At 54.2% G+C, this 230,686-nt stretch carries 202 protein-coding genes and 2 tRNA genes (1 of these 204 only partly in view); 121 read left to right on the forward strand and 83 right to left on the reverse strand.

The window, feature by feature from the left end; translation table 11 throughout:
• Positions 1–277 precede the first annotated feature (277 nt).
• The gene (locus JFL75_RS03155) at positions 278–1,987 is read right to left on the reverse strand and encodes an outer membrane protein assembly factor BamB family protein (protein ID WP_215625246.1); all 1,710 of its coding nucleotides are present in this window, start codon (positions 1,985–1,987) and stop codon (positions 278–280) included.
• The gene (locus JFL75_RS03160; RefSeq protein WP_215625247.1) at positions 1,984–3,165 is read right to left on the reverse strand and encodes a class I SAM-dependent RNA methyltransferase; all 1,182 of its coding nucleotides are present in this window, start codon (positions 3,163–3,165) and stop codon (positions 1,984–1,986) included. The genes JFL75_RS03155 and JFL75_RS03160 overlap by 4 nt, the downstream gene beginning before the upstream one ends.
• A 56-nt stretch (positions 3,166–3,221) precedes the next feature.
• On the opposite strand from JFL75_RS03160, the gene JFL75_RS03165 reads away from it, so the two are divergent.
• Together JFL75_RS03165 and pcnB are read left to right on the forward strand one after the other, a co-directional pair.
• On the forward strand, positions 3,222–4,184 hold the full coding sequence (locus JFL75_RS03165) for an alpha/beta hydrolase (RefSeq protein ID WP_215625248.1): 963 nt from the start codon (positions 3,222–3,224) through the stop codon (positions 4,182–4,184).
• Positions 4,185–4,265: 81 nt separating this feature from the next.
• The gene (pcnB, locus tag JFL75_RS03170; RefSeq protein WP_215625249.1) at positions 4,266–5,444 is read left to right on the forward strand and encodes a polynucleotide adenylyltransferase PcnB; all 1,179 of its coding nucleotides are present in this window, start codon (positions 4,266–4,268) and stop codon (positions 5,442–5,444) included.
• A 220-nt stretch (positions 5,445–5,664) separates the two neighbouring features.
• Here pcnB and JFL75_RS03175 read toward each other — a convergent pair whose 3' ends face one another.
• The 3 genes from JFL75_RS03175 to JFL75_RS03185 are packed head-to-tail and all read right to left on the reverse strand — an operon-like array spanning position 5,665 to position 8,722.
• Complete coding sequence (locus tag JFL75_RS03175) at positions 5,665–6,849, reverse strand: tetratricopeptide repeat protein (protein ID WP_215625250.1); 1,185 nt, start codon at positions 6,847–6,849, stop codon at positions 5,665–5,667.
• A 9-nt stretch (positions 6,850–6,858) separates the two neighbouring features.
• Positions 6,859–7,722 carry an ATP-binding protein gene (locus JFL75_RS03180; RefSeq protein WP_215625251.1) on the reverse strand — a complete coding sequence of 288 codons (864 nt, stop codon included), beginning with the start codon at positions 7,720–7,722 and terminating at the stop codon, positions 6,859–6,861.
• A gap of 25 nt (positions 7,723–7,747) precedes the next feature.
• A complete protein-coding gene (locus tag JFL75_RS03185) occupies positions 7,748–8,722 on the reverse strand; it encodes an RluA family pseudouridine synthase (RefSeq protein ID WP_215625252.1) in 975 nt (324 codons plus the stop codon).
• 48 nt (positions 8,723–8,770) lie between these two features.
• Here JFL75_RS03185 and JFL75_RS03190 point away from each other — a divergent pair, with 48 nt between their 5' ends.
• The 18 genes from JFL75_RS03190 (at position 8,771) to JFL75_RS03275 (ending at position 30,499) form a co-directional block, all read left to right on the forward strand.
• Positions 8,771–9,259 (forward strand): divergent PAP2 family protein, encoded by a 489-nt coding sequence (locus JFL75_RS03190; protein WP_215625253.1) that lies wholly within the window; start codon positions 8,771–8,773, stop codon positions 9,257–9,259.
• A 12-nt stretch (positions 9,260–9,271) separates the two neighbouring features.
• The gene (locus JFL75_RS03195; protein ID WP_215625254.1) at positions 9,272–10,666 is read left to right on the forward strand and encodes a hypothetical protein; all 1,395 of its coding nucleotides are present in this window, start codon (positions 9,272–9,274) and stop codon (positions 10,664–10,666) included.
• The gene (locus JFL75_RS03200) at positions 10,663–11,976 is read left to right on the forward strand and encodes an SLBB domain-containing protein (protein ID WP_215625255.1); all 1,314 of its coding nucleotides are present in this window, start codon (positions 10,663–10,665) and stop codon (positions 11,974–11,976) included. Before JFL75_RS03195 ends, JFL75_RS03200 begins: the two co-directional genes overlap by 4 nt.
• Position 11,977: 1 nt before the next feature.
• Positions 11,978–13,036, forward strand: a complete 1,059-nt coding sequence (locus tag JFL75_RS03205) for an RnfABCDGE type electron transport complex subunit D (RefSeq protein ID WP_215625256.1) — start codon at positions 11,978–11,980, stop codon at positions 13,034–13,036.
• Positions 13,033–13,503: a hypothetical protein gene (locus tag JFL75_RS03210; protein WP_215625257.1), complete on the forward strand. Its 471-nt coding sequence runs from the start codon at positions 13,033–13,035 to the stop codon at positions 13,501–13,503. Before JFL75_RS03205 ends, JFL75_RS03210 begins: the two co-directional genes overlap by 4 nt.
• On the forward strand, positions 13,500–14,126 hold the full coding sequence (locus tag JFL75_RS03215) for an Rnf-Nqr domain containing protein (RefSeq protein WP_215625258.1): 627 nt from the start codon (positions 13,500–13,502) through the stop codon (positions 14,124–14,126). The genes JFL75_RS03210 and JFL75_RS03215 overlap by 4 nt, the downstream gene beginning before the upstream one ends.
• Complete coding sequence (locus JFL75_RS03220) at positions 14,123–14,707, forward strand: hypothetical protein (RefSeq protein ID WP_215625259.1); 585 nt, start codon at positions 14,123–14,125, stop codon at positions 14,705–14,707. The genes JFL75_RS03215 and JFL75_RS03220 overlap by 4 nt, the downstream gene beginning before the upstream one ends.
• 133 nt (positions 14,708–14,840) lie before the next feature.
• Positions 14,841–16,844 (forward strand): alpha-amylase/4-alpha-glucanotransferase domain-containing protein, encoded by a 2,004-nt coding sequence (locus JFL75_RS03225; RefSeq protein WP_215625260.1) that lies wholly within the window; start codon positions 14,841–14,843, stop codon positions 16,842–16,844.
• Between the two features lie 704 nt (positions 16,845–17,548).
• Positions 17,549–19,816 (forward strand): methionine--tRNA ligase, encoded by a 2,268-nt coding sequence (metG, locus tag JFL75_RS03230; RefSeq protein ID WP_215625261.1) that lies wholly within the window; start codon positions 17,549–17,551, stop codon positions 19,814–19,816.
• A complete protein-coding gene (locus tag JFL75_RS03235) occupies positions 19,816–20,904 on the forward strand; it encodes a lipid II:glycine glycyltransferase FemX (RefSeq protein WP_215625262.1) in 1,089 nt (362 codons plus the stop codon). The genes metG and JFL75_RS03235 overlap by 1 nt, the downstream gene beginning before the upstream one ends.
• Positions 20,905–20,933: 29 nt before the next feature.
• Positions 20,934–21,614, forward strand: coding sequence for a response regulator transcription factor (locus JFL75_RS03240; RefSeq protein WP_215625263.1), 681 nt, complete (start codon positions 20,934–20,936; stop codon positions 21,612–21,614).
• On the forward strand, positions 21,611–23,251 hold the full coding sequence (locus tag JFL75_RS03245) for a sensor histidine kinase (protein ID WP_215625264.1): 1,641 nt from the start codon (positions 21,611–21,613) through the stop codon (positions 23,249–23,251). The genes JFL75_RS03240 and JFL75_RS03245 overlap by 4 nt, the downstream gene beginning before the upstream one ends.
• A gap of 60 nt (positions 23,252–23,311) precedes the next feature.
• Positions 23,312–24,703: a cell envelope integrity protein CreD gene (gene creD, locus JFL75_RS03250; protein WP_215625265.1), complete on the forward strand. Its 1,392-nt coding sequence runs from the start codon at positions 23,312–23,314 to the stop codon at positions 24,701–24,703.
• A 451-nt stretch (positions 24,704–25,154) separates the two neighbouring features.
• Complete coding sequence (locus JFL75_RS03255; RefSeq protein ID WP_215625266.1) at positions 25,155–26,081, forward strand: ribonuclease Z; 927 nt, start codon at positions 25,155–25,157, stop codon at positions 26,079–26,081.
• 138 nt (positions 26,082–26,219) lie between these two features.
• The gene (locus JFL75_RS03260; protein WP_215625267.1) at positions 26,220–27,179 is read left to right on the forward strand and encodes an ABC transporter ATP-binding protein; all 960 of its coding nucleotides are present in this window, start codon (positions 26,220–26,222) and stop codon (positions 27,177–27,179) included.
• Entirely contained in the window at positions 27,169–27,903 is a 735-nt protein-coding gene (locus tag JFL75_RS03265) for an ABC transporter permease subunit (RefSeq protein WP_215625268.1), read from the forward strand. Before JFL75_RS03260 ends, JFL75_RS03265 begins: the two co-directional genes overlap by 11 nt.
• Positions 27,904–27,905: 2 nt before the next feature.
• Positions 27,906–29,510, forward strand: coding sequence for a GldG family protein (locus JFL75_RS03270; protein WP_215625269.1), 1,605 nt, complete (start codon positions 27,906–27,908; stop codon positions 29,508–29,510).
• Positions 29,507–30,499 (forward strand): DUF4340 domain-containing protein, encoded by a 993-nt coding sequence (locus JFL75_RS03275; protein WP_215625270.1) that lies wholly within the window; start codon positions 29,507–29,509, stop codon positions 30,497–30,499. Before JFL75_RS03270 ends, JFL75_RS03275 begins: the two co-directional genes overlap by 4 nt.
• A 91-nt stretch (positions 30,500–30,590) precedes the next feature.
• Here JFL75_RS03275 and JFL75_RS03280 read toward each other — a convergent pair whose 3' ends face one another.
• Positions 30,591–31,850 carry a hypothetical protein gene (locus JFL75_RS03280; RefSeq protein ID WP_215625271.1) on the reverse strand — a complete coding sequence of 420 codons (1,260 nt, stop codon included), beginning with the start codon at positions 31,848–31,850 and terminating at the stop codon, positions 30,591–30,593.
• Positions 31,851–31,907: 57 nt separating this feature from the next.
• Here JFL75_RS03280 and amrB point away from each other — a divergent pair, with 57 nt between their 5' ends.
• A complete protein-coding gene (gene amrB, locus JFL75_RS03285; protein WP_215625272.1) occupies positions 31,908–32,735 on the forward strand; it encodes an AmmeMemoRadiSam system protein B in 828 nt (275 codons plus the stop codon).
• Positions 32,736–32,739: 4 nt separating this feature from the next.
• Here amrB and JFL75_RS03290 read toward each other — a convergent pair whose 3' ends face one another.
• From JFL75_RS03290 to JFL75_RS03305, 4 genes are read right to left on the reverse strand one after another with little or no spacing between them, the layout of a single operon-like run.
• Positions 32,740–34,443: a motility associated factor glycosyltransferase family protein gene (locus JFL75_RS03290; protein ID WP_215625273.1), complete on the reverse strand. Its 1,704-nt coding sequence runs from the start codon at positions 34,441–34,443 to the stop codon at positions 32,740–32,742.
• On the reverse strand, positions 34,440–35,879 hold the full coding sequence (locus JFL75_RS03295; protein ID WP_215625274.1) for a 6-hydroxymethylpterin diphosphokinase MptE-like protein: 1,440 nt from the start codon (positions 35,877–35,879) through the stop codon (positions 34,440–34,442). The genes JFL75_RS03290 and JFL75_RS03295 overlap by 4 nt, the downstream gene beginning before the upstream one ends.
• Positions 35,879–36,670 carry a hypothetical protein gene (locus JFL75_RS03300; protein WP_215625275.1) on the reverse strand — a complete coding sequence of 264 codons (792 nt, stop codon included), beginning with the start codon at positions 36,668–36,670 and terminating at the stop codon, positions 35,879–35,881. The genes JFL75_RS03295 and JFL75_RS03300 overlap by 1 nt, the downstream gene beginning before the upstream one ends.
• Positions 36,670–39,114 (reverse strand): midas domain-containing protein, encoded by a 2,445-nt coding sequence (locus tag JFL75_RS03305; RefSeq protein WP_215625276.1) that lies wholly within the window; start codon positions 39,112–39,114, stop codon positions 36,670–36,672. Before JFL75_RS03305 ends, JFL75_RS03300 begins: the two co-directional genes overlap by 1 nt.
• Before the next feature lie 178 nt (positions 39,115–39,292).
• On the opposite strand from JFL75_RS03305, the gene JFL75_RS03310 reads away from it, so the two are divergent.
• Entirely contained in the window at positions 39,293–39,739 is a 447-nt protein-coding gene (locus tag JFL75_RS03310; protein WP_215625277.1) for a septum formation initiator family protein, read from the forward strand.
• 359 nt (positions 39,740–40,098) lie between these two features.
• On the opposite strand, the gene JFL75_RS03315 is transcribed toward JFL75_RS03310, so the two are convergent.
• The 3 genes from JFL75_RS03315 to JFL75_RS03325 all read right to left on the reverse strand — a co-directional run bounded on the left by JFL75_RS03315 (position 40,099) and on the right by JFL75_RS03325 (position 43,641).
• Complete coding sequence (locus JFL75_RS03315) at positions 40,099–40,953, reverse strand: TP0183 family DNA metabolism protein (protein ID WP_215625278.1); 855 nt, start codon at positions 40,951–40,953, stop codon at positions 40,099–40,101.
• A 724-nt stretch (positions 40,954–41,677) separates the two neighbouring features.
• Positions 41,678–42,139 (reverse strand): SsrA-binding protein SmpB, encoded by a 462-nt coding sequence (gene smpB / locus JFL75_RS03320; protein WP_215625279.1) that lies wholly within the window; start codon positions 42,137–42,139, stop codon positions 41,678–41,680.
• Entirely contained in the window at positions 42,136–43,641 is a 1,506-nt protein-coding gene (locus JFL75_RS03325) for an SUMF1/EgtB/PvdO family nonheme iron enzyme (protein WP_215625280.1), read from the reverse strand. Before JFL75_RS03325 ends, smpB begins: the two co-directional genes overlap by 4 nt.
• Positions 43,642–43,707: 66 nt before the next feature.
• Between JFL75_RS03325 and lepB (JFL75_RS03330) the strand changes: the two genes are divergently transcribed.
• From lepB (JFL75_RS03330) to hemW, 3 genes are read left to right on the forward strand one after another with little or no spacing between them, the layout of a single operon-like run.
• Positions 43,708–44,742 carry a signal peptidase I gene (gene lepB / locus JFL75_RS03330; RefSeq protein ID WP_215625281.1) on the forward strand — a complete coding sequence of 345 codons (1,035 nt, stop codon included), beginning with the start codon at positions 43,708–43,710 and terminating at the stop codon, positions 44,740–44,742.
• Positions 44,743–44,772: 30 nt separating this feature from the next.
• Positions 44,773–45,498: a signal peptidase I gene (gene lepB / locus JFL75_RS03335; protein WP_215625282.1), complete on the forward strand. Its 726-nt coding sequence runs from the start codon at positions 44,773–44,775 to the stop codon at positions 45,496–45,498.
• 10 nt (positions 45,499–45,508) lie between these two features.
• Positions 45,509–46,657: a radical SAM family heme chaperone HemW gene (gene hemW / locus JFL75_RS03340; RefSeq protein ID WP_215625283.1), complete on the forward strand. Its 1,149-nt coding sequence runs from the start codon at positions 45,509–45,511 to the stop codon at positions 46,655–46,657.
• A gap of 3 nt (positions 46,658–46,660) precedes the next feature.
• Here hemW and JFL75_RS03345 read toward each other — a convergent pair whose 3' ends face one another.
• A complete protein-coding gene (locus JFL75_RS03345; RefSeq protein WP_215625284.1) occupies positions 46,661–49,171 on the reverse strand; it encodes a helicase-related protein in 2,511 nt (836 codons plus the stop codon).
• Positions 49,172–49,268: 97 nt separating this feature from the next.
• Between JFL75_RS03345 and ppdK the strand changes: the two genes are divergently transcribed.
• From ppdK to JFL75_RS03375, 6 genes are all read left to right on the forward strand, one after another.
• On the forward strand, positions 49,269–51,941 hold the full coding sequence (ppdK, locus tag JFL75_RS03350) for a pyruvate, phosphate dikinase (protein WP_215625285.1): 2,673 nt from the start codon (positions 49,269–49,271) through the stop codon (positions 51,939–51,941).
• Positions 51,942–52,050: 109 nt separating this feature from the next.
• Positions 52,051–52,953 carry a CPBP family intramembrane glutamic endopeptidase gene (locus JFL75_RS03355; RefSeq protein WP_215625286.1) on the forward strand — a complete coding sequence of 301 codons (903 nt, stop codon included), beginning with the start codon at positions 52,051–52,053 and terminating at the stop codon, positions 52,951–52,953.
• A 111-nt stretch (positions 52,954–53,064) separates the two neighbouring features.
• Positions 53,065–53,787, forward strand: coding sequence for a TetR/AcrR family transcriptional regulator (locus JFL75_RS03360; RefSeq protein WP_215625287.1), 723 nt, complete (start codon positions 53,065–53,067; stop codon positions 53,785–53,787).
• On the forward strand, positions 53,774–55,063 hold the full coding sequence (locus JFL75_RS03365) for an MFS transporter (protein ID WP_215625288.1): 1,290 nt from the start codon (positions 53,774–53,776) through the stop codon (positions 55,061–55,063). The genes JFL75_RS03360 and JFL75_RS03365 overlap by 14 nt, the downstream gene beginning before the upstream one ends.
• 1 nt (position 55,064) lies before the next feature.
• Positions 55,065–57,407: an ABC transporter permease gene (locus JFL75_RS03370; RefSeq protein WP_215625289.1), complete on the forward strand. Its 2,343-nt coding sequence runs from the start codon at positions 55,065–55,067 to the stop codon at positions 57,405–57,407.
• A gap of 9 nt (positions 57,408–57,416) precedes the next feature.
• On the forward strand, positions 57,417–58,184 hold the full coding sequence (locus tag JFL75_RS03375) for an ABC transporter ATP-binding protein (protein WP_215625290.1): 768 nt from the start codon (positions 57,417–57,419) through the stop codon (positions 58,182–58,184).
• Between the two features lie 62 nt (positions 58,185–58,246).
• Here JFL75_RS03375 and JFL75_RS03380 read toward each other — a convergent pair whose 3' ends face one another.
• Positions 58,247–59,362 (reverse strand): aminopeptidase, encoded by a 1,116-nt coding sequence (locus JFL75_RS03380; RefSeq protein WP_215625291.1) that lies wholly within the window; start codon positions 59,360–59,362, stop codon positions 58,247–58,249.
• 49 nt (positions 59,363–59,411) lie between these two features.
• Positions 59,412–60,803: a sodium:solute symporter family protein gene (locus tag JFL75_RS03385; RefSeq protein ID WP_215625292.1), complete on the reverse strand. Its 1,392-nt coding sequence runs from the start codon at positions 60,801–60,803 to the stop codon at positions 59,412–59,414.
• A gap of 168 nt (positions 60,804–60,971) precedes the next feature.
• Between JFL75_RS03385 and JFL75_RS03390 the strand changes: the two genes are divergently transcribed.
• From JFL75_RS03390 to JFL75_RS03400, 3 genes are read left to right on the forward strand one after another with little or no spacing between them, the layout of a single operon-like run.
• The gene (locus JFL75_RS03390) at positions 60,972–61,916 is read left to right on the forward strand and encodes an ABC transporter substrate-binding protein (RefSeq protein WP_215625293.1); all 945 of its coding nucleotides are present in this window, start codon (positions 60,972–60,974) and stop codon (positions 61,914–61,916) included.
• A gap of 12 nt (positions 61,917–61,928) precedes the next feature.
• The gene (locus JFL75_RS03395) at positions 61,929–62,690 is read left to right on the forward strand and encodes an ABC transporter permease (protein WP_215625294.1); all 762 of its coding nucleotides are present in this window, start codon (positions 61,929–61,931) and stop codon (positions 62,688–62,690) included.
• Positions 62,687–63,409, forward strand: coding sequence for an ABC transporter ATP-binding protein (locus JFL75_RS03400; protein ID WP_215625295.1), 723 nt, complete (start codon positions 62,687–62,689; stop codon positions 63,407–63,409). Before JFL75_RS03395 ends, JFL75_RS03400 begins: the two co-directional genes overlap by 4 nt.
• Here the strand turns inward: JFL75_RS03400 and JFL75_RS03405 are convergent.
• The 5 genes from JFL75_RS03405 to JFL75_RS03425 form a co-directional block, all read right to left on the reverse strand.
• Positions 63,398–64,093 carry an energy-coupling factor transporter transmembrane component T family protein gene (locus JFL75_RS03405; protein WP_215625296.1) on the reverse strand — a complete coding sequence of 232 codons (696 nt, stop codon included), beginning with the start codon at positions 64,091–64,093 and terminating at the stop codon, positions 63,398–63,400. The genes JFL75_RS03400 and JFL75_RS03405 overlap by 12 nt on opposite strands.
• Positions 64,078–64,833 (reverse strand): energy-coupling factor ABC transporter ATP-binding protein, encoded by a 756-nt coding sequence (locus tag JFL75_RS03410; RefSeq protein WP_215625297.1) that lies wholly within the window; start codon positions 64,831–64,833, stop codon positions 64,078–64,080. The genes JFL75_RS03405 and JFL75_RS03410 overlap by 16 nt, the downstream gene beginning before the upstream one ends.
• Positions 64,826–65,419: a biotin transporter BioY gene (locus JFL75_RS03415; RefSeq protein ID WP_215625298.1), complete on the reverse strand. Its 594-nt coding sequence runs from the start codon at positions 65,417–65,419 to the stop codon at positions 64,826–64,828. The genes JFL75_RS03410 and JFL75_RS03415 overlap by 8 nt, the downstream gene beginning before the upstream one ends.
• 18 nt (positions 65,420–65,437) lie before the next feature.
• Complete coding sequence (locus JFL75_RS03420) at positions 65,438–66,418, reverse strand: biotin--[acetyl-CoA-carboxylase] ligase (RefSeq protein WP_215625299.1); 981 nt, start codon at positions 66,416–66,418, stop codon at positions 65,438–65,440.
• A gap of 282 nt (positions 66,419–66,700) precedes the next feature.
• Positions 66,701–69,418: a CHASE2 domain-containing protein gene (locus tag JFL75_RS03425; protein ID WP_215625300.1), complete on the reverse strand. Its 2,718-nt coding sequence runs from the start codon at positions 69,416–69,418 to the stop codon at positions 66,701–66,703.
• Between the two features lie 194 nt (positions 69,419–69,612).
• Here JFL75_RS03425 and JFL75_RS03430 point away from each other — a divergent pair, with 194 nt between their 5' ends.
• The 5 genes from JFL75_RS03430 to JFL75_RS03450 are packed head-to-tail and all read left to right on the forward strand — an operon-like array spanning position 69,613 to position 74,705.
• The gene (locus JFL75_RS03430; protein ID WP_215625301.1) at positions 69,613–70,065 is read left to right on the forward strand and encodes a hypothetical protein; all 453 of its coding nucleotides are present in this window, start codon (positions 69,613–69,615) and stop codon (positions 70,063–70,065) included.
• Entirely contained in the window at positions 70,062–71,246 is a 1,185-nt protein-coding gene (locus JFL75_RS03435) for a hypothetical protein (protein ID WP_215625302.1), read from the forward strand. The genes JFL75_RS03430 and JFL75_RS03435 overlap by 4 nt, the downstream gene beginning before the upstream one ends.
• Positions 71,247–71,277: 31 nt before the next feature.
• Complete coding sequence (locus JFL75_RS03440) at positions 71,278–71,946, forward strand: FecR family protein (RefSeq protein WP_215625303.1); 669 nt, start codon at positions 71,278–71,280, stop codon at positions 71,944–71,946.
• Between the two features lie 31 nt (positions 71,947–71,977).
• Entirely contained in the window at positions 71,978–73,312 is a 1,335-nt protein-coding gene (locus JFL75_RS03445) for a hypothetical protein (RefSeq protein ID WP_215625304.1), read from the forward strand.
• Positions 73,313–73,346: 34 nt separating this feature from the next.
• Positions 73,347–74,705, forward strand: a complete 1,359-nt coding sequence (locus tag JFL75_RS03450; protein WP_215625305.1) for a hypothetical protein — start codon at positions 73,347–73,349, stop codon at positions 74,703–74,705.
• Here JFL75_RS03450 and lnt read toward each other — a convergent pair whose 3' ends face one another.
• On the reverse strand, positions 74,706–76,352 hold the full coding sequence (gene lnt / locus JFL75_RS03455; RefSeq protein WP_215625306.1) for an apolipoprotein N-acyltransferase: 1,647 nt from the start codon (positions 76,350–76,352) through the stop codon (positions 74,706–74,708). It abuts the gene before it with no gap.
• Positions 76,353–76,524: 172 nt separating this feature from the next.
• On the opposite strand from lnt, the gene JFL75_RS03460 reads away from it, so the two are divergent.
• From JFL75_RS03460 to JFL75_RS03480, 5 genes are all read left to right on the forward strand, one after another.
• A complete protein-coding gene (locus JFL75_RS03460) occupies positions 76,525–77,682 on the forward strand; it encodes a galactokinase (RefSeq protein ID WP_215625307.1) in 1,158 nt (385 codons plus the stop codon).
• Between the two features lie 6 nt (positions 77,683–77,688).
• Entirely contained in the window at positions 77,689–78,471 is a 783-nt protein-coding gene (gene surE, locus JFL75_RS03465) for a 5'/3'-nucleotidase SurE (protein WP_215625308.1), read from the forward strand.
• 2 nt (positions 78,472–78,473) lie between these two features.
• Complete coding sequence (locus tag JFL75_RS03470) at positions 78,474–79,154, forward strand: tetratricopeptide repeat protein (protein ID WP_215625309.1); 681 nt, start codon at positions 78,474–78,476, stop codon at positions 79,152–79,154.
• On the forward strand, positions 79,151–81,211 hold the full coding sequence (locus JFL75_RS03475) for a 6-bladed beta-propeller (RefSeq protein ID WP_215625310.1): 2,061 nt from the start codon (positions 79,151–79,153) through the stop codon (positions 81,209–81,211). The genes JFL75_RS03470 and JFL75_RS03475 overlap by 4 nt, the downstream gene beginning before the upstream one ends.
• 65 nt (positions 81,212–81,276) lie before the next feature.
• Positions 81,277–83,403 carry a hybrid sensor histidine kinase/response regulator gene (locus JFL75_RS03480; RefSeq protein ID WP_215625311.1) on the forward strand — a complete coding sequence of 709 codons (2,127 nt, stop codon included), beginning with the start codon at positions 81,277–81,279 and terminating at the stop codon, positions 83,401–83,403.
• A gap of 15 nt (positions 83,404–83,418) precedes the next feature.
• Here the strand turns inward: JFL75_RS03480 and thiI are convergent, their stop codons facing one another.
• The gene (thiI, locus tag JFL75_RS03485) at positions 83,419–84,585 is read right to left on the reverse strand and encodes a tRNA uracil 4-sulfurtransferase ThiI (protein WP_215625312.1); all 1,167 of its coding nucleotides are present in this window, start codon (positions 84,583–84,585) and stop codon (positions 83,419–83,421) included.
• A gap of 12 nt (positions 84,586–84,597) precedes the next feature.
• A complete protein-coding gene (locus JFL75_RS03490) occupies positions 84,598–85,725 on the reverse strand; it encodes a cysteine desulfurase family protein (protein WP_215625313.1) in 1,128 nt (375 codons plus the stop codon).
• Between the two features lie 108 nt (positions 85,726–85,833).
• Here JFL75_RS03490 and JFL75_RS03495 point away from each other — a divergent pair, with 108 nt between their 5' ends.
• Positions 85,834–86,130 carry an ArsR/SmtB family transcription factor gene (locus JFL75_RS03495; protein ID WP_215625314.1) on the forward strand — a complete coding sequence of 99 codons (297 nt, stop codon included), beginning with the start codon at positions 85,834–85,836 and terminating at the stop codon, positions 86,128–86,130.
• Here the strand turns inward: JFL75_RS03495 and JFL75_RS03500 are convergent, their stop codons facing one another.
• On the reverse strand, positions 86,131–87,249 hold the full coding sequence (locus JFL75_RS03500; protein ID WP_215625315.1) for an MraY family glycosyltransferase: 1,119 nt from the start codon (positions 87,247–87,249) through the stop codon (positions 86,131–86,133).
• A 219-nt stretch (positions 87,250–87,468) separates the two neighbouring features.
• On the opposite strand from JFL75_RS03500, the gene thrA reads away from it, so the two are divergent.
• Positions 87,469–89,922 (forward strand): bifunctional aspartate kinase/homoserine dehydrogenase I, encoded by a 2,454-nt coding sequence (gene thrA / locus JFL75_RS03505; protein ID WP_215625316.1) that lies wholly within the window; start codon positions 87,469–87,471, stop codon positions 89,920–89,922.
• Positions 89,923–89,968: 46 nt separating this feature from the next.
• Positions 89,969–91,165, forward strand: coding sequence for a pyridoxal phosphate-dependent aminotransferase (locus JFL75_RS03510; RefSeq protein WP_215625317.1), 1,197 nt, complete (start codon positions 89,969–89,971; stop codon positions 91,163–91,165).
• Positions 91,166–91,177: 12 nt separating this feature from the next.
• Here JFL75_RS03510 and JFL75_RS03515 read toward each other — a convergent pair whose 3' ends face one another.
• The 4 genes from JFL75_RS03515 to JFL75_RS03530 form a co-directional block, all read right to left on the reverse strand.
• Entirely contained in the window at positions 91,178–92,749 is a 1,572-nt protein-coding gene (locus tag JFL75_RS03515; RefSeq protein WP_215625318.1) for a DVUA0089 family protein, read from the reverse strand.
• 101 nt (positions 92,750–92,850) lie between these two features.
• Positions 92,851–94,152 carry a histidine--tRNA ligase gene (gene hisS / locus JFL75_RS03520; RefSeq protein WP_215625319.1) on the reverse strand — a complete coding sequence of 434 codons (1,302 nt, stop codon included), beginning with the start codon at positions 94,150–94,152 and terminating at the stop codon, positions 92,851–92,853.
• Positions 94,153–94,268: 116 nt separating this feature from the next.
• Positions 94,269–95,081, reverse strand: coding sequence for a PilZN3 domain-containing protein (locus JFL75_RS03525; RefSeq protein WP_215625320.1), 813 nt, complete (start codon positions 95,079–95,081; stop codon positions 94,269–94,271).
• A gap of 141 nt (positions 95,082–95,222) precedes the next feature.
• Complete coding sequence (locus tag JFL75_RS03530) at positions 95,223–96,326, reverse strand: N-acetylneuraminate synthase family protein (protein ID WP_215625321.1); 1,104 nt, start codon at positions 96,324–96,326, stop codon at positions 95,223–95,225.
• Positions 96,327–96,457: 131 nt separating this feature from the next.
• Between JFL75_RS03530 and JFL75_RS03535 the strand changes: the two genes are divergently transcribed.
• From JFL75_RS03535 to ruvC, 3 genes are all read left to right on the forward strand, one after another.
• Complete coding sequence (locus JFL75_RS03535) at positions 96,458–96,691, forward strand: hypothetical protein (protein WP_215625322.1); 234 nt, start codon at positions 96,458–96,460, stop codon at positions 96,689–96,691.
• Between the two features lie 136 nt (positions 96,692–96,827).
• Positions 96,828–97,562, forward strand: coding sequence for a YebC/PmpR family DNA-binding transcriptional regulator (locus JFL75_RS03540; protein ID WP_215625323.1), 735 nt, complete (start codon positions 96,828–96,830; stop codon positions 97,560–97,562).
• The gene (gene ruvC, locus JFL75_RS03545; protein ID WP_349629690.1) at positions 97,516–98,058 is read left to right on the forward strand and encodes a crossover junction endodeoxyribonuclease RuvC; all 543 of its coding nucleotides are present in this window, start codon (positions 97,516–97,518) and stop codon (positions 98,056–98,058) included. The genes JFL75_RS03540 and ruvC overlap by 47 nt, the downstream gene beginning before the upstream one ends.
• Here the strand turns inward: ruvC and JFL75_RS03550 are convergent.
• Positions 98,017–99,237 carry an MFS transporter gene (locus JFL75_RS03550; RefSeq protein WP_215625325.1) on the reverse strand — a complete coding sequence of 407 codons (1,221 nt, stop codon included), beginning with the start codon at positions 99,235–99,237 and terminating at the stop codon, positions 98,017–98,019. The genes ruvC and JFL75_RS03550 overlap by 42 nt on opposite strands.
• A 77-nt stretch (positions 99,238–99,314) precedes the next feature.
• Between JFL75_RS03550 and ruvA the strand changes: the two genes are divergently transcribed.
• The 4 genes from ruvA to JFL75_RS03570 all read left to right on the forward strand — a co-directional run bounded on the left by ruvA (position 99,315) and on the right by JFL75_RS03570 (position 104,303).
• Complete coding sequence (ruvA, locus tag JFL75_RS03555; protein WP_215625326.1) at positions 99,315–99,908, forward strand: Holliday junction branch migration protein RuvA; 594 nt, start codon at positions 99,315–99,317, stop codon at positions 99,906–99,908.
• A 3-nt stretch (positions 99,909–99,911) separates the two neighbouring features.
• Positions 99,912–100,952, forward strand: coding sequence for a Holliday junction branch migration DNA helicase RuvB (ruvB, locus tag JFL75_RS03560; RefSeq protein ID WP_215625327.1), 1,041 nt, complete (start codon positions 99,912–99,914; stop codon positions 100,950–100,952).
• Positions 100,927–101,946, forward strand: coding sequence for a tRNA preQ1(34) S-adenosylmethionine ribosyltransferase-isomerase QueA (gene queA, locus JFL75_RS03565; RefSeq protein ID WP_215625328.1), 1,020 nt, complete (start codon positions 100,927–100,929; stop codon positions 101,944–101,946). Before ruvB ends, queA begins: the two co-directional genes overlap by 26 nt.
• Before the next feature lie 203 nt (positions 101,947–102,149).
• On the forward strand, positions 102,150–104,303 hold the full coding sequence (locus tag JFL75_RS03570) for a methyl-accepting chemotaxis protein (protein WP_215625329.1): 2,154 nt from the start codon (positions 102,150–102,152) through the stop codon (positions 104,301–104,303).
• A 357-nt stretch (positions 104,304–104,660) separates the two neighbouring features.
• Here the strand turns inward: JFL75_RS03570 and JFL75_RS03575 are convergent, their stop codons facing one another.
• Positions 104,661–105,539, reverse strand: a complete 879-nt coding sequence (locus JFL75_RS03575; RefSeq protein WP_215625330.1) for a DMT family transporter — start codon at positions 105,537–105,539, stop codon at positions 104,661–104,663.
• A 98-nt stretch (positions 105,540–105,637) separates the two neighbouring features.
• On the opposite strand from JFL75_RS03575, the gene flgF reads away from it, so the two are divergent.
• The 4 genes from flgF (at position 105,638) to JFL75_RS03595 (ending at position 109,080) form a co-directional block, all read left to right on the forward strand.
• The gene (gene flgF / locus JFL75_RS03580; protein ID WP_215625331.1) at positions 105,638–106,486 is read left to right on the forward strand and encodes a flagellar basal-body rod protein FlgF; all 849 of its coding nucleotides are present in this window, start codon (positions 105,638–105,640) and stop codon (positions 106,484–106,486) included.
• 10 nt (positions 106,487–106,496) lie between these two features.
• Positions 106,497–107,291, forward strand: a complete 795-nt coding sequence (flgG, locus tag JFL75_RS03585) for a flagellar basal-body rod protein FlgG (protein WP_215625332.1) — start codon at positions 106,497–106,499, stop codon at positions 107,289–107,291.
• Positions 107,292–107,303: 12 nt separating this feature from the next.
• Entirely contained in the window at positions 107,304–107,783 is a 480-nt protein-coding gene (locus JFL75_RS03590) for a rod-binding protein (protein ID WP_215625333.1), read from the forward strand.
• A gap of 472 nt (positions 107,784–108,255) precedes the next feature.
• Positions 108,256–109,080 carry a lysophospholipid acyltransferase family protein gene (locus tag JFL75_RS03595; RefSeq protein ID WP_215625334.1) on the forward strand — a complete coding sequence of 275 codons (825 nt, stop codon included), beginning with the start codon at positions 108,256–108,258 and terminating at the stop codon, positions 109,078–109,080.
• 16 nt (positions 109,081–109,096) lie between these two features.
• On the opposite strand, the gene JFL75_RS03600 is transcribed toward JFL75_RS03595, so the two are convergent.
• Both JFL75_RS03600 and JFL75_RS03605 read right to left on the reverse strand, forming a co-directional pair.
• A complete protein-coding gene (locus JFL75_RS03600; protein ID WP_215628703.1) occupies positions 109,097–109,831 on the reverse strand; it encodes an HAD family hydrolase in 735 nt (244 codons plus the stop codon).
• Positions 109,832–109,897: 66 nt separating this feature from the next.
• Positions 109,898–111,619 (reverse strand): GH3 auxin-responsive promoter family protein, encoded by a 1,722-nt coding sequence (locus tag JFL75_RS03605; protein ID WP_215625335.1) that lies wholly within the window; start codon positions 111,617–111,619, stop codon positions 109,898–109,900.
• A gap of 230 nt (positions 111,620–111,849) precedes the next feature.
• Between JFL75_RS03605 and JFL75_RS03610 the strand changes: the two genes are divergently transcribed.
• A complete protein-coding gene (locus JFL75_RS03610) occupies positions 111,850–113,571 on the forward strand; it encodes a sugar phosphorylase (RefSeq protein ID WP_215625336.1) in 1,722 nt (573 codons plus the stop codon).
• 15 nt (positions 113,572–113,586) lie between these two features.
• Here the strand turns inward: JFL75_RS03610 and JFL75_RS03615 are convergent, their stop codons facing one another.
• Genes JFL75_RS03615 through JFL75_RS03625 form a run of 3 tightly spaced genes read right to left on the reverse strand, consistent with a single transcriptional unit; the run spans position 113,587 to position 115,756 of the window.
• A complete protein-coding gene (locus tag JFL75_RS03615; RefSeq protein WP_215625337.1) occupies positions 113,587–114,567 on the reverse strand; it encodes a cytochrome c biogenesis CcdA family protein in 981 nt (326 codons plus the stop codon).
• Positions 114,568–115,182, reverse strand: coding sequence for a TlpA family protein disulfide reductase (locus JFL75_RS03620; RefSeq protein WP_215625338.1), 615 nt, complete (start codon positions 115,180–115,182; stop codon positions 114,568–114,570).
• Between the two features lie 19 nt (positions 115,183–115,201).
• Positions 115,202–115,756 (reverse strand): CPBP family intramembrane glutamic endopeptidase, encoded by a 555-nt coding sequence (locus JFL75_RS03625; protein ID WP_215625339.1) that lies wholly within the window; start codon positions 115,754–115,756, stop codon positions 115,202–115,204.
• Between the two features lie 222 nt (positions 115,757–115,978).
• Between JFL75_RS03625 and JFL75_RS03630 the strand changes: the two genes are divergently transcribed.
• From JFL75_RS03630 to JFL75_RS03660, 7 genes are all read left to right on the forward strand, one after another.
• A complete protein-coding gene (locus JFL75_RS03630; protein WP_223292752.1) occupies positions 115,979–117,079 on the forward strand; it encodes a flagellar brake protein in 1,101 nt (366 codons plus the stop codon).
• Positions 117,063–118,277: a HEAT repeat domain-containing protein gene (locus JFL75_RS03635; RefSeq protein WP_215625340.1), complete on the forward strand. Its 1,215-nt coding sequence runs from the start codon at positions 117,063–117,065 to the stop codon at positions 118,275–118,277. Before JFL75_RS03630 ends, JFL75_RS03635 begins: the two co-directional genes overlap by 17 nt.
• A 245-nt stretch (positions 118,278–118,522) precedes the next feature.
• Entirely contained in the window at positions 118,523–119,767 is a 1,245-nt protein-coding gene (locus tag JFL75_RS03640) for a ComEC/Rec2 family competence protein (RefSeq protein ID WP_215625341.1), read from the forward strand.
• The gene (rsmA, locus tag JFL75_RS03645; RefSeq protein ID WP_223292753.1) at positions 119,751–120,626 is read left to right on the forward strand and encodes a 16S rRNA (adenine(1518)-N(6)/adenine(1519)-N(6))-dimethyltransferase RsmA; all 876 of its coding nucleotides are present in this window, start codon (positions 119,751–119,753) and stop codon (positions 120,624–120,626) included. The genes JFL75_RS03640 and rsmA overlap by 17 nt, the downstream gene beginning before the upstream one ends.
• Positions 120,627–120,680: 54 nt before the next feature.
• Positions 120,681–121,373, forward strand: a complete 693-nt coding sequence (locus JFL75_RS03650; protein WP_215625342.1) for a YggS family pyridoxal phosphate-dependent enzyme — start codon at positions 120,681–120,683, stop codon at positions 121,371–121,373.
• Entirely contained in the window at positions 121,370–121,924 is a 555-nt protein-coding gene (locus JFL75_RS03655) for a DUF8521 domain-containing protein (protein ID WP_215625343.1), read from the forward strand. The genes JFL75_RS03650 and JFL75_RS03655 overlap by 4 nt, the downstream gene beginning before the upstream one ends.
• Before the next feature lie 5 nt (positions 121,925–121,929).
• Positions 121,930–122,868 (forward strand): RluA family pseudouridine synthase, encoded by a 939-nt coding sequence (locus tag JFL75_RS03660; protein WP_215625344.1) that lies wholly within the window; start codon positions 121,930–121,932, stop codon positions 122,866–122,868.
• Here JFL75_RS03660 and JFL75_RS03665 read toward each other — a convergent pair.
• The gene (locus tag JFL75_RS03665) at positions 122,852–124,210 is read right to left on the reverse strand and encodes a YhjD/YihY/BrkB family envelope integrity protein (protein WP_215625345.1); all 1,359 of its coding nucleotides are present in this window, start codon (positions 124,208–124,210) and stop codon (positions 122,852–122,854) included. The genes JFL75_RS03660 and JFL75_RS03665 overlap by 17 nt on opposite strands.
• Positions 124,211–124,290: 80 nt before the next feature.
• Here JFL75_RS03665 and JFL75_RS03670 point away from each other — a divergent pair, with 80 nt between their 5' ends.
• Positions 124,291–125,016 carry a pseudouridine synthase gene (locus JFL75_RS03670; protein WP_215625346.1) on the forward strand — a complete coding sequence of 242 codons (726 nt, stop codon included), beginning with the start codon at positions 124,291–124,293 and terminating at the stop codon, positions 125,014–125,016.
• Here the strand turns inward: JFL75_RS03670 and JFL75_RS03675 are convergent.
• Positions 124,979–126,370, reverse strand: a complete 1,392-nt coding sequence (locus JFL75_RS03675; protein ID WP_215625347.1) for a bifunctional folylpolyglutamate synthase/dihydrofolate synthase — start codon at positions 126,368–126,370, stop codon at positions 124,979–124,981. The genes JFL75_RS03670 and JFL75_RS03675 overlap by 38 nt on opposite strands.
• 295 nt (positions 126,371–126,665) lie before the next feature.
• Here JFL75_RS03675 and murC point away from each other — a divergent pair, with 295 nt between their 5' ends.
• The 5 genes from murC (at position 126,666) to JFL75_RS03700 (ending at position 130,430) form a co-directional block, all read left to right on the forward strand.
• Positions 126,666–128,072 carry a UDP-N-acetylmuramate--L-alanine ligase gene (gene murC, locus JFL75_RS03680; RefSeq protein WP_223292754.1) on the forward strand — a complete coding sequence of 469 codons (1,407 nt, stop codon included), beginning with the start codon at positions 126,666–126,668 and terminating at the stop codon, positions 128,070–128,072.
• Between the two features lie 56 nt (positions 128,073–128,128).
• The gene (locus JFL75_RS03685; RefSeq protein ID WP_223292830.1) at positions 128,129–128,986 is read left to right on the forward strand and encodes a YicC/YloC family endoribonuclease; all 858 of its coding nucleotides are present in this window, start codon (positions 128,129–128,131) and stop codon (positions 128,984–128,986) included.
• The gene (gene cmk, locus JFL75_RS03690) at positions 128,983–129,519 is read left to right on the forward strand and encodes a (d)CMP kinase (protein WP_215625350.1); all 537 of its coding nucleotides are present in this window, start codon (positions 128,983–128,985) and stop codon (positions 129,517–129,519) included. Before JFL75_RS03685 ends, cmk begins: the two co-directional genes overlap by 4 nt.
• The gene (locus tag JFL75_RS03695; RefSeq protein ID WP_215625351.1) at positions 129,516–130,319 is read left to right on the forward strand and encodes an HhH-GPD family protein; all 804 of its coding nucleotides are present in this window, start codon (positions 129,516–129,518) and stop codon (positions 130,317–130,319) included. The genes cmk and JFL75_RS03695 overlap by 4 nt, the downstream gene beginning before the upstream one ends.
• A 39-nt stretch (positions 130,320–130,358) precedes the next feature.
• Positions 130,359–130,430 (forward strand) — tRNA-Gly (locus JFL75_RS03700).
• Between the two features lie 8 nt (positions 130,431–130,438).
• Here the strand turns inward: JFL75_RS03700 and JFL75_RS03705 are convergent.
• The 11 genes from JFL75_RS03705 to loaP all read right to left on the reverse strand — a co-directional run bounded on the left by JFL75_RS03705 (position 130,439) and on the right by loaP (position 142,143).
• Positions 130,439–131,296 carry a DUF72 domain-containing protein gene (locus JFL75_RS03705; protein WP_215625352.1) on the reverse strand — a complete coding sequence of 286 codons (858 nt, stop codon included), beginning with the start codon at positions 131,294–131,296 and terminating at the stop codon, positions 130,439–130,441.
• 78 nt (positions 131,297–131,374) lie between these two features.
• Entirely contained in the window at positions 131,375–131,989 is a 615-nt protein-coding gene (locus JFL75_RS03710) for a hypothetical protein (RefSeq protein WP_215625353.1), read from the reverse strand.
• Positions 131,990–132,027: 38 nt separating this feature from the next.
• Positions 132,028–133,695, reverse strand: coding sequence for a BamA/TamA family outer membrane protein (locus JFL75_RS03715; protein ID WP_215625354.1), 1,668 nt, complete (start codon positions 133,693–133,695; stop codon positions 132,028–132,030).
• Positions 133,692–134,801: a 3-dehydroquinate synthase gene (locus JFL75_RS03720; RefSeq protein ID WP_223292755.1), complete on the reverse strand. Its 1,110-nt coding sequence runs from the start codon at positions 134,799–134,801 to the stop codon at positions 133,692–133,694. The genes JFL75_RS03715 and JFL75_RS03720 overlap by 4 nt, the downstream gene beginning before the upstream one ends.
• Complete coding sequence (locus JFL75_RS03725; RefSeq protein WP_215625355.1) at positions 134,801–135,364, reverse strand: helix-turn-helix domain-containing protein; 564 nt, start codon at positions 135,362–135,364, stop codon at positions 134,801–134,803. Before JFL75_RS03725 ends, JFL75_RS03720 begins: the two co-directional genes overlap by 1 nt.
• 18 nt (positions 135,365–135,382) lie before the next feature.
• Positions 135,383–136,222, reverse strand: coding sequence for an FAD binding domain-containing protein (locus JFL75_RS03730; RefSeq protein WP_215625356.1), 840 nt, complete (start codon positions 136,220–136,222; stop codon positions 135,383–135,385).
• The gene (locus JFL75_RS03735; protein WP_215625357.1) at positions 136,206–136,691 is read right to left on the reverse strand and encodes a (2Fe-2S)-binding protein; all 486 of its coding nucleotides are present in this window, start codon (positions 136,689–136,691) and stop codon (positions 136,206–136,208) included. Before JFL75_RS03735 ends, JFL75_RS03730 begins: the two co-directional genes overlap by 17 nt.
• A complete protein-coding gene (locus tag JFL75_RS03740; RefSeq protein WP_215625358.1) occupies positions 136,688–138,808 on the reverse strand; it encodes a xanthine dehydrogenase family protein molybdopterin-binding subunit in 2,121 nt (706 codons plus the stop codon). The genes JFL75_RS03735 and JFL75_RS03740 overlap by 4 nt, the downstream gene beginning before the upstream one ends.
• 10 nt (positions 138,809–138,818) lie before the next feature.
• A complete protein-coding gene (locus tag JFL75_RS03745) occupies positions 138,819–140,081 on the reverse strand; it encodes a DegT/DnrJ/EryC1/StrS family aminotransferase (RefSeq protein ID WP_215625359.1) in 1,263 nt (420 codons plus the stop codon).
• The gene (locus JFL75_RS03750; RefSeq protein WP_215625360.1) at positions 140,071–141,558 is read right to left on the reverse strand and encodes a polysaccharide biosynthesis protein; all 1,488 of its coding nucleotides are present in this window, start codon (positions 141,556–141,558) and stop codon (positions 140,071–140,073) included. Before JFL75_RS03750 ends, JFL75_RS03745 begins: the two co-directional genes overlap by 11 nt.
• Positions 141,559–141,600: 42 nt before the next feature.
• A complete protein-coding gene (gene loaP / locus JFL75_RS03755; RefSeq protein ID WP_349629691.1) occupies positions 141,601–142,143 on the reverse strand; it encodes an antiterminator LoaP in 543 nt (180 codons plus the stop codon).
• 68 nt (positions 142,144–142,211) lie between these two features.
• Between loaP and JFL75_RS03760 the strand changes: the two genes are divergently transcribed.
• Both JFL75_RS03760 and JFL75_RS03765 read left to right on the forward strand, forming a co-directional pair.
• Positions 142,212–142,715, forward strand: coding sequence for a hypothetical protein (locus JFL75_RS03760; RefSeq protein WP_215625362.1), 504 nt, complete (start codon positions 142,212–142,214; stop codon positions 142,713–142,715).
• Positions 142,716–142,723: 8 nt separating this feature from the next.
• The gene (locus JFL75_RS03765) at positions 142,724–144,103 is read left to right on the forward strand and encodes an SPOR domain-containing protein (protein WP_215625363.1); all 1,380 of its coding nucleotides are present in this window, start codon (positions 142,724–142,726) and stop codon (positions 144,101–144,103) included.
• A gap of 153 nt (positions 144,104–144,256) precedes the next feature.
• On the opposite strand, the gene secA is transcribed toward JFL75_RS03765, so the two are convergent.
• Positions 144,257–147,016 carry a preprotein translocase subunit SecA gene (secA, locus tag JFL75_RS03770; RefSeq protein ID WP_215625364.1) on the reverse strand — a complete coding sequence of 920 codons (2,760 nt, stop codon included), beginning with the start codon at positions 147,014–147,016 and terminating at the stop codon, positions 144,257–144,259.
• A 67-nt stretch (positions 147,017–147,083) separates the two neighbouring features.
• Here secA and JFL75_RS03775 point away from each other — a divergent pair, with 67 nt between their 5' ends.
• From JFL75_RS03775 to JFL75_RS03795, 5 genes are all read left to right on the forward strand, one after another.
• A complete protein-coding gene (locus JFL75_RS03775; RefSeq protein ID WP_215625365.1) occupies positions 147,084–148,286 on the forward strand; it encodes an LIC_12708 family protein in 1,203 nt (400 codons plus the stop codon).
• Complete coding sequence (locus tag JFL75_RS03780) at positions 148,283–149,866, forward strand: NAD(P)H-hydrate epimerase (RefSeq protein ID WP_215625366.1); 1,584 nt, start codon at positions 148,283–148,285, stop codon at positions 149,864–149,866. Before JFL75_RS03775 ends, JFL75_RS03780 begins: the two co-directional genes overlap by 4 nt.
• Positions 149,859–150,407 (forward strand): hypothetical protein, encoded by a 549-nt coding sequence (locus JFL75_RS03785; protein WP_215625367.1) that lies wholly within the window; start codon positions 149,859–149,861, stop codon positions 150,405–150,407. Before JFL75_RS03780 ends, JFL75_RS03785 begins: the two co-directional genes overlap by 8 nt.
• 163 nt (positions 150,408–150,570) lie before the next feature.
• On the forward strand, positions 150,571–150,984 hold the full coding sequence (locus JFL75_RS03790) for a hypothetical protein (RefSeq protein WP_215625368.1): 414 nt from the start codon (positions 150,571–150,573) through the stop codon (positions 150,982–150,984).
• Entirely contained in the window at positions 150,984–151,388 is a 405-nt protein-coding gene (locus JFL75_RS03795; RefSeq protein WP_215625369.1) for a (deoxy)nucleoside triphosphate pyrophosphohydrolase, read from the forward strand. Before JFL75_RS03790 ends, JFL75_RS03795 begins: the two co-directional genes overlap by 1 nt.
• 18 nt (positions 151,389–151,406) lie before the next feature.
• On the opposite strand, the gene JFL75_RS03800 is transcribed toward JFL75_RS03795, so the two are convergent.
• Positions 151,407–152,279, reverse strand: a complete 873-nt coding sequence (locus JFL75_RS03800) for an omptin family outer membrane protease (protein ID WP_215625370.1) — start codon at positions 152,277–152,279, stop codon at positions 151,407–151,409.
• 174 nt (positions 152,280–152,453) lie between these two features.
• Here JFL75_RS03800 and JFL75_RS03805 point away from each other — a divergent pair, with 174 nt between their 5' ends.
• Both JFL75_RS03805 and JFL75_RS03810 read left to right on the forward strand, forming a co-directional pair.
• Complete coding sequence (locus JFL75_RS03805) at positions 152,454–152,795, forward strand: hypothetical protein (RefSeq protein ID WP_223292757.1); 342 nt, start codon at positions 152,454–152,456, stop codon at positions 152,793–152,795.
• Entirely contained in the window at positions 152,796–154,202 is a 1,407-nt protein-coding gene (locus JFL75_RS03810; protein ID WP_215625371.1) for a DUF445 family protein, read from the forward strand.
• Here JFL75_RS03810 and JFL75_RS03815 read toward each other — a convergent pair.
• From JFL75_RS03815 to JFL75_RS03850, 8 genes are all read right to left on the reverse strand, one after another.
• Positions 154,192–155,247 carry an ABC transporter ATP-binding protein gene (locus tag JFL75_RS03815; protein ID WP_215625372.1) on the reverse strand — a complete coding sequence of 352 codons (1,056 nt, stop codon included), beginning with the start codon at positions 155,245–155,247 and terminating at the stop codon, positions 154,192–154,194. The two genes, JFL75_RS03810 and JFL75_RS03815, sit on opposite strands and share 11 nt — an antisense overlap.
• Positions 155,237–156,955, reverse strand: a complete 1,719-nt coding sequence (locus JFL75_RS03820) for an ABC transporter permease (RefSeq protein WP_215625373.1) — start codon at positions 156,953–156,955, stop codon at positions 155,237–155,239. Before JFL75_RS03820 ends, JFL75_RS03815 begins: the two co-directional genes overlap by 11 nt.
• The gene (locus JFL75_RS03825; protein ID WP_215625374.1) at positions 156,919–157,968 is read right to left on the reverse strand and encodes a thiamine ABC transporter substrate-binding protein; all 1,050 of its coding nucleotides are present in this window, start codon (positions 157,966–157,968) and stop codon (positions 156,919–156,921) included. The genes JFL75_RS03820 and JFL75_RS03825 overlap by 37 nt, the downstream gene beginning before the upstream one ends.
• A 441-nt stretch (positions 157,969–158,409) precedes the next feature.
• Entirely contained in the window at positions 158,410–159,447 is a 1,038-nt protein-coding gene (gene rlmN, locus JFL75_RS03830) for a 23S rRNA (adenine(2503)-C(2))-methyltransferase RlmN (RefSeq protein WP_215625375.1), read from the reverse strand.
• On the reverse strand, positions 159,447–160,607 hold the full coding sequence (locus JFL75_RS03835; RefSeq protein ID WP_215625376.1) for a tetratricopeptide repeat protein: 1,161 nt from the start codon (positions 160,605–160,607) through the stop codon (positions 159,447–159,449). Before JFL75_RS03835 ends, rlmN begins: the two co-directional genes overlap by 1 nt.
• Positions 160,600–160,947 (reverse strand): hypothetical protein, encoded by a 348-nt coding sequence (locus JFL75_RS03840; RefSeq protein ID WP_215625377.1) that lies wholly within the window; start codon positions 160,945–160,947, stop codon positions 160,600–160,602. Before JFL75_RS03840 ends, JFL75_RS03835 begins: the two co-directional genes overlap by 8 nt.
• Positions 160,948–161,111: 164 nt before the next feature.
• Positions 161,112–161,645 (reverse strand): RsmD family RNA methyltransferase, encoded by a 534-nt coding sequence (locus JFL75_RS03845; RefSeq protein WP_215625378.1) that lies wholly within the window; start codon positions 161,643–161,645, stop codon positions 161,112–161,114.
• 4 nt (positions 161,646–161,649) lie between these two features.
• Positions 161,650–162,093 carry a hypothetical protein gene (locus JFL75_RS03850; protein ID WP_215625379.1) on the reverse strand — a complete coding sequence of 148 codons (444 nt, stop codon included), beginning with the start codon at positions 162,091–162,093 and terminating at the stop codon, positions 161,650–161,652.
• A 237-nt stretch (positions 162,094–162,330) separates the two neighbouring features.
• Between JFL75_RS03850 and rpsF the strand changes: the two genes are divergently transcribed.
• The 7 genes from rpsF (at position 162,331) to JFL75_RS03885 (ending at position 166,895) form a co-directional block, all read left to right on the forward strand.
• Complete coding sequence (rpsF, locus tag JFL75_RS03855) at positions 162,331–162,612, forward strand: 30S ribosomal protein S6 (RefSeq protein ID WP_215625380.1); 282 nt, start codon at positions 162,331–162,333, stop codon at positions 162,610–162,612.
• 9 nt (positions 162,613–162,621) lie between these two features.
• Positions 162,622–163,092, forward strand: a complete 471-nt coding sequence (locus JFL75_RS03860; RefSeq protein WP_215625381.1) for a single-stranded DNA-binding protein — start codon at positions 162,622–162,624, stop codon at positions 163,090–163,092.
• Positions 163,093–163,110: 18 nt separating this feature from the next.
• Positions 163,111–163,434: a 30S ribosomal protein S18 gene (gene rpsR / locus JFL75_RS03865; RefSeq protein ID WP_215625382.1), complete on the forward strand. Its 324-nt coding sequence runs from the start codon at positions 163,111–163,113 to the stop codon at positions 163,432–163,434.
• A 19-nt stretch (positions 163,435–163,453) separates the two neighbouring features.
• Positions 163,454–164,473: a YybS family protein gene (locus JFL75_RS03870; RefSeq protein ID WP_215625383.1), complete on the forward strand. Its 1,020-nt coding sequence runs from the start codon at positions 163,454–163,456 to the stop codon at positions 164,471–164,473.
• Between the two features lie 67 nt (positions 164,474–164,540).
• Complete coding sequence (gene rplI / locus JFL75_RS03875) at positions 164,541–165,200, forward strand: 50S ribosomal protein L9 (protein ID WP_215625384.1); 660 nt, start codon at positions 164,541–164,543, stop codon at positions 165,198–165,200.
• Positions 165,201–165,206: 6 nt separating this feature from the next.
• The gene (gene dnaB, locus JFL75_RS03880; protein WP_215625385.1) at positions 165,207–166,550 is read left to right on the forward strand and encodes a replicative DNA helicase; all 1,344 of its coding nucleotides are present in this window, start codon (positions 165,207–165,209) and stop codon (positions 166,548–166,550) included.
• A gap of 48 nt (positions 166,551–166,598) precedes the next feature.
• Positions 166,599–166,895 (forward strand): late competence development ComFB family protein, encoded by a 297-nt coding sequence (locus JFL75_RS03885; RefSeq protein ID WP_215625386.1) that lies wholly within the window; start codon positions 166,599–166,601, stop codon positions 166,893–166,895.
• 14 nt (positions 166,896–166,909) lie between these two features.
• On the opposite strand, the gene JFL75_RS03890 is transcribed toward JFL75_RS03885, so the two are convergent.
• From JFL75_RS03890 to JFL75_RS03990, 21 genes are all read right to left on the reverse strand, one after another.
• Positions 166,910–168,922, reverse strand: coding sequence for a WD40 repeat domain-containing protein (locus JFL75_RS03890; protein WP_215625387.1), 2,013 nt, complete (start codon positions 168,920–168,922; stop codon positions 166,910–166,912).
• Complete coding sequence (locus tag JFL75_RS03895; protein ID WP_215625388.1) at positions 168,919–169,533, reverse strand: CpXC domain-containing protein; 615 nt, start codon at positions 169,531–169,533, stop codon at positions 168,919–168,921. Before JFL75_RS03895 ends, JFL75_RS03890 begins: the two co-directional genes overlap by 4 nt.
• A gap of 30 nt (positions 169,534–169,563) precedes the next feature.
• Positions 169,564–170,925: an RIP metalloprotease RseP gene (gene rseP / locus JFL75_RS03900; RefSeq protein WP_215625389.1), complete on the reverse strand. Its 1,362-nt coding sequence runs from the start codon at positions 170,923–170,925 to the stop codon at positions 169,564–169,566.
• Positions 170,916–172,064, reverse strand: a complete 1,149-nt coding sequence (gene dxr, locus JFL75_RS03905; protein ID WP_215625390.1) for a 1-deoxy-D-xylulose-5-phosphate reductoisomerase — start codon at positions 172,062–172,064, stop codon at positions 170,916–170,918. Before dxr ends, rseP begins: the two co-directional genes overlap by 10 nt.
• A gap of 22 nt (positions 172,065–172,086) precedes the next feature.
• Positions 172,087–172,941 carry a phosphatidate cytidylyltransferase gene (locus tag JFL75_RS03910; protein ID WP_215625391.1) on the reverse strand — a complete coding sequence of 285 codons (855 nt, stop codon included), beginning with the start codon at positions 172,939–172,941 and terminating at the stop codon, positions 172,087–172,089.
• Entirely contained in the window at positions 172,938–173,663 is a 726-nt protein-coding gene (gene uppS, locus JFL75_RS03915) for a polyprenyl diphosphate synthase (protein WP_215625392.1), read from the reverse strand. Before uppS ends, JFL75_RS03910 begins: the two co-directional genes overlap by 4 nt.
• A complete protein-coding gene (gene frr / locus JFL75_RS03920) occupies positions 173,663–174,217 on the reverse strand; it encodes a ribosome recycling factor (protein ID WP_215625393.1) in 555 nt (184 codons plus the stop codon). The genes uppS and frr overlap by 1 nt, the downstream gene beginning before the upstream one ends.
• A 57-nt stretch (positions 174,218–174,274) precedes the next feature.
• Positions 174,275–175,123: a translation elongation factor Ts gene (gene tsf / locus JFL75_RS03925; protein ID WP_215625394.1), complete on the reverse strand. Its 849-nt coding sequence runs from the start codon at positions 175,121–175,123 to the stop codon at positions 174,275–174,277.
• A gap of 54 nt (positions 175,124–175,177) precedes the next feature.
• Entirely contained in the window at positions 175,178–176,068 is an 891-nt protein-coding gene (gene rpsB, locus JFL75_RS03930) for a 30S ribosomal protein S2 (RefSeq protein WP_215625395.1), read from the reverse strand.
• Positions 176,069–176,219: 151 nt separating this feature from the next.
• Positions 176,220–176,807, reverse strand: a complete 588-nt coding sequence (locus JFL75_RS03935) for a Maf family protein (RefSeq protein WP_215625396.1) — start codon at positions 176,805–176,807, stop codon at positions 176,220–176,222.
• A gap of 116 nt (positions 176,808–176,923) precedes the next feature.
• Entirely contained in the window at positions 176,924–181,900 is a 4,977-nt protein-coding gene (locus JFL75_RS03940) for a DNA repair ATPase (protein ID WP_215625397.1), read from the reverse strand.
• A gap of 8 nt (positions 181,901–181,908) precedes the next feature.
• The gene (locus JFL75_RS03945) at positions 181,909–184,017 is read right to left on the reverse strand and encodes a hypothetical protein (RefSeq protein WP_215625398.1); all 2,109 of its coding nucleotides are present in this window, start codon (positions 184,015–184,017) and stop codon (positions 181,909–181,911) included.
• 181 nt (positions 184,018–184,198) lie between these two features.
• Positions 184,199–184,909 carry an OB-fold-containig protein gene (locus JFL75_RS03950; protein WP_215625399.1) on the reverse strand — a complete coding sequence of 237 codons (711 nt, stop codon included), beginning with the start codon at positions 184,907–184,909 and terminating at the stop codon, positions 184,199–184,201.
• 143 nt (positions 184,910–185,052) lie between these two features.
• Positions 185,053–185,126: transfer RNA gene (locus JFL75_RS03955), tRNA-Arg, on the reverse strand.
• Between the two features lie 125 nt (positions 185,127–185,251).
• Complete coding sequence (locus tag JFL75_RS03960; RefSeq protein WP_215625400.1) at positions 185,252–185,851, reverse strand: hypothetical protein; 600 nt, start codon at positions 185,849–185,851, stop codon at positions 185,252–185,254.
• A gap of 216 nt (positions 185,852–186,067) precedes the next feature.
• Complete coding sequence (locus JFL75_RS03965) at positions 186,068–186,901, reverse strand: carbohydrate ABC transporter permease (RefSeq protein ID WP_215625401.1); 834 nt, start codon at positions 186,899–186,901, stop codon at positions 186,068–186,070.
• On the reverse strand, positions 186,898–187,767 hold the full coding sequence (locus JFL75_RS03970) for a carbohydrate ABC transporter permease (protein ID WP_215625402.1): 870 nt from the start codon (positions 187,765–187,767) through the stop codon (positions 186,898–186,900). Before JFL75_RS03970 ends, JFL75_RS03965 begins: the two co-directional genes overlap by 4 nt.
• Positions 187,768–187,860: 93 nt before the next feature.
• Complete coding sequence (locus JFL75_RS03975; protein WP_215625403.1) at positions 187,861–189,090, reverse strand: ABC transporter substrate-binding protein; 1,230 nt, start codon at positions 189,088–189,090, stop codon at positions 187,861–187,863.
• A gap of 25 nt (positions 189,091–189,115) precedes the next feature.
• Positions 189,116–190,120 (reverse strand): Gfo/Idh/MocA family protein, encoded by a 1,005-nt coding sequence (locus tag JFL75_RS03980; protein WP_215625404.1) that lies wholly within the window; start codon positions 190,118–190,120, stop codon positions 189,116–189,118.
• Positions 190,121–190,140: 20 nt separating this feature from the next.
• A complete protein-coding gene (locus JFL75_RS03985) occupies positions 190,141–191,133 on the reverse strand; it encodes an aldo/keto reductase (RefSeq protein ID WP_215625405.1) in 993 nt (330 codons plus the stop codon).
• Between the two features lie 54 nt (positions 191,134–191,187).
• Positions 191,188–192,372, reverse strand: coding sequence for a mandelate racemase/muconate lactonizing enzyme family protein (locus tag JFL75_RS03990; protein ID WP_215625406.1), 1,185 nt, complete (start codon positions 192,370–192,372; stop codon positions 191,188–191,190).
• A gap of 263 nt (positions 192,373–192,635) precedes the next feature.
• Here JFL75_RS03990 and JFL75_RS03995 point away from each other — a divergent pair, with 263 nt between their 5' ends.
• The 6 genes from JFL75_RS03995 (at position 192,636) to JFL75_RS04020 (ending at position 198,377) form a co-directional block, all read left to right on the forward strand.
• Positions 192,636–193,490 (forward strand): class II fructose-bisphosphate aldolase, encoded by an 855-nt coding sequence (locus JFL75_RS03995; protein WP_215625407.1) that lies wholly within the window; start codon positions 192,636–192,638, stop codon positions 193,488–193,490.
• 29 nt (positions 193,491–193,519) lie between these two features.
• Complete coding sequence (locus tag JFL75_RS04000; protein ID WP_215625408.1) at positions 193,520–194,284, forward strand: HAD-IA family hydrolase; 765 nt, start codon at positions 193,520–193,522, stop codon at positions 194,282–194,284.
• A gap of 41 nt (positions 194,285–194,325) precedes the next feature.
• A complete protein-coding gene (locus JFL75_RS04005) occupies positions 194,326–195,054 on the forward strand; it encodes a GntR family transcriptional regulator (protein ID WP_215625409.1) in 729 nt (242 codons plus the stop codon).
• A gap of 42 nt (positions 195,055–195,096) precedes the next feature.
• Complete coding sequence (locus tag JFL75_RS04010; protein WP_215625410.1) at positions 195,097–196,425, forward strand: FGGY-family carbohydrate kinase; 1,329 nt, start codon at positions 195,097–195,099, stop codon at positions 196,423–196,425.
• Entirely contained in the window at positions 196,425–197,309 is an 885-nt protein-coding gene (locus tag JFL75_RS04015; RefSeq protein WP_215625411.1) for a dihydrodipicolinate synthase family protein, read from the forward strand. The genes JFL75_RS04010 and JFL75_RS04015 overlap by 1 nt, the downstream gene beginning before the upstream one ends.
• A gap of 168 nt (positions 197,310–197,477) precedes the next feature.
• Positions 197,478–198,377, forward strand: a complete 900-nt coding sequence (locus JFL75_RS04020) for an AraC family transcriptional regulator (RefSeq protein WP_215625412.1) — start codon at positions 197,478–197,480, stop codon at positions 198,375–198,377.
• A 6-nt stretch (positions 198,378–198,383) separates the two neighbouring features.
• Here the strand turns inward: JFL75_RS04020 and JFL75_RS04025 are convergent, their stop codons facing one another.
• On the reverse strand, positions 198,384–199,859 hold the full coding sequence (locus tag JFL75_RS04025) for a sulfatase family protein (protein ID WP_215625413.1): 1,476 nt from the start codon (positions 199,857–199,859) through the stop codon (positions 198,384–198,386).
• A 355-nt stretch (positions 199,860–200,214) separates the two neighbouring features.
• Here JFL75_RS04025 and JFL75_RS04030 point away from each other — a divergent pair, with 355 nt between their 5' ends.
• The 14 genes from JFL75_RS04030 to JFL75_RS04095 all read left to right on the forward strand — a co-directional run bounded on the left by JFL75_RS04030 (position 200,215) and on the right by JFL75_RS04095 (position 217,766).
• Entirely contained in the window at positions 200,215–201,492 is a 1,278-nt protein-coding gene (locus tag JFL75_RS04030) for an ABC transporter substrate-binding protein (RefSeq protein WP_215625414.1), read from the forward strand.
• Positions 201,493–201,586: 94 nt separating this feature from the next.
• Positions 201,587–202,492: a carbohydrate ABC transporter permease gene (locus JFL75_RS04035; protein ID WP_215625415.1), complete on the forward strand. Its 906-nt coding sequence runs from the start codon at positions 201,587–201,589 to the stop codon at positions 202,490–202,492.
• A 15-nt stretch (positions 202,493–202,507) separates the two neighbouring features.
• The gene (locus JFL75_RS04040; protein ID WP_215625416.1) at positions 202,508–203,350 is read left to right on the forward strand and encodes a carbohydrate ABC transporter permease; all 843 of its coding nucleotides are present in this window, start codon (positions 202,508–202,510) and stop codon (positions 203,348–203,350) included.
• A gap of 30 nt (positions 203,351–203,380) precedes the next feature.
• Positions 203,381–205,477, forward strand: a complete 2,097-nt coding sequence (locus tag JFL75_RS04045; protein WP_215625417.1) for a DUF5107 domain-containing protein — start codon at positions 203,381–203,383, stop codon at positions 205,475–205,477.
• 71 nt (positions 205,478–205,548) lie between these two features.
• On the forward strand, positions 205,549–207,465 hold the full coding sequence (locus JFL75_RS04050; RefSeq protein ID WP_215625418.1) for a bifunctional metallophosphatase/5'-nucleotidase: 1,917 nt from the start codon (positions 205,549–205,551) through the stop codon (positions 207,463–207,465).
• A 109-nt stretch (positions 207,466–207,574) separates the two neighbouring features.
• Positions 207,575–209,536: a BglG family transcription antiterminator gene (locus JFL75_RS04055; RefSeq protein WP_215625419.1), complete on the forward strand. Its 1,962-nt coding sequence runs from the start codon at positions 207,575–207,577 to the stop codon at positions 209,534–209,536.
• Positions 209,537–209,706: 170 nt separating this feature from the next.
• Positions 209,707–210,207 carry a PTS sugar transporter subunit IIB gene (locus tag JFL75_RS04060; protein ID WP_215625420.1) on the forward strand — a complete coding sequence of 167 codons (501 nt, stop codon included), beginning with the start codon at positions 209,707–209,709 and terminating at the stop codon, positions 210,205–210,207.
• Positions 210,208–210,220: 13 nt separating this feature from the next.
• Positions 210,221–211,810, forward strand: coding sequence for an ABC transporter substrate-binding protein (locus JFL75_RS04065; RefSeq protein ID WP_215625421.1), 1,590 nt, complete (start codon positions 210,221–210,223; stop codon positions 211,808–211,810).
• A gap of 73 nt (positions 211,811–211,883) precedes the next feature.
• Entirely contained in the window at positions 211,884–212,843 is a 960-nt protein-coding gene (locus JFL75_RS04070; protein WP_215625422.1) for an ABC transporter permease, read from the forward strand.
• Positions 212,836–213,726: an ABC transporter permease gene (locus JFL75_RS04075; RefSeq protein WP_223292758.1), complete on the forward strand. Its 891-nt coding sequence runs from the start codon at positions 212,836–212,838 to the stop codon at positions 213,724–213,726. The genes JFL75_RS04070 and JFL75_RS04075 overlap by 8 nt, the downstream gene beginning before the upstream one ends.
• 12 nt (positions 213,727–213,738) lie before the next feature.
• Complete coding sequence (locus JFL75_RS04080; RefSeq protein WP_215625423.1) at positions 213,739–214,734, forward strand: ABC transporter ATP-binding protein; 996 nt, start codon at positions 213,739–213,741, stop codon at positions 214,732–214,734.
• Complete coding sequence (locus tag JFL75_RS04085) at positions 214,718–215,674, forward strand: ABC transporter ATP-binding protein (protein WP_215625424.1); 957 nt, start codon at positions 214,718–214,720, stop codon at positions 215,672–215,674. Before JFL75_RS04080 ends, JFL75_RS04085 begins: the two co-directional genes overlap by 17 nt.
• Before the next feature lie 18 nt (positions 215,675–215,692).
• Positions 215,693–216,922, forward strand: coding sequence for an MFS transporter (locus tag JFL75_RS04090; protein WP_215625425.1), 1,230 nt, complete (start codon positions 215,693–215,695; stop codon positions 216,920–216,922).
• Positions 216,906–217,766 carry an MBL fold metallo-hydrolase gene (locus JFL75_RS04095; protein ID WP_215625426.1) on the forward strand — a complete coding sequence of 287 codons (861 nt, stop codon included), beginning with the start codon at positions 216,906–216,908 and terminating at the stop codon, positions 217,764–217,766. The genes JFL75_RS04090 and JFL75_RS04095 overlap by 17 nt, the downstream gene beginning before the upstream one ends.
• Before the next feature lie 95 nt (positions 217,767–217,861).
• Here the strand turns inward: JFL75_RS04095 and JFL75_RS04100 are convergent, their stop codons facing one another.
• A complete protein-coding gene (locus JFL75_RS04100; protein ID WP_215625427.1) occupies positions 217,862–218,206 on the reverse strand; it encodes a hypothetical protein in 345 nt (114 codons plus the stop codon).
• 248 nt (positions 218,207–218,454) lie between these two features.
• On the opposite strand from JFL75_RS04100, the gene JFL75_RS04105 reads away from it, so the two are divergent.
• The 11 genes from JFL75_RS04105 (at position 218,455) to JFL75_RS04155 (ending at position 228,924) form a co-directional block, all read left to right on the forward strand.
• A complete protein-coding gene (locus JFL75_RS04105; protein ID WP_215625428.1) occupies positions 218,455–219,381 on the forward strand; it encodes a hypothetical protein in 927 nt (308 codons plus the stop codon).
• On the forward strand, positions 219,378–220,193 hold the full coding sequence (locus tag JFL75_RS04110; RefSeq protein ID WP_215625429.1) for a sugar phosphate isomerase/epimerase family protein: 816 nt from the start codon (positions 219,378–219,380) through the stop codon (positions 220,191–220,193). The genes JFL75_RS04105 and JFL75_RS04110 overlap by 4 nt, the downstream gene beginning before the upstream one ends.
• A gap of 33 nt (positions 220,194–220,226) precedes the next feature.
• On the forward strand, positions 220,227–221,198 hold the full coding sequence (locus tag JFL75_RS04115; protein WP_215625430.1) for a sugar phosphate isomerase/epimerase family protein: 972 nt from the start codon (positions 220,227–220,229) through the stop codon (positions 221,196–221,198).
• A gap of 12 nt (positions 221,199–221,210) precedes the next feature.
• The gene (locus JFL75_RS04120; protein WP_215625431.1) at positions 221,211–222,593 is read left to right on the forward strand and encodes an ABC transporter substrate-binding protein; all 1,383 of its coding nucleotides are present in this window, start codon (positions 221,211–221,213) and stop codon (positions 222,591–222,593) included.
• Between the two features lie 97 nt (positions 222,594–222,690).
• Complete coding sequence (locus tag JFL75_RS04125; protein ID WP_215625432.1) at positions 222,691–223,545, forward strand: carbohydrate ABC transporter permease; 855 nt, start codon at positions 222,691–222,693, stop codon at positions 223,543–223,545.
• Between the two features lie 27 nt (positions 223,546–223,572).
• Positions 223,573–224,466, forward strand: a complete 894-nt coding sequence (locus tag JFL75_RS04130; RefSeq protein WP_215625433.1) for a carbohydrate ABC transporter permease — start codon at positions 223,573–223,575, stop codon at positions 224,464–224,466.
• Positions 224,467–224,592: 126 nt separating this feature from the next.
• Positions 224,593–225,240, forward strand: a complete 648-nt coding sequence (locus JFL75_RS04135) for a GntR family transcriptional regulator (RefSeq protein WP_215625434.1) — start codon at positions 224,593–224,595, stop codon at positions 225,238–225,240.
• Between the two features lie 17 nt (positions 225,241–225,257).
• Positions 225,258–226,175, forward strand: a complete 918-nt coding sequence (locus JFL75_RS04140) for a sugar phosphate isomerase/epimerase family protein (RefSeq protein WP_215625435.1) — start codon at positions 225,258–225,260, stop codon at positions 226,173–226,175.
• Positions 226,176–226,184: 9 nt separating this feature from the next.
• The gene (locus JFL75_RS04145; RefSeq protein WP_215625436.1) at positions 226,185–227,138 is read left to right on the forward strand and encodes a D-2-hydroxyacid dehydrogenase; all 954 of its coding nucleotides are present in this window, start codon (positions 226,185–226,187) and stop codon (positions 227,136–227,138) included.
• A 23-nt stretch (positions 227,139–227,161) separates the two neighbouring features.
• Positions 227,162–227,995, forward strand: a complete 834-nt coding sequence (locus tag JFL75_RS04150) for a transketolase (protein WP_215625437.1) — start codon at positions 227,162–227,164, stop codon at positions 227,993–227,995.
• Positions 227,995–228,924 carry a transketolase family protein gene (locus JFL75_RS04155; protein WP_215625438.1) on the forward strand — a complete coding sequence of 310 codons (930 nt, stop codon included), beginning with the start codon at positions 227,995–227,997 and terminating at the stop codon, positions 228,922–228,924. The genes JFL75_RS04150 and JFL75_RS04155 overlap by 1 nt, the downstream gene beginning before the upstream one ends.
• A gap of 9 nt (positions 228,925–228,933) precedes the next feature.
• On the opposite strand, the gene JFL75_RS20855 is transcribed toward JFL75_RS04155, so the two are convergent.
• A complete protein-coding gene (locus JFL75_RS20855; protein WP_285291959.1) occupies positions 228,934–229,068 on the reverse strand; it encodes a hypothetical protein in 135 nt (44 codons plus the stop codon).
• Between the two features lie 158 nt (positions 229,069–229,226).
• Between JFL75_RS20855 and JFL75_RS04160 the strand changes: the two genes are divergently transcribed.
• Positions 229,227–230,279, forward strand: coding sequence for a LacI family DNA-binding transcriptional regulator (locus JFL75_RS04160; RefSeq protein ID WP_215625439.1), 1,053 nt, complete (start codon positions 229,227–229,229; stop codon positions 230,277–230,279).
• Positions 230,280–230,434: 155 nt separating this feature from the next.
• On the forward strand, positions 230,435–230,686 hold the 5' portion of the coding sequence (locus tag JFL75_RS04165) for an ABC transporter substrate-binding protein (protein WP_215625440.1). The gene runs 1,059 nt beyond the window's last position; the window shows 252 of its 1,311 coding nt (coding positions 1–252); its start codon is at positions 230,435–230,437; its stop codon lies beyond the right edge, outside the window.

Here is a 230,686-nt window from a genome sequence, read left to right on the forward strand (position 1 = left end):
TAAGGTTATTCGTACGTGGGTTAAATACCCCGCATTTCAGGACGTTTTTTATAAGTGAAGATTGTTCTTGGGGTATTAAACCCACATACAATCCTTACCTTGCAGAACCAACATACCCTGTCCTTCGGGGCTGGGTTGTTGATTCGCTTTCCGGATTTATCAATCCGTTTCCTCCATAATATAGAAAAATCGCGATATCCACAAGGAAAAACCCCCTTTCCCGGATTAAATTCGCGGTTTTTGTATAGTTCCGCATCCTGCTGCCGCAGGGTCCCAGCTACCGCAGGGTTGCCAGTTCCCGCTGAACCCGGGTGCGGACCGCCGGCGGTTTGTCATCGGTTCCCAGGCTGACCAGGAGCCGGACCCCGGCGTCGCTCAACGGCGGCCCGGAAAACCGGCAGAGCGCGGCGGTGGACGTCACAATTGAAAGCAGGAGCCGCTCGTCGCTGATAAAACCGGGGGGGAATACCATTTCGGCAAAGGCTCCCAGGGCAATACCGTCGGGATCAACCCCGATCCGGCCGATGGCATCGGCGGCGGCGGCTTTAACGGTGGGATCCTGTTCACGCCGGAATACCCTTGTCAGGAAGGGGATGGTTTCCCGGGAGCCCAGGAATGAGAGAATCCGAAGAGCCTCCGCCCGGTACCGGACGTGGATCTCCGGCCGGCTGCTGCCGGGATTGGCGGTGCCGCTCCCGGCTACCTCCATTAAATACGCAATGTATTCCGGTTCCAGAAGGCCGACAGATCCCCGTCTGACCGCGTCTTCAATGGTCCCGAGGTTTTTTTTGAGCTCCTCTTCTTCGTTCCGGTAATAGTACCCGCTGTGGGAAGATGGCGGCGGGTTCCCCAGCCCGTAGGAAGCCTCAGGAGCCGGGCCGTAAATGGACTGCCGGACGTTTCTGATGCGTTCCTCCAGACGGTACGCGTACAGTATCCAGTCGCCGCCCCCGGAATATAAAAGCCCCTCGTCGCTGAAGGCCGGCGGGGAAGCGGCCCCCTGGATGCGGATTATCCACAGCCGGCGGCCGTCTTCGGAAAAGCCCGCGGCGCCGTATTTTGAAAGGATGTAAATTCCCCGTTCATCGTAAAGCATGGAAATATCCCCGGGGGAATCCCGGGAGCTGATGTGGGTTTCTCCGGTCCAGAGGACCGTGCCTTCCCGCAGGGAACAGAGGACCGCGGTTCCGTCGGTCATGGCCACGGCCAGGGAGTCTCCCCGGCTTACGGCCGCCGCCGGGGTGCCGGAAATCCGCAGCAGGGGAAGGGTTTCCCCGGCATCGGTTCTGATTTCCACGGAACCGTCCGGATACACAACCGCCAGGGCGTCGGCGGTACCCGGATTTTCCCCGGTGCTCACCGGTACCGCCGCCCGGGGAAGCGTATCGGTCCGGTGGACCAGGGCTTCGCCGAATTGGTTTATCCGGCGGATTTCCGGTGTTCCTCCGGAACCGCTCTCCAGGATCACGATAAAGCCGCCCCGGCCATCCGGAACAAGGCCGGACTGTATCCGCGAACCGAATTCACTGTTCCATAACCGGTAGCCGCCGGCGGTATAGCAGGCTGTTCGGTTCCCCAGGGGCACAAAAATCCGCCCGTCCCAGCCGGTAAGTACCGGTCCGCTCAGGGGAGAGCCCAGGGAAACCCGCCACAGCTCCCGGCCGGAACGGTTAACCGCGATGAGGGTTCCGTTGGTCCGGGCAATATAGCTGGTGCCTTCCCGGGAACGGCTGACGTAGGGAGAAAGCCGTCCTCCGGCAAAGTAATTCCATAACAGGGATCCCCCGCGGCTGTAGCACCGGAGGTTACCGCCGTCACAGACAACGGCCACGGATTCGACCTGAGCCGCGGGCACACCGATGGCTGCGCCTCCCAGGGCCTGGCGCCAGACGGGTTCAGCCCTCGCTTCCTGAGCTCCCGCCGCCGGCGGATACACTGCCGAAAAAAACAGGCAGACCAGCCCAATGAAAAAAATTGAAAATCTCACCGCGCTCCCCCCGGGGTCCGTTCAAACACGCCGAGACACTCAATATGGGCGGTCTGGGGATAGAAATCATAGAGACGGAGTTCCGTAAGCCGGTAGCCTCCGGCCGCCAGGGTCCGGGCGTCCCGGGCCATGGTTACGGGATTGCAGGAAACGTACGCCGCCAGGGCCGGGCCTTCATTGGAAAGCCAGAGGGAAAGGGGCGGGGCGAGTCCTTCCCGGGGAGGATCGAGAACCATAAATCCGTAGGGGGGATTTTTCTTTTTAGCGGTTTGCTGTTTAGCCCAGTGGTCATCCCTGAGGGCATAGAATCCGAAATCCGTCCCCCGGAGATTTTCCCGGGCAATCGCCAGGGCCGCGGGATTGCCTTCGATCAGGTCAATTTTCCCAAAACGGTCCCGGAGAAAAACCGAAAAGGTTCCTACCCCGGCGTAAACGTCCGCGGCGGGAAGATCCGGATCCGCCCTTTGGGCAAGCGCCACCAGATCCCGGACCAGTTTTTCCAGGACTTCGCCGTTGCTCTGGAAAAATATCCCCGCGTCCATGGTGATGGTTTTTCCCGCCAGGGATACGGATCCCCTGGCGGTCCCGCCTTCCCGGAGCAGGATGCCTTCCCGTGAATACACGGTAAAGCGGTCTTTGTCGGGAGGCGGTATCAGGTCCCGGTTTTGCAGGGCGTTTCTGATACCGGAATCCGCGATAGGGCAGTCCGCCAGGGGGACCACGCCGGTGCCCGATTTTTCCTTGAGTCCCACCGGGGGGAATTTGGGCTTCGGCGCCGGGACCCGGTGAAACTGCATACGGTTCCGGTATCCCAAGGGTGAGGAAGGGACAATATCGACTGCGGGAAGCTCCGGAAAACCGCCGATCCGGGCAAAGGCGTCCCGGACAACGGACTGTTTCCCTTCAAGCTGAAAACCGTACTCCATGTGCTGGAGGGAACAGCCGCCGCATTTTCCGAACAGTCCGCAGACCGGTTCGGTGCGTCCGGGGGAGGCTTCATGGAGATCCACCAGTTCCGCCCGTCCCCAGGAACCGCTGTCACCGATAATCCGGCCCGTGACCGTGTCCCCGGGTACGGTATAATCCATAAAAAATGTCTTGCCGTTATGGTGCAGTACCCCGGAACCGCCTGCGGCGAGGCTTTCCACCGGGGCGGTAAAAAAATCACCCGATTTCATGCACAAATACTATAGCATGATTGCATGAACAATAGTATAGGGAGTACAATGATGATATGGAAAAATCGATCCAATGGCTAAACCGGGATGATGGTGCGAAGCTTTTTCTCCGGCGCTGGTCTCCTCAGGGTAGTCCCCGGGCTGTGCTGCAGATTGTTCACGGAATGGCGGAACATTCCCTGCGGTACGAAGGGCTTGCGGATACCCTCTGCTCCGCGGGAATTGATGTGTGGGCGGCGGATCAGCGGGGCCACGGAAAAACCGCGGACCTGTCGGTTAATGATGCCGGCCATGGCGGCCAGCTGGGGCACTGCGCCGACCGGAACGGATTTTCGGCGGTAATTTCAGATATCGATGCGGTTTTTGACCGGATAGAACAGACCTACGGCGGTGAAAACGCGGTTCCGCCGTTGTTTCTTCTGGGCCATTCCTGGGGGTCGTTCCTTGCCCAGGGCTACGCGGAACATCGCGGTTCCAGGCTCAGGGGCTGTATGCTTTCGGGAACCCGCGGCCCGGACGGGCTCAAAATCTCCGCCGGCGCTCCCGTTATTTCGCTGGCCGCTTCGGTAAAAGGCGTGCGGAAACCGTCGTCGTTTATCTACGCTATGGTGGACGGTCCGTACAATAAACCCTTCAGGCCCAACAGAACGCGGTTTGACTGGCTTTCCCGGGATGAGCGGGAAGTTGATGCCTATATCGCGGATCCGCTTTGCGGATTTATGTGCAGCGGCGGGTTTTACCGTGATATGATACAGGGACTCAAGGCAATCCACCGGGAAGAATCTATGATGGGTATTCCCCGGGATCTGCCGCTGTATATTTTCTGCGGTTCCGCGGATCCAGTAGGTGATATGGGAACCAGTCCCACCGCTTTGGTAAACGCCTACAAGAAACTGGAAATTGCGGATCTTGAATTCGTTCTGTACCCCGATGCGCGCCATGAAACATTGAATGAAACAAACCGGGAGGAAGTTACGACAAACCTTCTTGCCTGGATAGAAAAACACCTGGTTCGTTGAAACCGGTCCGCCCGGCCGGTTCTTCCGGATAAGCATGCTGCCTGTGCCGGCCGGGATACATTATTTTTTTGTGAGGCTTCCTTGCGTATCCGTTACACCACCGGAAAGAACGGCCGGCCCGTTAGAAAAGCCGTAGTCTACACCCGGGATGAACACCACATAAACCTTGGTGACGTTGACCGGGATGCAATTTCCATTGTTGAACGGCTCAAATCCCACGGCCACGAGACGTATATCGTCGGCGGGGCGGTCCGTGACCTGATGCTGGGAAAAAAACCCAAGGATTTTGATATCGTCAGCGATGCCAGTCCGTCGAAAATTAAGAAACTCTTCCGCAATTCCCGGGTTATCGGCCGGAGATTCAGGCTGGTCCATGTGTACTTCGGCCCGAAAATTTTTGAAGTATCCACGTTCCGGTCCATAAAGGACGGGCATACCAGCAATACCTTCGGTACCATAGAAGAGGATGTCCTCCGCAGGGACTTTACGATTAACGCGCTTTTTTATGATCCGGGGGAACAGGTCGTGGTGGATTACGTCGGCGCCATGAAGGATTTCCGGGAAAAGCGGATCCGGCCGATTATTCCCCTGCAGGTTATATTCAGGGATGATCCTGTGCGGATGATCCGTGCCGCCAAATACGCCGCTTCCACGGGATTTACGATTCCCCTGGGGGTCCGCTGGAAAATCAAGAAGGAAGCCCCCCTCCTGGCGCCGGTATCTCCGTCACGGCTTACGGAGGAAATGAACAAAATAGTCCATTCACCCTGCGCCCCGGCGATCGTGGAAAATTTGGAACGCCTTGGCCTGTATACTTATCTCCAGTCCCGGGCATCGGCCCTGATGAAGGACAGCCAGGAATTCAAGACCAGCTATCTGAACAGTCTCTCCGCCGCAGCTGCCGGCGAACAGGCCGGGGACGGAGCGGTTTTTTCCGCTCTGATCCGGGATTACCTGGAAGATTCCGTGGACTGGAGCAACGCGGGGGGGGAACAGTACAAGGAAGCCCTGGCCGAGGCCAGAACCTTTGTGCTTCCCATGAATCCTCCCCGGGTTGAACTGGAAAAGGCTGTCCGGCTCATTTTTAAGGAACACGGAATCACCGTAAAACGGACCCGTACTCCGGAGCGCGGCCGGGGCGCTGCGGCTCAGGATCGCGGCGGTTCCCCGGGAACTGCCGCTGCCGGGGAAGACGTTCCCGCAAAGAAACGCCGCCGGCGGCGGCGCAGAAAAACCGGTCCCGGGGTTGCCGCCGAATAGGAAAACCTTCCTTACCGGTATGCCCTTTCTTCTGCGGCAGGGTAACCGCAGTATATCCGGGCCGTATCACAGAAGCATGTCGGGAGCAGGAACCGCGGGGTGTCGGGTGGAAAGCAATACCCGGCCCCGGGCATTGTTTCCATCACACGGGACCCCAGGGATTGGCATGTCCATGCTTTTGCGGCGATGTTAGGTATAATACGGTACCCTGCTGCCGGTCTTACGGAATCCGTTCCAGCATTTCGTCGACCCTGTCTTTGTACCGGTCCGGCGCCAGACGGGAGGCTTCCCGGAGCAGGGCTTTTGCCTCAACGGGCCGCCCCGACGACAGGGCGTTCAGGCCGAGGGCGTAATTGAGCAGCGCCGGGTCGGCGCCGTACTGGAGAGCCGACCGGTAGTAATGCTCCGCCAGTTCATAGCTTTTTTCCTCATAGGCAAGCAGTCCCAAATAATAATACGGCGCGTAGTGGGTGGGCTTGAGCTCCAGGGCGTTGAGGAAATACAGTTCCGCCATGATCGTTTCCTTGGCTGTATAAGCTGTCCTGCCGAGATCCACCAGTTCCGCAAAAGTCCGCCGGGACTCCAGATAATTGTCGTAATCCTGCTTAAGGGCGGCGGAATTTATCCAGTTGCGCATCCGCGCCATTACGGCCATGCTGTTTTCCGCGGCGGACGCTGAGGGCGACAGCACCATAAAGGATTCGAACAATGTCCGGCGGTAATCTTCGTTTCCGCTGTTCAGGAGAAATGAAATAAGCGCCCAGGACGCGGGGGCGAAGTTTTCGGGGATTCCCTCAATGTCCGCCATGAGGATGGCTTCCATGGACGGTCCGGTCCCGCCCCAGGATTTTACGGTGTTGAGCCAGGCGAGATTTTCCTCATACTGAATGCTGCCGCTTTCCTGGTCAAAACTCAGGGTGCTGAAATATATGGCAAAACCGTCCCGCAGCCACGACGGCGGATTGGGGACAAATGCCCGGAGAAACTGGATAAATCCCTGATGGGAAAGCAGCCGTTCCGAGGCTTCGCTGTTCCGGTAGACCACGAGTTCCCGGCGTTCCGGCCGCTGGTAGTGGAGATATACACAGCCCTCCCGGGGCCTTCCGAGCCGGCTGGTAATATAGTCATTGTAGTGTTCTTCACTTTCAAAGGCCCGTACCTTGAGGGGCTCTGCAATCAGGGTATCGGTGAACCGGAATACCCGGTTGTACACTTCGAACCGGAGGTCCATCTGCCGGACGAGTTTTTCCGCCGCCGCTTCGCCCCCTTCGGAGATTACCTCATAGTTAAACCCCTTGGCGGAAGCCATGGCCGGTCCGCTTTCCTGGGAAACCGCCGGAACCAGAGGCAGAATCAATAACGCCGCGGCAAGGATGCGGGCGTTTCGTCGTACGGTACTATTCATGGACAGCTCCTATTGAATTATTTTATCAATAATTATGTTTACTTCCTCGATAAGGATTCCCGTATACCGTTCGATATTGTCGATAAGGTACTGCTGCAGTTCATGGATATTTCCCGCGAGCTGGGTTCCGTAGGGGACATCGATGGTTATGACCAGCCGGTACCCCGCGTCATCATCCTTAACCAGGATTTTCTTAATCCGAATATTCTCATTATACTCATCCACGCAGTGAATAACCATTTGACTCAGGGCGGCCTCGGAAATTATGACCTTTCCCCGCTTTGAGTATTCCGGCCGCACCACGGATTTTTCGTGGACCTTCGGAGTCGGCCCCAGGTGGGTGGGGACCTTTTTTTTCTTGAATATTTTGACTGCGTCGTAAAATATATTCGGATAATTGCGTTTTACTTCAATGGACGGCACGGGAATGACGTGCTTGCCTTCTATTTTTCTGGTTCTGATGGCTTTCTCAATCTCTTCCCGGGAGGCGATATCTTCAATTTTAATAATTTTTGAAGGCGGCGGCAGCTGCAGCCGGACGGCAATCTTGTTCACCATTTTTTCGGAAGTTCCCAGAATAAGTATTTTTTTGAATTTTTCGCTCTGAAGCCGTTTCGCCACGGCATCGCGGTGGGATTTTTCATCGAACAGGGCAACCTTGACCGCCGCCAGGAATGTTTTTTCTTTTTTTGCCGAATGGCCGGCGAGGATGTGGTTGTCCCGAATAAGCAGGCCGTCATCGATAATAAAGTCGATGCCGAATTTCTGGGCCACCAGTTTTGCCCGGAAGCTTTTGCCGGTGCCGCTTTCACCGATGAGGGCGTAGACTTTTACTCCCCGGAGGGTCCAAAAAATATCCCGGAACATTCTCATTCCATTATAACATTAAGAGTACCGTTCATGGGAGGGGAAAATCCCGGGTTTTTCCAAAAATATCACCCATATTTCCAAAAAGTTCACCAATCCGGCGGAGAAAGTAGTCCGGCAGGGGCGCGGTAAGGGTTTCGGGGATTTCCCGGGGACGGTCCTCAGGGAACCGGAGAGCGAACGCGTGGAGGAGCAGGCCCCCCTGCTGGGGGCTTCCCCCGTATTTGTGGTCCCCCGTCAGGGGATGGCCGTGCCCCGCGCTCTGGGCACGGATCTGGTGGGTTCTGCCGGTTCCCAGTTTCAGGAGCAGCAGGGAATGGGACCGGTCCGCCGCCAGGGGGATTACCCGGGTTTCCGCGTAACGGCCGCCGCCTTCCGTCGCCAGGCTCGTGACCCTGGTCTGGCGGTCCCGGTGGAGTTCATCCTTCCAGATTTGGTTTTCCCGCAGTTCGCCGTCCGCCAGGGCAATGTAGAATTTTTCTATGGCGCCTTTCCGGAGGCGGTCGGAAAAATACCGCGCCCCTTCAATATCCGCGGAAAATACGATAATTCCGCTGGTGGGGGTATCCAGCCGGTGGAGCGGTCCGGGTTTAAACGACAGGGACGGAGGAATTTTCGGCCCCAGGTACGCCTGTACCCTGGTGTCAAGGCTGTTCTCTCCGTGGACCGGGATTCCCCTGGGTTTATTGAGCGCCAGAAGACCGCTTCCTTCGAAGAGGACCTCCGGTACATCTCCGGCGGTTCCGCGCGCCGCCGCTTCAGGAGCCGCCTGCGGCGGCCGGGAAAAATTCCCGGAGACACCGAGAATTGTAATCGTATCTCCCGCGTTTACCCGGTACTCCCCGGCGGCGGGTTTTCCGTTTACCAGGACATGCTTCATCCTCAGAAGACGGTGGACCGCCGACAGGGGCAGATCTTTCAGGGCCTTTCTGAGAATCCGGTCCAGGCGGCGGCCGTCGTCATCGGAGCCTGCGGTGAGAGTTAATTCCATACTGTACTGTATCATAAAGTGGCGGCCCTTGACAAAAGGCCTCTACTGGGAGATGGTAAAGTAATGGCATGGTCCGAATCTATAAAAAGTGAAGCTCTAAAAGCGTTTTTTGAGAATCCGATATTCCTGTCGGCTGTTTCCAGCTGGTTTTTTGCACAGCTGATAAAAGCTATTATTGTGCTGCTTAGGTCCGGGAGAAAAACCCCCCGGGAAGTACTGGAAACCCTTATCTGGCGGACCGGAGGTATGCCTTCAAGCCATTCCTCCCTGGTATCTGCCCTGACGGTATCGATCGCTCTGAACGAAGGGGTGGGGTCAAATTTATTTGTGGTGACCCTCTTTTTTTCCCTGGTGGTGATGCGGGACGCCATGGGTGTGCGCCGGTCCGCGGGTATCCAGGCAAAAACCCTTAACCTTTTAGGCCGGTCCGCGGCCGACCGGCTGGGAATAGAGTATACTCCGGTAAAGGAAATTCACGGACATGCGCCTCTGGAAGTGGTAATCGGCGCGCTGCTGGGCATCATCATTGCCGCGGCCGTGACATATCTGTAAACTGGAATCCTTATGGCAATCGACAAATCAACAGTCATAACGTTTTTTACGGCATTGGCGATCGGTGCCGGGTTGATTTTTTTTGCCGCAAAACTTATGCCTCCCCAGCAGGGCGCCGCCTACGCGGTGGTTACCGTCGACGCATTGTACCCCGACCGGGAGATAACCCGCCGTCTGGACGGCGGGGGCATCAGCGGGTATGAATCGGAATCAACCCAGATTGTGTATTACGATGATTTCGGGGAACTCCGGTCCGTGTCCCTGGACGGCTATGAAAGCCGGATAGAATCCTTTGACCCACGGAATGACGGCTACGCGGAAAAACTGCGTTCCCTCTTTGTTACTTCCGGCGGGCGGCATGTGTATATTCCCGCCGGAGGCAACACTTCCGGCGGCCGGTCCGCTCCATTGCTGAAAAAAATCGACGCCGCCCTGGGGGATATTCCCTATTCCGCTGAAATCATCGGCTACACCCGGCCGGTGATGGTTCCCTGTATTCTGTTTCTGGCCGCCTTTGCGGCCAGCTTGTATTATTCAACAAAACGGGCCGTGCTGGTCTATACGGCCCCCTCTCTGACGGCTTTTTCCCTGTACGGAATTCCCGGGTTTGCCGCGGCGGCGCTGCTGTTTATGATTTTTTCTATACTCTGCGACCCCCTGGGGGAGTATTTTCTCTCCCTGCGGTACAACCGGGTCGTGCGGGGCAAAATCTTCCTTTCCAGACCGCAGGGCATTATTCTGGGACTTCTGGTAATAGGATTCAGTGCCTTGGTTTTTACCGGAGGAATATCCCCGCTTTTCTGCTTAGCCGCGGTTCCCCTTTCGGCGGTTGTTTTTATCGCTGCCCTCCGGAACAGCGCCTCCCAAGGAAAGGCGGTCAACCACATCCGTTTTGTACCGGTGCCCATCAGACCGTCCTCCCGGAATCTCGGGTATATTCACCGTTCACTGCTGCCCTTTGCCCTTGGGGCTCTGGCGGGATTCTTCTTTTTTTTCGCTTCCGGTGAACCGGCGGCGTATTCCGGCGTCCATGACGGGCTGCCCGTAACAAAAACTGATTTTGAAAAACACATCGCCTATCAGACCGCGTTTTCCCTGGTTTCCCTGGAACACCAGGAACCCGGATACGGCAGCTATTTTCTCGGACCCGACGGCCTTATTCAGGGCCAGACCGGCCTCGGTTCCGGCCTTCAGGATACTTCCGGGATTGATTTTTCACTGGAAGGTATCCTTGGTATGCTCCAGGGCGGGGAAAACGGAAAATTCACGGCTGACTATGTACCAGGGGATGTTCTTTCGATTATTATACTGCTGGCGTTAAGTATGCCCTTTATGTTTTTTAAAGCCCGGGAAGGGGTAATAAAAAGACGTATGAACTTGTATAATGACAAACGGATTGCAGCATGAAGATATATACGTTTCCCCGCGGGGGGATCAATTACGAAGACGATACGGTTCCTTCAAAAGAATCGAGTACTATTGCGTTTTTACCGGCCCTTTCGGTCATTCCCCTGATACAGCACAGCGGAAGCAAGGCTTATCCCGTTGTTTCGGTGGGCGATCAGGTAACCGAAGGTATGCTCATCGGCAGAGGAAGCGGTACCGGGTCGGCCAATGTCCACGCCACTGTCCCCGGAAAGATCGTCCGCAGGGTTTCCTGGACGATGTCCGACGGCCAGACCAACGAGGGCATGGTCATATACCTGGAAGGTTCCTTTGACAAACTGGGCCGCCGGGAGGAAATTTTCCCCTGGATGGGGCTCAGCGCGCCGGAGCTGCGGCGCATCATATCCCATTACGGCATTGTTGAAATGGAAGGCAGCGGCAGGCCTGTGGTGGATCTTATCCATGAAATGGGTTCCCGGAAAGGTTCCCTCAGCCTGGTGGTCCGCTGCGTTTTTGACGATCCCTGGCTTGCGGCCGATTATATCCTTTGCCGGGAACGGCTGAGGGCCGTAGCGGAAGGCAGCGCCATCGCGGCCCGGGCGGCCGGAGCCGACCGTATTGTTTTTGCCGTTACCCACCGGGAGGCTGACCTTGGGCAGCAGCTCGTTGAAAAGGCGGAAACCTTCGGGATTCCCGTCAGCACCGTTGCCGTGGGATCCCGGTACCCCCAGCGGAACCAGCGGGAGCTGGAATACGCCCTGCGGCTGTATGAAAAGAAAGAAGGGGTTCCCCTGGGCAGTCTGCTCAGCTTCAGCCCTTCAACCCTGGCCGCGGTCCATGACGCGGTGATACTGAAAAAACCGATTCTGGAACGGTACGTGGCGGTGGGCGGTTCCGCGGTCAAGGAGCCGAAGGTCTTAAAAGTCCGCCTGGGTACCCGGATCGGTGAGGTCTTTGCGGAATGCGGCGGTTTCATAGAGGAACCCCGCCATATAGCCGTGGGCTCCCCGCTCTTAGGCCGGCCGGTGCTCGACCTGGATGAACCGGTGACAAAAACGAGTTACGCCATTGTCGCTCTCCTGGACAAACAGACCGGGAAAACCGGACTGTACCAGTGTATCGGATGCGGAGAGTGCCGGACCGTGTGTCCCGTGGGCCTCGACCCGGAGGCTTTGTATAAAAGCGCCCAGGTTTTATCCGATCCGCAGCTCGGAGCGTCCGTAATTGACCGGGCCCGGGAATGCCATGGATGCGGCTGCTGCGATGTGGTCTGCCCATCCAAGATAGCCGTGAGTACCGCCATCAGAACCATGGCGCTGAGGAGAGGGTAGGATGTACGGCAATGATTCATTAAACCAGAGACCCCAGGTTAATCTCGCCCGCTCAACATCGCGCCGGATGTGGCTCGTCTGTCTCTGCGCGGGATTTGCGGTAATCCAGTCGGCGGTTACCGAAATATCGACTCTGTATATCGCCGCCGCCGCCGTCATCGGCGCCCTGGGAACGGAACTTCTGCTGAACATACGGTCAAACCGGAATGTCCTCAAGGACGGCAGCGCCCTGGCCACGGCTCTGATCCTGACTGTCATGCTGCCCAATACCCTGCACCCCGTGCTGGCGGCCCTGGGCGCCGCGTTCGCCGTTGGTGTTGTGAAATACAGTTTCGGGGGACTGGGCGCAAACTGGCTCAACCCGGCGCTGGCGGGATGGCTGTTTATCCGGTTTTCCTGGCCCGTACTTTTTGCCGGCGCTCTCTCAGGCTCAATCCTGAATAACCTTTACGACGCGGTGATGCGGGGCGGCACCGACGCTCAGGGATCGCCTCTGGGGATTCTCAGCATCACCGGATATCCCGTCAGCCATACCGATACCATGGTTACGGGGACATTGAATTCAACCATTCTGTCATTTACCGGGGCAAAGCTGCCCGGGGGATACGTTAATCTGTTCCTGCCGTACGGAACGGGAATTATCGCGGACCGGGGGCTCCTGGCGCTGCTTATTGGGACCATCCTTATCACCGCGTCCCAGGTTAACCGGGTCTGGATCCCGGCTCTGTATCTCTTTGTTTACGGCCTTCTGATCCGTGTTTTCGGAGCGCTCCCCTTTGGCGGGGATCTCTGGAACGGGGATATCCTCTTCGGGTTCTGCACCGGCGGGACCATGGTTGCCGCGTTTCTGCTTATCGCCGATCCGGTAACGGGGGCAAAATCGAATATGGGAATCGGGGTCAGTGTCACCCTGTGCGCACTCCTGAGTTACGTATTCCGGTATATCGGTATGGAATCCTACGGCGCTTTTTTCGCCGTGGCCCTGGTGAATAGCCTGGTTCCTCTGCTCCGCGGGCTGGAAAGCCGCCTGTTTTATGACCGTCGGAGGCTGCCCGTATGATGACGGAAAAACCTGACCGGCAGACCGCCTTAAAAGAAGCGGGGATTTCCGCTGCGTGGATTATGGGAACCCTTCTGGTAATCGGACTGCTCTGGCTGTTCACCCAGCCGGTCCGTGAACGGCGGTTTATCCGCACGGTCAACCGGGTCCTTATGCAGAACGAAGATCCCCGGAGACTGACCGCCGCGATTTCAGCCTGGGGCCTGCCGGGCAGGGCCGGCCAGCTTGGGTCCCGGTTCGAAACCGATACCCCCGGAAAAATCGCGGTGGTTTTCTCAATGGTGAATGACGGTATCCCGTTGTCCTGCCTGACCTTTGTCTCGGAAAACGGTACCGTCGAATCACTGATCCCGCTGAGCAACCATGCGTCCGCTGTCATGGACCGTATTCCCGAAATTACCAGGCAGACCTATATACGCCGCATTGAATCGGGTGAACGCATCCTGCGGGCCAAGGAGCAGCCATGAGCAGCCACGACTCACATCCCTTTTGGGGCTCCCGCAGCCCCCTTTCTTCCCTGGCAAGTACGTCTCTGCTTATTCTTGCCAGCAGCCGGGTCGCCTTTGCCCTGATACTGTTTCTCGCAATCATATTCGTTTACGGCCTGACCATAGCCGTTTCCATACCCGCAAAGCGGGCAATCCCGAAAAACAGCGCAAAACTGATACACATTTTTATCGCCAGTCTTTTTACGGGCCTTTTTCTTTTTATACTGTCCCTGGCCAGTCCGCTGTTAGTGCTGGACCTTGCGTTCATCGTATTGCTCGTTCCTCTGTCTTTTGTTAATTCCGCCATTCTTCCGCGCATGGACAGTCTGGGCCTCGATGAAGGTCTGTATGAAGGTTTGATTGAAGCGCTGATTCTCGGCGCTCTTATCCTCGCCCTGGCGCTGGTACGTGAGCCCTTCGGGTTTGGCGTAATAACCCTCCCGGGCATACAGGGGGTATTCGAACTGGTCCGCTTCGGCAGCGGGTCAGCCTTGGCTAACCGGATTGTCTCCTCGTCTTCCGGGGCGTTTATCCTGCTGGGCTACGCAATATCACTGTACCGGAAAATCAGGAACAAGCCCGCCGATAAGGAGGCTTCATGACCGGGCACATTCTTTCTCTGGCGCTTTTTTCCGGTCTTTCCCTCAACCTGCTGGTCCAATTCGGGATGGGAATCCGGAATGTACTCGACCGGCGGCCGGAAACGACCCGCTCAATCCTGCACCAGTGTCTCCTGGTATTCGGAACCGTTATCGTTATATGGCTTGTTTTTTCATTTATCCTCAGCCCCCTGGCGCTGGGGATTCTGGAGTCGGTGCTGATCCTTCCGCTTTCAATGCTGTCCTATCTGGGACTCCGGAAGGTGACCGGGGGCATTCCTTTTTTCCAGCAGGGGGATACCCAGGAAACTCTGCTGGGAACCAGCGGCCTGCCTGTGGCGGCTTCGTACTTTACAATACACCTGGCGGTCTCATTCGGTGAAGTTCTGGTGCTTGCCCTTGGTTTTTGCTTGGGGTATCTTTGTGCCGCCTGTATCGTAAAAGAAATCGATAAACGCTCAAACATAGAAACGGTTCCGCCGTTTCTCAGGGGCGCTCCCCTGATGTTTATTTCCATGGGGCTCCTGTCGCTTATTTTTTCTTCGGTCGCGGCGGTGCTTTTTAACGCTCTTAATATTTTCTGATTTTCCGGACATGCCCGGCGGCGGTATTGGCTGCCGGTTTTGTATTGTGTTTTTTTCCTTTTCATACTAGAAAAATTGGACTAAAATGGTGATATCATAGTGAAAAAAAGCAGCGCAGGGGTGAAAAGACACAATGAATAGTGACAAAAAAATAATGCTCGGCACCCACTGCCATGTTCCATACGGTTCAGCCGATGAGGAATTTGAATCTGTTTATGAAAAAAAACTGAAGCCCTTTATCACTACCCTGTACAAATTTCCGGAAATTCCCGCAATGGTCCATTACTCCGGGGTTCTCCTTAACTGGATCGAACGCCATCGTCCGGAGTTTTTTATGCTTCTGGAAGATTTAATCTCCCGGAAGCAGGTGGAACTTCTGGGGGGCGGATTTTACGAACCCCTGATGTCATTTCTTCCCCTGTCTGATAAAATCGGGCAGATAGAAATGCTCACCACTTATCTCCGCAAACAGTTCGGAAAGCGACCCCAGGGCTGCTGGCTGCCGGCCTTATCCTGGGAACAGAATATGGTGAGTCCCCTGAATACGTCGGGTATGGCCTATACTTTCCTCGATGAGGAGCAGTTTCTCCTGGCGGGGTTTACCGGACCGGGACTGGAATATCCCTGTACCAGCGAGGACCAGGGAAAACTTATTACGGTATTTCCGGTTTCCGGCCGCTATTCCGGGGAGTTTGCCCTCAAGGAACCCGCGGCGGTTCTTGAAAAGATCGGTTCCGAAGGACTAAAAACCCAGGAACGGATTATCACGGTTTTCCCGGACAGTTTTTATGGAGCCGATTCTGAAAAGGGCGGAGAAGAGCTGGGGGTATACCGCTTTTTCGAGGAACTGTCCCAATGGAGCGGCCGCATGCAGTTTACCAGCCCCGGCCGTATTCTCAAGGGATTACCGCCGCTGGAAAAGGGCTTTTTTCCGAACTCCGCGGACCGGCGTTTTTCGTACTGGACCATGGGCCTGAAAAACGCCAAAAAGATCAAAGACCCCGGGGAATCCGAAGGGGATATACCGTATTCCCGTTCACCCAGTTTTTATCCCGGTTCCATGCCGAAAAACTGTCTGGCCAAATACCCCGAGGCAAACGGAATCTATTCAAAAATGCTGTATACCGCGGGGCTTATCAATCAGCTCAGGGGCGATAAATCACGGAAGCGGATTGCCCGGGAAGAACTCTGGAAATCCCAGGGGTATGATGTGTTCTGCCACATCGGTGACGGCGGCATATACAACAACCTTATCCGCAAGGCCGCGTACCGGGCGCTGATCACCGCCGAACGGATAACCCGGGAAAAGGGAACGTTTATTCCTTCCCTGGCGGCGGTTGACTTTGATCTGGACGGCGAAAAAGAATACCTTTTCCAGAATAAGACCATCAACTGTTACGTAAAACCCCGGGGCGCCGCGGTCTTTGAACTGGATTACCTGCCGAAAACATGGAACTACCTCGATACCTTTGCCCGACGGCCCGAGCCCTATGTACAGGACCCGGGGCCCGAAGACGGCTACCGCCGTTCGGCTTTTCTTGACCGGCTGTGTCCGGCGGACGCTGTTCCCGGGGACCTTGCCGCGGGGGTGTATACAGGATGCCGCTGCTGTTCCGAGGAAACCTATGACCTCCTGCACATGGACCGGCTCCGCCAGGAGGCTCGGTTCAGGCTTTCCCGGAATAACAAAGGCCCCTTCGGTTCGGTGGAAATTGAGAAACTGTACCGGCTTAAAAAGGATACCCTGAGTATTCTGTACACTTTTACGAACACCGGCGAAAAACCGGAGACCTTTACTTTTACTTCCGAAATCGACCTGTCGTTTTATGGGGAAGGAAGTAATCTCCAGCGTGTATTCCTGATCAAGGGTGAAGGGAAAGAACCGGCGGCGGGTGATTCCCGGGAGTACAGGGATATCGCGGGGATTGAGTTCCAGGATGTAAAAAACGAAACCATCCTTCATTTTAATTCCGACGGTAATTTTAACTGTTTCATCATGCCCGTACGGACGCGGTGCCGGATCGGCGGTGTTATCGGGGATTATTACCAATCTACCTGCGTACTTCCCCTTAAACGGGTCTCTCTGGAACCCGGAGAGTCCTGGAATACCGCCTATTCCCTGAGAATCCAGCACTAACCAGCAGAGCACCCGCGTTATACCTGTACTTAACAGCACTGAAGCATGGAGATACCGGATCCGGGGGGCCTGGCTTGAAGAAAGGGCGTATGGCTCCTCAGTGGCCTGCGGCCTCGAAAGTCGCTCATACGCCCTTTCCTCAAGCCACCCCGCGTTACCGGGTTTTCCCCATGCTTCTGTGCTGCTGTTCTGTGAATAATGCGGGTGCTCTGCCTTGGCGGGGGTTGGGTAAGAGAACATTTTCATAGATGGTGTCGTATCGCCTACCGGAAAGTGCAGAAAAATATACCTACCGTTAGGTATAGCCGATGTCACGGATATTAGGGTACATCAGCCGCCGCCCGGGACCCCGGAGTGGGGGTAGCGTAAGACTTGCCGCCTGCGGCGCCAAGTCTTTTAGGAGTTTTGCTCCGCAAAACTCCACAGATGGTTCGGCAAGGCTGGAGCGAGGGGGAGCCGCCCGCCGGAAACAGTTACCCCCGGCAAGTAGAAGCACCAAGCACCCGTACATAATGGTAACGCCGGGTGCCGGATAAGAATGGGTATGAGCGACTTTCGAGGCCGGAGGCCGACGAGGAACCATACCCATTCTTATCCGGCAGGACCCGCGGCACTGTTAAACACGGGTGCTTGGTGCGTTTACAGCCTTGTGCTCCCCCGCATCCTTGACATTTGTTTATCTTACTTCCTATAGTAAACCAATCATGAAACGCAGATTAGTAACTTCAGCTCTTCCGTATATCAACAATGTGCCCCACCTCGGAAACCTTATACAGGTTTTATCCGCCGACTGTTTTGCCCGGTTCTGCCGGCTCAAGGGGTATGAAACACTGTATATATGCGGTACCGATGAATACGGAACCGCCACGGAAACCAGAGCGGCGGAAGAGGGGATCTCCCCTCAGGAATTGTGTGACCGGTACTATGCCATCCATGCCGAAATCTACCGCTGGTTTAATATTGCCTTTGATAAATTCGGCCGTACTTCGACCCCGATCCAGACGGAAATCGTCCAGGATATCTTTAAAAAGCTTGATGCCCAGGGGTATATTGTGGAGCGGACCATTGAGCAGCTCCACTGCGCTACCTGCGGCCGGTTCCTGGCGGACCGGTATGTCCGCGGGATCTGTCCCCACTGCGGTTACGAGGACGCCCGGGGCGATCAGTGCGAATCCTGCGGGAAACTCCTGGATCCAACGGAGCTCAAGGACCCCCGCTGCTCAAGCTGCGGTTCAAAACCGTCCCTGCAGTCCACAAAGCACCTGTATATAGACCTTCCCGCTATTAAGGACCGGCTGGAGCCGTGGATCAAGGAAACCTCGGTCAGGGGGTTCTGGGCAAACAACGCTGTGCAGATGACCCAGGCCTGGATCCGGGACGGCCTCCGGGAACGGGCCATAACCAGGGACCTCAAATGGGGTATCCCTGTGCCGAAACCGGGATACGAGAACAAGGTTTTTTACGTATGGTTTGACGCGCCCATCGGCTATATTTCCATAACCGGGAATCTGGGAGCGGAGCGTACTTCGGACTGGCACAAATTTACCGATCACTGGTGGAAAAAACCCGATGAAGTGGAGCTGTTCCAGTTTATCGGCAAGGATAATATCCCCTTCCATACGGTAATTTTCCCCTCAAGCCTCCTGGGGACCGGTGAGAACTGGACCATGCTTTTCCATATGTCCAGCACCGAGTACCTCAACTATGAAAGCGGGAAATTCTCCAAATCCAAGGGGGTGGGGGTTTTCGGCACCGATGTGATGGAAACCGGAATCGGTGCGGATGTGTGGCGGTTTTATATTTTCTACAACCGTCCGGAAAAATCAGACGCCCTTTTCACCTGGAAGGATTTCCAGGAGAAGGTCAACGGTGAACTCATCGGAAATCTCGGCAATCTGATAAACCGGACCCTTTCATTTGTTTCACGGTACTATGACGGCAAGATCCCCTCCGGCCATGATTCGCTCAGGGACGGGGAATTCTGGAACACCCTCCGGGAGTACGAATCGGCGATAGCCCAGAAACTCGAACGGGCGGAACTACGGGACGCCTTCAAGACAATATTTGAACTGTCATCCTACGCGAACAAACGGTTCCAGGACGGCGAGCCCTGGAAAACCCGGAAAGAAGACCCACGGAAGGCGGAACAGCTTATCCATGAACTGTGCCACGTTGTCCGGGATATCGCGGTTATGATCCATCCCTATATGCCGACGGCCGCGGAAAAGGTGGCATCCTTTTTCGGCCTTTCCATCGGATCCGGCGGGCTGTCCTGGATGGATATCGGTGAACCCCGGGGTATCCATTCGGTGGTTCACAGTGAGGTCCTGTTTCCGAAGCTCGAGGACAGCCATATTCTGGAACTCAGGGAACGGTATTCCGGGAGCCAGAAGGACCGGGAGGAACGGAAGTCCGGCGGGGACGCGGAAAAGGCGGTTTCTGAAAAAGCCCCGAAGCAGGAAACTCCCGCGGAACCGGCGGACCAGCGGTTCGCGAAAACCATAAACCTCCGGGTTGCCAAAATCGTAAATATTGAAAGGGTTCCCCAGGCGGAGAAACTCTTTGTCATAAAACTGGATATCGCCGGGGAGGAACGGACCATTGTTTCCGGTCTGGTTCCCCATTACAAAGAAGAGGATCTCCTCAACAAGCATATCATTGTGGCCTACAATCTCAAAAAGGCGAAATTCCGGGGGATTGAAAGCCACGGCATGCTCCTGGCCGCGTCGGACACCGACAGCAGCGGCAATGAGCGGGTTGAGGTCCTTGACGCCGGTGACACCCCAACGGGGACCAGGGTCGTCCTGGAAGGGGTTGAACCCGGGGAAACACCGGAGCAGATTAAAATCGATACCTTCTTTTCAATCCCCATAACCGTTGAGAACCATGCGGTCATGATTGAGGGAAAGCCTCTGATGATTGAGGGAAAACCGGTAAAGACATCGATGATTCCCACCGGTGAGGTTGGCTGATGGCCGGTCCCGGACAGTTTCCCATCCGGGGACTTATTCCGGCGGATCTGGCCAGTTGCAACAGGGCGTCTTCGTTTCTTCAGTCGGCATTCTGGGGCAGTTTTAAAGCCCGGTTCGGCTGGAACGCCCGGGCGTTCCTGATTGAATGGGAATATGCGGAACCCACACCCCTGCTGGTCATACGCCGGAGGCTTGCCCCGGGCATTACCTTTGCCTACGTTCCCTGGGGACCGGAACTGCCCGCGGGGTTTCCTGACTCTGATAATGAACGGAACGGGCTGCTCCTGGCGGTGGCGGACCACTTGAAACCTCTCCTGTCCCCGGACACGGCGTTTATACGGTTTGATCCTCCCTGGTACAGTGAAGGCGCCGACGCCGCGCCTCCCCCTGTTTTCCAGCCCTTTGCCCGGTCGGGAGCGGATATCCAGCCTCCTGATACGGTGATTGTCAGTCTGGCGGAGGACGAAGAAGCGATTCTCAGCCAGATGAAACCCAAATGGCGGTATAATATTCGGCTGGCCGAAAAGAAAGGAGTCACTGTCCGCCGCCAGGATGCCGGCGGCCTCGATACGTTCTACCGCCTTTATGGGGAAACCGCGAAACGGGACGGCATCGCTATACACGGGATCGATTACTATAAAACCCTGTTTTCCCACGCCGCGGACTACCCCGGCAACGGACAGGACCTGCGTTTATATACGGCGGACCATGAGGGCGAAACCCTGGCCGCAGTGATCATTATTTTCCGCGGAACCACGGCAACCTATTTATACGGCGCCTCCGGGGACACAAAACGCAATCTAATGGCTCCCTATGCGCTGCAGTGGCAGGCCATGAAAGACGCAAAGGCGGCGGGATGCCTTGAGTACGACCTTTTCGGTATTCCCCCCAGGGATGATCCCGGCCATCCCATGGCCGGCCTGTACCGGTTTAAAACGGGATTCGGCGGCCGTATTATCCACCGTCCCGGAAGCTGGGATTACACCTACCGGCACGTGATGCGGCGGCTTTTCAACGCGGCGGAAACCCTGCGCAAAAAGCTCCGGGACGCAAAAAAACGGCAGCGGTACCGGAAAAACGGGTTATAATCAATCCATGGAAATGGAAGGACCGCCCAATGGCGTTTGTATTGATAGCAGATGATGAACCGTCGGTGCGGGACGCGGTATTTATTGCCCTTGCCCGGGACGGCCACAGTGTTTTATCGGCGGATGACGGCCTTTCAGCCTGGCGGATACTCCAGGAAAATCCGGAAATAGAACTGGCGGTTCTGGACATTATGATGCCGGGCCTTGAGGGGACCGCCATACTGAGCCGGCTCCGGATGAGCGGCCGTGAACTTCCGGTGATTCTCCTGACATCCCGGGACGAAGAACTCGACCGTCTCGGCGGCTTTTCCCTCGGGGCGGATGATTATATCGGGAAGCCCTTTTCCGTCAGGGAGCTCTGCGCCAGAGTCCGGGCGGTACTCCGCCGGAGCCGCAGTGCCTCATTTGAGGTTCCCGGAGAAAAAGGTATCTTTATGGATACGGACGCTTTCCGGGCGTGGTACAACGGACAGGAACTGCGCCTTACCATAACCGAATTCAGAATACTTCTGGCTTTATACGAACATTGGGGAAATGTCCTTACCCGGGATCAGCTGCTCCGGCACGCCTGGCCCCAGGATACCTGGGTTTCGGACCGGAGCATTGACAGCCACGTAAAGCGGCTCCGCAGAAAACTCGAAGACGCCGGCGCCGGCAAGGATACGGTGGCGTCCGTATACGGCCTCGGGTACCGTCTGGAGGAGCGATGAAGCTCAAACCGCTCCTCCGGGGGCCCATTGTGCTCAGGCTTTTCCTGTTTAATATTCTGCTTATCTTCGTTCCGGTGGCCGGGTTTTTAAGTTTCAAAGCCTATGAAAAGGCGCTTCTGGAAAAGCTGGAGCACGCCCTGGTCCAGGAAGGCCGTGCCCTGGCCGCCTGGCTCGGCGAATCGGAGCTGGACGCCCAGCGGGCGGGCGCCGTTATAGCCAGGCTGGAACAGAGACATACCAGCCGTATCCGGGTTCTTTCCGCGGATGGAGGACTTCTGGCGGACAGCAGTATTTCCGGGACTGTCCAGTCTGTTCCGTCCGGCGCCGGGGCTGCGGCCCGCAAATCGGATTCCGGATCCGCCGTATCGGCGGAGGAAAGCTACACCCCGGCGGATGATTCCCCGGAAAAATCATCACCCCGGTCGACACTTCTGTACCGGGCGCTGTCGGTCCCCGTCCGGATATACCGGAAATATATTCTGCCTCCCAGGCCTCCCCTGGAAACGGCGGATTATTATTCCGGCAAAAAAATATTCGACGGGCCGGAGATAAAGGCAGCCCTGGCGGGTTGTTACGGTTCTTTCACCCGGGTTTCCGGCGGCGGCCAGACTTCCATTACCCTCTATTCGGCCCTGACGGTTTTAAGAGATGGTGAAGTCCAGGGGGCGGTGCTGGTATCCCAGTCAACCTACCGGATCCTGGGGGACCTCTATACCCTCCGGCTCGGGGTAGGAAGGGTATTTCTGTACAGCCTGCTTATGGCTGCCGCGGTATCGTTGATACTTTCCCTTACCATATCCCGGCCGCTGTCGCGGCTGAAAAAGCAGGCGGAATCCTTCCGCCGTTCCGGTTCACCCGCCGCGAAAATCAGTTTTTCCGGGAGCGGAAGAAAGGACGAGGTCGACGCCCTGGCCCTGGCGTTTTCGGACCTGGTAAACCGCCTGGACAGACACATTGACTGGGCGCTCCGTTTTTCCGCTGACGCCTCCCACGAACTCCGGAATCCCCTGGCGGGGATTCGGGCCAATGCCGAACTTATGGAAACCAGCGACCCCGCGCAGCAGGAACTCGTCAGGTCGATCCAGAATGCCTGTTCCCGCATGGAAAAAACCATTGAGGGCCTCCGTTCCATGGCGCTTCTCGAACGGCGGGGCGGAAGAACCTCCGCCGCGGAATTCAGGGAAATCATCCGGAATCTGGCTTCCCAGTACCCCAGCGGCAGCATTGCGCTGGAACTGGGTTCTGTACCGGAAAACTCCGGCATCGCCGCGGAGCCCCAGAACCTGGAAATCGCCGTGAGAAACCTCCTGGACAACGCGGTTTCATTTTCTCCGCCGGGCATCGCCGTAACGGCCATGCTTACGTATACCCCGGGCTTATTTGTATTCAGGGTCCGCGACAGCGGTCCGGGTATCCCGCCGGGGATGGAAGAAAAAATATTCGAACGGTTTTATTCCCACCGCCGGGGTGAACGTTCCCGGGAACATTCAGGTTTGGGACTTGCCCTGGTCCGGGCTATCGCGGAGAACGCCGGGGGTACGGCCCGGGCAGAAACGCCGGGTCCGCATTCCGGCTCCCCGGAATCAGGAGATTCCCCGGGCGCCTGCTTTACCATGGAATTCCCCGAAAAAGACTGATTTCCGCCATAATTCCGCCGCATTCGTACTTCAGAATGGAAACATATCAGGAGGTACTGTATGCAGAAAAAAATTACCGGCGGCAGCTTTTTCGGAGTAAAGGCACTCATTATCGCTGGGCTTTCCCTGGCTTTGCTCATTCCCGTGGCAATGCTCTCATCCATTGTGCGGGAACGGAAGATGCTGGCGGATTCAGTTAAAAATGATATTATCGCCGGCGCCGGCGGGGAACTGTTCCTGGCCGGGCCCTATCTTGTGGTCCCGGTGTACGAAACTTTTGAGAATAAAACCGAACGGCGAAATGTTGTTATATTTCCCAGGGAATACACGGTTCATGGCCAGGCCGCTACGGAACTCCGTTCCCGGGGGATTTATTCCGCCCCTGTGTTTACCGGGAATTTTTTCATCAGGGCTGTTTTTGATATCCAGGAAGACCGGATATCCCCGCTGTACCCGGGCCGGTGTTCGGTTCAGTTTGACCAGGCCCGTCTGTATATGGAAGTTCCCGACCCGGCGGTGCTCAGGGAAATGCCCGCAGTTACAACCGGGGACAACCGGACCATAGCCCTCACCGCTGATTTCGCTCCGCTCCAGATTGCCGGGAGCGCCCTGGGCGGGACGATACCGCTATCCCAGGGGCCGCTTGAAGTGTCCATGGACCTCGAAACCGGCGGCGGCGGATCCATCCGGATTATGCCCCTGGGAATGGGAAACGATATCCGGATCGAGTCGGACTGGACTACGCCGTCCTTTATCGGCGATACCTCCCCGATAATGCGGGAAATCGGTGAGGATGGTTTTTCCGCCCACTGGCGGCAGGCCCTGGGGACGGGGAAATGGCCTGAGTATTTCGATATAGCCGCAGGCACCCGGGGGTTCCAGTATTACAAAGGATTTGGGGTGGAACTCTTTGATTCCGTTGGTGTCTACCACAAGACGGAACGGGCCCTGAAATACGCCCTGCTTTTTATCGCTGTCCCCTTTATTGTAATTCTTTTGTTTGAACTGTTCGCGAAACAGCGTATCCACCCGATTCAGTACGCCCTGGTGGGAGTGGCGGATATCATATTTTACGCCCTCCTGCTTTCCCTGGCGGAGCAGATCAATTTCCTGGGAGCCTATATCCTGGCGTCGGGAGCTGTCATTGCCGCCGTAAGCCTGTATACCGGAGCGGTAATGAAAAAACTGAGCCGCGGGCTGGTCCTTGTCCCGGTTCTGGTCCTTCTCTACGGGTACCTTTACTCCGCTCTGCAGTCCCAGGATTACGCCCTGCTCATCGGTTCCGTAGGCCTCTTCGCGGTGGTGGTGCTGGTGATGTTTATAACCCGGAATGTGGACTGGTACGCCCTGGGAGGCAGAAAACCCCCGGAGCCTCCCGAATCCCTGCCTCCGGCTTTTCCCGGCGACCTGGACAATATTCAGGAGCAGGATTCCCCGGAGTACCCAGCCTAATGCGGTACCCGGATAAAATTGTTGGAAATACGGATAATATACCTAACGGTCGGTATAGTAAGATGTGACAAATTAAGACAAACCAGCCCCCACACACCCGGGAGCCCGAAGTGGGGGTAGCGTAAGACTTGCCGCCTGCGGCGTCAAGTCTTTTAGGAGTTTTGTAAAGCAAAACTCCACACGTACTGCGGCAAGGCTGGAGCGAGGGGGAGCAGCCCTCCTCTCGGAGCAGCACCGAGCCGGTTAAGCCGGAAAGCACCCGCCCTTATGGTAACGCCGGGTCTGTCATATAAACCGGTTTTCGAGGCCGAAGGCCGACACACCGCCATACTCGCTTTCCCGTGACAGGCCCCGCGGACCCGATACCCACAGGTGCTTTCCGGCCTGTCAGTCTCTGTGCTCCCCCTTAATATTGCACCGATGGGCTTTTTTTCTGTATACTGAATGTTACATGAATCTTGAAGCTTTTGTACTCGGATGCGGCGGCATGATGCCTCTGCCGAACCGGCATCTTACTTCGGTGCTGCTAAGAAGGGAAGGGGAGCTGTTCCTCTTTGACGGAGGTGAGGGAACCCAGGTTTCCCTGCGGAAACTCAACCTGCGCTGGAAGAAGATTTCCGCTATTTTTGTCAGCCATACCCACGCGGATCACGTTACCGGGCTCCCGGGCATTCTCATGCTTTCATCCCAGGTCGACCGGGACGATCCGCTGTATATAATCGGTCCGCCAAAAACGGCGGAGTATATCGAAACCAGCCGCAAAGTCCTGGATATGTATATCAATTACGAGATCATCGTCAAGGAAATTACGGAACCCGGTGTCGTATACGAAGGCGACGGTTTCCGGGTCCGGGCTTTTCCCCTGCGGCATACCAGAATCTGTATGGGATATGTCTTTGAAGAAGACGGCCGGCCGGGGCAGTTCCATCCGGAAAAAGCCGAACAGCTCGGGGTTCCCCGGGGCCCGCTCTGGTCAAAGCTCCAGTCCGGGGAAACGGTTCTGTCATCCGGCGGGACCGAGGTCCGTCCCGAAGATGTCCTCGGCGAACCACGGTCGGGCAGGAAATTTTCTTATGTAACCGATACGCTGGCGTTCCCGGAAATCTCCGGGGAAGTGGAAGGTTCCGATCTGCTTATCTGCGAAGGTATGTTTGAGAAGGAGCTTGAGGAAAGCGCCCGGGAAAAAAAGCACATGACCGCGGAGCAGGCCGCCCGGATAGCCCTGGAAGCCCGGGTCAGAAAACTAGCTCTCATCCATTACAGCCCCCGGTACACGGAATTCAATCTGAAACGGCTTTTGAAGGAAGCCCAGGATGTGTTTCCTGAAACGGTTCTGACCAGGGACCGGAGCATTTTCCCCATTGAGTATATCGACTAGCCGTGAGTTCTCCGGGAATCTTTTTTGGTTTTTTTTGTTACCGCCGCCGGGAGTTTTTTGTTACAATTATTGTACGGTTGTTTTCACAAAAAATCCTTAAGGCTTTTTCGCTGCAAATAAATGGGAGAACAGTATCCTATGATACAGGTCCAGGGACTTACAAAATACTACGGACCGGTTGAAGCGGTCCGGGATGTTTCCTTTGAGGCCGGCACCGGCCAGGTGCTCGGATTTCTCGGACCCAACGGGGCCGGAAAAACCACGGTTATGAAGATTCTTACGGGGTACCATTTTCCTGACCGCGGAGAAGCCCTGATTGACGGAATTTCGGTGCAGGATAATCCTCTTGAGGTTAAAAAACGGATCGGGTATCTCCCCGAAAGCGTTCCTCTGTACGGTGACCTCAATCCCGAGGAATACCTCACCTTTGTTGCGGCATCCCGGCTTGTTCCCAAGGCGGAACGGAAAAAAACCGTGGAGAGAGCCCTGGAAGCCTGCGGCCTTATGAACGCCAGGAACAAAACCGTGGAAACCCTTTCCAAGGGGTATAAGCAGCGGGTAGGACTGGCCCAGGCAATTATCCATGATCCTCCCATACTGATCCTGGATGAACCTACTTCCGGCCTCGACCCGAACCAGATAATCGATATCCGGAATCTCATAAAGGAACTGGGACGGAGCAAGACCGTGATTCTTTCGACCCATATCCTCCAGGAAGTTGAAGCCGTTTGCTCCCAGGTTCTTATTATCAACGAAGGGATCATCGCCGCCCAGGGTAGTCCCGAGGAAATTGCCGCCACCATGAAAGGGGGCGATACCTGGGAACTCCAGCTTAAAGGGAAAAGCCCCGCAGAAATCGAAGCCCTCGCGGCGCTGCTCGGAGAGGGGCTGTCTTCGGTTTCCGCTAAGCCCCTGGACCGGGGTATCACGGAGCTTACATTCCTCGCCGCGGAAACTAACGACGTAGACGGTGAAGCTGTTTTTGACTGGGCCGTATCCCAGGGCCTCAAGATACTGGCCATGAACAGGAAACGGCTCAGCCTGGAGGATATTTTCGTAAAACTCACCGGTGATGAAGGGGGGAGCCATGAAGCCTAACACCGGCGGAACCCTTGCCTTAGCGGGTAAGGAACTGTATTCCTTCAGCTATTCACCGGCAATGTACGGGATCACCGTCTTTTTTCTGCTTTTTACCTCGGTATGGCTTTTCTATTTCCAGAGGTTTTTCGCCATGGACACCGCCTCCCTCAGGCCGTTTTTCGCGGCATTCCCCATGGTGTTTATCCTGGTCATACCGGTGATTACCATGAAAAGCTGGGCGGAGGAGCGGAAACTCGGCAGCATCGAACTCCTGCTGACCATGCCTTTTTCCGAATGGAATCTGGTTCTGGGCAAATACCTTGCCTGCGTCGGTGTCCTGGCGTTCATGCTGGTCCTTACAATCCCGCTTCCCCTGACACTGTTTCCCTTGGGGAATTTTGAAGCCGGAATAATTGTTACGGAATATCTGGGCGCCCTGCTGCTGGGATCGTCCGCCATCGCCCTGGGGCTTTTCCTCTCGTCACTGTCAAAAAACCAGGGCGGGGCCTTCCTGGGAAGCGCCGTGGTGCTCCTGGTGGTGATGCTGGCAAGCCAGCTTAATATGAGTTTCAACCTTCCGGAAGTTCTGGCGGGGTTCATCAATTTTATTTCCCTGGCTTTTCATTTTGAAAGTTTTTCCAAAGGCATCATCGATTCCCGGGACGCGGCGTTTTTTATCCTCACCACGGTACTGTTCCTGTACCTCAACACCCGGGTGATCCTCTTCAGGAAGTGGAGTTAGCCATGAACAAACGCCAGGCTATGGTACTGAGCATCCTTTCGGTCGCCGCGATTGTACTGGGACTTCTCCTCAGCCGGAGACTCTGGTTCAGACTGGATCTGACGAAAAACAAAGCCTACACTATTGCCGAGGTTTCCCGGAATCTCCACCGGGAAATTGAGGATCAGGTGCGGATTACCTATTTCCTTTCGGACCGTCTGGCAAAAATCCACCCGGTCCCCGGGGAGATTGAGGATCTGCTCCGGGAGTATTCCGCGTATTCCCGCGGGAAGATACAGGTTACCGTCCGGGACCCCGCGAAAGCGGGACTTACCGCAACGGTGGAGCAGCTGGGCATCCTTCCCCAGCAGATTCAGAGTATTGAACAGGACCAGGCCAGCGTCTCCACGGTTTATTCGGGAGTATTGATTGAATATCTTGACCAGGCCGAGGTGCTGCCCTTCGTGTTTTCCCTGGATACCCTGGAATACGATCTGAGTTCCCGAATCCGCCACATGGTCCGCGGCACCCAGCGGGAGCTTGGGGTGATAGCCGCGGAATCCGATAAAAACTGGGGCGGCGATTACGCCTATCTCAACCAGGCCCTGGTGCAGTCAGGGTACCGGGTCCGCCTGCTCACCCCCGGAGATGAAATCCCCGATACGCTGCCGCTGATCATTGTTCTCGGCGGCGCGGAGGAACTGGATGAGTGGGATTTATACCGGATAGACCGGTATATCCAGGGCGGCGGAAAAGCCCTCTTTGCCCTGGAGACCATTACCGTGGATTCCCGGAACAACCTCCAGCCCAGGGTCCTCATGGATCAGGGCTTGCTGGCCATGGTTTCCTATTATGGGGCCACGGTCAGGCCGGAGCTTGTTCTCGACCAAAGTTCCCTGACCATCCCCTTCCAGAGCATGGGCTCCTACAATACCATGCAGGTCCGTCTGGTCCGGTACCCGCACTGGATTTCGGTTCTTCCCCAGAACGGCAGCAAGGACCATCCAATCACCGCCGGGTTCGCCGGGGTTGATCTTTTCTGGGCGAATCCCATCAGCCTCAATCCCCCGGAATCGGTGGACGCGGAAATCCTGTTTACCACAACTCCCGACGCGTGGCGCATGACCCGGGATTTTGAGACGAACCCCGATGCGGAATACCTCTTCTTCCGGGAACAGCCCGATACCACGGGCACGGAAATACTGGCGGCGGCTCTTTCGGGAACCATGCCGAGCTGGTTTGAGGGGGTTCCCAAACCCGTACGGGAAGGTTCTTCAGAGACACTCCCCGATATGCCCCGGTCTGCCCGGGAGTCACGGATTGTGGTTGTCGGAGACAGTGACCTCGCCACCACCCTTATTCAGTATACCCGAAGCAACCGGAACCTTAATTTTCTTCTCCAGGCTGTGGACTGGCTCGGGAACGACGACGACATTATCGGTATCAGGAACCGGGAACCCCAGGCCGGCCGTCTGGACTCAATATCCGATCCCGTGGAGCGGGGCAGGGTTATGCTCTTCTCCCAGATCCTCAATGTGGTGATAATTCCCCTGGGTGTGATCGCGCTGGGAACAATCCGTTTCGCAAAACGCAAGTCCCGGATTAAGGAAAAGGAGCCCACTCCATGACGTACAAACAGAAACGGCGGTACCTGGTGCTGCTCGTGGCGGTACTGGGTCTTGTATACTGTGCTACGTTTGTTTTTGACAGTGACCGCCGGGCCGGCCGGAACGCGTCCTATCAGTGGCTCGATAAAAAATGGGTCGATCAGACCGACCGGATTGAAATAAGCAATCCCCTGGTTCCGGAAGCCGGAGTCAGCCTCAGGTTCAGCGGCGGCCGCTGGAACGCTGTCCTGGCCGGCCGGGAATACCCGGCAAAACAGCAGCGGGTCACCGATCTGCTGGACCTGCTGTCCCGGAAGGATGTCTATCCGGTCAGGGCTGCCTCGGCTTCTTCCTATGAGCGGCTGGGTCTCGCCGAAACGGCAGCCGGCAGGATTACCCTCTACGGCGGCGCGAATCCGACCCCGCTGCTGGATCTCCTGGTGGGTGATTTAGACACCGCTGGAAGGGATGTGTATCTCCGCAGAAACGGCAGGGACGAAGTACGGTCCGGCAGGGACGGGTATACGGTGTTTACCGAAGCTTCCCGGACATCCTGGTATGACCTCCGTATTTTCCTCGACGCTGATCCATCGCTGCGGACCGATACGGTGCAGCGTATCCGCATCGAATATCCTTCCTCCGGAGATGATATGGGAACGGCGCCGCGGCGGGATCCCCTTTCATTGAGCCGCGGATCAGGCGGTTGGGTTCTGGACGGGGGAGCCGGACCATCCCCGGACGGGAATACGGTGGAAACCTATATCCGTTCCATCCTCGGCGCTGAAGGTGATGATTTTATACCCTCCGTTGACCCCGGAGCTCCGGTTTTTAATGAAGGGAGCCTGCTCCTTGAGTTCGGTGACGGCACCCGTAAAACAATTACCCTGGGACCTGTTATTGACGGCGGCCGGAGAATTGCCGCGGTCAGCGGCTCTTCCTATGTTTACGCCCTGGGAGAATGGACGGTGAACCGCCTGTTCAGGGAGCGGGAATACTTTATCCCGGAATAAACCCTGACAAACCTTTTTCCTATAGGGACCCGGAATTGACATTTCCCTGCTGCCGTGATGAGGTAAGATTGTTGTGTGGTTAGCTTGATCTCTAATCCTTGCCCTGGGCCGCTATAAAAGCCCGGTATTTCTCAGGATCGCTCTTGAATGCGACGATGGGCGAAACCGGGTCTCCGAGGGCTTTGGAAAGAGCCTGGGTGGCCTCAAAGATAAGCCTTTCGGCATCGACGAGCCTGCCGGCCCGGGAGGTGATGCCGATACAGAGTTCAGCTTTTTCGGAGAAGACCTCCGAAAGTTTGCCCCGTATCTTGTTGTGGAATTCCTCGGCCTTTACAAATCCCTGATCCAGGTCAATATTCGGAATTATTAATGAAATCCCCCGTTCGCCCCATTCAAAAATAAGGTCCCGGAAGGTAAAAAACGCCACCGCGGCTTCGGCGAATTTATCGAAAAATTCCTCATCCGGGGAATCGATATCCCGGAATTCCATGATAATAAAGACCAGATCCTGCTCAAAGGACGCCCCCCGGTGGAGCTCGGCGGCAAGCCGCTCCTTTGTGTAAGCTTCCCAGCTTATATTGCCGTGGGGAGAATAGAGCCCCTGGGGGCCGGTACAGTCCGGCGGCCCGCCGTCATCGTCGGATAGCTGCGGACCGGCGGGATCTGATTCAATATCAAAATCCGGAATGTCGAATGATTCCGGCTCCGGTTCAGCCGGACCGGAATCACCGCCGAATACATCGGCATAATCATCTTCGTCTTGTCTCTCATCGGCGCCGGGCGGGGCCGCGGGCCGGCGGTTCGGAACAGTCCCGGGGACCGGCCGTTTTCCCAGAATCGATTCCGCCATCAGGCAGAGAAACGCCAAAGCCAGGGCGGCCAGTACGATCAGCAGTGTGTTTTTGAGAATATCCGTGAATACGGTGTAATCTATATAATCTGAAACGGCGCTTACCGTTACGTTGCGCACGTCATTGATTCGCAGGGGTGAATAGAATGGGTCCTTTGAAAGTCCGAATCGGGTTGAAAAACGGGGAGAATCACCCACCCACGTTATGATTCCTTCAGTCCGTTCAACCGCGTATTCATTGCCGTAGGGGCCGGAAATGATTGCCGCCTGGAGAGTAACGGAATTCATGATACCGTCACTGACCGCTTCCTTGAAAGGTTCATTCATAAACCCAAGTACACCGGCGTTCGACGCGGTATTCACGAGCTCAAAAAACTCCTCTTTTGCCAGGCTGCGGCGTTCATTTATGCTGACATAGATCCTATATGCGCCGAATCCGACAGCAGCAACATACACAACAATACAAACACAGGCTATAAACGAAGTTATTTTTTGTCGCATATCTATATTATATACGCATTTTTGTTCACATGCTAGGATATTAGGGAGGTATGATGCATGAATTTGCGAAAAAGAGGCCTTTTAGGGGGGTGGTACCCCGATTCCGCTGAGAAAATTTCTCTTTTTCTCGGATCCCTGGCGGATGGATGCCAGCGGGGCAGCGCCTTTGCCTGCCTTGCGCCCCACGCCGGCTGGTATTATTCCGGTTCCCTGGGAGCCAGGGCGCTGCTTTCCCTTGATCCGCAGACTGACACCGTGATCGTCATCGGGGGGCATCTTCCCGGCGGGTACCCTGTTCTTGCGGCTGAAGAAGACGGTTTTGAGACTCCCCTGGGACCGCTGGAAGCCGACGGGGAACTCCGGGATTCACTCTTTAAGGTGTTTTCCGCGGCTCCGGATAATCAGACCGACAATACCGTGGAAATCCATCTGCCCATGGTCCGGTTCTTTTTCCCGGAAGCCCGGGTCGTCTGGATGCGGCTGCCGGCGGATACCGCTTCCTTTGAAGCGGGAAAACGGATTGCCGAAATCTCGGACACCCTTGGCCGCCGGACGGCGGTGGTGGCGTCCACGGATCTTACCCATTACGGCCCCAATTACCGGTTCACCCCCCGGGGGACCGGCCCGGAAGCCCTGACCTGGGTTAAAGAAAAGAACGACACGGATTTTATCGACGCTGTTTCCGCCGGCGATCCCGAAGCCGTTCTGGAACGGGCCGGCCGAGACCATTCCGCCTGTTCCGCCGGCGCCGTCCTTGGAGCCATGGGATTTGCCCGCGGAAGAGGCGCTGAACACGCGGTCCTCCTGGGATACCATACCAGCGCGGATATAGACCCCCATCCGTCTTTTGTGGGATACGCCGCAATGGCCTGGTATCCCGCGTAATGGCTTATCCCCGGGGAGCGGTTATCCTGCGGATTATTCCGTCGGTTTCCTGCTTCACCGCGGAAAACAGCCGTTCCGTATCCCAGTCCGGATGGCGCCGCTTCATGGCGGCCCCGGCGGGGAGCAGGGTGAGCAGTATTTCCAGTCCGCTTTCCGGAAGCAACGAAAGGTTGCCCGCTATTTCCCCGGTAATCGGCGGAAGCGCCAGGACAGCTTCCCGGTAATGGTCAAGGAATTCCCCGGCGGACATCCTGGCGGGGCCCGCGGCAAAGGTATGTATGGAATTTCCTCCCGGGACCTCCGGCGCGGACCGCACCGGTCTTACCGGAGCGCCCATCCCGGGAACCGATTTAAGCCGGGCAGCCATACGCAAGGCCTTCGCTTCGAGCCGCTCCCGGTACATCCTGAGGGTAGGGGTCTCATAATACCAGGAGTCCCCGGCAGCTGTTTTTTCGAGGCTGGTGTTCCGGTACAAGAACGCCGAAAAAAGACTTTCTTCCGGGGAGAAACGGTTCTGCCGGATATCGAAATACGGGTATATGTACGTTCCCCTGGCATACGTTTTTCCCCGAGGATACGAAAAATCAGCTCCATAGAGAAAAATTTCCGACGCTCCCAGGTAATCTGCCAGGGAAACCGCCGCGTAAGTTACATTGCCTCCGGAGGTATCGATTGCCGGCAGGCTGCGCCAGTGCCGGGAAACGTACCGGGCCAGAGGGTGGCCGCTGCTGAAAAACCGCACATTGCCGGACAGGGAGGACAGGAGCGGCGGGCTGGCAATATCCAGGAACAGGGGCATGTCCCGGGGGATGCCTCCCATAAAATGGTAATAGCTGATGTGCTGGCAGTCTATGGAAACCGCCGCGTCGGGAGTTATGCCCGCCGATACCAGAACCGGAATTGCCGTATCCGCGGCAAGTATGAAAAGGTTTTTCCTGTTTTCATGAAGTTCCGGAAGCTGCGCTTCCAGGGAGGGGCCTGCCGCAATGACCGCAGCCCTTTTTATACCGGGGAAGAGCTCCTGGCGTCCTTCGGCGTTATGGATATTCCTGAGAATATTGGAAAGCCACCGCTTCCCGAAAAACGCCTGCACCGAATAATCCGCCGAAACACCATCCACGGCTTTCTTTATTGCTTCAACGGTCTCCGCGAAATTCTGCTGATCGAACTCAACCCTTGTCCTCAGGGGCATAACCCGGATTCCCCCGAAGAGGACCGGTTTGTATCGGTCCAGAATATACTGTTCCACGGTCTCCGGGGAAGGATCAATCATCAGGCGGACCCGGGAATCATTGAAGATAGGGACGTAATCCTTTGAAGCAAGGAGTTCGGTCATACTGTGTATATTGTAGTCGATGATTAGCAGGTGCCGTATATTCCGCTGTCCCAGTGCCGCTTCAATATGGTATCCGCCGCCGAGACCCAGAAAAACCAGGAAACCCTCATCTTCGAGGGTTGAAATAAGCCGGGAACCCTCCCGGACAGGATCAACTATGGAATGCAGGGGATGGGATTTTCCCGAGGGATCAACCACGGCGGGTACGGGAATACCGGCCCGGGATTCCAGAATTTTATAGCAGCCCCGGGTACTTTCGGAAACCGTCAGCCGGGAACAGAGTTCCGGATCGTACCGTGAGAGACTGAGCAGGTTCCTTTCAAAAATATACTGCCGTTCATCGGCGCTGCCGCCGGCCGCTTCATGATTCATGACAGGATTTCCCTTATTCTCCGCAGAATAGAATCGATAGTGCCCGGTTCACCCGGTATTCCGGCGAATTCACCCAATTCCCGTATAGCCGCGTCCTGGAGCCGGTTCCGGGAGTATAAACCTTCCAGCAGTTTCGGTAACCCCTCACGGCCATCCTGAGCGGTCTCTGCCGGGATAAACTGCGGAAAGGCGCCTTTTCCGTTTACGGCGGATGCGCCGGGGACGTTTCCGCGCAGGTCCCGGTGGATGGTTCCCAGGGAATATATCTTTCTTGGAAAAGACCGCAGGTATTCCTTAAACCAGGCCGCGTATATTCCAAAGCTGTTCCCGGCTTTTTCCCGGACGGAACGGTCGAAAAATCTGGAATAGGCAGGATCCAGGCGGTTTACTCCGGATGTGACGATACTGTCTAGGCTGTACGGCCTGGCATGGCTCCTGAGGTCCCGGCTTTCCAGGTCCATCCCCGCCGCATACAGCGTTCCTGATGTCAGGAACAGGGCCAGATCCAGGGCGGAAGCCGTTACCGTCCCCCGCTGAGGAAGGCTGAGGCGGGGGATTCCAGATAGATCCAGTATGCTGTTCTGCCAGGCAGTTCCGTCGCCCAATACCAGAATCGGCGTGGCCATGTACTGGGACGGCAGCGCCGCGCTGAGGGGCGCCGCCAGGGGAATCTGCCTTTTACTCCGGCAGGTATACCGGATTGTTTCAAATAAGTGGGCGTGAGCCCAGTTCCCGCCGTCGGTGCTGATGATAAGATCCGGCGTAATATCCCGGCCGAGAAGAGCGGGAACGGAGGAAGCGGCGGCAAGGATAAAGGCGTTCCTATTGTCCGAGGCTCTTTTTATCAGATCCAGGGAATCCTCAAGTCCGGGACCGGCCCCGGTGATGATTATCGGAGCGGTCCCCGGATTAATCCGGAGAAACCGGGTAATTCCCCGGAAATTTTTATCGACGTTTCTCAGCCACCGGGGACCGAAGTATTCAGCGGTTCTGGAATTCGCCGCCGCCCGGCGCAGAAATTCCGCTGTTTCCGCCAGAACATCCCGGTATACTGTACCATAGGCGGCAGCGGAGGGTTTCCATTCTATGATCTGTACCCGGACCGCTTCTGAATCGGGAATTTCCCTTTCAAGCCATTTCTGCAGGGAAACCGGTTCCTCCGGCTCCCATTCAGCGTCGGGGGAACCGGTCCCCGCGAAAAATGAGGAACAATGAACTGCCAGAATCCGCACTCCGGGAAACTGATACCGCAGGTATTCGATGCAGTAACCCAGGCCCGGTTCCAGGAGGATAAAATACCGGGTTCCGTCCTTTACGGAGAGTGATGCGGTGTATCGTTCCGCCTCTTTTTTGGGATCATAGACTGAATGGATCGGCTTCGTTCCGCAGTATGCCGTGGGAAATCCGCTTCTGGTATCAGCGAGTTTTTCGGTCATCACAGGTAGGGCTGTATGGAATCCATCGCTCCCTGTACGGTATCCGCTGTAAAACCCGATACTTCCGCGGCGTGGAAACTGCCGGTAATCCTGTGGGCTATCAAATTCCGGTCGAGGTGTTTAGGAAAAAGAATTATATATCGGGAGGGGCCTATCTGGTATACGGAACCAAAAGACTCCGTGCCCTTGGCCAGCAGTTCAAAAAAATCGTTTTTTTCGGTATCCGTTCCGGCGCTGTCCAGAATCAGCCCCTGAAAGGGGCCGCTGCTCTTCTGGTACCGGGTTATCTGCGTTTTCAGATCCGCCGGTTCCGCCGCCTGGCCGGAGGAAGAAGCCTCCGCGGCCGGGATCAGCATCTGGCTGACTTCCGTCAGGATCTGTTCGGTGGTTTCGGGGTTAAAGGGAATGCGGGTGTCTTCAATCAGAAGCAGAACGGAACCGGGCGGTGTCCGGCTGTCCAGGGGAAACCCCCAGACCGGACTGCCGCCGAACCTGCTTAATCCGAGATCCTCCGCCGTACCGGCTTTCCGGAGCCCGTTTCCGCTCAGATTCAATTTTTTCCGGGGAATAGCTACTTGCTCAATCCCAAAACCCGCGCCGGCGTAACTGGTATAGGTGTTTCCGGACAAGGCCAGGCATAAACCGGCCTGGAAACAGGTGTATGGTTTTAACAGGTTTAAAGCCGTATCCGCCGTGGACGCTCCCTGTTTGATCCTGAGAATACGTTCCACCAGGGCTTTGCCCATTTCATCCAGGGAATCCCTGGATGATGCCTTGCTCAAAAGGCCCATTACACCAGACCCAGTTCCTCGAAAAGTTTTTTATAGGTTTCGAAATACTCCGATTTGGCAAACTCTTCGATTTTTTCTTCCGGCAGAGACTCCAGAAGCTGGTCCATGTAGGACAGAACGGTCTTAAGTTCCTGCTTGAGGTTCGGAGGAATCGCCTCATCTCCGGACGCGGAGGGATGATTTTCAGAAGCCGTTTCCGGTACAAGATCTTCCGGCGGAAGCGCCTCATCACGGCCGACCGCCGCGGGCGGTTCTTCCATGGAAATATCCTCTTCCAGCAGATCACTGCCTTCCAGGGCTTCGGCTTCCTCTTCGGGAATGATTTCCTCTACTTCCTCAAGGTCCTCATCAAATGTTCCGTCATCAGCGGACGGAACAAAGGATTCCTCCGGTCCTACGACGAATCCTTCGGGAATAACCTCGGCGAAGCTCTCTTCCTCGGGCTCGGAATCCATGATTTCAAGATCCAGGGACTCATCGGTGTCTATGAGGGAATCCTCATCCACGGGGAGTTCCAGTTCTTCCTCAGGAAGTTCCTCATCCAGATCCAGGGAAATAGCTTCGTCCTCTTCGAGGATCGGTTCCTCCAGATCGAGATCTATTCCGAGATTATCAAGGGAAGGTTCCTCCACGGGGTTATCCGCCACATCGCCCAGATCGGGTTCTTCGATAACCGTATTGGTGAGGTCGATTTCATCGGTGTCGATATCCAGGGGAACATCGTCCTCAAGATAGGTTGTATCATCGGGAGCTTCGGTCATGGGGTGGGCCCCTTCTTCCCGGAGCTGCTTCAGTTCATCACTGTCCTTTTCTTCTATTTCGAGGATCTCTTCTTCGTCGTCCAGTTCCGGCTCAAGAACCGGTTCAGCCTCAACATCAAGAATATCTTCTGCGTCATCTTCGGGTTCGAGTACCGGCACCGTTTCTGCGGTCTCCGAGATGTCGAAATCGTCATCAAGGCCGATATCAAAGCTCAGATCTTCCGGTTCTTCATCAAGGACCAGCGGCGCAGCGTCATCTTCGCCGAGGTTCTCCTCAAAAATGATCGTATCATCATCGGAACCGGTGTCCAGTGAAATGCCGAGATCGTCGAGATCGTCAGATTCCGCGTGTATTTCCGGCTCAGCGGCGTCCCCGGTGATGCTTTCGGCGATTTCATCCTCCGTAAGCGCCATGTCGGGTTCTTCCAGTAAAAGGTCATCCTCCGCGGCGGGGGCCTCCTCGGTAAGGATATCCGGCTCATCAACCATGAAGTCGTCTGATTTTCCGGCCGTGATGTCACTTTCCTCATCGGGGACCGTAAGCGTATCAACTGAGTCTATGTCGAAGGATGGAAAATCGTCATTTTCCAGGGATACCGTGGCGTCCTGGCCGGCTTCTTCGGTAAAGTCGGCGGTATTGAGGATATTGTCGAGCTCATCGCCGGTAAGGGAGATCTTGTCGTCATCCTCTTCGTCAAAGAAACCGCGGTTGTCGCCTTTATCCGCCGCTTCGGCGGGTTCCGCGCCTTCATGTTCCGTATAGGCTGCCAGTTCCTGCTTTAAGCTCGATAATTCGGCTTTTATGGACGAAAGTTCATCGGCTATTTTTACCAGCAGTTCCGTTGAAAGGTCTGCCTTCGGTGTTTCAGCGGCATGGGCAGGTTCCTCCTCCGGTGAAGAATCCGAACTCTGCAGTTCCTGGCCGAAGGCGGCCACGTCATCGAAATCTATATCCGCTTCCGATATTCCGGCATCCTCACTGGATTTGGCCTCCGCTGTATCGTCCTCATCCAGGGCCAGATCGGGCATGTCCGGAAGATCGGAACTGAAATCATCCCCAAGATCCATGGAAATCCCGCTGTCTTCATCCTGATCCGTTCCGCTGTCTTCCGTGTCAAAATCAAGGGATGTATCGAGCTCTTCCAGGTCATTAAAATCTATGTCCAGATCCGGTATATCCGTATCCGGGGATTCGGTGTCATTTTCCGGGGTGGTTTCCGCTTTTTCCGTATCTGATTCATCGAGGAAATCGTTCATGGAAATTTCGGTGAAGGAGGATTCATCGTCCGTTTCGGGCGTATCCAGGTCAAAGGAGGCGTCAAAACTGAAATCGTCCTCCGTGGCGTCCTCCGCGCCGGCCGCTTCCCCGTCTTCGGAACCGGTGTCCTCAAAGGAAACGGTGAGATCCGAAAAGTCATCGAAATCCGAATCGTCTCCGGATTTTCCTGAATCGTCGTCAAGAACTTCGGTTTGGTCGAGAAATGAAAGGTCGGAATCCAAATCCAGGTCCGGCAGTTCTTCCGTATCTGCAATAGTACTATCGGCTGTGTCCTGGATATCACTGTTTACGGATGAAAGGTCCTGGGGTTCACTCTTAACCCATACCCCGTATTCATCAAGCTCATCAGAGGACCCAATCGTACTGCGGTCATAATATATCGATGGTTTTTTTTCACTTGCCATGACCCACTCCCACAAAAATTACACTATTATATCGAATATCGGCCAGTACGTATAAACATTGTAGGTTTTTTAAACAAAACCTACATATAAGTGCACAATTTGATGTTAGCCCAGGGTTTTTCCTGTTGTCAATGGAGATTGCTCAAGAATATGGGAAAAGAGACCGTAAATCTTTATAATGAACAATGTAAAGTATCTCATGGCCCTTTGGGTGGCCATTGCCGTATATTCCCTTTCATCAATAACCATCGGACCCCGGGGCCTGATTGCCTATGACGGGTTAATCCAGGAGCGGGACCGGCTCAGGGCAAACATGGAAGAACTCCAGTCCATAAACCGGAATCTCGAAGGTTCCATGGATGCCCTGCGGTACGATTCGGATACCCTTTCCGTATACGCCCGGGAACTCGGCTACGGCGGAGCGGATGAAAATTTTGTGCGGATTGTCGGCCTGCCCGGGGCGGGGAAAAAACGGGTCTCCGCCGGACAGCTTATGGTGGGGATCAGGCCCCAGGTGGTTCCCGAAAAAACACTGCGGCTTATCTCAATCGCCGTGGGCTTTACCTTGTGCGCGGGCTTCGCCGTTTCGGGGTTCCGGCGCCGGAAAGAAGGCCCCCGGTATTAGCGTACAGGGCTCCTGCAAATAATCTATATCAAATTATTCAGAAAGCGGCATGGCATTAACGGGTCCGGGGGACCCGTCACATGAAAAAAAAACCGCAAGCGGTTTTCACCAAAAGCCGGGAATAATCATCCCTCACCCGGCAACTCTCCCTGGCAGGATACCCGCAGTATTACCGGGCAGCGGCACAGAAGCATGGTGCGGCAAAGCAGCGCCGGGTGTCGGAGGAACGGGGAAAGGAGCGACTTTCGAGGCCGCAGGCCGACACGGAGCCCTTGCCCTGTTCCTCCGACGGGCCCCGCGGAATTGGTCTTCCCATGTTTCTGTGAGGAGTTCCTTATACTGCTGGTATCATGCCGCCATCAGCGGGACGTTTTTACCCATTCCGCTTCCCGTTCATCCCCGTACGTAAGGTTAAGGATCGTTTCCCCGGTATATTCCACGGCGGTGGCGCTTTTCGTTCCCCTGAGATAGAGTCCGTCCCCGAAAAGCCGGAATTTCCATTTCATGGGTTCCGCCAGTTCCACCAGCTGTTTCGCCACCCCGTAGGGGACAGGGTGGTAAAAACGGTCGGAATTCGGGGACGTCTGGATTATTTCCACCGTATCGCCGGTTATTGTATAGGAGAGGGACATCTGCGCCCCCGACGAGAATACCGCCAGGCCGGTGCCGTCCCGCAGCAGACGGACCACTTCAATTCCCTTATCACCCTTCCATCTGCCGGTCAGTTTCTGTCCGGTAATCGCTTCCGGAACCTCATTGGCGGCGGCGTTTTCCTCGGCACCGCCGCTCATCAGAGCCTGCTGCACCAGAGCCCGGGATTTTAAGGCCAGATCGCTGATAGTCTTATGGTTTGAACTGAAATTGACCATCTCACCGGTTTTTATATTAACCACTTCAATGATTAAAACCCGGTTATCACCGTCGACTTTTATGCTTCCTGAAAGGATGTAATCGGGGTCTTCGCCGGCCGCCGGCGTACTGCCGGCTTCCTCGTCGGTCTGGGGCGGGGTAGTGAGAATGGCCTCAAAATCTATGTTCATGGCCCCAAGGTCAATGATGTACGATTGGATCAGTGCCTCAATGATGCGAGCTTCATCTTCCCCGATTCCCTGGATGGAAAATGGCATAACCCAGATTACGGGTTTCTGCTCCTGCGCTCCGACGCCACTGATAAGAAGGGACAATATCAGCACTGTAAACAGTACTTTTTTCATACTATAAGTATACCGCTAATCAGGGAAAACAACAATATTATCACCGGGCCATCTGTATTATAGGAGGGGGAGCACTAGGTCTGTATACAACAAGCACTCGGGTATACCGTATCTGCGGGTCCTGTCGTATACAAAGGGGATTGGCTCCGTGTCGGCCTGCGGCCTCGAAAGTCACTCAATCCCCTTTGTATACGCCACCCGGCGATACCAATACGTCTGTGTGCTTGTTGCCTCTACCTGCGCAGAGTAACCACACTTGGCGGGCTGCTCCCCCTGTCTCCAGCCTTGCCGCCCCGACGGCAAGGCTTACGCCACCCCCACTTCTGGTACCCGCGTAAGTGACGGTCCATATCCTTTTATATATACCTACCGTTAGGTATATATATGAAGTCAGTTCTATAGTGTCAGGCCGGAAAAGGAGATGTAAGTCTTTTTGATTGATTCCGCGGGTGTCCAGGGCGGTAAGACTTACGCCACCCCCACTTCTGGTACCCGCGTGAGTGACGGCCCATGCCTTTTTGGGACCTGTAATTTTTATACATACCGTTAGGTATATAAGAATTTCAGTTCTGTATTATCAGGTCGGACGGAAAGGGAGCTGTGTGTCTTTTTGATTGATTCTGCGGGTGTCCAGGGCGGTAAATCATGTGCTGAATATGTACCCGATAGAGGTTTTTTGCTCTCCGGCTGCTTCCGGGGAGCCATAACCGCGTGTTTCTGTTTTTTAGTGCAGTTTTGCCCGGAATTCCCGGGAAACTTCCCGCTGAATATCCCGTTCCCGGATGTCCGCCCGTTTGTCGTATGCTTTTTTCCCTTTGCAGAGACCCAGTTCAACCTTAACCCTGCCTTTTTTAAAATAAAAAGACAGGGGAATAAGGGTGTAGCCTTTTTCATCCACCTTCCGGGCAATACGTTTTATCTCGTCCCGGTGGAGGAGGAGTTTTTTTCTCCGGTCAGGATCGTGGTTGAAAATTGATGAAAAGGGGTTTTCCGCTATACGGAGGGACCTGAGCCATACTTCACCGTTTATTACCTCGGCCCAGGAATCGGGAAAGGATATTTTCCCGTCCCGGAAGGATTTTACCTCGGTTCCCAGGAGTTCAATGCCGCATTCGTATGTTTCATCCACCGCGTAATCGTGCCGGGCCTTGCGGTTGACCGCAATGACCTTTACCCCGTCACTCATGATCCGGCCCCGCGTTTTCCGGCTATGACCGGCCTGAATGAAACGAAGGGTGAACAGGTTTCCGGCGCCAGAGAGCCCCGGGTTTCGGTCTGTACGGAGCCGCTGGGGTTTATCCAGGAACCTCCCCGGACGGAACGGTCCGGAGAAGATATCAGTGCCGCGGCGCTTTCCGGAGCGGGAAGAAAGCTGAGATGTGCGTAAGGATCCTCGCACCATTCCCAGTATCCTCCCAGCATATCCGTGATCTGCGGCTGTCCGGCGGCCTGATCGAGTTTCGCCGCGTATTCCCATTCCGCTTCCCGGGGGAGGCGTATTTCATACCCATCCATTGCCGGTCCCAGGGAACCGGTCAGCCAGGCGCAGAATGCCTTCGCCGCGTGCCAGGATACCCCCGGCACAGTTAGCACCGGGGCTGCCGGGTTTGTGCTCCCGGTAAGATAGTCCCCGGTAACGAGTCCTTGTTCCGTAAGTTCCTGTATATTATCCCGGCTCCATACGGGATTGGCGCGGACAAAGGCGTCCCAGTCGCTTTTCCCGACTTCCGTTTCGCAGATCCAGAAGGATTCCACCGTTTGTTCCCGGGGAAAGGGTGAACCCAGCACCACGGTTCCTCCGGGAATCTGCCTGAACCGCAGAGAAGCCACCTGCGTGATACCGCCGGCGGCGGGATACTGCCGCGGCCGTGTGGTCATAGTCCGGGCATTCCTTGTCTCATCTTCGAGCCATGCGGAATCGCCGATACGGGTGGCGGATTCTAAGGGCAGGCATCCGGCAAGCCAGGACGCGGCCCCGGGTGTCCCGGAAAGATACACCAGGATGTCAGCCGCGGAAGCGGCCAGGGAAACCGGGGAAGGGGAATTGCCGCTGTTGTCCAGAAGCGTCTTCGCCCGGATAAGATCCCGGATGCCCGCGGCGCTCACGGAGAAACGGGCGGCTCCGGAGAGGATGCCCTCCATTTCCAGCCGGATTCCGCTGTCCGCCGCGGCGGTCCCCGCTCGGTAGACTCCTTCGGAAAGGCTCAGGGGAATCTGGTATATTGCGGTAGGTTCTCCCGCAAAGGACCACCTGGCGTATTCCGACGCTTCCCGGGCCAGCGCGCCGACAGGATCTTCCGCGGTGAGCCCGGCGGTGACGGTTTCCTTCGGACCGGCGAAGAGGGACGCGAATATCCTGCTCCGGACGAACTGATCTGATTGAGATTCAGCAAAGCCGGGCAGCACAAAGGTAACGGTATGCTGTCCCCGGGGCACGAAAACCGTGCATGGGGTGGTTCCTATATAGACCCCGTCAACCCGGACCGCAGCCCCAAGGGGTTCCGAGTCAAAACGGATTTTGCTTCCGGGATTGATGATTCCCGGAAAAAACAGAAGAAAAAACGCTATCAAGCAGATAATTGCTCCGTAAAGAACGGCTAGGTAGACCCCCGGACGCACACCGAAAAGGGGTTTGAGTTTGACCGAATCCTCCGGAAGCTGTTCCGTTTTTTTATTTTTTCCTGACATGGCGGCATTATAGGACCCCCCGTAATACCTTGTCAACGACGGTTCTTCATGGTAGGGTTTTTCCCGATGGAAGCAAAAACAGATTTTTTTGACCGCCTCCAGGGTATTACGGAATTGTACCTTACCCGCCGGAGAAGAATCCGCCGCATAAAGAAAGAAAAGCAGAAAAGAAAAAATGTAATCCTTGACTGGGTTGAGGCTTTTCTCTGGGCCGCGGCGGTGGTGCTCCTCATTAACCAGTATCTGTTTCAGGCGTATCAGATCCCCTCGGGATCCATGATCGATACCCTTCTTATCAGCGACCGTATTTTCGTAAACAAGCTTATTTACGGACCGGAGCTGCTCCCCGGGATCGGGAAAATTCCCAGCCCCGTGAAGCCTAAGCGGAATGATATTATCATTTTCGAAAATCCTTCGTATATTTCCCGGGGACCTGTTTTCGATATTGCCCAGCGGATTATTTACATGCTCACCCTTTCGTTCGTGGATATCGACCGGGATGAAAATGGGGAGCCCAAGGCCCATTTCCTTATAAAGCGGGCAGTCGGAATGGGGGGAGACCATTTTACCAGCGAAAAGGGTGAACTCTCCGTCCGCTTTTCCGGGGAAGATAGGTGGGTTACCGAACGGGAATACATGGCCGGCCGGAACATGGTCCATAATATCAGCCGCCTCATACAGCCCGATGAGTATACGGCTCTCGAGGCGGCGGGCAAACTCTACGCCTATGCCGAGCTTTGGCTGGAACCGCCCCGGGAACTGATTCAGCAGGCGTCGCCGGTACTGAGTTTTAAAACCGTCACCGGTTCCGCGGGACGGGACGAATTCGAGCTGCAGCCGAAATACCGGGGGGATTTTTCTTATTCCGCCTCGTATATGGCGTTTCTCAAATCGGCGTATCCCCATGACCCGCGGTACGGAGCGTATCTGGCCAGGCATGTCCAGGGCTGGTACATCCCCGAAGGCCGGATTTTCCCCCTGGGGGATAACCGGGATAATTCCCGGGATGGGCGCTATTTCGGGCCGGTTCAGGAATACAAGGTCCTCGGAAAGGGGGCGTTTATCTACTGGCCTCTGGACCGCATGGGTCCCATACGCTGATTGTTTTGTCCGGAGTGAGGATAACAGGAAATGTTTAATAAATGGCGGAAGTATTCCTACGCAGCGCAGAAACAGCAGCGGCATAAACTGCTGTGGGTTTTCCTGTGGATTGTCCTGGTATTTATTGTTTTTTCATTCCTCAGCAATTTTATTTTTTCCATGCGGGTTCTGGAAAATGAAACCATGCGGCCCGGTCTGCATTCCGGGGATCGTTTCATTGTTTCGTCATACGGATTCCACCGGCTCTTTCCCGACATCCGGGACCGCAGTCCCGTAAAGCGGGGAGCCATTGTGATAATTGACGCTTCACTGCAGCAGGATCAGGGTATCCTGTACAAAACCGGAGACACCCTGGTCCGGTTCTTTACTGCCCAGCGGGCCGGTTTAGGCCAAAGCAACCGGGATGAAAATTCCTTTGTCAAACGGGTGATCGGACTTCCGGGGGACGAAATCTCAATGGAGAATTTCGTGCTCCGGGTAAAACCCGCGGGGGATGTCTACGGCCTTACGGAATTTGAGGTCGCCCAAAAACCCTATGATCTCTTTATTCCCCAGGTACCGTCCCTCTGGGATGTCTCACTGCCGTTTTCCGGGACCATGGAACCGATGCTTTTGGGTGTCAATGAATACTTTGTTCTTTCCGACGACCGGAGCAACACCAACGATTCGAGAACCTGGGGTCCAATACCGTTTGAGGTTTTTTCCGGCCGGGTGCTTTTCAGGTACTGGCCCTTTTCGCGGCTCGGCCCGCCGTAACCGGACCGTTATGACCGCGTCTATCTATATCCATATTCCCTTCTGCGCGGTTAAATGCGATTACTGTGATTTTTATTCGGTCCCGGCGGAATCCGATGACCCGCGGCTGGACGCCTATGTCGGCGCGCTCATCCGGGATACGGAGTCCGCCGCTGCCTCCTGGAACTTAGATTCGGTTCCTTCGGTATACATTGGAGGCGGAACGCCGTCGGTGCTGGGCGCCGGCCGTATCCGGCGGCTCCTCCGGGGAATCGCGGCGTCACTGCCGGCGGCGGCGCTGGGTGAGTGTACCCTGGAGGCCAATCCCGAATCCCTGGACGGAGCCCTCCTGGACGCCGCCTTGGAGGGCGGGGTTACCCGGCTGAGCCTGGGGGTGCAGACCTTTTCCCCGGAACAGCGGCGGGCCGTTCGCAGGGCCGGAAACCCCGATGACCTTCAGGAAAAGCTTCGGCTTGCGGCCCGGGCATTCGGCGGGAATTTCTCCGCGGATCTTATCACGGGCCTGCCCTTTCAGGATGAATCATCCCTGCTGGCGGATATCGAAAAACTTCTCGCCTTCGGACCGGGACACGTTTCGCTTTACAGCCTCACCGTGGAAGAGGGAACTCCCCTGGAAAGAAAACTCCGGAATAAAACAGTAACCCTCCCCGATGAGGATTCCGCCGACAGTCTGTGGCTGAAGGGCCGGGATGTCCTGGAATCCGCGGGGCTCCGGCAGTACGAGGTTTCGAACTTTGCCCTGCCCGGAAAGCGGTCCCTCCACAACATCCGGTACTGGCGCATGGAAAACTGGCTCGGCATAGGACCGGCGGCGTCGGGCACTCTATTCAGCGATACCGGCGGGACCGCCCGGCGCAGCACGATCCCTGAGGATGCCGCCGCGTACATCGCCGGCACTTCCGTTCCCGAATGGGAAGAGCTTGACGCGCCCACGGTTATGGCTGAAACCTTTCTTATGGGTTTCCGGTTTATTGAAGGACCTGACAGAGATCTGTTTGCCCGGCGGTTCGGTATTACCCTTGAATCCGCGGCGCCCGAAACTTTTGCCCGGTGGCGGCGGAAGGGGCTCCTCCGGGAGGATGCCCCGGCGCTGACCCCGGAGGGGCTTTTGTTCCTCAATGCCTTTCTCCGGGAAGCCTTTGACGAACTCAGGCAGTAACCGTCAGCCCAGGTATTCCGAAAGCCGGCGGTAGGTCTGGTTCACGATGTTCTTTTTTTCAATATCCACATCATCTCCCAGTTCGTCGATCAGGGACTCCACGCTGGAAATACTTTCGTTCAGGGCGGTATGGAAGCCCCGGGAACACTTGAACCAGTAATTCCCGTCATCGTCTGAAAACAGGCACAGGAATCCCAGTTCCTTTTTTCCCTGTTTCCACAGAGCGGGGGTTACGAGGATCGGCAGGAATCCCAGGAGGCTGTCCAGTTCTTCCCGGACATTGAAGTTTTTCTTCCGCGGCCATTTTCTGGTGAGGGCACCCTCCACATCCAGGGACGGCAGAAGGGTGAGGATAAGCTCAAGCTTTTCTCCGGCCAGGAGTACGAATTTCCCGTTGAGTATGATCGTTCCCCGGAGCCCCTTGTATATACCCGCCGTATCCGTAACGGCCGCGTCCTTGAGGCGGGAGAGTTTTTCCCAGGGAAGCATAACGGTCTTTTTGCCCTTTACGGTTTCGATGTCGAAAACCTCGGCGCCGATTTTTATGTGATTGGTAAAGTCCCGGATTTTTCTGGATTTTCCCGTTCCCTTGGCGGCGTTTGCGTCCAGGGCTTCAAACAGATCGGGGCTTATTTTCATCAGGGCGTTTCTGCTTAACGGCGAAACGGACATGGCGTACATTCTGGTGGTCCGGACAATCTCGCCGGCAACGATGTACTGGGGATCCATCCTGAACATAACCGAGCCGGGATGGATCAGTATCCGGTCCGCCGTGAGGCTCCGGTACATATCCCTGCCTTCCCGGATGCAGACGAACTGGATCAGCCCCCGGGCAACGGAGCAGAGGTAGTCCTCGGTACTGCCGCCGTTCAGGATAGGCACCCCCATGGCAGATACAATCTGTTCCAGCTGTTCGGTGACATTGGCGATTTCTCCCATGGCCCGTTCGTCGAGGTAATTGTTTTCGCAGAACTTGGCCGGGTCCTTGGCGGCTTTGTAGGCCCGGTACAGTTTGAGGTAAGAGACGAAATCCCCGGCGGGATCCCGGAAACTGTGGTGGGCCCTGCGGGCGTCCATTTCCTCCCCCGGCGGGAGGAGGTACGGACTCTGGGTCGAGAGAAAGGCCGCGGCGATAATGGTTTCCTGGGTTACATCGGGATATTTGAGAATGGCTTCCACGATGATGCGGGACTGCCGCGGCGGCAGGGGGAAGTCGGTCATCATCTTTCCGATTTTTGAAAGGGTTCTGTCCGCTTCCAGGGCATCCAGGAGGTTCAGGGTTTCGATGGCCGCTATGAGTCCTTCCCGGCCGGGCGGGGAAATAAAATCGAATTCCTCAAAGGCGGTGATGCCCAGGTCCGCCATGCGGAGGACCACCTCCGAAAGATCGGTCCGGTAGATTTCCTCTGTGGTAAAGAGAGGCCGGTTTTCGAAGTCCTTTCTTTGGTACAGGCGGTAGCAGGTACCTTCCTGGGTTCTCCCGGCCCGGCCTTTGCGCTGATTCCCCGACGCCTTTGATATGGGACCTTCGATGAGGCTGGAGGTGAATGTCCGGGGATTGTAGTAGTTCAGCTTGGAAAGCCCCGAATCGATGACCGTGGTAATGCCGTCTATGGTCACCGATGTTTCCGCGATGTTTGTTGAAATCACCACCTTGGTTTTTCCCCGGGGGGCGGGAAGGAAAACCCGTTCCTGTTCTTCCTTGCCGAGCCGTCCGTACAGGGGCAGCAGCTGGAGGTTCCTGCCGTAGGGAGCGGCGGCGAGCCGGACCATGCAGTCCTTGATCATCTTTTCACCGGGAAGGAAAATCAGGACATCCCCTTTCCGGCGTTCCTCCTGCACCCGGCCCACAATGGACTCGATCTTTTCGATCCGGGCATCCGCCGCGGCCTGGCTCGATGACGAACCCTGGATGGCCTGCTGCACTTCCAGGGTTGCCGGCGGATCGTATATAACCGTGACCGGATAGGTTATGGCGTCGATCTTCACCACCGGACACTCACCGAAATACTCGGAGAAAACCTGGGTGTTTATGGTTGCCGAGGAAATAATGACTTTGAATTCCTTACGGGCCTCCAGGACCCGTTTGAGCAGCCCCAGAATAAAATCGATATTGAGGCTCCGCTCATGGGCTTCGTCCACCACAATGGTTCCGTATTTTGAAAGATAGGGATCGAGTTTCATTTCCTGAAGCAGGATGCCGTCGGTCATGATCTTAATGGCTGTGGACTGGTCGGTCCTGTCCTCGAAGCGCATCTTGTAACCCACCAGGCCCGGAAGGGTGGTGCCCATCTGGCGGGCAATGAATTCGCTCACCGAAACGGCGGCGATCCGCCGCGGCTGGGTAACGCCGATAATGCCCCGGTCCGCGTACCCGGCGGCGTGAAGAATCACCGGCATCTGGGTTGTCTTGCCAGAGCCGGTGGGGCTCTCCACCACGATAACCTGATTGTTCTGCAATGCGTTAAGGATAAGATCCTTGTGTCTGTATACAGGAAGGTTTAAGTAATCCATTCTTTAATGATGGAGTAATTATCAGTTTATAGCAATCTTTAGCTTCCTTTTTTTTTGGAATGTTGCTATGCTATAGGTATCTTTATGGAGGATTTTAATGGCTAAAGAAAAATATGTATTTTTCTTCGGTGAAGGCAAAGCCGAAGGAGACGCCAAGATGAAGGAACTTCTTGGCGGGAAGGGCGCTAACCTTGCTGAAATGACCAATCTCGGAATTCCGGTTCCCCCGGGATTCACTGTTTCCACTGAAGTATGTGCCGCATATTACGAAAACAACAGAAAATACCCCGCCGGACTGGAAGAGGAAGTCCTGGCTACGCTGGCTAAACTCGAAAAAGTTATGGGGAAAAAACTGGGCGATCCCGATGATCCCCTGCTGGTTTCGGTCCGTTCCGGCGCTTCGGTTTCCATGCCCGGCATGATGGACACAATCCTCAATCTCGGTATAAACGACAAAGCCGTCCAGGGCCTGGCCAATAAAACCGGTAATCCCCGTTTCGCCTGGGACGCCTACCGGCGCTTTATCCAGATGTACGGCGACGTGGTTATGGAAGTTCCCCATCACGAATTCGAGGAAGCCCTTTCGGCGATGAAGAAAGCCAAGAAGGTTGAACTCGACACCGGGCTCAATGAAAAGGACCTGGAAAAGCTCGTGGACGAATACAAAAAGATCGTCAAGAAATTCGCCAAGAAGGATTTTCCCCAGAAACCCGTGGACCAGCTTTGGGGCGCGGTCAACGCGGTATTCGGTTCCTGGATGAACGAGCGGGCCATCAAGTACCGCCAGCTCAACGAGATCAGAAACATCAAGGGAACCGCCGTAAATATCCAGTCCATGGTATTCGGGAATTTCGGCGAAGACTCCGGGACCGGGGTCTGCTTCAGCCGGGACCCCTCTACGGGAAAGAACGAATTCTACGGTGAATACCTGATGAACGCCCAGGGTGAAGACGTGGTGGCCGGTATCCGGACTCCCGAAAAGATCGCCACCCTGGCGAAGAAAAACAAGAAAGTCTACGACCAGCTGGTCGGCTTTAAGAATAGTCTTGAAAAGCATTTCCGGGATATGCAGGACATGGAATTCACCGTCCAGCAGGGAAAGCTCTTCATCCTCCAGACCCGCAACGGAAAACGGGCGGGCGCCGCGGCGGTAAAAATCGCCGTTGACATGGTGGCGGAAAAACTTATCGATAAGAACACCGCCATACTCCGGGTTTCTCCGGATCATCTGGACCAGCTGCTGCATCCCATGATCGATCCCAAGGCGCTTAAAACGAATAAATCCCTGACCAAAGGGCTTAACGCGTCACCGGGAGCAGCCTCGGGCCGGATTGTGTTCTCCGCGGCGGACGCCGAGGAATGGAACATCAGGAACGAAAAGGTTCTGCTGGTGCGGAAGGAGACGAGCCCCGAGGATATCGGCGGCATGGTGGTTTCCCAGGGCATTCTTACCTCCACCGGCGGTATGACGAGCCACGCGGCGGTAGTTGCCCGGGGCATGGGCACTCCCTGTGTGGCCGGCGCCAAGGGCGTTTCGGTGAGCGGCAAAAAAGTCACCATCGGCGGAAAACTCTTCAAGGAAGGGGACTGGATTACCGTTGACGGTTCCACCGGCGAAGTCTATTCCGGCCAGCTTCCCCTGGTGGTTCCGAAAATATCCAAGGATATGAGCACCTTCCTGGCGTGGTGCGACGAGATCCGCAATACCTCCAAACGCGACGGCGTTTCGGGCTTTGAAGTCCGGACCAACGCGGATCAGCCCGACGATGTTCAGCGGGCCTTCGATTTCGGCGCCGACGGTGTGGGGCTCTGCCGCACCGAGCACATGTTCTTTGAAAAAGAAAAGCTTATCCATTTCCGGGCCATGATCGTGGCGGATACCGAGGCTGAACGCAAGGCGGCGCTCAAGAAGATCCTCCCGCTGCAGAAGAAGGATTTCTTCGGAATCTTCAAAGCCATGGGCGGCAAACCGGTTACCATCCGGCTCCTGGATCCGCCGCTCCATGAATTTGTTCCCCACACGAAAGCGGAAGTCGCCGAGCTGGCGAAGCATCTCAAGGTTGCCCCCAAGGATCTCCAGCCGAAGATCGACCGGCTCCACGAGGCGAACCCCATGCTTGGCCACCGGGGCTGCCGTCTGGCGGTAACCTATCCCGAAATTTACAACATGCAGGTTGAAGCCATTGCCCTGGCGGCGGTGGACTGCGTAAAGAAAAAGATTCCCGTTAATCCGGAAATCATGATTCCCATCGTATGCGACGAAAAGGAACTGGCCATGCTGCGGCCCAATGCCGAAGCTGCCATAAAGCAGGTTCTGGATAAGGCAAAAGTAAAGATTGACTTTAAGATCGGCACTATGATCGAAGTTCCCCGGGCGGCGCTGCTGGCCGAGAAAATCGCCGAATACGCGGACTTCTTCAGCTTCGGCACCAATGACCTTACCCAGATGACCTTCGCCTTCAGCCGGGACGATGTGGCTACCTTCCTTCCCACATACCTGGAAAAGAACATCCTCGATGTGGATCCTTTCAAGAGTATCGACGAAGAAGGAGTGGGACAGCTCATCCAATGGGCCACCGCAAAGGGCCGGGAAGTCAGAAAAGGATTAAAGGTCGGCATCTGCGGCGAGCACGGCGGTGATCCGGCGACCATTGATTTCTGCTACCGGGCGGGACTGAGCTACGTATCCTGTTCGCCCTTCCGGGTTCCCCTGGCGCGCCTCGCGGGAGCACAGGCGGTGATAAATAATCCCGCCGGGAAGAAAAAGTAAAACCCAAAAAAACCAAAAAGCACCGGATAATTTCCGGTGCTTTTTTATTTGAAAGTCCTGTTCAAAAGTGTGATTATTAAAAAAGAGATGCGGCTATTAAGAGGAAAAAATGAAAAAAATAATAACCTTTCTGGCGATTACCTTCGGGCTGACCTGGCTGTGCTGGGGGCTTCTTTCCCTTAAAGTCACCGACCTCAATGGGGCAGGCATTGCTCAGGTGGTCGTGGCTTTTTCAATGTGGTTCCCCGGGATAGGGTTCTTTATCACCAGGGCGCTGTTTAAAAATGAAAAACAACCTCTGTCCCTGCTGTTTTACCCAAGATTCAAGGGACATATCCGGTATTATATCGCGGCATGGATTTCACCTCTGATTCTTACACTGCTCGGGTCCGCGCTTTATTTTCTTATTTTCCGGGGAACCTTTACCATGGACTCGGAGTTTTTCAGGACTGTCATGGACAATCCCGCTTCCGGGACAGAAATCACCGAAGCCATGATCCCCCTTATTATTATCAGCCAGGTCGCTTCGGGGGTGTTTTTTGGTCCATTGTTTAATATGCTTTTTGCCCTGGGCGAAGAACTCGGCTGGCGGGGATTCCTGTTCCCTGAACTGAGAAAGCGGATGGGCGCAAAAAAAGCGGTTCTGCTGAGCGGTGTTATCTGGGGACTTTGGCACGCCCCAATAACCGCCATGGGCCACAATTACAGTTTCGGCTATTGGGGGTATCCCTGGACCGGGATCCTCGCCATGTGTGTGTTCTGTACATTCTTCGGTTCATTTCTTGCCTACATTACTGAGAAAACCGGCAGCATCTGGCCGGCTGCTCTCTGCCACGGGGCGGTCAACGCCATCGCAGGACTTCCGCTGCTGTTCCTGGAGGACATGAACGCGAACCGGCTTCTGGGACCCGCGATTTCCGGTTTTATCGGGGGGATTCCCCTGGCGGTTCTCGGAATTTGGTGCATGTTCCGTCTGCAGCGCGGCAATGCTCCGGAGCCGGAGGTCCGCTGAAATTTACCGTGTAAAACTTTACTGACTTATTGACCATTATAATCAGGTATGGTATCTTGTTTTGACATACCAAAGGTATGTTAAATACCAATGGTATGTCAGGGGGTAGAAATGAACCGGAGGGATCTGCAGAAAGCTGAAACCTGCCGAGATATCCTGACAGCTGCGGAACTTCTTTTCTATCAGCAGGGATACGAACAGACATCGATTCAGCAGATCGCCGAACAGGCGGGCCTGACCAAAGGCGCGGTATACCATCACTTTGATTCCAAGGAAGCGCTTCTGCAGAGAATGGCCGATGACCATTACAATACGCTTCTGGAGGCGGTACTGCCCATTATGGCGGATAAGACCAAATCCTGCTTCAGCCGGATAGCCGCCATAATACAGACAACCCGGAATATAGGGCTGCGGAAAAGTTCTTTCGTTTCGGAATATTTCCAGGTCCGCCAAAACAGCAATTCCGGAACGCTGAAGGAACGCCTCCGGGATTCGGACAAGAAATTTTACCGGGCCGTTCTCGCGCCGCTTCTCGCCGAAGCCCGGGGAACGGGGGAGTGTGATTTCTCCGCGTCTCCGGAGATTATAGCCCTGTTTATCTGTGAGCTCGACCGGTGTACCGCTGAGGAAATCAGCGGAATAGCGCTGAAAAATAAAACCGCCGGAGCGGAACGGGAGATACAGACGGTCCTGGGAACCTTCATATATGCTCTTTCAAAAATGCTGAACCTGGACACCAGCACGGTGGAACGGATTATCGGAACCCGGGAAAGCATGCGTTTTTACAAAAAAACTCTGTCGGAAGAAAGGAAGCGGCGCCATGGGCGGCAATAATACATCCTTCAGTAAATTCCTTGTCCTCTGGGGAGCCCAGCTTATTGCCAGCATCGGCAGCGGCCTGACCGCATTTGCCCTGGGAGTGTATGTGTACGGACAAACCGGAACCGCCGTAAGCGTTGCGATGGTTACCCTCTGCGCCTTCCTGCCGTCGGTGCTGCTCAATCCGGTAGGGGGTGTCCTGGCCGACCGGTACGACCGGCGGCTCATGATGGTTCTCGGGGACTTCGGTTCCGCGGCGGCCCTGATTTTTATGCTGGCGGCTATGGGCACGGGGTCAATCGCGGTCTGGCAGATTTGTATTGCGGTTTCCGTTAGTTCGGTATTTGTCGCCCTTATGCAGCCGGCGTACAAAGCCACCGTGACGGATCTTCTCACGGAGGACCAGTTTTCAAAAGCCGGAGGCCTGGTGCAGCTGGCATCCTCAGCCCAGTTTCTTCTTTCACCGTTTATCGCGGGATTTCTGCTGGGGTTTACGGATATCCGGACCATTCTCATTATTGATATAGCGACCCTGGGGATAACCATATTCGCGGCGCTTTTTGTCCGCCGGGGGATTGCCGCTTCCGGTTCCCGGGACAGGAACGCCGGGAACAGTTTTGCCGCTGATCTCAGGGACGGATGGCAGGCCATCACGTCAAGAAAGGGGGTGCTCCTTCTGATCGGAATTATTTCGGCAATAACCTTTTACATGGGACTGCTGCAGACCCTCATAGGTCCAATGATCCTTTCCTTCAAAGACGCAAAAGCCCTGGGGATCACCGAATCCCTGAGCGCCGCTGGAATGCTGGTAACCAGTATTTTTATAGGAATCTTCAGTATGAAGGCAAACCTTTCCCGGGTTTTGGGAATATCCCTGGCCGCGGGAGGAATATTTTTTGCGGCCATGGGGCTCAGGCCGGAACTGCCCCTGATAACCGGCGCGGGGTTTCTGTTTTTTGCCTGCCTCCCGTTTATCAATACCAGCGCCGAAGTAATGATCCGGAAGAATATTCCCAACGAGAAACAAGGGCGGGCCTGGGGGCTGATCGGCGTTATTTCACAATTGGGATACCTTATCGCCTACGCCGCCGCTGGTTTCTTGGCGGACCGTATTTTTAATCCCCTCCTTGTTCCTGGCGGCCTCCTGGCTCCGACTGCCGGGCGTATCATCGGTACGGGGCCGGGCCGCGGTATCGGGCTGATCTTTATCATTGCCGGGCTTGCTGTTTCCGCCATTGGATGCACCGTTTCCCGTCTGCCTTCAATAAAAGCTCTCGGGAAAGGACTGTAATATGGTTCTGCATATCTTAAAAAAAGATCTCCGCCGGAACAAAGGCATCGGCGCCGTGCTCTTCATTTTTATTTTGCTTTCGGCGTTTCTTGCCGCCGCGGGATCAAATATGATCGCCTCTCTGGCAGGTTCCCTGGATAACCTTTTTGAGAAAGCCCGGGTTCCCCATTTTGTGCAGATGCACGCCGGCTCTCTGGATGAAAACCAGATAACCTCCTGGATGGCCGCCGGCGGTTTCGCGGAGGAATACCAGGTCGTCAGGATGGTAAGCCTCGACGGAACTTCCCTGGGCTTTAACGGCCGCTATGACGGGGAAGAAAATTCCATCATGGATATCAGTTTCGTAAAACAGAACACCGGATTTGATTTTCTCCTGGATACCGGTAATGATGTCTTCCGGCCGGCTACGGGTGAGATTGGCGTTCCCGTGTATTATATGGAACGGGACGGTCTGAAAATCGGGGATACCCTGGCGGTAACCCAGGGGCGGTTTTCCGCGGAATACACCATTGCCGGTTTTATCCGGGACGCCCAGATGAACCCCGCCATGGTACATTCAAAACGATTTGTTTTGAATGACCGTGATTTTGAAACCCTTTCCCGGGAAATCCCGGAATATGAATACCTTATCGAGGTCCGCCTTTGGGACACAAACAGGCTGGCTGAATTTCAGGCGGCATACCAGGAATCGTCCCTGCCAAAAAACGGGCCCGCGGTGGATTACACGCTGTTCAGAATGATTAACGCCCTGAACGACGGCCTTATCGCTGCGGTGATTATCCTCGTCAGCCTGCTGCTCAATATAATAGCCATACTGTGCCTCCGTTTTGTGATGATCGCCGCGATAGAGGAGGACTACCGTGAAATCGGCGTTATGAAGGCCATCGGCCTAAAACTCCGGGATATAAAACGGATATACCTGGCAAAATATGTCTGTATCTCCGCCGCCGCCTGTATCGCGGGCTGCGCCGCCGCATTTGCCGTAAAGGAACCCTTCACCGCGAATATCATGGTGTACCTCGGCGCGGCGCCGGTGACATTGCTGAATACGCTGCTGCCGCCGGGACTGGTGCTTTGTGTCTTTGCCATGGTTGTTTTCTGTTCCTGGCTGGTTCTCCGCCGGTTCAATACGCTGTCCGCGGTGGAAGCCATACGTTCAGGGACCGCGGGAAAAACCGGAACCGTCCGGACAAAAATCCTGGCGCTCCGCAAAAACAGACACACCCCGGTACCGCTGTTTCTCGGACTCCGGGACCTGGTACTTCGGTTCGGAAGTTTCGGACTGCTCTTTTTTGTTTTCGCCGCGGCGTCTTTTGTTATTCTCGTTCCGGTAAATTTTCTCAATACAATCCGGTCTCCCTCTTTCATCAGATATATGGGAATGGGAAAAAGCGATATCCATATCGATATCCGTCAGGGCAGCGATACCGGGGAACGGTTCGGTGAGGTTATTGAATCCCTGCGGCTTGATCCCGATGCCGCGCTCATATCTCCGCATGTGACCGGTACTTTCAGAATCCTCGGCGGCGACGGAACCGCGGAATCAATAAATATTGAAACCGGAGATTTTACGGTTTTTCCCCTGGAGTATTTCGCGGGAAAACCGCCCGTGGAGGGCGATGAAATCGCTTTGTCCTATCTCAGGGCGGAAGAGCTGGACAAAACCATCGGGGATACCCTGACACTTTTCCACGGTGGTGCGGAATACACCCTTACCGTAACGGGGATTTACCAGGATATCACCAACGGCGGACGGACCGCAAAGGCGCCGCTCCGGCTGCCCCCGGAAAATACCCTCTGGTATACGGTCAGTCTCGGCCTTAAACCGGGAGCGGATATCGGCGGAAAGGCCCTGGAACTCTCCCGGCGTTTCCCCGGTGTCCGGGTAACGAATCTTGATTCATACCTGTCCCAGACCCTGGGCAGTACCATCGGACAGCTCCGGCTGCTTGCGGGGCTGGCGTTTTTTATATCCGCTGCGCTGTCGGTGCTCATTACATCCCTGTTCCTCAAAATGATTATCGCCAAGGAAAGTTCCCGGATCGGTATTTTGAAAAGCCTCGGGTTTTCCGAAACCGCGGTCAAGTTTGAGTACGCGGTAAAAGCGGTGGCGGTGCTTATTCTGGGTATTGTCCTGGGTACGGTTTTCTCAAATACCGCGGGTCAGGGACTGGTAGCCGCGGCGTGGTCATTGATGGGAGCCCCGGGGATACGGCTCGTCATAAACCCTGTCCAGGCCTACATCCTGTGTCCGTTGGCGCTGCTCGCGGCGGTCAGCGCCACCGCGGCCATAAGCCTCCGGCGTATCCGGACCGTAACTATCCGCGGATCAGTATCCGAATAGGAGGAATTCATGAATTACATACTTGAAGCGAAGGAGCTGTGCAAAATATACAGTACCGGGAAAAATAATTCCCAGGAAATTCTTAAAAAAGTGGATATCGCCATAACCCAGGGTGAATTTATATCGGTCATGGGTCCGTCCGGTTCCGGAAAATCAACCCTGCTCTACAACGTCAGCGGTATGGACGCGGCCAGCAGCGGAACCGTGGTTTTCGACGGCGCCGAAATAACGGCCCTCAGGGAAAAAGACCTTGCCGCCATCCGCCTCACCAGGATGGGGTTTGTATTCCAGCAGTTCAATCTGCTGAAGAATCTGTCGATATTCGACAACATCATCCTTTCCGCGTATATGGCAAAAAAAGAAAGCCGGGAAGAAATAAATGCCCGGGCCTGGGCTTTGATGGAGCGGACCGGCATCAAAGACCTGGCGGACAGTGATATCACCCAGGTCTCAGGGGGACAGCTCCAGCGGGCGGCGATCTGCCGGGCGCTGATCAGCAATCCGCCCATTGTCTTCGGCGATGAACCCACCGGGGCGCTCAACTCAAAAGCTTCCCGGGAAATAATGGATATCTTCGCCGAAATTAACGCCCTGGGAACCACGGTTATGCTGGTAACCCATGACGTAAAAGTCGCCTCCCGGAGTGAACGGGTTCTGTATATGACCGACGGGGTGATCGCCGCTGAAAAGCACCTGGGAAAATTCAATAAAGAAACATCCAATGAAAAGTCACGGGAAGAGGAACTTTCGGACTGGCTTATGAATCAGGGTTTTTAGCGGAATACCGCAGGGGACCGGCTTTGCTTTATTTAAGCAATAAAGAAAACCGGTCCCTTTTTTTACAGCAGATTTTCAGGGTTGAGGCACTGGAGATCATCGGGGAGGAAAATCCCGTCCTTGCGGATCAGTTCTCCGTCAAAGTACATTTCGCCGCCGCCGTATTCTTTCCGCTGGATGGAAATGAGATCCCAGTGGACCGAAGACTTGTTTCCGTTGTCGGCATTCTCGTAGGCCTGTCCGGGAGTAAAGTGGAAACTCCCGGTGATTTTTTCATCAAAGAGAATATCCGCCATGGGGTCCCGGATAACGGGATTTACACCGATGGCAAATTCCCCGATATAGCGGGCACCGTCGTCGGTATCGAGGATTTTGTTCAGCTTTTCGGTATTGTTCGATTCGGCTTTGATGATCTTCCCGTCCCGGAATTCAAACTTCACCCCGGTAAACAGCAGTCCTTCGTACGGGGAGGGCACATTGTAGCTGATGGTGCCGTTCACCGAATCCCGGACCGGAGCGGTATAGATCTCCCCGTCGGGGATATTCCGGTTTCCGCTCATGCCGATGCTCGGGATGCCTTTGATAGAAAATGCCAGGTCCGTCCCGGGGCCGGTGATCCGGACCTGGTCGGTCCTGGCCATCCTGGCGACCAGTTTTTCCATGGCCTTCGCCATTTTGTCGTAATCCAGGAGGCACGCGCGGAAATAAAAATCCTCGTAGTCCCCGGTGCTCATTCCCGCTAATTGGGCCATGGCATTGTTCGGATACCGAAGAACCGACCATTTCGTGTGGTTGCACCGCCGGTCGAGATGTATGGGACCCCAGTATTCCTTCCGGTACGCCTCCATACCGGGCTCGGGAATTCCCTTCCAAGCGTTGATGTTTTCCGTTGCCCGGATGTCGATGTACGCGTCCATATCCTTCATGCGGTTCAGTTCGTAGGATGCCACCTGCTTTATATGGCCGCGGTCAGCGCCGGTGATCAGGGCCCGCTCCAGTTCATAATCGAAAATATGGATGTAGGGTTTTCCCCCGGCAGCGTAGGCTTCTTCCACCAGGGCTTTTGCCAGCCCGGTTTCGCGGCCGTGCAGCTCTATGAGTATTTTCTCACCCTTCTGCAGATAAACCGCCCGGTTAATGAGAAACTGTGCGAATTTTCGTATTCTGGGATCTTCCACGGTAGTTCCTTTCCGGACGATGCCGGGCACCGTCCGGGAAAAATAATGGCTAAACTGCTTTCTGAACCGAAGCCTTCGGCTGGGTACAGGCGCTCACAACGAAAATAACAATAAACGCCAGGGGAACGGAAATCAGCGCGCTCCTGATGTTCATGGGTGATTTCAGTATCGCGTCCCAGAGAATTGTCAGGACGCCCCCGGTTATAATCCCGGAGATACCGCCGGCCTTGGTAACCTTTTTGTAGAAGAGCGCGCAGAGCAGGGCCGGGGTGATGGCGGCGCCGTACATGGTATACGAATACATCTGGATCGACAGAATGCTGGGAAAATACATGCCCATGATGAAAGCAAGAATACCGAGAACCACCACAACGATGCGGATGAATTTAAGTTTGTCGCTGTCGGTGGCGTCTTTCTTTATAAACCGGGCCCAGATGTCATAGGTAAGATTCGTGGATGCCGAAAGCAGGAACGAGTCCGCGGTGGTGACCACAAAGGAAATACAGGCTGCCATGAGGAGTGCGCCGAATGCAAAGGGAAGGAAATTCATGGCAAGCTGGAAAATAATCGTATCCGGAGCGGCAGCATTGGGGATAAGGAAAATCCCCGCCGTGACGATCATGATCGTCGTTACAATGACGACTAACTCGGCAACGAACATACCGATATTGGATTTCTTCGCTTCATTGGAATCCTTTGCCGAACTGAACCGCTGCATGAGATTCTGGTCCCCGAGAATGAGGAAGAATGAAGGCAGCATGTAGCCAAGAAGCTGAATGCCGCTCAGCCCTGCGGTAAAGGAATTTTTGCCCTCCGGGAGGTTCGCGATAATCCCGCCGGGGAGATTCACCTGACCCAGCAGCATGGGGACGGCAACGAGGAATCCCCCGACCATGACGAACGCCCCGATGGCGTCGGTATACGCTACCGTAACCATGCCGCCGGAAACGGTCAGTAAGATGATTCCCACCGCCGCGAGTACCGTGGCCAGGGTCTGGTCCACATTCGTGGTAAGGGCGATAATCCGGCCCGCCGCCATAAACTGGGAGGAGACTATCCCGGCATAGGCTATAATGATACAGACCGACGCGATGATCCGCGCTTCGGGACCGTATTTCTGCTCAAACAGTTCGGGAATCGTATAGGTAGTGGTCTGGCGTACCTTTCCGGCCACCCAGTACAGCACAATTATTCCCAGGGGCGGTCCGAGGAAGTGGATTATCCCCGCAAAAGGACCATAGGAATAAATGAAGTTTGCCGATCCGGTGATCCCGCCGCCGCCGCACCAGGTCGCCAGCAGGGTTCCCACCAGGACAATAAACGGCAGGCGCCTTCCGGCAACGGTAAAGTCGTCGGAATTCTTGACCGACTTTTTGCTGAGGATAAGCCCCACAACAATCAGAATGAGCAGATAGGAAAAGATTACGATCAAATAGCCCATACAGATTCCTCCAAAAATTGATATCCTACTATATGGATATTGGAAAATCCTGTCAATTTTTATTTTGCATGTTTTTGCATATTTTTTACATAAATATGCGTGTTTCTGCTCCGCAGCAGGAGGTTTGACCCCTTCCACTTTAGACGATTTTGCATTAATTTAAAAAATATGAAGAGACTAACATTTCTTATTGTCCTCTTGAGTGTTTTTGCGGGATTTGCGGCGGCACAGTCGCATCTTACCATTTACGGGATTAAGGGCCCTTCGGCGGTTGGGATGATCCGTGTTTTCGACCGTCCCCCCAGAATTCCCGGAATGACCGTTACGGTTGAAGCGCTGGCTTCCGCCGACCTCATGGCGGCTAAGTTTATATCCGGGGAAGCGAAAATCGGCATTCTTCCTCCCAATGTGGCGGCCAAGATCGCTTCCGCGGGCAAACCGGTACAGGTTGCCGCGGTGGTCGGTACGGGTATGCTCAGCCTCCTTACCGCTGATCCCAGTGTCCAGTCTGTGGAGGATTTCAAAGGTAAAACCGTTGAGGTCGCGGGCCAGGGGGCGACCCCTGATTACGTGTTCCGCAGAATTCTGATTTCCAGGGGAATGAACCCCGACCGGGATCTCCGCCTGGGTTACTCTTTGGCGTACCCGGAGATAGCCCAGTCCCTGATAGCCGGCCGGGTGGAAAACGCCCTCCTGCCGGAGCCCTTTGCCACCATGGCCCGTTCGGGCAAGCCGAACCTCAGGGTCGTGGGGGACATCCAGGAAGAATGGGTCCGGGCCGGGGGTGAGGGGAACTATCCTATGACCGTTCTGGTGGTGGACGCCAATTTCGCCAGGGAACAGCCCGGCGTGCTCAGGGCAATATTGAATGAATACAAAAACTCAATCGAATGGGTAACGGCCAATCCCGCTGAAGCGGGGGCCCTGGTGGAAAAGCACAACCTTGGTCTTAAGGCGCCGGTGGTGGCCATGGCGGTTCCCCGGAGCAATTACGTATTTATTCCCGCCGCCGCGGCGCGGCCGGCGCTGGAATCCCTGTACCGGACGTTCCTGGAATTTTCCTCCGCATCAATCGGAGGTGTTCTTCCCGGGGATGGTTTTTACTACCGGTAGCCCAAAAATACAATGGGGGAAAAAAAGAATACCTCCCTTCTGTGGGTTGGTATAGGCGTTGCGGTCCTGGTGCTTTTCTGGCAGATCGCCTCCGTTATCGCCGGCAGCGATCTTCTTCTGCCGGGACCCGTTCCCGTAATACGGCGTCTGGCGGCGCTGGCGGTGACGGAGCCCTTCCTCAGCGCGTTGGGGTTTACCTTTCTCCGGGTTATGTGGGGAATAATCCTGTCGGCTCCCCTGGGGGTTATCGTCGGTGTCGCCGCCGGCCTGGACCGGCGGGTCAGCGCCTTTGTCCGGCCTTTTTTTTCCGTGGTATCCGCGACCCCGGTGATGTCGGTGATACTCATCGCGTTTTTATGGTTCGGCCAGGAACGGACCCCGGTGTTTACCGCCTTTCTCATGGTCTTTCCGGTTATGGTGGCCAATACCATAGAGGGGATCAAATCCGTTGACCCGGGCCTGCGGGAAGTCTTCAGAATCTACGGTATGTCCCGGCGGAAAACCCTTACAGGTCTGTATATTCCTTCTATTCTGCCTTTTCTGCTGGCGGGTCTCCGCAGTTCCCTATCACTGTGCTGGAAAGTTGTGGTGGCCGCGGAAGTGATAGTACAGCCCTTCCGGGCTTTGGGAACCGGAATGCAGCAGGCAAAGGCCCAGCTTGAAACTCCGGAACTGTTCGCCTGGACCGCGGCCACGGTTATAGCCGCGGCGTGTACGGAATTCATCCTTTCCCGGCTGCTTTCCCTGCTCAAAATCCGGGGAGCGGCGGTATGAGTGTTTCCATCAGAAACCTGGAGTTTGGGTTTAACGGGAAACCGATTTTCCGGGACTTCGGTATCGACCTGGCGGAGAAAAAAATAACCGCCATGCTGGGCCCTTCGGGCTGCGGAAAAACTACCCTGCTCAGACTTATCGGCGGGCTTCTTATTCCGCAGGCGGGGACCATAACCGGCACCGGCGGCGGTGTTTCCTTTGTGTTCCAGGAGCCGAGGCTTCTGCCGTGGTACACGGTGCTTGAAAACATTATGCTGCCCATAGAAAAATCCCTGGGAAAAGCCGGGGCCGAAAAACGGGCCCGGCGGTTTCTGGAAATAGTCTCCCTGGCGGGAAAGGAAAAGTCGTACCCCAATGAGCTTTCCGGCGGCCAGAAGCAGCGGGTGTCCGTTGCACGGGCCTTCGCGTATCCCTCAAACCTGATTCTCATGGATGAACCCTTTCAGTCCCTGGATATCCCCCTGCGGATCCAGCTCATGGATACGACCCTGTCGCTTCTTGCCGAGGAACCCCGTACGCTTATCGCGGTAACCCATGATCCCCGGGAATCACTGTACCTGGGAGAACGGATCGTTGTTCTGGGCAGCGCTCCCCGGGGAATCATTTTTGATGAACCTATTTCCATTCCCCGGGGTGAGCGGGCCTACCATTCTCCCAAAACCGGAGAGCTGGAGGCGCGGCTTATTGGGGTTCTGTCGGGAGAATTGCTACAGCAGTGACCCCCGGGCCTCAAACGCCGCCGCGGTTTCGCCGGCGGTCTCGAGCATCCGTTCGGATACCAAAGGGACGAGGACAAGAATCTGTTTTATACCTTTCCTGCCGCCCCGGGCACGGTACGCCTCTTCGGAGGTATTCCATATTTCGAAGAAGCGTGGAAGGAATCCGAGCATGAGGGTGAGCACCAGGGCAATCACCGGTTTTTTTCTCCGTTCCGAAACAGCCCGAGACCATGACGGCTTAAGGGGTTTCAGCAGCGCCGCGGCGGCGATGAGAAGCAGCCCCTCGGCCTTTGCCGCGGAATCCCGGAGCTCCGCCATGGTGGTAACGGAAAAGAGCAGGGACGCCGCGCAGAATGAGACCATCAGGACCCCGGCGAAAACGAGTCCGGCCACGCATCCTTCCGTGTCGAAACCAAGGGGCGTAAATTGTACCGACCGTATGAGCACCACCAGCCCCGCGCTGATAAGCAGCATCCTGGATCCGCAGAACAGTTCCCACGGTTTTATCCCGGCAATCAGACTGCCCGCTAGTATAAGCGCGGCGGCGCCCGCCAGCGCCCAGGGGCCGAAGAAAAAAGTCGCCAGTGAAATCCCGAGGAGGCCGAGGAATTTAAGGCCCGCGGGGAGCCGGTGCAGAAGAGAGTTACCCGGCCTGTAGGAATAGGGAATTACCGATCGAGCCATGTGCAGTCCCCCGCGGCGGCGTAGCTTTTCCGGGGATCCCGGATGCCGTATTCCGGTTTCAGCCGGTCCAGTACCTCCTCCGGCCGGCCGCTGCCGCGGATATGGCCTTTGTCGAGGATTACCAGCCGGTCAGCCATAGCTAGAACCTTTTCCAGCTCATGGGTCAGGATAATCACGGTTTTTCCCGCTTCCTTTAAACTGCGGATTGCCTCAAGAACCTGAACAACCCCGGGCCAGTCAAGGTTCGCGAAGGGTTCATCCATGATCACGGTTTCGCAGCCCATAGCGAGAACCCCGGCCACGGCTAGACGCCGTTTCTCGCCGCCGGAGAGCCGCCGGGGTGAATACGCTTTTTTATCCTCCAGGCCCATGGCTTTCAGGGAGTCCTCGGCGCGCTGTCCCGCGGCGCTTAAGCCTAAATTTTTCGGTCCAAAGGCGGCATCCTCGGCAACGGTCTCCCCAAGCATCTGGGCGTCCGCGTCCTGGAACACGAAACCCAGGAACGATCTGAGTTCCCGCGTATGCTGGCCCGCGGGCCGGTTCTTGAACAGGATTTCCCCTTCGGTGGGATCACTCAGTCCCGCAAGGATGCGCATAAGCAGGGTTTTTCCTGAACCGTTGGAACCGGCGATGATGAGGCATTCCCCGGCGGCAATATCGAGATTTACGCCGTTAAGCGCCCGGTTTCCGTTGGGAAAAATTTTGGTGATATTTCTGAGGGAAAAAACCGTTTCAGCCATGGACCTGATCGGAAACTATCCGCCGCAGCCGGGGGGTGATAAGCACCGCCGCGGCCCCTTTGACCGCGTCGCCGATAATAAAGGGAAGAAATCCGGCTGTTGCGGCGCCGGCCCAGCCGATGTCCAGGACGAATTTAAGCTGGATAATCCCCGGGATATACACAAGTAACAGCCCCGCAACCGCCGCCGCGGCAATCCTGATCCGGGACACGTTTCTGCGGGCGACCGGGCATCCGGTGATGAGTCCGGCCGCGATTGCCCCCAGGAGATATCCCCAGAGAAACCCTCCGGAGGGCTGCAGAAACTGCACGAATCCTCCTGCGGCTCCGGCGAATATGGGCGCTCCCAGGGCTCCCGCCAGAAGGTACAGCGCCACCGCGGCGGCGCCGAGAAACGGCCCGAGCACAAGCCCGGAAAGCAGGGCGAAAAAATTCTGCAGTACTATGGGAACCGGGGAAAAGGGCAGGGGGATCGCGATAAATGTCCCCCCGGCGATAAGGGCCGCAAATAAGGCTGTGTGGACAAGCCCGAAGACCGCCTTTCTTTTCGGGTTTACCGCGGCCGGCGCGGCGGTGGTGTTTTCCATTGCTGTAACTCCTGTTCGCTAAAATTGAAGTGAAGCGGCGCCGGGAACGTACCGTTTGAGACCGGTTCCGGTCCTGACGATCCCCCGTCCGCTGCTGTCGATACCTAAAAAAACTCCGCCGGCGGCGGTTTCCCGCTGCGGCGCGCTGCTGTGGAAGGGGTCGGTAATCCGTACCCTGCGGTTTATGCCTTCGGCACGGATGTTCCATTCTTTCATAAGTTCCCGGGGGTTATACCCGCTTTCCTTCAGGGATTCAAATTCTCTGAGAAAGCTCCCGAGAAGTTCCCGCCGGGAAAGCCGCCGGCCGGAAATGCCGGCACAGCTGATGGACGTGTCCGGCAGGACGCTGTTGTTGATATTGATCCCGATGCCCAGGGTAATCCATCTGAGCTGGTCGCCTTCGGCCCGGAATTCCGTAAGAATCCCCGCTATTTTTCTGCCCCGGATATACACATCGTTGGGCCAGCGGAGCTGCGCGCCGGCTCCCGTCAGTCCGCTGACAGCCCGCGCTGCGGCTATATTGGCGGCCAGGGCGATCCGGCCGTATTCCACCGCCGGAAAGCAGGGCCGTTCGATAAGGGTGAAAAACAAGCCGCCCCTGCCGGAAATCCAGTTCCTGCCGGCCCGTCCCCGGCCGGCGGTCTGGGTTTCCGCGGTAACCACCGTACCGGAACGGATCCCCCGGTCAGCCAGTTCCTGGGCCCGGTTCATGGTACTGTCCGTGGATTCCCAATGGCGGAACAGCTTTTCCCGCTCACCGAATTCCCAGGGAAAGAGGAAATCGTCCCCGGCCCCGGCGGCTAAGGTATAGCCTTTGTCATCACCCTTCACGGCGTACCCGGAGTCCTGAAGAACCCTGACTGCTTTCCAGACCGCGACCCGGGATATTCCCAGGTCCCGGGCAAGCTTTTCCCCGGAAACCATTTCGCCGCTGTTTTCCCGCAGCCGGAGAAGAATATACGCCTTTGTGGACATAGCCGGATTCTGTTCGTTAACCATGAATTATGATAGGTTAACGGTATGGTTGCTATGTGTCAATGGTGAACGAACAGTTCTTCTCCTGAATAAGTTTTCCAATGCGGAATTGAACACTGCCTGGGAGAGAAGCAAAGAGCCGGTTAAGCCGGAAATCGCCCGTGCGTAATGGCAGCGCCGGGTCTCTTGTATAAAACGACTTTCGAGGCGAAGCCGCTGAGGAGCCATCCCTAACTTAATATGACAGGACCCGCGGCCATAGTAACTTCGGGCGCTTTCCGGCTTGAAAGACGCTGTGCTCCCCTGCTATTTCTGGTTCAGGTTGAATACCCCGTCCCAGTTTTTTGCCGGCGGAGTTTTTTGGTACTTGATACAGCGGTTCAGATAAATACCCCCGGGGCCGTCATCAGGGTCATGGTCCAAAACTTTCCTGAAGGCGGCTTCCGCCCGGGACCAGTCCTTTGCCTCAAAAAAATCAAGGCCGCTGTGGAACAGGTCAGCTTTTTCCCGCAGGTAATCCGGCGCGTCATCCCGGAGTTCCAGAATTTCGTGGAGCTGCACCGGTTCATGGATACCCACAACCCGGACCCGGTCGAGTCTGCGGGTGAGGATGCTCGGTCCGGCGTCCTGTACCGTGGTGTCCGAGGCGAGAATCCAGGTTCCGTATTGCTTATTCACCCCCTCGAGCCGGGCGGCAAGGTTTACGGCGTTTCCCATAATGGTATAATCCATCTTCTGTTCGGTACCCATGTTTCCTACAACCATATTGCCGGTGTTGACACCGATCCTGGTCAGGAGCGGGGAAGGACTCAGCCCGTCGGCGATAAACCGGGTGTTCAGTTCCCGTTCCACCCGTTTCATGATAATTGCGGACCGGCACGCCTTGAGGGCGTGTTCGGGCAGGTCGATGGGCGCCCCGAAGAAGGCGATAATTGCGTCCCCTTCGTATTTGTCGATCGTTCCCCGTTCATCCAGCACAACATTGCTCATGGCGGAAAGGTACTGATTGAGGAGCCGTACCAGGTCTTCGGGATCGAGTTTTTCGGAAATCGTGGAGAATCCCTTTACGTCGGTAAAAATAGCGCTCATATACCGTTTCGATCCCCCCAGCTGCAGCCGGGAAGGATCGTTGAGGATTTCCTCAACCACCGCGCCGGAAAGGTATGTGGAGAACGCCTTGCGGATAAAACTTTTTTCCTGTTCCGAACTGACAAAGGCGACAACCTCCCGGACCACCACCGCGACAACCATTGCCAGGGTCGGCCCCAATGGCCCGAGAAAAATGCCCTTAACAATGAAAAGTACCAGGGAAAACCCGAAAATGAGCAGGGCCGTGCCGAAACCGAGTCCTGAGCGCATTCCGGGCCTGAATCCCCCGATGGCGATAATAACCAGCGGCACCAGAACCAGGGTGATCAGGATGCTCCACCATTGGCTCAGGGGAGTGATGAATGACTGGGACAGTATCGTATCGAGTACCACCGCGTGGGTTCCGACGTTTACATAATGGCCGTAGAAGGGATTTACCCCGATATCGGTGGTTCCCGTATCGGAACGGCCGATGATGCATAATTTCCCGGGAAGCATTTCCATGAGCCAGTTATGGGTGGTGGTAATCTCGTTGTAGCTGGAAACAATATTATCGGATAAGGTCCTGAGGTAGGCTGTTTCCTCGGCCAGCTCCGCCGCCGCTTCTGCGGAGAATTGGAGCTCCAGTTCCTGTATGAGCCGTTCCATGGCTTCCAGTTCAATAAACTCCTGGACCATATCCCGGTACGCCTGTTTCAGATACAGATATTCCTCAAAGTCCTCTTCGGAATTCTCCTCCACCGCGTACCTCCGGGCTTCGGTGATTCCATCCCGGCAAGCGGTTATATCCTGCAGGAGGAGGTAGATATAATAAAAGAAATCATCGTCCATGAGCTGGCTCCAATAGCCGAGGTCCGAGACATTGTAAAACAGGGAATAGAGGCTGTTCTCCGTTTCCTCCAGTTCGGAAAAATGGCCGAAGGAGATATGCTCATAGCTGTCCTCATAGGAGGTTTTCGGCCAGTCCAGGAGCATGGCTCCCTTTTCATCCAGGGGAATAAAAATATCCTGCACGGTGCCGTCGGGCATCTGCGCCCCCCGGATGGTCATCTTCCCCGGTTCCATGGCGATATCGGGATTGCCCATCATGTGAATCAGGGGGGCGAAAGCGAGCTGCAGGTACCAGTACCCGTCAACCCTCTGGGCAAGGTAGATCCTTCTGCGGACCCCGTCATCGTCGATGGTCACGTTGGTATAGCCCGCGCCTTCCAGGGATTCCATAAACTGGGGAATAGGCGGAAGCACATCCGCGAGGGTGCTTTTGGGATAGTCATGGTCATTTTCAATGGGATAGGAAAACATTTCCTGGGCGTATATCCTGCGGTCCGCCTGCTCCTCCGGCAGGGGCAGGGCCTGAAGATTCAGGGTTCCCCAGGTACGGCCGAAAAGACGGGAGCTCTGGGACAGGTACTCGTCGTTGTCCCGGGCAAGGCCCTGGGTTTTCGTGTATAGATCATCCCGCTGGGTGCTTATTATCCCGCTCAGTTCCCCGGAAAAATCCAGGGCGTCCTCCAGACTCAGCCGGCTGTCCCGCAGGGCGGTAAACAGCTCCGATACATAGGAGTCGATGGTGATAAAGCTTTGGTCAAAATCTTTTTTCAGAAGCTGCCTGAGGTATACGTCGTCGAGCCCCGCCGGACTTTCATCAATATATTCAATATCAAAAACCGCCGCGGTAACGCCGTATTCCTTGAGCCGGAGGAGTCCGTCTCCCATGACCGACCGGGGCCAGGGGAAAACCCCGATATGGGATATGGCCTGGTCGTCCACATCGAGGAAAACCACCTGTTCAATCCGCTCCCGGCCGGGGCGGAACCGGAGAAATAGGTCGTATAAACGCTGTTCCGCGAACCGGAAAAATCCCGCGAAGTACAGCAAAGAAAACAGTACCGCGGATACGAAGGCGATAAGTATGGACCGATTCCGTAGTGTCATGGCCTCTCCCTGGCTATTCAATTCATGTATAGTATTACTATATCGTACAGTACATTCAAAAAAAATGGTATGCTGGTTTTTTCCGCGGAATTCGGGTGTTTATACCAGACTTTTTTATTAAAAATTGATAATATACCCGGAGGATGGTATAATCGTACCAGATCCGTATTACTTGGTCCTATAGGAAGGATTGGATGATGAAGAAATTTATCCTGCTGCTGCCTTTTGTTTTTTCGGTTTGTTTTGCCCATGCCCAAATAGCGGATGAACTGGACCTGCTTTTGAGCATTCCGGAAATATCCTATGCCATGGCCGCCCGGTTTGTTCTGTCCGCCGCGGATATCCTCCCCGAGGATGCCCGGGAAGTGGATGCCTTCCGGGAAGCGGACCAGCGGGGATGGGTTCCCGTCAAGGCTGAACCGAGCACCCATATTACCCTGGGAGGGCTTTCCCTGCTGCTGATGGAAGCCTTCGATATCAAGGGCGGGCTCATGTACACAATTATCCCGAGCCGGCGGTACGCCTACCGGGAAATGCTGTATAAGCAATGTATCCAGGGACGGACCGATCCATCCCAGACTGTTTCGGGAGAACGGTTTATTAATATCCTAGGCCGGGTTCTGACCTATGTTGGAGAAGAAGTATGAAGAAGCTGCCCTTCCTTTTGTTTTGCCTGCTCTGTTCCGGTACTCTTTTTGCATGGGACTACGGTCTGGTCCTGAACCAAACCCCTAAGTACACCCACGACGGATTTGAATACGTCGGAACCTTCACCCCCTGGGTCTCGGCCCTGTTCGGCGACAATATCGATCTGTACGTATCGGGGTTTATTAAACTCAAGTACGAAGACGATGAATTTTCGTTTATTCCCGACCTTGGCCGGACCGAGGTCCTTTACCGGCATTCATCGGGCATGACCCTGGGCGCCGGCCGCATGGACTACATGGACCCGGCGGGGATGGTCGCCTCCGGGTTGTACGACGGGTTTTCCGGCAATTTCCGGTTCGGAAACGGGCTGTCTTTCCGGGCAAACGCGTTATATTCCGGACTGGTCAATAAGAAAAACGCCGAAATCGTACTCAGTCCGGCCGATGCGGACGATTTCGCCGATGACGACCGGTTTTTAGCCCCCTCCCGGGCGCTGGCCAGCGGCATTCTGACCATTCCCGGTCTCTTTGGGGTTCATAATGAACTCTCAGTCGGCCTGATCGGGCAGTTTGACCTCGGTTTCGACGATATCTGGTACCATTCCCAGTATCTGTCCGTTAATTACGATTTCAACAGGGTCCGGAACCTTGAACTGAGCCTGGATCTGTCCGCGGCTCTGGCGGAGTATTCCTTTGAGGATGAAACGGAACTGGAATTCACCGCCGCGGCGTCCCTGGAAGCTCTCTACCGGCTCCCGGTGTCGCGGCCCGCGAGCGTCTTCGCGGGAGTCCGATGGGCTTCGGGCGACAGCGGCCCCTTTTCGCCGTATAAACCGGTAAATGTACTGTCCCAGGGGAAAGTCTTTACCCCCAATCTTTCGGGGCTGACGAAGATCAACCTCGGCGCCGGGGTCCGGGTTACCGAAAAAATATACACCGAACTCCTGGCGAATTATTTCCTCAGGACCGATATGACCACCGTAAGCGATGAGGATATCGATCCCGACTCCGATTCCTATGCCCTGGGAGGCGAGATCTATGCTTCCCTGATCTGGGCGCCGGTTTCGGATGTGTCCTTTATCCTCGGCGGCGGGGCGTTCCTTCCGCAGCTTGGGGATGCTTTCGTTTCCGACGCGGATGTTCAGTGGCTGGTATCTCTGGCCGTGGTTCTTTCGCTGTAACAGATAAAAATAGAAGATTAAGGAGAGATGTATGAAGAAAATTATTGCCTTTTTAACGGTCGCTTTGACCGCCGCAGCTCTTTTTGCCCAGGAACCCGCCGCTTCGGTCAGGGAAGTAAGCGGCAAGGTTGAGATAAAGGCGCCGGGTTCGGCAAACTGGGTAGCCGCGGCTCCGGGAATGCGGCTGTCCAGGGATACAATTGTTTCAACGGGCTTTAAAAGCACCGCCCAGATTACCCTGGGGGATTCGGTTCTCACGGTCAAACCCCTGACCCGCCTTACCCTGGCGGAACTGAGCAGTTCCGGCGATACCGAGCAGGTCCGGGTTAATCTCGCCGCGGGAAGAGTCCGGGCCGACGTAAATCCCCCCGCGGGCCGGCGGACCGATTTTACCGTCCGCAGCCCCTCTGCGACCGCATCGGTGCGGGGAACCTCCTTTGATTTCGATTCCGACCGCCTGACGGTATTCGGCGGTACGGTTTCATTTACCGCCGGCGGCGGGAATGAAGTTTTGGTGGACCAGGGCGGATCAACCTTTATCAACGCCGATGGCCAGGCTGTGTCCCCCAACGCGGTTGCGGCGGCTAACGCGGCTCCCCAGCTGCCCTTGGGCGCTTCCCAGCGGGATATCAACGCCGCTACCTCAGCCCCGTCAAAAGTCGGCCAGTCTGGTTCCATCACCGTGGAAGTACAGTGGTAAAAATTAAAATGTAAACTGCGGAGGATAAGTAATGAAAAAAATTACTTTATATACAGCGCTGCTGATTACAGTAACGGCCCTTCTTGTGTCCTGCGGTATGTTTTTCGACAACCAGGCCAGTGATGAAGGAACCGTCCGGATAACGCTGGGAACGGCCGAGGGCCGTGCTTTGGGTGATCCCGCTTCCGCGCAGCTTCCCGTGTTTTCCCGGGTCATTCTCTACGCGAAGCAGAACGGCAAAACCGTCCGTTCCGGCTCTTTCTCCGGCGGGAACTCATCATTTTCCATGTCCGTACCCTACGGGAGCGGCTACGAAATTGAGCTGTTCGCCGTGGTGGACCAGTCGAAAAACCCGACGGTTCCCGCCATTGTTAAAGCCTACGGCGGCCGGGTAAAGAATATCTCGGTAAACCAGGCGGAAATAGAACCCCTTATCATTGACCTGTCCGTGTCGGAAACCGCGATAATGCGGCATTACCTGGGGTTATCCAATCTTGAACTGCAGTATTCCCCTGATGGGTCAACCATGGAAACGATATTCGATTTTGGATCGGCATCTATGATGGGTTTCCCCTATACCATTGACCAGTACGGCAGAATCCTGACCATGCAGGGAGATACAATAACCCGTTACGACGGCAGGGCGGGGGCAGGAGACGTAATCTTCGATTCCTCTTCTACCTTTGTTCCTCCGCTTATTTCGAATATGACGGAACTTGTCTATGACGGTACCAGGAACTGTCTCATATATCTTTCCAACACCACCGATATCGAGTACTGGCTTTTTGATTATCCCGGCGAATCCGATGATTTTGATGTAAATACATCCCTTGACCTGCCGCCTAATATTCCCCTCGCGGTGGACCGGGACGGATACCTGTACGGAGTCTTTTCGAGCGGCGGCGGGATCTATGTGCTCAAACTCGAGGTTACCGGCCCCCGGGACGACTATGAGATCCGGGATGTGAGCCGTTTCAGTCTTACGGCTAACGGAATTGTGGATCCCAGCAAGTTACGTGTCGTAAACGATGTTCTCCTGATCATTGGGCGTGAAGCTGCCGATCCCGGCGCGGAATTCCCGAGCCTGTTCGCCGTTGACTGCGGCACCATGAAGCTGAAGTGGTCTTCAATAAGCTCAAAAGAGTACCCGCAGATCAAGAACACGGATGCGGTTGGGACGCTTCCCCTGGGGGAAATGGACCCATCTGTTTACGCGTTCCCCGCGGGCTGGACCCGGGACGCGGTGTATATCCAGGACCGTGTCACAATTATAAACAGTACCTCACTTGACGATTATTACAGGGTCGTGGAGATTGATATAAATTCAGGAAAAATCAGAAGGAGCCATTTTATCACGCTCAATTAATACGCCCTAGCAGCGGAGCTGCGGGAGGCAAACCATGAAGAAAAACGGGTTTTATTCGTTGGTTGTTATGGCGGGGATCGTATTCCTGGCATCCTGCAGCATGTTTTTCAGCAAAGAGAACGGTACCCAGGGTACTCTCCGTATATCCTTTGGAGAAGACCGGTCCCGCAGTGTGGCCGGTCCTCCTTCGGAAGAGCGGCCCGCCTTTTCGGGAATTACCGTTTCCGTGTCCCGGAACGGAAAGACGGTGCTGTCACGGACCTTTCAGGGGAGCGCTTCGGAATTATCCCTGGCGGTTCCCTACGGTTCGGGGTACGACATTGATGTGTACGCCGTACTGGATCCTTCCGGGGATCCGCCGGTTGTTTTCGCCAGGGCCTACGGCGGCATTATCCGGGATGTGGCGGTGAATAAACCCGAAACATCCCTTACAATGGATCTGCGTGTACGGGATACGGCGCTGATCGTGGCCGAGTACAATGAACTAACCTACAACTATGAGTATTACTATTCCCGGGATTTAATTAACAAACTTCCTATTTCTGCTTTATCCGAACCGGCGCCGCCTTTTGCTTTTGTTTTTGACAGCTACGGCAGGCTCTTTAATCTGGCCTCCGGCGCTATCGGCGATCTGCAGCGGTTCTCCGGCGGCAGCGATTTTATTTCCATACAGGTACCGGTTATGGCCAGCTCTTTGGCGTACGCCTTCGATCCCCACCGGCGGTGGATGTGGTTTCTGGAAAACGGCAGCCTCAGCGCTTTGGACCTTACCCGGGACTATCAGCGGGATTCCTTTGGGTATTACCAAGGCGCTCTCGGTCCGGCTGTTTCCCTGGCGGGGGGTAATTACAGCCTCCGGGCATTCGCGGCGGATCATGAGGGATACATCTACCTCTGTGAGTTTCAGAATACTTCGGGATCCACTCTCTGGATTACTATTGTCAAATATGAGTTACGGGAAGCCGGCGGTTCCTATTCGCTCCGGGAAGTCCGGCGTCTGGCCCAGCCGCTGATGGATGCTGAGGCCATCCAGGCGGTGGACGGAACCCTCGTTGCCTATTGTCTTATGCCCTATACCACTGAAGGGGTCTGGAATTTTATCGCCATTGATACGGATTCCATGACCATTAAATGGGAAGGGGCCGTACCCGAAGGCGGGGAGTATACGCCCTTTGTGCTTGACCGGCATATGGAAAACGGATCCACGCTGCCGCTGATGGCGGCCAAGACCATGGCCGGCTGGTCCAGGGAAAAAACATACATCCAGGACAGCGGATCTTATTTTATCGGCAGCCAGCTTTTTGATTACCAGCGGATCGCGGAACTGGACCTGGAATCCGGGAAGATAACCGGCAGCTATCTTGTTGAGAAACAAGCGAGCGCCACACCGTAATCAGCGGCGGGGCCGCCGTTTCTGTCCGGCCAGAGAAAGGACAATGTATCCAAAGAGCCCAAGGGCGCACAGCGCCGGCAGCCAGTCGCCCAGGACGGCGTACACCGTGGGATTCCCGGAGATCTGGACCGGTACATCCATAGCAAGAAAGCCGGATTCAAAAAGCGGGAGCATACCCAAGATCCCGCCTTCGGCGTCGATAACCGCGGTAACGCCGGAATTGGCGGAGCGGACCAGGACCCGGCGGTTTTCCACGGCCCGGAACCGCGCCGCGGCGAAGTGCTGGGTTTCCGCGGATTTCCGCCTTGACCACGAATCGTTGGTCAGGTTTATGAGAATGTCCGCGCCGCGTTCAAAAAAGGTTCCGCAGAGCCCGGCAAAGGCGTCCTCAAAACAGATCGGCGTTCCGAAGCGGAGGGTTTTTCCGTCCCCGCGGGGCAATTCCATGACAACGTATTCAGTGCCCATGGTCCAGCTGCCGTCAAATCCCACAATATCGCGCATGAACCGCTTCATCCACGGGTACTCGATAAAGGGGACCGCCTCGGCAAAGGGAACGGGATGCTGTTTCGCGTAGGAAAAAAGGATCCCCCCGTCAGGGGATATGAGGACCGCTGAATTGCTCGCTTCGTACCGTTCCCAGTTATGAACCACCGGAGCGCCCGTCAGAAGGGGAATACCGGTTTCCGCCAGAAAGGGAAGCAGTGGATTGTCCGGCGGGTTTTTAACGTAATAACTCCGGTATTCCTCAAAGGGCCGGCGGAGTACGGATTCGGACCATACTATGAGGGCCGGCCGGGGATAATCCGAGTAATTCCGGAACTGTTCGGTTCCTTCCCGGCTGAGCCGCACCGCCTCTCCCAGGACGTTCAGTTCGCTCCGGTTCCGGGAATCGGCGTTGTGCTGAACCAGCAGCAGCGGCACATGGCCGCACACCGGGGTAGGCCGGGAAAGCCGGTACACGCCGTATATCAGGGTCATGGCCAGAAGTCCGGCGAATACCGCCGCGCCGGGAAGCGCCGGATTCAGGCGGGAAATCCCCCTGACCCGCAGGCTTTTTCCGTTTTTCACAAACCGTAGTCCGGGCACGCAGAAGACCGCTTCGGCGATAACCGCGGAACTCAGCGCAAGGATGAATGAAAGGCCGTACACCCCGGTGATGTCGGCTATCTGGATCATCCGGGGACGGTTGTTCAGCGCGTAGGCAACGAGTCCCCAGGGGAATCCCAGAAAACCCACGGATTTGAGCCATTCCCATACGGTCCAGACCGCGGCGGTCAGCAGCGGGCGGAAGGACCGGACGCCGGGCGCAACGGCCCGATTCCCGCCGATTCGATCCGCTGAAACAAACCGGAGAAAGCCGGCGACCGCCGCGTGGGCTATACCGTATACCAGAGCCGTGGCCCCTACAGTCCAGATCGCGTAGCCCTCAAAAAATACGAGCCAGTAGCTGGATGCCGTGTGGGAAACAGCGCCGAACATAAAACCCATGAGGGCGGCTTCTCCGTAGGAGCGGCTCAGCCGCAGGGCCGCAAAATAGGGCGCGAGACAGAAAAAACCGAGCAGGACGCTGCCGTAAAGGGCCCCTTCATTGGGAACCGCCATGGCCAGAAACAGTCCCGATACAATCGCTGCGCAATATTTCACCTGCCGCCTTCTTTCCGATTTCCTTTTTTGTGCGGATAATCATGCAAGTATACCAAGCTAAGCGCAAAAACCGCAACTGAATCATATTTTTGATTGAATATTACCACATTTTCCTATATTATTAGGACTAACGAAGGGATATTTCCCCAATAATCATAGTGAGGACATACCAATGCAGGACATCGGTCCCATTCATCGTGCAGAGTACCAATCCGACACAGACCGAACGTCCCCAGTGGTTATTGCCGAAGCCCCCGGAAGAATCCATTACCTTGGTGAACATGGAGAACCTAAGGCGGGGCTTTTCCTTTCCTCCGCCTTGGACCGGACTGTCCGTGTCGCGGTCAGCCTGCGGAAGGATAATTCCCTCCGTTTTTTTGCCGCCGACCTGGGCGAACGCAAACGGACGACCCTGGTCAATCTTAAATACAAGCGGGAAGACCGGTGGGCTAATTTTATCAAAGTCGCGATCCACGGGTTTGCCGAAAAAGGATACCCCGTAAAGGGGCTCAATTTTACGGTTTCCGGGGATATCCCCCAGCAGGTTGGCCTGGCCAGTTCCTCGGCTATTGAGGTCGCCGCCGCCGTCGCCCTGCGGGGCTTCTTTTCGGCGAAAATAAACGACCGGGAACTGCTTAATATGCTTACGGTCTCTTCCGAAGCGTTTTTCGGAAAACGCCACAGTCCCATAGACTATCTGGTGGCGCTGTTTGCCAAAAAAGACCATTTTATGATCCTCGATGAAACAAACCTTGAGGTGAAGCAGATAAAGTCACCCCTGGGGGCGTACAAAATGCTGCTCATGGATTCCAGGGTTCCCCGGGTCGGTGTGGAAGAGGAGCTGAGTCTCCGGCTCCAGGATATACGGAAGGGTCTCGAGCTTTTATCGAATAAAAAGGAAGGCGCCAGCTTCCGGGATTTTGCCACAACGGATATCATTGAATCCATGGGCAACCTTCCCGAGCAGATCCGCCGGCGCTGCCTGCATATCGTAACGGAACTTAAACGGGTGGAGGAATCACAGATGGTGCTGAAGAAAGCCGATTTCCCGAACCTCACAAAGATTATTATCCATTCCCATGAGAGTCTCCGGGACCTGTACGAAGTTTCATGCCCGGAAATCGACTGGCTGGTTAAGCGGGCCCAGGAGATTGACGGTGTCATCGGCTCCCGCATGACCGGGCAGGGGTTCGGAGGGTGCACGTATACAATTATCAAAGAAAAGGCTATTGATGAATATAAACGCCGGCTAGAAGATTATGAGCGTATTTTCGGGTTCCATCCCCTGATTTATGATTTTAAACCAGCGGGAGCCGCCCGTGTTCTATGAGGTTCCATGAAAATTGTATTGACCAATGACGACGGCATTGACTGTGCCGGTCTTATAAAACTTGCCGAAGCACTAGAGGCCCGCGGCGGCCATGAGATTTATATCTGCGCTCCCGAATCGAACCGTTCCGGGGTTTCCCATTCCCTCAGCCTCAGAGGGCCGGTACGTATTGACCGGCGTTCCTCTTCGGTCTGGACCTGTTCGGGAACCCCCGCGGACTGTGTCATGGTGGCGACCCTCGGGGGACTTCCCTTTGTACCGGATCTCATTGTTTCCGGTATCAACGCCGGCCCCAATGTGGGCACCGATATTATCTATTCCGGAACCGCCGCCGCCGCGCGGCAGGCGGCGCTCCATGATATACCGGGAATCGCCCTGTCCCTCTGCGCCGGCGGTGATTTCCACTGGGACATGGCCGCGGAATTCTGCGCCGGTCATCTGGATGATTTTTTTGATCTCTGGGTAGAGGATACTTTTATAAATGTGAATATACCCAACAGTCCTTCCGGTCCTCTGGGTATTGAAGTTACCTATCCCTCCCGCCGGCGGTACAACGATACCCTGGCGGTATTCAACGCTCCCGACAAAAAGGCGTATTACTTTGTCGAAACCGGTACTATTGATACGGAACCGGAAGAGGGGTCGGACTGGGATGCGGTTAAGCGGAACATGGCATCGGTTAGTCCCGTGTTTATCCATCCCGTGGTACGCCGGGATATCTGCGGCGGCGTCCCGGACCACAGTTCCGCCGCCCCCAGGCCGGGAACCGCCCGCCTCATGCAGAGGTAGCCATGGCCGCGACACTTCAGGAAGGAATCCGGCTGTTCCGCTTAAAACGGTGGGAACTGGCCCTCCAGGAACTGCTCCAGGTTGACGCGGATTATTTTACCCCTGACCAGAATACCGAACTGGCGTATTATCTCGGCCTCTGCTATACAAAGCTCGAACGCTTTGACGATGCCCTCCTGTACCTTGAACAGGTGGTGACCTCCGGTTCTGATCCGCTCCGGGCGTACCAGTGCCGTATGACTCTGGCGTACATCTATACCATTACCGGCCGTTCGAAGCTCGCGGAATTCGAGCTGAACCATCTGATGAAGAACGGCTTTGAGTCGATACAGATCTATACAACCCTGGGATACGCCGCCTGGTCCCAGAAACAGTTCGACAAAGCCGTGGAGTATTACCGGAAAGCCCTGGAAATGGATGACACCAACGCCACGGCTCTGAACGGACTGGGTTTTATCCTGGCGGATACGGATATGGATCCCGTGCGGGGGCTCATATACTGCAAAAAAGCGGTGGACAAAAAACCCCAGAACGCGGCGTACCTGGATTCCCTGGGCTGGGCGTATTACAAGAACGGCGAGCTTATTGAAGCCCGGACGTGGCTGCGCAAGGCCTATGATATTGCGCCGTACCAGGAAGAAATCCGGAAGCATATGCGGGTTATTGTCGGAGAATCGTCATGAGAATCCTTCCCGGGCGCTGCCTTTTTATTGCCCTGGCCGTTGCCTTTTTTATCGCACCCTATGTACACGGCCAGCAGACTGCCGGACCGTCGGGAACCGACCGGAACGCGGTCTTCGCCCGGGAGGAATTCAGGCTCGGCGTCCAGGCATACAACCGGTTTTCATTTAATGAGGCGATCCTTTCCTTTGAGCGGGCCCTCTCTTTCCGGCCCGGCGAACCGCTGATACTGGACTGGCTGGGCCGGGCTTATTACCGTTCCGGCATGGAGGATACGGCCCTCAGGCAATGGCAGGCCGCCCTGGAATTCTACGAACGGGGGAGCAATGAAGCGCTCCTGCTTGCAAGCCGGATTGAGACCGTCTGGAACCGGAGAAGCCTGTTCCCCGACCTCGATGAAAATGCCCGGTATGTCGATGCGGGACGGTACCCCGGGCGGTACGACGATCTTACCGTATACCGGCAGCCCACCGCGGTTCTTCCCCTGGAGGACGGTTCCGCCTGGGTCGTTGCCTTCGGATCAAATGAAATAGTCAGAATTGACGTAAACGGTATAATCCGCCAGCGCCAGAGAGGCCCGCTCAACGGTTTCGACCGTCCCTATGACATTGTCCGGGGACCCGACGGGCGGCTGTATGTTTCCGAATACCACGGCGGCCGGGTGAGTATCCTCAGCAGCCGCGGTGAATGGCAGGGATACATAGGCTCCAAGGGCCGCGGGGACGGTCAATTCGTGGGACCCCAGAACATGGCGGTGGATGAGGACGGCTATCTCTATGTGGTGGATTACGGCAACCGCCGGGTTTCGAAATTCGACGCCGACGGAACCTACCTGCTGTCCTTCGGCGGAAAAACCGGAACCTTTCCCGGATTCACGTCCCCCACGGGCATCGCCGCGGGAAACGGCAGCGTGTATGTGGCGGACAGCGTAAACCGGACCGTATACCGGTTCGACCGGAACGGTTCCTATCTGGGAATCACCCTCAGTGAAGGCCTTCAGGGGCCGGAAAGCCTCAGGTTTACCTCCGACGGCAGGCTTCTCGCGGCGGATACCAACCGGGTGGTTATCATCGATCCCCAGTCCGCGGTTGTCCATGAACTGGGGGTGGTGGGAAATTCCCGGGTGCGGCTCGTCGGCGCCGATGTGGACCGGAACGGAAATATCCTGGCGGTAAACTTCCAGGCCGATGAAATTTCCGTTATGACCCGGCTGGATGATATGGCCGCCGGATTGTTCGTTCAGATTGAACGGATCGTTTCGGATAATTTCCCCGAAGTAACCCTGGAACTGCAGGTGCAGGACCGGCAGCGGCGGCCCATAGTCGGGCTGGACGGCCGCAATTTCCTGCTCAGCGAAGAAGGCCGGGCCGCGGGTGAACAGAGTTTCCTCGGCGCGGCGTATCTGTCCGACAGAACGGATATTTCCCTGCTGATAGAACGGTCGCCCCAGACCGCGGGATTCCGGAATGATCTTGCGGTGGCCGCCCGGGACGCCGCAGCCGCTTCGGGCCGGGTCGTCTCGGTGGTCTCCGCCGGGGAGCAGCCGTTTCTCGAACGGAGCGCCGACGCCGCGCAGCTCGACCGGGCCGCCCGGGGAACGGATTCGCAGTACAGTCCCCGGTGGCGGTTTGATCTTGGCCTCAGGCTTGCGGCCACCGATCTGCTGCCGGGAGAAAAAAAACGGGCTGTGGTTTTTTTAACCTCCGGAGCCCTCAACGAGCTCTCCTTTTCGCAGTACAGCCTTTCCGAACTGGCTGCGTACCTTGCCAATAATGGAATTGTCTTTTACGCGGTCATAATCGGGAATGCTTCGCCTTCCCGGGAGGTTGAATACCTTTGCAGCCAGACAGGAGGCAGCGTCCTTCCGTTATACAGACCAGCGGGCATCGGCCCGGTTATTGAAGGGCTGAAGGAAAAGCCGAACGGAACCTATATACTCCGGTACCGTTCGGGGCTTCCGACGGATTTCGGCAGGGCTTATCTTCCCGTAGAAGCGGAGGTATATCTTCTCGAACGGTCGGGACGGGACGGGACGGGATACTTCCCTCCGCTTGAATAAAACACATGCCCCGGCTGGTATCGGAACGAGCCGGGATATACAAATCAGACACCGCCGGGTTGGAAATGACAAGACTGAAAACGCTGATACGGGCAAATTACCAGCAGCTGCTGTTCGTTTTTCTCGCCTTTCTTACCATGGTTCTGGTCAGTTACGTGTATGTAAGCGGCATAGTCCGGAATCTCACCGCTACCATCGGCGAAGAGATTATGAACACCACCCAGGTTGCGGTATCGGTTAACCTTTTTGAAACCGAAATGGTTTTTGCCAATGTTTCCCAAACTGTGGAAAGCATGCTTATTTCGGAAAAAACAAACCAGGAAATACTGGACTTCCTGACGTACATTAATGAGTATTTCAATAATGATTCCTCATTGATGCCCGATTTTATGAAGATATACGGATATATCAGGGATGAATTTCTCGACGGGTCGGGGTGGATTCCTCCGGACGGCTACAGTCCCCCGGACCGGCCCTGGTATATCGGCGCATATAAAATGCCCGGGGATATATATTTTTCGGAACCCTATCTTGACGCGGAAACCGGCGGAATATGCATTTCCTTCTCAAAAAGCGTGGCGGATAAAAACGGCGTTTTCCAGGGAATACTGGCGATAGACCTAAAACTGTCCCGGATCACGGATTATGTAAGCAGCCAGCAGATTGCCAATGGCGGTTACGGTGTCCTGCTCAGTGATACCCTGCAGTTTACCGCCCATCGGAACGATGGTTTTGTGGGAACCAATATCTTCAGCGCCGGCGGGGACTACCCCAAACTGGCGGCCATGATAGAGTCGGGACAGAAGATTTCGGCGGTCCGGTTTATGGATTATGACGGGACCGACAGCGTCGCGTTTTTCAGAACGATTTTTAACGGATGGCATATCGGGGTAATCATACCCCGCCAGAATTACTACCAGGAAGTACACCGTCTGGGCATTGTCCTCTCGGTGGTTGGTTTCGTTCTTATGGTGGTATTAAGCGGCATCCTCGTCAGAACCCGGGCCCAGAAAATCCGATCCGATGAGGAAAACAAGAGCAAAAGCAATTTCCTGGCGAGGATGAGCCATGAAATGCGGACGCCCATGAACGCAATCATCGGGATGACCACCATCGCCCGGAATACCGATGATCTTGAAAAAATACAGTACTGCCTCGGGAAAATAAGCGACGCGTCGGGCCATCTGCTGGGGGTAATCAACGATGTTCTGGATATGTCGAAAATCGAGGCCGGTAAATTCGAACTCTCCGAAACGGAATTCCCCCTTGAGGATGTAATCCGCCAGGTAGTCGGCCTCAATGTTTTTAAAATGGATGAAAAGCACCAGCGCTTTACCCTGAATATGGATGACCGGGTGCCGCGGATTGTGACCGCCGACCGCCAGGCTCTGGCGCAGGTCATTACCAATCTTCTGTCCAACGCGAATAAGTTTACCCCCGAAGGCGGGGATATCCGGCTCGATGTATCCCTTAACGAAATAAACGGCAGTCAGTGCATCCTGCAGATCGAGGTTTCGGATACCGGTATCGGTATTTCCGCGGACCAGCAGGACCGGCTCTTCCATTCCTTTGAACAGGCGGACGGCAGTATTTCGCGGCAGTACGGCGGAACCGGCCTTGGGCTGGCAATCTCCCGGAAAATTGTGGAACAGATGGGCGGGAAAATCTGGGTTGAATCCGAGCCGGACAGAGGGTCCCGGTTTGCCTTTACGGTAAAGCTTGGCATCCCGGCGCCGGAACCAGGGGTTACGGAAACCAACGCCGTTCCCACGGAAGGGGACAGCGGCGGCGTCCCGGATTTCCGGGGAAAACGGATTCTCCTGGCGGAGGATGTGGAAATCAACCGGGAAATTCTGTCGGCCCTCCTGGACGGGACCGGCGTCTCCATAGACTGCGCCGTAAACGGGAAGGAAGCCTGCGACATGTTTGCCGCCGCCCAGGGGAGCTATGATTTGATTTTTATGGATATTCACATGCCCCTGGTTGACGGATATGAAGCAACCCGGAGTATCCGGAAAATGGATGTCCCCGGCGCAAAATCCGTGCCCATCATTGCCATGACCGCCAATGTCTTCCGGGAGGATATCGAAAAATCCCTGTCGGTCGGGATGAACGGCCATATTGGAAAACCCATCGAAATCAGCGAAGTCCTGGAAATAATGAACAAATTTCTCTTCCCTGACCGGTCCTGATTCCGCCTCCGCCGGTTATTCAGGGAAAGCGCATTTTTCTTCGGTGGTTTCCCTGACCGCCTCGTCCATCAGGTCTGCGAGTTCAAGGGATTCGTAAATCCGGTTCGCCTCAGCCGGTTCGCCGCGGATGATCGGGTGGGGCGGGCTGAACAGGACGCAGCAGTCTTCGTAGGGCAGTATGGATGTGTCATAGGTACCGATTCTTTTTGCCGTCCGGATGATATCGTCCTTTTCAATGCCGATGAGCGGACGCAGTACCGGAAGGGTAATCCTGCTTTGGGTGCATGAAATATTCTCAACCGTCTGGCTCGCCACCTGGCTGAGGCTCTCCCCGGTGATCAGGCATTTTGCCTTCCGCCGGAAGGCGATACGCTGGGCGCATTCCATCATAGCCATACGGAGCAGGACGGTGGTCCATTCCATGGGGGCCCGTTCCTTTATCCTCATCTGAACCGCCGTAAAGCCGACGGTATGGAGCCTGATACCCATGGTATAGGCTCCGACGGTCTCCGCCAGGCTGACAACCTTCTGCCTGGCCTCGTCGGACGTATAGGGATAGGCGTGAAAATATACCGCGTCGATATGCATTCCCCGGCCGGCCATCATATAACCCGCCACCGGAGAATCAATACCCCCGGAAAGCAGAAGCAGTCCTCTCCCCGCGGTTCCCACCGGAAGTCCCCGCTGGCCCTTGCGGGCCATGCTGTAAATATACGCTTTTTCCCGGATTTCCACCTGGATAACCGCGTCGGGGCTGTGGACATCCACCGTAAGCCCGGGGAACTGTTCCAGTATCAGACTGCCCGCTTCGCTCCGTATTTCATAAGAATTAAGGGGGAAGCCCTTGTCGGTTCTCCGGGCTTCCACTTTGAAGGTCCTCAGTCCGTTTTCACGCAGAAGGGCTGCTTCTTCGATACAGGCATCGAAAACCGCCTGTGGGATCTTTTTGCAGTCCCGGGTTTTTGCCCAGCCGGCGATGCCGAAGAGGCGGTCCAGGACAGTTTCTACCGGTATTTCCGCGCTTTCATCGCAGGTAACGTAAAACCGGCCCGCGGTGGTCTGTATGGACGCGCCGGTTCCCCGGAGCCGCTGGGCAAGATTGCGTCTGAGAATACGTTCAAACTCACGGCGGTTCCCGCCCTTAAGGGTAAGTTCGCCAAGTTTCAGCAGGTATACGGCCATAAAATTTTCCTGTCAGAATTTGTTAAGAATTGTCCGGATCGCCGAAACCAGCAGTTCAATGTCCTTCCGGCCGGTGGTCCATCCCTGTGAGATCCTGATCCCCTCCAGAGCCTTGGCCTGGGGAATCCCCATGGCTTCGAGGACCGGACGTTTCCGGGACGCGCTGGAACAGGCCGATCCCGTGGAAACCGCAAAGCCCGCGTCGTCGAGCATACGGGCCATAACTTCTCCGGGGATCCCCTCAAAGGCGCACTGGAGTATATACGGTGAAAACCGCGGGTCCTCTGGTTCCCGGTCCGCGGGAATGGCGGAAAACCGGCTCAGGGCGGATAGTTCCGTTATAAGTACCTTCCACCGGTCTCGGGCCAGCACAAAGGCTTCCTCCACGGTTCCGCCGCTTCCGTGCCGTTCCAATGCATCCGCGAAGGCGGCCGCGCCGGCGGTGTTTTCCGTTCCCGGCCTGATACCGGATTCCTGGCCGCCCCCGGAATACAGCGGTTCCAGCGGTTTCCTGAGGTACAGGATACCAGCACCCCGGGGACCTCCCAGTTTGTGGGCGCTCATGGATGCCGAATCCAGATCCCATTCGGAGAGGCGGCAGGGAATTTTACCTATCCCCTGGACCATATCACAGTGGAAATGCACCGGCCCGGACCCGCGGGCAGCCCGCACCAGCTCAGGAATATCAGAAACCGAACCAATTTCGTTATTGACCCACGCCGCCGAAACCAGCCTCGGATTTTCCGCTTTTTTTAAAGCCTTTTCCAGAGTCTGCGGGCTTACCCGTCCGTCTTTTTCAGGGGAAACCCAGGCGACCCGCTTTCCCAGCCGCGCGAGGACCGCGCCGTTCTCACGTATTGAAGGATGTTCCGCGGAAGAGAGCAGAATCCCCTGGCTGTCCGGACGCATAAGGCTGGCGTGGAGCACCAGCGCGTTGGATTCGGTACCCCCGGATGTAAAAAATATGTGCTTTTCCGGTACTCCCAGCACCTTGGCGCACCGTTTCCGGGCATTTTCCAGAACCCGGCGGGCTTCTTTTCCTTCGGCATGGCGGGATGATGGATTTCCGAAGGGTACGGAATGGGCCGCAGCCTCATCGGGGATGGATGTAGCTGCCCAATCAAAGTAAAACCGGTCCATGAGGTATAATAATCAAATTGATTTGAACGGACAAGGGGCAACTTTTTCTCCAATATTGAGGGAAATACTATTGACTTCGCGGCAAGACCGTGTAATCCTAAAACGATCATGAATACTGAAGGCGTATGTCCCGATTCAATCATTAACGAGTATTCTAAGAAACTAAAAGTCTGCGGTCATCCGGTCCGGCTTAAGCTGCTCTGCCTGATTGCCCGGAAAGACGACCCCTGTGTAACCAATCTCTGGACCTGCCTCGGCGAAAGCCAGCCCGTCATCAGTCAGCATCTTGCGGTTTTAAAGGAAAACGGGGTGGTTGATTCCCATATCAAAGGCAACAAGCGTATTTACTGTATAGTTGATGATTTTATGCGGGAAATCATTACCAAAATGCACGGAGAAGCCTGATCAGACTTCTTTTTCCGGCTGCTTAAAATTACCTGCCTCCGCGCCGGCTCCCTGGGCGGAAGCGTTTCTCCGCCGGTTTGCGGCTCTGTTCATATAATGGAGACAGGAAAAGAACACAATGGCCAGAAAATAGGCAGCGCCAAGGAAAACAAGCGACATTACGCTGCTTGACTTTATCGCCAGAAAAACGAGAACCCCCAGAATTATCTGAACCCCGTATAATACGCCGATCACTCCCCGGGCGTTGAGCCCGATGTTCATAAGTTTATGGTGTATGTGGGCTTTATCGGGGCTGTCGATCCGCCTGCCGTCCCTGACCCGGCGCCAGACCGCGGAGACGGTATCGAAAATCGGTATCAGGAGCAGCGCCGCCGCATAGGGCAGGGGAAGCTCCGAGCTGGTGTTTCCCTTATCGATGAGGGGAAGAACCGCAAGGATGAACCCCAAAAACTGGCTTCCCCCGTCGCCCATGAAAATCCGGGCTTTGGGGATAGGAAGGTTGAATACGAGAAAACCGGCTATAGCGGCTGCCAGGGCCGCGCAGAGCATGGTCGCGGTCCCGGTATTGGCAAAGGAGGCGAAAATAAGGGCATAGGTGATACTGATCAGCGCCGAAATACCCCCGGCGAGACCGTCAACACCGTCAATAAAGTTGAGGGCATTGGTTATTCCGACAATCCAGATAAAACTTATGGGGTAGGTCAGCCAGTTTAATTCCGAAAGGCCGCCTAAATCAGAATAAAAAAGCCTGTGGAATGTATACCCGGGGATGATGACACAGAGTGCCGCGATACACTGGATCAGCAGTTTATTCCGCGGCTTCAGCGGCCTAAAATCGTCAATAACGCCAAAGACCAGGACAATGATCATTCCGGCGGATACCGGCAGGAACCGGAGCCCAAAATAGGGTTCCGCCGCGTGGATGGTTATGAAAAACGCAACGATAATAAAAGCCGAAGCAAAACCCACCCCCCCCAGACGGGGAATATTGCCGGTGTGGATTTTCCGGCCGTCCACTTTATCATACCAAGCATTCTTTTTTGACAGCCAAAGTACAATGCCTACTGCAAGTACGGAAAGCACAAATGTTGAGACAATTACAATAAGCATTGAAAACATGTACCGCAACTCCCGCAGGATTTTTATACTCTACTTATATTTTAACACAGTAGCGCAAAAAAAGTATACCTCCGGGGGGAATTCCGGTGAAATCTTTTCTTCTATTTCTGGTATAATTTTATCAGCTATTGTAATAGTTTTGCCCGGCCTTGAAAAAGAGCCAAAAAAAGCGTATCAATGCATGTACGGTGTAATTTTAGGTTGTTGTACGGGGTTAACATGCTGGTGCTTAAATTCGGCGGCACTTCCGTGGGAAGTCGCGATGCCATTGGCAGGATCATTGCTATTCTGAACGATCCGGAACATTTTTCCAATGTGCGGGTTGTGGTTGTTTCCGCGCTATCCGGCGTTACCGACGGTCTCGCCGCCGCCGCAAAAAAAGCCGCCGCCGGGGACGGTACGTACAAAGAAATACTTACCGCCATGGAATCCCGCCACCGTGAGATAGCCGAAGCCTTTCTAAAGAGTCCCCGGCTGAATCAGTCGAATTCCTTTACCGCCGCACTTTTCGGGGATCTGAACCGTATCATGGATGGGGTTAATATTCTGGGGGAACTTTCACCCCGTATTCTCGACAGTATTATGAGTTTCGGCGAGCGTCTTTCCGCGTGTTTACTATCCCATATCCTGTGCGAATCGGGAGTACCCGCGGATTATCTCGACGCGAGAATGGTAATTAAAACCGATTCCAATTACGGGGCCGCCCGTTATTTCCCGGATGAGACCTATACGAATATCAGGTCCCTGCTGGAAACCCGCCCGCTTCTTCAAATTGCCACCGGTTTCATTGCGGCGTCTTCCGACGGCAATACCACCACCCTGGGACGGGGCGGATCGGATCTCAGCGCCGCCATTTTCGGCGCGGCCATCGGTGCCGGGGAAGTTGAAATATGGACCGATGTGGACGGTATTATGACCGCCGATCCCCGGCAGGTCACCAATGCCTTCAGGATCGATACTATTTCCTATGTGGAAGCCATGGAGCTTTCCCATTTCGGCGCAAAGGTTCTCCATCCTCCGACCATACGGCCTTCCCTGGAAAAGGGGATTCCCATACGGATCCGGAATACCTTTAATCCCAAAGGACCCGGAACCCGTATTACCGATGAATCCGTTCCCAGCCCCTACGCGATCCGGGGGGTCAGTTCCATCGGGGATATTGCCCTGATCCGGGTCCAGGGTTCCGGTATGGTAGGTGTCTCGGGATTTTCATCCCGGCTTTTCGGGGCACTGGCCCGCAAAAAACTTAGTGTCATCCTCATTACCCAGGCTTCAAGCGAGTATTCGATCTGTTTTGCGGTGCTGCCGGAATTTGCCCTCACCGCGGCAGCGGCAATCGAGGAGGAATTTGAACGGGAAATCGCCGCGGCCACCATTGAACATCCCATTACCGAACGGGATCTGGCGATTATCGCGGTGGTCGGTTCCCGGATGAAAAGCACATCGGGGATTTCCGGAAAGGTTTTCCATGCCCTGGGGCGGAACGGTATCAGCGTGGTTGCCATTGCCCAGGGATCTTCGGAACTCAATATTTCAGCGGTTATCAGAAAAGAAGATGAAGCGAAGGCCCTCAACGCGGTCCATGAGGCGTTTTTTCTCGCGGGGGTCCGTTCGGTCAATCTTTTCCTCGTGGGAATCGGCCTTATCGGCGGAACCCTGCTGAAACAGCTTGAACACCAAAAGGAAGTGCTCGCGGATCAGCATAAGATCAGGGTAAACCTCGTAGGGGTAGCCAATTCCCGGAAGATGGCCTTCGATTCCCGGGGGCTGAACCCCGGCGATACGGGTAAAATTCTCGAAGACGGGGAGGCCTTTGATCTCGGTGTTTTTATGGAACGGATGCGTTCCTTCAATCTGCCGAATTCGGCCTTCTGTGACTGCACCGCCAGCGACATGGTCCCCGCAGCCTACGCGGAGATTCTCCGGTCCGCTATCCCCGTGGTTACCCCCAACAAACGGGCCAATTCGGGACCATATGACTATTACCGGCTTATTACGGATTACTCCAAGGACCGGGGTATTCCCTACCTGTATGAAACCACGGTCTGCGCCGGCCTGCCGGTTATATCAACCCTCCGGGACCTTTCCCTTTCCGGAGACCGGGTCCGCCGGATCGAAGCGGTCCTTTCGGGTACCCTGAGCTTTATTTTCAACAACTTTGACGGATCAGTCCCGTTTTCCGCGCTCGTCCGTGAAGCCAAGGCCAAGGGGTACACCGAACCGGATCCCCGGGACGACCTCAACGCCATGGATGCCGCCAGGAAGGCGCTTATTCTGGCCAGGGAATGCGGCATGCCCCTGGAATTCGACAATGTCGTTATTGAGCCGATTCTGCCTCCGGCCTGTTTTGACGCGCCGGATATAGAATCTTTTTTCAGGGAGCTTGAAAAAGCCGACGGTGCGTTTGAAAAACGCCGGGCGGCGGCTGCGGCGGCGGGCAGGGAACTGCGGTACGTCGCCCTGATAGAGGAAGGTTCCGCCAGGCTCGCCCTGCGGGAGGAACCGGCGGAAAGCCCCTTCCGGTCACTGGTCGATTCCGATAATATTGTTGTGGTTGCCACCGACCGGTATTCGGATCTGCCCCTGGTGGTTAAAGGTCCCGGCGCGGGCGCGGCGGTGACCGCCGGCGGGGTTTTCGCGGATATAGTCCGCATCGCCAGGACATTGGTATAATACAATACCGGAACCATCCGGTTCAGTTACAACCCAAGGAGAAATCATGCCCATTTCCAAATCCATCAAAAACGCCCTCGGTTCCTCATCCATGATACGGAAGATGTTTGAAGAAGGCGCCCAGCTTAAAAAACAGTACGGCGCCGACAGGGTATTCGATTTTTCCATCGGGAATCCCGATATAGAACCGCCCCCGGCGTTCCACCGGGTTCTGGTGCGGCTCGCCGGGGAAGATAAAAAAGGGTCCCACGGGTATATGCCGAATCCGGGATACCCCGAGGTGCGGGAAATTCTGGCTAAAAAGGCTTCCCGGGAACACGCCGTTGCAATAGACGGGTCGCACATCATTATGTCCGTGGGCGCCGCCGGCGGGCTCAATGTGGTTTTTAAAAGCATCCTCAATCCCGGGGATGAAGTTATTGTGCCGAAACCTTTTTTTATGGAGTACCGGGCCTATGTATCGAATTACGGCGGAACACTGGTGCCTGTGGAGAGCCGGCCCGATTTCGGTCTGGATCTCACTGCCATCGCTGCGGCCCTGAACGAAAAAACCGCCGCGGTGCTGATCAATTCCCCCCATAACCCCAGCGGCAGAGTCTATTCCCGGGAGGCCATCGCGGAACTCGCGGAACTGCTCACCAAACATGGCGGAAAAACCGGACGGAAGCCGTATCTTGTCGCGGATGAGCCTTACCGGGAGATAGTGTACAATGGGATAGAGGTTCCTCCGATCCTCTCGGCCTATGGGGAATCTCTGGTGGTAACTTCCTACTCAAAAAGCCTCTCCCTTCCGGGAGAACGCATCGGATACGTTGCGGTGAGTCCTACCATAGAGGATAAAGCCGATGTTCTGGGAGCCCTGATTTATGCGACCCGGGTCCTGGGCTACGTTAACGCCCCGGCGCTGATGCAGCGCATCGTCGCGGAGCTTACAGAAGAAACGGTGGATGTGGATATTTACGCCCGTCGGCGGGACGCCTTTACGCAGGTGCTGGATGAGTCGGGTATCGGCTACGCGCAGCCGGAAGGGGCTTTTTACCTTTTCTGTAAGGTTCCCGCCCGGAAGGACGGCAGCGCCGGGGATGACGCCGCATTTTCGGACCATCTAAAAAAGCACCTCATCCTCGGCGTCCCCGGGAGGGGATTCGGCCAGGAAGGATGGGTGCGCTTTGCCTACTGTGTGGATGAGTCCATAATCCGCTCCTCCGGAACGGCCTTTAAAAAGGCCATGGAGGAGTGGTAAGCGGCATTCTGTTTACCGCAGGAATTCCACACTGAGAAGATAGAAATCCGAGGGCTCGCTGTCCAGGGTGCTGACCTTGATCCAGTACGTTCCGGGATCGAGGCGCACCCGAAGGTATGAGTCGTAGTACTCGCCGCCGTCGTCATCTTCGTCAATAAGATCCTGATCTTCGTCATAGAGTTCAATGTAGGTATCCAGGCTGAGGTCGTTTTCTCCCTGGGCTCTGATACCGTAGTATCCCCGCTGAGTGACCGTAAACCGGACCCAGTCGACATCACTGCTGTCGGTGAAGGTCCGCCGCTGGGGTTCCGCCCCAACATCAATGGGCTTCGCCGAAGAAAAAGTATTGTCCGGTTCGTATTCATCGACCCCGAGCATATCCCTGATTTCCGTATGAAGCGTATAGAGCCCCCTGGCGCCGTCGTAATCCGTGAGTTCGATAAAGTACAGCCCGCCCACCGCCACAGTGGAAACCTTCGCGTTGTATTCGCTGCCGGAATCGTCGTCCTCGGCAAGCTTCCTGCCCCGTTCATCGTACAGGGTCAGCTTTGTATCCTGGTTGCCCGTGGTATATACCACCAGCAGTCCTCCGTCGGACGGCACCCGCACCTTGAACCACTCAACGTCATCTTCATCCTGGAAATACCCGGTAACCGGCTCACCGAGGGTAATCTCAAATGCCTGGGCCCGGGTATTGTTCGGTTCCATGGATGTTATATCCATATCCAGAAGCTGTGCCCGGATAGAATACGAGCCGGTACTGTCGGAATAGGGCCTGAGCTTAACAATATACGAAGCCGCTTCAGAGGTGAAATACTGTATCCGCGGGTTGTTTCCGTCGTAATCATCGTTTTCATCCAAAAGCGAATAACCTGTGCCGCTGTAGAATTCCAGGTAACTGTCAAAATCCCCTTCCACCTCAATGGACAGGAGTCCCGGACCGTTAGTCTGCACCAGGAACCAGTCCACGTCATTGGCGTGGATGGTTCTGTTCATCCAATTCCCTCCGACCTCCATGGTCACCGGGTTTTCCCGGCTGTCGGGTTCGTACATATCCCGGGGAACATTGGATAACGATGAACCGGAGGTCTGGAGAAGCTCCCACAGGAAGGGGGTGTTTTCAAAATCGCTCTGCCAGCCGGCAAGAAGGGACACGTCATCCATTTTGACCAGCCTGGTGTATATGCGGATCATTGAGCCGATCTCTACAATTTCGCCCCGGAGGCTGTATTTATTCGCCAGGCTCGCTGTGGATGCCGACGCAGTCAGACCGCCTGAGTATGTGTCGATAATTTTGAATTTTCTGCCCGCGCCGTTGATTAAACTCTGGAGAAGATTCTGGCTCCAGTAGGTCCCCAGGGGAATTTCATAGCCCTTAAAGTAAAATCCCCCGATCTGGATCTCGGGGACCGCTGTACCGGAGTTGTTTTCGTCAACTGTCCGGATTATCATGTCTGCTAAACGCTGGTTTTCCCGGTCGAGATCGGCCATGGATTCCGGGCGCACCTGCTGCTGGGCCGTAAGCTGCACACTTGCCGCCGTACACAGTACGAAAAAGAGCATCCACCGGATCGGTCTTGCCATAATGAACTCCTCTCGGACCGCATTCGGCGGTCCGGCGGTACCTTGTACCAGTTTTTATTCGCACACGGGTTTATACCCGCCCTTCAGAATACCGTTGCTGATTATTCTTCTTTCTTCAGAATGGTTGTTATTTCATCCAGGGAGATATTTTCCCGGGTTTCCCGGGATCTGAGGTCCCGCAGTCCGAGGTCATTCTCCCGCAGGGGATCTCCGGGAATTATCAGCCACCGCGCCCCTTTCTTTTCCGCCAGTACGTACTGCTGAACCATTTTCTTCGGTTCCAGGAGCACCTCGCAGGGAAATCCCGCTTTCCGGAGTCGGTCCGCCAGAACCTGGTATCCGCCCCCGTCTTCCTCCCGGACACAGGCTACGGCGATGTCAGCGTAGGATTTCTGTTTCCGCAGGCGTCCCAGGGATTCCAGGGCGGAAATAAGCCGGTCAAGACCGATGGATGATCCCACACCGCTGAGTTTTTCCTTTGAGTACAGCCCCGCCAGGTCATCGTACCGGCCGCCGGAGCAGACCGAGCCGATATCCGGCAGGTCGTTGAGAAAGGTTTCGTACACGAGCCCCGTATAGTAATCGAGTCCACGGGTTATGGATGGGTTGAGAAAGAAGCTGTCCGCGGTTCCTGTATCCTTCATAAAACCGTATATCCGCCGCATCCGCTCTGAGTCGGCGTTTTCGCCTCCCGCCGCCTCGGTCATTGCCTTGAGGGTTTCCTCGAAATTCTCCCTGGGTTCGATAAACGAAAGGATTTCGCCGGCCCGGGGGGCGTCGAGGATCTCTGAGAGCAGGTCCAGGGTTGCTTCCCGGCCGATTTTCGCGAGTTTATCCACGGTACGCAGAATATCCACGGATTTATCCGACCCCCGGATCCGCTGGAGAAAGCGGTTGAAAATTCCCCGGTGGTTTACATGAATCCTGACATCCCCCACGCCGATAGCCTGGAGGGTATTCCGCATCATCAGCAGTATTTCGAAATCCGCCGCAACGGAATCGCTCCCCACAATATCAAAGTCGCACTGGGTAAACTCACGGTACCGGCCGCGCTGGGTGTTTTCTCCCCGCCAGACCTTGGCGATATGGTAGCGTTTGAAGGGAAGGGCCAGTTCGTTCCGGTGTTCCGCGAGAAAGCGGGCAAAGGGAACCGTCAGATCAAACCGGAGGGCTACATCCCGTCCTCCGTGGTCATTAAATCGGTAGATTTGTTTTTCCGTTTCGCCGCCGCCTTTGCCGAGGAGTATCTCCGCGTATTCAAGAACCGGCGTATCAATGGGCACGAAACCATAGGAACGGAAAGACGCTTCGATCCGCTCCACCAGGGAGCGGCGGTCGATTTCCGCCTCAGGAAGGAAGTCCCTGAATCCCTTAAGAATTTTTGGTTCAATTAAATCAGCCATGGTTACACTATATCGGGGAAACACCGAGTCTTTCAATCCGGAAATCACCCATGTTTTAACAGTAGTAACGGTATCTCCGGGTATTTTTCGGGATGAAAGACGCGGTGATCCCCCTGCTACATTGATACTGCGCCGGGATTGGACCGGGTATTGTACCAGTAATCATCCACGATTTCGACTAATTCCGGGCTGAACGCCAGTTTGGAGACGGTGCGGACAATGCCTTTCGGCAACATGGTGGTGGATTCCACGGTTCCCGCGGCGGATATCCGGTATTTCCTGAAGAAGAGCTGGTACGCCACGGATGTTCCCGGCGGCCGTTCGGTGCCGCTGCCGGCTTCCAGGTGTTCCAGTACCTTTGTGCTGAAGCTGTATACCTGTATGCGCTTTGCGCCGGAGCTGGGCTCGGTTATGGTGGCGTACATGTTGTACCCGATAAGCTTTGCCACCTCCGGGGTCATCCGTATTCCGGTTTTCCCGTAATCGTCATAGAGGACCCTGAGCCGTTCCTGGCTGTCCAGGTAGTTTCCCAGGAGTGTCACGTAATCGTCCGGGGTATTTTTAAAATCGACGACAAAAAGTCCGACATTTTCCCGGCCCTTCATCTGACCGATGGTCGCCAGGTTGCACCGTACGTACAGTTTTATCGGTTCCTGCCGGTTAGGCGGGAAAAATGAAATGGAAAGCCCTACGATCCCGTTTACGTAGCGCTGGAAAAAAGTCAGCTCCTGTTTCGACAGGGATGCCAGAAACAGCGACCGCTTGAATCCCAGCTGAAAGGGAACGCAGAGAATAATATACTCGTCTATTTTCAGAAAACAGTGGCTGCGGTCCACTCCTAGTTTTGAGAGGGCATATTGGCTGCAGGCTACGCTTTGGTCTCCGAACCGGGCTAAAATCTGGGCCGGTCCGGTGGGTACATTCGCCATATAATCTCCACAAAAGATTATGCATGCAAAATAGAAAAGCCGCAACCCATTGGGTTCAGGCGGAATCCTTTCAATATTTTATGCCTTATTTATACATTTTGCAAATATACTCTAAAATTATGACCGTGTTTGAGGGTGTGTTTACACATCCTCAAACCGGATTCCTTCGCCGGCGGGTATGAAATTCCGCGCCTTCCTCCCGATGACGCGCGCTTCCCAAACCGGAGGAAGTCCCGGGCGCAGTATTTTTTCGGTCCGCAGCGACGCGACCGCGCCGGCTTCGATACTTTCTCCCGGCTGTATATCCCGGAGCGCGTGGACCGAACGGTTGGTCCGCTGGTAGTTTTCCGCTTCCGACGGGGCAAGCCGTTTTATTCCGTCCCCCAGAACCGCCTGTACCAGGCCGCGGCCCCGTTCCTGTTCCAGTTCCGCCGCCGCCTGCGCGGGGTCCATCCGGGAGGTTTTCCTGACCGCCCGCACCATCCGGCGGAAATCCTCCGGGGGAAGGGCAATGGGGTCATCCAGCCCCGGATCATCCCGGGAAAGGCAGAAGTGTTTTTCCACCGCCGCGGCGCCCATGGCGGCGGCCAGGGCCGGAACAAGTTCGGGATCCATGCTGTGGTCGCTTACCCCAACGGCGGCCCCGAAAACCGCGCTGAGGCTTCCGAGGACCCGCAGATTGTAATCCCGCTCCGGCGCGGGATACGCCGTGACACAATGGAGAATACAGGCGTTTTCCCGGGGGTAGAACGACAGGGCGTATTCAATATCACCCAGGGTGGAAACCCCGGAGGAAAGCAGTACCGGCAAACCGTAGGACGCGGTTTCCCGCAGCAGGGCTGTATAGGTAAGTTCCGGGGACGCTATTTTAATGGCCAGGGGTGACAGTCCGCGCAGTTCCCGGGCGCTTCTGATGCCGAAGGGCGTACAGAGAAACAGGAGGCCCAGGGATTCGACGAATTCCTTCAGCTCCCGGTAGAAATCCGGGGGTAATTCCAGGTCCCTGAACCGGTCATAGAGCGGCACCGGCCCGCCGGGAAGCGGCACCGTGCCGGTTTTGGGGTGAAGGATCTCATCGGCGTATACCATCTGGAATTTGATGCAGTCCGCCCCGGCTTCGGCCGCGGCGGAGACCAGTTCTTTGGCCTTGGCCATATCGCCGCCGTGGGACGTTCCCAGTTCCGCGATGATCAGGACATTACCGGGACCGTACCGGGTCCCGTCAATTTCAATAAAAATACCCATGTATAATCTTTTTACTACAATATCTCGACATTTGCCACGGATTGAGATACTATGTTGTAGTAAATAGGGTAATAATTGAAATACCGTTGTATTTCAGCCATATTGATTTTTATATAAATAAGGAGTTTGCCATGAAGACCCTGACCTGTGATGTCTGCAAACGGACCATTGATAATGCCATAACCGGACGTACCTACTGGCATATTGGGGCCCGGGATATCTGTGAGCCCTGCAAGGACCAGCTGGAACTGACCATTAAACCTATAATCCGGACCAAGGAGCCCTTCAATTACGAATGGTATTCCCGGCTCATGACCGATTCAATCGAAAAAGCTATTCAGAAAGGCCGTTTCGACCGCCGGTAATTTTCGCCGTTCCGTTTGCTTTCTTGAAATAAACGGTAAAAAACCGCAGTAAACGGAACGGTTGACATATCTTTTCTTCCTATGGTATGTATAATTACTAATTATATTTTTTCCCACCATTTTTTAAGGAGTTGCCATGTCCGGCCACAGTAAATGGGCTACTATAAAGCACAAGAAAGGCGCCGCCGACGCGAAGCGCGGCCAGATGTTTACCAAATTGATCAAGGAAATTTCCATCGCGGCCCGCATGGGCGGCGGTGATCCCGAAGGAAACCCCCGTCTCAGAACGGCGATTATCAAAGCCCGGGGCGCCAACATGCCCAAGGACAATATTGACCGGGCCATCAAAAAAGGTACCGGCGAACTGGAAGGGGTCAACTACGAAGAGCTGACCTACGAAGCCTACGCTCCCGGCGGAATCGCGGTTCTCATTGAGGTCCTTACGGACAACAAAAACCGGGCCGCCGCGGATGTCCGGAATATCCTGACCCGTGCGGGGGGCTCCCTGGCGACCGCAGGCGCGGTTTCCCGGCTCTTTAAGCGCAAGGGTATCATCACCTTTGACGGTGAGAAATATACCGAAGATCAGATCATGGAAGCGGCTCTGGAGGGCGGCGCCGAAGACGTGGCCCTTTCCGACGGTGTGATTGAAGTCACCACCGCTCCCGAGGATTTTGAAGCGGTCGTGAACGCCCTGGCGGATTTTGAATCCATGAGCGCGGAGATCAGCATGGTTCCCGAAGCCGAGGTCGATCTGGATAATGACAGCGCCGGAAAAATAATGCGGCTCATCGACAAGCTTGAAGAAAACGACGATGTCCAGAGTGTGTATTCCAACGCGGGATTCCCCGAAGGATTCGAAGCTGAATAAGACCGCCGTTTCCCCGGGCCTTCGCCGGATTATCGGTATAGACCCGGGGCTGGCATCCACCGGCTGGGGCATTATTGAATTCGGCAATTCCCGGATGCGGTATATTGCCCACGGCTGCATAGAAACAAAGGCGGACTGCCCCCGGGCGGAACGCCTTTTTCTTATTTATAAAGATATCACCGGCGTTATCAGCCAATACGAACCCCGGGAAGGGGCCGTGGAGACATTGTACTTTGCCCGGAATGTTTCCAGCGCCATTCCCGTGGCCGAAGCCCGGGGCGTGCTGTGCATGGCCCTGGCCGAACACGGACTCCCGGTGAGGGAATTTACCCCCAATGCGATAAAGCAGGCTGTGGTGGGCCGCGGCGCCGCCGACAAGGCCCAGGTCCAGGAAATGGTCCGGCTTATCCTCGGCCTCGAAACCATCCCCAAGCCGGACCACGCCGCGGATGCCCTAGGCGCGGCGGTCTGCTCCGCCCATACCTTGCTGCTCTGAACCTTTCCCGGCGCTTTTTTTCAGCATGGTTACGGCCGCGGTCAGCACTACGGGAAATATAACCGCCGTTAACAGCCCTATTTTAAGGGTTTTGTTATTCATTATGAGGCCGACCAGCCCCGGTCCGGCGGCGCAGCCAACGTCCCCGGCCAGGGCAAGCATGGCAAACATCGCCGTTCCTCCCCGGGGATACTGCCGGGACGCGAGGCTGAATGTTCCGGGCCACATCATTCCCACGGAAAGACCGCAGAGGCCGCACCCTGCCAGGGCGAGTATGGGGTGGGGGGCAAAAACAGCGATACCGTAGGCAGTGACGCAGGCGATCCCGCTGATAAGCAGCAGGGTTTCGAGTTTGAGGGCCCTCTGTTTTGTCCCGAAAAACACCCGGGAAAGACCCATGAGTACCGCGAACAGGCAGGGGCCCAGGAGGTCTCCCATGGTTTTAGGAACCTTGAGCCCCGCCTCGGCAAAAAGGGATGCCCATTGGGACATGGCCTGTTCCGACGCGCCGGCGCATACCATCATCACCGAGAGAAGGATGAAGGTCTTTTTTGTGAAGAGTTTCCGCAGCGGTATGGGGGATGATGATTCTTCGATAAGTGTCCTGAGGGGTACCTTGGCGAAGAAGAAAATGTTGAAAAAAGGAACCAGCGCCCAGGCCATGGGCAGCCATTGCCAGCGTGTGGTCCCGAACAGGGTAAAGTACAGGGTGGACAAAGCCACCACGGCAACGTACCCCCAGCAGTAAAACGAATGCAGGATGCTCATGGATGCCGCCTTCCGGTCGCCGGGGATGGCTTCCACAATGGGACTGATGATTACTTCGATCAGGCCGCCCCCGGCGGCGTTGACCGCCATGGCAATCATGATACCCGTATAGGGATTAACCATAACCGACGGGAGGATCCCCAGTCCCAAAAGGCCGACGGTGCACATTATATGGGCCGCCACCGCCACCCTGCGGTATCCGATCCGGTCAACGAACCGGGCCGCGGCGAGATCCACCAGCAGCTGAATCGTAAAATTCATGGTAATGAGCAGCGCCAGGCTGCTCAAGGACACCGAAAACTGGCGCTGGAATGTCAGGAACAGGAGCGGCGCCAGATTGTTCATAATTGCCTGGGTTACGTATCCGATGTAGCTGGCCGCGCGGGTATGACTGTAGGTTAATCGCTGCATGGGATTTGAGTGTACCCCGCGGACGCCGCCTGTTCAATCCTTGAAATCCACCGGGACCCCGGGCTATAGTCTAAGGCATGTTCAACAGCATCCAGGGTATTATTACCGAAAAATTATCAGAGACTATCCGTATTCTGACCGGCGGAATTGAATGGGATATTGCCGCTCCGGGAACGGATATCGCCAAAATGGCTCCGGCAGGAGAAAAGGGCCGGCTTTTTACCTGGCTCTACCACCGGGAGGATTCCATGCGGCTTTTTGGTTTCGCCGATGAGAACCGGCGGAACACCTTCCTGGAGCTGCTCAAAGTCGACGGAATCGGTCCGAAGCAGGCCATAAAAATCATGGGGAATATCGGCCAGGAGGAACTGGAACGGGCCCTGGAAACCGAGGATATCGCCCGGCTGGAGGCGGTTCCCGGCCTGGGCAAAAAGACCGCCCAGAAAATGATTCTTTCCCTTAAGGGGAAACTCGTCCGCGCGGCGGATGTTCCCCAGGCGCTGGGTCCCCACCAGGAGCTGGTGGAAGCCCTGGCGGAAATGGGATACGATAAACGGGCCGCCGCGGATGCCGTGGCCCGGGCGGCGGAAACCCTGGACAAGGGACTTTCGAGCCAGGAAAAGGAAAAGCAGCTCTTCAAAGCTGCCATACTGTTTTTAAGCGGGCAGTAAAAAATGGCAAAAATACCATCCGAAGAAAACGGCATCCTCCATCCCGAAACCCAGCTCCCCGAAGACGACCGGGATGTTTCCCTGAGGCCGAAAAGCCTTTCGGAATTTCTCGGCCAGAAGGCGATGAAGGAAAACCTTTCGGTTTTTATTTCCGCCGCCAAGAACCGCAGCGAAAGTCTGGACCACCTTTTCCTTATCGGCCCCCCGGGTCTGGGAAAGACGACCCTGGCGCAGGTTGTTGCCAACGAGCTGGGAGCCGACTTTAAGGTCACCTCCGCCCCGGCGCTGGACAAGCCCAAGGACCTGGCGGGGATTCTCACCACGGTGACCGAAAAAACGGTCTTTTTTATTGATGAAATCCACCGGCTCAAGCCTACCATTGAGGAAATGCTCTACATTGCCATGGAGGACTACGAACTGGACTGGATCATCGGCCAGGGGCCGAGCGCCCGGACCATCCGGATTCCCATTCCTCCCTTTACCCTGGTGGGAGCCACCACAAAAGCGGGGAATGTTTCCAGTCCCCTGGTAAGCCGGTTCGGAATTTCCTGCCGGTTTTCATTTTACGAACCCGAGGATATGGAAGCCATTGTCCGCCGCTCTGCGGGAATTCTCAAGGTTACGGTTGACAACGACGCGGCGGCCCTCCTGGCAAGCTCCGCCCGGGGGACCCCCCGGGTTGTGAACCGCCTGCTGCGGCGTATGCGGGATTTTGCCGAGGTTTTCGGTTCCGGCCACATCACGAAAAAAGTCGTGGCCGAAGGCCTTGAACGCCTGGAAATAGACGCCCTGGGCCTGGAAAAACACGACCGGGAAATACTCCGGATAATCATTGAACGGTACAACGGCGGTCCCGTGGGAGCCGAAACCCTGGCTATTTCCGTGGGGGAAGCGGTGGAAACCCTGGAGGACTATTACGAACCCTATCTTATCCAGGCCGGGCTGATCCAGCGCACCCCCCGGGGCAGGGTGGTGACCGCCCTGGCCTATGACCACCTCAAGCTTGCCAAGGGACGCAATGAAAACAGCGGACTTCTCTTTTGAACTTCCCGAAGACCGGATAGCCCAGTTTCCCCCGGAAGAACGGGGCCTGAGCCGGCTAATGGTTCTGGACCGGGGACAGGGAACCAGGATTCACAGCGCCGTGGGGAATCTCCCGGATTTTCTGGAGCCCGGCACGCTGCTGGTCTTCAACAACTCCAAGGTACGCAAAGCCCGGCTGTACGGCGTTTCCGCGGAAACCGGCGCTAAGGTTGAATTCCTTCTGCTTAAACAGCTGGATGACGGTACCTGGCAGGCCATGGTGCAGCGGGCAAAACGGCGCCGCCCCGGGAGCCGCTACGTATTCGGGGACGGGATAGAAGGGGAAATAACCGGAAGCGACGGTGAATTCCGGATTATACGCTTCAGCCCGGAAATCGACGACCAGTGGCTCGACCGGAACGGCCATATCCCGCTGCCGCCCTACATTAAGCGGGAGGACCGTCCCCAGGACAGCGAGCGGTACCAGACAATATACGCGGATCCCAGCGGGTCCGCCGCGGCCCCCACCGCGGGGCTGCACTTTACCCGGGAGCTTCTGGACCGGCTCAGGGAGAAGGGGATTGAAACCGCCTTTGTGACCCTCCATGTGGGACTTGGGACCTTCCTGCCGGTGCGGGCTGAAAATATCGAAGACCACCGGATGCATGAGGAATTGTATTTTATCGGCAATGAAGCCGCGGACGCCGTGGAAGCCGCGAAATCCCAAGGCCGGAAGGTTATCCCCGTGGGGACCACGTCCCTCCGCACCCTGGAATCATCCTGGCATGACGGCGCCCTCCGCCGGGGGGCCGGAAATACTTCGATCTTTATGTACCCCGGTTACCGGTTTAAGGTCGCCGGCGGACTCTTTACCAATTTCCATACCCCGGAATCGACCTTGCTGATGCTGGTTTCGGCTTTCGCGGGAAGGGATTTTATCCTTGAAAGTTACCGCGACGCCCTCAATGAGGGGTACCGTTTTTTCAGCTACGGCGATGCCATGCTGATTTTATAAGGTCGCCGTGATGCTGTTCGGTACCAAATCCGGAAACATGGAAATGTGAATTCCGGAGGATCCGCCGCATAAAAAAATCCCCAGAACTGCATCAAGTCAATACAAAGGGAAATAAGGCCGGTGCAAAAATAATACTGAAGACCTTTCCCCTGGTTTTTTTATCAGGAATTGATATTATTACATAATACAGAAGAGGAACCGCAATGAAAATCCGTACAAAAATAATAAGTTTTCTTGGTATCATGATTCTGGCGGTGGTTTGTATCCTGACTGGAATCATGACCTTTACCATAAGCCGCATGCGTTCCCAGGGGAACCATATTCTCAGCCAGGTTAATACCGATATCGAGGACAGTGTCCGGGATCAGCTGGTGATGCTCGCCGAAACCATCGGACAGTACGTGATTTCCATTGAGGCGGAAATCGACAAGAATATGCTCAACGCCGCCAAACTGCTCGCCGAAGTCGACCGTCTGACCTCCGGCACTATAAGCACCGCGGACCTGGAACGGCTCAAGCGGGAAACCGGTATGTCCGACCTCTACCTGGGGGATGTCCGGGGAGTGTTCACGGTTTCCACGGAACCCGCGTCCATAGGGCTTTCTTTGTTTGATATCTGGGATGGGTACCGCATGCTGGTAACCGGAGAATCGGACTACCTGCCGTCGCTGCTTAAGATAAAAGTTGAAACCGGGGAGATTTTTAAATTTACCGCCATCCCAAGGTACGGCGGCCGGGGTGTCATTGAGTCGGCCCTGAGCGCCCAGGATATTGAAGGTTACCTTCAGCAGTACATTACCACGGGAAACGGCATCAAATCCATGAATCTTTTTGACTTTACCGGTCTTACCCTGACGCAGAATATGGCCCCCGGCGAAACCCCGGTCTACGCCAAGGGAACTATGGTGACCGATTCCGCGATTATGGGAATTTTCGGGGACCCTTCGGCGATTACCGTGGGGATACAGGGGTCAGAAGCCCGGATTTATTACCCCGTACTCCAGAACAATTCCGTTAACTACGTCCTGTTCATCAACCTCGATACCACGGGATATTTTTCCACCGCCAGGATTATTGAGGCTCCCCTGGAGCAGCTTATCGAAGAAAACCGGTTTTCCAATACCCTGGTCTTTGCGGCGATTTTCTTCACCCTTATCATATTCAGCGCGGTCATTGCGCTGCTTATTAATTATCTGCTCAAGCCCCTGGGATTCTTCAATTCCCTGCTGAAATCCCTTTCGGAGGGGGATTTTTCCATTGCCGTTCCGGAAAAACACGGCCAGCGGAACGATGAGACCGGAGAAATGGCCAAGTCCTTTGCGGATACCATCGGGCAGGTCGGAGAGATGCTCCGGATAATAAAAGACCAGGTGACGCTTCTGGAGGAAGCCGGCGGGACCCTCGCGGCAAACGCCGAGGATACCCAGGGCCAAGTCGTCAACATCGGCCGGCACATAGACAATGTCACGGGCAAGACCGACAGCCAGACCGGCAGCGTATCCACCGTATCGGGTTCAATCGATGAAATCGCCGGAAACATAGAAGCCCTGGACCGGCTGGTCGCCAGCCAGTCGTCGGTGGTTTCCCAGTCCACCACGGGAATCGAGGAGATGCTCCGGAGTATTTCCCTGGTGAATGAAGCAATCCGCAATCTCATGGAGCGGACCGGCAGCCTCGTTGAAGCCTCCCGCCGGGGCAAGGAAAAGCAGGTACAGGTCGAAACCCAGGTAAAAACCATTTATGAGTTTTCCGAAACCCTGAGCAATACCAACGCGATTATCGCGAATATCTCATCCCAGACGAACCTGCTGGCCATGAACGCCGCCATTGAAGCCGCCCACGCCGGAGAATCGGGCAAGGGCTTCGCGGTGGTCGCTTCGGAAATCCGGAAACTCGCGGAGGAATCCGCCGCTCAGTCGAAAACCGTTGGGGAGCAGCTTAAGGAAATCCAGGGGGGAATCAAACTCGCGGTGGGATCCTCCGGGGAATCACGGCTGGCCTTCGACACCATCGTGGAGCACATTGAAGCGATCAATACGCTGGTCGACCGGGCCAGCGCGGATATGTCCCTGCAGAACGCGAAATCCAACGAGATTAAGGATGACCTGCGGACCATGACGGAACTTACGGTCCGGGTAGAATCCAGCGCCGCGGAAATGCGCCAGGAAAGCCTGACCATTGTCAAAGAAATGGAACACCTGAAAACCATTTCCCAGGATGTCCATGACAGCATCAATGAAGTTTCTGCCAGCGCCGGGGAAATCGGCAACGCCTCCCGGTCGGTCTTATCCGTGGCCAAGGAAACCAAGGAAAAAATCGCCAGCATTTCGGAACAGCTGGGCAAATTCAGAATTTAAAATTAATCCGGACCCGCGGCCAGGGCACTTTTATTCCCGACAAGGACGGGAATGATACAGCGGAGAAATACGACGGCAGAAATATTGGGGACTATATTGGGGATGGGATCAGGAATATAATGGGTGAATTTTTGGCTGATACGAGATCTTCAGATCCAGGTAATGGGGTTTTCTCCAAAATTTCAAGCAATGGTTGGGGATTCGATGGGGGCTCTGCAAGTAGTTCAACTAACCGGATAGGATTCAATACCTCCCGGGTTGTCCCCACCGCCCCCTGGAACCGGGACGCCTCGGTATCCGGCCGGGCCTGTATTTTCTATTAATCACTGCCGGCGGGATTTTATCGAAATCCGTTATTTATCCCGCCGTCTTTGTCCTGGCCATACGGGAATCCCGGGCAGCGCCGGCCAGGGAGGCCATGGCCACCGCGGCGATGATGATGCCGCCCCCGGCCAGGGCCAGCGCGCCGGGGCGTTCCCCGGTGACCAGTAGCACCCAGAGGGGATTCAGGACCGGTTCCACCATGGCGGTGAGCATTGCCTGGATCGCGGTGACCCGCCGGATGCCGTAGGAGAACAGCACCGACGCGGTGCCGATCTGGAAGACCCCCATGAAGAGCAGCGCCGAGACCGCCGGAATGGTCACTTCCGGGGGCGCCGCAAAAATGAAGGGAATCCCCACCGCGGCGGTGATGGTATGGGCCAGGATCATGGAGTCCGCGGGGCTGCCGTCCTTCTGCATCCGCATAAACACTGAATTGGCTCCGAAGCATACCCCGGAGAGCAGAGCAATGCCATCCCCCAGGAGCGATCCCCGGGCCAGGCCTTCCCGGAAGAACAGCAGGAGCCCGACAACCACCGCCCCCAGAGCAGCCCAGTGTTCCCACCCAGGCTTTTCCTTCAGCAGAATCCATCCAAGGATTGCGGCCCATACCGGCGCGCTGTACTGGAGTAGGATGGCGTTGGCCGATGAGGTCATTTTGTTTGCCGTCACAAAGAGGAGCAGCGTGGCGGCGTAGGAAATCCCCGCCCCCCAGAAAGCCCCGGGAGCGGCCCTGCCGGGCACCCGGCGGCGGCTTAAACCCCGTACCGCCAGCATAAAAGCCGCCGCGATGGCGCTCCGCAGCCCGGCAATAACAAAAGGATGCCAGTCTATCAGTTTTATGAATAACCCGCTGGTACTCCACAAAACGGCGCAGATTACTATGGCAAGCTGGCCCTTGACGGTCTGTCTCATGGCAGCATGGTATATAACTCCCTCTATTTTGTCAAAACCGGAATTTGCCGTTCAGGGTGTCAGCCATGGTGCCGATACTAGTAATGGAGGCTGCTAACGTGATTAGAGGATGGTATACCGGCGCCAGCGGCATGAGAGCCCAACAATGGCGTCTCGACGCGGTGTCGAACAACCTGGCCAATGTGGACGTGACCGGCTATAAAAAAGATATTGCCGTGCATAAGGCATTTCCGGAAATGCTGATCCGGCGTATGAACGATGACGGTGTATACCACCAGCCCTTCGGTTCCGCTGACGCAGCGCCGATAATCGGAAAACTCGGCACCGGGGTTGAACTGAATGAACTCTTCACCAGCTTTGAACAGGGAGCTATGAAGGAAACCGAGAATGATTTTGATATCGCCCTGGATGGGAAGGGTTTTTTCTCGGTGGCCACACCCTGGGGCGAGCGCTATACCCGGGACGGTGCCTTCATCCTGGGCAAGGAAGGATTCCTGGAAACAAAAGAAGGCTACCCTGTGCTGGGCGAAAACGGCCCGCTTAAGGTAAAAGCCAACAACTTCCAGGTTGATAAAGACGGCCGGGTCTGGATAAACGCGGAATACGCCGATGACCCGGAACTTATGGTCAACCGTGAAAGCAATGAATGGGGCGATACGGTGCTCCTGGATACCCTTAAACTGGTCCAATTTGATCACGACCGGTATCTGCAGAAGCAGGGATCAAATCTCTACCGTTCCACGGAAGTTTCCGGGGACGCGGAAATAATAGAACCGGGCGGGCGCCCCAGGGTCGTTCAGGGCTTTGTAGAAGCCTCCAACGTCGATCCTGTCCTCGAAATGGTCCAGATGATCGAAGTAAACCGGGCGTATGAAGCCAATCAGAAAGTAATAACCACCACGGATTCCATGCTGGGAACCTTAATCAACCAGGTGGCAAGGGTATAAGGGGTAATTTATGGTACGAAGCTTATGGACCGGCGCGTCCGGCATGATCGGGCAGCAGGCCAATATTGATACGATTTCAAACAATCTGGCCAACGTGAACACCTCGGGGTACAAGAAAGTGCGGGCGGATTTTGAGGACCTCCTGTACCAGACCGTAAAAACCGCCGGAACCCCGGCAACGGAAGAGACCGTGGTCCCCGTGGGCGTCCAGATGGGCCACGGCGTTAAGGTCGCCGCCACCCAGCGCATGTTCTCCCAGGGATCCCTTCAGAATACCGAAAACGTCTATGATGTGGCGATCCAGGGAGAAGGTTTTTTCAGGGTGAAAATGTACGACGGAACCTTCGCGTACACCCGGGACGGCGCTTTTAAAGTGGACTCCGACGGACGCCTGGTGACATCCAACGGATACTGGGTGCTTCCGGACATTGTAATGCCCGAAAACTTCCTGCCCGAGACAATCACCGTTTCCCAGGACGGCCGGGTCAACGTAAAGGTTCCGGGATTCGAAGATCCCGTCCAGGTCGGCCAGATGGAGCTGTACCGGTTCCCCAACCCCGTAGGTCTCACCGCGGTGGGGGAAAACCTCTTCAAGGTAACCAACGCCTCCGGGGACCCCATCGCCGGGCAGCCCGGATACGACGGCATGGGCAAGCTGGTCCATAAATTCCTGGAAATGTCCAACGTATCGGTGGTCCGGGAAATGGTGGATCTCATCGTGGCCCAGCGGGCGTATGAATTCAATTCAAAAACCATCCAGACCAGCGACAATATGCTGGGCATCGCCACAGGCCTTAAACGGTAAGGAAGCTGAAGCATGGATATAACCGCACTGGGTTCCTATTACCTTAACGATACCCGGCTCATGCCGGGTTCCCTGGGAATCGCCAATCAGGACGGCGGCCGTCCGGAGATAGAGGGGGCATTTTCCGGCTTGCTTGAGAAAGCCCTGTCCGCCGGTGAGGAACAGAAGAACTCCGCCGCAAAACCGGAAACCTCCGAAACTCCGGTTATTCCGAAAATGGCGGGCAAGCCGGTTGTTGACAAAACCGACAAACTCTACGAACAGTGCGAAGCCCTGGAAACATTTCTGGTAAAAAACATCCTTTCGGGGATGCGCAAGACCATCCAGAAGTCGGACTTCATGGGCGGCGGTTTCGCGGGTGAAATGTACGAAGACATGCTCTACGACGAATACGCCAAGGACTTAACGAAAAACGGCGGTTTCGGGCTGGCAGACCTTGCCTACCTGGAACTGACCGGCCAGCGGGGAAAGGTAATAAACACCCCGGTCTGAAAACCTTAGACAGTCGCTGATACCTTGGAAAATAACCAAAGCAGTATGGATAAACGGGGCCGGGGGCGGTTTATCCATACTGCTTTGCTTTTTTCACGGTACCTGGCTGCGGCTGTCCAAGTTCCGGGGAGAAGCTTGGTATAGGCGGTAATTCTCTCTAGGGCATAGCACCTAACCCGGGGATGCTCACCGCTACCCATCCACCCTTTAAAAACAGGACCCCAGCCTTATGTTACAGAACCTCAGCAAAGAATCATGGTGTTTTTCTGCTAATGCGGGGTGCCGTAGTGTATGGGGTATGAGCGACTTTCGAGGCCGAAGGCCGACGAGGAGCCATACCCCGTATACTACGGCAGGACCCCTGGATCAGGTACTTCCATGCTTCTTTGCCGAGTATTAAGCGCATAAGGCTGCCGCCCTGGTGCTATCCCGATTGCCGGACCGGTAACTAGTTGTTTATACTGACCGGACTATGAAACAACCTGGAAACCGATCAGCAGCCGAACCATACATTCCCGACCTCGGCATCGTATACCCCTCCAATCCCGACGAACACATGACCCGGGTCCAGCAGCAGGTGTCTATCACCGTGGACGATAAATATCCCTTTCTGGATAAATCCTTCAAATTCCGGTTTATGAGCGGACTGCTTTATCTGGGGATATTCACCCTGGTATTTATATTAAGCCCCCTCCGGTTTGGCCTGAAGATCGAAGGCCGCTCCATTCTGCGGAAACACCGGAAGCTTTTCAGAAACGGAGCCATGACAGTTTCAAATCACATGCACCGATGGGATCTGCTGTTCGCGCTCCAGGCCGTACGGTACCGGAGGCTCTACTTTCCCGCCTGGAAGGAGAATCTTGCCGGAAAGGACCGCAACCTGATCCGCCTCACCGGCGGGATTCCGGTTCCCACGGACCTGCATGTGATGCGCCGGTTCAATGAAGCCTTTGACGAACTCCATGCCAGACGGAAATGGTTCCACGCCTTTCCCGAGGGATGCAGCTGGCCGTACTACCAGCCTATCCGGCCCTTTAAGAAAGGGGTCTTTACCATGGCGTACCGCTACGGTCTACCGGTGATTCCCATGGCATTCTCCTACCGGAAGCCCGCGGGATTGTTTCGGCTATTCAAGGGAAAATATCCCTTCATAACCCTCCGCATCGGGGAACCTCTTTTTCCGGATACAAATTTGAACAGAAAAGAAGCCGTGATCCGCCTCCGGGAGGAATGCCACCGGGCTATCGTGGAACTTGCGGGCATAACGGACAATCCCTATCCCTGCGAAGGCGACTAGCCGGGGAATCCCTGTTTTATACCGCGGTCGGCCGGGGAGGATTGGGTTTTCTCAGATCAAGGTTTTTCAGGGTTTCCGCGTGGTCCATGAGGATCGTCCGTATGGTAAACCAGGGGTAGGGTGTATCCCCGGTATTTTTCGCGGAACGTTTTTTTCCTGACTCTATTCTGATAAATCCCATGCCGGCGGACCGGGCTCCGGCGCCGTCGGTGTCGTCCCGGTCGCCGATAACCAGGGTTTTGTCGCAGGACGCCCCCAGGGACGCGGCAATCTCCCTGAAGGGCCGTTCCGCGGGTTTGAGGGCGCCGAAATCATCCGGCCCATAGAGGCTTCCGCACGTTTCGGTGTTGAAACCCAGCGCCCGGAGCCGCCCGGGCGTATTGGGATAATCGGAATATACGGCGCAGCCAATACCGGAATCCTGCAGGGTCCTCACCAGTTCTTCCGCGCCGGGATACAGGGTGTACTGCTTTTCCAGCACCTTCAGCATCAGAGGCATATACCGGGAAAAATACCAGTCCCGGATTTGCGGTTCGGATCTGCGGCTTCTGCGGGCGATCCGCAGAAAGAATTCCCCGTAGAACGCATCGGGCGAAGAAAAGTCACACCCCTTGAGTTCGGCGCGTACGATGCGTTCATTCCGCATGAGCAAACAATCCAGGGGCGCTGCGGCCACCAGACGCCGGCCCAGCTTGGCCGAATTGTACAGGGTGCCGTCAAGATCAAATATTACCGCGTTTATTCCTAAAATAGTATCTGCTTCCTGTGGTTTTCATGAACCCCCGGGTTTATCCGCGGGAGAACGGTTCGGCTGTCTTTACGCCAGGACAAGGTCGGCTTTTTTTACCAGTTCCCTGAACATTTGGTGGCGCCTTTCGTCCTGCATAAGGAGGTTAAGTTTGAACTGTCCGTCCCGGTATCCCATGTCAATACAGCGGGACTTGAACTGTTCAAAGGATTCGGGGACCAGGAGTTCGGTTACCGGATCCTTGAGCCGGAACGAATCCCGTTTCGCCTGGTATTCAACGTTGTACTTCTTGAGGTAGGTATCCACCAGACGGGTAAAGTCTTCGGCTTCGGCCTGGGAAACACCGGGATCCGCGAATTCGTAGTACAGGCGGTATACGGAGTCCTTGAGATCCGCGAAACCGATGAAGAACGTCAGCTTAAGGCCCTTGTCTTTTTCGGCGGAATTAATGGCCTTAATAAACTGACTTTCGTGGAGTTTTTCCCCGGTCAGGTTTATGGTTCCGTTGATTTTCTGGATCATGCTGATGGTCGGATATTCATTGTAGAATCCCGTAATCTCGACCAGGTCGTTCATGTTGTAGCGGTAGAGACCGGCGGAGGTGGTTACGATTATGCAGTACCGCTGGCCGGCTTTTACTTCGTGCATCTGGTAAATCCGGGGATTGGGACTGTCCAGTTCCGATTCATGGATGAATTCAAAATACGTCTTGTGGCCGAAGATGACCGTATCCTTGGTGCTGCTTTTTAAAACCACACCGGGCCGGCATTCCGAAGCAAAGTAGCTGAATTCGTGGAACACGCTGTCCTTGGCAAAGGAGTCCTTGATCCGGTCGAAATACACCGCGGTATTGCCGCACATCCAGGTATTGATAACCTGCATATTGGGCCAGTAATGCTTGGGAAGCACGGTGCCGTACTGGGTCTTCAGTTCCCGGAGTTCCTGCGCCCGGGCGGGATTGGGTTTTGTGTACCCCTCCAAAGCCGCCCGGATATCCTCGGGAATATCGAAACGCCTGCCCACGGTTCCCTTTTCAATATCTTCCACATAATCATCGTAGAACTCGTTGGCGTTGTTCTGCATTTCGATCAGGGTGCTGGGATTGGCGGTTATAATACAGTGAACGTCCCGTTCAATTCCCATCCGCATCAGGGCGTAGTACCGGGCCTTGTAGTCCTCAATCCCGAACACATCCGCCGGGGCGGTATGGACCGGCCGCATGAATTTGGGAATATCCCGCTGGGATATCCCGGAAATGGAACCGTAGACCGTTCCGTCGGGGGCGGCTCCTTCGATGGCTTTGCCGACAATGGAAAGGGTCGGACCGTCAAAGGTTTTGGGTTTGTTTTTGAGCAGGGTATAGAACCAGAGGCGGTTCATGTTGTTGTAGACTTCCTGGTAATACTGGTCGGTGATGGGTATCCACTTGGGTTCGTTGGTAGTTCCGCTGGTGGTGGCGTACATCTTGGGTTTTCCCGGAAACAGAACGTCCGGTTCGCCGTTTTTATGGCGTTCCACGTAATGGCGGAGATCCTCGTACTGGTTCACCGGAACGTATCCGCGGTACAGTTCGAACAGTTTCTCCGGCGTTTCCGCTTTTAGGATCTCCTCAAAATGGTGTTCCCTGCCGTAAACCGTATCCTTGGAAACCGTCAGCATCCTGCGGAGGGTCTTTTCCTGGGCGTTTCTGCCGTCCCTGGATTCCCTGTTTAATTCTTTCATCGCCTTTCTGCCGACAAATCCCAGGCCGGCTTTTATTTTCCACAGACCTTTTGTCTTTTTTTCCTGCATTGCGTCACTCCTCAGGATTAAAAAAAATGATAAAATAAAAATAATAAATTAACGAATAAATGTGGACGTCACTCCGGAATTAATTATACCAAGGCTTTTTTCTGCTGTTCAAGGCAACAAACCCATTATTTCAGACATTTCTCGGATCTTTTGTCGGATTAATTTTCCCCTTGTGAATCCCCCGAGAGGGAACTATTATGAATTAGAAATACCCTTTGGAGTAAAGATCGATGAACCGGGAAGAGACAAAGACAATCAGAACACTTTTGGACTTTATTTACGGCGGCGAAGCCGCGGAACCGCTGCACTCCGCACTGATGGAAATCCTTTCGGAAGGACCGGGCGGGAAGGGCGCCGGCGGTTTTGACCACCGGGATGCCCTGCTCATAAGCTACGGCGATATGCTTTCCGGCCCCGGCGGTCCGGAGAGCGAAGCCTCCGACGGCAGAACCGGTCTTTCCCGGCTGGGCGCGTTCCTTGACCAACGGAACCGAGGAGCGTTTACCTATCTCCATATTCTGCCGTTCCATCCGTATTCTTCCGATGACGGGTTTTCGGTAATCGACTACCGGGCGGTGGATGACCGCTTCGGAACCTGGGGTGATATTGAGGCCCTGGGAGAAAAATTCCGGCTGGTTTTTGATTTTGTGGTGAACCACGGCAGCGTCCAGAGCCGCTGGTTCAAAGGTTTCCTCGCCCAGGATGAAAAGTATGCCCGGTGGTATATTACCCGCCCGGCGGATTACGATTATTCCGGCGTGGTCCGGCCCAGAACCCATCCGCTTCTGACGCCCTTTACCATGAAGGACGGTTCCGTCAGCCACGTCTGGACCACCTTCAGCGCCGACCAGGTGGATTACGATTTTTCTGATCCCGAGGTTCTGCTGGAATTTATCCGGATATTCCTCGATTACGTCCGCCGGGGCGGCCGGATCGTACGGCTCGACGCCATCGCGTATCTCTGGAAGGAAGACGGCACCCCCTGTATTCACCATCCCAAAACCCACGCGGTGGTCAAGCTGTTCCGGGCGATAATCGATTATTTGGAACTTGATATGCTCATCCTCACGGAGACAAATGTTCCCCACGCTGAGAATATTTCGTACTTCGGGGACGGGGACGAGGCTCACATGGTCTACAACTTCGCCCTGCCTCCCCTGGTACTCCATGCCGCGGTTTCCGGCGACGCCGGCCCCCTCCGGAAATGGGCAAAAACACTCCCGGACCCGAAAAACGCGCAGCTCTTCCTCAATTTCCTGGCCAGCCACGACGGCGTGGGACTTACCCCCGCCAAGGGGCTGGTGGCGGATGACGCCTTCGCCGGGACCATCGAGGAATCGAAAAACCGCGGGGCCCTGGTTTCCTATAAAGCCGCTCCCGGCGGGTCCGTTCCCTACGAACTGAACTGCTCCTATGCCAGTGTAGTCGCTCCCCGGAGCATGGGCGGGCCGGATATCCGGGCCCGGGCCTTCCTGGCAACCCAGGGGGTCCTTCTGTCGCTGCCCGGCCTTCCGGCGGTGTATTTCCACAGCTGGGTGGGTTCCGAGGCCTGGCAGGAAGGCCCGGAGCTTCTGGGCTACAACAGGGCCATAAACCGGGAAAAACCCCCGGCGGAACAGGTGGAACGGGAACTGGAGGACAGCGGATCCTTCCGGTCCCGGGTGTACCGCGGTTTCTCCGGTTTTCTGGAATTCAGGAAGCGGGAACCCGCCTTCGGACCCCGGGAAGGCATAACGGTACTGGATACGGAGGGCTCGCTTTTCGCGGTGGTCCGGGGTCCGGACGCTGCCGGGCGCAGGGTTCTCTGCGCCATGAATCTGGGGCCCGCCCCGGTATCCTTTGCCGCGCCGGATGGTTTTTCGGCTGAGCCGGCAACGCTGGAGCCCTGGGAAACGCGGTGGATGGCCCGGGGCGGCGGGGATGAGCCGAGGGAGTTTTCCACCGCACGGTGAGGTTTGAGGCGGGTTTTATATCCCCTGAAACGTGAGCCAGGATGAAAGGAGGCGCGGGGTCGTTACGATTCCCGCGGCTTCTCCCGCGGCCAGAAGGATGAAAACCACCATAGCCGCCGCGAGCCACCCGCCGCGGGCGGGCGGCCCTCCGGGGTTTTTCCGCCGCTTCCGGATGAATCCGGCGCAGAACGCCGCGGCTGCAGCGCCGTACAAAACCGCGAAACCGATCCGGAACGCCAGGGGCTGACGTTCCGCCGCTGCCGCAAGGCTGTACCCGGCCCGGGCAAGGGTTCCCGAAAGCCCCCTGAGGTCCCCCAGGATCATATACAGGCCTATGCTGATGAGCAGCAGCCCGGAAATCACCCTGACCGCCTTCATGTGGCGTTTTACCGCCCCCAGGATCCGTTCCATCCGGCCGAAGAAAAGTCCCGCCAGGATAAATGGCAGGGCCAGGCCCAGGGAATACAGCAGGAGCAGCGCCGCGGCCTTGAGCAGCGATCCGGTTCCTGCCAGAAAAAGAATCGACGCCAGAATAGGGCCGACGCAGGGACTCCACCCGGCGCCGAAGGCCGCACCGAAAAGGAACGCCGAAACCATGGTCGCGGGTCTTCCGGCGCCGCGGAAACGGTGTTCCCGGTTTAAAAAAGAAAGAAAATCAAAGAGAATGTTGAAACCCAGGATCACGATAACGGCCCCCGCGATGGTATTCCAAATCCGGGAATGGCCGCTCACCATGGCCCGGGCCTGGGAAAAAACAAGGCCGAAGATTATGAAAACCGCGGTAAACCCCAGGGTAAAGGCTATGGACCGCCCCAGAGCCGCATTCCTCCCCGATTCCCCGCCGGCAGAATCTCCGCCGGCCCGGGATCGGAGTTCCGAAACCGAAGATCCCGCCAGCATGGCGAGGTAGGACGGGACCAGGGGAAGTACGCAGGGGGACAGAAAAGACAAAAGCCCGGCGGCGAAGGCGCTGATAAATTCAAAAACCGGGGCCATTTAGGGTGTTTCCAGGAGCGCTTCAAACAGGGCGATACATTCCGGGTCATCCCAGCTGCGGGCGCCTATCTTTCCGGCAATTACGTTCCCGTCCCGGTCAATAATATACGTAGTGGGAATTCCCCGGCTCGCGTACACGGCACCCAGGGAACCGTCCTGGTTCAGCGCGATGGGAAAGGTGTAGGGGTTCTTTTCAAGAAAGGAACCCACCGCCGCGGCGTTTTCGCCCACCGAAACGGCGAGGATTTCAAAATCACTGTCCCTGAGCCGGGCGCTGAGCCGCTCCATGGAGGGCATTTCCGCCTGGCAGGGGGGACACCAGGTCGCCCAGAAATTAAGGAACAGGTAGCGCCCCCGGAAATCCTCCAGGGTAACCGTATCGCCCTCAAGGGTGGTCACGGCGAAGGAGGGGATTTTCTGGGGCGGATCAAAAACCATCATACCCAGCTTCCGGAAATCACCGGCGAAATTTCCTCCCGAAACCGTAACTCCGGGATCCGCTGTTTCCGCGGCATCGCTGTTTCCCTTTGATTCCGCGCAGGAAACCGCTGCGAACAGCATGATTCCCAGGCTCAGGACAAAAACGGTGTGCCTATAGTTTTTCATTGGATTCATTCAATAACCTCCGGAAGAATTACCGTCCCAGGGCGTACACAAGAATGTTGTACGCGCCGTGTGCCCAGGCAATACCGTGGACAGACCGGGTCCTGGCGTAGACAGCGGAAAGGATGAGCCCCGACAGCAGGGCGTTCAGGAAGCCCCAGGGGCCTTCATACAGGTGGCAGAGCGAGAAAAGCAGCGTTGAAACAGCGGCAACGGCGGCGGTTCCAAGCCCGGCCCGGGAAAGACGGGAAAACAGGTACACCCTGAAATAACTTTCCTCCATGTAGCCGGTGCTCGCGCACGCCAGAATAGTGACGATCCAGGGGACAATTCCCCGGGGTGACCCGACAGCCGGACCGGAAGGGAGCTGACCGGAAAATGTCCCCAGGGCGGCCAGCGAAAACGCCGCCGCGCTGACACCGATGAACCCTATCCCGGCGGGGATGAGGTCCTTTATCCGGGGAACCAGCCGGGGAACCGGTTCTCCCCTTTCCCTCCGGGTCAGAAGCATATACCATATCAAAGCGAGGGCAGGCACATTGCGGACCACAATCCTGTTCAATTCCTTTATAACGGAAAAATCCATAAAAACAGGAACCGCATCCGCGGGCAGCCGTATTCCGGGGAGAAAGAGAACCAGAAATAATATCATCGGTTCAAGGGCGGTTTTAACGGTATGCTCCTTTTGACAGCCCTATCAGGCTGCGGTATAGTTATATTGGGATTGTAATTAAATTATGATATAATTTGAAGATAGGTATATCGCTGGCATGCGGTCTGCATGGAGCGGGACGGAGGTAGAAACTAGGTGCTGATTTACATACTGTTAATCATTGTCGCAGTTCTCGGCATACTCTGGTTTGTACTTTCGCGGTCCAAAAGCGAAAAGCAGTCCTCGTGGCTGCAGTTTTTCGCCCGGGGAAAGGATGCGGGGTTCAGTTTTAAGGAAATTGAACTGCTCAGGAAGCTCGCGGCTAAGAGCAACCTTGAGGATCCCATGTCCCTGTTCTGGTCCCAGAAACAGCTGGACCGCTGTATCAGCGTCTACCTGCGGAATGTCAGGCTTTCCGGGGAGGACCGTAACCAGAGTACCCAGGATTTTCTCGCCAAACTGTACGACTACCGGAAAAAAATCGAGCTGAACAAACCCCGGTACAAAAAAGGAATTACCAGTTCCCGGTTTATTGAGGAAGGCCAGCCCCTGCGCATACTCGCGGAAAACCTCGGGGTTTACCGTTCCCGGGTCATAAAAAACACCGAAAAATACATGACCATCGCCCGTCCGGCCAGCCCGAACCTGCCTACCAGTTTTTCCTGGAACGGCCTCAAAATCGCGGTCTATTTCTGGAGGAGGGACGATGCGGGGTACGTTTTTGATACCTACGTTCTGGATGAAGTTTATTCCCGGGGGACCCAGTCCCTGCAGATTTCCCACTCCGATTCCCTGTTCAGGACTCAGAAGCGGAAATCCGTCCGGGTCAAAACCCATATAGCGGCATACCTGTATCTCCCCCAGGGGAATGAACTGAGCGACGGCGCGGAAACAAAGCCCGGGCTTAAGTGTATTGTCGAAGATCTTTCGGACAGCGGCTGCGCCGTAACCGTGGGCGGCCGGGCGGTGCCGGGACTCCGGGTGAAAATCCAGTTTGCCCTGGATGATACCCCCATCACCATGACCGGTACCGTCCGTTCATCGGAATTCAATGAAGAAAGCGGCCGTTCGCTGCTTCATATTCAGGCTGACCCATTGCCCATGGCCGTGCGGAACCGTATATTAGGAGAGGTTTTCGGCCTGCAGACAGACCAGGATTACCTCGTGCCTTTTGAACTTTTGGACGGCGAAGATGAAAGCGCGGCACACGCTGAATCCGTACAGAGTGTAGGAGACTCGAATGATAAAGAACCATAAGCTCCGGGGAAAGACCCTCCGGCGCCTCGGATTTTCTCTGATTCTGCTGATACTGCCCATTGGGCTTTTTGCCCAGGAGCCGATTCTGGTTTCGTATCAGAGGAATTTCGTCAGGGCAAATCTGGCGACAAAAACCGGGATACTGCGGGATGCCGCAACGGACGAGCGGGCCGCGGAGTTTATCGGACCGCTGTACGAATATTCCCTGGATTTCAGCCTCCGGCATGCGGATATCCTCAGGGATGACCCCGATATGATAGCCCTTACGGTGCTCGCCGCCCAGGGAGTCGGCCAGGTAGCGTACAAACCTTCCGTAAATACCCTCTGGCGGGTTTTTCTGAGTTACCGGGATTCCCTGACCCGGGTGGAGGTCCTCAAATCCCTGGCGATTACAGGGAAGGGCAACCCTCAGGTCGTGGAAAATCTCAACCAGTTCCTGGCCAACCAGAATAACCTGTTCCGGTCAGGGATGGTTCCAGATTATCCCACTTTGTCCGCCTGTATCGCTGCCCTGGCCGAACTGGGAGACGGTTCATCCTTCCCGGTGCTGTTTTCGTCAATGATCGCTGGGTATCCCGAAAACATTACCGGCGAAATCGCCGCCGCCCTCAGTTCAATATCAGGGGATTATAAAAATTACCTGATTATGGTAATTCAGCGGAATCCTCCGGTGGAAAAACTGGCTGCCTTTAACGCGGGACAGGCCAACGAGCGGTTTACCGATGAGGACCGGGGAGAAATTGCGGAAGTTGCCCTGGGTGCCACCCTTGATCTCTATCCTTCAAGTTCTGAAAGTGAAACCGCAGCGGCGGAGCTCCGGTACAGTGCCGTCAGGGTTCTGACCAGGCTTAAGTGGTCCAAGGCTTCCGAAGCGGTAATCAAGCATTTTTACCGGGTTCAGGCGGATTACGCCAACGGAACCGCAGAGAAAAAACAATTCCTTGAAGCCATTGCGGCTCTGGGCGCTATGAGCAGTTCCGAGGCGGCCCAGGCATTGGCCCTTCAGCTCGGTCTGTTCAATTCCCAGATGGAGCGGAGCGGTGAGTACGATGATGAAGTCATCATTGCGGTGATAAACGCCCTGGGGGAAATCGGGGATAAAATCGCATTCGATTACCTCCTGTACATCGGGTATTTATCCTACCCCGAATCGGTACAGTCCGCTGCCAGGGATGCGCTGAACCGGCTCAGATGGTAATGCGGCGGCCCGCTGCACCGGTTTCTGTCTGTGCCGCGGGGGCCGCCGGAGTATTTTACGGGATGAGGCTTCTTCCTCCGGGAGATACGTACCGGACAGTTCCGGTATGGGTTGTATCCTGTATTCTTTTATCCGGAGCGGCTGTCCTGGGGACCTTTGTATTTCCCGGGCCGGGGAAAATAAATGTTAGGGGCAAAAAGTACTTTATCTATATAGTGACATTAGCGGCGGGTATTGTTTTTGGCATGACCGCCAGAAGTCTGGCTGCTGCGAAGTTTTATCCCGGTATTCCAATACAGACAATTTCTGGTATTTCCGGGCTTTTGCTCGATGATCCCAGGACATTCTTAAACCGCAGCGGCACAGCCCGGCTGGATGTAACCGGTGTTTCGGCTTCCGGAGGTATACGGGCCGTTCCTTCCGGAACGGTGACGGTTTTCTTCCCCGAACACAGTATGCCGCAGTTAAAGGAGTTCGGGAAAAACAGCCGGATATACGCCGAGGGCCGATTTTTCGGCGCTGACCAAAAAGGGATTCAGCGATTCGAAGCCCGGACTGTTTATATAACCGACAGGCCCGCCACGGTCTACCGGATCAGAAATACCGTACGCATAGAAATACTGGAACGGTTTTCTCCGTATCCCTGGGGAAGCCTGGCGGCGGCGTTGCTTCTTGGCGTCAGGGATGATCTGGATCGGACAATCCAGAATAATTACCGGGATGCCGGTGTTTCCCACGTCCTTGCGCTCTCAGGAATGCACCTGGCTGTTATTTCCGGGCTGATAGCGTTTCTCCTTTCAAAGCCCCTGGGACTAAAGCGGGCAGGGATAACCGGGGCGGTTCTGATCGGCGCGTATATTTTTTTAGTCGGTCCCCAGCCGTCCCTGCTTCGTGCGGCAATCATGTATTTTATCGGTACCGCCGCCCTGCTGACGGGGGTCTCAAAAGAAAGCCTTCCGGTTTTAAGCGCGGCCTTCCTCATCCAGCTCGCCCTGCAGCCAGCCCAGGGAGATGAAGTGTCCTTCATCCTTTCATATCTGGCACTGGCGGGGATCCTTGTTATCAGTCCCGCGTTCTTAAGTCTTTGCCGCGGGCGTATACCGGAATTTCTTTCCCAGCCCCTGGCCGCTTCTGTGGGCGCGTTTATTGCGACCTGTCCCGTGGTTTGCGCCTTTTTCGGTGTTCTGCGTCCCGCCGGGATCGCCGCCGGTTTGGTAATTGTACCCCTCAGCACGGTTTTTATGGTGGGAGCCCTGGTATGGCTCGCCGTATCGTTCCTGATCCCGCCTGCGGGTCCCGTTCTTGGAATAATTCTGTCCGTATTGTATGATTGTCTCGGCTGGGTCGTTTCTTTTGCGGCGCGGTTCCCGGGATGGGAACCACCCGGTTTAACCGCGGGAATCGGATTAACCCTTGGTTCCGTCCTGTTTATCGCGGCGGCTTATTTTCAGAATTACCGTTCAAGGATGCGTTTTGTCCCGTTTAATTAACTATGATTCTCCAGCTTCCCTTGCTTCGTATTTGAACGGCCGCAGCCTGGGTATGCAGAAAAAGTTCGGACAGAATTTCCTGATAAACCCAAATGCCCGGAAACGTCTTATCGATGAACTCGGTATCGCCCCGGGAGATGCGGTATGGGAAATCGGCCCCGGCCTCGGGGCAATGACCCGGGAACTTCTGGACCGGGGCGCAACGGTAACGGCCTTTGAAATTGACCAGGGATTTGTTTCCTCCCTGAAGGAAATTTTCGATGGAAGCGAATCTCTCCGGATTGTTCCGGGGGATGCGCTTAAAACATGGAAAAAAGAATCTGTCCGGGCAAAATTCCTTTTCGGTAATCTTCCGTACAATGTCGGTTCGGTTATTCTGGGAGATTTTATTGAATCAAAATGTTTTTTCAGCCGGGTTGTGGTTACGGTGCAGCGGGAAGTTGCCCGGCGAATGGCCGCAGAACCCGGCTCAAAGGATTATTCATCCTTTTCAGTTCTCTGCTCATCCGTATACCGGGTTTCGCCGCTCCTTGTTCTGAAGGGGTCATCCTTTTTTCCGCCTCCCCATGTGGATTCCCAGGGGGTTCGGCTCGATCTCCGGGACGATATTGACCCCGCCGGATATCCCGTTCTGTTTACCCCGCTGGTCCGCGGTCTTTTTGCATCCCGGAGAAAAACCGTAAAAAACAACCTGCAGATGTTTCTTTCAAACCGCAGAATAAAAGACGGAATTCATATTCAGGACGCGGCTGAATCGGCGCTGGAGGTTTCCGGCATCGACCCCCGGGAACGGGCCGAGAATCTTGGTATCGGTGAATTCCGCACCCTCGCGGCGGCCCTGGAGGTATATGTAGGGTAGGGGTTCCGCCGGGAATTGGCCTTAACGAATCATATATGATAAAATGGATGTGGTATGGGAATTAAGGATGCCCTTCAGCGGGTAGAAAACAGAATACATGAAGCCTGCCTCCGATCGGGGCGGGATCCCCGGGAAATTCAGCTTATGGGGGTTTCGAAATTCCATGGATCCGATGAAGTTGCCGAAGCCTGGGACGCGGGGCTCCGCCTTTTCGGAGAAAACAGGGTTCAGGAGGCGGCCGAGAAATTCCCGGGGTTCATGGAGACCCATGCGGGCTGTGAGCTCCATATGATCGGGACCCTGCAGCGGAACAAGGTCAAGGCAGCGGTTCAGCTGTTCCACTGTATTCAGTCGGTGGACCGTGTCGAATTGATAACCGAATTGGGAAAGCATACCGCCGGCCGGGAAAAACCGCTGCCAATACTGCTGGAAATGCACACCGGAGAAGCCTCAAAGGCGGGGTTTCCCGACCTGGACAGCCTGAGCCGTGGCGCGGAACAAGTGCTGGAATGCCCGGGACTGGTTATCCGGGGGCTGATGACCATGGCACCTTATACGGATGATACCGCAGTTGTGCGGTCTTCTTTTAAAACACTTTCCGCCGCCCGGGACCGACTGGCGGAGCGTTTCCCCGGATGTGATTGGTCGTGCCTGTCCATGGGGATGTCCAATGATTTTGAAATCGCCATAGAGGAGGGAGCAACCCTTCTCCGCGTCGGAACCATGATTTTCGGAGACAGGGTGTGAAAAAGTCCATTTCCGCCGCAGGGATGACGGTGCTTTTCCTTTTCCTTCTTCAAATTCCCTTAAACGGACAGACTGTCACGACCACTTCCATAGAACCAACCCCCGTTAAAGTCACGAAAGAAGAATTCCCCCTATGGGTTAAGGATCTCCGTCGGGCGGAAATTGTCGCCTTCGGTTCTTTCCCGTTTACGATATTTTTCGCCATAACCGCCGTTGATACGTACCGGTGGGCAACACACGATTGGGATAACCGGTACGCTCCATGGCCGGTTAAATCATCGGGGGCCGTATCCATGACCAACAATGAGTTATTCCTGTCCCTGGGAATAGGGATAGCCGGGGCCGTTGCCATTTCCGTAGCGGACCATATTATCATCAGGGTAAAACGCTCCAGAGCGGAAAGAGAAATCCAGGCGCTTCCTCCGGGGGATCCTATAATAATCCGGACACCATCCCGGCAAGATATCGACGAAGATCACCCTGACGGAGCGGACGGTGGTTTACCGGGGATTTCCGGGGAACCGGACGCCGGAACAGTCCCCGGAGTTTAATCCGCGTGCCTGTATATTGCGGAATTGTTGGAACTGAAATCCCGAAAGAGCTGCGTCTTGACCGGTACGTTGCGGAATTCCTCGGCATCCTGAGCCGGTCACAGATAAAGGCGCGGAATATGAGAGCCTCCGTAAACGGCAGGCCGGTTAAGATATCAAGGATAGTCTGCCCCGGGGATACGCTGAATCTTGAATGGGATGAGCCGGAACCGGCGGATCTTATCCCTGAGGATATTCCCCTGACAATTCTGTATGAAGACCAGCGGACCGTGGTTGTCAATAAGGATCAGGGCCTCGTCGTTCACCCGGGCGCCGGAAACAGGACCGGAACAATGGCCAACGCGCTGCTGTTCCGGCGTCTGGGAAAAGGCCTCGCCGGAGGCGGAATCAGGCCCGGAATTGTTCACCGGCTCGACAAGGATACCTCCGGTGTTATAATCGCGGCCTACGATGACGAAGCCCTGGCTTTTCTTTCGGAACAGTTCAGATCACGGTCGGTGCGGAAAAGCTACCTTGCCATAGTGCAGGGGGGGCTTCCGGCCTCTTCGGGCAAAATAGAAACCCGGATAAGCCGGGATCCGCGGGACCGGAAAAAGTTTGCCGTATCCGATACCGCAGGAAAACAGGCCCTAACTTTTTACAGGGTTCTCAGATCATGGCCGGGTTATGCGCTGGTGCTGCTGCGCCCGAAAACAGGGAGGACCCACCAGCTGAGGGTTCACATGAAATACCTTGGCTGCCCGATTCTCGGAGATCCGCTCTACGGAAAATCAGACCGTCTTTTTCCTGAAGCCACCCTGATGCTCCATGCCAGGAAGCTATCTATCCGGCTCCCGTTTTCTGAAGAACCGGTGGTTTTTAAGGCCCCGCTGCCGGAACGCTTCAAGGCAGTTATCCGCAGGCTAGAAAACCGGATTTCCCCGGTTCTCATGGGGCGGGAGTAATTTCATCGCTGCCCTTTCTGCATTCCACCAGTTTTTCGTTCGTTCTCCGAAGCTGTTTTGACAGATTTTCTATGATCTGGCGGTCGGTTCCGGGATCGGTTTTTATGATATTGTCAAAGAGTTTTGGCGGAAGAACCATAACTACCAGATCAGTCAGCGCTTTTATCGTGGCATGCCGGCTGTCGGAAAGAAGGAATTCCATTTCCCCGAAAAACGAGCCCTGTTTTATGGTGGCCACCTTTGTATAGGGGTCACAGTCCTCTTCATCCAGATGCACCGCTACTTCCCCGGAAATGATATAATAAACATCCCGGGTTTTGTCGCCCTTGGTAAGAATGAGTTCGCCCTGCTTGAATTTCCGGAGATATTTTTTTAGAGGCCCCCGGGCGGAATTGAAAAGCCGCCGTTCAAATCTGTTTTTCTTGACCTTTTTACCCGCCGGCGCGCGTTCACCCAGCAGAACCTGGCGCAGTTTTGAAAAAAGAAGCGCGTCAAAAGAATCGATGACAAAAGACATCTGGGCGCCGTAAAAAAAAGCCAGGAAGAAGAAATACACATTAGCCAGGAGCATGATAAGGCTGCCCAGAGCGCCGTAAAGGAAATTATACCGGGTAGGGTTAATAAAAAGGCGGAAACCCAGGGATACAACCCAATAGATTGCCAGACATACCAGGGTGCCTTTTATGGCGGCGCTTCTGCGGGGGGCGTTGACGGGAACGATCCGGTATGCCGCGTAGGTTATGAGGCCGAGACCCGCGTATGAAAATATCCCATTGAAAAAGCGGGAGAAAAACGGGTTATCCGGAAAAAGCAGTCCGAAGGCTCCGTACAATTGTATCGCCGACCGGGAGCTGAGCAGTATTATAATAGCAATTACGATAACCCCGAGTTCAATAATAAAACTTATTACGTAATTCCGCATGGCATAGCCGTTGGAAGAATCGGAAAATACGACTTTAAGTCCCCGCAGCAGTGACAGGGCGAAAACCCGGGCCGCCCAGAGCACACTGATTACCGATATAACCCCCGGGATTCCCGGATGGGCAGTATTAACGAAACTTTCAATTAGGGTATCGATATTAAAAGCCTGGTTGATAAAATCAAGTTCCTTGATAATTTCAACAACCGTTTCGGGGGAAGACTGGAGAGCTCTGGAAACAAAAAATGAAATTATAAGCAGCGCCGGGGCCGCGGAAAGAAGGAAGCCGTAAGCGCCGGCGGCGGCGTGATTCGCGAGGCCGTTCTGACTGAAGAGCTGAAAAGTAATGGTAAAACGCTGTACTACGGCTTCAATATACGATTTTATCCAGCTGTTCCGGGAAGAATATTTTACTGCAGCCATATATGTGTATTATGGTTTTTTATTTCCGATAAGACAAGGTATCTGTTTTCCATCGGGAGGCTTTTTAGTATGATAGTACCATGGATGAACCCCACCTGGTAGCGGCGGACGAACATTTTATTGCGGTGTACAAGCCCCCGGGTATGCACACGGTACCGCTCCGCCCCAATGAGCCGGGAACACTCCTTGAATGGTGTTCGGGGTTTTTCCCTGAAATTTTGATGGTCCGGGGAAGGAAGCCCGTGGAGGGCGGTACGGTCCACCGGCTCGACCGGGACACCCGGGGTTTGGTTCTCTTTGCCAGGAGTCAGCAGGCCCTGGATGATTTTATCCGCCAGCAGGAAGCCGGCCTCTTTGTAAAAGAATACAGCGCGGTTTCAGGTGAAACTCAAAAAAACGGCGGTCTGCCCGGCTTCCCGGCTCGGCCGCTTTTGCCGGACAGGACGCCTTTTTTTCTCCGCAGCGCTTTCAGGGCCTACGGCCCCGGCAGGAAATCAGTCCGGCCTATACTGCCGGGGCCGGGTGACACGGCCTCCTGGCCGGTGTACGAAACGGAAGTGCTGGAACAGGAAACCCGCGGCCATTCGTATTTTACCCTGCGGATCAGCAGGGGCTTCCGCCATCAGGTCCGGTGCCACCTCGCATGGATAGGTTTTCCCCTCTTAAACGATTCCGTATACGGCGGTGAATCCGGAGGCCGCGGTTCGCTGGCCTTGAAAGCCATGGGTCTCGTTTTTAACGATCCGGTTTCCGGAGAGAAGCGGGAAATCAGAATTCCGGGGATCTCCCTTTCAGAGCTCTCCTGATTTCCGCCGCCAGGTAAAACGAGCCCGTTCCCAATATAGGAAGACCTTCATTCCTGCCCGCCGCCAGGGCCTGTTCGACAGCCCGGGATGTGTCGGCAATCAGTTCCAGTTTTGCCGCGGAACCGGTGCCGCCCTTTGATTTAAAAATCCCGAAAATTTCCTGGGGATTGCTGGCTTTAAATGTTCCCGGAGTCGTTATGATAATCCGTGAGAAAAAAGGCAGCAGCAGCTCCGCCATGGATCCTGCATCCTTTCCTGCGGCGCACCCGAAAAGCAGTATTCCTCCGGAGCCGTACAGGTCCGTAAATGTTCTGCGGGTGAGTTCAATGCTTTTCGGGGTATGGGCTCCGTCAATGATGAAAAGCGGATCCCGGCTTACGGTTTCAAAACGCCCCGGCAGGTATACCGATCTGAGCCCTTGCTCAACAGCCTCGGCGGAAATATCCGGGAACGCTGTTTTCGCCGCCAGTATTGCCTGGATCCCGTTCCGTGCCTGGATCGCTCCCGGCAGCGGCACCCATAGGTTCAGCGGCTCAGGGAACAGCGGCGTCTTCAGAAACCGTACCGTAAAGGACGTGCCCGTTCCGGTAACCCGTATGTTCTCAGGCACCGCTATGTCGGGCACGTACAGCAGGGGAGCGTACTTTTCCCCGGCGGCATTCCGGAAGACATCCAGAACCCTGCTTTCCTGTTCAGCCAGCACCACCGGCCGTCCCGGTTTTACAATTCCGGCTTTTTCGCCGGCTATTTTTTCAAGGGTGTTGCCCAGATATTCCGTGTGCTCCAGTTCGATTGCGGTAATAACCGAGGCTAAAGGATCGACGATGTTGGTTGCGTCCAGGCGGCCGCCCATACCGGTTTCCACGGCCATGGCATCGCACCGGGCGTTCCGGGCGCAGAGAAAAAAATACAGGGTAAAGAGTTCAAAAAACGTAGGCTCCTCACCGGCGGAGGGATCGAAGAGCTGGTATCCTTCAGTCTCCGGTCTGTTCAGGCTTTCCAGGATTCTTCGGAGTTCATTGCCGGCTTCGGTATAAACGGTCTCGCCGAAAAACTCCCGGTCCAGGGTTATCCGTTCCCGGTAATCCTCGATATGGGGGGAACTGTACCGAGCGGTTCTGAAGCCCGCGGCGCTGAGAATTGAGGAAATCATGGCGGTAACGGAGCCTTTTCCCTTGGAGCCGGCAATATGGATTACCGGCGCTGATTTTTCGGGGTTACCCGCGGCTTTCGCGAGTATTTCCATGCGGTCGAGCCGGAAACTCCTGGAGGTCTGTCCTTTTTCAAGGTTAATAAATCCGGAAATATATTCGAAAACATCCTTGGATCCGGAAAATGAATGCTGTGTTTCCATTGTTCCGTTAGAATACCCGCAGAAGCCCGGTATGTAAAGTTCAGGCTTCCTGTTCTTGTTCATTCTGCTCCGGCAGTGTGCGATAAAAGACATTGTTGTGTATAAAAATTAATACATCTATATCGCTATTGATTCGCCGGTAGTGTAATATTATATACATTGTAATATCTATTCTGCTATCCGCAAAACTGCCGGATCAGATATTGTTTCCATCTCAATTGAAAAAAAAACAGTAAAAAGCTACTATACAAGTATGAACTCTGGGAAATTTACCGTTCCGGGAAAATACATATATATGGTCGGTATAAAAGGCACGGGCATGTGTGCCCTGGCGGAACTGCTGACTTCTTCCGGTGTAAAAGTTACCGGTTCCGACAGGGCCGAAAAGTTCTATACCGATGAAATCCTGACAAGTCTCGGCATTCCATATTTTGAATCCTTTGATCCTGCGCACATACCCGGCGGTACGGATCTGGTGATTTATTCCGCCGCCTACGATCCTTCGGCAAATCCCGAACTGGCCGCTGCGGCAAAACGCGGCATTCCCATGCTTAAGTATACCGACGCCCTGGGGGCGTATTCGGCTGATTACGATTCTTCCGGAATCGCGGGGGTGCACGGGAAAACAACCACCACGGCAATCACGGGCCTGCTGCTCAAATCACTGGAAATTCCGGCGCGGGTGCTTGCGGGCAGCTCCGTGGGCGGTTTCGGCAGCAGGAGCACCCTTTTTATGGGGGACAAGTACTTCGTGGCGGAGACCTGTGAATACCGGAAGCACTTCCTGTCATTTCATCCCCGGCGGATTATTCTCACCAGCGTGGAAAGCGACCACCAGGATTTTTTCCCTGATTATGAATCGATCCGGGACGCCTTTCTGGAATATCTGCGGCTCCTTCCGGATGGGGGTGTCCTGATTTTCTGCGCCGATGATCCCGGCGCCGCCGAATGCGCGGATACCATAAGCCGGGAGCGGACGGATATTCAACTTGTTCCCTACGGTTTTTCCGCCGCCGGGGATTTCAGGGTGGTTTCCCTGGAAACCATCCGGGAACGGACGGAATTGGTTCTGCAGGGATTCCCGGGCAGTTTCAGAATAAAGGTTCCCGGGAAACATATTGCCCTGGACGCCGCCGCCGCGCTTGCCCTGGCGGATTCTCTTTTAAAGACTGAAACCGGAAGCGCGACTCCATGGACCGAGGCCCGCCTTTCCGCGGTCCGTGACGCGCTGGAAGCCTTTTCCGGCAGCCGCCGCCGGTCGGAAATAATCGGAGAAGCCGGGGGTATCCTCTTTATGGACGATTACGGCCACCATCCGACGGCGATAAAAACAACCCTGGAGGGACTTAAAGCGTTCTACCCGGACAGGCGCCTGGTGGTAAGTTTCATGTCCCATACCTATACGCGGACCGCCGCACTGCTGGATGATTTCGCCGAATCCCTGGGAGCTGCGGATGTAGCGGTGCTTCATAAAATTTACGGTTCCGCCCGGGAACAGTACGACGGCGGGATAACGGGCAGAACTCTTTTTGAAAAAACCAGCGCCCTCAGAGACAGTGTGTTTTACGCGGATGAACCGGGGGAGGCGCTTCCCCTGATGCGGGATATACTAAAACCGGGGGATCTTTTTATAACCATGGGAGCCGGGGATAACTGGATTCTGGGCAAGGCCGCGTATGAATATTTTTCCCGGAAGGCCTAGACAAAAGACAAACCGCCCGGCCTCGGGAGTCTCACTGGAGGATAGTTTTGAAAAGCATGACCGGCTACGGATACGAAGAAAAGCAGGATGGCAAGGTCTTTCTGGCAGTTGAAATAAAGGGATACAACAACCGGTACCTGGAGATTTACGTCAACCTTCCGTCGTTTCTTTCCTCCCTGGAAGCGCGGGTCCGGGAGTATGTTTCTTCCCGGTGCCGCCGGGGCAAGATCGAGATCTGGGTCCGCGTAAAGGAACTCGATGCTGATATCCGGATTTCCGTTAACCAGGGCGCGGCAAAGGCGTACTATGAAGCCATTAATTCCATGGCCGCTTCCCTGGGAATGGGTGAAACCGCGGCCCTGGGCCATATCCTTGCCATGGAAGGGGTTCTCAATACCGAGAAAAACCGGGATGCGGAACGGTACTGGGAAGCCCTGGAGCCCCTGCTGGCCGAAGCCTTCGCTAAGTTCGAAACGGAACGCATCCGCGAAGGCGTCCACACCCAGGAGGATATTCTGTCCCACATCGGGTTTCTGGAAAAAGCCGCGGAACGGGTGGCTGCCCACGGACCGGACCTGGAGCGGAATATCAAAGAAAATATAAAATCCCGTTTTGAGGAGCTTCTGGGGGACGCGGTTGACGAAGGCAGGATTCTTGCGGAAACCGCGGTACTGCTCATGAAGTACACCATCTCCGAGGAGATATCCAGACTTTCCGCCCACCTGGGTGAATTCAGGGCCGAGGCTGAACGCAATCCCGCTCCGGGAAAGAAACTCGATTTTCTCTGCCAGGAAATCAACCGCGAAATAAATACCATTGGTTCAAAAAGCCCTGTCCTGGATGTGAGCCGGGAAGTGGTAGCCATGAAGGATGCCCTGGAAAATATCCGGGAACAGCTGAGGAATGTGGAATGAAAAAAGATATTAAAATTGCCGTTTCCGGCAAAAGCGGATGCGGCAATACCACCGTCAGCCGCAGGCTCGCGGAAACCCTGGGGATACGGTTTATTAACTTTACCTTCAGAAGTCTGGCGGAAGAAAAGAATCTGAGCCTTGAGGAAGTGCTTCCCCTGGCGGCACAGGATGACTGGTGGGACCGGGAGGTTGACCGGCGTCAGGTCGCCCTGGCCCGTGAAAACGGGGGCTGCGTGCTCGGATCCCGCCTCGCGATATGGATGCTCCCCGAAGCGGATCTCAAGGTATATCTGACCGCCCGCCCCGAAACCCGCGCCCGGCGTATCCTGGAGCGGGAAGGGGGGTCCCTGGAGGACGTAGCGGCCTTTACGTCGGAACGGGACAAACAGGACCGGGAACGGTATATCCGCATCTACGGAATAGACAATGATGATTACAGCTTTGCCGATCTGACCATTGATACGGATAATCTAAATCCCGGCCAGATTGTGGATATAATAATTCAGGAGGCGGAGAAGAAATTTCCCTCATGAAAACCGGCGAATTCAAAGACATCATTCTGTCAAACTACAAAGAAAACGGCCGGGTTTTTCCATGGCGGACCAATCTCGACCCCTGGGGTATCATGGTTTCGGAGTTTATGCTCCAGCAGACCCAGACCGAGCGGGTCGTCCCCTACTGGGAACGGTGGATGGAACGGTGGCCCGCCCCGGTCAGGCTTGCCCAGGCAAGCCTTGAGGACGTCCTGCGGGAATGGAGCGGCCTCGGCTACAACCGCCGGGCCCGGTACCTCAAGGAAACCGCCGTCCGCATTGCCGATTCCCATGGAGGAATAGTACCGGCTTCACCGGATCAGCTCAGGGAACTCCCCGGAATCGGCACCTACAGCTCCCAGGCGATTGCCTGCTTCGCGTATAATTACCCCGCGGTGTTCATCGAAACGAATATCAGGGCTGTGTATATCCATTTCTTCTTCCAGGATAAGGCGGGAATACAGGACGCGGAAATTTTCCCGCTGATCAAAGAAACCCTCGATCCAGAAAATCCCCGGGAATGGTACTGGGGTCTCATGGATTACGGCGCGGAGCTGAAAAAAATAACTCCCAATCCCAGCAGGAAGAGCGCCCATTATACCCGGCAGTCCCGTTTTGAAGGCTCCCTGCGCCAGGTCCGGGGGGCTGTCATCCGGTCTCTGGTATCTGACGGCCCCTGTGACCGGGATACCCTAAAGGCCCGTACCGGAATCGGGGACTCCCGGCTGGACGAAGCCTTGTCCGCCCTCTACGGCGAATCCATGGTGGCCGAAAAAGACGGGATTTACAGAATCCCTTGACAGAGCCATGCGGTTTTCTGTATGATACGTTTACATCGTGCGGCTGTCGTATAACGGCTATTACCCCAGCCTTCCAAGCTGGAGACGTGGGTTCGACTCCCATCAGCCGCTAAAAATCACTAACAGACCATTGCCTCTAAGAGACTTTCAATCCGTTCAATTGTTTTCGGCGCGGACCCTTCATAATGGTTATCCACATACACCAGTACCTGATGGCCCCGGCAATGGAGATCCGTAATCATGTCAGTGATTTTAGAAAGATCCGGCCGGATTTGGATAAGCCTATTCCATGGCATTTGTTTTTCCGGCTCCGGTTCCTTCGGGGGTTCTCCGGCCAGGCGGATAACCGCGGTTCGTCCAAGCAGTTTTTTGAATTCATCGTATATCCCGTAAATATGGGGGGAACCGCCGGTTTCCGTAAACACATGGATAAGGTCCCTTTCCCGGAGGAATTCAAAATATTCCCGTTTCAGATACTCACTGTTTCTGATATCAACCGCCAGGGGAATAGTCCTGTCGATCCGGCTGACAAAGCTCCCGAGTTTTTCCATGAAGACTTCCAGGGATGGGACTGCTTCTGCTGATAAATGCCCGAATTCAGCGATCAGTACGGCAATATGTTTTTCCATGGGCCGGATAGTCTGCAGATAATGCCGGAATACATCCTCTGAAAGAAACTCCGGGTTTTCTCTGGCAGAGGATGTATCCGGACTGTCCGGGATCTGTTCGCAGAAGAAACCGACGGCGCCGGAAACTTTTGCCGCAAATGAAAAATCCCCGGGAATTTCCCTGAGATAATCTTCAATATCCTCCGCATCGGGAAGCCGGTTTATCCAGGAATCAATCTCAACGGTATTGTATTTCCCGGCGTATTCCCTGAGGTATTCCCCGGGCCTGCGCCGAACCTGACTGTATACCAGGCCAACCCAGGAGTCAAAATCCCAGGAGCAGGTTCCTAATTTTATGGATCCGTTCATAGTACCAAGTATAATACCGGAAGCATCGCCGTGTTACTTATGTCATCCCCTGTATTGCTCCGGAGCTCCGGAGATTCCTTACAGGCCCTGGTACCGGTCCGGCTGGTCCCGCAGAATATCCTTGAGGAATGGTGACCGGTAAAACACGGTTACCGCGAATGTATCCGGCGCCGCGGATGCCAGGAGCACTATTTCTCCTCCCAGGATATCCCATGCGGCGGCCGCCGATCCGTCCCGGGAAAGCGCCGGGATTTCCGGAAGAGGCTCAGACCCGTTGGTCGGCGCGGGCAGGGGATCGGTCCGGGATGGAGGGCCGTATTGTGCCGTAAGCCCTGACCGCAGAACCGAAAAAAAATCCATTCCCTGATCAGTGCCGGCGGGATCACCGGAAAATTCAAACATATAGATGCCTTCGATCAGTCCGCCGCTTTCCAGAAAGACAAAGGTAGCCGCCGCGGCTTTTTCTGCAAAATATTTTGTACTGTAGTGCAGGTGGTTTTCGATGAAGATTTCACTTTTCCGGGAATACTCAAAGTCCGGAGGGCCTTCGGCGGAAATTACCGTTTCGGGATCGGTGCCCCAGGGAAATCCCCGGAAGTCAAAAAAATCCCCCGGATCCTGCGCGTGAACCGGGGAATAAATAACCGCACACAATGCCGCCGTCAGCATCGGGAGGAGAAGTTGTTTTTTCAATGATCCGTTCCTTATTTTTAAATTATATTCTCCGGGAACTAATAATGGTGTCCCAGGCCGAGGAATATTTCCCGGTACTTGCCGCCGGGGATGCTTTTTATTTCCCAGGCTCTGTTAAGATCAAACCCGAGGCTCACCCTGAGATACGCGCTCCGCATAAAATAGGGGTATACGATCACCTCGATTCCCCCGCCGATGACGGGGTCCTTAAACGAGAAGTCACGCCCCGATTTGGGGTCCTTCACAAGGGCTATATCCAGAAACGGCGTCAGGTGGAATTCAAAATCGATGACCCGCAGCTTTCGGTTGTTGAACCATTGGGACGGCAAAAACCTGAACAGCCGGAATTCGGGGTCGATGTTCAGGGACAGCATATAATCCGCGTAGAGGTCGTCATTCCGGACACCCCGGATCACGTCGCCCGCCTCGTCGTAGGGGTCGTCGAACCAGTGTTTATACCGGAGCCTGCCGGAGAGACCAAAAAACTCGGCAAAGGGATGGTGGACAATACCATCCACCGCAAATGACTTGTCCCAGTCGGAGGAATGGAAATTGTACTCATTGCTGTTTTCAATAGCCGCGTCGAGGCCCCTGCGGTAATTGCCGATCCAGTCGATTTTTTCAAACCAAAGCTCATGGCTGAATGTCAGGGTCGGACCTTTCCGCGGTTCATCGACGCTGTCCCCGGGTTTGTATTTTATTGTAAAATTGATTTTCGGTGTATAAAAAAGTCCGCCGTAGGGTCCCACCTCAAGGGTGGTGGGAATCTTCCAGGATGTTTCCAGTTCAGATGCCATGTACCAGCCGTTTTCGAAATATTCCCCGTATTCCGCCTTGTCGTCATCGTCATTTTCCTCATTGAGAAGAAAGGACTGGTAAGCCCCGAAAGTCAGCAGGGTTTTTTTAACCGGCAGTTCCATGGACACACCGGTCCGGTTCTTATAGTAGAACGGTTCATCATAGGTATAGGAAAAGGTATTGTCAAAATCAAGGTTCCAGTTAAAGCCCCAGAGCCTGAAGGGAGTATCCGAATCGATTTCCAGGAAAATAGCGCCTTTCTTAAAGGAGAAATCATCCATGTATTCCGAATCGATCTGGTAACCCAGATTGATTTTAAGGGGATTCATGGTGCCCAGGAAGTTGTAATCCCGCGCCTTGATTGTCAGTTCAAAACCCGAGTTTGAATCATACTCGGGCCAGGGAAGAATCAGCAGGTTCCATGTATCTTCTACGGCAACGAGGAGGTCCACGGGAAATTCATTGTTTTCATCCGCCTGATCCACGGTATAGCTGATCTCCACGGAATCAAAAACCCGCTCGTTAACGAGAAGCTGTGTCTTATTGCTGACATAACGGTCCATGCGGCTTTTTCCGTTAATACGTTCGCCTATTTCAAATTCCCCGGCGTTCATCAGGGCGAATTCCCTGGTCGAACCGTCAACGTCAAATTCAATGGACCGGATGCGGAAAACCATCTCTTCTTCAGGGATTGAACTATCCGGAATCGCCGCAGCCGGAACGGGCAGGGGTGTTTCCGTGATGGGCTGCTCCAGAAGGTCAAACAGGAGTTCCTCTGCCGCGTCTTCCCGGTTTTCCTGCGCGTGGGCGGATAAAGAAAATAAAACGATGAAAATCGCAGAAATAAATCCCGCCAGCCCTATGCGGCTTATTCCCGATGAAGCGTTCCGGGTTCCGGCTTTTATCATATACCACATCCTTGAATGATCTTGGCCCATAATACTCCAGGGATGTCCTTTTGGTCTATTATCCGGGCGCCGTTTTCATCAGGAATTATAAACCGGAGACTGCCGGCTTTCTTTTTTTTATCCTGTTCCATGGTACGTTTATAGACTTCCCTATCCGCGGTCCCCGGGTAGGGAGCCCTGATCTCATAACCGTATCCGGAAAGAATACCGATGATTCTTTTCCGCAGCGCGCCGCTGCATACCCCCAGGGCTTCTCCCAGCTCGGCGGCCCGGGCCATTCCCCAGGCAACCGCTTCTCCGTGGCTGATTTTGCCGAGACCCAGGGATGATTCCAGGGCATGGCCGAAGGTATGGCCAAGGTTGAGCAGCGCCCGGTTTTCTCCGGTTTCCCGGGGATCGGATTCGACAATACGGCCCTTAACCGATACGGCCCTGGAAATAAGTTCTTCCATAAATCCCGCGGTTTTCGGCTGCCGCAGGCCGGGGGGATTTTTTACGGTTTCCATTTCTTCCTCAAGTAACCTGAGGCATTCCCGGTCGCCGATAACCGCCGTTTTTATCAGTTCCGCAAGCCCGGATTTCCATTCTGTCCGGGGGAGGGTTGCCAGGGCTTCCATGGGCATGTATACGTCTCCGGCGGGATAAAAGGTACCGGCCATATTTTTTGCTCCCCACAGGTCGATGCCGGTTTTCCCTCCCACCGAGGCATCCACCATTCCCAACAAGGTGGTTGAAACAAAAGCGCACCGCACCCCTCGCATATAAATTGAAGCGGCGAACCCTGAAAGGTCGGTAATTACCCCGCCGCCAACGGCTATAAAGAGCCCATCCCGTCCCAGCCCCGCCTTTGACGCTGCCTGGAGAATGGTTTCCGTTCCGGCCCAGTTTTTTGCCCCTTCTCCCGGGGGAAGCACGCACAGGGCTATGCCGGAATCTCCCCGGATTTTCTCGGCCATGGTCAGGGTGTTTTCATCACATATAATGATCCCTGTCCCCGGCGAAGGTTCCGCCGGAGAAAAAAGGTCATCCGCAGAGGGCAGTTCCTGCCGGATATGAATTCCGGTGGTATATGAGCCGAAGGTAAATTGCATAGTAAGGGGTTCCATTATTCTCCCTGGCCGGTTCCGGTAACCATTTTCGATAAATAAAAAACCTCGCCAAGTTCACGTGTTCCCGGTTCCGATATATTTTCTGCGAAAATTGTAAATGTGTTGCCGGTTACCGCGGCGTCGGCGGTTTCCCGGTCAATGGCTTTTACCAGACTGATACCGTGGCGGCTGCAGGAATGTTCAACAATAAAATCCAAATCGCTTATTCCTACGAGCAGTACCGTCTGTTTTCCCCGCTCCCGGGCAATCCCCACGGCGGTGTCTATGAGATTCTTGTAGAATACTACATTTTTTATGGTTCTTTTGAAATACCCATAGCTTCTCCTGGCTATCTCATTGATGCCGTCCAGGGTAATCGCGTATTGAATATTGCGGCTGTTGATTTTTTTTACGCTGACCCATCCTTTTTTGATGAGCCGTTTAAGGATTGAATTGGCCATCCCCAGGGACGCCCCGGCTATATGGGCAAGTTCCCGCTGGCGCAGGGGTGTCTTTTTATTTGATGAATCATAAATACTTTCCAGAATGATATATTCGGGATCAGTCGGTTCGTTTTCCATACAGTCCTTTTGCAGAAATCAATAGCTCAAACCGACAATCGTAGACTCGATAAAGGCTAATATCCGGGCTTTGAGGAAGTCGCCGGGATAGGCCAGGGAACCAAGGTACGTTTCCCACAGGCCGATAAAATTAACCGCGTCCTTCCGGTCCAGGGGCAGCTGTTTTCCCGCCAGGGTCGATTCGCTGTTTTTGTCCCTGAGCAGGTTTTCCCCGGAAAAAACCAGCCGGACTTCGCTGAGTATATTCTTCTGAGCCCGGGCTATAAAGAGTATCACGCCATTATCCGTGTCGCCGAACTGCCGGGCGCCGATTTTTCTGAATACCGTGTAGTCCCAGTGTTCAAGGGGGATCCTGATCCGGGTGAGCAGTTCCTGCTTGTTGAAAACCGGAGTCCCCTGGAGGGGCGTAAAGCGGGCTGCCGATACCCAGCGGCTCGCCGCCGCTGTCCGCAGTTCGTACCGGGCGTCCAGGGCAACCATGGGGCAGCTGGCGTCAAGCCGCCGGTTGGGAAAACATATATTTCCGCCGATGGTGGCGATATTCCTGACCAGGGGATTTGCTGTTTCCCTGAGGGTCCGGTTCAGCGCTTCGGGAACTATCTTCCCAAGCCGGAGGATTTCATCGATTCCGACCATGGCGCCTATTTCCAGGTACCGTTCGGTCCTGCTGATCCGGTGGAGTTCCTCGAGCCTATCCAGGGACAGGATGTTTGACGGCAGGGTGAATTCGTGGTTTCCCTGGCCGTAGAGCAGTCCCGTACCGCCGGCAAAGGGTATGGCGCTGGGAAACCTGTTCCAGGCGCTGAAAAGCTGTGTCATGGTGGTGGGAAAAAAAACCTGGCTATGAGGAACGTCCATACAATCTCCGTTGCCGTATTTCCGAAGCGGCCAGAACCCCCTCAACCAGGGCCGCCGGCTCCGTACACCGGCAGATAATACCGTCAAAAGCGGCGGGTATTTCATCCCTGCTGGGCCGCGGCGCGGTTCCCAGGAAGGCCTCAACAGCGAGGATCTTAGCCGTATCACAGTATCCGCAGGTTTTTACCCCGGCCTTGGAAAACCCCGCGATAATATCCTGGAATTCCACGGTCTGGGCAAACCCTTCAATTGTGACGATTTCGCTTCCCCGCACCTTAAAGGCGGGGATCATGCAGGAAGGGACAATCTTTTCATTGTACATCACCGAACATACACCGCAGCGCCCGGTGAGGCAGCCGTCCTTGGCTCCGAGGAGCCCGAAATTCGTCCGCAGTATATCCACCAGCCGGTAGTCGGCTTCGGTCTGGACCGTAACGTCCTCACCGTTCAAAATAAATCCTATGGTCATGGTTCACCTTTTTCCCCGGGGGCTTCCGCTTCCTGCTGTATTTTTTTTACTTCCCAGACGTCTTTGGCCGTGATGGGAATGGACTCAAAGGAATAATCCGCAGCCTGGGATACGGCCTGGGCGTACGCCGCGGGAATACAGCTGAAAGCAAGTTCTCCGATTCCCCGGGGGTTGACGGTGTCATTCCAGGCAAAATCAATATGTATCGGAGGAAGATCCTGAGAAGCGGGAATGTTATACAGGAGCATTCCGTTTTCCGGAATGACTCCGTCTTCGTAAGAAAGCCGTTCCCGGGAAGCCCAGCCCAGGGCCTGGCTTATGGAAAAATTAAGGGAACTCCTGGCCCGCTGCTCGGAAAGAATTTTCCCCCCGTCCACCGCCATCCAGACACCCCGGACTTTCGGTGTCAGTTCAATGGGATCTATTTCGACTTCCACCACGCCGGCGGCCCAGCTCAGATGGGTCAGGGCGTTCTGGTCTATGGGCGTATTGGCCCAGCTTATACCTTTGGCGGGTTTATAGGATCGTTTTACCGTAATAGGCAGGGGGTCCCTGAACCGCTGCTTCCGGATGGCCGAACAGGCCCGTTCAATAAGCTTGGTAACCACCGTAATATTCCGGGAAAGGCAGGACGGACCCGAGTCGGGAACCTTGTCGGTGCTGCTCATCACAACCTGGATAGCGTCGGCCTCCAGGGAAAGCATGTCCGCGGCAAGCTGCTGCCAGATAAGGGCGTTTTCATTGTCCGCCGAAACCATGCTGGTTTTTATTTCCAGCCTACCGTCTTTGTCCAGGGTCAATTCCACGGAGGGAATGTTTTTTTCGAACTTCTCATACAGGAACCCGCTTCCCTGGTAGGCCATGGCAATACCGATTCCCCGGAGGGCTTCGAGCCTTTCCTTGTAGCCCGATTCCCGGCGCTGGGTTCTCAGCAGCTCATAGGACGCCCATTTCCGGTTGTAGTCGCTCATGGCTGCGGCGCTGTCGAGCAGGCTTTCCAGGGATACGTTTTCCTTAAAGGGTATACCCATGGCAAGGTGGCTGGTTCTGTTCAGCACATGGTTTTTCCGCCACTCCAGGGGGTCCTGGTGCAGGGAATCCGCAATCTTGGAAATATGGCGCTCCGCAGCAAAAAAACCCTGGGACAGCCCGAATCCCGCAAAGGGTCCCCGGGGCGGGGTCGCTGTTTTAACCGCATGGCCTTCGATTTTAAGGTTTGAGAATTTATAGGAACCCACGGAACCGAGGCAGATGCGGTCAAGGGTTTCCTCCGCAAAAACAGCGTGGGATCCGATATCCGTAGCCGCCTCTATGGCTGTTCCGAGGATTTCACCTTTTTTCCCCAGGGCGGTTCTGATGGTTATCTCCGATCCGTGGCGCTTCGGTGAAAACCTAAAATCTTCCTGCCTGGTCAGTATAAGCTTGACCGGTTTTTTGCATACCATAGCGGCCAGCGCCGCATGGCATGAGACCAGGGAGGGATACCACAGTTTGCCGTCCAGGTGAATCCCGAGGAGACAGGGATTCACCACAATATCATCCGCCTTGACATTGAGAACCCGGGAGACGGACTGCCTGACATGAAAAGGCCACTGGGTGGCGGTGTATACGAGCATCTTGTCGTAGGCTAACAAAGCCACCGCGCCGCTGGGATCGGAATACCAGTGTTCCTGAATACCGGTCCTGTAGCTTCCGGTTACAATGGTTTTGGTTCCCTTAAATGCCGTATCGGGATCGCCGATAAAAATTTTCCGGTCCGATTCAAGGGCTTCCCCGGAGTCGGCGTCAGGCTGCGGAGCAGGGGAAGCGGCTTCGGTTTTTACCGTACATTGGGACGCGTATTCTTCCAGTTTCGGAAGATCCGGACCCACCAGAATCGCCAGGGGTTCGCCCTTGTATGAGATTCTGTCCTCCGCCAGGATGGGGAGTTCCGTATCCGTGAGGGAATTCTCCCCGGGAATATCCGAAGCCCTGATCAGGGTATAGGATCCGGGCATTCTGGGATACTCGATGCTCAGCAGTCGGCCATCGGACACAGGCGACCGGACTATTACCGCATAGAGAGTACCCTTCGGCGTTATATCTTCGACAAATGACGGTGTCTGAAGGTGTTTCAATCGTTCCTCGTTACGTACTGTATTCCCGGGCAATCCCCAGGACCGCGGCAGTTACCCGCATAATTTGATTATTATCCATTCCGGGCCAAATCGGAAGGGAAATTGAACGGGTAAAGGCCTTGCAGGATTCCGGAAAATCCCCCGGTACGAGACTGTATTTTTCACGGTAATAAGGCATGGTATGCAGGGGAATGAAATGAACCGATACTCCGATACCGCGCTCCTGGAGCAGATCAATAAACCGGTCCCGGGAAATCGAAAGGTTTTCGAGGCCGAGCTTCAGCGGGTAGAGGTGCCGGGCATCCGCGGCGCCGGTGGCCGGCAGGGAAAGACAGGCACAGTCTTTGAAATTATCGTCGTAGATCCGGGCAATGGCCCGGCGCATTTCCAGAAGATCCATGGCCCTGGAAAGCTGAGCCCTTCCCAATGCCCCCAGGATATCCGGGAGATTGTATTTGTATCCCGCGGCCACCACTTCGTAGTACCAGGATGCTTTGGTGTCGGTGTACCGGTTCCAGACGCTCCGGTCAATGCCGTGGGAACGCATTATGGCCATTCGTTGGGACAGGCTGCTGTTCCGGGTAACCGCCATACCGCCTTCGCCGGTGGTTATGGTTTTAGTGGCGTAAAACGAAAAGACCCCAACATCGCCCAAAAGCCCCGCCCAGCGGCCGTCCTCAAGGCGGGAAGGGAACGCGTGGGCCGCGTCCTCACAGACAAAAAGTTCAAACTTCCGGGCGATTTCCATGATCGCGTCCATGTCGCAGGGGAGCCCGCCGTAGTGTACGGGAATGGCCGCCTTGGGATTGCCCTTGGGCCCGAACCGCTGGATGCTTCCGTCTTCTCCGCGGCGTTCGTACGCCGGGAGTCCCTGTTTAAGCCGCAGAAGGGTTTCTTCGAGTTTCTGCGGGTCCATCAGACAGGTCCCGGGGGTGACATCCACAAAGGCGACGTCGGCGCTGAGATACCGCACGACCTCGGCGGTGGCGGTAAAGGTAAATGAGGGAACCAGGACCACATCCCCGGGACCCACTCCGGCGGCTTCCATGGCAAGGTGGAGGCCGCTGGTGGCGGAGTTGACCGCCAGAGCATGCAGCCGCCCAGACTCACTTTCAGCGCTGGCCTGTTCCCCGAAAAACGCCGCAAATTCCTTTTCAAACGCCAGGGTCTCGCTGCCCGTGGTAAGCCACCCCGATCGGAGAACCCTGAGGACCGCCGCTTCTTCAGCTTCGCCGATAAACGGCCGGGCAAAGGGTATTTTTTCAGTATCCATAGCTCGTATCCGGTGTAGTGAGTGTCGGGATGACCCTGTGCAGGGCATCCCTCAGGGCGCGGCTGTCCCGGTAAACCCCGGGGTTGTCCTGGGTATAGCAGCAGATGGGTTTAAGTTCCGCCATCAGGGCATTCATATCAATGGGATTCTCCTGGCTTTTCCGTTCCACCCGTTTTATCCTGGGGAATTCCGTATCCACCGGGACTTCGCCGTCACCCCACAGGGGTTCATCGAGGCGTTCGCCGTTTCTTAATCCAATATACTCAATCTTTATATCAGTTTCCGGTTCAAACCCGTAAAACCGGATCATCTGCTCCGCCATCTCCCGGATGGCAATGGGTTCACCCATATCAAGGAGATAAAGCCTCCCGTTTTCGCCGACCCCTCCGGCCTTGAGTACCAGGGAGCAGGCCTCCGGAATGGTCATGAACCAGCGCCGCATGTCGGGATGGGTTACGGTCACCGGACCGCCTTTCTCGATCTGCTTCTGGAACAGCGGGACAATGGATCCCCGGGAACCCAGGACGTTCCCGAAACGGACGACCATATAATGGGTATCCTCCTGCGCCGAAGACGCCCGGAGCACGAGCTGTTCGCAGAGGTATTTTGAAGCGCCGTACACGGAAACGGGATCAACGGCTTTGTCCGTGGAAATCAGAACAAACCGTTTAACCCCGTTAGCCCGGGCCGCGTAGAGGAGGTTGTCGGTGCCGAGGACATTGTTCTCAATGGCCGCGACGGGATTCTCTTCCATCATGGGAACGTGCTTGTACGCGGCGGTATGGAAAATAACATCCGCCTTGAGCTTCCCGATGATATAATCCATGTAGTCCCGGTCCTTCAGTTCCCCGATTACCGGAACAATGGACGCTTTTTCGCCGACCCCTTCTTCCTGGAGCAGGTGAAGCTCCCGGTCAATCATATAGATGGCGTTTTCGCCGTGGCCGAAAAGGTACAGCCGCTGGGCTCCCCCGGAGAGCAGCTGCCGGCACAGTTCGCTGCCTATGGACCCGCCCGCCCCGGTGATCAGAACCCTTTTGCCCCGCAGGTATCTGAGGCTTTCCTTGAGATTAACCGCCACCGGAGTGCGGCCCAGAAGATCCTGGGGATCAATGGACCGGGTCTGGATAAGGTGGGCATCCCCTTCGATTATCTGGGAGATCCCCGGCAGGATGCGGATCTGCTGGAACCCGGCCTGTTTCAGGGTATTGTAGAGTTCCCCCAGGTATTCCCGGGAGGCGCCGGGCATGGCGATGATGGCCTCATCCGCGGGATTCATCCGCAGAAGCTGGGCCACATCCTGGATCGGCCCCAATACCGGGACCTGGTCGATCCGGCGTCCGATCTTTTCGGGATCGTCATCCAGGAACGCCACAAGCTCGCCGAACACCGCCTTGGTTCTGATCTCCCTGGCCAGGGTCTGTCCGGCGAAACCGGCGCCGATTATATACAGGCGGGAAGTTTTTGGTGCTGCCATGATTTTTTGGGTAATGGATTACGCCGGCTGAATCCCGGGATTCTATGCTTTTCCCATGACTTCAAAAGCCAGGTCAATGCTATGGGATTCATCGTAGATATCCAGTTTTACCCGTGCCCTCCCTTTCCGTTTGTCAACTTTGATTATTTTCCCCTCAAAACCTTTGAGGGGGCCCTCGAGTACCATAATACGGGAATTCTCATCGAACACTACCTTTGATTTACCCGCCACGGGGCCGACTTTCTTCAGCAAATACAGAATGACCTCCAGGCTATTCCCCGTAAGCGGCTGAATATCCTGGTTGGACTTAAGAAACCGGAAAAACCCGTCGGTTTTCCGCAGCTCCCAGTAGTAGTTCCTGATGGAATCGTCATCATCGAGTTCGAGAAAAATATACCCCGGCAGTATGGGGCTGGTCTTATCCTTTATTACACCGAGCTTCCGCACCGGCATTTCCTTTAAGGGAAAAAACATTTCCAGATCGGACATGGGATGCAGGGCCTTGAAGAGTTTCATGTATTTCCTTTCGGACCGTGTTTTTACCTGAATGGTGTAATACTTCATAGGGTAATTAAAGCGTAGCATATTTGAAAAATTTCGGGAATAGCTTGAGGGGAACCGTTAAAATGCCGATAGGTAAAACGGAGGGTTCTATGGTTTTTCTGCGACGCCTGATGTGCGTGGGTGCTGTTTTTTTTGTTTTCGGAACATCCCTCTTTGCCGCGACGGTTTCCATCATGGTAGTGGAAACCGGGGTTAATGAAGACGCGCCGCGGCTGGATGCCTCAAGCCTCTGGGAAGGCGGCCTCATGGATGTTCTTTTTGACACCGGCCATATTGTAAGCAACGCGCCGATCCTGCGGCTCACCGCGGACCAGGCCCAGCCGTATCCGGAGGAACGGCTCCTGGATATCGAAGAAACCTTAGCCGGCGGGGCAAACTACTATATCCTGGCGGTTCTGAACTATGAGTCACAGCCCGCGGATGAGCCCACCGCTCCGAGACCGAGAACCATTGCCCTGCGGTTTGTACGGATACAGCCGCATAAAATCTTATTTGAACAGCAATACAGGGGAAATCCCGCAGCTCCGGTAACTGACGAACTGCAGAATGCCAAAAAAGCTGCCCGGAATATGCTTTCCCATTTTGAAGGATAGGTGAGGGTATGAAAAAACTACCGGTATTATTTGCAACAATTGGATGTCTGTGCCTCCTGGTCAGCGCCTCCGTATGGGAAGGCGCCGCGGCGGTAACTTCAAACGGGGAGCTTCCGGAAAAAGGCTTCTACGCGGCGAGCAGTTCCTTTCCGCGGAATACCGTGGTGGAGGTCACAAACCTGGAAACACGGAAAACCGTCAGGGTAGTGGTGGCCGCGGGGCTCGATTCTCCGGGTCTTCTGGCGCTTCTCTCCCGGGATGCCGCCGATGCCATCGGGCTTCAGCACCGTTCCGTCGGAAGGATACGCATGACCATGCCGTCGGATCCGATCGCGTTTTCCCGGTTTACCGAAGGGTTGAATTCCAGCGGTGATCCCGACCACGACCCCCGGGCGGCGGTGGCGGCCAATTACCCCACTGTTCTCGGCCCGGTGGATTCCGGTGAGACAGCTCCGGTTTCCGATACCACGGCGGTTCCTCCGGTAATATCCAGTGAGGATATATCCGTGGAGGAGCATTATCTGAGTAATGCCGAACCCGCGGAGGAAGAACCGGAAGCCGGCGAAACCATCGTGGATGTTCCCTATTCATTTGAACCCACTGAGGCTCTGACGGAAGACGAAGGAATAAGCGCCGAACCGAGCCCGGAGCTTGCATGGGTGTATCCCGAAGAAATCGTGGACGGTGCGGATCTTACCGAGCCGGAACCGGAAGTCGCGGTTCATGAAGAGGATGACGAAATACCCGAAACATTCATGTATCCCGATCCTTTCCTGGCGTATACCGAACCGGAAGCCAATGACGAGCCAATAGCCGGTACGGAAGAGTCCGATTATCCTGAAACCGCCGAAGCCCTTGCCGAGGGAGAAACCCCCGACACTGTCTGGGATATGGCGGACGCTGAAATCACCCTGGTTCCCGCGGAGGAGCGGCCCCCGGAAAGTTCCTGGATGGAACTCCCCGGGGATGCAGAAATAAGTCCCCTGCCTGATGCCGCCTTAAGCGCCGGAGAGCCGGAAACCGTGATCCCCGAAGAGCATATCATCGGTTCCCCTGAGGCTGCCGTTTCCGGAGGAACCCCTGCGATACATCCGGACTATTCCGAGAGAACCTCCGGCGGCGCGGCTTTTTCGGTCCCGGTAATTGACCGTCTGGAACAGGGAAAATACTACCTCCAGCTGGGAGCCTTTTCCTATGCCGACTCGGTTGAAAATGAACTTTCGAAAATCGGCAGGGCCTATCCATTGGCTGTCCAGATAGGCGGCACCGGAACGAAACCTCTGTACCGGATCCTGGTGGGTCCGGTCAACCTCGGCGAAAGCGGGGCCCTGCTGCAGCGGTTTAAGACAATCGGCTATGGGGACGCTTTTATCCGGCAGGAAAGCTGACAAATAAAACGGGAAACATACGGTCCGTCCGGTGTTTCCCGTTATCTATAGGGTCTTGGTATTCTCAGGGATTGCGGTGCCGGCATGGCAAAAAAATAACCTATGGCGGAACCGCGGTTCCGGCCATAGGTTATTTTTTTAAAAAGGGTAAAGCTATCGTCCGTGGCAGTATTTGTACTTTTTGCCGCTGCCGCAGGGGCAGGGGTCGTTGCGGCCTACCTTGGGATACGCCCGGACAACCGTCGCCGATTCCGGCTGCGCCCGGGATGACGGACCCGCAGGAGCTGCCTTGGAACTGCCGCCCTCTCCGGCGAATGCGCCGATGCTTCCGTGGTTCGCCGAATGGACCGTTCCCATGGGCCGCTGCCGGGACTCCCGGTCGCCCGCCTGCTGAATGCGGACAAGATGGACCCTGGAAGCGATTTCCTGGCGGATGGTATCGATCATGGTATCGAAGATCTGGAAACCTTCAATTTTATATTCCGTAAGGGGATTCTTCTGGCCGTAGCTGCGGAGATATACCGCTTCCCGGAGCCCTTCCATACTTTCGAGGTGGTCGAGCCATTTCCGGTCTATGGACTGGAGGTACTGCATACGGATAAATGTATTGAGGTTCTCGCTGCCTACCAGGGCTTCTTTTTCGGCGAGTTCCGTTTCTAGGTCCGTTATTATTTTCTTCTCAAGCTCCTCCGCGGCATTGGAGCCCTTGTTGATATCTTCGGTGTTGAGCTGGTAGCCGAATTTTTCCTTAAGGTATTCTGAAAGTTCATTGAGCGCTTCCTGGGAGTCCCGGCGGCCGCTGCTCTTGTATTCCTCCAGAGCCGTCTGGACCATTTCCACGGTGGCGTCATTTACCCGGGTCTTGAGGCTGGCGTCCGCCAGAATAGCGTCCCGCTGTTCATAGATGAATTTTCGCTGCTGGTTGAGCACGTCATCGTATTCCAGGAGGTGCTTGCGGATTTCAAAGTTCCGCTCTTCAACCTTTTTCTGGGCTTTTTCGATATTCTTGCTGAGCCAGGGATGGTAGATAGGTTCCCCCGGCTCCATGCCGATCCGGGACATAAGGTTCTTTATGTTGTCACCGCCGAACAGGCGCATCAGATCGTCGTCCATGGAAATAAAGAATTTGCTCCGTCCCGGGTCACCCTGGCGGCCGGAACGTCCCCGGAGCTGGTTGTCGATACGCCGGCTTTCGTGGCGCTCCGTACCGATTACGTAAAGCCCTCCCAGGGATTTTATTTCCTCATAGTCGGTTTTCCATTTCTGGTATTCATCCTTCAGGATTTCGGCGTATTTCTCGGGGCTCGCGTCGGTGCCGGCCCGTTTGCGGGCCCGGTGTTCCGGGTTTCCGCCGAGTTTGATATCCGTACCGCGGCCGGCCATGTTGGTGGCAATGGTTACCGATCCTTTGGCGCCGGCTTCGGAAATGATAAACGCTTCCCGGGCGTGGTTCTTGGCGTTGAGGACCTCGTGGCGTACCCCCCTGCGGGTAAGCATGGCGGAAAGCTTCTCCGATTTTTCGATTGATACGGTACCGACGAGAACAGGCTGCCCTTTTTTAAAGGCAGAACTGATTTCGTCCCCCAGGGCGTTGAATTTTTCAGCCTCGTTGAGGTACACCACATCCTCTTCGTCCGCCCGGGCGACGGGCAGGTTAGTGGGGATAACCACCACTTCGAGCCCGTAAATTTTGCTGAATTCCACCGCCTCGGTATCGGCGGTTCCGGTCATGCCGGAGATTTTATCGTAAAGCCTGAAGAAGTTCTGGAAGGTAATGGTCGCCAGGGTCCGGTTGCGCTGGGCGATCTTGATCCGTTCCTTGGCTTCAATGGCCTGGTGCAGGCCGTCGGAATACCGGCGGCCGTGAAGGATACGACCGGTGAATTCATCCACGATCTGAACCTGTCCGTCCTGGACAACGTAATCCACATCGAGATGGAACAGTTTATGCGCCCGCAGAGCCTGGGTAAAGTAGTGCAGGTACTCGAAGTTTTCCTCATCCACGATGGCCCCTTTTATGAGGTTCCGCTTCTGGAGAATGTCTTCGATTTTCGCGAGTCCCGCGTTGGAAAAGGAAACGTTCTTGTTTTTTTCGTTTATTTTATAGTCGCCGATGACTTCCTCGCCCTGTGCTTCGTCGGGATATTCCCCGTTGTCTTTCTTTTTCACTTCCTCCAGGGATCCGAGGAGTTTGTCGACTTCTGCGTATTTGAAGGTATCGTCCTCGGCGGCGCCGGAAATAATGAGGGGCGTCCGGGCTTCGTCAATCAGGATGGAGTCGATTTCGTCTACCACACAGAAGTTGTGGCTCCGCTGGACCCGGCCTTCTATATCCCAGCGCATGTTGTCCCGGAGATAATCGAAACCGAATTCGTTGTTGGTGCCGTAGGTAATGTCGCAGGCGTAATTCTGCTTCCGCCGTTCGTTGTCCATGTCCGAAAGAATGGTTCCAACGGTAAGCCCAAGGTAACTGAAAACAGGCCGCATCCAGTCGGCGTCGCGGCCCGCGAGGTAATCGTTAACGGTAACCACATGGACCCCCTTGCCGGGGATCGCGTTGAGGTAGGTGGCGGAAACACTCATCAGGGTTTTTCCTTCACCGGTTTTCATTTCAACAATCTTGCCCTGGTGCAGAACGATGGAACCCAAAACCTGGACATCGTAGGGCCGTTCCCCGAGTTTCCTCCGGGCTGCCTCCCGGGCAAGGGCAAACGCCTCGGGGAGCAGGTCATCAAGGCTTTCACCCTTGACATGGCGCTCCCGGAAGACTTCCGTCATCCGGGGAAAATCATCGTCCGTAAGGGAAAGGGCCCAGGCTTCTTTTTCATTGACCTTATGCAGGATGGGAAGAAGCGCTTTTAAATCCCGTTCATGCTGTGATCCGAATATAGCTTTTACAATTTTATCGAACATAACAGTATAAATGTACCCTTTTCGCTCATCCGTTGACAAGCAGGCCGGAGGCGTCTAAGGTTCTTTTATGAGAAGATTCTTTGTTATTGCCCTGTTTTCCGCAGCTGTACTGGGCGCCTGTTCCAGGATCAATGTTCAGTCCATAGACCGGGAAGATCTGTTCACCATCGATATAGGCCGCCTGGAGGATCAGATAGATTTGTATAACCTCGAAGGCAACCGGAGCATCCGGAAAACCCGTATAACCATGCGGGACGGCCTGTTCTATATTTCCGACGGCAACGGCGAAAAAATAGTCCGCTATACTTCCTACGGTGATCTTCTGTTTATGATTTATAATGAAGAAACCAATCCGCCGCCCATGACCCTGCGGACTAATGTCAATGACCAGGAGCTCGTAACCCGGTGGGCTTTTTCATATCCCCTCAGGGAACCCGGGGAGATCAGCGTTGATTCCAGAAAACATATTTACGTGGAAGACCGGCTTCCCGCGGAACGCCATGGTTTCGATTCCGAAACCCGGGCTCTTCTGGACTCCACGGTACTCCATTTTGACGCCGACGGCCGGTTCGTGGAATATCTTGGCCAGGAAGGTATCGGCGGTTCGCCGTTTCCCCGGATAAACGGCATCTTCACTTCCTACCGGGACGATCTTGCCGTGGTCTGCCGGCTTCCGGTGGGCTGGAATATTTACTGGTTCGATGCCCAGGGGGCGCTGGTGTACCTCATACCGATTCTCAACGAACAGATCCCCGTGCCGCCGGACCGGGAGGTCTGGCCTTCCCTGGATTCTATATCCGTCGCTCCGGACGAGCGGAAACTTTACCTCAAGGTCGATTACTACCGCGATACCTATGATGAATCCACCAACACGAAAACCGGCAGTGTCATGGACAGTTCCATAATCTGGATTTTAAACGCCGATGACGGAAGTGTTGCGGATACCATTGAGATTCCGTTTTATGAACGGACCTTTACCGAAAACAACCGGCGGGTAACCGAGGAAGTAACCTATGCCATGCTCGGGGTTATTCAGGGCGGCCGGGTGCTGCTGTCCGTGCCCGTTGAAGGCGGCTACGCCATGCTGGTGCTCCGTTCCGGTTCCCCGGACCAGCGGAGAGGGTTTATCCGGGTCGATAATGAGGAACTCCAGTTCAACGATTTCAGTGTTTCCGAGGATGGTATCCTATCGGGGCTCCTGGCAACCGACTGGGACGCCAAGGTTGTCTGGTGGCGGAGCGATGTGCTCCTGGGAGAATTCCTCCAGTGAAACCCGTTCCCCGCGGGGAAATCCTCGTTTCCGCGGAACAGGCGAAAGCCCTGGACCGGGAGGCTTCATCCTCCTGGGGGCTCGATCCCTTTGCCCTGGTTGAAGCCGCCGGCCGCGCCTGCGCCGGGGTCTTTGCCGGAACGTATCCGGGCCTGTTCCTGAATCCGGGACTGCGGATCGCCGTGGCGGCGGGCTCCGGAAATAACGGCGCCGATGCCATGGTTATGCTCAGGGCTCTTATACTGAACGGCCATGCCGCAGCGGAAAACTGTTCCCTGGTTATCAGCCGGGTTCCCGGCGAGACGGAACACACCCCCGGCTCAGAGGCATTCAGGGCGCTGCGGGCAATGGGCGCCGCATGGTTACCCTGGGATACCCGCCGGGAGGATTCGGGAAAAGCCCTGGAATCGGCGGATTTGATTATTGACGGCATTGCCGGTACGGGCCTGCGTGACCGGCTCCGGGGGGACCCTCTGGAGATGGCCGGCCTGATTAATTCCCTGGAAAATTCCTTCGTAGTTTCCGTGGATGTCCCTTCGGGATGCGGTGACACCCGGGAAGCGGATTGGCCTGTAATTTATGCCAGCGCGACTTTGGCGGTGGAGCCGGTAAAATCGTGCCTGTACCATCCCGTGTCCCGGACCGCCGCGGGACATATTCTGCCGGTGACGGGGATCTTCCCCAAAGAACTTCAGGAATCCCATGGCAGTACTTATCTCTGGGATTGGGACGCGGCGCAGAAAATCATTCCGCCGGTTAATCCCGATGATTACAAATACACCCGGGGAACCGTTGAAATCCGGGCCGGTTCACAGGGGAGCGCCGGCGCCGCGCGGATTGCCGCCCGGGGAGCCCAGGCCGCGGGTGCCGGGCTGGTCCGGCTCCTGGCGGACCGTGACCTGTATCCGATTCTGGCTTCCGGGTCCGGCGGCGTCATGGTGGATGACGGGGATACCGCTTTATCCGGTGACGGCCGTTTTACCCCCGATGCCATGCTCCTGGGACCCGGCTGGGGGACCGATGACAGCCGGCTGCCGGTCCTGAGGCGGGCCCTGGACGCCGAATCCCGGGGAACGGCGCTGGTCCTGGATGCCGATGCGATTACCCTTTCCCGGGATTTTGAATTCCACGGCAGCGTCATTCTTACGCCCCACGCGGGGGAACTGGCGCGTTACGCCGGAATATCCAAGGAAGAAGCCCTGGCCAGTCCCGGGACAATCCTTGCACGGCTCAGCCGTGAGAAGAAGGCGGTCATAATCTTCAAAAGCCACGTAACATGGATTTCCTCCCCCGACGGGAGGCTCGCGGCGGTAGACGGAATGACCCCGGCGCTGGCGGCGGGCGGGTCAGGGGACCTCCTGGCGGGACTGTGCGCCGGGATAGCCGGCAGGACTGCTAAACGGCAGCCCCGGGGGGATCTTTTTTCCGCGGCCGTCGCGGCGGCGGCCCTTCTTACCGCGGCGGGAAAAGCCGCTGCGGCGGATTCGGGGTTCTGTGATCCCCTGACCATCGCAGAGGCGGCGGCAAAACTCGCCGGAGCCGCTTGGATGGGCGGCGTACGGGGGCAGCGTCATGGATGATGATAAAAACAACATCAGGGAACAGGATCTGGTTTTCCGGTATTCCCGGGAACGCCGGCTGGAGCGGGCGTCCGAGGATGTGCGGAAACTGAACGACCAAACCCCTGTCCGGAAACCCAATCTGTTCCGCACCCTGACGGCCACGCGGTCGTCTACTTTAATATTTCTGTCCATCATCGTACTGGTGGGCGCGAGTTTTATGATCTCAGTTTTCACCGGAAGGGATGACGATGCCCTGTTCGGCGGCAATGCCATAACCCTCTCGGCTTTTAAATTCCAGGGAACAACCTATCTGGCGGTTAAAAAAAGCGCCCGGGATGGGGAGGACTCATACACCGGTTCGGTAGACCTGGCGGTGTCTCCCGTAGGGGAGGATGCTAAGGATGAAAGCGGGGAATATGTTATTTTCGCCGACCGCATCTTCTTTTCACTCCAGCCCGAGGAGGAGTTCCGGGTCGCCCTTCCGTTCGAAAGCGATGAACTTCTGATTCTCATTCAGAATGACCATGAAATACAGCGCCTCCAGGTAAAAACGGATTAACGTTGCTGAGCTGCTCAAACAAGCGCTGCCTCCGGCTATGTATCCATGCTGCTGCGGGGAGTTTTCTTTATAATAATGCGGCTGCCCTGCTGTCCTTTACCGTTGACCCTGACCATGTTATGGATTATCTTTTTTATATCAAACTAATTATACGGGGATTGGTATGCTGCAGTTTTATTTTCTGTCAATATTTCTTAATGCGGTGAGCGGATACATACTCTTTACCGGAGCCGGGTGGGATGCCGTTTCCGATGATGAAAAAGGATTCAAGCTTTCCCCGTCCAACGGGACGTTCCGTCTGGTGCTTGGAATCGCCGCCGCCGCCGTGGGGATCCTGAAAATACTGTCCGTTATTTCCGGGGACGTGCCGGTAATCGGCGACCTCATACCGGCCCTGGCGGGCCTCCTGGCGGGTTTTGTCCTTATTTTCGATTATTACCGGCGGAAGACCACCGTTGATTCTGAAAAATCCGAAAAGATCAGTACCCTGGTAAACGCCAACTATAAATGGATCGGCATAGTCGCCATGGCGGCGGCGGGCCTCCATTTCCTTTTCCCCACGGTACTACTTCTCTAATGGGAGAACAAAAAAAATCCGTCGCCGGGATCGCCCTGGAAGACGGGAAATTCTTTATTGCCCAGCGTATGCCCGGCGGTGATATGGGCGAAAAATGGGAATTCCCCGGGGGTAAAGTCGAACCCGGTGAAACCGACGAGGCGGCGCTCCGGCGGGAATACGAAGAGGAATTCGGCGTACCGATTACGGTGGGCCGGCTTCTTGGACATGCTGATTTTGAGCACCGCGGTATACAGCGGATTGTCAACGCCTACGCGGTTTCATTCCAGGATCACAACTTCCGGCTGTCCGAGCACCTCGCGTGGGCATGGGCGTCCCTGGAGGAAATCACGGAACTCGATTTTGCCGGTTCCGACACGAAACTGCTTCCGGCGCTCCGGCGGTTCATAGCTGAAAAAGCCTGACCCGCGGCTTCAAAAAATCTAAAACCTGATAGTTGCCGTTACTGCCGCGTCCAGGACTGAATACCCGGTGCCGGCGGAGCTGGTTCCTGTGTATAACCCCGTATCGGTGGAACGTTCCTTTGAATCGCCCCTGGTTCCGCTGATACGGCGGTAGGAGACTGAAAATCCAAGGTCAATAAAACGGGGCAGGGAAACGGAAAACCGGGCCCCGATATCGAAGGCCAGGCCGCCCCTGGTCTCGTCATAGAATTCGAGATTCCTGCCGAAATGGTCATCCAAAGCAGCGCACCGTACCAGGGTACTCACCGCGGCTTCCGCCTCCAGGGAGAATATCCTTAAAAACGGAACGTACAAGCCGATCCCGGTGCCTGCCAAAAACCAATCCTGCTCGTACGCAATGGCCGCGCCGTATACGGGAACCTTGGATAGGGACTCATCCCAGGGCTCATAATCGCCCTGGGTATAGCTGGCATACTGCAGGTATCCCTCCCGGGCGGTCCATTTGAAATGCATATACGATGCTTTGACAAACATTTTGTATACAACCCGGGATACAATGGGAAACCCCACACCGCCGGTAAAATCCGCAAGCACCGCGCCCTCGGTATAATTGGTATGCACCGATAAATGGGTCAGTTCGGAATGGGTGGTTCCCAGCCAGTCCCGGTCTTCCATATCACCGGTACCGTTGCTGAACCCGAATTTCAGGGAAAGGTCCGCGAAAAACCCGATCCCATCCATAGGCTCGGAAGGAAAAACACTGAAGGATGAGCCCATATACCACAGGGGTTTCATCTCCCAGATAAGCTGGCTCAGGTAAGTGTTTTCCTGGGCGTTATGGTATACGATCTCTTCGGATTTACCCCATAAAAGTCCGAACGACGGAGTCACCGAAAACGAATACCCGGAAGTGAATAATTCAGTACCTGCTTTCCCGTCGCCATTTGCACCCTGGACGAAAATGGATAATAATATAGTGACGAAGGGAATAAAAATAGGTATATTTTTCACTATATGAGAGTAGGCTATCCTGTCCGATGCGGTCAAGTAACAATACTGGTTTTTATGATGACGGTGCTTTTTTGTTCCTGTGACTCCCGCAGGGAAGAATCCCCTGTGATTCCGCCGGTGAATTACCCCCTTTCCCGTTTGTCCGTGGGATACGGAGTGGTGACCGCTTCGTATATCCATGTTCTCGCGGAACCAAAATCCGATGCGGCTTCCATGGGTTACGTGCGGCGGGGCTCCATTGTTGAGATCATGGAGCGGCGGCAGGTGCACCGTAACGGTGACTCGGAACCCTGGGTTTTGATTGAAGGAAGCTACAATGGCTGGCTTCAGGAGGCGAATATTCAGATTTACGACAATGAATCCCAGGCGAAAACCGCCGCGGAGAATCTGCGCTAAATGACAGGGACCATTCTGCTCTGGGTGGTGCCGCCCCTGGTGGGGGCCATCATCGGTTATGTGACCAACGCGGTAGCAATAAAGATGCTCTTCCGGCCGCTTAAGGAAATACGGGTTTTTAATATACGCCTTCCCTTTACCCCCGGGATACTGCCCAGGGAACGGCACAAACTCGCCGAAAGTATCGGAGCCATGGTGGAGCGGGAACTCCTTACCCCCGAGATTGTCCGCCAGCGGCTGCGGAAGGAGGAATTCCGGAAGAGTCTCCACGATTCGGTGGCCATGTATACGGAAAAACTTATTTCCACCCCCATTGGTGAACTCAGTTTCCGGGTTCCCCGGGAGGGGGAGGATGAAACCGTTTCGGGCTTGTCGGATATTTCCCGGTTTATTGCCATACTCCTCCGGGATTTTTTCGCGTCCCCGGCGTTTGCTACCTTCATCGACAAAATAGCTTCCAACGCGGCGGAACATTCCGGTGGTCGTAGCGTATCCGATATGCTGGGCCCGGAAAAGGCGGAAGCTTTTAAGGAAACCATAGAACGGGTTATCCGGGACGGGCTGCAGCGGTCGTCGGCCCAGGTTTCCTCATCCCTGGTCCCGGTGCTGGAAAAGGCTTTTCCCCATCTGGCGGATTCCCTGTTCGCCTTTCTGCGCCGCGAAGAGGTGCATTCGGAACTGGAACTCCACGGCCGCATCTTCCTGAACAACGCCATCCTCAAACTGAGCGCGTTCCAGCGGTTTTTTATTTCCGCCGCCCAATACGACAAAACCCTTCATGACCGGATGCCCGAGATAATCGACGATCTCATCCGCCAGCTCGAGGAACTGAGCCAGGATCCCGATACCCGGGAACGGCTTATTTATTTTACGAAGGATACCGTGGAACGGCTTCTGTCCGCGGAGGAATCCTCCGAACGTCTGGCGGGATTCCTTACGGCGGTGGTTTCGTCTTACCTCGACCAGCCGGTGGGGGAAATCATAAACCGCTGGACCGGGGGCGGCACCGTTTCCCTGGGTGAGAAAATCCTTGGGTTCGCCCGGAATTTCGCGGACAAGGATATGGGCCTTAAGATAGGCCAGACCATTGACCGGTTTCTTGAAAAACACCGGTCCGCGAGCCTCGCGGGGATCTTTTCCCTGAACCACGAAAAGAAGGATGCCATCGATACCTTTATCAGCGAGAAAATTCTTTCAGTCGCCGATGAGCGGACAACGACGATTCTCAATTCAATAAATATAAAAGCCATGGTGGTGGAACGGGTCGATTCTCTGGATATGCTCAGCGTGGAACAGATCGTCCTCGGTGTCATGGCGAACCAGCTCAAATGGATCAACGTCTTCGGCGCCATCCTGGGGGCTTTTATCGGTATTTTCCAGGCGCTTTTTTCCTGGATTATGCGGTAGGCTGAACGAAACGTATCAGGGACTCATCGACCCGGAGGCGCACTTTAGAACCTTCCGGCGGCAGCTCCATCCGGGGATCCGCTTCAATCGCAAGCAGGGTTTTATCCTGCAGCTCAACCTCCGAAAGTATCCGTTCACCCTGGAAAAGGCTTTTCCGGATTATCCCGGAAACGGCTGTTCCGTGCCTGCCGTTTTCTTCAAATCCCAGTGCGTCCCGGGGTACAAAGAGCAGCGGTTTCTCCGGATTAAGGGATGAAATATCCCGTACCCGCAGCCGGCCAAGGGGTGTTTCCGCCGCCACGGCCCGGTCGTTTCCTTCCAGAATCCTGCAGGGAAGCAGCTGGCCAAAACCGAAAAAGCGCGCCGCGAATTCCGTTTTTGGTTCCAGAAAGAGGTCCCGGCTCTTTCCTATTTCCGCAATGCTTCCCTGTGACATAAGGGCGATCCGGTCCCCGAGCATGGCAGCTTCCTCCCGGTCATGGGTAACGAAGATACAGGGAACCGGGGACTGTTTTCTTATTTCAAGGAATTCCTCCCGGAGCTCTTTTCTGAGGGGCGCGTCAAGGCTCGAAAATGGTTCGTCCAGAAGCAGCGCCCGGGGATCCTGGGCCAGCGCCCGGGCAATGGCGGCCCGCTGTTTTTCGCCCCCCGAAAGTGTCTGGATCCGGCGCCGTTCATACCCGGAAAGCCGGACGGTTTTGAGTTTTTCCGCCGCGGCTGCCCGGCGGACCGCCTTGGGGATTCCCCGGATAAAAAGTCCGTAGGTGACGTTTCTTCCCACATCGAGATGGGGAAACAGGGCCAGATCCTGGAAAACAACCGCGATATTCCGTTTCCACGGCGGCGCGGATTCAACGGATTTTCCGTCAATGGTTATGGCCCCCCGGTCGCCCTGGATGAGTCCCGCGATCAGGCTGAGGGCCGTTGTTTTGCCGCAGCCCGAGGGGCCGGCGAGGATGAGGGTTTCTCCGTCGCTGACCGAAAAATCGAGGGAAAGCGAAAAATCTCCGTATGTTTTTTCCAATTGGCGAACTTCAATGGACATGGTCTTTTTTTCTCCCTGTTTCCGCATCGGAAAGCAGGAAAGCTCCGATACAGCATAGTATTAATATGGTCCCCGCGGCGCAGGCTAAACCGTACCGGTAGGAACCGGCGGCCCGGTAGATAAACAGGGGCAGGGTCTCCCAATGGTCCATTCCGAGCATCAGAATGGCGTTTAGCTCCCCCAGGCTGATCGCCGCGGAGAACCCCCAGGCCGACCGGAGCCGTCCGAGGGAAATAGGGATGGCCACGGTTAAGGTGCGTTTGAATGGTCCCGCGCCGAATACGGCGGCGGCATTGAGGGTATTTCCGGGAACCGACCGGAGGCCTTCGGAGACCGAAAGATAGGCAAAGGGCAGGGCGGTCACGGCGTGGATGAGTGCCACCGCCAAGACCGAACGGGCATTGTCCCTGCCGTACAGGCTCAGCCAGCCCAGCCCGAGGACAACCCCGCTTGAGGCAAGCGGGGCGGTGGTGGCTACGCGGATAAGTCCCCTGAGAAGGCGGCTTTGGGAATTGACCGCCACCGCCGCTGCCCCGAGAACCGCCAGGACCGTTGCCGCCGTAGCGGACAGCACCGCGAGTATGACGGACCTTCCCAGGGCCGGTACAATGTTTTTCCCCATGGAAGCCCAGTACCGCAAAGAAAAAACCGGCGCCGCTGTCCGGGATGGTTTATAGAGGAACGATTCCAGGGGAACCGACAGTATGGGGCCGAGGATAAACATGACCATACAGAAACCGTAAATCCCGATAATTGTTTTATACAGACCGGAATAGTTCGGCCCGTCCATACCGCCGCGGTCCAGCTCAATTCCGTTTCCCGCCGCGCTTTTGGCTTTTCGGTCAAAATACAGGTAAAGCAGAAACACAAGTCCGGCAATGGCTGTTTCCGCCAGCGCCAGAATTCCGGCGCTTTGGTAATCCAGGGCAATCCGGGCGTACCGGTATATCTCCACCGACAAGGTCGTCGCCCCGGGGCCTCCGCCCAGGACGAGGATTACCGCAAAGCTGGTAAAACTGTACAGAAAGATGAGCAACGCCGCCGATACAACGGACGGCAATATTACCGGGAGTATGACCGTTGCAAACATGCGTACCGGGGATGCGCCCAAACTGGAAGCGGCCGGCTCATAGGCTTTCCGTGCCTGGGCAATGCCGTCTCCGGCCAGGCGGATGACTAAGGGAAAATTGTAAAACCCGTGGGCCAGTACAATGGCTGAAGGTTTGTAGAGAATCCTCAGGGGGCCTTCGGGAACGCCGCTGACAGCGGCAATAATCCTGTTGAGCCATCCGGCATTGCCGAAGAACAGTACGAACCCCAGGACCACCAGAATCGGCGGCATGGCAAAGGGAATGCTCGTCAGCGCCCGGAGGATACGCCGCCCCCGGAACCGGCCGGCTCCCGCGGCCACTGCCCCGGGAATTCCCAGGGACAATGCCAGGAGGGTACTCAGAAAAGCCTGCTTCAGGGTAAAGGCGACCACCCTGCGGAGAGCCGGGTCTCCCAGAAGGCTTGTCCCCGGTCCCGCGGTATCACCGGATAGCTGCTTTCCCCTGAATCCTCCGGCAAGGGCACTGATATAGGGCAGTATAAAAACACCCGCCACCGCTGCCAGGGGAAAAAGAGCAAGAATCCAGGAAATTACCCGTTCACCGGAGTAAAAATTCCGTTTCATCGTCCCGCTGTTTCGGTCATTACGGAGACCCATTCATTGAGATCCTGGGCGCTGACCGGAGCCGGCATAAAAGATCTGCTGCTTTTGGGATTTATTCTGAATGAATCAGGGAGGGGCATATCGATTACCGGGTACATCCAGTTCGTCGTGGGAATAACCTCCTGGAAAGCTTCGGACACCATAAAGTCCATAAACCGTCTGGCATTGGCCTTATGGGGCGCCGCGGCCAGGATTCCCGCTACTTCAACCTGGATAGGGTGGCCTTCGGTAAAAAGCGCGGTTTTATACCGTTCCGTGCCTTCGTATTCCAGGTGGTATCCCGGGCTGGTGGTGTAGGATAATACCAGGGGAGCTTCACCGGAGGTAAACAAGCCGTATCCCGAACTCCATCCTTCGGCGACCGTCAGAATCGATTGTCTGAGCCGCCGCCAGTAATCCTTCCATGCACTGCCGTATACTTCCTTGGTCCATGCTAAAAAGCCGAGCCCCGGGGACGATGTCCGGGGATCCATGAGAATTACCTTCCCGGCAAACTGCGGGAGGGTAAGGTCTTCGAGACTGGACGGCGGGACGGGAATCGCCTCGGAATCGTACACAAAGGCAAAATAGCTGTAATCCATGGGTATAAGCCGGTACTGTTCGTCAACCAGTACCTCCGGAAGTATCCGTTCCGCTCCGGCGGGAACATAGGCTTCCAGGAGGCCGGAGCCAATGGCTCTGTCCATCATATTCTGGTCAATTCCGAGGATGATATCTGCCTTGGCTGCGGCCCCTTCCAGAAGCAGCCGGGAAAGAATCTCCCCGGAATCCCCCTGGGATTCAAGGTTTACGATCAGTCCGGTTTCTTCCTCAAAACGCCGTTTGATTTCCGGCCCCGGCCCCCATTCGGATATAAATGAATCATAGGTCCAGACCGTTACAATACGGTTTTCATCCAGGACTTGGTCGCCGCTGCCGCCCGCGTAAACACCGGCGGCGGAAAAGAAACAGAAACCAAAGACAGCGAGAAAAAGGCCAATGGAAGCGGTATTCTTCCTGCGCATCATGGGATGCTCCTTACACTGACCGGATGGATGATGCATGATCGGTAAGCTGCGAGCCGCAGACGGAATCAGGCTATAGCGGATTCCCTTTGGGCTGTGTTCCCTTCGCCGGCATTATCCGGATCAGGTTCAGCGGGTATGATCTCAGGCATCGCATCAGAACCTGGGATCGCACAGGGCAATCCCGGCCGGATGGTCAACCACCCCGATATCGGTGTGATAATACTGAAATCATAGTCAAAGACCATCCCATCGTCAAGATGGGGCAGAGTCTTTTAAGCCGGAAAGCATCCGGGGATAACGGTACTGCGGGGCCTGCCAGAAGCATGGTGTTTTACCGGTAACGCGGGGTGTCGTATGAAAAGAAATCCCGCGGCGCGGTATTTTTTTCATACGACGGGACCCGCAGACACGGTATCCCCATGCATCTGTGCCGGGAGTTATTTATTCCGCCGGTGCCCTGCCGAGCTGCCCGCAGGCACCCGCAACGGAACGGCCTTTGCCGTACCGCCGGGTGACCCGGACAGACGCATTTTCAAGGTACCGCGCAAATCCGTCTGCTTCCCGGGTTCCGGGCTCCCGCAGGGGAATTCCGTCCAGGGCTGTTCCTTCCACGGGATTCCAGGGGATGAGATTTACAATTACATCAAGGCCTTGGGCAAAGGAGACCAGAGCCCGGGCATCCTCCGGACGGGTGTTGAGTCCCCCCAAAAGCACCGCTTCCAGGGTTATCCTGCCGGGCCTTTTTTCCTGGTAATACCGGAGGGCATCCTTCAAACCGGGGAGGGGATTGGTCCTGCTTATGGGCATGAGTTTGTCCCGCAGTTCACTGTCCGCGGCTGTAACGGAAACCGCCAGGCGGACGTCGGGGCCCTGATCGGCCAGATCCCGGATACCCTTTATTATGCCGCTGGTGGAAACGGTTATCCTCCGTTTAGAAAGTCCGATGCCGTCCGTATGCTCAATGATTCCGACCGCCCTTCTGAGGGCCTCGATATTGTGCAGCGGTTCTCCCATACCCATGACAACAATGTTGGATATACCGGGGTACAGGTTTCTGAGATGCAGGAACTGTTCAACAATTTCCGAGGCCGTAAGATTCCGCAGCAAACCAAGGGTGCCGGTTTTGCAGAATACGCAGCCCATGGCGCAGCCTACCTGTACGGAAAGGCAGGCTGTTTTTCTGCCTTCACCGTCCACCAGAAGCACCGACTCAACCATAGCGCCGTCGCTGAGGTGGATCTGCAGCTTAACGGTTCCGTCGGGATCTTCCAGCCTGGCAGCCACGGAGGTTGAATACAGGGAAAAACGGTTTTTCAGGTCATCCCGGAGGCTTAGGGGAAGGTCGGTCATTTCATCAAAGGAAACCGCTCCCCGGGCTATCCAGCGGAAAATCTGCCGGGCCCGGTACTGCGGATAGGATATAAGCTTTTCATGGAGTTCCTCAGGGAAAAAACCCGTGAAGCCGCCGGCGGAATCCATCAGGACCGGAGTTTATCCAGAAGCTCCGTAACGTAATTGTTGCGGATACCGTATTTCTGGAAGTCTCCAAGTATTTCAATGGCTTTGTTTTTATCGCCCTTTTTAATCCAGCAGTCCGCCAGTTCCGTATAAAGGCGGTAGTTTTTCGGATCCTGCTGGATTAGGCGTCCCAGGGATTCTATGGCTTCGTCGTACTTGCCCTGGGCTTTTGCCACCACCGCGAGTCCCAGGACGGCGTAGGTATCGAATTCTATGTTAAGAGCCCTGCGGTAATACTCGGTGGCCTTATCGTAATCATTGAGATTCCGGTAGGCATCGCCGGCCCGGGTCAGGATAACCTTGTTCCGGGGATCCTGCTCCAGGATACGGTTCCAGTATTCCAGGGAATGGTACTGCTGGTTCATCCCGCGGTAACAGTCCGCCAGGCCGAAGAGGGCGTAGAAGTTATAGGGATCCATCTGCAGGGCTTTCTCAAAATACTGGATGCCCTGCTCAAAGGTTTTAAGCTTGCGGTGGCAGTTTCCGATGGAGGTCAGCACCCTGATATCGACCCCGGTTTTATTGAGGGTGAGCATTTTTTCCCAGTAATAGAGGGCGTCCCGGTATTCCTTAAAATCATAGTGGAGGTGGCCGAGACCGATAATCGCGTACGGGTTGTTTTCTTCCATCTCGAGAACCCGGAGGTATACGGCCTTTGAGTTCTTAAAGTCCCGGACCTTGCGGTACGCGTCGGCGACCCTGGTCAGGACGGTAATATTCTTATCATCATGGAGAAGGTACTGTTCCCATATTTCTATGGCCTTGTGGTACTGGTTCAGGGCTTTGTAGCAGTCCGCCAGACCGAAGAGGGCATAGTTGTTTCCCGGGTGGTGGGAAAGACAGCGGCGGTAATATTCCACCGCATCCCGGAAGGCTCCCCGTTTGCGGGTCGCGTCCCCGAGCCCAACCAGGGCGTAGTTGTTATCCGGGTCGGCGTCAAGGATCTTTTTAAAGCAATCGATAGCCTCGCCGATCTTATTTTCCTTCAGCAGCTGATAGCCCTGTTTCGACAGTTCCGAGATTTCTGAGACATCGTCTTTTTCTTTTTCATCTATTATCGAAAGCACTGATTTTTCATCTTTTGCAGTACCGGACGGCGAATGCCCCATTTCATCACTCATTAAAATGATCCTCTTCTTCTTTTAGTAAATTGTGTATCAGATTTGATAATTGTGCAATAATAGGCTCGGATTTTTTTTTATCCGGAGCAATCCAATACATTCGAAGGGCATCCAAACTGCGTCCCTTGGACATATAATAATCACCGACCCGAACCAATCCGTCGGTATACCCGGTGGTTAGAAAAACCCGTCTGGCGCCTTCTATATCCCCATTATTAAATAGTATGTTTCCTTTCCGGTTAAGAGCCGCTTTTGTAGATCCTTCGATTTGGGGTTTTTGAACTGTTTTAATAAAAACATCCTGACCCTTGAATCTCTCAAAAACTTTTTTTTTATCCATAATTCTGCCCGAAAAATACCATATTTTTCAAGTAATATAAAATTATATTATATAAAACCGCAGTAAGACAAGACTTTTTTATATCGAAAACCATTCAAACTCCATTTTAGGAAAAAATACAAATATATAAATGTTATATTCCGCACAAAAAGGCTGAAAATCCCTCAGCTGCCGGGTTTTTCAAAAAAATCAACCACCGAACGGCCGTATTCCCGGCGTTCCCTGAGATCCAGCTGCAAAGAAGAACCGGGGTAATCTTCCCTGGGGCGGTGTATCAGCAGCAGGGAACCCGGTTCCATAAGGGACGATTCCGCGATTCCGCTGACTAATTCCCACTTGAACTTATACGGAAAAGGGGGATCGCAGAAAATAACATCAAAACTTCTCCGGGCCCGCTTAACATACAGTTCCGCGGCCATAAACCGGCATTGTATCCGGACCGGGGCAATGGAAACATTTTCCAGGAGGGTTCTGCGTTTAAGGGGGTCCATTTCGACAGCTTCCACGGGATCGGCGCCCCGGGACGCGGCTTCCAGGGCAATGATGCCCGAACCGGAAAATATATCAAGAAAGGATCGGCCCGAAAGATCCCCGAGCACCGCGAATACGGATTCCCGCATCCGGTCCATGGCGGGCCGTATTACTCCGGCCGGAACAGAAACATGCCTGCCCCGAAGGGACCCGCCGGTTATTCTCATGCGGCTACAGATCCTTTAAGAGTTCATTCAGTTCATCGGTACTGACGACCATGGGATCAATTTCTTCGCTGTCCCTGGGACGGGAGTCGTCAATAAGGCTTTTCCGGTTCGAGGACAGGTTTGCCATGGCCGCTACCCGGTCCTGGATAACGGGAAACTGGGCGACGGATATACTTCCGGACCCGTTGGCAATATCGGAGAGAAGCTCTTCAAACTGGGTTTCCGTTTCCCAGAGGTTATGGAGCTGCTCGGTCCGCTCAATAAGCTTATCATTTTTCATAAGCCCGTCGAGCAGCAAAGCCAGGGTCGCGTCGATAAAATCGAGATCATCCAGGGTTTTTTCCAGGAATATATCAGGATCGGCGTCAAGGAGAACTAAATCCCGGACCATTCTGATACGGACATTGAGAATGAATATATTGTCTTCAAAATTTATTCGTTTGTTCATGGTTTTCTACTTCAATATCGGCAAAGTAACGGCTTTAGGAAAGGTATTATTAGAATAAGCTCTCGTCAAGGTACAATCCCTCTGTATCCGGTTCCATATTTCATTGCCTGATAACACGGGTAATGCCGGCGCCTTTACCGGCTCATCTTGACCAATTCTGTTGATTCCGGTAATCTGTTAAATACCTCTTTGTCCGTCCGTGGGACGGACCATCAAACAAGTCCGTAAGGAGGGCCCATGCGTCAGTATGAGCTGACGGTTATTTTCCCCCTGGAAGATGACCAGCACAAAGCCGGCCGGGAGCAGCTGCTCGCCGACCTCACCGCAAACGGGGTGGAGATCGAAAAAACCGATGAAGTCGGGGACCGCGATCTTGCCTATGAAATCAACAAACGGAAACGGGGCAAATACGTCCTGTTCACCATCAAAGCCGATCCGGAAAAAATCGCGACCCTGGACCGGATTTTCAAACTTAACGCCAATATCGTAAAATATCTCTTCGTAAGAGTAGAAGAATAGGGGAAACCTATGGCCGATCTGAACCATGTAGTACTGATAGGAAGGCTCACCCGGGATGCGGAACTGAAGTATACCGCCAGCGGGCAGGCTGTCTGCAAATTCTCCATTGCCGTAAACCGCCGCAGGAAAAGCGGCGATCAATGGGTTGATGAGGCGAATTTTTTCGACATTGTCCTTTGGGGCCGGCAGGGGGAATCCCTGAATCAATACCTGGTAAAGGGAAAACCCGTCGCCATTGACGGTGAGCTCCGGCAGGACCGCTGGGAACAGGACGGCCAGAATCGTTCAAAAGTGGAAATAGTGGCGAACAATATTCAGCTACTCGGCGGGAGCCCCGGTGGGGGCGGCGGTAACGGCGGCGGCTATGAAAGCCGGAGTTCCGGTTACCAGGACCGCAGAGGTGACGCGCCCCAGGAAAGAGGTCCATCCGGTCAGGATGGGGGCGCCGATGACGGTTTCGCCGATGATATTCCCTTCTAAAAACTAAGGAGACGACTCATGTCCGATGAGAAATTTATAGAAAACGACCGTCCTCCCCGGCAGGACCGCGGCGGGATGGATATGATGGATGGCAGGGACGGCGACGACCGGAACGGCCGTGGCAAGGGAAAGGTTTATTTCAAGAAAAAGGTCTGCAAATTCTGCACCCAGAAACTTAAAATCGATTACAAGGATGCGGATGTGCTGCGCCGGTTTATAACCGAACGGGGAAAAATTCTTCCCCGGCGCATTACCGGTACCTGCGCAAAGCATCAGCGTTCTCTGGCACTGGCAATCAAACGGGCAAGGTCCATAGCGCTGCTTCCCTTCGTGGCCGATTAAAACCGGCTTCGGACAGATAATGTTTTCCCGGAATACGGCCACCCAGGGCCTGGTACCGGCGCTTATATGCGCCGTATCGTGCGTAGTGATAATCAGGACAGGTTTTCTGTCTCTGTTCTTCCTTCTTCCCCTGGGTATAGCCGCGTACTGCTACAGCCGAAGGATAGCCTGGTTCGCGGGGGCCGCGGCAATAGCAGGGAATACCCTGGCGGGAATAATCCTGGGAATCATCTCCGGGTACAGTATCCCCGTTATCCTTCTGGATGCCGGGTATTTTACGCTGCTGGTAGTGGTTTTCCTCTGGATAGTCGCGCCGCCGGTGAATGGTCCCGCCTTTATGCGGATCTCCGGTGCGTACCGCATCGTCGCCGGTTCCGTCCTGGTATTCGCGGGAATGATCCCGGCGGCGTACCTGCTGCGGGACAGTTCGGGAATGTACAAATCCATCATGGATCAGGCTGAAATGCTGGCGTCCCTGTACCGGGCCTCAATGGCCGGTGACGCGGTGGAGCGGTCTATTTCGGAACAGTACGTCACCGCCGAGGCTATCCTGCAGGGACTGTCCTATGTGGCGGTCCGCGGCGCGGGCATCGCGTCGTGTATGGTATTTCTGTTTTTCAGCCGCCAGGCCGCGCTGATTGTGACGTGGTTTGTCCGCCATGAACGGCCCGGGGGAAACCTTATGGCATTCCACGCCGCTCCGAAGATGATTTGGGTGCTTTCCATATCGCTTCTTGGGGTGATCCTGGGGCTTTCCGTTAAAATCGCGGCCCTGGAAATCGCGGCATGGAATATACTGGTAATATGCGCTATGATCTATCTGGCCCAGGGCGGTGGAATACTGCTGTTCTTTCTGTCCAGGCCCGGGGTACCGCCCATGCTGCGGTTCCTGCTGAATTTTTTCCTGATTATGCTGATTTTCAGCCCGGGAATAAACATTGGTGTTCTGGTAATCCTGGTTCTGCTGGGAATTGCCGAAAACTGGATACCCTTTAGGGTACCCAAGATAAACGGATCATCCTCTACTCCGGGGATGTGAATACGGCGCTGTCGTATTCTTAATTTTTTTGCGGCGGACAACGGTTCCGCCGGTGAGGAGCTTGATTATGAAGGTAATTTTAAACAAGGATTTGGCACCCCTGGGTGAAGAAGGGGATGTTAAGGATGTCGCCCGGGGATACGCCCGGAACTATCTTTTTCCCCGGGGAATCGCGCTTCCCTATACGGAAAGCACCATAAAACTCTTTGAATCCAGAAAAGAGGAAATTGAAGCCCGGAAGTCCCAGAAGCGCCAGGACGCCGCGGGGCTCAAAGAGAAAATTGAAGCCCTGGAAATCATCATCACCATGCCCGCCGGTCCCAACGGTAAGCTCTACGGCGCCGTGACGAGCCAGACCGTGGCGGATGAACTGGCCAAACAGGGATATCAGATTGAACGCAAGCGGGTAGAGGTTCCCGGAAACCACTTCAAGAGCGTGGGCAAGTACAAAGTTACGGTAAAGCTGTATGAAAGCGCCTCCGCGGAGCTGAATATTACCATTCAGGGACAGCCGGTTAAGGAAGAATCCCGGGCTCCCGCGGCGGATCACCGAAGGGACCGGCGGCGTCCGGACCAGGCTGAAGCCGCTGCCGAAACCGCGGCGGAACCCCAGGCTGAGGAGCAGCCCGCCGAAGCGGCAGCCGCTGAGATTGAATCCCAGCCCGCTGCTGAAACCGGCGGCGCCGAAAGCGCGGAACAGGAAGACAACACCTCTTCGGAAGCATAACAATCCATGGCAGGGTCACAGCTTAAGGATAAAATTCCGCCCCATAATGACGAAGCCGAGCAGGCCACTCTGGGGGCGCTCCTTCTCGATGAGGACGCTGTGGCCACTGCCATACAGTATCTCCGGCCGGAGGATTTTTACTCAAACGCCAACCGGCGGGTTTTCCACGCGATTTTAAACCTGTACAACAAGGGCCTCAAGGCGGATATAATCACCGTGACGGAAGAACTCCGGCAGAGCGGTGAACTCGATCAGGCCGGAGGCCCGGCGTACGTCGCGTCCCTCACTAATGTGGTCCCCTCCAGCGCCAATATCGACTACTACGCAAAAATCGTGCAGGACGGATCCCTCAGGAGAAACCTCCTTAAGGTTTCCGGCGAAATCAACGTCAAGTCCTACGATGAATCCATGGAATCGCGGCTTATCCTTGAGGAAGCCCAGCAGCGTATTTTTGATTTAACCGAAGGCCGCCAGACTCTTACATTCAAAAGCGCCAAAGAAATAATCCCCAAGACCATTGAGACCATTGAAAGGCTGTACCATTCCAAGGAAGCCTTTACCGGTGTCCCCTGCGGCCTGAACGATCTTGACGCGCTGACCAGCGGCTTCCAGAAATCCGAGCTGGCGATAATCGGCGCCCGTCCTTCGGTGGGGAAAACCGCGCTGGCCCTTACCATGGCGGCCAACATAGCAATAAACGATAAAATACCCACGGCGTTTTTTACATTGGAAATGTCCGATATGGCCCTTATGCAACGGCTTATTTCCAGCGAAGCCAGGATTGAATCAAACAAAATCCGGACCGGGCTTCTCAAGCCCAGCGACTTCCACAGTCTCATGGAGGCCGCCGGCCGGATCTACGACGCCCCTCTGTACATCGTCGATATGCCGAATATGAAACTCCTTGACCTGCGGGCTCAGGCCCGGCGGCTCAAGGCCCAGCAGCATATTGAAATCATATTCATTGATTACCTCACCCTGATCAGTTCCGAAAATTACCAGATACCCCGGCATGAGCAGATAGCCGAAATATCCCGGTCCCTGAAAAGTCTTGCCCGGGAACTGGATATTCCCGTGGTGGCCCTGTCCCAGGTCCGGCGGGATGCCGAAGGCAAACGGCCGACTCTTTCGGATATCCGCGAATCCGGCTCCATTGAACAGGACGCGGACCTGGTTATGTTTCTTCACCGGGAGCGTGAATCGGATAAGAAAACCTCCGAAGCCGAACAGTCAAAGGTTATTCAGACCGAACTCATCATCGCGAAACAGCGCAACGGGCCGGTCGGTACCGTGGACATCGCATTTCTGCCCCGGTATACGAAATTTGAAAATTTCTCCCGCTCAGGTTAAAACTATAGTAATACACCCTAATAACCCGCTTATGCTCAAGGAGATACTATGGCGTTTATTGACAATTACGATTTTGAAGTCCTGGTTAACGAAGCCGAAAAACTGGTGCTCACGGAACTGGGTAAACAGCTTGAAAATTACGATAAAGAAATCTGCCGCTGCGGCGACTGTGTGCTCGACATGGCCGCAATGGCCCTTAATTCGGTAAAGCCCCTGTACAGAGTCTCGCTTCTGGGAACATTGTACGCATCCCATGCCATGGATGAAGAAGACTACGCCAAAAGCATACGGGAAGCGGTTTCAGCCGCCATAGAAAAAGTCAGGAAAAACCCTTCCCACGACTGAATCGATAACACGGTTCAGCGGATACCCCGCACGGTTCCGCGGACCGAATCTTCATGGGTAACCGACAGAATCCATTCATTGGAATAAATCCGGAGACTGGCCAGGATTTCTCCGCTGTGGGGATTGTGCCAGGTTATATTCCCATCCTCGTCGATGGCTATAATACTGACAGCGCCGTCAACCAGCTTTACCGGAAGCCCGGGGCTCCGCTCAAAGGTTCTGAAACCTCCCGCGGAATTGTAGATCGTCGCACCGTCGCCGCCGAGGGTTGTCGCCAGGGAGCCGGCACATTCCGCAATTCCAAATGACGTATCTTCACCCTGGTATTCAACCAAAGGACGGGAATCCGCGGGATTGGATGTTTGCAGCGTTATTATTCTGGTAAGTACGTTGCCCGGATTCTGGTCCACCGCCGCGCCGTATAAGCGGCCGCTGGCTCCCCGGTAAACCCGGGCTCCGATGGAAGCGGGGTAGTTTAAGGGCACGGTTTCTCCGGTCCCGGTATCCACCATTAAAAACGGCGTATTGCCGGTGACACCGCTCCTGCCGATGATAATATTGCGGTCGTCAACGAAGGCCGTGTCCAGAGCCCCGATGGATGAATAGCTGTACAGCTTCTTCCCGTCCTCCAGGGACAGAATGGTGATATTGCCCATCACATCGAGAAACAAAGCCCTGCTGCCCAATACAGAAGCCGCCCTAAGGGGGAACTGCATGGGGAGTTCATCCATGGCCATAAGTATTTCCGATGAATTGCGCAGGATCGGTACATAGCGGGAATTATCCTGCCAGAGAAGGAACCGTTCTTCAGATGCCGCTTCCGTTCCGGGTCCTTTGGTATCAGCCGTTATATGGGTATAGGTTCCGGCGTCCTCAAAGAGGATGGCTGTGCCGCTTTCCAGGGAATAAAAATCAAGGGGGATAAACCCTATGGTTCCGTCATTGTTCATCAGGGCTAAGGTATTGCCCGAGGCGGCGGCTTCGCGGACCGTAACCGGCCGGCGGTTCTGCATAACCCGGGTGGTGCCGCTCTGCAGGTTTACCCGCAGCTGTCCGTCATCACAGCCCAGGACGAGATCATTCCCGGACATAACCGCGGAACTGATCCTTGGGACAGACGATGAGAACGTCCTCCGGGTCCGGATTTCGAGGCGGCCGGTATTGGAAATCCTGAAGCGGATCATTCTGCCGGTATCACCCTGGGCGCTGAGACAGATAAATTCGGTGCTTTCCGGGTTGATGGAAATCAGGGAGCCTTCCCTGATTTCGCTGTTCCTTCCGAGAACTGTTCCGGATGTGGCGTCAAAAACAACAAGTCCCTCATAGTCGAATCCCGCGAAAAAGCGGTTGTTGCTGAACAGGATAGGGCTGGTAATGTTTTCGGTCACCGAAAGTCTGCGGAGGGTTTCTCCTGTTTCAAGGTTCCAGTAGGAAAGCTGGCCCTGCGGGGAATAGCAGATCATAGAACGTTCCGATTTGCCCGTTGCCGCAAAGGTAACCGTTCCGGTCAGCCCATCCGGGCTCTGGAGCTGGGTTCCCCGTTCCGGGTCCAGAAACACCACACCGGTTCTGCCGCTCCGGGCAACGATAAGAAAATTACCCCCGGCGGAGTAGGATATGTATGAAATAGGGTCTTTGAACCGCAGGGTATAAAATTTTCTTTTTGATTCGTAATCCCAGACCGATATCCGGTACAGCCCCATGCCGTCGGTTTCGGCAACGGCAATCTGTGTTTTGTCCGGCCTCCGGGCCATGGCTATTATAGAAAAGGCACTCAGCTGGAAACGGTCCACCGCGGCGTTCTGGGATACATTCCATACGCCGAGAAAACCGTCCTCACCGGCGCTTAAAATAGTCCGGTCGCCGCCCTCGATAAGAGCGCTCACAGGACCGTTATGGGGACCGCTCAGGCTGCGGTTTGCGGCGGTTCCCTGGGAAAGCGTTCTCGACTGAGCGCCGGCTGAAACGAGAACGGCCAGGAATACCGCTGCGGTCAAAATACCAGCCCGGGTCCGGCAAAAAATCATAGCAGTTCCTCCGGGCGCATTATATTCTGGATGGAAAGGTAGTTCCGTATTCTCAGGGAATTGAACAATTCGGATTTCGGGTGCTTTTTATATTCCGCCAGTTTTTTTTCATAAAGCTCGGCGGGGATACGGCTTACGGCGACTTCATCGTCCCGGATCCCCATAAGGTGGTATTCCAGGGCGTCGGGGGACCTGTTCTGGTACCACATGGTGATTTCCCGGTCGGGGTAGTTCTCCTCGGCTTTTACGAGAACGTAGTACTTAAGGGCTTCAACCACCGCCGGCTCCAGCCCGTCCCGGAGCATGGCTATCCGTTCCGCCATTTCCGGGTAGCTGATCAGTGTTTCCGTGTCGGGGGGATCTTTTTTTCTCCGGTAAAACTGGCCCCGTTCGGTTTCGGGAAGCACCTCGTACCGGACTTTTTTTGAAGGCCAGACCACGGTCAGGGGGAATTCCGGTTTGTGTTTTTTTTCGCAGGAAGGGCAGGTGTAATTCATGAAACTGCCGTCCATAATTTCGTCAATTATTTCGGAATCGGTATCCAGATTAATTTCATCCGGAACTTCAACATCGAATGAATTGTCGCAGGGACAGGGTATTTTGCGTTTCACGCTGACTCCTTTGGACCCGCGGGTGCCGGGTTATTTCCGTCCTGCCAGAAACAGGATATCGCCGAATACGGCAAAAATCATCAGTCCGAAGATAAGAACCACCCCTACCATCTGGAACGCGTACACCGCTTTGGGGTTGAGGGGTTTCCGTCTGATGCCTTCAATTATAAAAAGAACAATCATACCGCCATCAAGCACCGGAATGGGAAGCAAATTCATAATACACAGAGAAATTGAAATGAGCGCCAGGAAATTTGCCATGGAACTCAGTCCCGCTCCGAAACTTTCCCCGAATCCTTCGGTGGCGATATCCCCCACCATATAGGTTATCCGCACGGGCCCGGAAACGGCCTGGGTCAGGTCAACTCCCTTAAAAAGAAGGGCCAGGCTTTTTACCGAAAGGCTGAAGGTCTTCCAGGTTTCCGCGGCTCCCTTAACTATGGCCTGTACCGGAGAGAGCCGGGGTGTATGGTATGTGATGGTTTTGAAATTAAAACCCAAATCAACGGATCCGTCATCCTTGTATGCCAGCACCAGATCGGTCTGCATTTCCTGTCCGCCCCGCTCGAAATCCACGGTGAGCACCGACGGGCTCGACTGCATGATGGGCATAAGCGCCACGGAATACGGGAGATCCTGGCCGTTTATTCTGAGTATCCGGTCATCCGGCCGGAGTCCCGCGATGGATGCCGGGGTTCCCTCCGTCACGGAGCCGACCACCGGATCGGTCCAGAAATATACCCCGATTTTGCCCGCGCCGCTGGAACGGTCCATGGACGGGGTAATCGCAAGATTAACGATTGTTCCGTCCCGGTCAACTTTAACCGAGAGTTCCTTCAGCGCGTTGGGGGCGATGGATTCCTGAATACCATGGTAATTTTCGATAGTTTTCCCGTTGATTTCGATAATACGGTCACCGCTGAGCAGTCCCGCTTCATCCGCCGGATAGTCGGCCCCGGCGTCGATATCCGAAACAAGAACAATCCGGTTGTCCAGGGTATTTACCTCAAAACCGACTCCCCAGATAACGATAAATATCAGAACCGCGAAGATGATATTGGCGAAGGGGCCGGCAAAGGAAACGACAATGCGGCGCCAGGGACTGGCACCGTAAAAGGTTCCCTTGTTTTTTGATATTTCACTCTGGTTGTTGGTCAGGGCTTCCTGGTATTCATTTTCACCCTTCATCTTGCAGTAACCGCCGATGGGAAACATTCCCAGGCGGTATTCCACGGCGCCGATCTTTTTTTTGAGGATCGGCTTTCCCCATCCGATGGAAAAAGCCTCGACTTCGATACCCATAAGCCGGGCCGCAATAAAATGTCCCAGTTCATGGACAAAAACAACGACCCCAAGGCCGATTAATCCCAGTATGATTTTTACTAATAGCATCCGTATTTCTCCGATATATAAGTCTGTGCCGTTTCTCTGGCTTTTTTGTCAGCGTTTAAAATAGAATTTAATGAATCATCCCGGTCCTGCCAATCATTTTGAAGCACCGCGGAGGTTATTTCCGGAATCGCAGTAAAGGCTATCTTCCCGGAAAGGAACGCCGCCACCGCTTCCTCATTGGCGGCGTTGTACGCCGCCGGATAACAGCCTCCTAGGCGGGCCGCGCTGTACGCCAGGGGCAGCATGGGAAACTTTTCGGAATCCGGTTTCTCAAATTCCAGGGTTAATCCGGAAAATGACAGCCGCCCGAATCCGCAGTAAGCGCACTCCGGCCAGTACAGGGCGTTATGAATGGGATGACGCATATCCGGTTTGGAAAGCTGCGCGTATACCGCGCCGTCCCGCAGCCGCACCATGGAATGGACCACACTCTGGGGATGGACCACCACGGTAAGGCTGCCGGGGTCAATACCGAACAGCCGGACCGCTTCGATTACCTCAAGGCCTTTGTTGGCCATGGTCGCCGAATCGATGGTAATTTTAGGTCCCATACTCCAGGTGGGATGGGCGAGGGCCTCTTTGGGGGTAATCGCCGCCATGGACCCGGCGCTCCGTTTCCTGAAAGGCCCACCCGAGGCTGTTAGGAGAATTTCCTCAATACAGCCGCTTCCGTGGGCTTCGATAAGGTTGAATATGGCGGAATGTTCCGAATCCACGGGCAGCAGTTTTACGCCGTTCTTTTCGGCGGCGGCGAAAACCAGGGGGCCCGCCATAACAACGGTTTCCTTGTTTGCCAGGGCGAGGTCTGCCCGGTTTTCCAGGAGCGCCAGGGATGGCTTGAGCCCCGCGGCGCCGGCAATGCCGTTGACCCCGATTTGGGGCCCCGTTTCGGCTATGGCCCGCAGCAGCCCATCTTCTCCGAAGAAACGGATGCCGGGATACTCCTGAGGTTTTTGGGGAGTCCCGGAAAGGGCGAGGACAGCGCCGGGGAATTCACTTCCTAGCCGGATGAGTTCTTCGGCGTTTACATGGGAACTGAGAAGCACCACTTCGAAACGGTCCCGGTCCGCCCGGATTACATCCAAAGTGCTTCTGCCGATTGAACCGGTGGCCCCGAGGACCGCTACCCGTTTTTTCATGAATACCTTTTCTGGTGCCCTGTTACAGGAAAAGAAGCCAGTACAGGGAATAGAATACCGGAGCCGCCAGTGAAATTGAGTCAATGGTATCGAGAACCCCGCCGCGGCCGGGTATTATTGAGCCCGAGTCTTTGATATTGGAACTCCGCTTCAGCGCCGATTCCGCCAGGTCCCCCAGGGATCCGGCGGCGCCGGTGAACAGTCCCAGGATAATTCCCGCCGCGACCGACGGTATCGCAGTCGCCGTAAAGGCCGAAGGAACAAAAATCGTGCCGCCGATTCCGATCAGGATGGATCCGGCGAATCCCCCGGCGAACCCCGCGATGCTCTTGTTGGGACTGGCCGCGATGATGCCCCGGTTGCCCCTGCCGAAGAGCATACCCACCGCCCACGCGAGGGAATCATTGGCAATGACCGTAAGCAGGAACATCAGCAGAATCATGGTCGCGTTGGGAAGCCGGCCCATACGGATTATCCAAACCATAAACAGTCCGGGGTATATCATGATGGAAAAACCGCTGGATACAATGTCGATTACATCGGTTAATTTTGCTTCCGACAGGAATATTCTGGAAACAAGCAGCCAGGATGCCCCGAAAATAAAGGCCGCGGGTATCACCTCTCCGCCGAACCCGAAACTGACCGAAATTGTGGCCGCCAAAGGTCCCAGTGCTCCGAGGATAATAACCTCCGGCAGTAAAATGCCTTTTTTCTTCCGCTTCAGCATATCGGAAAATTCCAGTGATCCCAGAACACTGAGAATTATTACTGCGATATTGACCGCAAGATGGTTTTTTTGCGGAAGAAGCACCACAATGCAGACCACCAGGGGGAGACCGACGGCAAACATTAAAAGGCGCTGAACCAATTTTTTCATTTATTCACTCCGCCAAACCGGCGCTCCCGTTTCTGAAATTCCATGACAGCCTTTTCAAAATCCTTTTTTGTCCAGTCAGGCCACAGTTTATCCGAAATATAGTATTCCGAATAGGCGGTTTCCCACAAAAGGAAGTTGCTTGTCCGGAACTCACCTCCGGTCCGGATAATGAGATCCGGGTCGGGAACTTCCGGATTGTCCAGGTTTTTTCCGATCAGCTCCTGGGTCAGGTTTTCCGGATTGACCGGGCCGTTCCGCAGCATACGGCGGACCGCCCGGACTATTTCGTCCCTGCCGCCGTAGTTAAGCGCCAGGATAACCGTAAGTCCCTCGAAATCCCTGGTATCCTCACAGACATCGCGGATTTCCCGGGCAATGTCAGGGGGCAGGGTATCCATATCCCCGGCGTGAAGGATTTTTATCCGGTTTTTCCGGAAAAAGTTGAGTTCCGCCTTAAGGTACTGTTTTACCAGTCCCATTATATAGTTTACTTCTTCGGCGGTCCGTTTCCAGTTTTCCGTGGAAAATACATAAAGACTGAGGTACCGTATTCCCAGATCCGCGGCGGCCTGAACAGCCTTTTTCGCCGCTTTAAGCCCTTCAAGGTGGCCCTGGGTGCGTATTTGATTCCGTTTTTTTGCCCACCGGCCGTTGCCGTCCATAATTATGCCCACATGGGCGGGAACCGGATGGCCGCCGGATTTCGGTTCGGAAGAAGCCATTACACTTCCATTATTTCTTTTTCTTTTTCTTCCAGAATTTGGTTGATTTTATTTATATATGTGTCGGTGACCTTCTGAAGTTCTTCGGTGTTCCGGGATTCCTCATCCTCGGTAAGTTCACCGTCCTTCAGCAGTTTTTTCAGCTCATCGTTTCCGTCCCGGCGGATGTTGCGGATGGCCACCCGGCTCTGTTCGGCCTGGTTTTTCCCCTGTTTTACCAGTTCTTTGCGCCGCTCTTCGGTCAAAGGCGGGATCGAAATACGGATTACCTTGCCGTCATTGGAGGGGTTTAAGGATAATTCCGAACTCCGGATCGCCTTTTCGATTTCACCGATCATGGCCTTGTCCCAGGGCTGGATGACAATAAGTCTGGCCTCGGGGATGGAGATGTTTGCCACCTGGTTGAGCGGGGATTTATCGCCGTAATAATCAACTTTAATTTTATCAAATAAAGAAACCGAAGCCCGCCCGGTTCTGAGGACGGCAAATTCATCGGTAAGATTCGCTATGGTTTTCTTCATCCGTTCTTCCGATGACGTTATTACACTGTGCATATCCATCTCCTTGATACAAAAGAGGGATGCAGGGCCCGGCCCCGCATCCCCAACAGGTTACTGTCCTACCTTAAAATATACGTAATCGTTGATGCTGAGTTTCGCGCCAACCTGTTTGCCTATATCTTCGGTAACCTTTGCCACGGTGAGTTTTTCATCCTTAACATACCCCTGGTCCATGAGGCAGATATCCGAAAGGTATTTGTTTATTTTACCCTGAAGGATATTGTCGATGACCCCGGCGGGTTTGCCTTTCATTTTTTCGTCCTGTTCCATCTGCTTGCGGAAGATTTCTTCCTGTTCCTTGATAAAGGAAGGATCAATCTTGCTCCGGTCCAGAGCCATGGGGTTGAACGCGGCGATATGGAGGGCCAGGCTGAAGGCGAAATCCTTTACACAATCCTGGGAAAGGGCTTCGGGCTTGTCGGCGCCGACTTTGACCACCACACCGATATTGCCGTCCCCGTGAATGTACTGGCTCATGTATTCATTGGCATCGGCTTTGACTACCCGGATGCGTTTTAAACTCATGTTTTCCCGGATTTTCGTGGCCAGATCGGTCACCATGGAACTGAGTTCATCGTTTATTTCGGAATAGCCTTTTTCAAGAACCTTGTCGGCGATCTGTCCGCCCAGGGCGATAAAATCGGGGTTCCGGGCGACAAAATCCGTTTCCGAGGCAAGTTCCACCAGAACGGCGGTATTGTCCTTGATTTTAATGAAAATTTTCCCTTCGTTCGTTGCCCGGTCGGCCCGTTTTTCAACCGCCGCGAGGCCTTTTTCCTTCAAAAATTTTTCAGCCGCCGCAAAATCACCTTCGCTGGCAACCAGGGCATTTTTGCATTCCATCATTCCTGCTCCGGTTTTTTCCCGGAGATTTTTTACATCGGATGCTTTTATTTCCACAGCAGAACTCCTTACAAATCAGATTAATCGTTACAAGCCATCGGGTTACGGGGATCAGTCCTCGCCGTAAACCTTATCCACATCCACCGGCAGTTCGTCTTCCTCGTCGGCGGCGGGTTCTTCGGTGACGGCAGCGGGCACGGCGTCGGCGGAATAGGAAGCGATGTCTATTTCCTCATCCTCTTCCTTAACCGAAGCGTCGGTCACGACTTCTTCAGTTTCTTCGTCCTCATCGCCGAGGGTTTCGATGATTTTGAGGCCCGCCTCGTTATCGGCTTCGACCACCGCGTTGGCTATGATCTGCGTAAAGAGGGTGATCGCCCGGATAGCGTCATCATTGCCCGGAATGGGGTAGTCTATCCCTTCGGGATTGCAGTTGGTGTCCACCACGGCAACAATGGGAATCCCCATGCGCTGGGCTTCGGCCACGGCGATACCTTCTTTTCTGGTATCAATGATGAAGAGAATCCCGGGAAGTTCCTTCATTTCCTTAATGCCGCCCAGGTTTTTCTGCAGTTTAGCCCGTTCTTTGCCCAGGGACGCAATTTCTTTCTTGGTAAGGTTTTCGAAGGTTCCGTCCACTTCCATCTTTTCGAGTTTCTTGAGACGGAGCAGAGATTTTTTTATGGTAACGAAGTTGGTAAGCATACCGCCGAGCCAGCGGTTATTTATGTAGTACATACCGCAGCGTTCGGCTTCCTTCTGGATCGCCTGCTGGGCCTGTTTTTTGGTTCCCACAAAAAGAACCGTTTTGCCGGAAGCTACGGTTTTGCGTACCGCTTCGTAGGCATCCTTGATCGCCTGGATGGTTTTCTGAAGATCGATGATATGGATACCATTCCGTTCCGCGAAGATATACTTCTTCATCCGCGGATCCCAGCGTTTTACCTGGTGGCCGAAATGCACCCCCGATTCGAGCAGGCTTTTCATTGTAACAACAGCCAAAATTTCCTCCCGCGTTTGCAGACTATTCACTCAAAAACAAACCCCAGACACAGAGGATGATTCCTAGGAGTGGGGGATTGTCAGCTGGAGCGCCGTCTGCGACGCCTTCCCTGTATCTCACCGCCCGGAGGCGGCGGAAAATATGAACGGTTCAGGCCCCGTAGGGATAACCATTCTCTCTTAGCATGACATAAAAATCGTGAATTGGCAACCCCACCACGGAACTGTAGGATCCCCGGATCTCGGAAATGAAACACGCTCCCATTCCCTGGATTTTATACGCCCCGGCCACTCCCTGCCATTCTCCGGTATTGAGGTACCATTCGATTTCATCGTCGGATATCCGGGAAAAAACCACCGCTGTTTCCTGGGACCGGATATCCGTAGTCCTGGTCTGGCCGTTGAACAGGGCCGCGGCGGTCACCACCGTATGCTCTCGGCCGCGGAAACGGCTGAGCATGGCTTTTGCGTCTTCACGGTCCTTGGGTTTGCCGAAAATTTCTCCGTCCAGGGTGACCACCGTGTCCGCGCCGACTATCCACGGCGGCAGCCGCCCTTTAAGAACGTCGATTACTTCATTTACCTTTTTCTCGGCCAGCTGTTCCGCCTGCTCCCGTGGGCTCAAGCCCGGTGTGAGGGTTTCTTCGCCCCTGGCTACCATGATACTGAAGGGTATCCCCAGAAGCCGCAGATATTCCTGTCTGCGCAAAGACCCGGAAGCTAAAATAAGAGGATCCATCTGAAAACACCCCTGTATTAAAAGTATGGGATAAAACTTGCCCCATTTAGTTAGGTTCATTGTAACGTAACTTTCCGGATACCTCTATACCTTTACATGCTTTTCAGCGTTTCCGGTTATACGCCGCTGTCTTCCGGGGTTTTATCCCTCGTCACCGCACCGGCAATTGCCGAAAGCGACGACGCCATGCTCCGCTGCAGTTCCAGACCTTTGCCGGCGTTGGTCCTTACAAACTCTTCTACAATGAATTTCCACCGGGTCTTTTCTTCTTCCGTGGGTGTACCAAGGATCTGCGCAAGCTTGAGCAGGTTCTCTTCGGCTCCGGTGGTGAGCGTCTGGGCTTCGCCGCGGTAATGGTCCCGCAGCAGGTTGTCCAGTTCTTCACCGTTCATCTGGGGAGTGACCCTGGCGGCCAGTTTATTCATGTTGCGGTAGCTGCCCTGGAGCTTAAAAGCCGGTTCGGTCCGGTAATCATCCTTCTGGGCCGCCGACAATATGTAGGAACGGTTGATAAGCAGCAGTGTGTCCCGGATTCTGAAAAGCCGCTTCAGGACGGCGCTGATGTCCGCCAGTTCATTCTGGGTATACGCGTGGGACAGGCCGCTGGCCGGCACGTCTTCGCCTTCGGCCATCCGCACCAGAAGAACGATATCCTTCGGGTCCCGGGAAGCCAGCGGCGCCAGCACGGGATTGGAACTGAGGCCGTTTTCGATATAGGACAACGCAAACGCGTCTTCATGGCCCGAAAGCATGTCCCCCAGGTTGTATATGTCTGCCCGGTTCGCCAGCATGTCCGGAATTTTGAAAATATCCCCGGACTCGGTATAGGGGTTTCCCGCCATGACCAGGGCGAAGCGTTTGCCCCGCATGTCCCAGGTGACGGGCTTTCCTTTCCAGACACCTTCGGCCCGCCTGGTACCGTCCGCCAATGCAATAAATTTCTGGAGGAATTCGGGACCGGTGTGCTGGATATCGTCAAGGTAGAGCATCACGTTGCTGCCCATGGCAAGGCCCAGGTTGAGTTTCTCCAGTTCCTGTTTTGCCGCGCTGCTCCGGGCGTTTGCCGGGTCCAGGTCGGCTATGCTGTGGCCCAGGACGGTACAGTTGATGCGGACAAAGATCATCCCCAGCCGGTCGGCGATATATTCCATTAAGGTGGTTTTACCGTAACCCGGAGGGGAAATAAGAAGAAGCATTCCCATGCGGTCGCTGCGGTTGTCCGGTCCGGCGGTGCCGACCTGTTTGGCGAAGTTGTCACCGATGACCGGAAGGTAAATTTCATTGATAAGCCGGTTCCGCATAAATGTGGAAAGCGGTTTTGCCCGGTACTGCTGCAGATCGAGTTCCTGCCGTTCCTTTTCAACCAATTCGGATTTTAATGACCGGACCCGCTGTATCATCGGCATGGCTTCGCTGCTGTGGAAGCGGAACCGTCTCCTGAAATCGTTGAGGGCCAGTTTTATAACCCCATCCTGAATACGCGGATGCTCACCCAGAAGACCTTCGGCCTTGCCGCTCAGTGAAGTATGTACCGTGTTGCGCTCAGCTGCGGGTGTCAGAAGAATGAGTGATGCATCATCAACCCAAGCACCCAGTTCCGGTGCCTGGGTTGCGCTGAACGCCGCAACCCAGTCCCGGACCATGAGCCAGTTTTCCGCGGGGCCCGCGTCTTCCCGGTTCCATTGTTCCATGGCGTTGGTTCGTTTCGCTTTTTTTAGGAAGGCGTCCGCAAGATCCGCCGCGCCGCCGGGAACGGTCCATCCGGCAGTCTCGCTGCCCAATTCCAGGACCAGGTACGATGCCGCTTCGCGGATCAGCGCTTCAAGGCTGCTTTCTTCGTTAGCCGCCAGCAGCGCCGTTCCTTCAGTACTGAAATCCGCCGAAAAAGCATGCAGCATTTCAATAAGATTGGTGGTAAGCCGTTTTTCAGCTTCATTGGAACTGAAGAGTTTTTTCTGTGCCGCCGCGGCTTCCGCGCGGGCGGTCAGCAGCTGGCGGGTATCATCATCAATCCCATACTGCCAGAAAAGGAATGCCAGAGAACGCTGGGCGGGGCTGTAGCGGAGCAGTCCCGCGTCGGAATACATTGCTCCCAGTTCCTTAATGATGATAAGGCAGTCATGGTCATGCACACCTTTCTGGTAGCCTTCGGTATAACGTCCCGCCATTTCTTTCCTGATAATGGAAAGCAGGGCACTGTCATTTTTTGTTCCCTTGGTGCAGAGTGAAAACAGTTTATCAATCTTGGTTTCCGATGTTCCTTCCAGCGATTTTTCAATAATGCTTCCCGCCAGATATTCCGCGCGGTAAATGCCGGGACTTTCAGACGTAAGCGGATAATCCTGGTAGGCGGCATATGAATCGAGTTCGACGTTTTGAACCGGATAAAAATAATCGGTGCCGCTCAGATGGAAGGAGAGTTTTCCGTTGTGGGGAATCAGGGTCACATCCAGATCCTGCCGGCTGATGGTAAAGTAATGCTTGCCCAGTTTCAGCGTGTTGTCCATGCTGCCGGCCAGTTCGGTTTTATCCCGGACAGCCCGGAGGGCACTGTCCCTGGCTGTCTTAAGCTGTGTTTCCAGCTGGTCCGCCAAAGTGCCCGCCTGGATTGATCTGAGTTCTTCACAGAGGTTTCTGATCTTTGCAAGGAGGATGTCCCCGGCAAAGTAGGCGTGGACTTCATCGGCTGATGACATCTGCGCGGTTTTCCTTGGAACATGCTCAAGGATTTTCTGGCCGCTTTCAAGCAGGCGGCGGCTTTTTTTCTGCCGGGCGTCCACAAGGGACTGGCGTTTTGTTTCAAAGGCTTCGTACACCGAATCGCGTTTGGCGGAAATATCCGCCGCGAATTCCTCGTATTCGGCAAACCTGCCATCCAGTTCTTCAAGCTGGGACAGCAGCTGGGTCAGGGATTCTTCACATTTTTCCGGCGTATCCGCCAGCTCAAGGGAACTTTCAATACTCTGCTCAAACAGCCTGAACCGGGCGCCGAATTCCGCGGCGTTCTCGCGGCTTCCCGCCTCGCTGCGGATTTTATGGATCTGCGCCCGCAGCCGGTTGATATCGGCATAGAGCGCCGAGATACGGTCAATGATTCCCGTCCGCAGTTCCGCATCCCCCTCGGAAACGGAATTGAGCTGGTCGATTAAAATATCCAGCCCTTCGGCCTGTTTATCAACAGCAGATATCATGGTATCAAGGGATGCGGTGTTTTCTGTTTCGGGGATTTTCCGTTCCAGGCTTTCAAGCTCACTCCGGTAACTGTCAAAGGCATGGTCGCCGGAAAGAAAACGGATCACCGCTTCACCGGTTTTTTTCCGTTCATCCTCAAGCTCTTTCTTCATGTCATCTATGCGGCTTGTGTCCACATAACGGAGTTCCCTGAGCGATTCAAGCCTTCCCTGGCCTTCCCGGATATCCTTGAGGACTTTTATAAAATCATCCGGGGTCTGCCAGAGGTTTGCCGCAATACCCGAGATCATGGTCCGGTGGGCCTGCTCGGCATTTTCAAGGGTCCGGGCATTATCTTCCCGGAGGGCATCAATCTTTTCAAATTCCGCCAAAGCGGAGCGGGCGTTTTCCGCAATGGCTTTTATGTCGGTATCGATGTGTCCCGTTTCATCGGCGTCCAGCCAGAAGTAATTATCGAGAACCCGGGAGCACTGCTGGATCATATCGTTGTACAGACCACGTCCGGCGTTTTCTTCCCGGGCGGATCGGCAGATGGTAAGCATCTCCGATATTCCCCTGACCAGTGACGCGTTGCCCACCCGGCCGAAGAATCCCTTTCCTTTTTGGACAGCCCGGGCTTCATCGGTGTACGGGGTTTCCCAAAGCTGCATAGGATGGAGCCGCTGGGGTTCGGTTCCCGCGGTCTGGAAAACCAGCATGTGCCCGTCGGGAAAAAGGGCGTAGCCGTTTGATATGATGGGGACAGACAGTTTCTTCTCTATTACATTGTACGAGAAAAGAACGTACTGGGCGGTTTCGCTTTGGTAGAAAATATACAGTACATCCTCTCCGTTGGGAGAGCGGACCTTGCGGGCAAACCGCAGTTTTCCGGTGTCAACTCCGGGGAGTTCGAAGGTTTTGTACTCTCCGGTCCGCAGGTAATATCCGCCGGAAAAAATGATGCCGTGGTCTTCCGGAAGTTCGGCGCAGGAAACGCCGATCATATCCATCCGCTGGACATGCTGCGTCTTTATATTAAACACAAAATAGCGGAACAGTTTTTCCCGGTACGGTTTTATTTTGAGGATGATGATGTCCGATATTTTTGCGTAGCTGATATCGGCGTCCGCCAAAGACTGGTTTTTATCTTCCACTTCTTCGCTGTAAATCCCCAGTCCCGTTTCGGTGTTGTTTTCAACCTTGATGGTCAGATCCCCGCCGATGGTTTCGACAAAAACCGTATCAAGGATATTGATATGCGGAAACTTTCCGCCCACCTGGTTTTCGCGGACGCACTGGGTCCATTCAAACGAGTGGGACGGGGGCAGGGCAATGTCCCGCTCGCCGCGGTTGTCTATATATTGCAGTTTATTGCGCTTATCAATCTGCCATCTGAAAACCCGCACGTCGGAAGCTTTCTGGCCTATCCGGAATGACGCAAACAGTTTGTCCTGGATAACCGCAAGCTGGTCGAGGGATGCCTGACTGTAGTACGTGTACAGTTCCCTGAAATCGGAAACGAAATCCTCCGCTTCAAGAAAGGTTCCGGCGGCGGGCAGGGAAACGAGTTCGGAAGATTCGTTTTCGTCATCAATGCTGTAAAGGGAAAATACATCACTGACCGCGGTTTCCTTTTTCAGGCCGATGAACACATTGTAGCCGAACAGCAGTTTATTTCCGATCCGGACAATATCCCGGGCCAAACACTTGTTTTCCGTGGTGGCGCTCAAACGCCGGATAAGCCTCTGCTCGGTGCGTCCGAATTCCGCTTCCCGCGCTTCATTGAGGGAGTTAATCTTTTTCAGCAATGATTCACCGGAACGGTTCAGCCGCTGCCGCAACAGTTCGTAGCTGCGGCTTTCGGCAAGGATCGATCCGGTGTCATCGGCGGCGGAGCTGTCAATAGGATTCTTTTCTTCCATACTTCCGGTCACGGGAGCTTCTTAAAGCCCTTAAGCAGTGTACTCAGCGCTGCGCGTTCATCATCGCTGCCGTCCTGCATAATCTTGTGGAACAGGGCTGCCACGGAAAGGTTCTGCAGATCCCCCGACGCGTTGCCCAATGCTCCGATAATTTCTTTTATATCTTCCACCGTATCGCGGGATCCGTCGAGGTTTCCCTTGAAGAGGGTTTTCAGGGTCTGGCTTTCGGAAACCAACCCGTCAATACCCTTGCCTACGGACAGGGCCTGCACGAACCGTTCGAAGTATTCACCGTTGCCGCCCACGATATCAATCTTAGCGTTGCCCAGCGCCTGGCCCAGCAGTTCAGCCTGTTCCTTCGCAATATTGGTCTGGGCATCGATAGCCTTAAGCGTGGCGGTCTGTGCCGTCTCGAGCTTCATGCGGTATTCCTCGTGGGACCGGGCGTTGTCGCTCATGGTCGTCATGGCGTCGAACTTCTCGCGCATTCCCTTGGCTTCCGCCAGGAACCGGGCTTCGATGGCGTCGGCTTCCGCTTTGCCGGCCTTTGCGGTGGCTTCCGCTTCCGCCAGCCGGATATTAACCGCGGCGAGTCCCAGCTGTTCATTGCCCTGGGCTTCGGCTGAGAGTTTAGCCTTCAGCGAATCGGCCTCTGCTATGCCCTGTTTTACACTTGCTTCCGCTCCGGCAATGGTTACCTTCGCGTCGATCAAACCCTGTTTTTCCTTTGCGTCGGCGGTGGCAAGCATGACCTTGACGTCCGCCAGTCCCCGTGCGGCTGCCAGCGCTTCGGTTCCTTCGGCTTCGCGTTTCTTAGCTTCCGCGTCCTTTTCAGCCACCTTCAGCCGGGAGTCCGCCAGGGTAAGTTCCTCGGCTGCCTTGAACTGGGCGCGTTTCTCCATGGCTTCAGCGGCTTTAATTTCGGCCAGCTGCTTTTCTTCCGCCTGTCCTTCAGCGAGGATGATTGCGGATTTCTTGGTCCGTTCCGCATCGGATAAAATCCTCACTTCCTTGATCGCCTCTTCCTGTTCAGCCACGGTGCGTTCAACGATGATACGTTCCCGGACCACATCGGCAATCGCCTTCTTCTGGATTTCGACTTCCCGTTCTTTGTCTATCTGCTGCAGGGTCACTTCTTTTTCGCGGTCCACCGTTTCCAGTTCCCTGGCCCGTATAACCTTCTGTTCCTCAATGACCACCGCCCGTTTCCGGTTGTTCTCCGCTACTTCCTTTTCACGCAGCACATTTTCCTGCTGGATTGCGATGGTTTGTTCCGCCTGGAGTCTGGCCAGTTCCGCCCGGGCGTGTTCTTCCGATTGGATCTTGGCGGTCTCGGCGGCTTCCCTGGCCCTTACGGACGCGATCTCCCGCTGCTGCCGCGACTCCGCGTCGGTTTGCTGCCGTTCCAGTTCAAGCAGCGCCTCTTTGGTTTCAACATTTTTTTTGGTGATCCGCATTTCCTCATCGCGGCGCAGGTTGTTGGTATTTACATTTTCAATGGCGGTAAGTTCCGTAATTTTCTTGATACCCTGGGCGTCAAGGATGTTGTTCGGATCAAGTTTATCGATAGGAGTTTGCTCAAGGTAGTCGATGGCCGCATCCTCAAGGACATACCCAGAAAGGTCGTTTCCTATCTGCCGGATAATCTCATCCCGGAACCGGTCCCGGGCCTGGTACAGATCAACGAAGTCCATGGACTTTCCGACGGTTTTAAGCGCCTCGGAAAACTTTGCCTGGAACAGGCCTTCGAGAGTTTCGTGGTCCGACGCCCGGGAACAGCCGATACTCTGGGCTACTTTCAGCACGTCGTCAGCTGTTTTGTTAACCCGGATAAAAAACTTAACCTTTATATCCGCCCGGATATTGTCCCGGCAGATAAGGCCGTCATTCCCGGTCCGGTCAAGGTCGATAGTCTTAAGGGATATTTCCATAAGCTCGGCTTTATGGATAACCGGAAGCACCAGCCGTCCGGTGAACGTAACCTCAGGTTCCGCTTTAAGGGTATTGATGATCATCGCATAGCCCTGTTCTACCTTATGGTAGAATTTGGCGAACATGCTGAGCGCGATGATAAGTATAAATGCCAGAACACCGATTGCAACAAATACGGGAATCATAGAACATCCTCCATCCGCATTAATTATCTGTCCAAAAAGAACCATCTTCAGGACAAACATAATGAACACCTGAAACTATATTTTAGGTGTCCGGTGAAATCTCATTGTACTGCCGCAGCCGCGGTTCATTTCTAATTGATTTTTTTAATTTGAAAATCCCGGTATTGTACCCGGGACAGAATCAATCCTCGTCGGGTACTACAAAATACCGGTCGTGCTTCTGGTCATATTCAATGATGATTGCCCGGCTGCCCCTGGCAAGTGTATTCGGCGTTTCGGCCCTGACGTTTACGTTTATTGATGTTCCCCTGGTTTCAATGTCGGCCCGGCCGAACTGTTCATCCACCGAACCGGTGGTAACTGTGCAGAGTGAGCCTACCAGGGTTTTCTTTGAAGCGGCGGCGTGGGACCTGAACAGTCCCCGCAGGGGCCGCAGGATGACGGAACTGACAAGAAAAGAAACAAACCCGCTGGCCGCCAGGATAGCCGCTCCGGCGATCCAATACAGAAGGGAGGGCCGCAGGGGTTCAAGCAGCCACATATTTGAAAGACAGCAAATCGTCCAGGAACTGAGGATAACCACCGAAAGGACAATGGTGATGGGAATGTCCTTCAATCCAAGGGCGGCCAGGAGCCCGCCGAGGCCGCCGCCGTGGCTCTGTGCCCCGGCATCGGCGTCGATATCAATTTCGCCTTCGGCGGAAACATCGCCGCCTGCGTCAGCCCCTGCATCCCCGATGTCGGTGTCAATATCGGATGAATCGGTATCCACCAGTCCCACCGCCGCCAGCAGCCAATAGATGATCACCACCGCCAGAAGGACGGTGTAGACCACGGTGGGGAAACTGATCAGGGAACTTAAAAAAAGCTGCATGGCCGTGCCCCTTTTCATTGGTTAAAACGCCGGCATAACACCGGGTTTATAGTATTGCAGGATAGTGAAATTGTACAGGGCACCGGGTTGTTTTTTACTTGTTATCGCAGCAAACAGAGTCTATGTTTTAGGACAAAAAAAAGACCCTTTCGGGTCTTTTCTGAGAGATGCGGGACTCGAACCCACCACCTTTAGCTCCGGAGGCTAACGCTCTATCCAGATGAGCTAATCTCTCATTTCAATAATCAACAAATAATTGACTACCGGAAATAACTTATCCGATTTAAACCGGCCATGTCAAGACTCATGCCTGCACAAAAGAAGTAACTGTCCATGAACATCCTCCGCCCAGAGGCGGTATTATAACATCCATCCGATACCGATAAACGGACGCAGGATAAAACCTTTGTAGTCACTGATCCACGCTTTTTCGTCAAAATCATAGCAGAAAAAGTCATAGCCCATCGAAATTCCCGCATCCACACTCATGGAATTTATAATAATTCTGAATGCCGCGGTTCCGCCGACACCCAATCCGGAATAGCAGTAATTCAGATCCTTGCTTCCCTCCGGTTCGCCGTTGAAATACGTTATCTGGGCATGGGCTCCAATACCCGCGATAAATTGTATGGCTTCCGTAAATATGGGAACCCGGAAAGCGGGCCCCAGCATCAGTTCGCTCTGTATACCGAAATCGGGTTTATACTGGGTCTTGAGATACCGTGTGTTCAATGGGTATGCGACACTTAAATCATAAAAATAACCGAAATACCCTTTATTAAGAAAACCGAACCCGTTAAGGCTTACCCCGTCATTTTTTTGGATCAGGTTCTCTCCGTAATATTTCTCCCAGGAGATACCATACTGTACCCTCAATGCCATCCAATTTTCGGTTTTGCCAAAAACAGGTATGCCGCATACGAGCAGAGAACATAATGCCAATATCAGTTTCTTATTCATAAGATTTTCCCAGATGGTTTGCCGGTCAGAGAAACAACACATTTTTATTCAAAAAGCTGAATAAATATATTATATAACCAGTTTTGAATTTTTTCTAAAATTATTGGAATTTCAATAAAAAAAAGCCGGACCGAAGTATTCCGGCCCGGCATAAAAATTGTCAGCGTTCCATGGCAGAGAATAATTAAAGTCAATCTATGCAAAACAGCCGTCTTTTTACCCCTTTACGGAGCCCGACATCATACCGGAGACGAATTGCTTCTGGAAAAGCGTAAAGACGATGACTGCGGGGATACTCATCAGCACCGATCCAGCCATCAGATTTCCCCAGCTGATGCCGAACTCGAGTTTGTAATAGGCAAGGCCAATGGAAATAGGCTGGGTTGAAATATCCGTCGTCAGCGCGAGGGCGAGAAGAAATTCGTTCCAGGAAAGGATGAACGCATACATACCTACCGCCCCGATCGCCGGAGCGGCTATGGGAACGATCAGTTTAAAAAGGATCGTCAGCGGTCCGCATCCGTCGAGGACCGCCGATTCTTCAATTTCAATGGGGATGTTGTCAAAGAAGCCCTTGGTAAGCCAGATTGTTATGGGCATCCCGATTATGAGATATACCATTACGATCCCGGGATAGGTATTCAGAAGGTTAAGACGCCTCAGGATAATAAAAAAAGGTATGATCAGCGCGACTCTTGGCAGAACACGGCTGAATAGGATCGCCCCCAGGATCAGTTTTTTCCCTTTAAATCTGAACCGTGAAAAACCATAGGCGGCCAGAACCGCGATTATCAAAGCTAAAACCGTCGACGCGGTGGAAATTATCACGGTATTCAGAAAATAGCGCATCATGGACGAATTGTTCAGTACGGAAATATAGTGTTCCAGAGTGGGGGAACGGGGAATCCACTGCGGCGGGAACGCGTAAATATCCTCGCTTTTTTTGAATGATGTGCTGATTATCCAGAGGATAGGCATAAGACTGAAAACCGAAATGACTAACGAACCTAAAAAGAAATATATTTTCTGCGGTATGGTATGGCGTCTCATTTGATTTTTTCTCCCCGGGTTAATAAGTTTCTGATCAGCATTGTCAGAAGGACAAACCCGATCAGCATCACACTGACGGCTGAGGACTGCGAGAAATTGAATTCATTGAGTCCAAGCCGGTAAATAAACAACCCTAATATTTCAGTGGCTCCGCCGGGTCCGCCGCCGGTCATAACGAAGATAAGGTCAAAAGCGTTCCACGCGTATACAATCTGGAGCATTACCACAATCACAATTATATTTTTCAGATTCGGAATTGTTATCGAAATAAGCCGCTGGAACGCATTGGCTCCGTCCACTTCAGCGGCTTCATACTGTTCCTGCGGAATGGCTTTCATGCCGGCGAGCAGCATTACCATAAGAAACGGATATCCCTGCCAAATGGTCGCGAACAGTACCGAACCAAGAGCAAGGCTGGGATCCGTCAGCCAAGGCCGGGCAAGGGATGCAAGCCCCAGCTGTTTCAGCATCGCGTTAAGCAGTCCGAAGTCGGTCTGCATGATCCATTTCCAGGTGTTTCCCGCCACGATCGAAGGGATTGCCCATGGCAGAAGGGCAATGGTCTGGATGATGATTCTTCCTTTAAAATTGTTATTGAGAAAAAGGGCCACCGCAAAGGCAAAGGTGAACTGAAATAGTACACTGCCGAAAACCCAAATCAATGTGTTAAGGATTATCCTGGGAAATTCATACCGCTGAACAGTGGCAATAAAATGTTTTAATCCGACAAATTTAGTTTCAAAATAGGGAAGGCTGACGTCGGAAAAAGAAAACAGAACCGTCTGCCATAACGGATATACCATTAATACCAGCAAAAGAATTAATGCGGGCAATACAAAAAGAAATCCCGGAAGCTGTTTTCTCAATTTAATTCTCCCCAAAAATTACAGAATCCGTTTTTCCGGGAAGTGTAAAAACTCCCCTGAAAAACGGACCAATACACAACAGCACCTAATCTGCTATTTTACCCCCAAAATAGCGTTCGCTGAGTCGGTCATAATCCGTGCCGCTTCCTTTACGGTTGCTTCTCCGGTCATGGCGCGCTGAAGCTGCCGGATAATAACTGTCCGGATTTCCACCCATTCAGGAATAATAGGTTGGTTTCTCGTTGTTTCAGTTGCCTTAAGTATTTTCTTGTAAATAGGTTCATTCCATGGAGCGGAGGTTGTGGCCGAAGAGCGTCCGGGCATACGGATGGTAAGCCGCGACAGATTGTCGGGCTGGGTAAACCATTCAATAAACTCCCGAGCCCCATCAGAATTTTTAGCGCCGACAGGAACGGCAAAACTGTAGCCGCTGCTCCGTGCGAAATTCCCGCCCGGATTCGAGGCAAAATCCCAGCGGATGTTTTTTGCGTTCTCCTTAAAAGTAGGAACAAGATTCGATGCGCCTTCAATCATGGCAAGACGGCCGCTGATAAAGAATTCAATATAATCCTTGGTATCGTAATTTACGCTTCCCTGGGGGGACACACCGTGGACCCGAACCAAGTCAATCCAAAATTGAATAGCCGCGATAGCTTCCGGTTCATCCAGGACACAACGGCCGTCCCGGATAACTTCTCCGCCGTAGGACCAGATAATCGGCAGCAGCTGGTCAATCCCGTCAGAGGCCGCAGCGGCACTTCCCGCGACACCGTATCCGTACCGTTCTCCCGGAATTGTCACGGCCTTTGCCATTTGAAGAAACTCGTCCCATGTCCAGTCATTGGTAGGATAGGGGATACCCGCCGCGTCGAAAATATCCATATTGTAGAATATCCCCGTCGCGTCTGACCGGTAGGGAATACCATACTGTTTTCCCTGATACATACCGGCATCCCACATTCCCGAGGAAAAGTCCGCCCGCGCAACACCGGGAAACGGCTGCAGCAGGTTTTTCCCGGCCAGAGGATTGAGCATACCATCATCGAGAGCTACCGCATCGGGCGGTACATTGCCGACAATCGCAGTGGTGATTTTTTCGATGTAACCGTCATAGGGGTAGGTCTCAATTTTAAGAATAGTATCATGGGTTTCGGCGTAGGCTTTTTCTATGACCGGCGCCTGATCCTTCCACCACGCACCCATCCAGACAGTGACAGTTTTCGGTCCCTTGCCGCTGCCGTCCGAAGATCCTCCGGAGAAAACACTCGCCGCGGGAACCAGCATTCCCGCGATCAACAAAATCCAAAGTTTTTTGGCCATCATTCATTCCTCCATTAAAATGTTGAATTTATTGTACGTCCGCCCAACCGTGCACGGTTATTGACCGGACGACAGCCTCATAAACCCGCGCCATTGCCAGCGCGTTTTCCAGGGGTACCGTTTCTTTCGTATCCTCAAGAATCGCTTTGCTGAACTCATCGCCCTGCAGTGTATAATGGTCACAGGGCGGGATTACGATTTCTGAAGTTTCTTCATATCCCAAGGCACCCTCGGTGACGAAGATTCGGGTTTTCTCATCCGACGGCGGGTTAAAAGGCTGCGGAATGTCGATGACCCGTTCCGTTCCGATAAAGCTCATGTGCTGGAACGGTGCCATCTGTGTGGATGTGACATACGAAAGGGTGCATGACGGGAACTCAACTATCAGAGACGCGCTGCGGTCGGTTCCGAACCGCGGATCGATATCGGCATTTACCAGCAGCCGGACCGGTTCCTCTCCCAGAATCATCCTGGATACCATCAGGGGATAGCATCCAACATCGAAAATTGCTCCGCCGCCGAATTCCTTTATGTTTCTGATATTCGCAGGATCATCCGTATAGAAACAAAAACCGCCCTGAATTGTCCGCAGGGTTCCGATGGTTCCATCCTTGAATAAGCGTTTCACTCCGGACCACTGAGGATGGCTGGCCACCATAAACGCTTCCCCAGCCTTGACGCCGCAGGAATCCCGCAGGGCGATCAGTTTCTCCGCTTCCTTTACGGAAAGTACCAGTGGTTTTTCACACAGAACATGTTTGCCCGCCTTCATCGCTTTAACCGTCCATTCATAATGGAGATGGTTCGGAAGGGGGATGTATACGGCCTGTATATCATCATCCTCAAGAAGTTCCTCATAGGAACCGTATGCTTTTGGTATCCCGAACTGTTCCGCTGCAGCACGCGCTTTTTTTAGATCACGGGAACAAATAGCGTATACGTTGGAATACTTTCCTTTCTGCATCGCGGGTATTATTTTGTTTAAGCCGATCTGCGCGGTGCTCAGAATACCCCAGTTAATCTTTTTCTCCATAACCATTCGCTCCTTTTTCTTCAGACTGTTGAATTTGTAGGTACCATTTTCATAAAAAAATGGAGATATACCGGAAGGCTGTCGGTGACTTCCCGTGACAGATCGTCAAGCATCCGCATGTCTTCTGAATCGATACTCCAGCCGGCGGCGCCGATGTTTTCAGAAAGCTGGCCCGCCGATTTTGCACCGGTGATTACAGAACAGACACCTTCCCGGGACTTTGCCCAATTAAGGGCAAGCTGCACCATGGTCTTTCCGTACCGAAGGGCTATCGGTTTCATGGCGTTTACCGTTTCGACACAGGATGCGAACCATTCTTTCTGGAAAAGCAGTATCCCATTATTCGCGGGCCGTCCCCGCTGGTCCTCTGAATCAAAACTCCAGTCCGGAGTAAATTTCCCTGAGAGAAGCCCCACCGCAAGCGGGCTGTAGGGAATAATGCCGATCCCGTTTTCCCGGCAGAATGGCTGTATCTCCGCTTCCATGTATTTCCGCCATAACAGGCTGTAGCATTGCTGTACCGCGTCAATCTGTCCGTGTTTTACGGACTCTTCGAGCTGATTCCGGCTGAAGTTGCATACCCCCAGAGCCCGGATTTTTCCTTCCTGTTTCAGTTCCGTCATAGTTCCGATAACTTCGGAAAGCGGAACCGAATCGTTCGGATAATGTATAAAGTAGATATCAAGGTAATCGGTACCGATCCGCCGCAGGCTGTTTTCGCAGGAACTCCGGATATTCTCCGGCGCCGTATGTTCGTATGAAACTTTGCTGGCAATCTGAATCCGGCTCCGTTCCTTACCCAGGGCTTTTCCCAGCAGCGTTTCCGAGCGGCCGCCGCCGTAGGATTCGGCATTATCAAAAAAGGTTATTCCGCTGCCGAAAGCGGCCCGGTATATCTCAAGGAAATCACGGTCGAGGATACCGGAGGAGAATTCCGATACCCGGGGAACACTGCCTCCCATACAAAGCTCTGAAACCAGTATGCCGCTCTTTCCCAGCCGGTTATAGTTCACATCAGCTCCTCTTCCGTTTTTTCAGCAGCGGTTTCCCGTGATACCCCGCTGCCGTTACAGCAGCGCGTTCTTCTCCTCGTATGCTTCCACCGAATGCTTATCCACCTGTTCTTGATTTATCGTGATTCCGAGTCCCGGTTCCTTTGAGGGAATAATATATCCGTCTTCCCAGACGAAAGGTTTTTCCAGCAGCGTATCAAGACCGTATCGGTCCATCTTTTCAATACATTCCTGTATAAGGAAATTCGGTGTGCATACATCAAGCTGAATCTCCGCGGCGAACATCACCGGACCAGCCCAGAAATGGGGAGTCACCTGCATATGAAACGCGTCGGCCTTGGCAGCGATTTTTTTTGCTTCCAGAATCCCGCCGACCCCGCCGAGGTCAAGCTGTACTATATCCACACAGCCGCTTGCGATCATGGGAGCCATTTCGTATTTAGTGGCAAGCCGTTCCCCGGACGCGATCGGAATCGATGTTCTGCGGGAAACCCGCTTCATAACCGATAAATTCTCCGGCGGGGTAGGCTCCTCAAGCCACAGGGGATCGTATTTTTCAAGGGACTTGGCGACCCTGACGGCACCGGCCGGGGTAAACTGGGCGTGGGTTCCGATGATAATATCGCATTTATCGCCCACCGCTTCCCTGATACGCCGTACTGTCCGTTCCGAGCGGGACATCATTTCCAGGGGTGGCTGGGAAACCGAAAGGCTCCCCACATAGGGTGAATAGGGATCAAACTTAATCGCGGTAAATCCCATTTCAGCGTATTCAACAGCCCGCTGTACACAGGCGTCTTCCATCTGCCAGAAATCCTCACACCAGAACTTGTCATTTTCTTCCATCAGGTACGTATATGTCCTGATCCGTTCGTTCATTACGCCGCCGAGGAGTTCATAGATTGGTTTTCCCGTTTCTTTGCCGATAATATCCCAGCAAGCCATCTCAAGACCGCTGGCGATTCCCATGGTGGAAAGGTCTGCGCGGGAAAAAGAATGGCCCGTGAAAATCCGGCGAAGGAGTTTTTCTACATCAAAGGGGCTTTCACCTATAAGATATTTTTCCGCTATGTGGGAAACCATGTTTTTGTAAACCGCCGGAGGATAGGCGTTCCAGTAGATCTCGCCCCAACCGGTAATATTTGAATCAGTGGTGACCCGTACGAGGAACCAGTACACGCCGCCCTTGGCGTTTTTCCGCATCTTAACAACGTACGGTTTAACATCGGTTATCTTCATTTTTCACCCCATACCATATCTTGTAGATTTGATTGTACTGCTTAAGTTGTAAATACGAGTATATACTTAGAAATTCCAGGCTGTCAAATAAATTATTTTTTAAAATAACACCTTCTTTTCGAAGAAAAAATAATCTTATTGGATATAATTGTGTAAATTACCGGACAAAAATCCTTGTCAAACCTTAAAAATGCCCGTATACTAAATCAGTTGACACTAATAATATAAATACATGTATATACAATTAACTGCAGGAGATATAAATGGCTAGATTGAATCTTAAGGAACAACTTACCGATGCGAAACGGAACGGCTACGCAATCGGGGCCTTTAATATATTTGACTGCCCTTCGGCACGGGCCGCCGTTGACGCGGCGGACAGCCTCAAAACTCCTATCCTGCTGCAGACTTCCGTAGGAACGGTAAAGAAATTCGGCCCGGAAGAGCTTTTCGGGATGATGGATCTTATGCGGAAAAGAACCGCCGTTCCGGTGCTTTTCCACCTGGATCACTGCACAGAACCGGAACTCGCGAAGGTGTGTATCGATACCGGGTGGGATTCAGTTATGATTGACCTTTCCGCCCGGCCGCTGGATGAAAATATCAGAATCACCGGGGAAATCAAAAAGTACGCTGCAGTAAAGGGTGTCTGTGTCGAAGGTGAACTGGGTGTTATTTCCGGGGTAGAGGAAGAAATAAACGCTGAGGAAGGGGAACTTGCGGATTATGAAACCTCCCTTGTGTTTCTTGAGGGAACCGGAATAGACGCATTCGCGCCCGCCGTTGGTACTGCCCACGGTGTGTATAAAAAAGAAGTAAAACTCAATTACGATCTCGTACGGAAACTTTCGGAAACCACCGCTGTTCCCGTGGTTATCCACGGCGGAACAGGCCTTTCGGACGAACAATTCGCACGGCTCATCGCGTGCGGAGCCTCTAAAATAAATGTCTCCACAGCGCTTAAGTACGCCTACATCAACGGACTGAAAGAATATCTCCATGGTCACCCTGAAGAGTACGATCCGATCAAACTAAACAGCGCGGCGGAAAAGTCGGTCAGAGAAACTGTGGCGAACCATATCATACGGTTTAAACCGAAAAGCGGCGGACGGATCTGAATGCCGGATAGTATCACGTGTATGGAGGAATGATGAAACTGCAGGCGCTTTTATTTGACTGCGACGGTGTCCTGGCTGAAACCGAACGGGACGGTCATAGGGTTGCCTATAACCGCGCGATGCAGGATGCCGGTATCAGTGAGCAATGGTCCCCGGAAGAGTATGCGGAACTGGTCCGCATATCAGGCGGCAAAGAACGCCTCAGGTTTTTTTTTGAGAAAAACCCGGAGAAATTCCCCCCGGATATATTCGGCAGGGATATGATTGAGAATATTTACTCAAGCAAGACCGTCATCTTTAAGGAAATGGTACAGGAGGGCCTTCTCCTCCCGCGGACGGGAATACTGCGGCTTATTACAGAAGCCCACGAGAAGAATGTTCTTCTGTTTGTCTGTTCCACATCGCACAGAGAAAGTGTTGAAACGCTGATCCGGAAGAATTACGGTGATACCTGTTTCGGCTGGTTTGCGGGGGTTTTCTGCGGGGATATTGTTGCGAGGAAGAAACCGGCTCCTGATATTTATATCCTGGCGGCGGAAAAACACTCACTCCAGCCGGACCGCTGCTGTGTCATTGAGGACAGCCGGAATGGACTGCTGGCGGCAAAAAACGCGGGAATGCACTGTGTCATAACCCGGAGTTACTATACCGCCGGGGAAGATTTCTCCGAAGCTGATCTGGTGGTTTCTTCTCTGGGTGATCCCGGCGGAGAACGGAGTGAGATATCCGCGGATAGTCCGGCGGCAGCCGGCCAGGGGTACATTTCAATTGCGGATATTGATATATTACTGTAAAATTTTATTGATTTCTTTACATGAAAACGGAGATTTGAATTATGTTGGACCGGCAAAGTGCGCTTCCGCTGCATACACAGTTTGAGACGATAATGCGGCAAAAGATCGAAGATGAGGAATGGCCGATTAACGCGTGCATTCCTTCTGAAAATGAGTTTAGTAAAATATACGGTATCAGCCGGATGACCGTGAGGGCCGTCCTCAACCGACTCGTAGATGCGGGTCTTCTTTTCCGTGCCCAGGGGAAAGGGACTTTCGTGGCGGAGCCGAAGATTATAAGCAAGCCTCTCGTCCGGTATGGAATAAGAGAGCAGCTTGAGCAGATGGGATATGAAACTTCGACAAAGATGATTTCCATTGAGAAGATCCCCGCGACAGCGAAGGTTTCGAGAATTCTCAGCATTGAGCGGGGCCTTGATATTTTCGCGGTCAAACGTATCCGGTTTATTAAGGAAATCCCCCTTAGTTACCATATTTCGTACGTTCCCGCCCGGCATTTTCCCGGTCTTGAGGAACAGGATCTCGAAAACAATCAAATGTGTAATGTCATCGAAAAGAATTACAATTACCCGATTCAGCACAGAATCGAAACACTGGAAGCCACTACCGCAACCACCGAAGAAGCCTGGCTTCTTTCGGTAAAGCCGGATTTTCCCTTGCTGCTGCTCGAAAATATCGTATATACCGACCGGGAACTTCCTCTTGAGTATTCGAGAATTATCTTCCGGGGAGACCGGATCAAAATAAAAATGGAATACAAACGGTCCTGATAACTGAAACAAATTTTTGCTTAATAGCATGAGGGTTTCTTTATGAAGATTTTAGCCATGGATTTTGGGACGTCATCAATAAAATTTTCTATTCTTGATGAAACATATACCACACTGAGGACGGCGAAGGTATCCTACCAAATCAGAGTATACAACGGTGACTGGGTCGAACTGGACGGTACTGTAATTCTCGACGCTATGACCGAGGGCATCCGCAGTTTCGGTGCGGACGCGCGTGATGTTGAACTGATCGGCTTCGATGCTTTTTCACCCTCCATGACTTTTATGGATGAACAAGGCGATCCGGTATATCCAGTCTTTACCCATCTCGATCGGCGCAGTAAAAAACAAACCCGGGATATTCTTGACAATATGGGAAAGGAACGGTTCCAGGCTATTACCGGAATACAGCCTTTCACCGGCGGGGCGTCGGTTACGTCTGTTTTATGGACAAAGGAAAACGAACCGGCTCTGTTTGACAGAACATACAAGCTTGGGCATCTCAATACGTATATTTACAAGAAACTCACCGGCCGCTGGTGTTCGGATCCGGTCAATGCGTCCATGATGGGAATGTATGAGACCGTTACGGGTGCGGGATGGTCAAAAGAAATCTGCGATACCTTTGGGATACCGGAACGCTTTTTGCCGGAAATCTTAGAACCCGGAACCATTGCCGGAACGCTCACAAAGGAAATGGCGTCCCGCTGCGGACTTACACCGGGTATTCCGGTTGCCCTTGGTACGAACGACGCTGCAACAGCCCAGATCGGCGCGGGAAATTCCTGTGCCGGCGATATACTCAACATATCCGGATCGAGTGAGATGGTTTCCGTGCTTACCGACATTCCGCGGATCGATGATCGGTATTATCTCCGCTGTTCCGCTTCCGCCGGACTCTGGCAGATTTACGCGACCACCGCCAGCGGCTTTGCCGTTGATTGGTTCAGAAATGAATTCTACCGTGACATGGATGAAAAAGAATTTTTCGGCACTGAATTCCCATCAGTGGTTGATACCCGTCTAGAAAAAACTGAAGTGGTTTTCCTGCCCTATCTTGCCGGGGACCGGCAGAGCCTTGAGCCCAAGAAAGGTGCGTTTACCGGTCTGACCCTGGATTCGAAAAGAGAGGATTTTCTCGCGGCGATTCTTTTGGGCATCCATGAACCTATTAAAAACGTAATCGATATCTGTGATACCTTTATGGAACTGAACGGGACAATAAAATTAACAGGCGGTATGATCAATCCCGCATTTATCCGGGTGAAAGAGAAACTCTTCGGCAAATACCATTTCGAGATAATCGATGACTGTCCGATTATCGGCAGCGCCCGGCTGGCCGTCAGCGGCCTCGGCAGGGGGAATGTCTGATGAAACAAAAATTACTCCGCGGAATATTCGCGCCTTTGACGACACCTTTTTCAGAAACCGGGGATGTTCGGTATGATCATCTCGAGTATAACATGGAAAAATACGCTGCCAGCGGGATACAGGGATATCTCGTTTTTGGTTCCAACGGAGAGAATAAATCCCTTTTAAATTCCGAGAAGGAAAAGATCCTTGCCTCAGTGATCCGCAATAAAGCGCCCGGGCAGATTGTTATGGCGGGAAGCATCTATGAATCAACCATGGAAACTATCGAATTTGCTCTGCTGACCGCGGAAGCGGGGGCTGACTATATAACACTGCTGGCGCCTTCGTATTTTAAAAGTGAGATGAAAGATTCCGTCCTGGTAAAGTACTTCACCGATGTGGCCTCCGCGGTTGGAATTCCCTGTCTTCTCTACCGGGCACCTCAGTTTTCAGGCGGTATCGATCTTTCGCCCCGTTTGGTGCGGGAATGCGCGGAACATCCGAATATTGCCGGGATAAAAGATTCTTCCTCCGGGGGGATTGAAAAAATACTCCACGCGGTCCCGGAATCTTTTTCCGTATTGTCAGGGAGCGCCAATACGTTTTTCCCCGCCATGCTGAACGGCGCTGCCGGCGGTGTGTTGTCCCTGGCTGATTATCTGCCGGGAAAAGCGGTGGAATTGTACGACGCGATTGCCGGCGGCAGCCTCGGAAAAGCTTCTGAACTTAACAGAAAGATTATCGCCCTTAACATAGAAATTTCCGGCACTTACGGCGTGGCGGGTGTTAAATCCGCAATGGATTCAGCGGGTTTCCGCGGCGGTGTTCCGCGGCTTCCGCTCCTTCCTATCCCGCCTGAAGGGGCGGAAAAGATAAAAAAGATCCTGAATACTTATCCCTGATTCACAAATCACGGCAGCTTAACGGACAATACCTATATTCCGCGGCGGCCAATGAAAACGGGACCAGCGGCAATTAGGTGGAGCTTATTCATTTCTTTCGTTAATAATGTTATACTATATTTACTTTACGTCACGCGCATGTCCCGGCCGGGAGGAGGGTGTGTTTTTTTGAGCGAATATCAAATGACCAGTCTCACACAGGAATTCGAGATTGAAAGCATTGTTTCAGTTCATTATTTCGAATATTCGAAGGATTACCTTTTTCTTGGGGAACGCCACGATTTTTGGGAAATTCTTTACGTGGACAAGGGTGAAGTAACGGTCCGCGCCGATGACAACTATATTGTGCTGAGCCGCGGGGAAATGATTTTCCACAAACCGAATGAATTCCATATGGTGATTGCCAACGGTATCGTCGCGCCGAACCTGGTGGTGGCATCCTTTGTGTGCCGGAATCCGGCGATGGAATCCTTCCGCGACCGGATTGTTATACTGGATGAACAGTGCAAAAAATACATGGGCCAGATCGTCGCGGAGGCGAAAAACGCCTTTTCCAGCCCCCTGGGCGACCCGTACCTAAAGGCGCTGGAAAAACGGCGCGATTCCAAATTCGGCTGTGAACAGCTTATTTCCGTGTATCTGCAGCTTCTGCTGATCAGCATTATGCGCATGGACGGCGCTCCCGCGATCACATCGGCCAACCGGCAACACTATAACGAAGAAATTTACAAAAAAATAACCGTGTATCTTGAGGAAAATCTCGATAAGAACCTGAGTATAAACCATATCGCGACCCATTTTTCCCTCAGCAAAACGAGCCTGAAATCCCTGTTCCGGGAAAACAACAGTCTCGGCGTTATGGAATACCTCAGGAACCTGCGCATCGAGCGGGCAAAACAAATGATCCGTGAGGAAACAATGAATTTCACCCGCATCAGCGAAACCCTCGGCTTTTCTTCAATTCATTATTTTTCCCGGGTTTTCCGGAAAAACGTCGGAATGTCCCCGTCGGAGTACGCGACCTCGGTAAAGGTACTCGTGGACCGGAATACTCCGGAGGACATATAACCGGGACTACAGGTTTTTGACGCCGTTAAAACTGTGGTCTTCGGACCGGACCGATGTGACCTGGTCGGGGTAATGCGCATACTGGTATCGGAACCACGCATCCAGCTCGGAGACGAGCATAGCCCGAATCTTTGAATACGCGGGATCCTCAAATACATCATGGGACTCATCGGGATCGGCCTCAAGGTCGAACAATTCGTAAAGGGCCTTTTGAGGTCCGCCGTCGGCCAGACGGCCCAGCTTGTAGGGCCCCCGGCGCACCATCGAAAGCGCTTCGTCGCGGTTGCCGCCAATAATGGAAAATGTCACATCGTCCCAGAGGAATGTATCATTGCGGAGCATCGGCTGGAGTGTCCGGGCCTCAATACCAGGACGGCGCCATGTCGCGTCGCCGGCGAGATCCAGGATCGTACCGTAGAGGTCAATGGTGCTGACGACACTCGGCTCCCGGACGCCCGCTTTCCCGTCCGCGGGCTTGATAACCAGCGGAACCTTGCAGCAGGAATCGTACATCTGCCCTTTGAAAAAGAGGCCGTAGGATCCCATGTGGTCGCCGTGATCCGAAGTGAAGATAATCGTCGTGTTATCGTATTCGCCGGATTCCTCAAGCTGCCGGATAACCCGGCCCACGTAATCGTCGACCATTTTAACCTGACCCAGGTACGCCGCAATGATCTGCCTGCAGTCATCCTCCGTCAGTTCCGAGAGAATCCGCTCACGGAGGGGCGAACAAAGCCGTTTAAAGATGGGGCTGTCCGCGAGATAGTCCTTGTAATATGAATCAGGCAGCTTAATGCTCCGCCAGTCGTACATTGAACCGTAGGGCGCCGGCGGATCGTAGGGCATGTGGGGACCAAAAAACGAAAGGAACAGGAAAAACGGGCGGTCCCTGCCGCGGTTTTGTAAAAATTCGACTCCCTCCCGCCCGGTCCAGGCGACATCGTGCTCTTCTTCGGTGCGGAAGGCGCTGCCCATCATAAATTTTCTGATATCGGTATTAAAGGCAAGTTCATCCTCGTCGAAACGCTTCACGGGATCAAACCTTCCGGCGAAGGGGCCCTTCTGGAGCCATTGTATATACGCGGATTCCTTGTCGTCATTGGCATAGATGGAGTAAGGGGCGTCATGCAGGCGCTTATACTCAAAACCGAAATCGTCTTGGGACGGAACAAAATGCAGTTTGCCGATTGCCGCGGTCTCGTAGCCGCAGGTTTTGAGGCGTTCCGTCATCAGGCTGACTTCGCCGGAAAAAGGTGACCAGTTTTTCGCAACGCCGCAGGACGGCGGAAACATTCCGCTCATAATCGCCGCCCGGGCGGGCCCGCAGACCGGTGACGGCGTGTAAGCGTTGGTAAAGCACACACCTTCCTTCGCAAGCCGGTCAAAATTCGGTGTAAGATCACTAATACCGGAAAGCCCGGAAACCGCGCTGAATTTCTGCTCATCGGTCATAATAAAAAGAATATTGCTGCGTTCTGCCATTAGAATCACTCCATTCATTGCTTTATCTGCAATTTTAACACAAATACTATGGTTTTGATTTAGCCAAACAGCCATAGAATTTGCACAAACTATTAAAAAAGTGATTCCCCATGCAAAAAGTGCAAATTTAATGACCAAATATCTAAATCGCCATTCGAGAAAATCGTGATATTATACATGCAGTTAATGCCCTGAATAAATGATTCACGGCATTAAAAAAATCATGTCATTTATTTAAAAATTTTATGGTTGATTGAATTCAAAGTATGTCTGAAATTTAGTATTTATGGAATGGCTTCCGGAAATATTTTCGGCTGCTGCTGATTGCGATTATTGTATTTAGGAGGAACCCTGCATGAAAAAGAGTAAACTTCTGGGAATTTTCTGTCTGAGTCTGTCGTTTTTTATGGCTGTAACCGCATGCAACAAAAGCTCCGGAGGCGCTTCTTCCGGCTCGGGGACAACGGTAGAACTTGTCTATTGGTCAAACTGGAACAATACCGAGTCCCAGGGCAGGGTGATGCGGGACGCTATCAAGGAATTTGAGCAGCAGAACCCCGGTGTCAAGATCAGCATTGTCAACAACGGACGGGAGAACAGAAAAGTCGTTCTTCCCGCATTGGAAGCGGGCCAGCAGGTGGATCTGATGGACCAGAATATCGATTTTGCCATCAGGACCTGGAAGGACTATCTGCTGAATATGGACGATTATTATACACGGACCTTCCCCTCCACCGGCGGAAAAGCCCTGGGCGAGGCTCTGCTGCCGATGTATGTGGATCTTACCCGGTCCAAAGACGCGAACGGCAGTCTGTATGGAATCCCGTACCAGCCGAATGTCTGGGGGGTGATGTACAACAAGGACCATTTCGCCAAGGCCGGCATTACTAAGGCGCCGGAAACCTGGGCGGAATTCCTGGATGTCTGCGCGAAGCTCAAGGCCGCCGGATTTATACCGATCACCACCGACGACGCGTACGCCGACATCTGGTTTGGTTTCCATCTGTGCCGCTATAAGGGTTCAGACTGGGTGGACGGTCTGGTTAACGGCCGCAACAGCTGGAACGATCCCCAGGTTCTCCAGGCCGCCAAGGATTTTGAGGAACTCGCGGCCAAGGGTTATATGCCTTCTACGGTTTCCGCCAATATCTGGCCCGCGGGTCAGCAGGAAATTGCATTGGGTGAAGTCACCATGTACCTGAACGGTTCATGGCTTCCGAATGAAGTGATGGCCACCGCCGGCCCTGATTTCCCCTGGGGTATGTTTGCCTATCCCGAGGTACCCGGCGGTGCCGACGATAAGGGCGCGACCGTTGTCGGTTCACAGATAATGTGTGTAAACAAAAACACCAAGTACCCCGATGAGGCAATGGCCTTCGCGGCGTTTATTTCCACCGGCAAGTACGATCAGCTGCTCAGTGCCCAGACCTATGGAATCCCCATGGATCAGTCAAACCAGTGGCCGAAGCAGCTGGAGGATGCCAAGGGTATTTTTGAAGGCTTTACCAAGCGGTATCCCGCCAGCACCACAATCCGCAACAACGCGGATAAGAACTCCCTTATTAAGGAAGAGTTTGTCAAACTGATCGGCGGCAAAGTCTCCGCCGCCAGATTTATCGAAGCTATGAAATAAGATTTTTAAAGCTATCCAGTGGCAGGGCGGCAAAGCCGTTCTGCCATTATTTTTTTCATTAATTCGGAACTCCGGCAGAGAAGGAGATATGCCTATGAAACGCAGCAAATTGGCCCTGCTCATTTTTATCGGCCCCGCGGTGCTGCTGTACCTGCTGATATATCTTTATCCAACGGTCCGCACCACGGTTATGAGTTTTTTCACAACCCCCACCGTTACATCCCCGGTGTCCCAGTGGTCTTTTTTCGGGTTCGGAAATTACCGTACCCTGATCGACTCCAATATGTTCCAGGCGGCAATGGTCAACCTGGTGAAGATCCTGGTGTACGGTGGCGTTATAACATTGTTCATCGCCATGGTGTTCGCCGTGATACTGACATCGGGGGTGAAGTTCAAGTCATTTTTCCGGGCGGTCATCTATCTGCCGAATGTCATCGCGGCGGTCGCCCTGGGCACGATGTGGCTGCAATACGTCTATAACGCCAAATACGGATTGCTTAAGACGGTTTTTGAAACCCTGGGACTCAAAACCCTCGCCGCGGTCCAGTGGACTTCGCCGGAACATATTTTCGGTTCGATGCTGGTGGCCTACTGTTTCGGTATGGTGGGTTACTTTATGACAACATACATGGCCGGTATTGAACGTATTCCCCGGGACTGCTACGAGGCGGCCACCATTGAGGGGGCCAATGTTTTCCAGCAGTTTTTCAGGATCACCCTGCCGCTGCTGAAGGGCGTTTTCCGTACGACCGTTGTGCTCTGGGGCGTACGTTCGGTGGGTTTCTTTGTCTGGTCCCAGGTATTCACACCACTGATTCCCATGCGGGCCACCATCACGCCGGCGGTCTATATGTACCGCAATGTCTTCGGCGTTGACGAGAACACCCTGGTGGATGTAGGCGCCGGCGCCGCTGTGGGCGTTATAATGACCATCACCGTTATTGTGATGTTCCTGGTAATAAATCTTATCCTCCGCGATAAGGATGATCTTGAATTCTAGGGGGAGGATTAGCGTATGAAAAACTCCGGACTGAAAAAACAGGCGAAACTGATTCCCGGCTATATTCTGGTCTGCGCCTGGGTGCTTTTTACCTTTGTCCTTATCGGCTGGATATTCCGGGCGTCGCTTTCGACCACGGCGGCCATATTTTCGAACACCATGTCCACATCGGGGATCCACTTTGTAAACTACTGGAATGCCCTGTTTCACCATAACATAGCGGGCTATTTCGTCAATTCGATCATATATACGTTTTCTTCGGTATTTCTCGCGGTCTGCATCTGCGCCCCCGCCGCCTACGGCCTTTCGCGGTTCCGGTTCCGGGGGAACAAGCTGCTCCAGAGTATGTTTATTGCCGGACTCGGCATCCCGACCATCATGATCATCATGCCGCTGTTTTCACTGATCGCGTCCATGAAGCTTACCAACAACCGGTTTGTGCTTATTCTGCTGTACATCGGTGTGGTTCTGCCCTTTACGACCTACTACCTGATGACCTTCTTCCGGAATCTTTCCCATGAATACGAAGACGCCGCCGCCATCGACGGCTGCGGCCAGGTGGCGACTTTCTGGCGGATCATGCTGCCCCTGGCGCAACCGGGCATAGTCACGGTGGTGGTTTTTAACTTCATCACCATCTGGAATGAGTTCTTTATTTCCCTGATCTTCGCCAACGATACGGCCCTGCGTCCGGTTTCGGTGGGACTCTATTCCATGGTCAACTCCATGCGGTATGTCGGCGACTGGGCGGGCATGTTCGCGGTGGTGGTCATTGTATTCCTGCCGACCTTTATTCTCTATATCGCGCTTTCGGAAAAAATTGTCAGCGGTGTCACCTCCGGCGGGTTAAAGGGGTGACCTAAAAAAAGCTGATCAGGAGATTGTCTCATGGCTGCCTACGTCTCGGCCCTTACCATCCCCGGCGCTCCCCTGGAGGGCGAAAACCCGCTCCCGGTTTTCCGGGAGCTCAGCCATGCATCCAATGTACAGGATGACGGTACCCTGGAGCCCGATGAGCTGGAAGGTTTCGGAAGAGAGACAGCGGCCCGGGTGCTGCCGTATACGATGCAGGACCGCTACACCCGGTCCCGCAGGATGCTTACCCTGAAGACCATTGTGCTGGAAAACGGCCTGCTCCGGGCGGTTTTTCTGCCGGAGTACGGGGGACGGCTGTATTCACTGACCGAGGTGAAAACCGGCCGGGAGCTTTTGTTTACCAACCCGGTGTTCCAGCCCGCCAACCTGGCCCTGCGGAACGCCTGGTTTTCCGGCGGAATCGAATGGAACATTTCCCAGAAAGGCCATACCTTTACCACCTGTGATTCCGTTTTTTTCGCTCTATTAAAAGATGAAACCGGAACGGATTTTCTCCGCATGTACGAGTATGAGCGCCAGAAAAAACTGTTCTGGCAGATTGACTTTCATCTGCCGGAAGGCAGCGCGTATCTGCAGGCCCACGTCAGAATCGTGAACGACCGGGACACGGCCACACCGATGTACTGGTGGACCAATATCGCCGTCCCGGAAACCGAACGTACCAGGGTGTTTTCGGCCTCCGCAGAGACGGTCTTCCAGAACAAGGAAGCGTCCTTCCGCTGGATGACGGAGCATAATATCGAAATGAACAGCGCGAATTTCCGTGCCGCCCCGGTTTTCTTCGGCCACGCAGAACTGCCGTACCTTACGAACGGGCAGGGGCGGCACGCGGATTTCGATGTTTCCTATCCGATGCGGTATAACCGTTCCAACGAGTATTTTTTCAAGAACCCCGCCGGACTTGCCTCTCCCTGGGAAGCCGCGGTGCAGGATGATGGGTTTGTCTTTTTCGAACGCTCAACCCAGCCGCTGCGGTACCGCAAGATGTTCTGCTGGGGCGCGCACCGGGGAGGCCGCCGGTGGGAGGATTACCTCGCGCGGCCCGGGGAGGGCGCCTACGTTGAAATCCAGGCGGGGCTCGCGCCAACCCAGGTCCATGGCATGGTGATGCCGGAGAACAGTGTTATTGAATTCACGCAAATTTTCGGCGGATTCACCTGCGCCGATCCGGACCGCTGCCATGATGAATGGACTAAGTCAAAAGTTTTTATTGAAAGTGAGATCGATGAACGGCTTCCGGCACGGGAGGTCCTCGCCGCGGACAGCCGCCTCCGTTCGATGGCCGAACTGCCGGCGGAACGGCTGCTGCATCACGGCTCCGGCTGGGGCGCCCTGGAGGAAAACCGCCGCCGCTATGCCGGTGACAAAGCTATTCCAAAGGGGTTTGTTTTTCCGGAAACGACCCTTGGAGAACGGCAGATGCCCTGGCTGCTCCTGCTGCGGGAAGGACGGCTGCCGGATCTTGACGCCAATACACTTCCGTCGTCATGGATGGTGGATAACGCCTGGCAGCAGCTGCTGGAAGCGGCGGCGGATACGGGAAGTCCCGCCGCGCTGCTGCATCTTGGGGTAATGCAGTATGAAAACGGCGCCCACGAACACGGAAAAAACCTTTGGCTTAAAGCTGCCGATCTTTTTCCCCATCCGGTGATATACCGTAATCTCGCCTGCGTATGTCTGCAGCACGGCGATCCGGGCCGGGCCGCCGAATGGATGGGCAGATCCTCAGCGGCGGAACAGGGCCGTCTGGACAGAGCCTTTGCAGAGGAATACCTCATGCTTTTGATTGAAGCAGGGCGTTTCGGTGAAGCCTGGCACTTCTATGAAGATCTGCCGGAAACCCTCCGCGGCCATGAATACATCCGGATCCTGGCGGGGCAGGCGGCCATTGAAGTTGGAGCTTATGATTATCTGCGGACCCTGTTCAGCCATGAGTTTGCCGCCATCCGTGAAGGGGAGAGTATTCTGACGGATTTATGGTTCCGCTGGCAGGCGGTTGAACTGGCGGGGCAGCGCGGTGTGCCATACGACGCCGCGCTGCTGGAGGAAGTCCGGCGCACCCTGAAGCCGCCGGAAATTATTGATCTTCGGATGAATACAAACATCTAATATTTTCTTGCTAAACCAAAAGAGTCATGAGAAAATTATTCTTCGGAAAAAAAAATCAAAAGGAGAATTATATGATTCAAGGAATTAAAAAATACGTTGCCCTGTCTGCGATTCTGGGAGCGGTATTTTTCGTAGCCGCCTGCAGCACCGCACAGGGAGCCGCGGATATCCCCGAAGGAACCAAGGTCTCGTTTCAGATCCTGTTTACCAGTGATACCCACGGCAGTTTTACGAATTACAATTACGCCACCGGCAGGGAAACCGTCGGCGGCCTTACCAAAGCAGCGTCCATTATCAGCCGGGAAAAAGCCGGTTTCCCCGGACCTACCCTGGTGATTGACGTGGGTGATACGATTCAGGGAAACGGGACAAGCTATTTTATAAACAACAAGGATTTTATACCCTATCCCAATGTGGCGGCTTTTGAAGTGATCGGCTATGACGCGGCCACCCTGGGCAACCATGAATTCAACTTCGGTATTGAGGCAATGTACCAGGCCTTTGACGGGTTTACCGGTGAGAAACTCATGGCCAACGTGACCTACAATGACGGCAGTTACCTAAAGGGATTCCAGCCGTACCATGTGTTCACCATGCCCCAGGGACTCCGGGTCGCGGTGATAGGCGTCGTAACCCCCAACATTGAACGCTGGGATCAGGGGAACATGCGGAAGGACGGCCTCAGGGCGGAAAGCGCTTCCCAGGCGGTACGGCGGACCATTGACGAGATCAAGCGCAAAAACCTGGCGGATATCTTTGTCCTGGCGGCCCATATGAGCACTGAAAATGAATACGGCACCGAAGGCTCCGGCGCCTTGGATGTGGCAAATATGAACCCCGAACTGGCGGTCATCATGGGCGCCCATTTCCACACGATCAGGGGAACCCAGGATAAGCAGGTCGTCCTGGGAAATCCCGGGGTCAAATACGCTGAAAACAAGAACGCCGCCGCGTCGGTGGGCAAGGTGATCATCACCGCGGTTTATGAGAACGGCCAGTGGGTGATCCCCAACAAGACCGGCGATTACGCCGGTTCCGGGGTCCAGACGGATATTATTTCTGTCACTGCGGATACACCCCAGGATCCCCAGGTAGCTGCGGCGGTTGCCAAAGCCCATGAGACGGTGCGGCGCTACGTCAGCGAAACCGTGGTGGGATACCTGACGGGCGGACCGCTCGTGCCGGAACCGGAAATCAAAGGTTCCTATGAAGGCTACCTCCGGGACACCGCCCTGGCGGACCTGGTTAACAAGGTAATGATGCACTTCACCGGCGCGGAAATCGCCGGCGGCGCTCCGCTGGATACGAACTCAAATCACCAGCCCGGGCAGATCACCATCGCCGGGGTTGCCACGATTTACAAGTACGACAACAATACCCTGTACAAACTCCGGATGACCGGCGATCAGGTAATAAAGTGGATGGAATACAGCTACAGCTATTTCACGCCCACTGTCAACGGTACGGCGGACCATACAAAACCCGCCTTTAATCCCGCTACGGACCTGACCATTTCCACCGGGGCAATCCGGGATTACAACCAGGACCAATTCTCGGGGATTAAGTATGAAGTGGACCTGACCAAACCCGTGGGGCAGCGTATCAGGGTCCTCAGCATGGCCGACGGCAGCCCCTTCTCCCTGACAAAGGAATACATCATCGCCTGCAACGATTACCGGGCATCAACCCAGCTTCTGAATACCTCCGAAACCGGGGTGTTCAAACCCGGCGAAAAGATCGCCCAGCTGATCGAGGCGGATGTCCAGTCGCCTTCGGGGCTCACCAGCATGCCCGACCTGATCATCGAATACATCCGGATGCAGCCCAACCAGACCATCACCAACGACTGCGATAACAACTGGCGGTTCGTCAACCTAAACTGGGACCCGGCTCTGCGGGCCAAGGCCGTGGAGGCGATCAACAGCGGCCGGATTACCACGGACTTCAAGTCCCCGGTAACCAAGGCCCAGGTAGAAGCCCTGCGGTAAATCAATCCGGCAGACAGCCCCTAAAGTTTTTTAGGGGCTGATTTTTTATGCCTGATTCCGCAATAAATAACCGTATAAAAAAATACGCGGAACTGTTATAATTGATCTAATGCAGATTTTGTCAGCCAACGGAGAGATCATCCTAAAACAGCTTCTGGAATCACGGGGAACAGTTTCCATCAGCAAACTGCAGGAATACTGCAACTTGTCCCGGAAACACGTTGCCTACGAATTGCAGTTAATCGATGATCTCCTCAGAGAAAACGGCGCCCGCATCCATGGGACCAAGGGAAAGGGATTTGAAATCAAAATCCTTTTCCCGGAAGAATTTGCCGGGTTCAGCAATGATTTTCTCCATGATAAACAGCGCAATCAGTATCTTCATTTTTCGCGGAACTTCCTGGCGTATAAAATACTTTTTGATCTGGTTCTCAATGAGCGGTTTTTCAGCATCGATGAATTAACCCAGATGTATTTCTATTCCCGGGGCACTATTTCAAAAAGCATTAAAACCGTAAAAACCCTGCTGAACAAATACGGATGCACCCTGATCTCCAGGCCGAACTACGGCATGAAATTTGTGGGAACCGAATGGAATACCCGGATCTGTCTTATTTACACGGATAAAATCGCATTCCGGATGAGCTCGGTGATAAAGGATTCAACCGATGAAGGATTCGGTAAATTCATCGACAAGGACCGGTACCAGCTTCGGGACATTGAACGTATTATCCAGGAAGTTTTTAACCAGTACAATCTTAAAATTCCCTATATTTACCTGACGAAACTGAAACTCTATGTGGTTATATCCCAGACCAGGGCTGACCAGTACGATCTCCTGGATTTTAATGAGACACAGAAAAGCGAAATCCTGGAAAGTCCCTATGCGGTTCCCGCGGAGGCCATCGCCGAACGGCTCAACTCCCTGGGCTATACCATCCGCCGGAAAGATATTGACGCGATCACCGTTTTCCTGCTCTGTTTCTGTTCAAGAATCAGCGGCGGTGACTATGACCGTCCGGAAACAGCGGAGCAGTGCAGAAATGATACCCTTGATTTAATCGGCTATATCAGAGATTTGTACTTCGGTGTGGATAACTACCTGGATAATGAGTTTATCCGTGAATTTTCCTGCTTCCTTCTGGGGCTTAAAGCCCGCACTGTATTTCAGCTGCCCGTGGATGAAGAAAGTGTATACCAGGTAAAACAGGATGGTTCGTTTATATCGGATATATGCCGGGATTTTGCCGTTTTGTATTACCGGAAATACGGCATCAAACTGCCGGAGCCGGAAATACTTTCAGTATATTTTATTATCCATAATTCCTTTTCCCGGTACACCCAGCGGGAGGCTAATTACAGAATCATCCTGGTTTCCCGTTACGGGATTCATTTTTCCAGGAACGTGGCAAACCGGATATTGGAAGAATACCCCTCCAAGATTATTTCCATTGATGTGGCGGAGTTTACCGATGTCGCGTATATGGATATGCAGCCCTATACGTTTCTGCTTACCGATATTGAACAGGACCGGTACAATTTTATTGAGCTGCCCATTATCAGGCTCGATTTTTTCCGGTTTCCCGGACAGTCCCTTTCCCTGAATAAATACCTCTCCATTCTGCTCCGGTCGGAACTGCAGGGCCTTATTAAGGACGGCAATGTAATCAAAAACAGGATTTTTAAAACTAAGCTGGAAGTCTACGGGTACCTGGCGGACCATTATATCAGCGCCGGCCGGCGGGAAGAATTTATCCGGGAATGTTCCGACAACAATACTTTTCTCAGTGACGAACGCGGCAACCGGATCGCTCTGGTATCAGCGGACAGCCGTTTTTACGGCAAAAAGGAAATTGTCCTTATCACCGGAAAAACAGCCTTTCTCTGGGATAACGAACCGGTGCAGATGATTGTTTTTTTCAACAGAAAAAACAGACCTTATGTCGAGATAAAGACACTGAATTCGATGCTGATAACATTTATGCACGCCAGTGCGGGGCTTGTCGAACAGATATCCGCCAGCAATGCCGATGAAATCATAGAATTTATTGTCGGCAGTATTTACCCTTAAAGACCACAGACCGCGAGTATTCAAAAAAACAGGCACCTACCTGGGAAATTATTTGTATTGAGTTCTCCAAATTCCAATTTTACACTGAATCATCAGGAATGACCCGGATAGCTGCCGGTTCTGCGGAGGGCTGCGTAACCTGCGGCGTAACTTTGTTTTTGGAGGATCCTATGATCATGGCACTGCGGCTTGATGAAGATTTAATCAACAGCCAGTCGATTAACGGCTGGTGTGAATCATTAGCCGCAGACAGCATCATCATTGCCAATGACCAGCTGGTTACGGATGGGGTCTCTTCCATGGTTCAGAAAATGGCGGTACCAAGAAACATTAAAGTCGCGATCAAGGAACTGCAGAGCGCCCTGGTACTGCTGCAGGACCCGTCCTTCGGCGATCTGAAAATTCTGATTATTGTTGATACCCCCGGGGATCTTTTACTGATCCTTGAACAGCTGCCCGCCGGTATTCCTGTGTATGTGGGAACCTACGGGAGAAACAACGCCGGGCATTCTGACGCGGTCCAGCTGGCACCGGGTTTCAGGGTTACAGCGGACGAAATAAAACTTTTCCAGAAGGTCTTTGCCTTGCAGGAACATACGGTTTTCCAGCGGACAGCCGCGGAGGAACCGGTCCCCTTGGGGAACTTACTGCAAGAAAATAATATTTTTTAAAGGAGACACAAAAATGAAAAGGTCTGTATGGTTTTTCCCGGCGGTTATTCTGGCGGGAATGCTGCTTGCCGGATGCGGTTCCGGTGAAAAATCGGGTACCGCCGCGGGTACATCAGGTGCGGCGAAACGGGATGTCATATCCCATCTGCGGGTCGGGATCAACGCCGATGTGGCTGACCTGGCTCCGTATTCCGCCGGCGGAAACGGCCGCAACAGTATTATGTTTGCCCTCTATGAGTACCTCGGTTCACTGGAAAGCGTGGGCGGTGAGCTGAAAGGGCAGATCATGAAGGATTACGTTACCAAGGACGGTTCGGTTTACGATATCACAATATACGACTACGTGAAGGACACCGCGGGCAACCATCTTACGGCGGATGATATTATCTTCAGTTTTAATAAAGCAAAGGAAAAGGGAAACAATACCAATACCCGGCGCATTGTACGCATTGAAAAAACCGGCGACTATTCCGTCCGTTTGGAAATTGACGCGAATTATGTAGGAGGGTTTACCGCGGTTCTCGGAGCGGTTCCGATAGTTTCCCGGAAAGCGTATGAAGCGAGTTCCAATGAAATGGCCGCAAATCCCGTGGGAACCTCGCCGTACCGGGTAAGCAGCTTTATCCCCGGATCCAGTGTGACCCTGGAACGGACCGACAGCTACTGGCAGACCGATGAGTCACTCCGGACAGTGTACGCCACCGCCAATCCCGTGAAGATAACCTATACCACCATCAAGGAAGCGGCCCAGATGGCAATCGCCCTGGAAACCGGAAACATTGACCTCGGCCTCTCCCTGGACGCCATGGAGGCAACCCGGTTCATGGCCGGCGGGAACAGCTCAAAGGGTTTCACCGTATTCCAGGAAATAACCAATATCGGAAACCAGGTATATCTTTCCGGTGATCCCAAGGGACCGTTCTACAGCAACCCCGATCTTCGCCGGGCCGTGCTCTACGCCATCGATAAGCAGGGGATTGTTGACGCGGTACTCAGAGGCTATGGGGTAATTGAGTATACCTTCGGGGCTGAATCATTCGGTGATTTCCAGCCGCAGTGGAAGAACGAGGATTATTTTAACTACAATCCCGAAAAAGCAAAGCAGTTCCTTGCGTCGGCCGGCTACAGCGGAAATTCCCTCAGGATCATGACCGACAATACGGCTCAGCGGAACAGGGTTGCGCAGATCATCCAGGGATACCTCCAACAGGTAGGTATCAAGTCGGAAATCCTGCAGTACGACAGCGCGCTCTTTAATTCATACAAGACCAAACCCAGTGAATGGGATCTCTGCCTCGACAATACCGGCGCGTCCGATTATGTGGTGAGTGTGTGGCGCAGCAAATTCGATGCCCGGCAGTACCAGCTCGGCTCCACCAACGGCTGGAAGGATGATACCATGCAGCGGCTCCTGGAGACGGCTCTTTCCTTTGACGGGCATACCCCCGCGAACGTAAATGCCTTCCATCAGTATTTTAAGGAACAGGCCTACGCCATGGGTCTTTTCAACCATACTTTCTTTACCGTTGCGGTTGACAATATTTCCGGCGTCAAGTTTGACAGCAAGATGTTCGTAATATGTCCGGCTATTGAGGTATTTTAATTCGAATATTCAGGATCGGAATTCCCGTTAAAATCAGAATCAGCGGGAATTCCGAAATGAAGGATGGAGCACTATGGTTAAATTTATCCTCAAACGATTGATCTGGATGGTGCCGGTAGTTCTTGGGGTGACGGTTTTTCTTTTTACACTTCTTTATTTTGTGCCGGGCGACCCGGCGGTGGTTATCCTGGGCGCCAACGCTACCCAGGCCGAACTTGAGTCGAAAAGAGAAGACCTGGGGCTGAATGATCCGTACCTGGTACGGCTCAGCCGATATATGGTTGACGCGTTCCTGTATTTCGATTTCGGCAAATCCTACATTACCAACACCAGCATTACTTCGGACTTGTTAATCCGTTTTCCCAGGACCTTCCTGCTGGCTTTCAGCTGTATTCTCCTATCCATCGTTGTGGGGGTGCCCCTCGGGGTCAACGCAGCGGTTCACCAGAACGGGTTCGCGGACAGGGCCTGCATGTTCCTGGCGCTGCTGGGAGTTTCCATGCCGGCTTTCTGGGTCGGCTTGATGCTGGTCCTGGTATTTTCCCTGCGGCTGGGATGGCTGCCCCCTTCGGGCATCGGCGGTCTTCAGTATTATATACTGCCCGCTATTGCAAACTCCTTCGGGGGTATCGCGAACCAGGCCCGGCAGACCCGTTCCAGCATGCTGGAGGTTATCCGTTCCGATTATATTACCACCGCCCGGTCAAAGGGGCTTTCGGAGCGGAAGGTCATTTATTCCCATGCCCTGCCCAACGCCCTTATCCCGGTCATAACCATTGCGGGCTCATCCTTCGGCCGTATGCTGGGGGGTACCCTGGTAATCGAAACGGTCTTTTCCATTCCCGGAATCGGCAGTTACATGATCGGCGCCGTGAACAACCGGGATTATCCGGTTGTAATGGGCTCGGTTATTTTCCTGGCGATTTCCTTCAGTATGGTCATGCTGCTGGTGGATCTTATCTATGCCTATGTTGATCCCCGTATCAAAGCCCAGTACATGAGCGGCTCAAAAAGGAGGCGGCACCATGCCTAATAATCAGCTTGCTGCCATGGCAGCGGATCCAGAAATCCGTAAGCACAGTAATTTTGCGGCCCTCATGGGCCGGCTCCGGAAAAACAACGCCGCGATGCTGGGACTTATTATTTTCCTTGTCCTTGTGCTCATTGCGGTTTTTTCTCCCCTGATCATGCCGTATCCCTATGATCACATGGATTTAATCAACGCCTATTCCCCTCCGTCGGCGGAACATTGGTTCGGTACGGATGATCTTGGCCGGGATGTTCTGAGCCGGATTATGTACGGCGGACGCTATTCCCTGAGCATCGGCATTATTGCCACCGGTTTTTCCGTTTTGATCGGGATGGCCATCGGCGCCGTGGCGGGATACTTCGGCGGCAGGGTAGACAACCTGATCATGCGTTTTATGGATATTATACAGGCGGTTCCCGGTCTTCTTCTGACCATCGCGATTTCCGCGGTCCTGGGGTCCGGCTTTGATAAAACCATCATGGCCCTGGGCTTAAGCAATATTCCGAACTACGTCCGGATCGTCAGGGCTTCCATCATGAGTATCCGGAAAATGGAATACCTCGAAGCGGCGGAATCCATCAACTGCAGGAACAGCCGGATCATTCTGCACCATGCCCTGCCGAACGCGCTTTCTCCGGTTATCGTCCAGGCAACCATGGGTGTTGCCAATACGGTGCTGACCGCGGCGAGCCTCAGTTTCATCGGTCTCGGTGTTCAGCCTCCGACCCCTGAATGGGGGGCCATGCTTTCGGCGGGAAGGAATTTCATCCGTGATTATCCCCACATGGTCATTTTCCCGGGGGTTTTTATCATGATCTCGGTCCTTGCCCTTAATATGCTGGGGGACGGACTCAGGGACGCCCTCGATCCCAAGCTGAAAAATTAATGAGGTACAACCATGGGAAATAATCCTTTTTTATCAGTTGATAATCTGGTGGTGGAGTATACCAGCGAAGGCCAGACAATTCACGCGGTCAATCATGTATCGTTCACCCTGGAACGGGGGAAAACACTGGGGCTCGTAGGAGAAACCGGAGCGGGAAAGACCACCATCGCAAAGTCTATCCTCCGTATCCTTCCCGATCCTCCCGCGAAAATCAAAGACGGCGCCATCAGTCTGGAGGGTGTAAACCTCCTGGAGCTGCCCGAGACCGCCATGTACAAAATCCGGGGAAGCAGAGTATCCATGGTTTTCCAGGATCCCATGACCGCCCTCAACCCGGTCATGCGGGTAGGCAAGCAGATCGCCGAGGTTATCCAGCTTCATAACAATATTTCCAAGGCCGAAGCGGTAAAACGCGCGGAGGCCATGCTGGAGATGGTAGGAATCCCAACTGAACGGTACAACGAATATCCCCACCAGTTTTCCGGGGGCATGAAACAGCGGGTGGTTATTGCCATCGCCCTGGCCTGCAGTCCTGAACTGCTGATTGCCGATGAACCCACCACGGCTTTGGACGTAACTATCCAGGCCCAGGTTCTGGAAATGATCAGCAAACTGAAGCAGGAAAAAAACATGGCCCTGATCCTGATCACCCATGACCTTGGTGTGGTCGCTGAGGTATGTGATGAAGTCGCGGTGGTTTACGCCGGTGAAATCGTGGAGTACGGAACAAAGGAAGATATTTTTGACCATCCGGCCCATCCCTATACCCGGGGACTTTTCGGAGCCCTGCCGGATATGGACAGCGATACGGACCGGCTTTCTCCCATCACCGGACTTCCGCCGAACCCGTCGGATCTGCCGAAGGGCTGCTACTTCAGCCCCCGCTGTCCCCTGGCGGAGGAAAAATGCCTGTCCGCTCATTTTGACCTTACCGAATATCAGCCGGGCCATACGTACCGCTGCTGGAAGCAGGTAACCCAGGAGGCACCCCGTGGCACCGTTAATTGAAGTCAGGAATCTTAAAAAATACTTTGATACTCCCAAGGGTTCGCTCCACGCGGTGGATGGTGTCACCTTTACCATCGGCGCCGGCAGGACCATGGGGGTCGTGGGAGAATCGGGCTGCGGAAAATCAACCCTAGGCCGGGTTATCATTCATCTCCTGGACAATACCGGCGGAACGATTCTCTTTGACGGCGAAGATATAAGCAGGGTAACGAAGAAGACCCTCCGCCGTCTCCGGGAAGACATGCAGATCATTTTTCAGGATCCTTTTTCATCCCTCAATCCCCGGCTCACCGTGGAGGAAACAATCAAGGAACCCCTCCTGCTGTCAAAAAAATATTCCAAGAAGGATCTCGAACTGGAAACTCTCCGGCTGATGGACATGGTGGGAATAGACCGCCGGCTCATGCGTTCATATCCCCATGAACTGGACGGCGGACGGAGGCAGAGGGTAGGGATCGGACGGGCTTTGGCGCTCAACCCGAAATTCATTGTCTGTGACGAACCGGTTTCGGCTCTGGATGTTTCAATCCAAGCCCAGGTACTGAACCTGCTCCAGGATCTGCAGGATCAGTACGGACTGACCTACATGTTCGTCACCCACGACCTGTCGGTGGTACGGCATATTTCCGACGACATCTGTGTAATGTATCTCGGGCAGCTGATCGAAACATGTCCCTCAAAGGAACTGTTCAGAAATCCCCTGCATCCGTATACAAAAGCGCTGCTGTCGGCAATTCCCAAAACGGATATCCATAACAGGACCAAACGGATTCTCCTGAAAGGTGAAATTACCAGTCCCATAAACCCGAAACCCGGATGCCGTTTTGCCGCCCGGTGTCCCCATGCCGCTGAACAGTGCAGGGAACCCCAGGTATTGGAAGAAATATCTCCCAGCCATTTTACCGCCTGCTGCCGGGTCCGTGAATTGTCAAAGCTATAAAAGAGGAATTATTGAATCATGAATGTACAGGCTAATCAAACAGAATTTCCCGGGGATAACCAGAACGTACCCTGGTACCGGAACGGGCAATTCATTCTTATTTTTATCATCGCATTCCTGGTTTACAGTTCCAGCAATATGCTCAGTCTGACCCTGCCGAAATTCGCCAGTGAGATGGGCGCTACCAGCCAGATGGTCGGAACCTTAGCCGGGATTTTCGCGACCTGCGCGCTGCTGATGCGGCCTATCTCCGGGCAGGTCGTTGATAATGAGGATAAGAAAATCACCCTCCGGATTTGTCTCCTGGTTCTTCTGGTTTCGGTTTTCGGACTGACGCTGTCAACGAATTACTACATGCTGCTCATCTTCCGCGGACTGAACGGCCTCGCGTGGGGGATTGGATCAACCCTGTGCATGACCATCGCCACAAGCTGCTTTTCCAGCAGCAATATGGCCGCCGGCATCGGTATCTACGGATTGGGGCAAAGTCTGGCCCAGACCATTGCCCCAATGTTTGCCCTGCCCATTGCCGGGACCATCGGGTACAACGGCCTGTACTGGGTAAATGTCTGTCTCATGGTCATGTGTCTGCTGCTTACATTCCTGATGAAATTTCCCGCGAGAGAAAAGCATGAACGGCATTATTCATTGAATATAAGAAAGATGATCTGTTTTCCCGCGTTTCTTCCGGCGGCGATGACCATGTGCAACAGCATCGCGAAATCCTCAATCACCGCGTTCCTGGTTATTTATACCGGAACCATGGGCATTGAAAACATCGGCCTTTATTTTTCCGTACAGGCGGCGGTGATTTTTATAAGCCGGCCCCTGGTTTCGAAACTGGCGGATACGGTGGGAACCATGAAAATACTTATTCCCTGTGAAATGCTGACCATCGCGGGACTGATACTCATTTCCCGGTCGCAAAGTATCGGCGGGTTTATTCTCGCGGCGGTAATCATGGGCATCGCCGTGGGCGGCGAACAGCCGATCCTGATGGGCGAATGTGTCAAAAGCGTTCCGCCGGCCCAGCGGGGCAGTGCCAGCAATACAAGCTATATCGGCACCGACCTGGGAAATATTATCGGCAGCAACTTCGCGGGTTTCCTGGTCGCATCCGTGGGGTACAGCTTCATGTATATGTCCTATACCCTGCCGGTTTTAATCTGCACCATCATATACGTCATTCTCTATTCAAGAAAACTGAAAACCATACCAATAGGAGATTTAAATGCAGAACCAGACTGAACAGACCTCTTTGTATCCCATGGTGGAATTCAAGGAAAACACCTTTGAACTCGACGAATTTGACTGCGCCAGTATTTTTGTGCTGGTCGGCACGGAAAAAGCCCTGGTTATCGATACCGGAATGGGCATAGGGAATTTACGCAGGGCAGTGGAACGGATAACAAAAAAACCGGTTACCGTGGTAATAACCCATGCCCACGTAGACCATATCCAGAATACCCACCAATGGGGTGAATGCTACATCAATGAACTGGACATGCCCATGTTTGTGGATGATGTGGAACGGCGCAAATACGACGCCAAGCTGATCGCGAAACGCCAGGGCGGTATCTACGCCTATGACCTTGACCGGGATATAACCCCCTGGACCTGCCAGCCGGTTCTGAACCCCCTCGTTGAAGGCCAGTCATTCGACCTCGGAGGAGGGCGTATCATCACAGCCTATTGGGTTCCGGGCCATTCAAAGGGCCACATGATGTTCCTGGACGAACAGTCCCGGAGCCTGTTTGCGGGGGATTCCCTGAACAACAATCTGGGCGTCGCCGGAACCATGGATCCCTCAAAACCGAACTATGTCGGGATCAAAGGCGTCCTTGGGGGACTGGAAAAAATGAAAGCCCTGGAAGGTTCTTATGACGGAATCTACAATGGCCACCACGATTTCCGCGCCCTTGGGTTGCCCCTGGACCAGGAAGTGCTGCCCAATGCCATTGATATCTGTCATCAGATCCTGGACGGTACCTGCACGGTACAGCAGAAGCCCAACCCCCTGCACAACGACCGTACCATGAATTATGTGCAGAAAGGAAATTCCTGGCTTTCTATTAATCCCGATTTTATATAGATACAATCCGGAAAAACCGCCGCAGCCAGCTGCCAGACAAACCGATCCTGACTGGCCCGCGGTTCCGTTTAGGCTATTTTGAAAACGGCTGTATTTTATTTAACAAGATATCTGGTGTTATTTTCCGGCTGGGATGACAATTCCAGAATACCATCATTCCTGATATTCCATGTATATAAAACCAGAGAATTAATAATTATCTTTTCTCCATCCGTAATTACGGAAAAGGAAGCCGCTTGCCCATAACCCCGGTCTATGGTCATACTGTAATCGGTAAATTCAACCCAATCATTTTCGTTTTTATTGGCCCCGTCCGAATCACAGGCATACCATTTTCCACGAAGTTCCGTTGGTATAGGATCGTCATCAACATCTTCACATCCGGAAAAGGAAAAAACCAAAAGAACGGCCAATAAGATTAAACATGTTTTCTTTCTCATTTTTAAAGTATCCGGCAATAATAATAAAATTCTTAACTTATTAATTTTAATACCATACTATTTTTTTACAAGAGAAATGGGATAATAACAGGGGATTTCCTATTCCCGGCTCAATCCATAATATCTCCAAAATAAAAGATTTTGATTGACAACTGGAAATTTCATAGTATACTATGAAGTATATTATGCCAATCATAGTATACTTTAAAGTATACTATGATTGGCAACTCAACCGGAGGGTGCCCAAATTGCATACTATTTCAGTTGAAAACGGGTCTGTTCTGCTGGACGGGGCGTATTTTCTGGCCAAAGGGCTGCGGTGTTCCAATGGGCTGTATTCTGATGCCGCTGCGGATGACCTTGTCAGCCAGCTTGGGGTATATACGGCCCACGGCCTCAATTGTATAAGCGTTTTTATAATGGGCAACCGTTTCGGCAATGTCATGGGGTATCACCCAGACGGGACCCTGAACCATACGTACACGCAGCGGCTGGAACGGATAATAGAGGCCGCTGACCGGCTGAAGATGATGGTTATTGTTGGCTGCCTGTATTGGGGCGAGAGTGAAGCTAAATACGATTCCTGGACCCAGAAAGAGGCGGAACGGGCGGTATACGAAACGGCGCTCTGGCTCCGAACCAAAGGTTATACCAATGTCATCATAGATGTAGACAATGAAGGGATGGCCCTGGCCCAGAAGGGATTTGACAACCGGGCCCTGGTTGTTTCGGCAAAGTCGGCATATCCTTCGTGCCCCGTAGCGACAAACTTCATAGGCCTTCCGCCGGAAGAGGCTGATCTGGGACTGCACTTCAGCGATAAAGCCCCGGGAAAACCCTATATTGAATCCGAGGGTGTTCCCGAAAACGCCCCCGGCGGTTACTGGGTAAAATACTCCCGCTTTGAAGACCCCGGCAATACCTACCGGCGGGCGGACGTTTTAAATTACAACCACATCGGTATTTATACGGATGAGATGAAGACGGACCAGATAAACCGGACCATGGCGCATCTGGAACGGGGATACGGCTACATGCTGGCTTCGACCTGGCTCCAGGCCGTGCCGCCCTTCGGGCCCAATCACACCCTGGGAGGCTACGGTACCGAAACCGACCCGGGAATACGCTGGTGGGCAGAGTTTATTCTCAACCGGTACGGGCCGTATTCAAAATGAAACAGCTGGCGGTCAGCAGTTTTGCCTACCGGTACAACATCGGCTTCGATGGTTTTGCGTCGCCGCGGCCGCTAACCGCGGAGAACTTTCTGCGGCGGGCAGGGGATTTAGGCTTTCAGGGTGTTCAGATCTGCGAAAATCTTGGCATTGCAAAAATGTCCCGGGAAGAACTTCTCCGTATAAAGGAACTCGCCCGGGAACTGGGACTGTTTATCGAAGTCGGCATGAACGGGGCGGAAAAGGAAAACCTGCTTCTGCACCGTGAAATCGCGGAAACCCTGGGCTCAGATTTTGTCCGGGTTGTTCTCGGAGGAAAATCCCGCAAGACCGAAGCAGAAGCCGCCGAGGCGTCAAAAGGGTTCACCTATACAATTGGTTCGGTGCTGCCCCTTTTTAAGCAGAGTAAAATACGGATCGGCATGGAAAACCATTTCGATCTTCCCACCCGCTGGCTCAAAGCTATTGCGGATGCCGTCAATGATGAGTATCTGGGACTCATCCTGGATACCACCAACTGCATCCATTTTCTGGAACGCCCGGAGGAAGCCCTGGAAATATGCAGGGGCCGTATCGTGTCGGTTCACCTGAAGGATTATTCCGTAAAAAAAATTGAAGCCGGCCATTGTATCAGCGGTACGGTTCTACTGGACGGGGAACTGTCTGTTCAGCCGTTCCTGGATGCCTGTGACTCCATTGTGATGGAGATGACCATACGCCGCCCTGAGGGCTTTACGGCGGACCAGATACTTCAATGGGAAGATGAAGCCGTGGCCGTCAGCGCCGGCAGATTGATGGACTGTGTAAAACGGTAAGTCCGGAATTACGAAAATACGGAGGAAGCTGCGATGAATAAAATTGCCATTATTTCAAGTTTTCTGGGGGCCATTAAAAACCGGTATATAAATTACCAGGAAGACAGATCCCTGGAGGAGAAGTTCAAAATCGCCTCAGCCGTTACGGGATTATCCGGGTTTGAACTGTGCTACCCCCAGGATTTCGGTGACATTACACTTCTGCAGTCCCTGCTTAAGGAATATTCCCTGGGAGTGTCGGCGGTCAATTTCCGTTCACGGCGGACAGGGCAGTGGATGCGGGGGTCATTTTCCTCCGCCAGCAAGGATGAACGGGACGAAGTCGTGGAGGATCTTAAAAAGGCCATGGATACCGCCGCGGCGATGGGCTGCGGCAGGATTACCACCTGTCCGCTCAATGAAGGACACGACTATATCTTCGAAATGGATTACACCAGGGCATACGATTACTTTGAGGACAGTATCGCCCGGGCCGCCGGCCACAACCCCGGAATAAAAATCAGCATCGAATACAAATGGAACGATCCCCGGGCCCGGTGCTTTTTCGGAAACGCCGGCGAAACGCTGGCATTCTGCCAGCGGCTGGATCTGGACAATGTCGGTGTCACCCTGGATTTCGGCCACGCCATCCAAGCCGGAGAGCGGCCAGCCCAGTCGGCGGCCATGCTCGCGCGGGCCAATAAACTCTTCTACGTCCATATCAACGACAACGATAAAATCTGGGACTGGGACATGCTCCCGGGGGCGTACAACTTCTGGGATTTTATAGAGTTCTTCTATTACCTGAACAGACTGGGGTACAAGGATTGGTTTGCCATGGATATCTTCCCCAAGGAAGCCGACATGGCCAGCCACTTCAGTACCGCGGTAAAGGTAACCGAAAAGCTGTTTGATTTTTCGCAGAAACTTGATGAAAAGGAAATATCCCGCTTGTTTGAAAAGAGAGATCCAACTTTATCCATGGAATACTTGTATTCCTTAATTAATATGGGCGCTGAAAAATAGGAGGTACCTGTGATGAAAAAAATAATTTCCGGCATAGTTATTTTGACCGTGGTGCTGAGTCTGGGGTTAGCATCGTGTTCAAAATCATCGTCTTCAGAGACGTCGGAACCGCGCACACCCATTTCGATTGCGTGGCTTAACATGAAACCCAACGATACCATCGATCCGGTTACGGGAATAACCTACAAAGGCAGTTACGCCTTTAAAGAATTGCTGGAAAAGAAAATTCCCGAGGTAAGCATTTCTTTTGTGGCAATTCCCAACGAAAACTGGATACAGAAAATGGAAACCACCCTGACCACCGGGGAAGCCGATATCGGCTGGTACACCAACCAGATCCAGGCTTCGAAATGGTTTGTGGACAGCAGAACTATGATGGCCAATGACCCAGCGTTTACCGAAGCGGATTTTGAGAAAACCTTTACGGAGCCGGCAAAATTTTACACCCGGTATCATACCTTCGATGATCCCAAAAACACCGGGGCAATCTACGGGCTGCCCTACGATATCGGCGCGTATTATATAATGTACGATAAGAAGCTCCTTGAGGACTGGGGTATTACCCCGCCGAGCCAGACCGCTACATTTGACGAGCTCCTGGCCATCGCACAGAAAACCACCGGCATCAACCCGAAGACCGGCAAACAGAATTACGGTACCTATATCCAGCCCCGCTGGTCGGAATGGCTCGGAGTCGGCGCCGATATCTACCACGCAATATCTATTCCGGATATGGACATAAATAAACTCGACATTGCCAAAGACGTTGAGTACATCAAGGACAGCCCGGAAGTTCTGAAGTATTTCACCATCCTGCAGGAACTCATTAAATGCGCTCCTCCCGGTGCCGTAACCCAGACCGGTGCTGAAAACTGGCTCACCCCGGACAATAACATCGCGGTTATGTTTGACACAAGCAAAACCCAGGCGTATTACAGCTATGTTGTTGCCAATGACAAATCCGTGATGGACCGTTTCATTCCGATTTACCTGCCCAAGGGAAAACAGAACGTATCCGGATTCCCTGAGGTACACCACGTGGCAATAGCCCAGACATCAAAGAACCAGGAACTGGCCTGGAAGGTCATCAAGACGATTGCCACGGATAAGGATGTCCTGAACCTTATCTTTACGAACTACGCCTTGGGAAATGTGCCGGCGCTGGCTGATACATCGGGACTTGAGATTATGAAGGACAAGTTTTCCAATGACCGGTACCAGGAACGCCTGACCAGCACCTTCATCACCGATGATTACTGGTACTGGCGGGGACCGATCCAAGGTGTGTTCAGCGATCTCTATGTGGGCAAACTGACACCGGAGCAGGCCCGGGCAAAATTTTACAACGATACAGTCAAGTGGATCAGTGACAAGAAACTGCAGTCCGGGAAATAATCCCGCCGGATAACCGGATAATCTGCCGCTCGTACGGATCCGCTCCGAAGCGTCCGTACACGCGGCGGCAGATTCAGAATCTTATGGGGGTGACGGTATGAAAAGAAAAAAAGCAATTCCGGTATATATGGTTGTGTACTATATTTTCCTGTGCCTTGCGGTGGTAATTGTACTTATTCCGTTTATCTGGATGCTGTCGGCAAGTTTTGACAGGATAAACAGTTATGAACTGCCGTACCCCCCGCGTTTTATTCCGGCAAACCCTTCGCTGTTCAATTACCAGCTGGTGATAAAGAACCTTAATATCATCCAGTATATGTTCAACACCGTTATTGTGGTAATCATCAGCCTCGCGCTCCAGCTCATTCTGGCGCCCCTGGCGGGGTTCGCGTTTTCCAAGGGAACCTTTCCCCTTAAGATGCTCCTGCTGACACTGGTTCTGTCGAATATGATGGTACCCATCGAAACGAAAATACTGCCTATGTATCAGATGATAAAAGGCATGGGCCTTTCCAATACGTACCTGGGCATTGCCCTGCCGGCGGTTTTAACCAACGGTTTCTTTATCTTTCTGATGAAGAAATTCTGTGACGACCTTCCCAATGAACTGCTGGAATCCGGAACTCTGGACGGTGCCAGCCGGCTGCGGATTTACCTCCAGATTTACCTTCCCCTCATGGGACCCGGCCTGGCAACTTTGGCGGTACTGGATGTCATGAATGTCTGGAACGATCTGCTCTGGCCCATGATTGTGGTCAATAAAATTGAGATGTTTACCATTCAAGCCGGTCTGGCTATGTTTTCCAGCGGCGGGGATGCCGTTGCCGTCAGCAAGCATGCCGGTATGGCTACCGCAGCGTCGGTTCTATCGATAATACCGCTGGCTTTGGTTTTCATATTTCTGCAGAAGTACATTGTGCAGAGTATTGCCGTATCAGGGATTAAACAGTAATTCCGTTTTACTTTGGGAGTGTAATGTATGATCACAGGTAAATCGAAAATAGCACGGACCCTGAGGGTGCAATGGAGCTGGTATGTGTTTATCCTGGTAGCCATACTGGGAACCATAGTTTTTAATTTCATTCCTATTATTGTTAATATCATTGAATCCCTGAAAAACAGCAGCGGCAGATATATAGGCCTGGTAAACTATAAAATACTTTTTATGGATCCTCTGTTCCGTATTTCCATTGTCAATGTTGTGTATATGGGGATACTCACCCTGATCCTGAATATTCCTCTGGCCTTTTTATTCGCGAATATGCTAAACCGGATTACCAAGGGCAAGAATATTTTTAAAGTTTCATTCCTGCTGCCAATGATCATGTCCATCGTTTCGGTGGCCTTGATATTCAAATTCATCTTCAGCGCCGACCCGAACGGCCTGATGAATATAGTACTCAGATCCCTGGGCTTCCAGCCCCTCAAGTGGTTTTCATCACCCCAGACCGCCAGGGAAACAGTGGTTATCATGAATACCTGGAAAAACCTGGGGTATAATGTCATTCTATTTTTCGCGGGGCTGCAGAATATCCCGGCGGAGCTGTACGAAGCGGCATCCATCGACGGGGGCAATGAATACCATAAGCTGCGGTACATAACACTTCCCAGTTCGCGGAATACCTTCATCTTCGTGTATATTACTACCACTATTAATGTCCTGAAAAAGTTTTCCGATGTGTACGCCATTTCGGGACAGTACGGCGACCCCGGCAATTCGCTCCTGACGGTGATTCTGTATATTTACCGTAAATCATTTGCAACTACCACCCATACCGATGTGGGTGTAGGGTCAGCCGCTTCCGTGGTTCTGCTGATAATAATCCTGATTATTACCGCAATAAACTTACGGGTTTCAGAAAAAAAAGAATAATGGGAGACGTAATTCTATAAAACAAAGAATTGAATATTTTATCTGTTTTACTTATGGTAAACAGGAAAAAATCTGAAATAATTCCGGTATCCGCTTTGCGGCGGTACCCAGGAAAAAGGTTATAGTATGAAAAGCAGTATTTTAACACAGAAAGCATACGGACTCATAAAAGAAAAAATACTGACCCTGGAAATAAAACCGCACCAGCGTATTATGGAAAACGAACTGGCGGAAGATTTTGAAATCAGCCGTACACCGGTCAGGGAGGCTATTAAGCAGCTTATGAGTGAAGGGTTTATCATCAATATCCCGCATCAGGGCTATTACTGCGTAGCCCTGTCCTTAAAGGAAATCGATGAAATTATCGATGTGCGGCTGTCCCTGGAAACCCTGGCGCTGAAAACTTCTCTGAAAAACGGGTTTACCCCGGAGCAGCTTGGGATTCTGCAGAATCTCACCAATGAGTTTGAAAACAGTGTGGTCTCCGGGGACTCATCGAAAATAAATCTGCTGGACAGCGAGTTTCACCGCACACTGTATGAGTTTTCCGGAAACCAGATGCTGATTAAGTTTCTGCGGGACATCGAAGATTATATGACCATTGTTCGGAACATGGAGCTTTACGGCCTCGGGGTAGCCAAGGGCAACCTGGCGCTTCCGGACCATAAAAACATACTGAAAGCCTTGCAGGAAAACGATGAAGAAGAAGCCATACGCAGCCTTGAACACAATATTAACCAAATGAGGATAAACATATCCTCGTCAAGACTGTAATAAATCCGGAGAGTACCATGAAAGATTCAATCCATAAATATTTTAAAGTCGGCCTGATTGCGTTTATGGCATATCCGCGCTGTATTAAGGGAGACGATCCCGATTATCTGGACATCATCAGGAAAATCGCCTATGACGATTATTTTGACGCCATCGAGGTTTCCTGGTGCAAGGATTCCGCAGCCAGGGCCGCTTCCGCGGGAATACTGGAGCAGGCCCACATGACGGTATGTTACGGTGCCCAGCCCCGGCTTCTTACCACGGGGATGAACGCCAATGCCATTGATGAAAAAGAAAGACAAATGGCGGAGGCTACACTTATTGCGGCGGTTGACGAAGCGGAAGAAGTCGGCGCCCGGGGGATAGCTTTTCTGTCCGGCAAATGGCAGGAGGCAGCCAGGGACCAGGCCTACGCCCAGCTTTTAAAAACCACCCGGAACGTATGCGATTACGCAAAAAAGAAAAACATGTTCGTGGAACTTGAGGTTTTTGATTTCGATATTGCCAAGGCATCCCTCATCGGCCCCGCGCCGTACGCCGCTCAGTTTGCCGCGGATATACGGACAACCCACAGTAACTTCGGTCTTCTCATCGACCTTTCCCATATTCCCATGACCTACGAAACCCCGGAATTTGTCGTCCGGACCCTCAGACCGTATCTTACCCATTTCCATATCGGAAATACGGTTATAAAAAGCAGGGACACCGAGGGATACGGCGATGAACACCAGCGGTTCGGGTTTCCCGGAAGCGAGAACGATACCGAACAGGTCCTGGATTTCCTCAGGGTTCTGCGGAATGAGGGATTCTTCAATGCGAAAAACCCCTATGTTTTATCCTTTGAAGTAAAACCATGGAAAGATGAGGATCCCGACGCGGTGGTGGCCAATGCGAAACGGGTGCTGAACCGTGCCTGGGCCTTGCTGGAAGATTAGGAGTGTATCATGAAGATTGTTATTCTCGACGGCTATACGGAAAACCCCGGAGATTTAAGCTGGGACGGATTTACGTCATTGGGTGAATTAACGGTATACGACAGGACCCCGGCGGAAAAAATTGCTGAACGGATTGGGGACAGTGAGATTGTCATTCTCAATAAAACACCCATCACCCGGGAAATCCTCAGCTCCTGTCCGGGAATTAAATATATCGGCGTCCTGGCGACAGGGTACAATGTGGTCGATACTGCCGCGGCAAAAGAAAAAAATATTATTGTAAGCAACATTCCGACCTATGGAACAGCGGCGGTTGCCCAGATGGTGTTTGCCCTGCTTCTGGAAATCTGCCACCATGTGGGAGCCCATTCGGAGGCGGTTCACCGGGGAGACTGGACGAATAATCCCGATTGGTGTTTCTGGAATTACCCGCTGATCGAACTGGCCGGCAAAACCATGGGCATCATCGGCTTCGGACGTATCGGGCAAAACACCGCAAAGATTGCCCGGGCATTGGGCATGAAAGTTATTGCCTATGACGCAAATATAATCGAATCCGCCAGGGAATACGGAGAATACGTGACCCTGGATGAGCTTTTCCGGCAGTCCGATGTACTATCCCTGCACTGTCCGCTGCTTCCCTCCACCGAGGGTATTATCAGCAGGGAAAGCATCGCAAAAATGAAGGACGGGGTAATCCTGATAAACACATCCCGGGGCCCCTTGATTGCAGAACAGGATTTGGCTGACGCGCTTGATTCCGGCAAGGTATACGCCGCCGCCGTGGATGTGGTCTCGAAGGAACCGATCAGCGCGGATAACCCTCTGCTGACCGCAAAGAACTGCTTTATTACCCCCCATATTGCGTGGGCTCCAAAGGAAAGCCGTCAGAGGTTAATGGATATTGCCGTCGAAAACGTAAAGGCTTTTCTCGGCGGCAGCCCCGTCAATGTGGTAAACTGACGGGTTACGGGAGGATGGATTGTATGGGAATTTCTGAAGAAAGGGCAGGGTACCTCGAAAATCTCTGCAGGCAATTCAGAATCGATGTTATTACACAGCTTTATGCCGTTCAGACGGGCCACCCCGGAGGGTCCCTGTCGGTCTGCGAAATCCTGACGGCCCTGTATTTTGAAAAGGCCCGGAACAATCCACAGAATCCGAATGATCCCGGACGGGATAGAATTATTTTGAGCAAAGGCCACGCCGCCCCGATGCTGTACCGTATTCTGGCCGAAAGAGGATATTTTCCCGCGGATGATTTAAAAACACTGCGCCAGTTCGGCAGCCACTTACAGGGCCACCCCTGTTCCCATGGAACCAAGGGTGTGGAAGTTCCCACCGGCCCCCTGGGGCTTGGCCTCGGTGTCGCTGTCGGAAAAGCCCTGTCGCTGCAGCTGGATAAAAACCCCGCCTATGTGTACTGCATCCTTGGAGACGGAGAGCTGAACGAGGGAACGATCTGGGAATCAGCCATGAGCGCCAGCAAATTCAAACTGGACAACCTCATTGTAATCGTTGACCGTAATCACGTTCAGCTCGACGGGACCGACGAGGAAATCATGCCTCTCCTGGATCTTGGGAAAAAATTTGATGCCTTCGGGTTCAGAACATTTTCCTGCGAAGGACACAGTATCGCAGATATCTGCGATACCATCGACCGGGCTAAAGATGTCCGATCCATGCCCAGTGTCATTATTGCGGAAACGGTGAAAGGCAAGGGTGTATCGTACATGGAAGGACAAAACGCCTGGCACGGTAATCCCATAAACAGCCAGTATTTTGAACGGGCAATCAAAGAGCTGGAGGCAACACACTGATGGCAGCCACAATCCGCGAAGTCTATGGAAATGCTTTGGTCAAATACGGGAAAGACGATGACAGGGTCGTTGTCCTGGACGCCGATGTTTCATCCTCTACAAAATCAAATATCTTTGCCCAGACCTCCGGGGAACGGTTTTTTAATGTCGGCATCGCCGAAGCGAACATGGTAGCCATGGCCGCGGGTTTTGCGTCGGAAGGCAAGATTCCCTTTGTGAATACATTTGCGGTCTTTATATCAACCCTGGGGACGCTTGGAGCGAGAACCTTCGCCGGATACGGCAGGGCTCCTATTAAGTTTATGGGAGCCTACGGCGGTATGTCCGACGCTTTTGACGGGGCAACCCACCACGCCATTGAGGATATTGCCATCATGCGGGCCATTCCCGGGATTACCGTTCTGGTCGCTTCCGACGCGGTTCTTACCGATTGGATCGTCAAAACGGCAATTGAAACACCCGCGGCCATGTATGTGCGGCTTTCCCGGGACACCATGCCCGACCTGTACCGGCCTGATGAAAAATTCGAACTGGGCAAAGGAAAAATACTAAAAGAGGGCAGGGACGCGACAATCATCGCCTGCGGCATCATGAGCGGTTTTTCCCTTGAGGCAGCGTATATACTTGAAAAGGAAGGAATATCCGTCCGTGTGGTGGATATGTTCTCTATAAAACCTATTGATGAAGCGCTGATAAAACAATGCGCCAGGGAAACGAAAACTATTTTAACCGCCGAGGAGCACAGCAAAATCGGCGGACTGGGCAGCGCGGTTGCTGAGGTTCTCGCCGGTAACGGGCTGGGCACCCCTCTGACCATGATCGGCATAAACGACTGCTATACCCAGTCCGGGCCTTATAAGGATCTCTTGAAAGCTTATGAACTCGATGTTAACAGTATTGCTGATAAAGTGAAAAGCTGTATTAGATGAGCCTATAGACTAGTTTTTGTTTCTTTTTCGCAGTTCAGGGTATCCGAAATCATCCCGGTAGAAAAAACGTTTTATCACCCTGGAGAGCAGAAAAATTCCGACTACACCGCCTAAAAGTATCAGCATGGCATCCAGACCATTCATTTTTTTACCTCATATTAAGTATAACAAAAGCATAACAAAACCGGCCGGATGAACCTGTACATTATGTCAAAAATATTATTTATGTAATAACTTTCTTAAGAAAATACCATAATCCAGCTTTATATTGGATTTACCCTAACTTATGGTATAATCAAGCTATGGGTGTCACAATTAAGGATATTGCTCAGATTCTCGGGGTTTCCCATACCACTGTGAGCAGAGCGCTTCTGGACCGGCCCGATATTTCCGAACCTATGAAGGAAAAGGTTCGTAAAGTCGCCCGGGAACTGAATTACCAGACCAATGACCTGGCCCGGAGTCTCGTCAAAAATAAATCCAACGCCATCGGGCTGATCATTCCCGATATTGAAGACCCCCATTACGCCTCAATCTGCAAACAGCTTTCCCTCCGCCTGGAGGAATCGGGGTACAGTCTCCTGATCTGCAATTCCGAGCGGGACCGGGAAAAGGACCGGAAATGCATTGAATACCTGATGCGCCAGCGGGTCGCGGGCTATATCATTTTTTCCGGTAACATCCGGGAGGACATTTTTTCTGATTTTTTTGAACAGCACTTTCCCACGGTTTTAATCCACACCTACGGGGAACCCCTTGGGGTTGATTCGGTCATGGGCAATAACTTTCTCGGGGCATCCGCCGCGGTTCAGCATCTTATTAATATCGGTTACCGCAGAATCGCCCATTTCCGGGGATACGACAACGGTATTCCGAGCCAGGAACGGTACCACGCTTTTCTGGAGACCCTGGAAGAAAACAAAATCCTCCGGGAGAAATGCCCGATCATCGGCAATGAAGCCTCCTACGAAGGAGGGCTGTGGTCCGCGGAACAGCTCCTGAAGCTTCCCGAGCGTCCGGAGGCTGTTTTTACGGTAAATGACGCGGTCGCCATCGGCGCTATGCAGTACTTCTACAAGGCAGGCGTCCGGGTGCCTGAGGATATCGCCGTTATCGGTTTTGATGATGTCAGTGTGGCGAAAATGATGCCCGTTCCCCTCAGTACTGTCCGGCTTTCAGCCTATGAAATCGCAGATAACGCGTGGAAACAGCTCAGGGAACAGATTTCCGGGACCCGGCTTCCCGGGGACCACAAAAATACTCTGGTTGAGCCATCCCTGGTGATCAGGGATACCTGCGGGTATAAGCTCAAACAAAGCGCCGCCAAAAGAAAAACACTCGAAAACAAGGCCTAGACCCTGGAACTGGTACATTTTTCACGCACAAAAAATTTGACTTTTCCCATAACTATGATATTATAATAAATATCTCTACTTTAACGTGTGCGTAAATAAGAAGCTTTTCCGTTTGTGGATTGGAGAGCACAGAAACAAACCATAGGGAGGAAACTATGAAGAAACGTTTCGTTTCGGCGGCGGTATTGGTACTGGCTTGTATGCTGTTGGCTGTACCGGTAATGGCTGGAGGCCAGAATGACAAAGGCAGTGCTACCGGGGACGGTCCCATAGTTCTGCGTTTTTACTTTCCCGTCGGTGTCGCCGGACCGCTTGCAACCTACATGGGTGAAATGGCCGCGGAATTTACGAAAGCCCATCCCAATATTATCGTTGAGCCTATCTATTCCGGGGGATACATCGAAACC

The organism is Breznakiella homolactica (genome assembly GCF_016616095.2).
In the GTDB taxonomy this organism is placed as follows: domain Bacteria; phylum Spirochaetota; class Spirochaetia; order Treponematales; family Breznakiellaceae; genus Breznakiella; species Breznakiella homolactica.

Excerpts from the sequence above, each read along its gene's own strand:
- JFL75_RS03390 (WP_215625293.1), top strand. The coding sequence starts at position 60,972 with ATGAAGAGACTAACATTTCTTATTGTCCTCTTGAGTGTTTTTGCGGGA.
- JFL75_RS03720 (WP_223292755.1), bottom strand. The coding sequence starts at position 134,801 with ATGGAACCCCTTACTATGCAATTTACCTTCGGCTCATATACCACCGGA.
- JFL75_RS03850 (WP_215625379.1), bottom strand. The coding sequence starts at position 162,093 with ATGAACAAACGAATAAATTTTGAAGACAATATATTCATTCTCAATGTC.
- JFL75_RS03745 (WP_215625359.1), bottom strand. The coding sequence starts at position 140,081 with ATGGATACTGAAAAAATACCCTTTGCCCGGCCGTTTATCGGCGAAGCT.
- JFL75_RS03420 (WP_215625299.1), bottom strand. The coding sequence starts at position 66,418 with ATGGTTAACGAACAGAATCCGGCTATGTCCACAAAGGCGTATATTCTT.
- JFL75_RS03840 (WP_215625377.1), bottom strand. The coding sequence starts at position 160,947 with ATGGATAAAAAAAAAGTTTTTGAGAGATTCAAGGGTCAGGATGTTTTT.
- ruvA (WP_215625326.1), top strand. The coding sequence starts at position 99,315 with ATGTTCAACAGCATCCAGGGTATTATTACCGAAAAATTATCAGAGACT.
- JFL75_RS03575 (WP_215625330.1), bottom strand. The coding sequence starts at position 105,539 with ATGAGACAGACCGTCAAGGGCCAGCTTGCCATAGTAATCTGCGCCGTT.
- JFL75_RS03475 (WP_215625310.1), top strand. The coding sequence starts at position 79,151 with ATGAGAATCCTTCCCGGGCGCTGCCTTTTTATTGCCCTGGCCGTTGCC.
- JFL75_RS03910 (WP_215625391.1), bottom strand. The coding sequence starts at position 172,941 with ATGAAAAAATTGGTTCAGCGCCTTTTAATGTTTGCCGTCGGTCTCCCC.
- JFL75_RS03440 (WP_215625303.1), top strand. The coding sequence starts at position 71,278 with ATGAAGAAAATTATTGCCTTTTTAACGGTCGCTTTGACCGCCGCAGCT.
- JFL75_RS03940 (WP_215625397.1), bottom strand. The coding sequence starts at position 181,900 with ATGGAAGAAAAGAATCCTATTGACAGCTCCGCCGCCGATGACACCGGA.
- JFL75_RS03310 (WP_215625277.1), top strand. The coding sequence starts at position 39,293 with ATGAACAATGTAAAGTATCTCATGGCCCTTTGGGTGGCCATTGCCGTA.
- JFL75_RS03750 (WP_215625360.1), bottom strand. The coding sequence starts at position 141,558 with ATGGCAGCACCAAAAACTTCCCGCCTGTATATAATCGGCGCCGGTTTC.
- JFL75_RS03240 (WP_215625263.1), top strand. The coding sequence starts at position 20,934 with ATGGCGTTTGTATTGATAGCAGATGATGAACCGTCGGTGCGGGACGCG.
- rpsR (WP_215625382.1), top strand. The coding sequence starts at position 163,111 with ATGTCCGATGAGAAATTTATAGAAAACGACCGTCCTCCCCGGCAGGAC.
- JFL75_RS03425 (WP_215625300.1), bottom strand. The coding sequence starts at position 69,418 with ATGACACTACGGAATCGGTCCATACTTATCGCCTTCGTATCCGCGGTA.
- JFL75_RS04155 (WP_215625438.1), top strand. The coding sequence starts at position 227,995 with ATGGCAGCCACAATCCGCGAAGTCTATGGAAATGCTTTGGTCAAATAC.
- JFL75_RS03890 (WP_215625387.1), bottom strand. The coding sequence starts at position 168,922 with ATGATTTTTTGCCGGACCCGGGCTGGTATTTTGACCGCAGCGGTATTC.
- JFL75_RS20855 (WP_285291959.1), bottom strand. The coding sequence starts at position 229,068 with ATGAATGGTCTGGATGCCATGCTGATACTTTTAGGCGGTGTAGTCGGA.
- JFL75_RS03715 (WP_215625354.1), bottom strand. The coding sequence starts at position 133,695 with ATGATAAAAGCCGGAACCCGGAACGCTTCATCGGGAATAAGCCGCATA.
- JFL75_RS03625 (WP_215625339.1), bottom strand. The coding sequence starts at position 115,756 with ATGGATTTTTCCGTTATAAAGGAATTGAACAGGATTGTGGTCCGCAAT.
- JFL75_RS03965 (WP_215625401.1), bottom strand. The coding sequence starts at position 186,901 with ATGAGACGCCATACCATACCGCAGAAAATATATTTCTTTTTAGGTTCG.
- JFL75_RS03590 (WP_215625333.1), top strand. The coding sequence starts at position 107,304 with ATGGATATAACCGCACTGGGTTCCTATTACCTTAACGATACCCGGCTC.
- JFL75_RS04025 (WP_215625413.1), bottom strand. The coding sequence starts at position 199,859 with ATGGCAGAACGCAGCAATATTCTTTTTATTATGACCGATGAGCAGAAA.
- JFL75_RS03430 (WP_215625301.1), top strand. The coding sequence starts at position 69,613 with ATGATGAAGAAATTTATCCTGCTGCTGCCTTTTGTTTTTTCGGTTTGT.
- hemW (WP_215625283.1), top strand. The coding sequence starts at position 45,509 with ATGACCGCGTCTATCTATATCCATATTCCCTTCTGCGCGGTTAAATGC.
- JFL75_RS04090 (WP_215625425.1), top strand. The coding sequence starts at position 215,693 with ATGAATGTACAGGCTAATCAAACAGAATTTCCCGGGGATAACCAGAAC.
- JFL75_RS03265 (WP_215625268.1), top strand. The coding sequence starts at position 27,169 with ATGAAGCCTAACACCGGCGGAACCCTTGCCTTAGCGGGTAAGGAACTG.
- JFL75_RS03305 (WP_215625276.1), bottom strand. The coding sequence starts at position 39,114 with ATGGCAAGTGAAAAAAAACCATCGATATATTATGACCGCAGTACGATT.
- JFL75_RS04000 (WP_215625408.1), top strand. The coding sequence starts at position 193,520 with ATGATGAAACTGCAGGCGCTTTTATTTGACTGCGACGGTGTCCTGGCT.
- JFL75_RS04080 (WP_215625423.1), top strand. The coding sequence starts at position 213,739 with ATGGGAAATAATCCTTTTTTATCAGTTGATAATCTGGTGGTGGAGTAT.
- JFL75_RS03405 (WP_215625296.1), bottom strand. The coding sequence starts at position 64,093 with ATGGCTCGATCGGTAATTCCCTATTCCTACAGGCCGGGTAACTCTCTT.
- JFL75_RS03805 (WP_223292757.1), top strand. The coding sequence starts at position 152,454 with ATGATGACGGTGCTTTTTTGTTCCTGTGACTCCCGCAGGGAAGAATCC.
- JFL75_RS03510 (WP_215625317.1), top strand. The coding sequence starts at position 89,969 with ATGCCCATTTCCAAATCCATCAAAAACGCCCTCGGTTCCTCATCCATG.
- JFL75_RS03820 (WP_215625373.1), bottom strand. The coding sequence starts at position 156,955 with ATGGGTCTCCGTAATGACCGAAACAGCGGGACGATGAAACGGAATTTT.
- lepB (WP_215625281.1), top strand. The coding sequence starts at position 43,708 with ATGGAAGCAAAAACAGATTTTTTTGACCGCCTCCAGGGTATTACGGAA.
- JFL75_RS04005 (WP_215625409.1), top strand. The coding sequence starts at position 194,326 with ATGTTGGACCGGCAAAGTGCGCTTCCGCTGCATACACAGTTTGAGACG.
- JFL75_RS03300 (WP_215625275.1), bottom strand. The coding sequence starts at position 36,670 with ATGGGCCTTTTGAGCAAGGCATCATCCAGGGATTCCCTGGATGAAATG.
- JFL75_RS04115 (WP_215625430.1), top strand. The coding sequence starts at position 220,227 with ATGAATAAAATTGCCATTATTTCAAGTTTTCTGGGGGCCATTAAAAAC.
- JFL75_RS04125 (WP_215625432.1), top strand. The coding sequence starts at position 222,691 with ATGAAAAGAAAAAAAGCAATTCCGGTATATATGGTTGTGTACTATATT.
- JFL75_RS04160 (WP_215625439.1), top strand. The coding sequence starts at position 229,227 with ATGGGTGTCACAATTAAGGATATTGCTCAGATTCTCGGGGTTTCCCAT.
- JFL75_RS03385 (WP_215625292.1), bottom strand. The coding sequence starts at position 60,803 with ATGGGCTATTTGATCGTAATCTTTTCCTATCTGCTCATTCTGATTGTT.
- amrB (WP_215625272.1), top strand. The coding sequence starts at position 31,908 with ATGAATTTGCGAAAAAGAGGCCTTTTAGGGGGGTGGTACCCCGATTCC.
- JFL75_RS03610 (WP_215625336.1), top strand. The coding sequence starts at position 111,850 with ATGAACCGGGAAGAGACAAAGACAATCAGAACACTTTTGGACTTTATT.
- JFL75_RS03220 (WP_215625259.1), top strand. The coding sequence starts at position 14,123 with ATGACCGGGCACATTCTTTCTCTGGCGCTTTTTTCCGGTCTTTCCCTC.
- JFL75_RS04095 (WP_215625426.1), top strand. The coding sequence starts at position 216,906 with ATGCAGAACCAGACTGAACAGACCTCTTTGTATCCCATGGTGGAATTC.
- frr (WP_215625393.1), bottom strand. The coding sequence starts at position 174,217 with ATGCACAGTGTAATAACGTCATCGGAAGAACGGATGAAGAAAACCATA.
- JFL75_RS03595 (WP_215625334.1), top strand. The coding sequence starts at position 108,256 with ATGAAACAACCTGGAAACCGATCAGCAGCCGAACCATACATTCCCGAC.
- JFL75_RS03990 (WP_215625406.1), bottom strand. The coding sequence starts at position 192,372 with ATGAAGATAACCGATGTTAAACCGTACGTTGTTAAGATGCGGAAAAAC.
- JFL75_RS04150 (WP_215625437.1), top strand. The coding sequence starts at position 227,162 with ATGGGAATTTCTGAAGAAAGGGCAGGGTACCTCGAAAATCTCTGCAGG.
- surE (WP_215625308.1), top strand. The coding sequence starts at position 77,689 with ATGAAAATTGTATTGACCAATGACGACGGCATTGACTGTGCCGGTCTT.
- JFL75_RS03765 (WP_215625363.1), top strand. The coding sequence starts at position 142,724 with ATGAAAAAACTACCGGTATTATTTGCAACAATTGGATGTCTGTGCCTC.
- JFL75_RS03435 (WP_215625302.1), top strand. The coding sequence starts at position 70,062 with ATGAAGAAGCTGCCCTTCCTTTTGTTTTGCCTGCTCTGTTCCGGTACT.
- JFL75_RS03980 (WP_215625404.1), bottom strand. The coding sequence starts at position 190,120 with ATGGAGAAAAAGATTAACTGGGGTATTCTGAGCACCGCGCAGATCGGC.
- JFL75_RS03370 (WP_215625289.1), top strand. The coding sequence starts at position 55,065 with ATGGTTCTGCATATCTTAAAAAAAGATCTCCGCCGGAACAAAGGCATC.
- JFL75_RS03295 (WP_215625274.1), bottom strand. The coding sequence starts at position 35,879 with ATGACCGAAAAACTCGCTGATACCAGAAGCGGATTTCCCACGGCATAC.
- JFL75_RS03355 (WP_215625286.1), top strand. The coding sequence starts at position 52,051 with ATGAAAAAAATAATAACCTTTCTGGCGATTACCTTCGGGCTGACCTGG.
- JFL75_RS03175 (WP_215625250.1), bottom strand. The coding sequence starts at position 6,849 with ATGAATAGTACCGTACGACGAAACGCCCGCATCCTTGCCGCGGCGTTA.
- JFL75_RS03685 (WP_223292830.1), top strand. The coding sequence starts at position 128,129 with ATGACCGGCTACGGATACGAAGAAAAGCAGGATGGCAAGGTCTTTCTG.
- JFL75_RS03190 (WP_215625253.1), top strand. The coding sequence starts at position 8,771 with ATGGCATGGTCCGAATCTATAAAAAGTGAAGCTCTAAAAGCGTTTTTT.
- JFL75_RS03375 (WP_215625290.1), top strand. The coding sequence starts at position 57,417 with ATGAATTACATACTTGAAGCGAAGGAGCTGTGCAAAATATACAGTACC.
- JFL75_RS04010 (WP_215625410.1), top strand. The coding sequence starts at position 195,097 with ATGAAGATTTTAGCCATGGATTTTGGGACGTCATCAATAAAATTTTCT.
- JFL75_RS03650 (WP_215625342.1), top strand. The coding sequence starts at position 120,681 with ATGGGAATTAAGGATGCCCTTCAGCGGGTAGAAAACAGAATACATGAA.
- JFL75_RS03945 (WP_215625398.1), bottom strand. The coding sequence starts at position 184,017 with ATGATTCCCGTATTTGTTGCAATCGGTGTTCTGGCATTTATACTTATC.
- JFL75_RS04050 (WP_215625418.1), top strand. The coding sequence starts at position 205,549 with ATGATTCAAGGAATTAAAAAATACGTTGCCCTGTCTGCGATTCTGGGA.
- rplI (WP_215625384.1), top strand. The coding sequence starts at position 164,541 with ATGAAGGTAATTTTAAACAAGGATTTGGCACCCCTGGGTGAAGAAGGG.
- JFL75_RS03460 (WP_215625307.1), top strand. The coding sequence starts at position 76,525 with ATGCAGGACATCGGTCCCATTCATCGTGCAGAGTACCAATCCGACACA.
- JFL75_RS04145 (WP_215625436.1), top strand. The coding sequence starts at position 226,185 with ATGAAGATTGTTATTCTCGACGGCTATACGGAAAACCCCGGAGATTTA.
- JFL75_RS03735 (WP_215625357.1), bottom strand. The coding sequence starts at position 136,691 with ATGACCATAGGATTTATTTTGAACGGTGAGGACGTTACGGTCCAGACC.
- JFL75_RS03245 (WP_215625264.1), top strand. The coding sequence starts at position 21,611 with ATGAAGCTCAAACCGCTCCTCCGGGGGCCCATTGTGCTCAGGCTTTTC.
- uppS (WP_215625392.1), bottom strand. The coding sequence starts at position 173,663 with ATGGCTTCTTCCGAACCGAAATCCGGCGGCCATCCGGTTCCCGCCCAT.
- JFL75_RS03200 (WP_215625255.1), top strand. The coding sequence starts at position 10,663 with ATGAAGATATATACGTTTCCCCGCGGGGGGATCAATTACGAAGACGAT.
- secA (WP_215625364.1), bottom strand. The coding sequence starts at position 147,016 with ATGTTCGATAAAATTGTAAAAGCTATATTCGGATCACAGCATGAACGG.
- JFL75_RS03225 (WP_215625260.1), top strand. The coding sequence starts at position 14,841 with ATGAATAGTGACAAAAAAATAATGCTCGGCACCCACTGCCATGTTCCA.
- JFL75_RS03815 (WP_215625372.1), bottom strand. The coding sequence starts at position 155,247 with ATGTCCATTGAAGTTCGCCAATTGGAAAAAACATACGGAGATTTTTCG.
- JFL75_RS04070 (WP_215625422.1), top strand. The coding sequence starts at position 211,884 with ATGGTTAAATTTATCCTCAAACGATTGATCTGGATGGTGCCGGTAGTT.
- JFL75_RS03640 (WP_215625341.1), top strand. The coding sequence starts at position 118,523 with ATGACCGCCAGAAGTCTGGCTGCTGCGAAGTTTTATCCCGGTATTCCA.
- dxr (WP_215625390.1), bottom strand. The coding sequence starts at position 172,064 with ATGAAAAAACGGGTAGCGGTCCTCGGGGCCACCGGTTCAATCGGCAGA.
- JFL75_RS03570 (WP_215625329.1), top strand. The coding sequence starts at position 102,150 with ATGAAAATCCGTACAAAAATAATAAGTTTTCTTGGTATCATGATTCTG.
- JFL75_RS03605 (WP_215625335.1), bottom strand. The coding sequence starts at position 111,619 with ATGCAGGAAAAAAAGACAAAAGGTCTGTGGAAAATAAAAGCCGGCCTG.
- JFL75_RS04140 (WP_215625435.1), top strand. The coding sequence starts at position 225,258 with ATGAAAGATTCAATCCATAAATATTTTAAAGTCGGCCTGATTGCGTTT.
- JFL75_RS03290 (WP_215625273.1), bottom strand. The coding sequence starts at position 34,443 with ATGAATCATGAAGCGGCCGGCGGCAGCGCCGATGAACGGCAGTATATT.
- JFL75_RS03695 (WP_215625351.1), top strand. The coding sequence starts at position 129,516 with ATGAAAACCGGCGAATTCAAAGACATCATTCTGTCAAACTACAAAGAA.
- smpB (WP_215625279.1), bottom strand. The coding sequence starts at position 42,139 with ATGAGTGACGGGGTAAAGGTCATTGCGGTCAACCGCAAGGCCCGGCAC.
- murC (WP_223292754.1), top strand. The coding sequence starts at position 126,666 with ATGGTCGGTATAAAAGGCACGGGCATGTGTGCCCTGGCGGAACTGCTG.
- JFL75_RS03950 (WP_215625399.1), bottom strand. The coding sequence starts at position 184,909 with ATGAAAAGGGGCACGGCCATGCAGCTTTTTTTAAGTTCCCTGATCAGT.
- JFL75_RS03445 (WP_215625304.1), top strand. The coding sequence starts at position 71,978 with ATGAAAAAAATTACTTTATATACAGCGCTGCTGATTACAGTAACGGCC.
- JFL75_RS03180 (WP_215625251.1), bottom strand. The coding sequence starts at position 7,722 with ATGAGAATGTTCCGGGATATTTTTTGGACCCTCCGGGGAGTAAAAGTC.
- JFL75_RS03400 (WP_215625295.1), top strand. The coding sequence starts at position 62,687 with ATGAGTGTTTCCATCAGAAACCTGGAGTTTGGGTTTAACGGGAAACCG.
- JFL75_RS03270 (WP_215625269.1), top strand. The coding sequence starts at position 27,906 with ATGAACAAACGCCAGGCTATGGTACTGAGCATCCTTTCGGTCGCCGCG.
- JFL75_RS03960 (WP_215625400.1), bottom strand. The coding sequence starts at position 185,851 with ATGAATAAGAAACTGATATTGGCATTATGTTCTCTGCTCGTATGCGGC.
- JFL75_RS03835 (WP_215625376.1), bottom strand. The coding sequence starts at position 160,607 with ATGAGTGATGAAATGGGGCATTCGCCGTCCGGTACTGCAAAAGATGAA.
- JFL75_RS03280 (WP_215625271.1), bottom strand. The coding sequence starts at position 31,850 with ATGCGACAAAAAATAACTTCGTTTATAGCCTGTGTTTGTATTGTTGTG.
- metG (WP_215625261.1), top strand. The coding sequence starts at position 17,549 with ATGAAACGCAGATTAGTAACTTCAGCTCTTCCGTATATCAACAATGTG.
- JFL75_RS03215 (WP_215625258.1), top strand. The coding sequence starts at position 13,500 with ATGAGCAGCCACGACTCACATCCCTTTTGGGGCTCCCGCAGCCCCCTT.
- JFL75_RS03345 (WP_215625284.1), bottom strand. The coding sequence starts at position 49,171 with ATGGATTACTTAAACCTTCCTGTATACAGACACAAGGATCTTATCCTT.
- JFL75_RS03860 (WP_215625381.1), top strand. The coding sequence starts at position 162,622 with ATGGCCGATCTGAACCATGTAGTACTGATAGGAAGGCTCACCCGGGAT.
- ppdK (WP_215625285.1), top strand. The coding sequence starts at position 49,269 with ATGGCTAAAGAAAAATATGTATTTTTCTTCGGTGAAGGCAAAGCCGAA.
- JFL75_RS03635 (WP_215625340.1), top strand. The coding sequence starts at position 117,063 with ATGATAAAGAACCATAAGCTCCGGGGAAAGACCCTCCGGCGCCTCGGA.
- thiI (WP_215625312.1), bottom strand. The coding sequence starts at position 84,585 with ATGGCCGTATACCTGCTGAAACTTGGCGAACTTACCCTTAAGGGCGGG.
- hisS (WP_215625319.1), bottom strand. The coding sequence starts at position 94,152 with ATGGCTGATTTAATTGAACCAAAAATTCTTAAGGGATTCAGGGACTTC.
- JFL75_RS03160 (WP_215625247.1), bottom strand. The coding sequence starts at position 3,165 with ATGAAATCGGGTGATTTTTTTACCGCCCCGGTGGAAAGCCTCGCCGCA.
- loaP (WP_349629691.1), bottom strand. The coding sequence starts at position 142,143 with ATGCTACGCTTTAATTACCCTATGAAGTATTACACCATTCAGGTAAAA.
- JFL75_RS03500 (WP_215625315.1), bottom strand. The coding sequence starts at position 87,249 with ATGTTTTCAATGCTTATTGTAATTGTCTCAACATTTGTGCTTTCCGTA.
- JFL75_RS03870 (WP_215625383.1), top strand. The coding sequence starts at position 163,454 with ATGTTTTCCCGGAATACGGCCACCCAGGGCCTGGTACCGGCGCTTATA.
- JFL75_RS04065 (WP_215625421.1), top strand. The coding sequence starts at position 210,221 with ATGAAAAGGTCTGTATGGTTTTTCCCGGCGGTTATTCTGGCGGGAATG.
- JFL75_RS03165 (WP_215625248.1), top strand. The coding sequence starts at position 3,222 with ATGGAAAAATCGATCCAATGGCTAAACCGGGATGATGGTGCGAAGCTT.
- JFL75_RS03515 (WP_215625318.1), bottom strand. The coding sequence starts at position 92,749 with ATGGCAAGACCGATCCGGTGGATGCTCTTTTTCGTACTGTGTACGGCG.
- JFL75_RS03845 (WP_215625378.1), bottom strand. The coding sequence starts at position 161,645 with ATGAGAATAACCGGCGGGTCCCTTCGGGGCAGGCATGTTTCTGTTCCG.
- ruvB (WP_215625327.1), top strand. The coding sequence starts at position 99,912 with ATGGCAAAAATACCATCCGAAGAAAACGGCATCCTCCATCCCGAAACC.
- JFL75_RS03670 (WP_215625346.1), top strand. The coding sequence starts at position 124,291 with ATGGATGAACCCCACCTGGTAGCGGCGGACGAACATTTTATTGCGGTG.
- JFL75_RS04015 (WP_215625411.1), top strand. The coding sequence starts at position 196,425 with ATGAAACAAAAATTACTCCGCGGAATATTCGCGCCTTTGACGACACCT.
- JFL75_RS03415 (WP_215625298.1), bottom strand. The coding sequence starts at position 65,419 with ATGGAAAACACCACCGCCGCGCCGGCCGCGGTAAACCCGAAAAGAAAG.
- JFL75_RS03255 (WP_215625266.1), top strand. The coding sequence starts at position 25,155 with ATGAATCTTGAAGCTTTTGTACTCGGATGCGGCGGCATGATGCCTCTG.
- JFL75_RS03975 (WP_215625403.1), bottom strand. The coding sequence starts at position 189,090 with ATGATGGCCAAAAAACTTTGGATTTTGTTGATCGCGGGAATGCTGGTT.
- JFL75_RS03525 (WP_215625320.1), bottom strand. The coding sequence starts at position 95,081 with ATGGCGAATGTACCCACCGGACCGGCCCAGATTTTAGCCCGGTTCGGA.
- JFL75_RS03615 (WP_215625337.1), bottom strand. The coding sequence starts at position 114,567 with ATGGCCCCGGTTTTTGAATTTATCAGCGCCTTCGCCGCCGGGCTTTTG.
- JFL75_RS03275 (WP_215625270.1), top strand. The coding sequence starts at position 29,507 with ATGACGTACAAACAGAAACGGCGGTACCTGGTGCTGCTCGTGGCGGTA.
- creD (WP_215625265.1), top strand. The coding sequence starts at position 23,312 with ATGCAGAAAAAAATTACCGGCGGCAGCTTTTTCGGAGTAAAGGCACTC.
- rlmN (WP_215625375.1), bottom strand. The coding sequence starts at position 159,447 with ATGGATTCCGCCGGCGGCTTCACGGGTTTTTTCCCTGAGGAACTCCAT.
- JFL75_RS03480 (WP_215625311.1), top strand. The coding sequence starts at position 81,277 with ATGACAAGACTGAAAACGCTGATACGGGCAAATTACCAGCAGCTGCTG.
- JFL75_RS04130 (WP_215625433.1), top strand. The coding sequence starts at position 223,573 with ATGATCACAGGTAAATCGAAAATAGCACGGACCCTGAGGGTGCAATGG.
- JFL75_RS03235 (WP_215625262.1), top strand. The coding sequence starts at position 19,816 with ATGGCCGGTCCCGGACAGTTTCCCATCCGGGGACTTATTCCGGCGGAT.
- queA (WP_215625328.1), top strand. The coding sequence starts at position 100,927 with ATGAAAACAGCGGACTTCTCTTTTGAACTTCCCGAAGACCGGATAGCC.
- JFL75_RS03760 (WP_215625362.1), top strand. The coding sequence starts at position 142,212 with ATGGTTTTTCTGCGACGCCTGATGTGCGTGGGTGCTGTTTTTTTTGTT.
- JFL75_RS04040 (WP_215625416.1), top strand. The coding sequence starts at position 202,508 with ATGAAAAACTCCGGACTGAAAAAACAGGCGAAACTGATTCCCGGCTAT.
- JFL75_RS03935 (WP_215625396.1), bottom strand. The coding sequence starts at position 176,807 with ATGGATCCTCTTATTTTAGCTTCCGGGTCTTTGCGCAGACAGGAATAT.
- JFL75_RS03550 (WP_215625325.1), bottom strand. The coding sequence starts at position 99,237 with ATGCAGCGATTAACCTACAGTCATACCCGCGCGGCCAGCTACATCGGA.
- JFL75_RS03775 (WP_215625365.1), top strand. The coding sequence starts at position 147,084 with ATGAGAAGATTCTTTGTTATTGCCCTGTTTTCCGCAGCTGTACTGGGC.
- JFL75_RS04045 (WP_215625417.1), top strand. The coding sequence starts at position 203,381 with ATGGCTGCCTACGTCTCGGCCCTTACCATCCCCGGCGCTCCCCTGGAG.
- JFL75_RS04030 (WP_215625414.1), top strand. The coding sequence starts at position 200,215 with ATGAAAAAGAGTAAACTTCTGGGAATTTTCTGTCTGAGTCTGTCGTTT.
- JFL75_RS03360 (WP_215625287.1), top strand. The coding sequence starts at position 53,065 with ATGAACCGGAGGGATCTGCAGAAAGCTGAAACCTGCCGAGATATCCTG.
- JFL75_RS03790 (WP_215625368.1), top strand. The coding sequence starts at position 150,571 with ATGCTGCAGTTTTATTTTCTGTCAATATTTCTTAATGCGGTGAGCGGA.
- JFL75_RS03260 (WP_215625267.1), top strand. The coding sequence starts at position 26,220 with ATGATACAGGTCCAGGGACTTACAAAATACTACGGACCGGTTGAAGCG.
- JFL75_RS03665 (WP_215625345.1), bottom strand. The coding sequence starts at position 124,210 with ATGGCTGCAGTAAAATATTCTTCCCGGAACAGCTGGATAAAATCGTAT.
- JFL75_RS03825 (WP_215625374.1), bottom strand. The coding sequence starts at position 157,968 with ATGATGCGCAGGAAGAATACCGCTTCCATTGGCCTTTTTCTCGCTGTC.
- JFL75_RS03185 (WP_215625252.1), bottom strand. The coding sequence starts at position 8,722 with ATGATACAGTACAGTATGGAATTAACTCTCACCGCAGGCTCCGATGAC.
- JFL75_RS03795 (WP_215625369.1), top strand. The coding sequence starts at position 150,984 with ATGGGAGAACAAAAAAAATCCGTCGCCGGGATCGCCCTGGAAGACGGG.
- JFL75_RS03705 (WP_215625352.1), bottom strand. The coding sequence starts at position 131,296 with ATGAACGGATCCATAAAATTAGGAACCTGCTCCTGGGATTTTGACTCC.
- flgG (WP_215625332.1), top strand. The coding sequence starts at position 106,497 with ATGGTACGAAGCTTATGGACCGGCGCGTCCGGCATGATCGGGCAGCAG.
- JFL75_RS03410 (WP_215625297.1), bottom strand. The coding sequence starts at position 64,833 with ATGGCTGAAACGGTTTTTTCCCTCAGAAATATCACCAAAATTTTTCCC.
- JFL75_RS03810 (WP_215625371.1), top strand. The coding sequence starts at position 152,796 with ATGACAGGGACCATTCTGCTCTGGGTGGTGCCGCCCCTGGTGGGGGCC.
- rseP (WP_215625389.1), bottom strand. The coding sequence starts at position 170,925 with ATGCTATTAGTAAAAATCATACTGGGATTAATCGGCCTTGGGGTCGTT.
- JFL75_RS03495 (WP_215625314.1), top strand. The coding sequence starts at position 85,834 with ATGAATACTGAAGGCGTATGTCCCGATTCAATCATTAACGAGTATTCT.
- JFL75_RS04055 (WP_215625419.1), top strand. The coding sequence starts at position 207,575 with ATGCAGATTTTGTCAGCCAACGGAGAGATCATCCTAAAACAGCTTCTG.
- JFL75_RS04120 (WP_215625431.1), top strand. The coding sequence starts at position 221,211 with ATGAAAAAAATAATTTCCGGCATAGTTATTTTGACCGTGGTGCTGAGT.
- JFL75_RS03885 (WP_215625386.1), top strand. The coding sequence starts at position 166,599 with ATGGCGTTTATTGACAATTACGATTTTGAAGTCCTGGTTAACGAAGCC.
- JFL75_RS03195 (WP_215625254.1), top strand. The coding sequence starts at position 9,272 with ATGGCAATCGACAAATCAACAGTCATAACGTTTTTTACGGCATTGGCG.
- JFL75_RS03450 (WP_215625305.1), top strand. The coding sequence starts at position 73,347 with ATGAAGAAAAACGGGTTTTATTCGTTGGTTGTTATGGCGGGGATCGTA.
- JFL75_RS04035 (WP_215625415.1), top strand. The coding sequence starts at position 201,587 with ATGAAACGCAGCAAATTGGCCCTGCTCATTTTTATCGGCCCCGCGGTG.
- JFL75_RS04060 (WP_215625420.1), top strand. The coding sequence starts at position 209,707 with ATGATCATGGCACTGCGGCTTGATGAAGATTTAATCAACAGCCAGTCG.
- JFL75_RS03535 (WP_215625322.1), top strand. The coding sequence starts at position 96,458 with ATGAAGACCCTGACCTGTGATGTCTGCAAACGGACCATTGATAATGCC.
- cmk (WP_215625350.1), top strand. The coding sequence starts at position 128,983 with ATGAAAAAAGATATTAAAATTGCCGTTTCCGGCAAAAGCGGATGCGGC.
- JFL75_RS03620 (WP_215625338.1), bottom strand. The coding sequence starts at position 115,182 with ATGAATCCAATGAAAAACTATAGGCACACCGTTTTTGTCCTGAGCCTG.
- JFL75_RS03470 (WP_215625309.1), top strand. The coding sequence starts at position 78,474 with ATGGCCGCGACACTTCAGGAAGGAATCCGGCTGTTCCGCTTAAAACGG.
- JFL75_RS03540 (WP_215625323.1), top strand. The coding sequence starts at position 96,828 with ATGTCCGGCCACAGTAAATGGGCTACTATAAAGCACAAGAAAGGCGCC.
- JFL75_RS03325 (WP_215625280.1), bottom strand. The coding sequence starts at position 43,641 with ATGTCAGGAAAAAATAAAAAAACGGAACAGCTTCCGGAGGATTCGGTC.
- JFL75_RS03395 (WP_215625294.1), top strand. The coding sequence starts at position 61,929 with ATGGGGGAAAAAAAGAATACCTCCCTTCTGTGGGTTGGTATAGGCGTT.
- JFL75_RS04075 (WP_223292758.1), top strand. The coding sequence starts at position 212,836 with ATGCCTAATAATCAGCTTGCTGCCATGGCAGCGGATCCAGAAATCCGT.
- JFL75_RS04135 (WP_215625434.1), top strand. The coding sequence starts at position 224,593 with ATGAAAAGCAGTATTTTAACACAGAAAGCATACGGACTCATAAAAGAA.
- JFL75_RS03205 (WP_215625256.1), top strand. The coding sequence starts at position 11,978 with ATGTACGGCAATGATTCATTAAACCAGAGACCCCAGGTTAATCTCGCC.
- thrA (WP_215625316.1), top strand. The coding sequence starts at position 87,469 with ATGCTGGTGCTTAAATTCGGCGGCACTTCCGTGGGAAGTCGCGATGCC.
- JFL75_RS03995 (WP_215625407.1), top strand. The coding sequence starts at position 192,636 with ATGGCTAGATTGAATCTTAAGGAACAACTTACCGATGCGAAACGGAAC.
- JFL75_RS03365 (WP_215625288.1), top strand. The coding sequence starts at position 53,774 with ATGGGCGGCAATAATACATCCTTCAGTAAATTCCTTGTCCTCTGGGGA.
- JFL75_RS03210 (WP_215625257.1), top strand. The coding sequence starts at position 13,033 with ATGATGACGGAAAAACCTGACCGGCAGACCGCCTTAAAAGAAGCGGGG.
- JFL75_RS03725 (WP_215625355.1), bottom strand. The coding sequence starts at position 135,364 with ATGGAAAACGAACCGACTGATCCCGAATATATCATTCTGGAAAGTATT.
- JFL75_RS03315 (WP_215625278.1), bottom strand. The coding sequence starts at position 40,953 with ATGAAAAAAGTACTGTTTACAGTGCTGATATTGTCCCTTCTTATCAGT.
- JFL75_RS03785 (WP_215625367.1), top strand. The coding sequence starts at position 149,859 with ATGGATGATGATAAAAACAACATCAGGGAACAGGATCTGGTTTTCCGG.
- JFL75_RS03675 (WP_215625347.1), bottom strand. The coding sequence starts at position 126,370 with ATGGAAACACAGCATTCATTTTCCGGATCCAAGGATGTTTTCGAATAT.
- JFL75_RS03490 (WP_215625313.1), bottom strand. The coding sequence starts at position 85,725 with ATGGACCGGTTTTACTTTGATTGGGCAGCTACATCCATCCCCGATGAG.
- JFL75_RS04100 (WP_215625427.1), bottom strand. The coding sequence starts at position 218,206 with ATGAGAAAGAAAACATGTTTAATCTTATTGGCCGTTCTTTTGGTTTTT.
- dnaB (WP_215625385.1), top strand. The coding sequence starts at position 165,207 with ATGGCAGGGTCACAGCTTAAGGATAAAATTCCGCCCCATAATGACGAA.
- JFL75_RS03530 (WP_215625321.1), bottom strand. The coding sequence starts at position 96,326 with ATGGGTATTTTTATTGAAATTGACGGGACCCGGTACGGTCCCGGTAAT.
- rpsF (WP_215625380.1), top strand. The coding sequence starts at position 162,331 with ATGCGTCAGTATGAGCTGACGGTTATTTTCCCCCTGGAAGATGACCAG.
- lepB (WP_215625282.1), top strand. The coding sequence starts at position 44,773 with ATGTTTAATAAATGGCGGAAGTATTCCTACGCAGCGCAGAAACAGCAG.
- JFL75_RS03730 (WP_215625356.1), bottom strand. The coding sequence starts at position 136,222 with ATGGACGTTCCTCATAGCCAGGTTTTTTTTCCCACCACCATGACACAG.
- JFL75_RS04110 (WP_215625429.1), top strand. The coding sequence starts at position 219,378 with ATGAAACAGCTGGCGGTCAGCAGTTTTGCCTACCGGTACAACATCGGC.